The sequence below is a fragment of the Streptomyces sp. WAC07094 genome (assembly GCF_036320405.1).
GTDB classification, from domain to species: Bacteria; Actinomycetota; Actinomycetes; order Streptomycetales; family Streptomycetaceae; genus Streptomyces; species Streptomyces lannensis.
In genome coordinates this window covers 3665085-3892691 of record NZ_JAVMJZ010000001.1, presented here as the reverse complement: position 1 = coordinate 3892691, position 227607 = coordinate 3665085, and the positions used below count along the sequence as shown (strand labels likewise).

Here is a 227607-nt window from a genome sequence, read left to right as displayed (position 1 = left end):
TCCGGTGCGGGACATCGGCAAGACCTCGCTGACCGGCCCCGCCACCGTGGTGCTCGCCGGCATCTCCGTGGGTCTGGAGTCGGCCGTCTACACCGCGCTGCTGATCGGGCTCGGTGTGTACGGGGCGTTCCTGCTCGGCGGTACGTCGATCATGCTCGCCCTCTTCGCGGTGGCGCTGGCCGGTACGGGCCTGCTCACCACGGTCGGCGTGATCGTCGCCATGGACACCTTCGGTCCGGTCTCCGACAACGCGCAGGGCATCGCCGAGATGTCCGGCGACGTGGTGGGCTCCGGCGCGCAGGTGCTGACCGATCTGGACGCGGTGGGCAACACCACGAAGGCGATCACCAAGGGCATCGCCATCGCCACCGCCGTCCTCGCGGCCTCGGCGCTCTTCGGCTCGTATCGCGACGCGATCACCACGGCCGCACAGGACGTGGGCGAGAAGGTCGGGAACGGCGGGCCGCTGAACCTGGTCATGGACATCTCCCAGCCCAACAACCTGGTCGGCCTCATCGTGGGCGCGGCGGTCGTCTTCCTGTTCTCGGGGCTGGCGATCAACGCGGTGTCCCGGTCCGCGGGCGCGGTGGTCTTCGAGGTGCGCCGGCAGTTCCGGGAGAAGCCCGGGATCATGAACTACACGGAGACGCCGGAGTACGGCAAGGTCGTCGACATCTGCACCAAGGACGCCCTCAGGGAGCTGGCCACACCCGGTCTGCTCGCCGTCATGGCACCCATCGCCATCGGGTTCACACTCGGTGTGGGTGCGCTCGGCGCGTATCTGGCGGGCGCGATCGGCACCGGCACGCTGATGGCGGTGTTCCTGGCCAACTCCGGTGGTGCCTGGGACAACGCCAAGAAGCTGGTGGAGGACGGCCACCACGGCGGCAAGGGCAGCGAGGCGCATGCCGCGACGGTGATCGGCGACACGGTCGGCGACCCCTTCAAGGACACCGCGGGGCCGGCGATCAACCCGCTGCTCAAGGTGATGAACCTGGTGTCGCTGCTCATCGCACCGGCGGTGATCAAGTTCTCGTACGGCAGTGACAAGAGTCTCGCCGTGCGGATCCTGATCGCCGTGCTGGCGATCCTGGTCATCGTGGTGGCGGTCTACATCTCCAAACGCCGCGGTATCGCCGTGGGTGACGAAGACAACGCCGAACGGGTGTCCAAGTCGGCGGATCCGGCGGTGGTTTCCTAGCCGCTTCCACAGCACCCGCACTTCGACCTGGTCAGGTACGGGTCAATGGGCGGGCGCACGGCGCTCTTCGCGACGCCGTGCGCCCGCCCTGTTGTGTTCGAGCCCGCTCCGTGAGCCTTCTCTCGCCTGGTGCAAATGGACGCAAGAGCAGAGATAAGTAATATTCGGCGTGCGGCTGTCACCCGGTTGGCGTGTATGTTCCGGGGCCGAGAGAGCCATGGAAGGGACCAAACCGGTGAACAAGAAGCTCGCGGCCGCACTGTCCGGCGGTGCGGTACTGGTACTGGCGCTGTCGGGCTGCACCAGCGGCAGCGGCGCGGTCGACGACAAGCTGGGCTCCTGGGCCAAGCAGGTGTGCGAGTCGGTGCAGCCGCAGGCCAAGAAGATCGCGGCCGCCAGCTCCGCGATCCAGAAGGAGACCTCGGACAACAGTGCGCCGGAGCAGGTCCGGAAGACCGACTCCCAGGCCTTCCGGGACATGGCCGACGCCTACAAGGCGATCGGGGCGGCCGTCCAGAGGGCGGGCGCGCCGGAGGTCGACAACGGCGCGACGAAGCAGAAGAACGCGGTCAAGGAGCTCAACGACATCTCCACCGCCTACGGCGATCTGCAGAAGCAGGTGGACGGCCTCGACACCAAGGACCAGGCGAAGTTCGCCGACGGCCTCAAGGGGATCGCGACCAAGCTCGACACGCTGAGCCAGAGCGGGAACGACGCGCTGAAGGAGCTGGAGGCGGGTGACGTCGGGAAGGCGATGTCGCAGCAGGCGAGCTGCAAGTCCGCGTCCGCCTCGGCCTCGCCGACGGCCGCCTGAGCGGCGCGTCGAACGCCTGCCCGCGCCACAATGGGGGCGTGAGTAACTCCAGTCCGGCCACACTGCCGTCCACCGCCCGCGTCGATGTCACCCTGCGGCTGCGGGACGCCCTCCTCGCGGCCTCCTTCACCGCCGACGGGCTGCTCGATCTGCTCGGGGCGCCCGCGTACGCGGCGCTCGCGCGGAGCGAGACCGTGCCCGCGCTCCGGGCCACACGCGGGGACACGGCGCTGGAGTCGCTCGTACGGCTGTTCCTGCTTCAACAGCCCGTGCCGCACGCCCGCGTGACGGGTGTGCTGCCCGTCGACGTGTGCGTGGAGGGCGGCTGGCTCGTCCGCACCGGTGGGGACGAGGTCGCCGCCACCGTGGACGTCCGGCCGTACGGCGGACCGGGCGGCGAGGACTGGTTCATCGTCTCCGACCTCGGGTGCGCGGTCGGCGGTGCGGGCGGCATCGGCAACCGGGACGAAGGAGTCGTCCTGGGGGTCGGCGGCGCCTCCACCACGCTGGCGGGCATCACCGTCCGCACCCCCGTCGGCGCCGCCCTCGACCTCGGCACCGGCTCGGGGATCCAGGCGCTGCACGCCGCCCGGCACGCCACGCGGGTGACGGCCACCGACGTCAACCCGCGTGCCCTGGACATCGCCGCGCTCACCCTGGCGCTGTCCGGCGCGCCGGCCGCGGACCTGCGCCAGGGTTCGCTGTTCGAGCCGATCGAGGACGACGAGACGTTCGACCTGATCGTCTCCAACCCGCCCTTCGTGATCTCCCCCGGCGCCCGTCTCACCTATCGCGACGGTGGCATGGGCGGGGACGATCTCTGCCGCACGCTCGTCCAGCAGTCGGGGCAGCGGCTGAACGGGGGCGGGTTCGCGCAGTTCCTCGCCAACTGGCAGCACGTGGAGGGGGAGGACTGGCAGGACCGGCTGCGCTCGTGGGTACCGCGCGGCTGCGACGCCTGGATCGTGCAGCGCGAGGTCCAGGACATCACCCAGTACGCGGAGTTGTGGCTGCGGGACGCCGGTGACCACCGCGGCGACACCGCGGAGTACCAGGCGCGGTACGACGCATGGCTGGACGAGTTCGAGGCGCGCAAGGTGCGGGCGGTCGGTTTCGGCTGGATCGCGCTGCACCGGACCGAGGCCGTCGAACCCAGCATCACGGTCGAGGAGTGGCCGCATCCGGTCGAACAGCCGCTCGGTGACACGGTCCGGGCGCACTTCGACCGCATCGACTACCTGCGGGCGCACGACGACGCGGCGCTGCTCGCGGGGCACTTCAGGCTTGCCGCCGAGGTCGTCCAGGAGCAGGTGGGGCTGCCGGGCGCCGAGGACCCGGAGCACGTCGTACTGCGACAGAACCGCGGGATGCGCCGTGCCACCAAGGTGGACACGGTCGGCGCGGGCTTCGCCGGTGTGTGCGACGGCACGCTGAGCGCGGGACGGATCCTCGACGCCATCGCCCAACTGGTCGGCGAAGACCCGGTGTTGCTGCGCGATCGGACGCCCGCTCAGATCCGGCTGCTGGTCGAGCAGGGCTTTCTCGAGCCCGCGCGGTAGGAGTGGCGCCGGCCCCGGGCCGGGGCGCCCGCCCCGGCCGACGCCTCTTCGGACGCGGACGTCCACGCGCCGCACCGACCGGGGAGGGGACGCCGTGACGAGTGGCGGTACGTCATGTCCCGTACTTGATCCGCCAGCCGTGATCGGCCGGGGAGGAAGGGCGTACGGCAGGCGGCGCGACGGCGAGTTCCGGCCGCATCGCCCCCCGGGTGTGTGACCGCGGGCCGCGGGCGTCGTCCGCGAGGCGGTGCGCGGCCGGCACGGACGGGGCCGTGCGCCGCACGTTCACCCGGGGGTCGTCCGTCGGCCGCCCGGACATGTCAGCCTCCCGTCTTCGGGTGGCCCGGAACGGGAGAGGAACGGGACATGGAGAGCGGACCGGCGATCTTCGCGGGGACGGTGTTCGCCCTGTTCGGCGGTGGGCTGATGATCTGGACGGCGACCCGGGTGCGCCGGCGCGAATCCGTCGCCGAGGGTGTGAGTCCCGTCGCGTCCGCCGCCCTCGCGGTCCTCGCCGCGGTGGCCGCGCTCACCGCCGGCGCCTGGTGCTTCCTGCGCCTGTGACGTGAGGTTCCGGGCCGCAGGGCGCCCGCGGCCCCGGTAACCGGGGGATCACCCTCCGGACACGGACGAAAGACCTGCTCGCCGGTCCGGGCGGCAGGAATGCCGGTAGTCGGGTTACCGTTCGAGTGGCCGTTGCGGGCTTTTCCCGTTTGACACGGGGGCGGGATGTACCGTCACACTCCGCAGCGTCACCAGCGAGTGAGCCGAAGGGACGCGCCGGTGTCGAGAGGGCGAAGGCGCTTCAGCCCCGATGGGCTGGGCGCGATCGCCCTGTCGACACCGGCCGCAGCCCCCCGGAGGCGAGCGAGCCGGACAAGAACGACCCCACCCCGGGAAGAAGGCCTGGGGAGGCCACAGCCGACCGGAGAGAAGAGCGAAGTTGTCCCCGACCAGCGAGACCGCACAGGGCGGCCGCCGACTCGTCATCGTCGAGTCGCCTGCCAAGGCGAAGACGATCAAGGGCTATCTCGGCCCCGGTTACATCGTCGAGGCGAGCGTCGGGCACATCCGCGACCTTCCGAACGGCGCCGCGGAGGTGCCCGAGAAGTACACCGGTGAGGTGCGCCGCCTCGGTGTGGACGTCGAACACGACTTCCAGCCGATCTATGTCGTCAACGCCGACAAGAAGGCGCAGGTCAAGAAGCTCAAGGATCTGCTGCGAGACTCCGACGAGCTCTTCCTCGCCACCGATGAGGACCGCGAGGGCGAGGCCATCGCATGGCACCTCCAGGAGGTGCTGAAGCCCAAGGTCCCGGTCAAGCGGATGGTCTTCCACGAGATCACCAAGGACGCGATCCAGCAGGCCGTGCGCAACCCGCGCGAGCTGAACCAACTGCTCGTCGACGCCCAGGAGACCCGTCGCATCCTCGACCGCCTCTATGGCTACGAGGTCTCGCCGGTCCTGTGGAAGAAGGTCATGCCGCGCCTGTCGGCCGGTCGCGTCCAGTCCGTCGCGACCCGGCTCGTCGTGGAGCGGGAGCGGGAGCGCATGGCGTTCCGCTCCGCCGAGTACTGGGATCTGACCGGCACCTTCGGCACCGGCCGCGCCGGCGACCCCTCCGACCCGTCGTCCCTGGTGGCCCGGCTCGCGGCGGTCGACGGCAAGCGGGTCGCCCAGGGCCGTGACTTCGACTCGGTCGGCCGGCTGAAGACCGCGAACACCCTCCACCTCGACGAGCAGAACGCCCGCGCCCTGGCCGCCGCCCTGGAGAACACGCGGTTCTCGGTCCGGTCGGTCGAGTCCAAGCCGTACCGTCGCTCGCCGTACGCGCCGTTCCGTACGACGACGCTGCAGCAGGAGGCCAGCCGCAAGCTCGGCTTCGGCGCGAAGGCCACCATGCAGATCGCGCAGAAGCTGTACGAGAACGGCTTCATCACCTACATGCGTACGGACTCCACGACCCTGTCGGACACGGCGATCACCGCCGCCCGTGCCCAGGTCACACAGCTGTACGGCGCCGACTACCTGCCCGCGCAGCCGCGTACCTACGCGGCCAAGGTCAAGAACGCGCAGGAGGCGCACGAGGCGATCCGGCCCTCGGGTGATCGTTTCCGCACCCCGGCGGAGACCGGCCTGACCGGTGACCAGTTCCGGCTCTACGAGCTGATCTGGAAGCGGACCGTCGCCTCCCAGATGAAGGACGCGACCGGTAACTCGGTCACGGTCAGGATCGGCGGCACCGCGGCCGACGGCCGGGACGCCGAGTTCAGCGCGTCCGGCAAGACCATCACCTTCCACGGCTTTCTGAAGGCGTACGTCGAGGGCGCCGACGACCCGAACGCCGAGCTTGACGACCGCGAGCGCCGGCTGCCCCAGGTCGCCGAGGGCGACGCGCTGAGCGCCGAGGAGATCACCGCCGACGGCCACTCGACCAAGCCCCCGGCCCGCTACACCGAGGCCTCGCTGGTCAAGGAGCTGGAAGAGCGCGAGATCGGCCGTCCGTCGACGTACGCGTCGATCATCGGCACGATCCTCGACCGCGGCTACGTGTTCAAGAAGGGCACGGCCCTGGTGCCGTCCTTCCTGTCCTTCGCCGTGGTCAACCTCCTGGAGAAGCACTTCGGACGGCTCGTCGACTACGACTTCACCGCCCGGATGGAGGACGACCTCGACCGCATCGCCCGCGGCGAGGCGCAGTCCGTGCCGTGGCTGAAGCGGTTCTACTTCGGTGAGGGCACCGGCGCGGGCGGTGCCGCCGACGCCGGTAACGGCGACGGGGACCACCTCGGCGGCCTCAAGGAACTGGTGACCGACCTGGGCGCGATCGACGCGCGCGAGGTGTCCTCGTTCCCCGTCGGACACGAGATCGTGCTGCGGGTCGGCCGCTACGGCCCGTACATCGAGCGCGGCGAGAAGGACACCGAGCAGCACCAGCGCGCCGACATCCCGGACGATCTGGCGCCGGACGAGCTCACCGTCGAACTGGCCGAGGAACTGCTCGCCAAGCCGAGCGGGGAGCGTCCGCTGGGCACCGACCCGGAGACGGACCGGCCGATCGTGGCCAAGGCAGGCCGCTACGGCCCGTACGTCACGGAGATCCTGCCCGAGGGCACGCCGAAGACGGGCAAGAACGCGATCAAGCCGCGCACGGCCTCGCTGTTCAAGTCGATGTCCCTGGACACGGTGACCCTGCAGGAGGCGCTCCAGCTGATGTCCCTGCCGCGCGTCGTCGGCGCGGACACGGAGGGCGTGGAGATCACCGCGCAGAACGGGCGCTACGGGCCGTACCTGAAGAAGGGCACGGACTCGCGGTCCCTGCAGTCCGAGGACCAGCTCTTCACGATCACGCTGGACGAGGCGCTGGCGATCTACGCCCAGCCCAAGCAGCGTGGCCGTGCGGCCGCGAAGCCGCCGCTGAAGGAGCTGGGCGAGGATCCGGTCAGCGGCAAGCCCGTCGTCGTCAAGGACGGTCGCTTCGGGCCGTACGTCACCGACGGCGAGACCAACGCGACCCTGCGCTCCGGCGACAGCGTCGAGGCGATCACCCCGGAGCGCGGCTTCGAGCTGCTCGCGGAGAAGCGCGCCAAGACGCCCGCCAAGAAGACGGCGAAGAAGGCCGCAGCCAAGAAGGCACCGGCCAAGAAGACCGCGGCGAAGAAGACGGCTGCCAAGAAGACCACCGCGAAGAAGACGACGGCGAAGACGGCGGCCGCGAAGGCGACGTCGAAGAAGACCGCCGTCGCGAGGGCTGCGGCACCGGAGGACCCGGGCCAGGAGTGAGCGTGCCGTACGGTCCGGATCTGCGGACCCGGCACCTGGTCCGCAGCCGGCGGCCGAGGCCGTCGCACGGGCTTCGCACGACGCCCGCCCAGGCATCAGTTTGGTGTCGGGGCGGGCGTACGTTCGGGCGGCTGCCCCGGGCCGTCCGCCGCTGCCGATAGGCTGAAAGCATGACGCGAGCCGAGCAGCCAACGGCCCACCACCCGGCCCCCGACGACGCCCTCGTCGCCGACTCCCGTGAGCGCGCCGTCCGTGCTCTGCTGCGCCGGCCGCAGCTGAAGCGGTTGTGGAGTGCCCAGCTCGTCGGGGGGGTCGGCGACTTCCTCGCCCTGCTCGTCCTGGTCGCGCTCGTTCTTCAGGCGGCCATCGCCGCCGGCTCCTTCGGCGGCGGCTACCGGGGTGTGGCGTTCGCGATCGCGACCGTCTTCGGCGCGCGACTCCTCGCCACCCTGCTCTTCGGAGCCGTCCTGCTCGGTCCGCTGAGCGCGCTGACGTCCCAGGAGGGTCCCCTCGACCGCCGCTGGACCATGGTCGGAGCGGACGGACTGCGGGCGGCCCTGCTGGTCGTCGCCCCGCTGTGGATCGACTGGACCCCGGACAACGCGCTTCCGGTCCTGCTGGTCACGGCCTTCCTGACCGGCGTCGCCGAGCGGTTCTGGGCCGTGTGCCGCGAGAGCGCGGCGCCCGCCCTGCTGCCGGCGCCGCCCCTGGAGGGCGCGACGGTGCGCCCGCTGCCGGACCACATGGACGCGCTGCGGCGCCTGTCGCTGCGCACGGGATTCATGGCGGTCCCGCTGGCCGCCGCCGGACTCGCCGTCGTGTCGCTGGTGAACAACCTGCTGGGGACGGGCCTGGCCTGGTTCGACCAGCACCAGGTGGCCCTCGCCTCGTACGTGGCGGCCGGTCTGTTCGCCGCTTCCCTCTCGGTGGTCACCTCCCTCGAACTGCCCGACACCCGCACCCCGCGCCCCCGGTCTCCGCTGGAGGGCCTGCGCCTTCCCCGGACGGGCACGGGCGCCGACAAGGGCCGCACGGGCGCCATCCCGCTGCTGGTGCTCGCCTGCGCCGCCGTCGCCGGAGCGGTCGCGGCGGTCGTCTCCGTCTGCGTCCTGCAGGCCAAGGACCTGGGCGGCGGCCCGGTGCTGTACGGCCTGCTGGTCCTCGCGCTGACCGGGGGCACCGCGGTCGGCATCCGTACGGCGCCCCGCATGCTGCCGTCGCTGTCGCGGCGCCGGCTGCTCGCGCTGGCGACCGCCTTCATCGGCGTCGCGCTGCTCGCCGCGGGGCTGGTCCCGGACGTCTCCACCGTGCTGTTCATCGTGGCGCTCGCGGGCGTCGGCGCCGGTGTGGCCGCCAACACCGGGCACACACTGCTCGACCAGGAGGCGGAGGACCACCGGCGGACGCGGACGACCGAGCATCTGCACGCCGTCGTCCGCGTCGTCGTGGCCCTGGGCGCGCTGGTGGCCCCGGTCGTGGCGGGCGCGATCGGACCGCACCGGCTGGAGAACGGCAGGTTCGTGTTCGCGCACGGCGGTGCCTCGTTCACGCTGATGCTGGTCGGCGCACTGCTGCTGCCCGTGGCCGCGTTCGTCCTCGCCAAGGCGGACGACCGCTCCGGAGTGCCGCTGCGGCACGACCTGCGTGATGCGCTGCGCGGCGGGGACGACCCGGTGGAGACGCCGGGCACGAACGGATTCTTCATCGCCCTGGAGGGCGGCGACGGCGCCGGCAAGTCCACCCAGGCCGAGGCGCTCGCCGAGTGGATCCGCGGCAAGGGACACGAGGTGGTGCTGACCCGGGAGCCCGGCGCGACACCGGTCGGGAAGCGGCTGCGGTCGATCCTGCTGGACGTCTCCAGCGCCGGTCTGTCGCATCGCGCGGAGGCTCTGCTGTACGCGGCGGACCGCGCGGAGCACGTGGACACGGTCGTCCGGCCGGCCCTGGAGCGGGGCGCGGTCGTGGTCTCGGACCGGTACATCGACTCGTCCGTGGCCTACCAAGGGGCGGGCCGCGATCTGTCCCCGACGGAGATCGCCCGCATCAACCGGTGGGCGACCAACGGTCTCGTGCCCCATCTGACCGTCCTGCTGGACGTGGCGCCCGAGACGGCGCGCGAGCGGTTCACGGAGGCTCCCGACCGGCTGGAGTCGGAGCCGGCCGAGTTCCACGCGCGTGTGCGCTCCGGATTCCTCACGCTGGCCGCGGCGGACCCCGGCCGCTATCTGGTCGTCGACGCCGGGCAGGAGCCCGAGGCGGTCACCACCGTGATCCGGCACCGGCTCGACCAGATGCTTCCGCTGTCCGAGGCCGAAGTGGCGGCCCAGGAGGAGGCGCGCAGGAAGGCCGAGGAGGAGGCCCGGCGCAGGGCCGAGGAGGAGGCCGCGCGCAAGGCCGAGGAAGAGCGGCTGGAGCGCGAGCGCAAGGAGCAGCTCGCCAGGCTGCGCGCCGAGGAGGAGGAGCGCAAGCGGCACGAGCTGGAGGAGGCGCAGCGCCGCGAGGCCGAGCGGCAGGCCGAGGAGGCCCGGCTGCGGGCCGAGGAAGCCCGTCGGCGTGCCGAGGAGGAGCAGGCGCGGCTGCTCGAGGAGGAGCAGGCGCGGGCGGCCGAGGAGGCGCGTCGGCGTGCTGAGGAGGAGCGGCGGCGCAAGCAGGCCGAGGACGAGGCGCGGCTTCGGGCCGAGGCCGACGCGCGCCGGCTGGAGAAGCAGCGGAGGGCCGAGGAGGCGCTGCTGCGGGCCGAGGAGGCACGCCGGGCCGCTTCGGAGGCGGCGGCTTCGGCCGCCACGGCGGTGTCGGGTCCGGCCGGCTCCGGCGCAACGGGGGGTGCCTCGTCCGCTTCCTCCGAGTCCGGTGCGGCTTCCCCCACCGAGGCCTCGCCGGACAGCGAGATCACGGTTCCGACGCCGATCGTGACGCCGGACGACGCTCCGGGCCGGCCGGCGGACGAGACCGCCGTCCTGCCGCCGGTGCGTCCGCGGGAGACCGAAGCGGAGACCACGGCGAAGCTGCCGAAGCCGCCTGTGGTGCCGGGTGCGGCGGACGAGACGGCGGTGCTGCCCCCCGTGGTGCCGGGTGCGGCCGACGAGACCGCTGTGCTGCCGCCCGTACGGGACGCCGATGCCGCCGATCCTTCGGACCGGGTGCCGCCGGGCTTCTTCCGCGACGAGCGTCCGGCGCCGCGACCGGACGGGGCCGAGGACCGCACGCGCGAGATGCCGCAGATGGACGCGGGCGGCCGTCCCCAGCGCCGTTCCCGTCCGGACTGGGCGGAGGAGACGCCGCTGGACGACCTTCCGACCCTGGCGGACGAGCTGCTGGGCCCGCAGGAGGACGAGGACCGGAACGACGGTCCGGGGCGCGGACGGCGCCGCTGAGACGGAGAGACGCCGGCGGCGGGTGCCGCGGCACGGCGCCGCCGTTCGTCCCGGCGATGTCGCCGGCCCGCTCCCTGCCGGTGCGTCCGCGTGATGTCAGTGGCGGGCCGCACAATGGACGCTGGAAGGGCGAAGTGCGAGGGAAGGGCGGTGTCCCGTGACGGTGTGGGACGAGCTGGTGGGCCAGGAGAAGGTGAGCGAGCAGCTCGACGCGGCCGCGCGTGACGCCGACGCCCTGGTCACCGCGGCCGCCGCCGACGGGCCGCTGCCCGAGGCCTCGAGGATGACGCACGCCTGGCTGTTCACGGGGCCGCCAGGCGCGGGGCGCTCGCAGACCGCGCGGGCGTTCGCCGCGGCCCTGCAGTGCGTGAGCCCGGACCGTGCGCTCGGAGGAGCTCCGGGCTGCGGCTTCTGCGACGGCTGCCACACCGCCCTGATCGGCACCCACGCGGACGTGACGACCGTCGCCGCCGTGGGCGCCCAGATCCTCGCCGCCGACATGCGTGACACGGTACGCAAGTCGTTCACATCGCCGGCGAACGGCCGCTGGCAGGTCATTCTGGTCGAGGACGCCGAGCGTCTGAACGAGAAGTCCGCCAACGCGGTCCTGAAGGCCGTCGAGGAACCCGCTCCGCGGACGGTGTGGCTGCTGTGTGCCCCGTCCCTGGAGGACGTGCTGCCGACGATCCGCTCCCGTTGCCGCCACCTGAATCTGCGCACCCCCTCCGTGGAGGCGGTCGCGGACACGCTCGTGCGGCGCGACGGCATCGAGCCGGGGATCGCGTCGGCCGCCTCCCGCGCCACCCAGGGCCACGTCGACCGCGCCCGCCGGCTGGCCACGGACGAGCGGGCCCGCGCACGGCGCGCCGAGGTGCTGCGGCTCCCGCTGCGGATCGATGACGTCGGAGCCTGCCTCAGAGCCGCTCAGGAGCTGGTCGACGCGGCCACGGAGGACTCCAAGGAGCTGGCGGAGGAGATCGACGTCAAGGAGACCGAGGAGCTGAAGGCGGCACTCGGCGCGGTGCAGGGCGGCCGGATGCCACGCGGCACCGCGGGTGTGATGAAGGAGCTGGAGGAGAAGCAGAAGCGCCGCAGGACCCGTACCCAGCGCGACAGCCTGGACCAGGCACTCAGCGATCTCACGGGCTTCTACCGCGACGTCCTCGCCCTCCAGTTCGGCTCCCGCGTGGCCCTGGCGAACACGGACACCGAGGACGCCCTTGACCGACTGGCCCGTGGCAGCACCCCGGAGTCGACACTGCGCCGTATCGAGGCGATCGCCGCATGCCGGGACGCCCTGGACCGCAATGTGGCGCCCCTGCTGGCGGTGGAGGCGATGACGATGGCGCTGCGGGCGGGGTGAGCGAGGGCGCCGGGGCGGAGAGGTACGACGGGGGAGCGCGTTCCCGGCCGTGGCGGTGAGAGCCGACCCGGGCAGCGGAGGCGACAGGACGGCGGCGAGCCCGGGACAGGCGGAAACCGCTCGCCGAGGACCGGACGCGATAGCTCGTACGAAGTGGCTATTCCACCTAACGTGACCAATTGATCGCTCAGGGTTACGCTCACCAGATGCACATCAGGCGCATTCCCGGACCGTCCCGCCGTCCCCACCCCTCCCGCCTCCTGTCGCTCCTGCGCCCGTTCCGCCCGACACGGACGCGCGGCACCCTGCTGGCCGCCACCGCACTGCTCATCTCGGCCTGTTCGTCGGGGAGTTCGACGACCACCACGGCGGAGGTGGCGCTGGCCGCGCTGCCACGGTCGACGCCGTCGGTGCTCGCCCCGTACTACGCGCAGAAGCTGATCTGGCACAGCTGCGGAGCGGCCGGTTTCGAGTGCTCCACGATGAAGGCCCCCCGCGACTACGGCAAACCCGCCTCCGGTGACGTGAAGTTGGCAGTCTCCCGGAAGAAGGCCACGGGTCAGGGCAAGCCGCTCGGCTCCCTGCTGGTGAACCCGGGCGGGCCGGGCGGGTCGGCGGTCGGCTATCTGCAGCAGTACGCCGGGATCGGCTATCCCGCGGAGATCCGGGCCCGCTACGACATGGTCGCCTTCGACCCGCGCGGTGTGGCCCGCAGCGAGCCGATCGAGTGCCTCGACGGGCCCCGCATGGACGCCTATGCGCAGACCGACATGACCCCCGACGACCAGAAGGAGAAGAACCTGCTGGTCGATGCGTACCAGCGGTTCGCGGAGGGCTGCGGCCGGCAGTCGGCGGACCTGCTGCGCCACGTGTCCACGGTCGAGGTGGCCCGCGACATGGACATCCTGCGGGCGGTGCTCGGCGACCAGAAGCTGAACTACGTCGGAGCCTCGTACGGGACGTTCCTCGGGGCGACGTACGCGGGACTGTTCCCGGAGCGGGTCGGCCGCCTGGTGCTGGACGGCGCTATGGACCCGTCCATCTCGGCGCTCCGGCTCAACGAGGACCAGACGGCGGGCTTCGAGACGGCGTTCCAGTCCTTCGCCAAGGACTGCGTACGGCAGCCGAACTGCCCGCTGGGCGGACGGGGCACCCCGCCCGCGAGGGTGGGCGACAACCTCAAGGCGTTCTTCAAGAAGCTCGACGCGTCCCCCATCCCCACCGGCGACACGAGCGGCCGCAAGCTCAGCGAGGCCATCGCCACCACGGGAGTGATCGCCGCGATGTACGACCAGGCGGCCTGGCCCCAACTGCGGGTGGCACTGACCTCGGCGATGAAGAAGAACGACGGCGCCGGGCTGCTCCTGCTGTCGGACAGCTACTACGAGCGGGGCGCGGACGGCAAGTACGCGAACCTCATGTTCGCGAACGCGGCCGTGAACTGCCTGGACCTGCCACCGGCGTTCTCGAGCCCGCAGGACGTGGAACGGGCGCTCCCGTCGTTCGAGAAGGCGTCACCGGTGTTCGGGGAAGGGCTGGCCTGGGCGTCACTGAGCTGCGCGTACTGGCCGGTCAAGGCGACCGGACAGGCCCACCGCATCGAGGCCAAGGGGGCGGCGCCGATCCTGGTGGTGGGCACGACTCGCGACCCGGCGACTCCGTACCCCTGGGCGCAGTCCCTGGCCGCCCAACTCTCCTCCGGCAGACTGCTCACCTATGAGGGCGACGGCCATACGGCCTACGGCCGCGGCAGCAAGTGCATCGAGGCGGCGGTCGACGCCTATCTCCTGCGGGGCACGCCACCCGAGGACGGAAAGCGCTGCTCATAGGTGCTGTGGCGCACTGCTGTGCGGCGCCCGGGAGGCATGGTCGGAGCACCCTGGGAAACTGTGTAGACTTACCGACGTTGCTGATCGCACCATAAGTGCGGACAGCGCGCCGCTTTAGCTCAGATGGCCAGAGCAACGCACTCGTAATGCGTAGGTCTCGGGTTCGAATCCCGAAAGCGGCTCCACCCGAACCCCAGCCCAGAGTGACTCTGAGCTGGGGTTTTTGCGTTCAGTGGATGCGGCGACGCCGCCGCGCACGGGCCGCGCGGGTGTCGGCGGTCTCAGTTTTGGTCTCAGTGGGGCCCGGATGGGGCCCGGTCGGCGGGGGTACGAAGAACTCGCCCATGCGCCGCATGGCGTCCCTGGACAGGTGCGATCTGCCCTTCACGTAGCGACGGGTCTGACTGATCTGGGTGTGTCGCAGGATCTCCATGATCGTGGGCATGTCCACGCCCAGCTCGTTAAGGATCGTGCCCGCGGTGTGACGGCTCCCGTCGTACAGCCGGCGGTCATCGATTCCGGCTTCCTTGAGCAGCTCCTTGAATTCCTCGTAGTCGGCGCGTGGATCCAGCGGGCGTCCATCCGGCCGGGAAAAGACGACGTCATGCTCTTGCCACAGCTCCCCGGCGGCGCCCCGCGTCGCTCCCTGCTTGGCCTTGTGGTCGTGCAGGAAGGGGATGAAGACGGGTGGGATCGGCACGGCGTTCCGGCTCTTCTTGGTCTTGGGGCGGGTGAAGACGAGTCCTCCCTGCTTGCGGTCTGGGCAGGCACTCGCGTGCTTGGTGCACGTCTTGGTGCACGGCTTCGGACAGCCACGCTTGTAGCCCTCGTGTGTGGTGCAGTCCGGAGGGCATGGTTCGAAGCGGTGCAAGCGCCCTCCACAAGCGTGTGGGTCGTCGCAGCCGTGCCGCCACGTAAGACGTTGTAGCTGCCACTCCGGGCGGAACAGCTCCGCATCCAGGTCGACGTACGACCATCGCAGACCGAGCGTCTCACCCTGCCGGAACCCCATGCCGACACCGACGATCCACCGCATGAAGGTAGGTCGCTTCGATGCGGCTTCGAGGAACGCTTTGGCCTCTTCCTTGGTGAAGGGGTTGGCCTCGGTCTCGTCGATGCTCGGTGGGTCCACGAGGGTGGCTACGTTTTCACCGACGATGCGGCGACGGTGTGCGATTTTCAGTGCGCGGGAAAGGATGCGGTGCACCTTCACGACATGCGACGGGGCGTGACCCGCCTCGAGCATGGCCCGGTACATCCGCTCCAGGTGCTCGGGCTGCAACTTGTCGATGCGGTGCTTGCCGACGCCGGGAATGATGTCGTTGCGGGTCTTCGACCAGTAGTCGTCGAGCGAGCGCGGCTTGAGCTTCAGGCTCGCGATGTCGGTGAGGTAGGTCTCCATCCACGCGGCAACGGTCGGTTTACGGCCTGCTGCGGGCGCGCGCCCCTGGTCCCGCTGACGCTCCAGGGCCTTGACCTTGCGTTTGATCTCGGGCTCTGTCTTGGCTCGACGATGGCGCCGGTCGGGGCCGCCGTCGCTCTTCACGCCCATGGTGACGCGGCCGTGCCACCAACCGTCGGTACCGAAGTAGATGGATGACTCCATGTTGGGCTTGCGGGGGCTCATGTGCTCCTCCATGCAGGAGGCGCCCCAAGCGGCATGCTGGGGGCGCCTCAGTGGCGTGCTCGGGGTCAGTAGGGCAGCGGGGCGAGATTCGCTACGTACGCCTCAAGGTCGGCCCGCCGAATCCGGCGCGTACGACCCAACTTGATGTACTTCAGGGCGCCTTCGGCCATCAGCTCGTAGACGGTGGAGCGACCGATGGCGAGCGCTTCGGCAGCCTCCTCTGGCTTGTACAGGAGTCGGTCGACGGGGGCGGCGATCGCGGTGCTCATCCGGGGTGCCTCCTCGGCAAGGCGTCTCGGGGCCCTTCTGGGAAGTCCGCTACATCCGCTACACCGCTACATCGCAGGTCAGCGGGGGTGTTTTTGTAGCGGAGGGGTGGCGTGTAGCGGCTACGCACGCGCTACGGGGTGGCGGGCGTAGCCGCTACACGCTTCGGTGCCGCTACAGATTTAGGGGCTCTGAGCTGGGCTGTAGCGGTGTAGCGGATGTAGCGGAGTCCTGGGGAGGGGGTGGGCAGTAGCGCGTCCATGCGTCCGCCAGGTCCTCCGCGTGGAAGCCCTTGAGGACTCCGCCGGCGGTGCGGATGTTGCGGGATCGGATGGGGGTGTTGTCGGCGGTCATGTACTCGCCGAGCATTCGGGCCAGGCGCCTGTTGTCGAGTGGCTTGCCGTCGAGGTCGGCCCAGGGGGCGTCGTCGAGGGCGTTGAGCCGGTCGAGGATGGCGATGGTGGGGAGCTTGTCCACGCCGATCAGGACGTGGTCGCGTAGGTCGCTCAGCAGGCGGATACCGAGGCTGTGTTTGTCGGTGGTCTGCGCGGCTCGCACGAGCGTTACGCAGGCTTCGCGGGCCCGCTCGGGCCACTGGCCACCGACGGCGTCCGCAATGGCGAGCAAGGGCTCCCACACGTCGGCGGGGCGGTCGGTGACCCCGTCGGGCATCTCGGGCCAGGCTCCGAGCACGAACCCCCGTGCCGGCTGCGCCCAGTCTGCGAGTCGGTCTCGGAGCTTGTGCCCCTCGGCTTCGTGGATTCGTGCGCGGAAGGGTTCCACGCGTTCGTTGCGGGCCCGCCGGCGCATGCGGATGACGATGGAGCGGGTCAGGATCGTGTCCGGTAGCGAGCCGAGTCCGGCGACCGCGACCGCGCAGTACGAGGGGAAGGCTTGAACGGTCTGGTTGCCGCCGTCTCCAATGCACCGGTAGGTGACGCCGGTACGGCGGTGTCCGGCATTCAGGAAGCCTCGCAGGTCCTCGTTGTCGCCTGCCTTGGGGCCGAAGATGGTGTCGATCTCGTCGAACAGGATTGTGGGCCGCCCGTCGGCTCCGGACACGGCCCGGAAGAGGGCGGCGGCGGACGCGTTGACCGCGACCATGGGGTGCGGCACGAGCGTTTCCACGATCTCCAGCGCCCGCGACTTCCCCGAGCCAGGCTCGGGCGACAGGAAGGCCAGGCGGGGTGTGGAGTCGAAGCAGTCGAGCAGGTGGGCGTGCGCGTCCCACAGAGCTACCGCGACATACGCCGCGTCGGTGGGGAAGACGTTGAAGCGGCGGTGGAAGGCTTCCACTTCGTCGAGTAGCGCGGCCCCGTCGATGGGCGTGGGGGTCATGCGGCGGCCCTCCTTTCTGTGAGCGCGGTGGGGGCTCCGGTGCAGACGCCTTTGTGGGTGTCGTAGTCCGTGACCAGGTCGGCCACGGCTTGCTGTCCGCGGGCGGTGCCGGTCTGTCCGCAGGTGCAGGCGCAGGCGGCGGTGGGGGTGTCGCCGTGGCGCGTGGACCAGCGGGCTCCGTCCCAGTGGTGCCGGTAGACCGGTGGGGCGTAGATGCGGATTCCGGGCCGGTCCGGTGTCGGGTCGGGGGTGCTGTGGCGCGCGTCGGATGCCCGGAACTGGTTCGAGCGAAGGGCAGTTACGACGCCCTTGCGGGCGGCGCCTTTCGGCTCGCCTACGGCCGTCGTGTCCACAGGCTGTGGAGCGGCGGGCGGCCCGCTCTGGGTGGTGGTGGGGCAGTCCAGGGCGGGGGGAGTCGGCGCCGTCATGCCGCCTCCCGTGGGGTGGCGTGGGCGATGACCCAGTCCAGTGCGCTGCGGATGGTGGTGCGGCACTCGGCCGGCGGCAGTCCGGTAGCCTCCCCCGCCCCCTGGATTGCCTCTTCCACCACGTGCCGCGGGATGTCGCCCCACGCCACGAACCGCGCCACCTTGCAGGCGCTTCGGTGCAGGGTGTTGTTCCGCCCGTTCGGGCCGCCCTCAACCGTGGAGGCGACGACGGCACACTCACGTTCCAGGGCGGTCCGCGCGGCACGGGTGCCGTCGTGGACCCGTACGGGCACCGGAGCGGGCTTGTCCGCCTCGGTGAGCAACGCCGTGAGCCAGCCCGGTAGTTCGGCTACGGGCGCGTCGTGGGTGACCTCGTAGGTGCCGTCGGGGGTGGTGCTGCCGGGGGCGACGACGTATCCGCCCCATGCGCGGGTGTCGATGTGCGGTCCGAGACGGTCCACGCTGCACTTCAGCCGGACCCCTGTGGGGGTGGTGAAGTAGAGGTGTTCACCGCGTGCCGTCCGCACTCGGTAGGTATCGGGGAGCACCTGTCGGGCGCGCTCGCAGAGCGCTTGCAACGAAGTGGCGCCGTCAGGCGCTCCTTCTGGCTCTTCTGCCTTGACGGGATCCAGGTCGATGACGAGCAGTCCGGCCGGGCCGGTCGCGATGCCGACGTTGTAGGGCCGGTGCGCCCACGCGGTGTGGATCAGTTCAGGGTCGGTCGTGGCGCGCTCTTCTGGGGTGCGGTGTCTGTCGGCGCAGCGTCCGGTGCCGGGGCAGGCGCGTTCGGCGTGTCCTGCCGGGCGCTTGCTGCCGGGGTGGAGCGGGATGATCGGCCAGCCGCGTTCGGCCGCGGTGAGGGCGGAGGCGAGCAGGTCCGGCAGTAACGGCCCGTGGCCGTCTCGCCGGGTGTCTGTCGTTTGGGTCATGCTGGGAGACCTCCACAGGTCTGTTGATGGCAGGTGGATGGGCGGCGGCCCCGGTTCTTGGTCGGATGGGGGCCGCCGTCGTCTTGGGTGGGGGTCAGGCGGCGGCGGTGTCGTCGCCGCGCGTGGCGGTCAGTCGGCCGTCTAGGGCGCGAACGACCGTGCCGCCTGTGGTGAGCGCCTTGACGGCCTTGGACACGGCGCCCTTGGACAGGCCCGTGATCACGGTGAGGTCCTTTTGGAGGAGCGGTTCGTCGGCGGTCTCGATGGCCTTGAGGACGCGGGCGGTGGCGCTGTCCGCGGCGGGCTCGTCCGGGGCCGTGTCCTTGATGAGGGTGAGTGTCGGGGCGCCCGCGGCTTCCACTGTGGGCGCGATGGTCCGGGACCAGGGAGTGCGGTCGGGCAGGGCGATGACGACTGTCTTGTCCATGTAGCGGACCTTGACCGGGTCGGGCTTGCGCTTGCCGTCCCGGATCAACGCCACGCCGGGGACGGGGAGTTCGTCGGCGTTCCAGCCCTTGGCCTGTGCGTCCTCCCCCAGAACCACGCGAGCCTCGGCGGGGGTGCGGACCGCGAGGCAGATGGAGACGCCGATCTGCGGGGCGATCTGCTTGGGGATGCCGTCGCCGATGGTGGGCTTCTGGGTCATCCACCACAGGTCGATGCACGCCGCACGGCCCATCCGGGCCAGGGACTCCAGGCCCGGCAGCGCGGAACGGTTCACGGTACGTGTCTTGCCGTCGCTGGTCTCGGTCTCGTAGGGGACCTTGTCGGCGGCGGTCATGACTTCGGCGCCCTCGTCGACGACGACCGTGATGCGCGGACGGTCGGCGGTGGGGGTCCAGGTGTCCTGTCCCTTGGGCAGGATGCTGAGCCGGTCCAGCATCTCCGTCTCCAGCTCGTCGACCACGTCGACGACTTCACGCGGGGTGGAGGCGACGCGGGCCCGGTGGTCCCACAGGCGGCCTTCCACGCGCTTGAGGTCGATGATGACGAGCGCGTTCGTCTCCCCTTCGGATGCGTCATACAGCAGCGGCCGTGACGCGACCGACTTGCCGGCGCCGGACCGTCCGGCGATCAGCAGCCGTTCCCCGAGCGGCACGGTCACGGACTCGCCGGTGACGGTGTCGACCCCGAGCGAGCGTCGCTCGGGCGCCCACTTCAGATCGTCGCCATCGGCCGCACTGCGGGTGCGCAGGATGAGTTCGGCCCAGCCGCCTTGCTTGCCTGCCTTGATCTGTATGCGCAGGCTCGTGCGGGTGCCGAGCAGGGCACGGACGTGGTCCTCCGCGGCGCGGAGTTTGGTGGCGGTCCAGGTGCCGTCGAGGCGGATGGCGCACACGATGCCCGCCTCGGTCAGCTTCGGTCGACCGGACAAGGTGTCTTTGAGCCCGCGCTGTTCGGCATGCTCCTTCCAGTGCTGCGGCTGCAACCGCTTCAGCAGTGCGGACTCTTCGGCGGTGGGCTTCAGGCCGGTGGTGTCGCGTTCGCGCACGGCCACCCACACGGTCAGGGCGGTGATGGCGGCAACGACGGTGACGGCCGACCACACCCACACGCGGGTCGGGACTTGGGGCAGGTAGAGGTATCCGGCGGCTCCGAGGGCGGCGCCGGTCTTGGTGGCGAACAGCCACATCGGGTCCGGCACGCGCCGCTTGGCGGTGCGCAGCTCCCGTTCGGCGCGGTGGCGCAGGGAGGTGACGCCTTCGGGGTCGACGGCGCGGGCGCGTTCCAGGGCGGCGCGGGCGTCGGCCACGAGCGGCTTGCGCTGGGCGCGCAGGGCGGCGCGGCGGTCGGCTTCCTTGCGCCACACGTCAGCGGTCCAGCGGGCGGCGGTGGCTGCGTACTGACGGTGGGTGCGCCAGACTTGGGACTGACTCACAAGGTCCTCGTCTCTGGGGTGAGTGGGTCGGACGGTGGCGGGCCCTGTACGGCCCGCCGCTGTCACGTTGAGTGGTCGGTTTCCGGGTTTCCTGGTTTCCGAGAGGGGCCCTACGCGTGCGCGCGCGAGGACGGAAACTTCCGTCACCCTGCGTCGCTACGGGGTCTCTGGCGGCCGAACAGCCTGCCGGGGGTCAAACCCCACCCGGAAGGGGTCACAGGCGCTCTCAGGGGCGCCTGCCCGGTTGGCCGTTCTAGGCTGACTCCGTGGGTAGGCCGAAACCGCACGAAGTGCCCCCGCCGTACCGGCGGTTCGCTGGCTATTGCGATGTCTGCGACATGGGCCTGCAGTGGGAGGCGAACAGCCGCACCGCACTGGTTGACGGTGAAGGCAACGCATCGTGCGAGGAGTCGTTCACGGGACGGCACGAGCTGATACCGCCTAGCTGGCGCCGCAGGCGAGACTGACAACCTGCCTACGGCCTTGAAGGGCTTCAGCCGGTCTTCCGGCCGCGCTTGCCGGTGCCCTTGGTGCTGGTGGTGACCGAGCGGACCACGCTGACCACGGCCCATCCGAGGACGAGCGCGATGAAGGCGAGCATCGCGAGGTTCGCGGCGATGGCGGTGAGGACGCCGACGAGGAGCGGGCCGAAGTAGACGCCGGCCGCGACCGCCCCGGCGCCGACTCCGGAGCCGAGGGCGATGCGCTGCACGGTGCGGTCCGGGGGCGCCTGGTGGATGTGGACCACCTGTGGCCCAGTGGGCTGTTGGGCAGGCAGGGCAGCGGGGTCGGCGTAGACGTGGTGGCCGTCGGGGAGCTGGACGACCGTCAACGGGCGGTGTGCGGGGAGCTGTTCCATCACGAGCCCTCCGGGGCGTTGTCGGGGAAAGCGCAGGCAGTGCACATGCCGAGCGAGGACGGGATGACGTATCCCGCATCCCGGCGGCAGGCGGGGCAGGTGCGGCGGGCGGCGTTGGCCTTGGCCAAGGCGGCCCAGCGGGCCGGGGTCATCGGGCGCACCGGTTTCGCCTCGTCGATGCGGTAGAGGTAGGCGACCAGCGGGCCTCGCCGTCGCCGGGGCCGCTCCACCTGCGCCACCACGTCCTGACCCCCGGGACGCAGTCCCAGGGCGCGGAGCTGGCGGTAGGTGGCGTAGCCGTCCGGAGCGAGCCGCCACCGGTACACGGGCAGCGTCGCCATCAGGCGACCTGGGCGCCGCGTTCGGCGCGCAGAGTGTCGCGCAGGGTCCGGGCGTTCGCCGGCGAGGTACGGACCTCACGGCGGATGCCCTCGGCAGTCAGCCTGGCGTCCGGCCAATCGGCCGTGGCCTTCCGCGCCTCATCCAGCAGCTCGTCTGGAGTGCGCTTCGGACGCGGGGTTCGGGCAGCCTCGGGCACACGGCCCGTGGCCCCGCGTGGACGAGGCGACTCGGCAGCCGCCGCGCGCCGCTCGATCGGCGCCGGGGTCGGCTGCTCGATCGCGTGGACCGGCTTGGCCGTCACGGTCGACTTCAGGAAGCCGACGGCCACCGGTCGAGGCAGCACCGTCACGTTCGGCGTGATCGGCGCCAGGGTCGATACCGCGAGGTCAGAACTAGACCGATTCCTCACGGTCTCGGTCGATTCCTCCGTATTCTCGATCGGGGCCTTGGTCGGGGTGGGGCGGTGGTGGAGGACCTTTGCGACGAGGTCGGAGCCGAAGTAGATCGACCCGACCGGCAGTGAGGTGGCGAGCAGTACGAGGGCCCAGTTCGCTGGGTCCCAGTCGGCCAACCGTCCCCAGTCGACCGTCCGGCCGTGAAGCTCCGGGACGAGGCCGTGGACGTAGTTCAGGACGAGTGAGGCGATGGTGTAGGCGGCCAGGACGCGCAGGGCGAACGTGCGGTCCCGTCCGGCGAGTACAAGGGTGGCGATCAGAGCCAGGGCCATGAGGCCGTCGACGACGAACGGGTACAGCGTCGCGGCGGTGTCGTCGGCGCCGATGGCGCCGGCGATGTCGCGCAGGGCGTTCCAGGACACCCGGAAGGCCATCGCGACCACGACGACCAGCGCGAGCACGAGGGCGGCGCGGCCCTTGCGGTGCAGCTTCATGCGGCACCGCCCGTGTGCCCGGACTGGCCGTTGATGTGGTCACGGTGTGCGGCGAGCACGCGCCGGCGGGCCCGGCGGATACGCCGCTCGTCCAGCTCGCACGGCGTGCGGTCGATGACGAGGATCTGTGCGTCCAGCAACTCCATCTCCGCCCGGATGACGGGCATCTCCGCATCGATGGCCTCCAGCTCCGCGTCCGTGGGCTCCATCCACGGCTCGAACGCGGTAACAGCGTCCTGAACAGTCACGATGTGGTCCATGGGTCGTGTTCTCCCTAGCAGGTTGGCAACGGCCCGAACAGCGGCCCCGGTGTTCCAGCACCGGGGCCGCACGCCGTTGAAGTCGGAACATCCGGCTCCCCTCAGCGCTGCGCGTGCGAGACGTGCAGCGGAGGCAACCGGCCGCAGCAGGCGTACTGCGGCGAGGTCAGGCGCGACGTAGCCGCGCGATCCGTCTTTTCGACTCGGGGAGACGGAGCCCACCTATGCAGTTCTCAAGCAACGGTCCACGCGGTGAGCGCGGTAACCCCAGGTCGGGGCTCCCGTCTTCACGGGGCTCACCAGGCGCGTGCAGTGCAGGCGAAGGCAACTCAAAGGTATTGCTCCGCTTGCTCAACTTGTTGGTACAAGCTGACGGTGTTGATGCTGCACCCACGGACAGTGAGTCGTCAAGCGATTGAGGCGAACATGTACCAACGAGTTGACCGAGTGAGTCATGATGGGGGCATGAACAAGCAGCCCAAGTACCGGCAGGTGGCCGATGCACTGCGCCGAGAGATCGACAACGGCACGTACGCGCCGGGCGCGCGGCTGCCGTCGGAGAGCGACCTCATGAAGCAGTTCGACGCTTCACGGAACACGGTCCGCAACGGCCTGAGCCTCCTGGTCAGCCAGGGCCTCATCTCGTCGAGCCAGGGACTCGGGTACGAGGTGCGGTCCCACGAGGTGTTCAAGCTCAACGCGTCCCGGTTCGAGAACCTGGACTTCCCGCAGAACGGCGACGCGTACAACACCGACGTCACTAGCGTCGGCCGCCGTCCTCACCAGACGTTCCGAGTCGAGATGACCCCGGCGTCCGAGGACGTTGCGAAACGACTCAAGGTCGACGCCGGCACCACGACGGTCCTGCGCTTCTGCCACCGCTACGTGGACGACGTGCCGTGGTCCACCCAGGCCACCTGGTACCCGGGGTGGCTCGTCGAGCAGGCCCCGCGGCTTGCAGAGCCGGGCGACATAGACGAGGGGACCACGCGCTACCTCGCAGCTCACGGGATCGAGCAGGTGGGCTACTTCGACGAGATCGCCACGCGGATGCCGACACCCGAAGAGGCGCGCCTTCTGGAGCTCGGTGCCGGGGTGCCGGTGCTGCTCTGGACGCGAACCGGCTACTCGGAGAACCGGCCGATCCGATGCACGGTCACCACCTTCCGGGGGGACCTGAACCAGATGAACTACGAGATCGGCAACCTGTCCGGCCGCGAAGAGAACGAGCCCCAGTGAGAATCTGCGCCGCACAACCCGAGGACCTGGCCGAGCTGCTCGCCTTCCGAGAGGAGGCGGCAGCTTGGCTGTCCCGCCTTGGTACCGACCAGTGGCAACGGCCTTACCCGGCAAACAAGTTGCTCGCGACGATAGAGGCCGGCACGGCCTTCATGGTGCGCGACGGCGACACCACGGCGGCCACGATCACACTTTCCCCGGAGGCTGAGGAAGGGCTTTGGACCGAAGAGGAACTTCGGGAGCCCTGCCTGTTCATCAACAAGCTGACTGTGGCGCGAACGCACGCCGGTCTGAACGTGGGTGGGCGACTCCTGAATTGGGCGAGTGATCGGGCCTACCGAACAGGTGCGAAGTGGCTTCGGCTGGATGCCTGGACGACCAACGCGGCTCTGCAGGCCTACTACCTCCGTCAGGGATTCGAGCATGTCCGCACCGTCCGCCAGGGCGTAGCAGTGAACGGCGGACCGAGGGTTTCGGGGTGGCTCGCGCAGCGTAGGACGCGTCCGGCAGAGCACGGCTTCACGGACGACACGCCTGCTCATGACCTAAAGGCGTCGGAGGGCGCCTTTCCCGGCTGCATGCACTCGGACAACTAAAGCCCGCATTCCTCCCGAAGCGACGCCGCCGTTAATGCCAGCCCAGTTCGAAAATCGAAACAAAGTCTGGCTCGCTGTCAGTCCCATCTCCTACGATGGGGCTTCGGGGAGCAAGCTGCTGGAGGAGTCGCATGAGTACATTTAAACGAGAAGCCGACATGTTGCGACCTCTAACCGAAAGTCGGCACAAATTTACCTCCCCTCGGACGCCCTGGGAATACTTTTACGAGATTCAAACACCAAAGGGCGTCGCAGATCTCGTTCTTGCCGTTTTCAACAGGCAAGTGATAGAGGATCGGAGGAAATGGAGAGTGCATCCGATCCAATCGAAATCTGCGATTGACGTCATCGCCTTTCTGACCGCTTCACATCAACAATGGGAGGCGGGAAGTAGAACATCCCCTGCCGCCGCGACCTCGGAAATTGCAACTCACACCCTGACATCTACATCCCACCTCACACAACAATTGATGCCTATGTTGATTGAGTATGGCTGGGTGGAACGACCAGGGCGTGGCCAATGGAAGGTACGGCACCCTTACCAGTGCCCGACGACGAGCATCTATGCCATCGAAGTGAAGCGCTCCGACTGGCAACGCGCCCTGGGGCAAGCTATCCCGCACGCGAACTTCGCGAATAAGACATTCTTGGCGATGGATGAAGCGCGACTTCCAAAAGTAAAGGAGAATCTGCTTAGTGCGCTGAGCCATGCAGGCGTCGGTCTGCTCTCCCTTTCAGCGGATCGACTGAAAGACCCGCTGGAAGTGATTGCCAATCCGTCGCGAAGGTCACCCAAAAGCACGGAGCGCTTCGTAGTGGCTGAGCGCTTGCTTGCAGTTCGCGGATCAGGCGGTAATTCAGGGTTTTGGGGGCACGTATTTGGCAGGCTGATCACTACCAGCAATGGTGAGGATCCCCGAAATTCGAAGCTTCTTCTTACTTAAGTCGATCTAGCCACAGATCTAGATGCTTAGGATCGTTTGCATTGTTGAGTGGTACGACAGGTGACGCCGAGTCCCTAAAATCTCTGGCCTCTCTGGCGATGGAACGCGTACCCGCCCTTCGACCGCGCGAGTGATCCGATGCACCAGCCACGATCTCGGCAGTCTTCAGCAGATAGTGCGCCCCTGCCTTCGCCTTGTCCCACAGACCAGGCGTTTGCGCTCGGCAGAACTCGCAACCGCACCCGCCCTGGCCCGGCAGTGCCGAGAGCAGCGCGTCTGTCGCCACGTCGACGACGTGCAGAAGACTGCGACGGAATGTCCGGTTGGTTGGCGCCGGCCGGGGAGTCGTACGTTTGATCTTAATGACTTTGGTATCGGCGAACGATCTCTCACCTGATCCGATTCCAGTGGAGAATCCACTAGCCCCCCAGGCAAGCGCCGCCCATCCAGTCAGCGCAGTATTGGGCAGAATCAGGAACTTATCATTTTCCTCGCATACGCTCGAAAGCTCGACGTACCCATCCAAGATTTCGGGCGATGCAAGCTGCCCGTACGGCTGGCCAAGCAGAGGCCAACGAACGCGAACGTAGAGAATATCCTCGTCCATATCAAGCAATTCGGCGAGGAGTGAGTCTCGCAGACGCTCTGTGGTCAACCAGGTGTAGGGAACGGTGACATTGACCGCAAGATTTTCGTGATCGCGGATCTCTTCGCGCGCCCACTTCACGCAGTCCCGTAGGGTTTGCAGGCTTCCAGACCTGTCAGACGGATCCATCCACAGGCCCGGTGTCAGCAGCACCGTGGCCCCCAGGTCGCGCTGAGTGCGCACGACTTCCTTTACCCACTCCTCGGTCCAACCGGAGGGAAGAGGGCGGTTGAAATAAGGCCACCTTCGTGATGTCGATGTACCGGCATACGGCTTACCATCACGCTGATCCGCCAGCATCGTGCCGAAGGATTCGGGTCTCGCAAAGCATTCCGGATCAGCAATCTGGATAGGTGCAGCAGCAGTGTTATGAAAGAAAGTAGGAATGCCTGATTGGCCAGAAGGTCGCATCCGTGGAATTGGTGCCACCACTCCAAGGTTCAGAGAATCTCCATGCAAAGCATTGATGCGATTCAAGACGCCCGGAATAACCGATGAATGCTGATGGCTGCGTTGGATCAGAAAGAGCGGCTTGCCACCGGCAAGGCATTCCCTGGCCGCGCTAAAGCGTTCTTCGTCAAAAGAATCCTCCAAGGCTTCGGCATCAGCCTCCGCTTCCGCATCCCAACCGAAAAGGTCGTCGTCGATTGTCTCGGCATCCGAGAATTCCGCGTTCGCCGAGTCCACGACGAAATGCAGTTCGTCGTCACCACTCATAACCTAATCCCCCTTGATACGACGAATAGCTTTGGCTACAGTGCCCCTCTTATGAGGCTGCTCGGAGAGGCATCGATCAATCAAATCGGCCACACTAGCCGGGATGTGATCGGGCAGCGACGGTTTACGCGCAATGCGCTTGAAAAACTCGTCCCACGCCAGTGTTTCTCCTTGCGCGACAAACGGGTGTTCTCCAGTCGCCGCCTCGTAGAGCACCACGCCGATTGCCCAGAGGTCACTTGCCTTAAGTGCCCTTTCCCCACGAAGCTGCTCAGGCGCCATGTACATGGGCGTCCCAATCATCTGGGGATAGCGAGTAATGGATTCTACGTCCATCAACTTGGCGAGCCCCAGATCCAGGACGACCGGATGCGCGTAATCTCCGCCCCGAAGGGCGATGTTGGCGGGCTTGAGGTCTCGATGCAAGAGGCTCGCTGCGTGAATCGCCGATACGCCGTTCAACAAGCCGCTCGCTAGGTTGACAAGTTCGTCAGCAGTAGGGCGATCTTGCGGAATTGCGTCGGCGAGGTCGCCTCCCTCGATGTACTCGAAGACGAGCGTCACCCTGCGCCGTCCTTCGATAACCAGGGGAACGACGTTGTCCAGGCGAACAACGTTTTCGGACGCTACCCTCCGGTAACTAGTGATCTCGCGGCGCAGGCGCTCCAGGTCCGCGTCATCCCTATAGATGATCTTGTAGGCCGCAACCCGGTCGCCGTCAACAACCTTCCACGTCTCCCCGAACGTGCCCGTGCCGAGATACGACACGGACGAGATGCCGAGCGCTCGTTCAACGTCGGCAGAGGAGAATCGCTGATCCATGAGCTTGTCCCCCGGTGTACAGGAAGGCATATGACGCCCTGCCAGGTTATACGACAAGCGCGCGATGGAGATGTCGTCCGAACGCCCTGCCAGGCTTTCAGTTCGGCGGCACTGGCACCCGCGGAGCGTGACCCTTCGGCGTCTGGCCCACCGGGAGTCGCCTTGCGATGAGCACCGGGAGCACGAGCAGCCTCACTTTGGGCGCTCGCCTTCGTGGCGGCGCAGGCTGAGGGGGTCGCGCGCGGTCACCACCCCACGGTCTCAATCTCGGTCTCAGTCAATGCCTGTTCTGTGAGCGTCCACCCTTGTCGCCCTCCGTCTGGAACGCCCGCTGACCAGGCAAGCACCTGTCTCTGCATACAGTCATGGACACCTACAGACCAAGATCGGACAACTCGTAATGCGTAGGTCTCGGGTTCGAATCCCGAAAGCGGCTCCACCCAAACCCCAGCCCAGAGTGACTCTGAGCTGGGGTTTTTGCGTTCAGTGGGATGCGGCGACGACGCCGCGCACGGGCGGTGCCGATGTGTATGCGCGTAGGCATGTCCACGCCCAGCTCGTTTCAGGTTCGGGCGGCATGCTCTTGTCACGGCTCCCCGGTGGCGCCCCACGTCGCTGTGGATCGACGCGAGTCTTTCGTGGCGGACGAGCGTTTGCGCCCTGTTCCCCGAAGGCGCCGGCCGAGCCGGCTGCGGATGCCGTTGGCGACGGGGATCCGGTCAGTCGCTCTCCCGGTAGTTCATGAACCAGTGGGTGTCGAAATAGCGGGCCATGGTGAACCGGTGGTGCGGGTCGATCAGAATGCGGCAGACGAACTCCGCGGCCCGGCAGTCGAAGGGGACGTACTCGCCGTCGAAGGACAGGACCACGACTGGCCAACGATCGGGGTCGTCGCCGTCGGCCCGCCAGCAGTACAGGTCCTCGTGCTCAGTGCCGGCCCAGCTGAGCAGGCCGTCCTCCCTGAGACCCGGCCACGGCTCCTGGTTCAGGTCCAGATATCCGTCGAAGGCGCCCTCGCCGAACGTTTCGACCATGCACTTGTAGTCGCTCGGCAGCGCGGTGCCCAGGCGTGACTCCACCTCCGTCCAGTCCATGTCCGGCCGCCGGGCGTGCTGTGTCCAGCCGGTGATCCCTTTGAGCCGCTCCATCCAGTCGACGTCCTCGTCCGGAGCGACCGCCAGGGGTTCCGGCACCTCCCGGTGAGCGACCACCAGCACCGGGCGCTCGACTCCACCGGCGTCCCGCGCCGTACCCGTGCCGACCCACTGATCCCCGTACGCCCACGCCCGGATCTTGACGGCCCGGCCCTCGAAGGGGGCGAGGAGCGCGGCGCCCCCGAACTCGTCGACCGTCGGGTCGGTGAAACCGTCGAGGACGAGGGTGCGCGGGGCGCCGTACCTGCCGTCGAGCAGGTCGGTCAGAACCTGCGGGTCCAGGTCGTCCGGCAGGTACATATGGCCGTCGCCGGGGCCGAGCCGGGCCAGCAGGTCGTTGACGGTCGCTTGTGTGAGCTCCACAGCGGACAGTGAAGCGCACCGCACTGACAACCCCGGCGCAGGCCCACGCGCCGGATGCGCCGAGGAAGCGAGTACGCGCATGCGCGGAGGAGCCGACGGGAGGGCCGGGGCCGCGGGTGGATCGTGCCGGGGCCACTGGTTGTTGCGTTCGTGGACCATCCAAATCCACGGCTCCGTCGCCCGGTCGGATCACTCTGTGCCCCGTCAATGAACCTGTTCGATCGGGGACATCTTGTTCAGCCTTCATGATGAGTGCCGTCACGCCCATGTGGGGCGTCGTGACTTTCTCGGACTCGCGGCGGGTGCCACGCTGACTGCGGCCGGGATCGGCTCCCTCCTGGGTGCCGCGCCGGCGGCGGCCGCACCGGCCCATGCCGATCCTGCGAACGACCCGGATTCCCCCCTGCGTTTCGCGCTGGTGACGGACACCCACGTGAATGTGGGTTCGCCCCAGACCACGCAGTGGCTGACCCAGGTATGGGCCTCGATCGCCGCCCGTACCCCGGATCTCGTGCTGCACTGCGGGGACATCACCGACACCGGGCGGCCCGACGAGTTCGACCGTTACGCTGAGATCCTCCCGCCCGAGCTGCACGGCAAGATGCACTACTCAGCGGTAGCGCGATGTACGCGCCGGCCGTGCCCCTCGACGACGGATCGGCGCTGCTGACCACGGAGTGGGGCGTGATGTCCCGGATCGACCTGGCGACGGGTGCCGAGCGCTGGCGGACCGACCTGGCCGTACGCGTCTTCAACGCCGGCGTGGTGGTCAACGGTGCCACGGCGTGGGTCCAGTCGATCGACGGTCGGCTGCTCGGAGTCGACCTGACCGACGGGACACCTCGGGGACGCCTCCAGCACAGCCTGGCGTACTCCTTCAGCACGCGGCGTCGTCGGCGACATCCTGGTCGTCGGTGACCAGAACGGCATCGTGGCAGGCATCGACCTGCCGTAGTGCACCGCGGACGCGGATCGAGCCGGCTTCGCCCCACGGGGGGCGAGGCCGGGCCACGGTGAAGACGCACATCAACCGGATCTCCGCGCGGAACACGGCGACCGACCGGGCCCGGGGCGTGGGCCGGGCCCACCGGAGCAAGCCGACCGTCGGCCGACCACAGGCCGGCGGTCGGGTGCGCCGAGAGTCAGCCGTCGGCCGGACAGTCCGAGCGCGGCTGTGCCAGATGGGCGAGCAGGCGGTCGAGCAGGTGCCGGTCGCCCGGTAGCGAGAAGTGGTCGACGTCCGGGTTGTCGGTGAGACCGAAGCGATGGCAGGCCATGGCCCGCCAGGCCAGGACCGCTTCGTTGGTGATGTCCTCCTGGTTGCCGTCGCCGTCCCGGTACAGGAACCGGCCGGGCTGCGCGATCTGCCCGGCGGACAGGTTCGGCAGTCGTGCGCCCACCACCGTGGGGAGCCCTGATCCCCGTTCCGCGTACACATCCACGTCGGGGAAGGACCGCGCGTCGGCGAAGCGGACAAAACCGATGTAGTGGTCGGCGATCTCCCTGGCCGTCGGCATCCCCGCGTCGGCGAACAGTTCGGGGTAGTCGCGCGGTGTGTAGCTGCGGCCGGTCGAGGTGTCCTGGACGACGACCTCACGGTTCTCGAAGATCCTGGGGTCGGACGCACTCATGTAGCTCGACGGCGCGCTCCGGTACAGACGCGCGCTGCTCTCGGCGTTCTCCCTGGTCGTCGGATAGCCGAAGTCCTGGATGTTGAGCCCGGTGAACAGGACCGGGTACAGCAGGCCCTGTCCGGGGAAGTTGCCCGCGATCGGAGTGAACCCCTGGATGTAGGTGTCCCGCCAGGCGCGCGACATATGGGTGAGGAGGTACTGCGCGTAGAGCGGGCCGTTCGAGTGGGCGACCAGGTGGACCGGCCGGTTGCCGTTGTCCCGATAGGTCTTCTCGATGAGTTCCCGGGTCCGCTCGAGGAAGCCGCCCATGTCCGGGGTGAGCCGGGAGTCGTAGCCGGCGACGCGGATGTCGGTGTTCCGGCGGTGGCCGTGGGCCTCCAGTGCCCGGTAGAACGGCTCGTAGAAGGGTGCGCTGTCGGTCCTGCCGTAGTCGAGGAGCCGTACGTCGACACCGGGCGCGTTCGAGAAGCGTGACGCCATCGGTTTCGAGGGGTTCGCGTCGTACCGCAGTGTCAGCAGCCTGTCCTGGCAGACCTGGCTGAACAACCGGCTTGGGTGATCGTTGCGGTACCAGTCCTCGAAGCTGCCCGACCGGGGGCATCCCGGCGCCGCCGTTTGGTGATCGACGACGACCTGGAGCCTGGTCAGATGGAACGCGGGAAGCAGCACGACGGGTGTCGTGCCCGGCGGGGACGCACCGGCCGTGCCGGGGAACACGGTCAGTACGACCAGCGCGGCGATCACGATCCGAAGCCAGGACGCCTCACGCATCCGACACCGTCCCATCGCGGTTGCGGTCGTCGCTCCTCGCGGAGGCAGTGCGGCACACGCGGACGGGGATTCCCGTCCGTACGACGACCGGTGGGGGAGCAGGCCCGCCCCACCCGGACGTAGCGGCGGTCACCGAAAGTGGTCGGCCGTCACACCAGTGTGACCTCCGCCCCGGCCGACCGCCATCCGGGCCCGCGGGCCCCGGGCCGTGACACCGGTGCTTCTCCGCCCTGCCCCGGCGCTACCGGGGCGCCATGCGCTGGCGCACGGCCTCGTAGGTGAACAGGGCGGCCGACACCGCCACGTTGAGCGAGTCCACCTGGCCGAACATCGGGATCTTCGCCTTGGTGTGGCGGCCCGCCAGCCACTGGTCCGACAGGCCGTACTTCTCGCTGCCGACGAGGATCGCCGTGGGCCCGGTCATGTCGACGTCCGCCATCATGAGGTCCGTGTCGGGGGTCGTGGCGACGACGTTCACCGAATGCTCGGCGAGCCAGCGCACGACGTCCTCCGACTCGGCCGAGGCGATCGGGACGGCGAAGACGGTGCCCTTGCTGGCCCGGATCACGTTGGGATTGCCCCAGTCCGTCACGGGATTGGCGGAGATGACCGCGGTCACGCCCGCCGCGTCCGCGGTGCGCAGCATCGAGCCGAGGTTGCCCGGCTTCTCGACGCTCTCGCAGATGAGGAAGAGGGCACGGTCGTCGACCTCGATACGGGACAGATCGGTCTCGATGTCCGGTACGACGGCGAGCCAGCCGTCCGGACCCTCCCGGTAGGCGGCCTTGTCGAAGGCCTGCCGGCTGAGGCTGAACAGGGCGGATCCGCGCTCGGCCGCCCGGGCCACGACGTCGCGCGGGTCGGACCCGCCGGTCAGTGCGGGGCAGTAGTACAGCTCACGGGGACGTACGCCGGCCCGCAGGGCGAGATCCAGTTCCTCATAACCCTCCACGAGGGTCACTCCGGAATTCTGCCTGTTCCGTCGGCGGCGGAGGGCGGCGAGTTCCTTTACATGAGGGTTGCTCGGGCTGGAGATTTCCTTGGGCGAACCAACCCGCGGGATGGACGGCATCGGCGGTGGGAATCACGGCGCCTTTCCGGCCCCGATCCTCCGCCCCCTTTCTCGTGTTTCCTGTGTACTGCGCGCGGTCGTGGCCAGGGTACCGGACCCGTCGGAGGCCTGCTCCGCGCCCGTCAACCGGCCCTCCGGCCGGGCCGCTTGCGCCGGGCGCGGCCGCAAGGCGGTCCGGCCCGGGGCGAATTCCGCGGGCCGGGCTCGCGAACCGGGTTGAGTCGCATTCGCCGGGGAATTCATCGATTCCCGTTCCGGACGGCGGACGGGAAGAGGGGTGGAATGCGGGGCCCGCGGAGACGGTGCCGGGACGGGAATGCGGACCGCTGCGGCCACGCGCCGGCACCCGCCCCGGGCGCTTCGGACCGCCGCGCACCGGCCCCCGCCCGGGGGCTTCGGACCCCACGCTCCTGCACCCTGCACAGGCGCCTCGGTCCGCCCGCCGCACTGGAACCGCGGGTACGCCGGGGTGCGGCTGAGGGGGGCGCAGCGGTGCGTGCGGCGAAAAGGGGGTGTTCCGTGGTGACAGGGATGGCGCGAACCCGTACTCGTACCTGAAAATCATCCAGGGCGAGGAGAACCGGCGTCTTTGAGGCGTCCTCTTGGTTAACGGTTAGCATCGCGCCACAGTCGTCGGCCGGGATGGGGAGGGTGTCGTGTCGCAGGCGCAGCGGGAGCCGGGACCTCGTGTCGCGGTCGCCGTCGTGACCATGGGCAACAGGCCCACCGAGGTCGACGCCCTCCTCACGTCCGTGGCCAAGCAGGACGTCGCCCCCTCCCGCATCGTCGTCGTCGGCAACGGCTGCCCTCTTCCCGAGTTCGCCGATCGCCTCGGCCTGCCCGGTGAGGTCACCTGTGTGGAGGTGGACGAGAATCTCGGCTGCCCGGGCGGCCGCAACGTGGCCCTCGCCCGGCTGCGGGAGTTCGGGGACGTCGACGTCGTGGTGGAACTCGACGACGACGGGCTGCTCGTCGACGCCGACGTGCTGCGCCGTGTAAGGGATCTGTACGCCGCAGAGCCGAGGCTCGGCATCGTCGGGTTCCGCATCGCCGACGAGCACGGTGAGACCCAGCGACGGCACGTGCCACGGGTGGGGGCCGCCGACCCGCTGCGCGGCGGTCCGGTGACCGGCTTCCTCGGCGGTGGCCACGCGCTGTCGATGGCGATGCTCGCGGAGACCGGCGACTGGCCCGCGGAGTTCTTCTTCGCTCACGAGGAGACGGACCTCGCATGGCGGGCCGTCGACGGCGGCTGGACCGTGCTGTACGCGCCCGAACTGCTGCTCCAGCACCCGAAGACCTCGCCCGCACGGCATGCCATCTACTACCGGGTGACGGCACGCAACCGCGTCTGGCTCGTGCGCCGGCGGCTGCCCCTTCCGCTCGTCCCCGTCCACCTCGGTGTGTGGATCGCGGTGACCCTGCTGAGGACGCGGTCCGTCGCCGGGCTCAAGGCGTGGTTCGGCGGATTCGTGGAGGGTGTGCGCGCCTCGGCGGGGGAGCGGCGCCCCATGCGGTGGCGCACGGTGTGGCGGCTCACCAGGCTCGGCCGCCCGCCGGTGATCTAGGGCCCGTCGTCGGGATCATGCCGGCGTCGACCGAAAGGCGCGGTCTCTCCCGGCCGGTCCGATCCCCACGGCAGACCCTGGCCGGCGAGTGGGTGCGGGACGGCGAAGAGCCCGGTCGTCACCTCCGCCGACCGGGCCCCTGCGTGGTCCCGGATCCGGCCATGGCGGCGACACTCCCCCGAGCTACGCGTCAACGCGCGCACCGTCGGGCCAGATCCGTTGAAGGGATCACATCAGGCCACGCCAACGGATCGCTAACATGTGCCCAACGGCTGCTGAGGGGCCGTGAGCCGGACGGTTTCCGCAGGAGACGCGTGCCGGACGGCTGGAACCCGTCGTATGCGGATGTGAAGTCCGTGAAGTCGGCGACGGGCCGCGGCCGTCCGGCCGCGTGAGGAGGCGGCACGCGGCGGTCGTGCCGCAAGGTGACGCAGGCGCGGCGCTCCGGCCGCGCGGAAGGGCAGCGGAGCGGCTATGCGGTACGAGCTCCGGTTCGGGCTGCTGGGTCCGCCTGTCGTGTACGAGGCCGACGGTGGGATCCGGCCGATCGGCAGTGCCAAGGCCCGGGCTCTTCTGGTGGCGTTGCTGCTGGAACCCGGCCGGGTCGTCTCGGTCGACGCGCTCAAGGACGCGCTGTGGGGCGGGACGCCGCCGGCCTCGGCGCAGGCCTCCCTGCAGAACCACGTCACCCGGCTGCGCCGCCTCCTCGGCGACGACGGCGCCGAACGTCTGCGCGCCGTCGCCCCCGGTTACCGTCTGCGGGTCGAGGACGGGGAGTTGGACGTCCGCGTCTTCGAGGACCACATCGCCGCGGCGCGCACCGCACACGCCGAGGGCGACTGGGAACGCACCGTCCGGGAGGGGGCGGCCGCGCTCGCGCTCTGGCGCGGGACCCCTCTCTGCGGCCTGCCGCCGGAGGCCGGGGGGCGCGCTTTGGTGCGGCGCCTGACGGAGGCGCGGCTGCTCGCCCTGGAATGGCGCTGTGAGGCCGAGTTGCACGTCGGAGGCACCCGACTCGGTGGTCTGGTACCGGTGTTGACCGCTCTGGTCGCCGAGCATCCGCTGCGGGAGGGTTTCCACCGCCTGCTGATGCTCGTCCTGCATCGCACCGGCCGCCCGGCCGAGGCGCTGGCCGTCCACCGGGACCTGCGCGGACGTCTCATCGAGGAGCTGGGTGTCGAGCCGGGCGCCGCGGTGCGCAAGGCCCATCTCGAGATACTCCGGGACGACGGTGGCGGAGCCCGGAGCCGAAGGGGGGCCGCCGGGGCTGCGCAGTCCGGCGGCGCACGGCCGGAATACACGGAGGTGGGCGACGCGGGCCGCGCGGCGGGGGGCGCAACGGCCGCCCTCGACGGGACCGGGGACGGTGCGGACGCCGGAACCGGGGACGGTGGGGACGGCGATCGCGGACCGGATACCCGTCCCGTGAACGCCCGGCCCGTCCCGCCCGTGCCCCGCCCCGCCCAACTTCCGTGCTCGCCCGCGCATTTCATCGGGCGCGGCGCTCTGGCCGAGGAACTCCTGCGACTCCTCGGGGCGGATCGCGGCGCACCCCGGGTCGCCGTGCTCAGCGGTATGGCCGGGGTCGGCAAGAGCGCACTCGCCCTGCATGTCGCGCACGACCTGCGGGAACGTTTCATCGACGGTCAGCTCTACGTCAATCTGCACGGTGCGACGCCCGGCAGGGTTCCGCTCACCCCGGAGCAGGCACTCACGGCACTCCTGCGTGACCTCGGGGTCGAGCCCCGCCGTATCCCCGGACACCCCGACGCCGCAGCGGCACTGCTCCGCTCGCTTCTCGCGCCCACCCGCACCCTGATGGTCCTGGACGACGCCGCGAACGCCGCCCAGGTGCGCCCGCTGCTGCCCGGCGGCCCGGGCTGCGCGGTGATCGTCACCGGCCGCTCCCCGCTCACCGCGCTCGACGGTGCCCACCGGTTTCCGCTCACGCCGCTGTCCGACGAGGAGAGCGCCGCCCTCCTCCGCGCGGTCTCGGGCCGGGACGGGCTGGACGCCGGGCATCCGCTCGTGGCACTCGCGGGCCGGCTTCCGCTCGCCCTCCGTGTCGTCGCGGCGCGCCTCGCCGCCCGCCGCGCGCTCACCCCGGACGTCCTGGCCGGTCAACTCGCCGCCACCGAAGGGCGGCTGCACCACCTGGAGTACGACGACCTGAGCGTCCGCAGGTCGCTCGCCGTCGCCCACGACGCACTGCGCGCCTCCGACCGGGAGGCCGACCGGGACGCGGCACGTGCCCTCGGCCGTATCGGCGTCCTCGACCTGCCCGGCTACGGGGCACCCCTGCTCGCGCACCTCCTCGGTACGGACGAACGCCGTGCCGAGGCCGCCCTCGACCGGCTCGTCGACGTCGCGCTGCTGGAGGAGACCGCGTACGGGCGGTACTCGCCGCACGACCTCGTCCGGGACTTCGCCCGTGAGACCGCGAGGCGTGAGGGCGCAGCGGAGACCGACCGCGTCGCCGCCGATCTCGCCCTGCGCTGGTACAGCGCCGTGGCCGCACGGGCCTTCGAGGCCGTCGTCGCGCCGGGCGCGGAGCGCGAGGACCGGCTCCGGGAGACACCGTCACAGCCCGGGACGCACCGCGCGGACGTAGCCGCCGTCGCGGCCTTCGGCTCCGCGCAGGCCGCCACCGACTGGCTCGGCCTGGAGCTGGAGAACATGGTCGCGCTCGTCGAGCGCCACGCCGACACCTCCGCGCATGTGCCGCTGCTCGTCCGCAGGCTCGCCTCGCACCTCCAACGCCGCGGACGGGTGACGGAGCTGGAGGTTCTGGTGCGTGCGGCGCTGCGCGGAGCGCGCCGGCTGGTGGACGCGCCCGCGGAGGCCTACGCACTGGTGGACCTGGCGGGGCTGCACTTCCTGAAAGGCCACGGGAACGACGCACTGGCCCTGCTGGACGAGGCGCTCGAGATCTGGCGGCGGCTCGGCCACCTGTCCTGCCTGTGCCGCGGCCTCAACAACCGGGCGCTGCTCCTGGAGAGCCTCGGCCGGTACGAGGAGACCGGCGAGGCACTGCGCCAGTGCCTGGAGTACACACGTGTGCTGAACGACCCGATGCAGGAGGCCATCACCTACAGCAATCTCGGCAACCTCTACGAGCACACGGATCCGCGGGCCGCCATCGGCCATCACCGCCGGAGCCTGGAGATCGGTGAGCGGATCGGGCACGTCGTCGTCCGCCACTCCGCACACTGCAACATCGGTTTCGCCCATCTCACCCTCGGTGAACCGGACGCCGCCCTGCCGCACTTCGAGGAGAGTCTGCGTGTGCTCGGTGGGCACGGGCACTGGCAGGGCGAGTCGCAGACCCGGCTCGGGCTGGTGCGGGCGCTGCGCGGGCGGGGGGAGGCGGACCGGGCCACGCGCGAGTGCGAGGCGCTGCTGGCGCTCGCCGCCCGGCATGGCGACTGCTACACCAGGGGGCTCGCGCTCCACCAGCGCGGCCTGCTCCTCCGGGCGGAGGGTGACGCCGAGGACGCCCGGCGGCAGTGGGAGACCGCCCTCGCCGCCCTGAACGGGACGGACAGTCCGGTGGCCGGGGAGCTCAGGGAACTGCTGGCGGAGGGGTGAGCCCGGAGGGTGAGCGACCCGCGGGGCGCGCGCGGGCGGCGGGGTCGCCCTCGGGCCGTGCGCACCACGTCATTTCGCGTCCGCGTAGCACTCGACGACGCCCGTCGTGAACGGAATCCGAACCGGCGTCTCGCCGAACGTCAGCCGCATCGCTAGGTCCGCGGCCTCCTGGATCGCCGCCACCACCGTGGCCGCCTCCTCGTCCGGGCAGTGCACGATGACCTCGTCGTGCTGGAAGAAGACCAGCTCGGCGGCGAGGCCCGCACAGGCGCGGCGCAGCGCGGCGAGCATCAGCAGAGCCCAGTCCGCCGCGCTGCCCTGGACGACGAAGTTGCGCGCGAAGCGGCCGCGGGCACGGGAGTTGGTGGAGGCGTATCCCGGCATCCACTGCTGGGTTTCCCCGGCCGCCGCCGACGGGCCGTCCTCCTGCGGAATGCCCGCCTCCTCCGTCGCGTCGTCCGAGGCACCGGCGGCCGGCGGTGATGTGCGCCCGAGCCAGGTGCGGACGAGCCGGCCCTCCTCGCCGTCGCGCGCCGCGTCGTCGACGTACGCGACGGCCTTCGGGAAACGGCGGCGCAGCAGGGCGAGGTTCTTCAGACCGTCCCCCGAGGTCTGGCCGTAGATCGCGCCCAGAACGGCGATCTTGGCCTGGCCGCGGTCACCGGAGAAGGCCCGGTCGGACACCGACTGGTACAGGTCGTCGTCGCGGGCCGCCACCTCCATGAACGCCGGGTCCCGTGAGATGGCGGCCAGGACGCGCGGCTCCATCTGGGCGGCGTCGGCCACGACCAGCCGCCAGCCCGGATCGGCGACCACGGCGCGACGGATGATCTTGGGGATCTGCAGGGCGCCGCCGCCGTTGGTGACCCAGCGGCCGGTGACCGTGCCGCCCGGCAGGTACTCGGGCCGGAAGCGGCCGTCGCGCACCCAGTCCTGCAGCCACGACCAGCCGTGGGCGACCCAGATGCGGTACAGCTTCTTGTACTCGAGCAGGGGCTGCACGGCGGGATGGTCGACCGACTCGATCTCCCAGCGGCGGGTGGACCGCACCCGGATGCCGGCCTGGCCGAAGGCCTTGACGACGTCGTTGGGCAGGTCGGGCCGGACGCGGCGGCCGAAGGCGGCCGACACCTCGTCGGCCAGCTCGGCCAGCCGCCGGGGCTCGCCGCCGCCCGCGTACCGCTCGCCGAGCAGGTCGTGCAGCAACTCGCGGTGGACGTCCGCGCTCCACGGCAGCCCGGACCGGTTCATCTCGCCGGCCACCAGCATGCCGGCCGATTCGGCGGCGGTGAGCAGACGCATCCGGTCGGGGCCGGCGGTGGACTCGTGCCGGCGCTGCTGGTCCGCGTACACCTCGACGAGGTCGCGGAGCGGGACGTGGACGGGGCTGGGTTCGAAGAGGGAGGACTGCGAGCCCGGCTCGGCGGACCGCGACGGCGGGTCCGGCGGTACGAGGCCGCCGCGCAGCCGGGCCAGCGCGGCGGCGGCCGACCGGGGCTCGCCGAGGCGCCCCTCGTGGCCCAGGAGGAGGGCCTCGGCGGCCTCGACGTCATAGCACCGGTCGACCCGCACCCCCGTGGCGAGCAGACGCGGCTGGACGTCGGCGGTGGACCGCCACACCCACCGGGTGACCTCCGGCCGCGCCCGGACGGCCTCGACGAGATCCCTCTCCCTGACCACCGGCCCGGCGAGCAGCCCGTCCGGGCCGAGGGCCGCGACCTCCGCGCCACCGTCCTCGGCCGGAGCGAGAGCCCAGCGCCCGGTCATGCTGCGAGTGTGGCAGGGGGGTCTGACAGTGAGGATGTACGTGCCGGCCGGGCGGCTCAGTCCTCCTGAGAGAGCTGCTTGCGGATGTCGTCCAGCGCCTTGAGCACGTGTGCCTCCGTCGCGTCCTTGCTGATGCCGAGGCCGGTCAGCGGGCCCTCGCCGTTCTCCTGCTCGAGGAGCGCGAGGAGGATGTGCTCGGTGCCGATGTAGTTGTGACCCAGGCGCAGCGCTTCCCTGAAGGTGAGTTCGAGGGACTTCTTCGCGGCGGGGGAGTAGGGAACGAGTTCGGGGGCGTCCTCGGCGCGGGGCGGCAGGGCGGCGGTCGCCGCCTCGAGCACCGCGTCCAGCGAGACCCCCTGGGCGACGATCGCCTTCGCGGCCAGCGCCTCCGGCTCGGCGAGGAGCCCGAGGACGAGGTGCTCGGGGACCGTCTCGGCGTTGCCGGCCGACTTCGCCCGGTTGTGCGCGGTGACGACCACGTTGCGGGCGCGGACGGTGTAGCGGCTGAACCCCTGGTTGGGGTCGAGGTCCGCGGACTCCTTGGGCACGAAGCGCTTCTGGGCCGCCTGCCGGGTGACGCCCATGCTCTTGCCGATGTCGGTCCAGGACGCCCCCGAACGCCGGGCCTGGTCCACGAAGTGGCCGATCAGATGGTCGGCCACGTCGCCGAGGTGCTCCGCGGCGATCACCGCGTCCTGAAGCTGGTCGAGTGCGTCCGTGTGGACCTTCTTGATGGCTTCGATGAGGTCGTCGAGACGCAGGTTCGCTGAGGTGTACGGCTTCTCCGTCATGTGTCAACCGTAAGTTGACACCCGCCGACTGTCAACCCGAAGTTGACACCCCGGCGGCGAGGCGCGGGCCCGCGGTGGGGAGGGCGGCGGGCTCCGGCGCGCCTCGTGTCACGATCGAACGCGTGAGTACGACGACCACCGTGGATCGCGCCTTCCGGGCCGCCCTCTACGACGACACCGACGCGGCCCTCGACACCGGTGCCTCGCTGCTCGCCGCCGATCCCGGGGCCGACGCCGAACTCGTCCGGCGCGGCGAGCAGTTCGTGGCCGCGGCCTGGCGGCGCGGCTGGCAGCCCGCGGATGTCGTACGCATCGTGCGCCGCGAACTCGACGCCCTCCATGTGCGCCTCGTGTCGGCGCTGATCCTCGGGGAGGCCGGCGGGCGCACGCCCCCCGGCCCGCGCTGGGCCGCACAGCTGCGCGACCTCGACGCGGAGTTCCCGGGGACTTTCGACCGCTTCTCGCACGCCACCGCCGTTCTGGAGCTGTACCGCCTGCTCCTGCGGCTGCCCGCCCTCGAACCGCTCGAGGCGCCCGGACGGGACGCCGCCCCGCGGCAGCAGGAGTCACGCATGCTCACCCGCATCCGTGCCCTGCTCGCCAAGGCGGAGGCGACCGGCTACCCCGAGGAGGCCGAGGCGCTGAGCGCCAAGGCGCAGGAGCTGATGGCGCGGCACAGCATCGACGAGGCGCTGCTCGCGGCCCGTACGCACCCCGAGAACGCGCCCGGCGCCTGCCGCATCGGGGTGGAGCCGCCCTACGAGACGGCCAAGGCGGTGCTCCTCGACGCGGTGGCGACCGCGAACCGCTGCAGGGCCGTGTGGCACGAGGCCCTGGGCTTCTCCACCGTCATCGGCTTCGAACCGGACCTGGAGGCCGTCGAACTGCTCTACACCTCGCTGCTCGTACAGGCCACCGGTGCGATGACGAAGGCGGAGGCGGCTCAGCGCAAGGGCGGGCGGAAGCGTACGAAGACGTTCCGGCAGTCGTTCCTGGCCGCGTACGCGCATCGCATCGGCGACCGGCTCCGGACCGCGGCCGAGGGGCAGGTCGCGCACAGCGAGGGCGATCTGCTGCCGGTGCTCGTGGCCCGGGACGTGGCCGTCGCCGACCGGATGGAGCGGATGTTCCCGGAGACGGTCACCACCCGGCTGCGCGGCGTCGGTGATGCGGCCGGATGGGAGCAGGGAGCCGCGGCCGCCGACCGGGCGCAGGTGGCGGGACGGCCCCGGCTCCCCTGAGACCGGGTCAGTCCCCGGCGACCTGCACGGCACTCACCGAGGCGTCCGGGGCCTTCGCGCCCTTCAGCGCCACGTCCCCGTACGACCACGGGTGGCCGCCGGTGTCACCGGCGCCCGGGACGTCGATCTTCACGGTTGTGACCGGGGCGGTGTCGGATCCGCCGTCGCCGCGGACGTACGTGATGGTGAAGGTCGCCGTCTCGTCCTTCTGCAGTGTCACCTCGGCCGGCTTCGCGCCCTCCTCGGCGGGCACGGTCCAGGCGGAGTCGCCGTCGCGCAGCTCGATGGCGGGGAAGCCCTTCAGGGTGCACTGCTTGCTGTCGCGGTTCGTGAGGGTGACCGGGACGTTGCCGGTGTCGCCGGGGCTGGTGGCGGCATTGCCGGGACCGACCTCGACGCCGATGCGGCAGGCGGCGGGGTCGGCGTCCTTGCCGCCGTCCCCGCCGCTGCCGCAGGCGGTCAGGGCCAGGGCCGTGGCGAAGGCGGCGGCGGAGAGGCGGACGTGGAGGGTGCGCATGAAGGTCCTCTGGGTCGTGACGATGTGCATGGATCATCACGCAGGCGGGCGGGGCGGGGTTGCGCGCCCCCGTCGCCGTGTGTGCACCCGGTCCCGGACCCCGCGGCCCGTCGCGCGAACGCCGGAGGTCAGGATCCCAGGCTCGCCGTCGGCAGTCCGCTCGGCAGCGTGCCGCCCTCGGCCTTCATGAAGGTCTCCGCGCCGATGCCGCCCTGCCAGGTCACCTTCATGTTCCGCGAGTTCAGCGAGTCGACCGTCCCGGTTCCGCGGTCGTTGCTGCCGTCCGTGCACTTGAGGTGGATCGTCTGCTTGCCCGACTCCTCGCCCGCCACACCGGTGCAGACGGTGCCGCCCGTCGCGAAGAGTCCCGCCTGCTTGCCGGTGATCACCAGGGCCACGGCCTTGCCGCCCGTCGTGGCCAGCCAGCTGCCCTCCATCGTCCCGGACGCGGCGCCCGGTGTGCCGGAGTCCCCGCCGGTGTCCGCCGTGGCCCCGGACGCGCTCGGCGTGGCCGCCCCACCGCTCGCGGGGTCGCTGCCCCCGGAGTCGCCGCTGCAGCCGGTCAGCACGAGCACGGCCGCGAGACCCGCGGCGGCCGTCAGTGCGATGCGCGCCTGCCGGCGCGTGACATGCGTCGCTGTCACTGGAGTCTCCCAGGGTTGCCGGGTTGCCGATGAGGTCATGGGGACGATCGCAGCAAGCTACCAGGAGGGCTTGTGGGCGCCGGGGAGACGCCGGGCGTGCGGTTGCTCACGCGGACCGACCCGGCACGGGCCGAAGGCGAGGTGCGCCGTCGTGCGGCCCGCTGCCGGGCTCGGCCCCGGGAGGCCCGTGTCCCGCGCCGCTGCCTGCGCGGCTTCGGCCGGGCGATGAGCCGCCCCGGTCCTGCGGCGATCGAAGGCCGTTGATCCCCGCGCGGCCCGGCGCGGCGCGCGGCCCGCCGCGCGACGGGCGCTCCGTTGCCCCTCGATCGTCGCGATCCACCCGTTCTTCGCCGTACCGGCCCCTGGTCTCCTCGGATCTTCACGCCGGGGGCACGGGCTCCGGCCGCTGCGGCGTCCGTGCACGCCTGCCCAGGGCGCCGTGCCCGCGCGGGCCGTCCGCGCGTCATGTCGGCCGTCCCGGCGTCATTATGGGTAGGGGATTTCCTACGCTTGACGAGTAGGGAATCTCCTACCTATGGTGTGCCGCATGACCGTCACACACGCTTCTTTCGTCACTGTTCCCGTCACCGACCAGGATCGCGCCCTGCGCTTCTACACGGAGGTCCTGGGCTTCGAGGTCTCCGCCGACCTGGACATGCCCCAGGGGCGGTGGCTTCAGGTCGCCCCCCGGGGTGCCCAGACCGTCTTCACGCTCTCCGGTCCCGGGATGGGCGATTTCGAACCCGGCTCGACCCGGGGGATCATGTTGGTCACGACCGATGTCGACGCCGACTGCGCACGGCTGGCCGGGGCGGGCGTGTCCGTACAGGGCCCGGACGACCTCCCGTGGGGCCGGATGGCGTCCTTCCAGGACCCCGACGGCAACGGTCTGATGCTGCTGACGGAGGCACAGGGATAGGGAGTCCGGCATGACCACGACCGGGGCCGGGGCGGACACCGCCGCCGAGGACCGCGTCTTCGCCGCGCTCGCCAACGGCACCCGCCGCGAGGTGCTGCGGCTGTTGCGCGACGAGGGACCGCAGCCCGTCCAGGCCCTGGCCGACCGATTCGACATGCGACGTCCGAGCCTCTCGGAGCACCTCAAGGTGCTCCGGGAGGCCGGCCTCGTCTCCGAGCAGCGCTCGGGCCGGCAGCGCATCTACCGTCTGGAGGCGGCCCCGCTCGCCGAGGTGCAGGACTGGCTCCATCCGTACGAGCGGTTCTGGCGGCAGCGGCTGCGCGGGCTCGGTGAGTTGCTCGACCGTATGCCGGACGATGACCGCCCATGAGCACCGCGCCCGGTGACGACCTCACCACGATCCGCGTCGACCAGTTCCTGCCGCACCCCCCGGCCAAGGTCTGGCGCGCCCTCACCGAACCCGGACTGCTGGCCCAGTGGCAGATGCCGGGCTCCGAGAACTTCCGGCTCGAAGTGGGGTACCGCTACTCGATGACCTCCGTACCGCGGCCCAACACCCGGTTCTCCGGCACCGTCGACGTGCAGGTTCTCGCCTATGAGCCCGAGCGCATGCTGCGTGTGGGGTGGGCCGACGCGGACCCCGCCAATCCCGCGGACTGGACCATCACGTGGACATTGGAACAGGAAGGCCGCGGGACGCGTCTCTTCCTAGTGCATGAAGGGTTCGACCCGGACGACCCGGCACAGATGACGGCGCGGACGATCATGGACGGGGGCTGGAGGTCGCATGTAATGCGGGCTCTGGGGCAGACGCTTGACCGACTGTAGTCAGGCAGCAGTCAGGCAGTAGTCAAGGGACTGTAAAAGCTGTAACCGCAGGAACACCCCCCGTGCACGTGCATTTGCGCATGCAGCTGCATGTGAACGGAGCTATGATCCGGGACAGTTGACCACTGCATCAATGGCCACACCAGCCAAATGCACCGTTCGGGGAGCGACCTGTGGACCACGACGTGTACAACGGCATGGCTGCCGCGGAGCTGAGCGGAGTGGCCTGGCAGAAGAGCCGGCACAGCAATTCGCAGGGGTCGTGCGTGGAGTTCGCGCGGCTGCCCGGGGGAGACGTGGCGGTACGGAACTCGCGCTTCCCCGACGGGCCCGCCCTGGTCTACACCCGTGCGGAGATCGAGGCGATGCTGCTGGGCGTCAAGGACGGCGAGTTCGACCATCTGATCGCCTGATGCACCCGGCCCGGGCCGGGTGGAGGTCCCGCGGACACCGGAAACGCGTCCGCCCTGTGGTGCACCGATGTGTCACGGGCCGCAACACGCGTAGAACCGCGACCTCAGAAAAGGACCGCGGCTCTCACTCCGCGCACACCGGCCCGGCCGGCAGCAGGAAGAGCGCCCAGACGACCTTGCCGCTCAGCGTGCCCGCCAGCGGGTGCCAGCCCCAGCTGTCGGCGAACGAGTCGACCAGGAACAGTCCGCGGCCGGACTCCGCCGAGAAGTCGTCCGAGTCGCCCGCGACCGGACCGTCGTGACTGGGATCGCGTACGGCGCACACCAGGCGCGAGGTCCAGCGCATCAGATGCAGCCGTACCGGCGCGTCCTGTTCGTCCGCATCCCGTGCCGACGAGGGCAGCGCATGCCGCAGCGCGTTGGTCACGAGCTCGGAGACCACGAGGCAGACGTCGTCGAACCTATCGCCCACATCCCACTGACCGAGGGTCTTGCGGGTGAACTGCCGTGCTTCGCGCACGGCTTCGAGGCGGGTGGGAAGGGCGCAGGAGGCGGAGTTGGACACGGCCGCGGGATCGAGCGGCGGAAGTCCCTGCCGTAAGGGCTCGAGCATGGTCGATCCATTCGTCCCCATGCGAGGCACTCCCGAGTGTTCGCGGTCGTGGCGATGCAGCGGTGGCGCGGGGACCATGGTTTCGGATGAGCCAGGCAGATGCAAGGGCAGATGCACGTGCACGCGCCGGAATTGGCGGTTCCCGTACCGCTTTCTACTTGTTTCTTCCGACACTTTCTTGCCGCCTGCTTGCGACTTCCTGATGTCTGTCTGTGGATCCCCTTCGACTCCTTTCCGTTTCTGTAACCGTACGAGTACTGCTCGAAGTGTTTTAGTGGCAGACTGCGCGATCTGAAGGACGGTTGGGGAGGCTGACGAACGTGAGCGCTGGGGACTCGAGCGGGTCGGTGGTGCGGCGCATTCTGCTGGGATCCCATCTCCGGCGTCTGCGGGAGGCGCGCGGCATCACCAGAGAGCAGGCCGGCTACTCGATCCGGGCCTCGGAGTCGAAGATCAGCCGCATGGAGTTGGGACGGGTGAGCTTCAAGACACGCGATGTCGGGGATCTGTTGACGTTGTACGGGATCATCGACGAGGCCGAACGAACGTCCCTGCTGTCGCTGGCCAAGGAGGCCAACGTCGCCGGGTGGTGGCACAGTTACTCGGACGTGCTGCCGAACTGGTTCCCGACGTACGTGGGCCTCGAGGGGGCGGCCCATCTGATCCGGTCCTACGAGGTCCAGTTCGTGCACGGCCTGCTCCAGACCGAGGCGTACGCCCACGCGGTCGTCGCCCGTGGCATGAGGGGCGCGAGCGTCGCGGACATCGACCGGCGGGTGGCGCTGCGCCTGGAGCGTCAGAAGTACCTCGTCGCGGAGAACGCCCCGGAGTTCCACGTGGTGCTCGACGAGGCCGCGCTGCGCCGGCCCTACGGCGACCGGCAGGTGATGCGGGGCCAGCTCCAGCATCTGATCGACATCTCGGAACACCCCAACGTACGGCTTCAGATCATGCCGTTCAGCTTCGGCGGGCACTCCGGCGAGAGCGGCTCCTTCACGATTCTGAGCTTCTCCGAGTCCGACCTGTCCGACGTCGTCTACATGGAGCAGCTCAGCAGTGCGCTGTATCTGGACAAGCGTGAGGACGTCGCCCAGTACGAGTCGGCCATGAAGCAGCTGCAGCAGGACAGCCCCGGACCGGACGAAAGCCGCGATCTGCTGCGGGGCCTGCTCCAGCTTTCCTGAGTGTCCGCACAGAGTGCTTCGAGGTGTTCCCCAACTCCTTTTGGACATGCGTACGATGACGCGAGATCAGACCGTGTCGTGATCATTGGCAGGTGAACGGGTGTCTGCTTCGGCTGCAAGGGATTGAGGGATCACATGTCGTCCTACTTCACCGATCTGGCTCGGCAGTTCATCGGCGGTGAGTGGCGCCAGGGCACCGGCTCCTGGGACATCATCGACTTCAACCCCTATGACGGCGAGAAGCTGGCGTCGATCACGATCGCCACGGTCGACGAGGTCGACGAGGCGTACCGGGCAGCCGCGGACGCCCAGCGGGAATGGGCGGCCATCAGTGCGTACGGCCGCCGTGCCGTGTTCGAGAAGGCCCTCGGGATCATCGAGGAGCGCGAGACCGAGATCGCCGACGCGATCATCGCGGAGCTCGGCGGGACCCGGGTGAAGGCCGCCTTCGAGCTGCATCTCGCCAAGGAGTTCCTGCGGGAGTCGATCCAGCTGACGCTGCGCCCGGAGGGCAGGATCCTCCCGTCGCCGGTCGACGGCAAGGAGAACCGCCTCTACCGCATGCCCGTGGGTGTCGTCGGAGTGATCAGCCCCTTCAACTTCCCGTTCCTGCTGTCGATCAAGTCGGTCGCCCCGGCGCTCGCGCTCGGCAACGGCGTCGTCCTCAAGCCGCATCAGGAGACGCCCATCGTCGGCGGTTCCCTGGTCGCCAGGATCTTCGAGGACGCCGGGCTCCCGGGGGGTCTGCTGAACGTCGTCATCACGGACATAGCGGAGATAGGCGACGCGTTCCTCGAGCACCCGATCCCGAAGGTCATCTCCTTCACGGGCTCCGACAAGGTCGGCCGCCACGTCGCCACCGTCTGCGGTTCGCTGTTCAAGCGGTCCGTCCTCGAGCTCGGCGGCAACAGCGCGCTCGTGGTGCTGGACGACGCGGACGTCGACTACGCCGTCGACGCCGCCGTCTTCAGCCGGTACGTGCACCAGGGCCAGGTCTGCATGGCCGCCAACCGCGTTCTGGTGGACCGCTCGCTGCAGGCGGAATTCACCGATAAGTTCGTCGCCAAGGTCAAGTCCCTCAAGGTCGGCGACCCGCGGGACCCGCAGACCGTCATCGGCCCGGTGATCAACTCCTCCCAGGCCGAGGCGGTCTCGGGCGTCGTCGACCAGGCCATCGCCGAGGGCGCGATCGCGCTGGTGCACGGCAGGACCACCGACAACCTCGTCGAGCCCTCGGTGCTGACGGGGGTCCCGGCCGATTCCGATCTGTTGCGGCAGGAGATCTTCGGTCCGGTCGCCTTCCTCATCCCGTTCGACGGCGAGGAGGAGGCCGTGCGGATCGTCAACGACACACCGTACGGACTGAGCGGTGCCGTCCACACCGGCGACATCGAGCGCGGTGTCGCCTTCGCCAAGCGGATCGACACGGGCATGTTCCATGTGAACGACGGCACCGTCCACGACGAGCCGCGTGTCCCCTTCGGCGGGGAGAAGCACTCGGGCGTCGGCCGGCTGAACGGCGAGACGACCGTGGAGGCGTTCACCACGCTGAAGTGGATCTCCGTGCAGCACGGGCGCAGCGGCTTCCCGTTCTGACGCCCACCGCCTGTCGGCGATTCCTCGCCCCCTCGGGCCCTTGCGGACAGAAGTCGACCGCAAGGGCCCGTAACTTCATCGGTGCAAGGCAAGGGCGAACCAGCCGAAACCGGTGAAAGGCGGACTGTCATGGTCACTCATGTGCGTGCCGAGGCGCAGGGCGATGAACGCGGGGCACTGCTCTCCTTCCTGGAGGAGCAGCGCGGCGGTATTCGCCGGGCCCTGCTCGGCCTGACCGAGCAGCAGGCCGCGAGCCGGCCCAGTGCCAGCGAACTGACCCTGTCCGGGCTGCTCAAGCACGCCGCCGACGTGGAGCAGGGCTGGATCGCCCGCGCCAAGGGCGAGCCCCCCGCGGTACCGCGGGACGAGTCGAACTGGCACGAGTGCTTCCGGCTCATGGGCGACGAGACGGTCGACTCGCAGCTTGCGTACTGGCGGAAGGTCGCCGACGAGACCGAGGCGTTCATCCGGTCGGTGCCGAGCCTGGACGACACGTTCGCGCTGCCGAACGACCCGTGGTTCCCGCCGGACGAGAGCGTCTCGATGCGCTGGCTGCTGCTCCATCTGATCCGCGAGACCGCACGGCACGCGGGTCACGCGGACATCGTCAGGGAGTCGCTGGACGGGAAGACGGCCTTCGAGCTGGTGGCCATGGAGCAGGGCACGTCCTGGGGCTGATCTCAGGCGTCCTACGCTGGAGCGCATGTCAGCGATCCGCCTCCTCGTGCTGGGCGCCGTCCGTCAGCACGGGCGGGCCCACGGCTACCAGGTGCGCAACGACCTGGAGTACTGGGGCGCGCACGAGTGGTCCAACGCCAAGCCCGGCTCGATCTACCACGCCCTGAAGCAGATGGCGAAACAGGGACTGCTGCATGCGCACGAGGTCGCCCCGTCGACGGCCGGCGGCCCGCCCCGCACCGAGTACGAGATCACGGACAAGGGGACCGAGGAGTTCCTGCGGCTCCTTCGTGAGTCCCTGGTCGCGTACGACCAGAAGATGGACATCCAGTCCGCGGCCATCGGTTTTGTCGTCGACCTGCCGCGGGAGGAGGTGCTGGACCTGCTGAGGGAGCGGACCCGGCGGATCGAGGCATGGCGGGCCGCCGTCACCGAGCACTACATCCCCGAGGACGGTCCCGGACAACTCGGCCACATCGGCGAGATCATGAACCTCTGGGTCCACACCGCGGACTCCGACGCGGCTTGGACCCGGGGGCTCGTCGCGCGGATCGAGGGCGGGGCGTACTCCTTCGCGGGGGAGGGGGAGCCGTTCGTGGGCGTTCTGACGGAGGGCCAGGAGAACCCGTACGCGACCGGGGAGCCGCATCCGGGGGACGCGGGCTAATCAAGTTTGACCAATGCCCCTGATCGCGTTACCTTCCCTCGGTAGTCAAGTTTGACTAGCGAAGGAGCGACGGGTGGCCGAGACGGCGATCACTGTCGAAGGGGTACGCAAGAAATACGGTGGCGCACCGGCGCTGGACGGGCTCGATCTGCTGGTCCGGCGCGGCACGGTGCACGGGGTCCTCGGTCCGAACGGCGCGGGCAAGACCACCCTGGTCCGCATCCTGTCCACCCTGGTGCGGCCGGACGACGGCCGGGCCGAGGTGGCCGGGCACGACGTGGTGAAGGGCGCCCGGCAGGTGCGGTTCCGCATCGGCCTGCTCGGACAGCACGCGGCCCTGGACGAGGAGCTCGGCGGCTTTCAGAACCTGGAGATGTTCGGCCGCCTGCACCATCTGGGCGCCCGTGGGGCGCGGCGGCGCGCCGCCGAACTCCTCGTGCGCTTCGGCCTCGAGGACACCGGCCGCAAGGCGGTCAGGCAGTACAGCGGAGGCATGCGGCGCCGCCTGGACCTCGCGGCGTCCCTCATCACCGAGCCCGAGGTGCTGTTCCTGGACGAGCCGACGACCGGTCTCGACCCGCGCGGCCGGGCCGAGGTGTGGTCCGCTGTCCGCTCACTGGTGGGCGGCGGCACGACGGTCCTGCTCACCACCCAGTATCTCGAGGAGGCCGACCAGCTCTCCGACCGCATCTCGGTCGTGGACCACGGCCGCGTGATCGCCGACGGCACGGCCGGTGAACTCAAGGCCCGCCTCGGCGGCGACCGGATCGACGTCGTGCTGCGCGACGGCGGCCTGCTGCGTGCGGCCCGCTCCCTGTGGCCCCTGCCCGAGGAAGAGGTCTCGGTCGACGCGGACCGGCGCCTGCTCAGCGCTCCGGTCACCGACCGCATGGCGGCGCTCTCCGGGGTCGTACGCGCCCTGGAGGCGGCCGGCATCGAGGCGGAGGACATCGCCCTGCGCCGCCCCACCCTCGACGAGGTCTTCCTGCATCTCACCGGCGCGGACCGGAATGTGAAGGAGGCCGCGTGAGCACGACCTTCGCCCACCGGGGCCCCGCCAGCCCCGCTCCCGTGCCGGGCGCGCACGTCCTCGCCGACTGCTGGACCATGACCCGCCGCGAGCTCGCCCACTGGGCCAGGCAGCCGGTCCAGGTGCTGGTCGGCCTGGTCTTCCCCGTGATGCTGCTGCTGATGTTCGGCTACCTGGTCGGCGGCGGCCGCGGTGTCACCGGCGACTACCTCGACTACCTCGTCCCCGGGATGCTCGCGCTCACCATGGCCTTCGGCCTGGAGGGCACCATGCTCGCCGTCACCAGGGACCTGGACAAGGGCGTGATCGACCGCTTCCGGGCGATGCCCATGGCCGACGGCGCGGTGCTCGTGGGCCGTGCGACCGCGGACATGCTCCAGTCCGTGCTCGGTCTGGCGGCCCTGACAGGCGTGGGGCTCGCGCTCGGCTGGCGTGTGCACAACGGGATCCCCGCGTTCTTGGGTGCCGTCGGCCTGCTGCTGCTGTTCCGTTTCGCGATGCTGTGGATCGGGATCCACCTGGCGCTGGTCGCGGGGAAGCCCGAGCTGGTGCAGGCGGTACAGATCCTGGTCTGGCCGGTCGGCTTCCTCTCCAACGCCTTCGCCGCTCCGGACTCCATGCCCGGCTGGCTGGGCACGGCGGTCCAGTGGAACCCGATGTCCCGCACGGCGACGGCGGTACGCGACCTGCTCGGCGGGCCCGGCGGCGAGGCCGGGCACGTCTGGGCCGCCGTCGTCTGGCCCCTGGCGCTGCTGGCGGTCTTCTTCCCGCTGGCGGTGCGCAGGTTCGGACGGCTCAACGGGTAGCCGTACGGCGGTCCGACGGCCGCTCGCGCCGTGGGCGTGGGCGGCCGTGCGGGCCCTCAGTGATGGAAACTCGTGGCCTTCTGCTTGTCGCGGGTCCATGGGTGAGGCTGCCGCCGCAGTGCCGGAAGCACCCGGTCGAGGTCCTCGAGGAACAGGGCGGCGAGGTCCGTCGAGAAGCCGTTGCGGCACACGATCCGCAGCACGCACAGGTCCTCGCGATTGGCCGGGAACGTGTATGCGGGGACCAGCCAGCCGAACTCGCGCATGCGCCGGGACAGGTCGAAGACGTCGTACGCCTGCACATCCGGGGCGGTGGTGAAGGCGAAGACCGGCAACTGGTCGCCGCGGGTGAGCAGTTCGAAGTCGCCCAGCGCCTCGATGCGGTGGGCGAGCCCCTGCGCCACGGTCCGCGCGGCCTGCTGGACCGCGCGGTAGCCGTCCTGGCCGAGTCGCAGGAACGTGTAGTACTGCGCCACGACCTGGGCGCCGGGCCGGGAGAAGTTGAGCGCGAAGGTCGGCATGTCGCCGCCCAGATAGTTGACCCGGAAGACCAGTTCCTCGGGGAGGGCCTCCTGGTCCCGCCACAGCGCCCAGCCCACACCCGGGTAGACGAGGCCGTACTTGTGGCCCGAGGTGTTGATCGACGCGACCCGCGGCAGCCGGAAGTCCCACACCAGGTCCGGGTCGAGGAAGGGCGCGATCATGCCCCCGGACGCGCCGTCCACGTGCACGGGGATGTCCAGGCCCGTGCGCTCCTGAAGGTCGTCCAGGGCCGCGCACAGCTCGGCGATCGGCTCGTAGGATCCGTCGAAGGTGGATCCGAGGATGCCCACGACGCCGATCGTGTTCTCGTCGCACAGGTCGACGGCCGCCTGCGGGTCCAGATGGAACCGGTCGCCCTCCATGGGCACCTGGCGCGCCTCGACCTCCCAGAAGTTGCAGAACTTGTCCCAGCAGACCTGCACGTTCACGCCCATGACCAGGTTGGGGCGGGCGTCCGCGGACGGGTAGCGGTTCGCGTTGCGCCGTGCCCAGCGCCGCTTCAGCGCCATTCCGGCGAGCATGCAGGCCTCACTGGAGCCGGTCGTCGAACAGCCCACCGCGGACTCCGGGTCCGGTGCGTTCCACAGATGGGCGAGCATGGCCACACAGCGGCGCTCCAGCTCCGCCGTACGCGGGTACTCGTCCTTGTCGATCATGTTCTTGTCGCGGCACTCCGACATCAGCCGGTCGGCCTGGTCCTCCATCCACGTGCTGACGAACGTGGCGAGGTTGAGCCGGGAGTTCCCGTCCAGCATCAGTTCGTCGTGGACCAGTTGATATGCGACCGAGGGCGGCATCGGCCCGTCGGGCAGCCGGTGCTTGGGCGGCGCCTGGTTCATCTCGACGACCGGGTTGGCCTCCCCGAAGAAGGGGTTCATCGACATGGGGCGCTCTTCGGGCTTCCCCGGGCCGGTGTGGAGCGGCATCGTGTCTCGTCTCCCATCACGTCGGTGCAGTACACGTGCGATTCCTGCGGAATCCAGCCGTCCGGATCACTCGATCCGGACGTCCTGATGGTTCATCGGGCCTGCGGGGCCGCCGGTTCACCGGCCGCCGGCGTATCACCCGTTCGCGCGGCTCCGGCCCCTCGACTGCTCTGTGCCGGACGCTTGGGGCCCCTTGCTGCCTGTGTCCTCCTCCCGCTGCTCCATGGGTTTCCCGCCGCCCGCCGACTCATGGATGCCCCGCCGCCCCGGGATGTGCTCCTTCGCGGTTCACCGGACGGCGGCTGCGTCCGGCCGAATCCGGGAGCGCCGGGCGCCTGCCGGCGATCACCCGACTGGGCCGGCCGAGTCCGGGGGCGGCCAGGTACAGCAGACTGGCCCCGGCGCCGACGACGAGCGTCAGGAGGGACCAGCGGCAGCAGTCGCCGCACGGGGGTCGCCGGTCCGGCGGTCGCCCATTGCGCGGTGCCCTGAGCCACGGGCACAGTCCAAGGGCGTGAATCGGGCAGAACGCCCCTGGCCCGCAGGCCGTCGCAGGGGGCACCCCCGCACCCGGGGACGGGGCTTGCACCTCACGCGACGTGAGGACCCAGTCTGGTGCGCGTACCCAGAGGGGAGCGGAAGTGAGCCACTCGGTGGGCCAGGTCGCCGGATTCGCCGGCGTGACCGTGCGCACGCTTCACCACTACGACGAGATCGGCCTGCTCGTGCCCGGTGAGCGCACCCACGCGGGCCACCGGCGTTACGGCGACGCGGACCTCGACCGGTTGCAGCAGATCCTGTTCTACCGGGAGCTCGGCTTCCCGCTCGAGGAGGTCGCCGCCCTGCTCGACGACCCGGACGCGGACCCGCGTGTGCATCTGCGCCGCCAGCACGAACTGCTGACCGCCCGGATCGAGAGACTGCAGAGGATGGCGGCGGCCGTGGAGCACGCCATGGAGGCACGCGCGATGGGCATCAACCTCACGCCCGAGGAGCGGTTCGAGGTCTTCGGGGACAAGGACCCCGAAGCACACGCCGAGGAGGCCGAGCGCCGCTGGGGCGGCACCGAGCAGTACGCGGAGTCGCAGCGACGCGTCGCCCGCTACACCAAGGACGACTGGAAGCGCATGCAGGCGGAAGTGGCCTCCTGGGGCGAGCGTTACGTCGCCCTGATGGCCGAAGGAGAGGAACCGTCCGGCGAGCGGGCCATGGACATGGCCGAGGAGCACCGGCAGCACATCAGCAACTGGTTCTACGAGTGCTCCTACGACATCCACCGCGGGCTCGGCGGGATGTACGTCTCCGACGAGCGGTTCAAGGAGTTCTACGACTCCATGCGGCCGGGCCTCGCCGAGCATCTGAGGGACGCGATCACGGCCAACGCGGCCCGCCACGCCTGACGGGCACCCGGCCCGGGGGCGGCCCGCCCCCGGGCCGGGAGCGCCGCCGTCGCGGAACCGGCGCCGTGCCCCGGGTGACCTTGGCCACCACCCGTGTGCCCCGGCCGTGCACCGTGCGTGCCGGGGCCACCGGTGGAACCTGGTGCGGAAACCGTGCGTTGATAGCTTTGTGCGGCCACCGTCGTGCAGGCCCCCCAGGGCGCCGCACTTCCTCTCACATCAGGAGCCCGGAACCGTGACGACGCTTGCCCTCGGACCGAGCTGGCTGGATCCGAACACCCTGCTGGACAACTTCGGCATATGGGGACTGCTCCTCGTGGTCTTCGCCGAGTCGGGCCTGCTCATCGGGTTCTTCCTGCCGGGTGACTCGCTGCTGTTCACGTGCGGACTGCTGATCACCTCGAACCAGCTGGACTTCCCGCTGTGGGCGGCCATCGTCCTGATCTGCGTCGCCGCGATCCTGGGCGACCAGGCGGGCTATATGTTCGGCAAGAAGGTCGGACCCTCGCTCTTCAACCGGCCGGACTCCCGCCTCTTCAAGCAGGAGAACGTCACCAAGGCCAACGAGTTCTTCGAGAAGTACGGCCCCAAGTCCCTGGTCCTGGCGCGCTTCGTACCGGTCGTGCGTACGTTCACGCCGATCATCGCCGGCGTCAGCGGCATGAAGTACCGCTCGTTCCTGACCTTCAACGTCATCGGCGGCGTCCTGTGGGGTGCGGGCGTCACCCTGCTGGGCTCCTGGCTGGGCAAGATCGACTTCGTCAAGAGCAACATCGAGGCGATCCTGATCCTGATCGTCCTCGTCTCGGTGGTCCCGATCGCCATCGAGTTCCTGCGCGCCCGCTCCAAGGCCAGGAAGAACCCGAACCCGGACCAGCCGGAGACGCCGGCCTGGCAGCAGCCGGCGCAGGGCGTGCAGCAGCCGCCGGTCATGGACGACGCGACCACCCGGCTGCGCCCGGTCGCACCGGCCTACCAGGACCGCGGCCAGTACCCGCCCTACGCCGACCGGAGCCGGGCCCACCAGCGGAACCAGCAGCCGTACGACCCGAACCAGGGCCACGACCCGTATCAGGGCCACGACGCGTATCAGGGTCACCCGGGCCAGGGCCACGACGCGTACCAGGGCCACCCGAACCAAGGCCATGACGCGTATCAGGGCCACCCGGGCCAGGGCCATGACGCTTATCAGGGCCACCCGGACCGCGGCTACGACGGACACCAGGGCTACGACCCGGCTCCGGGCCATGACGTGCACCAGGGTTACGACCAGAACCAGGGCCAGGGCCGTCCGTACGCCCAGCCGTCCCCGCACCAGGGCCGTGGGCCGCAGCAGCAGCCGTACGACACCGACTCGACGTACGGGCAGCAGCCCCAGCAGTACCCCTACGGCCAGGGCTACCCGCAGAACTGACCCGCGCGCGTGCTCCCGGGGGACCGTCCGGCACGGCTCCCCGGGTTCAGAATCCGCGCGTCCGCTTGGCCGCCCGCCGTCCCCTGGCGGAGCCCACGCGCAGGAACAGCCGTGAGATCTCCGACCCCAGGTTCACGCCGATCGCGATGGCCATGGCGAGCGAGGCGGCCTTGGCCAGCGAGACCAGCCCCTTGTCCAGGTTGTTCTGGGCGATCGACAGCAGCCCGAAGTACGTCGCGGAACCGGGCAGCAGGGGTCCGATCGCCGCGGTCGTGTACGGCAGCGCGGACGCGAACCGGTAGCGCGAGAGCAACTGCCCGAACAGACCCACCAGACCCGCGGCCACGGCGGTGGAGGCGACCGGCGAGAGCCCGCCCGGGTAGTGCATGGCCCCGTACACGGTCCAGGCCACACCCCCGTTGAGGGTCACCCAGAGCACGGTGGACCGCTCCTGCTGGAGCAGCACGGCGAAGGTCAGGGACAGCAGCATGGACGCGCCGATCTGCACGACCGGCCGCTCGGAGAGGTTGAGGGCCGCGTCCGGATTCAGCTGGGCGCCCAGCTTGACGCCGAAGTACAGGATCACCAGGACGCCGATGACGATGCCCACGAAGAAGTACATGACCTCCAGCAGGCGTGCCGCCGCGGTGATGTAGAAGCCGGTCAGTCCGTCCTGGACGCCCGCCACGAGCGCCCGCCCGGGCAGCAGCGCGAACAGACCACCGGTGATCACCGCGGACGCCTTCACGTCCACCTGGGCGACCGTGAGCGCGACACCGATCGCGGCCGGGGGCATCGCGGCCACCGTGAACTGGTAGAACTCCGGCAGCCCGCGCCCCGCGCACAACCAGGCCAGCCGGTCGCCGAGCATCGCGCCCAGCGCGGCCGCGATGAACACGATCGCATCACCGCCGACCAGCACGGAGGCCGCACCGGCGAGCAGCCCGCTCGCCCCGGTCAGCGCCCAGCCGGGGTAGGGGTGCCGATTGCGGCGGATCTCGGCGAGCCGCCGGTAGGCCTCCTCCAGGGAGACCGCCGTCTCGGGGTCGCTGAGGTCGTCCACGAGCCGGAACACGGCCGCGAGACGCGTGTAGTCGGTGCCGCGGCGGCGGACGGTCCGGGAGGCCGTCACCGGGTCGTCGACCAGGGACGGCTGATACGTGATCGACAGCAGTGTGAAGGTGGCGGTGGGCTCGCAGCGGTCCAGGCCGTATGACCGGCAGACCGCGAACATGGCCGCCTCCACGTCCTCGGCCCCCTCGCCGCCCGCCAGCAGCAGTTCGCCGATACGGAGCGTCAGGTCGAGCACACGCGGCACGGCGGGCCCCGACTCGTCGTCCTTGTGCACCGGCTCCGGGGCGGGCCGCTCGGTCACCGGCATGCGCAGCATCGTGCGCATCCGGTCCTGCCAGGGCGCCTCCTTGGTCAGCCGGACCGCGGGGATCCCGGAGGGCGGTGTGAACGCGGGCGGGGCCTGCCCCGAGGTGTACGTGCTCGGCCGGCTGAAGGCCGACCCCTCCGGTTCGGCGAGCTGCTGCGGGGTCTCCATGCCCTTCGGCAGGGCGAACTCCGATGTCGTCTCCGGCTCCGCACCGGTCGCGTGCGGCACATCGAGGCCCACGGGGACGGCGAACTCGGAGGTCGTGGACGAGTCGGCGACGGTCGGGGGCGGCGTGCGCAGGCCCTCGGGAAGGGAGAACCCGGATGTCGTGGACGGATCGTCCTCACCGCCGCGCCCGACGGGTGCGAACGTGCTCCTCGCCTGGTCCGACCGCGGCTTGCGGTCCTCCGCGTCCGGCTCCGCCACCAGTTCCCGTCCCGCCTTTCGTAGTCGTGCTTTCCCTGCTTACCGCCCTACGCCTCAGTATGCGCACGAACGCGAACGGGCCGCGCCACCCCCATCGGGGTCACGCGGCCCGCAGGACGGCAGCAGGGGTCAGTGACCGCCCTGCTCCTTCAAGCGCTTGTACGAGCGTTCGATCTCGGCCTCCGCGTCCGCGCGGCCCACCCAGTTGGCGCCCTCGACGGACTTGCCGGGCTCCAGGTCCTTGTAGACCTCGAAGAAGTGCTGGATCTCCAGGCGGTCGAACTCGGACACGTGGTGGATGTCCCTCAGGTGCTCCACGCGCGGGTCGGAAGCCGGCACGCACAGCAGCTTGTCGTCGCCGCCGGCCTCGTCCGTCATACGGAACATGCCGATGGCGCGGCACTTGATGAGACAGCCGGGGAAGGTCGGCTCCTCCAGGATGACCAGGGCGTCCAGCGGGTCCCCGTCCTCGCCGAGGGTGTTCTCGACGAAGCCGTAGTCGGCCGGGTAGCTGGTCGAGGTGAAGAGTCGACGGTCCAGGCGGATCCGACCGGTCTCGTGGTCCACCTCGTACTTGTTCCGCGAACCCTTCGGGATCTCGATCGTGACGTCGAACTCCACCGGTGGCTCCTCCATGATCAACACATAGTTCTGGTGGTTAAGTGTCCCTCACGCAGGTGTGTGATCGCGAAAGGGGCTGGTGGTCGTGCCGGAGCTGAGGGCCTGGCGGGCCGCGCGACCGCGTGTGGCGCGGGTAGCGCGTGCCGTGAAACCGCGTATCGCGCGCGTGGCCAGGACCGTGAAACCCCGTGCGCGGCGGATCACCGGGGCCGCGAGACCGCGCGTGACACGGATCACCCGGGTGGTGACACCGCGTTCCGGAGGCCTCACCACCCCGCAGGTGACGGCGATCGCCGTCACCCTGGGCCTGGCGCTCGCGGTCTGGACCGCGACCGCTGCCGGTCCCTGGGACTCCTCGGGTCAGCGTACGGCCGAGCGCGACCGGGCCGCAGCGTGGGACCGCGAGGGTGGCACAGATCACGGACGCCGTACCGGGCGGGCGGCCGACGCCCCCGTCGCCGCTCCCAGCGCCGCGCCCGTTCTGGCCGGAGTCGGCGCCGCCACCACCAAGTCCGCGCCGCTCGGGCAGCCCCTGAACGTCGTCCTGGACAGGCTGCTCGGCGACGGTTCCCTCGGCCCGAGGCGCACCGCGGCCGTCGTCGACGTGGCCACCGGCAGACAGCTCTACGACAAGGGTGCCGATCAGGCGCTCACCCCCGCCTCCACCACGAAGATCGCCACGGCCGTCGCCGTGCTCTCCGCGGCCGGCACCGACCACCGCCTCACCACACGCACCGTGCTCGAGCCCGGCACCGACAAGGTGGTGCTGGTGGGCGGCGGCGACCCGACCCTGACCGCCCGCAGGAAGACCGACGGCTGGGCCGGTCTGCGCACCCTCGCCGACCGGACCGCCGCGGCGCTGAAGAAGCGCCAACTGGCGTCGGTGAGCCTCTCGTACGACACCTCGCTGTTCGCCGGTGAAGCGCTGCACCCGATCGGCGTCAACCCCAATCTCGCGCCCGTCACCGCCCTGATGGCCGACGAGGGCCGCACGGACGGCTCCACCAGCGGGCCGGCCCCGCGCAGCGCCGCCCCGGCGGCCGACGCGGCCCGGACGTTCGGGGACCTGCTGCACGAGCGGGGAATCCGCACCTCGGCCCCCGGCGCCTCCGGCGCGAAGGCCTCGGCCCGCGCCCAGACCCTCGCCTCGGTCCAGTCCCCGCCGCTGTCCGCCGTGGTCGAGCGGATGCTGACCAACAGCGACAACGACATCGCCGAGGCCCTCGCCCGGCAGACCGCCGTCGCCACCGGCGGACAGCCGAGCTTCGCCGGGGGCGCGGCCGCCGTCGCCGACCGGCTCCGCAAGCTCGGACTCCCGCTCGGCGGTGCGCAGTTCCACGACGGCAGCGGTCTCGACCGCGAGGACAAGCTCACCGCCGGCCTGCTGACGTCCCTGCTGGCGAGCGCGGGCTCACCGGCGCACCCCGAACTCCGACCGGTCCTGACGGGGCTGCCGGTGGCCGGGTTCACGGGAACCCTCAGCGATCGCTACGAGGAGGCGGCCGAGCGCTCCGGCATCGGCGTCGTACGAGCCAAGACGGGCACCCTGACCGGCGTCAACACGCTCGCCGGGACGGTGGTCGACGCCGACGGGCGCCTGCTGGCGTTCGCGTTCCTGACGGACGGCTCGATGGACCAGACCTCGGCCAGAGCGGCACTGGACCGTACGGCGGCGGCACTGGCGGGCTGCGGCTGCAGTTGACAGCCGCACCATCGGCCCCAGGGGCCCGGATTCCGGGCCCCGACGGTGTCGCACCCTCTCCGCGCTCGCGCACGAGCACGTACCGTTGACGCATGACGAGCATCGGTGGTGCCCAGATGGTCGACTGGAATCTCGCGGTGGCGACCGCGACGCGGCTCGTACGGCCGGGCCCCGAAGTGAGCCGCGACGAGGCACGGGCCGTCGTCGCGGAGCTGCGCCGGCACGCCAAGTCCTCGGAGGAGCATGTCCGGGGCTTTACCCGGATGGGCGAGGAGGGTGTGCACGACACCCCCGTGCTCGTCGTCGACCGCCCCGGCTGGGTCCGGGCGAACGTCGCCGGGTTCCGGGAGATCCTCAGGCCCCTGCTGGACAAGATGCAGGAGCGGCGCGGCAGCACGCCCGGCGGGGCCGTGCTCGGCGCCGTCGGCGGCAAGGTCACCGGCGTGGAGCTGGGCATGCTCCTGTCGTTCCTGTCCTCCCGGGTCCTCGGGCAGTACGAGACCTTCGCGCCCGCCACCCGCGAACTGCCCGCGGGTGAGAACGGCGGCGGTCGCCTCCTGCTGGTCGCGCCGAACATCGTGCACGTCGAGCGCGAGCTGGACGTGCGCCCGCACGACTTCCGGCTCTGGGTCTGCCTGCACGAGGAGACGCACCGCACGCAGTTCACCGCGGTGCCCTGGCTGCGCGACCACCTGGAGGGCGAGATCCAGTCCTTCCTCGCGGAGACCGAGATCGACCCCATGACGGTCCTGGAGCGCATCAGGGAGGCGGCGCAGTCGCTCGCAGGCGGCCGCCCCGAGGGCGAGGAGGACGACGACGGGCGCTCGTTCGTGGAGCTCGTCCAGACGCCCGCCCAGCGGGAGATCCTCGGCCGGCTGACCGCGGTGATGTCCCTCCTGGAGGGCCACGCCGACTTCGTGATGGACGGCGTCGGCCCCGATGTGGTCCCGTCCGTCGCGGAGATCCGCGAGAAGTTCCAGCAGCGCCGTGCCAAGGGCGCCTCCCGGCTCGACCTCGCCCTGCGCAAACTGCTGGGCCTGGACGCCAAACTCAGGCAGTACCGCGACGGCGAGCGGTTCGTGCGGGCGGTCGTCGAGCAGGTCGGCATGGACGGTTTCAACCGGGTGTGGACTTCCCCGAACACCCTCCCGACCAAGGCGGAGATCGCCAAACCGGCGGACTGGGTCGCGCGGGTGCACCGAAAGGCGGACTCGTGAGCCTCGCGCGAGCGTAGGGAAATGAATCAGGCCTTCGGCAGGTGAACGCCTCGCCAATCACCCGTCCGAGGGACCGTGGGGCATGGGTAGGCGTGCGATGCTCGGGGAACGGCCCGTTTCTGTCACCATTTACACACTCTGAGTGACCGGCTTCGGGTACACCCCCCGAAAACTTCAGAAGGGAACCGGACATGGGTCCCCATCCTGCGGTCGCGGCGATACGCCTGGCGGTGCGCCGCGTCCTCCACGACATCCTCACCGAGGCGTCCACCGAGCACACCAGGGCTCGGGTCCACGAGCGTCCGTTCGCGCCGCTCGTGCTCGTGGCGTGCTCGGGTGGCGCCGATTCCATGGCGCTCGCCTCCGCCCTGGCCTTCGAGGCGCCCAAACTCGGCATCCGCGCCGGCGGCATCACGGTCGACCACGGTCTGCAGCCCGGCTCCGACCTGCGCGCGGAGGAAGTCGCCCTGCGCATGCGCGAGCTCGGACTGGCCCCGATCGAGTCCATCGCCGTGAGCGTGGGCCGCGACGGCGGCCCCGAAGCAGCCGCCCGGGACGCGCGCTACGCCGCCCTCGACGCCGCGGCCGAACGCCACGGCGCCGCCGCGATCCTTCTCGGACACACCCGCGACGACCAGGCCGAAACCGTCCTGCTCGGTCTCGCCCGCGGTTCCGGGATCCGCTCCCTGTCGGGAATGGCCGCGGTCTCGGGGGCCGGCGGCCGTTACCGCCGCCCCTTCCTGCACCTCGACCGGCACACCGCGCGCAAGGCCTGCATGGAGCAGTCGCTGCCCGTCTGGGACGACCCGCACAACACCGACCCGGCCTACACGCGCTCGCGGCTGCGCCACGAGGGCCTGCCCGCCCTCGAGAAGGCGCTCGGCAAGGGCGTCGTCGAGGCCCTCGCCCGTACGGCGCAGCTCTCCCGCGACGACGCCGACGCCCTCGACGCCTGGGCCAGCCAGGTGGAGACCTCCGTGCGCGACGCCTCGGGCCTCCTGGAATGCGCCAAGCTCTACGCGCTGCCCCCGGCCGTCCGCCGCCGGGTGCTGCGCCGTGCCGCCATCGAGGCGGGCGCGCCGGCCGGCTCGCTCTTCGCCCGTCACATCGAGGAAGTCGACCGCCTGATCACCGGCTGGCGGGGCCAGGGAGCCATCAATCTCCCGGGCAAAGTGGTCGCCCAGCGCCAGGGTGGCAGACTGGTGATTCGGCAAGGCTGAAACGGCGCCGCCTGCGGGAGGCGCCAGGTCACACCTCCGGGAGGGACCGGTCAGCCGGGCGAGCGAGCCGAAGGGCGCGTCGCTGCCGAAGGGAGAGCGCGCTCAGGCCGCGCGGGGCGCAGCGGACACGCTGCCGCCGCGGCGCGGACGACCGGGTACGGCCGACCGCCGAGGGCGGCGCCGGCATCCCGGAGGCGAGCGGGCGACAAGTGCGGGACGACCGAAAGTGATGCGGGTGGACGCGAACGACATGGGTGCCGACCTCGAGAAGGTGCTCATCACCAAGGAAGAGATCGACGCGAAGCTGATCGAGCTGGCCGCGAAGATCGACGCGGAGTACGCGGGCAAGGACCTGCTGATCGTCGGCGTCCTCAAGGGCGCGGTGATGGTCATGGCCGATCTGGCCCGGGCACTGTCCACCCCCCTCACCATGGACTGGATGGCCGTGTCCTCCTACGGCGCGGGCACCCAGTCCTCCGGAGTCGTCCGGATCCTGAAGGACCTCGACACCGACATCAAGGGCAGGCACGTCCTGATCGTCGAGGACATCATCGACTCCGGCCTGACGCTGTCCTGGCTGATCTCCAACCTCGGCTCGCGCGAGCCCGCCTCCCTCAAGGTGTGCACGCTGCTGCGCAAGCCCGAGGCCGCCAAGGTCGCCATCGACGTCCAGTGGGTCGGCTTCGACATCCCGAACGAATTCGTCGTGGGCTACGGCCTCGACTACGCCGAGAAGTACCGCAACCTCCCGTTCGTCGGTACGCTCGCCCCCCACGTGTACGGCGGCTGACCCCTCGGGTTCGGCCGTGCTCCACGACGACGGAACCCCCAGGTCCCGGCACTTTCGAGAGGCTCGGGAACCCCAGGGGGTCCCGCGGCGTTGGAGCATGCGTGGACGGTATGCCCGCGGTCCCCTGCGGCTTCGGGTGACAATCCTGGGGTACCGTCAGAAGAACTGTCTTTATCAAACTCACTATGGCAGGAGGGACGGGGCGGCTCCGCTCCGTATGGATGGACGTGAAGCGATACTTCCGTGGGCCGGTCATGTGGATCGTGCTGGCCGTCCTTGCCGTGGTCGTGTTGATGCAGGTCGTCGGCTCTTCCGGCGGCTACAAGACGGTGGACACCGGCCAGGTCGTGGCGGCGATCAATGACAACAGGGTCCAGTCGGCCAAGCTGACCACAGGCGACGAGCAGACCATCAAGGTCTCGCTCAAGGACGGCGTGAAGGTCGATGGCAGCTCGAAGATCCAGGCGAGCTACATCGGCGACCAGGGCGTGACCCTGGCCAACACCCTGCAGGACAAGTTCCAGAACAAGCAGATCCCGGACGGCTACACGGTCGCGCCGTCCAAGCAGAACCCGTTCGTCGGGATCCTGCTCTCCCTGCTGCCCTTCGTGCTCATCGTGGTCGTCTTCCTGTTCCTGATGAACCAGATGCAGGGCGGCGGCTCCCGGGTCATGAACTTCGGGAAGTCCAAGGCGAAACTCATCACCAAGGACACCCCGAAGACGACCTTCTCGGACGTCGCGGGTGCGGACGAGGCCGTCGAGGAACTCCAGGAGATCAAGGAGTTCCTGCAGGAACCGGCCAAGTTCCAGGCCGTCGGCGCCAAGATCCCCAAGGGTGTGCTGCTCTACGGTCCTCCCGGTACGGGCAAGACGCTGCTCGCGCGTGCCGTGGCCGGCGAGGCGGGCGTCCCCTTCTACTCGATCTCGGGTTCCGACTTCGTCGAGATGTTCGTCGGTGTCGGTGCCTCCCGAGTCCGTGACCTGTTCGAGCAGGCCAAGGCGAACGCCCCGGCGATCGTCTTCGTCGACGAGATCGACGCGGTCGGCCGTCATCGCGGCGCCGGCCTCGGCGGCGGTCACGACGAGCGTGAGCAGACCCTGAACCAGCTGCTCGTCGAGATGGACGGCTTCGACGTGAAGGGCGGCGTGATCCTCATCGCCGCCACGAACCGCCCCGACATCCTCGACCCGGCCCTTCTGCGCCCCGGCCGCTTCGACCGCCAGATCGCGGTCGACCGCCCGGACATGCAGGGCCGTCTGGAGATCCTCAAGGTCCACCAGAAGGGCAAGCCGGTCGCTCCGGACGTCGACCTGTCGGCCGTCGCCCGCCGCACGCCGGGCTTCACCGGAGCGGACCTGTCGAACGTGCTGAACGAGGCGGCGCTGCTCACGGCCCGCAGCGACCGCAAGCTCGTCGACAACCAGATGCTGGACGAGGCGATCGACCGTGTGGTCGCGGGCCCGCAGAAGCGGACCCGGATCATGTCGGACAAGGAGAAGAAGATCACGGCGTACCACGAGGGCGGTCACGCCCTGGTCGCCGCGGCCTCGCCCAACTCCGACCCGGTCCACAAGATCACGATCCTGTCCCGCGGCCGTGCCCTCGGCTACACGATGGTGCTCCCGGACGAGGACAAGTACTCCACGACCCGCAACGAGATGCTGGACCAGCTGGCCTACATGCTGGGCGGCCGCGCGGCCGAGGAGCTCGTCTTCCACGACCCGACGACGGGTGCCGCGAACGACATCGAGAAGGCCACGACCACGGCCCGGGCGATGGTCACGCAGTACGGCATGACCGAGCGTCTCGGCGCGATCAAGTTCGGCGGGGACAACACCGAGCCGTTCCTCGGACGTGAGATGGCTCACCAGCGCGACTACTCGGAAGAGGTCGCCGCGCTGGTGGACGAGGAAGTCAAGAAGCTCATCGAGAACGCGCACAACGAGGCCTGGGAGATCCTGGTCGAGAACCGCGACGTGCTCGACAACCTCGTTCTGGCCCTTCTGGAGAAGGAGACGCTGGGCAAGGAGGAGATCGCCGAGATCTTCGCCCCCATCGTCAAGCGCCCGCCGCGGCCCGCGTGGACCGGTTCCTCGCGTCGCACTCCGTCCACCCGCCCGCCGGTGCTCTCCCCGAAGGAGCTCGCACTGACGAACGGGGCGAACGGCGCGACCCCGGCGATCGCCAACGCGACGGAGTCCGTCTCCACGGAGAAGGCTCCGGAGGACCGCCGGGAGAGCTGAGGCACCGCCCTCCCGTGGGCCTCGCCGAGGCCCGGAATTTCGACCGCGCCCCCCAGGGTTCTAGCCTGGGGGGCGCGGCATTTCCATGGGGCCGCACATGAGACGCGTGATCCGTGCGCGTCACAGGCGCAGGAACGAGGCACCAGATGACCGACCCGGTGACGCTGGACGGCGAAGGCACGATCGGCGAGTTCGACGAGAAGCGTGCGGAGAACGCCGTACGGGAACTGCTCATCGCCGTCGGGGAGGACCCGGACCGGGAAGGGCTCCGCGAGACCCCGGGGCGGGTGGCGCGGGCGTACCGGGAGATATTCGCGGGGCTGTGGCAGAGGCCCGAGGACGTCCTGACGACGACGTTCGACCTCGGTCACGACGAGATGGTGCTCGTGAAGGACATCGAGGTGTTCTCGACCTGTGAGCACCACCTGGTGCCGTTCAGGGGCGTCGCCCACGTCGGCTACATCCCCGCCACGAGCGGGAAGATCACGGGGCTTTCGAAGCTCGCCCGGCTCGTGGACGTCTTCGCGCGCCGGCCCCAGGTGCAGGAGCGGCTCACGACGCAGATCGCCGACTCGCTGATGGAGATACTCGAGCCGCGCGGTGTGATCGTCGTGGTCGAGTGCGAGCACATGTGCATGTCGATGAGGGGCATCCGCAAGCCGGGCGCGAAGACTCTGACCTCCGCCGTGCGCGGTCAGTTGCGGGACGCCGCCACGCGCAACGAGGCGATGAGCCTCATCATGGCGCGCTGAGTCCCCTGCCCGGCACCGGCTAGGAGACCGGCGCCGTGCCGTCGTTGTGCTCGTCGTCGTCCGGGAGCTTGCAGACGCGCTCCAGGAAGAAGGCCGCCGCTATGACGGCGATACCGGCCAGTACCGAGAACCCGGCGTAGATGGCCTGGTCCCGGCGGGTGGGGATGTCCAGGGATTCCAGGAGGAAGACGCCCGTGCCGCCGTACATGCCGGCGACCAGAGCGGCGACCAGGGCGCTGGCCTGTCCGAAGACGACGGCCCGGGCCGCCATCAGCGGATCGACGCCCTTGGCGCCGGGGCGGCGCTCCCGCTGGGCCTTGAGACGGGCGCGGAGCGAGAGCGCCGTGGCCATCAGGACCACGGCGATCAGGGCGAGGACGATGGGCGCGGCCAAGGGGACCTTGGGCAGCGTGCCCACCGAACTCCACAGGCGGGCACCCGCCCAGGAGAGCACTCCGGCCACCACGAACACCGCTGCCAGCGTCCTGATGCGCAGCTCTTTCACGATGCCCCTTCGTCGGCCCGAACGCCCGCCCCTCGGGACGGTGGTGGCACGGGGAGGGATCCCCGGCCCGGTAGACCTTAACGACTACTCGGGCAGCCTGAGTTCCAGGTCGGCACGGGCGGTGACGCCTTCTTGGGTGACGGCAGTGAGCAGCTCCGCCACCGGGCCACGGCCGGGAAGCAGGGCCGCGGGGTCCAGGTCGTGCCACGGGGCGAGCACGAACGCCCGCTCGTGGGCGCGCGGGTGCGGCAGCGTCAGCACCGGGTCCTCGGAGACGACCTCCGCGTAGGAGACGATGTCGACGTCGAGGGTGCGCGCACCCCAGCGCTCCTCCCGCACCCGGTGGAAGGCCTCCTCCACGGCGTGGGCGCGCTCGAGGAGCGAGGACGGCGGCAGCGTGGTCTTCACGACGACCACCGCGTTGAAGTACGTCGGCTGGCTGCCCGGGTCCACGCCCCAGGGCTCCGTCTCGTACACGGGCGAGACCCCCTTGACGCGGACGCCCGGGGTGTCCTCGAGGGCGTCGATCGCGCCCTGGAGCGTCTCCAGGCGGTTGCCCAGGTTCGCTCCCAGGGCGATCACCGCCCGCTTGGGGTTCTGCAGGGTGGTGTCGGCGGCGTCCACGCGCTCCACCACGGAGGCGGGCACCGGCTGGACGGTCGGGTCGCTCTGACCCCCGGTGAAGAAGGCGCTCATACTCGGCTCCGCGTGATGGTGACGGTCACATCGTCGAAGGGGACCGTGATCGGTGCGTCCGGTTTGTGGACGCAGACCTCGACCTCCCGGACCGGTGCGTGCTTGAGACAGGAGAAGGCGATGCGCTCGGCGAGCGTCTCGATCAGGTCGACGGGCTCCCCTTCCACCAGGGCGACGACCTCCTCCGCCACGACGCCGTAGTGCACGGTCTTCGTCAGGTCGTCGTCGGCCGCGGCGGGCCGTGTGTCCAGGCCCAGGACGAGGTCCACGATGAAGGTCTGGCCCTCCTCGCGTTCCTTGGGGAACACGCCGTGGTGCCCACGGGCCTTCAGGCCGCGCAGCGCGACACGATCCACGCGAATCACTCCTGCAATCGTCGACAGCGGCAGGCATTCACCCAGTGCGGTCGGCGCACCGGTCCGGAACGAATCTACCTGCGGACACTGACGTCCCACGGTCGCGGGGGCGTGCGCCCGCGCAATGGCCAGGAGGGTTCATCCGGTGTTTCCCCTGGGGAACAGGGTGGCTCACGAGTCGGTAGCCGCCCATACCTCGGAGGAGGTGATTCCAACCACTATCAGCCGCCTACCCACTCCGGCGGGCCCGCCCACCCCCCTGTTGCGGAGAGGATCGTCCGCCTATGCGAAGAAGGCGCCTTAAGTGGGGGAGTCGTCCTCCTCCTCGTCGTCGCTTTCGGTCAGTACGGGGGAGGCGTGGTGCGACCAGAGCTTCCAGCCGTCGGGAGTGCGGCGGAACAGGTTCGTGGCCACCACGAGCTGTCCGACGAGCGGGCCCAGCTCGTCGCTGTCCTCCGGGGCGGGGCCACCGCTGAGGATGTTCTCGGTACAGGTCACCAGCGCGGTGTCACCGGTCACGGAGACATGGACGTCCGTGAGGAAGAACTGGATGTACTCGGTGTTCGCCATGATCAGCGCATAGGACCTGAGGACCTCTCCGCGGCCGGTCAGGACGGGCCAGCCGGGGTGCACACAGGAGATGACACCGACGTCGGCGGGGTCGTGGTACTGCTCGTCGACACCGAGGTCGGAGGGCGCGAGCCAGAGCGACGACAACTCTTCGAAGTCCCCCCGCTCCATCGTCTCGTAGAAGGTGGTGTTGGCCTGTTCGACCTGTTCCACATCCGTGTGGGCAGTGCTCACCGGGCTCCTTCGATGGCGCGTGCGACGCGTACGGCGTCCGCCGTCGCGCGTACCTCATGGACGCGCACGGCCCATGCTCCTGCGTGCGCGGCGAGAGCGGAGACGGCGGCGGTGGCGGCGTCGCGTTCGCGCGCGGGCGGCGGCGCGCCCCCCGGGCCGGCCAGTACGCGGCCGAGGAAACGCTTGCGCGAGGCGGCCACGAGCAGCGGGTGCCCGAGGCGGTGCAGACGGTCCAGACGGGCGAGCAGGGCCAGATCGTGCTCGCCCTCCTTGGAGAAGCCGAGGCCGGGGTCGACCACGATCCGGTCGGGGGCGACGCCTCCTTCCAGCACGGCCTCCACACGCGCACGCAGTTCGTCGACGACCTCGCCGACCACGTCCTCGTAGACGCCCGTGACGTTGCCGCCCTCCAGGAAGCCGCGCCAGTGCATGACGACGAAGGGGGCGCCCGCCGCCGCGACGACCGGGATCATGGCCGGGTCCGCGAGGCCGCCGCTGACGTCGTTGACGAGGGCCGCCCCGGCGGCGAGGGCCTTTTCGGCGACGGAGGCGCGCACGGTGTCGACGGAGACCGTGACGCCTTCGGAGGCGAGGCCGCGCACGACGGGGATGACGCGCCTGAGCTCCTCGGCCTCGTCCACGCGGGTGGCGCCGGGGCGGGTGGACTCGCCGCCGACGTCGACGAGATCGGCGCCCTCGGTGACCAGGTCGAGGCCGTGCTTGACGGCGGCGGTGGTGTCGAACCATCGACCGCCGTCGGAGAAGGAGTCGGGGGTGACGTTCACGACCCCCATGACCGCACAGCGGTCCCATGTCGGAAGGCCTGCCACCTGGCCCCGCCCGGTCTTCGTGCTCATACGTTCAGCGTAGGCCCCCGGCGCGGTCGCGTTCGGTTCACGGGGCGGTCGGGGAGCGAGTGGTCCGGCCGAGGGCCGCGCGGGCGGGGCGGGAACGGCGGGGCGTCCGCCGAGGGCCGGCGGACGGCGCCCGGAAGCGGGGCGGGTCCACCGGTACGAGCCGCCGGGCGCCCCCGACGCGGTGCGGGGCCCTCGGCGGGATGTGTGCATACGGCCCTGCCGGCACCGGGTCGGTGCCGTCACGGCCGTCCTTGCACGGGACGGGGAGGACGGCAGCGACGGCGCCGGTCGCGCGGCCACGCCCGTCCGCGGTGCGCGCATCCCGAGACGGTGCGCGCCGGTGCGGTCAGACGCCGCTCGCCGCGCCCATGCCGCGGTCCGCGAGCCCGTGGGCACACGGGCGGGCGGACCGAGCCGTACGGCGAAGGAAGCGGGGGAGGGCGAGATTCACGAAGCCCTCCGCCTGCATCGCCGCGAGGCCGATGCGCGGCAGGTCGCGGGAGGACGCGTACACCACGAAGCGCGGCTCCCAGCGGGGCTGGAACTTCGCGTTGAACTTGTACAGGGACTCGATCTGGAACCACCGGGAGAGGAAGACCAGCAGTCCCCGCCATACGCGCAGCACCGGGCCCGCACCGATCTTCTCGCCGCGGGCCAGCGCCGAGCGGAACATCGCGAAGTTCAGGGAGACATGCCTGATGCCGAACTTCGGGGCGGCCTGGAGCGCGGCCACGATCAGAAGTTCGTTCATGCCCGGGTCCGCAGAGCGGTCGCGGCGCATCAGGTCCAGTGAGATCCCGTCCGTGCCCCACGGGACGAAGTGGAGGACCGCCTTGAGATCGCCGTACGGTCCGGTCTCGTCGTCCGCCCGTCCGTCCGCGGCGCGGCCCGAGGCACTTCGCGACGTCCCGTCGATCCGGTGCGCCGTGGCGATCAGGCAGTCGCCGTCGGCGGGATCGCCGATGCGGCCGAGGGCCATGGAGAAGCCGCGTTCGGTGTCCGTGCCGCGCCAGTTCTCGGCGGCCCGCCGTATGCGCTCCAGTTCGCCCTCGCCGAGATCACGGATGCGCCGTACCCGGGTCTCGTACCCCGCGCGCTCGATGCGCTTGACCATCTGGCGCACGTTGCGCATCGCGCGCCCGGAGAGGGAGAAATCCGCGACGTCCACCACCGCCTCGTCACCCAGTTCGAGGGCGTCCAGGCCGGTCTCCCGGGTCCACACCTCGCCGCCCGTCTCCGAGCAGCCCATGACGGCCGGGGTCCAGGAGTGGGCCCTGGCCTCGTCCATGAACCGCTCGATGGCGCCCGGCCAGGCCTCGACATCGCCGATCGGGTCGCCACTGGCCAGCATCACGCCCGACACGACGCGGTAGGTCACCGCCGCCTTGCCGCTCGGCGAGAAGACGACGGCCTTGTCGCGGCGGAGTGCGAAGTGGCCGAGCGAGTCGCGGTCGCCGTGCTTGTCCAGCAGGGCGCGCAGCCGTACTTCGTCGTCGTCGGTCAGCCGGGCGGCCGGATGTTCGGGCCGAAGGGCCAGATAGATCGTCGTGACCGCGGTCAGCAGGCCGAGGGCACCGAGCGAGAAGCCCACCGTCCAGGAGGTGTTGCCGGTGTAGTCGACCGGACCCTCGAAGCCGACCATGCCGTACAGGACGTGTTCGATGCGGTCGGACACGCTCGGATCGCCCACCAGGCGGTGCGGGTGGACGCTGACGATGATCAGGCCGAGGGACAGCGAACCGGCGCCCATGAGCACGAAGTTGGCGAGCGCGCGCCAGCGGCTGCGGGGGTCGGGCAGGGCGGCGAACTCACTTCGGTGACGCAGCAGCGGGAGCAGCAGCGCCACCGAGATGACGACGCCGATGACCGAATGGCGGTAGACGTACTCCGCCACGGCGCCCGCCGGAAGCAGCATCACGGCGGCGCGCCAGGCCCGGCGCTTGCGCCGGCGCAGCCCGTGCGCGAGGAGCAGCAGCAGGACGCCGGCGCTCAGCGAAAGGGCCGCCGCGAACGGGCCGAGCGAGCCGGGCAGCACCTCGGCCATGCGGTGCATACGGCTGTGCCGGAAACGCGGGAACACACCCGCGGCGATGTCCAGGAACCCCACGAGCATGCAGGCCCGGGCGATCAGCGCGGGGACGGCTTCCGGGCGAGGGCCACGGAGTATGCGCCGTGCTCCGCGCGATCGCTCCGGAACCTCGCCCGACTTTTCCCCATCTATCCTGACAGACATCGCATCCCGTATGTGTGCGAGAGAACTGGAGTCCGATGCCGATTCGGGCATCCGGCGACATTGCGCCCTCTAGGACGGTGTCTCGGGGAGAGAGGTTCACTCCCCATCACAAAGCCGGTTCAAAGCCGAAGGAAAGTCCCGGGCAAGCCCTCGCCAATCACGGGGGGCGGCCAAGGGACCACAAGGCACAGGCGGGAAAGGGCCCATGGGTCTCACGAGCAACAAAATGCTGGTAGTGGTCGTCGTGCTCGCACTGGCGCTGTTCGTCGGCACGGTCTGGCACTGGCCCCGGCTGTCGCGGCGCAGTTGGCGTGCCGTCGGGGGACGGATCGGTCTGCTGTTCGCCACCCAGCTCATGGTCTTCGCCTCGATCGGCCTGGCCGCCAACCAGGCCTTCGGGTTCTACGCCACCTGGACCGATCTGTTCGGCCGGGAGAGGGGGCAGGGTGTGGTCGTCGACCACGGGGCGGCGGGAGCGGGCGGCGGTCCGCTCCAGGTGGTCGGCACAGAGCAGGTGACCGTTCCCGGCGGCTCCCGTCCGGAGATCGGCGGCCAGATCCAGAAGGTGGAGATCGTCGGCCGGACGACCCGGATCGCCTCTCCCGCGTTCGTGTATCTGCCGCCGGAGTACTTCCAGGCGCGGTACCGCACACGGACGTTCCCCGCGTCCGTCGTGCTCACCGGCTACCCGGGAACGGCCGAGGCGCTCATCAAGGGGCTGCAGTACCCGCAGACGGCGCACGAACTGGCCGGGGACGGCAGGATGCAGCCGATGATCCTGGTGATGCTGCGACCGACCGTGGCGCCGCCGCGCGACACGGAGTGCGTGGACGTCCCGGGCGGCCCGCAGACCGAGTCGTTCTTCGCGAAGGACCTCCCCGACGCGGTGACGGCCCACTACCGGACAGGTGGGAGGCCGCGCAGTTGGGGCGTCATCGGCGATTCCACGGGCGGCTACTGCGCGTTGAAGCTGGCGATGCACCATCCGGACGTCTACGCCGCCGGCGCGGGCCTGTCGCCGTACTACAGGGCGCCGATCGACCCGACCACGGGCGACCTCTTCCGCGGGAACAAGGACCTGCGCAACCGCGCCGACCTGGGATGGTGCCTCAAACGCCTGGCCGCGCCCGACACTTCGCTGCTCGTCACCAGCAGCAGGGCCGGCGAGAAGGGCTACCGGTCCACGCTCGCGTTCATACGGCAGGTGCGGACCAGGAAGCCGACCCGGATCTCGTCGATCCTGCTCGACAGCGGTGGCCACAACTTCAATACCTGGCGGCGGGAGATCCCGCCTGCGTTGCAGTGGCTGAGCGGACGGCTGGGCGATCGCTGAGCGGGTGAATACGCGGGGGCGCCGACCGGAATTCGGGGCCATGCGAAGGAGTCCGGCTGCGCCGTGCGAGCTCCTCCTTGTGCGTTGTCGCCGGGCGGCCGTGGAATTCGCCGGGGCGAGCCGTCAAGTCCCTTTCCGGGGGAGAGGATCCGGGCTCGAGGACCGGGAAAGCGGTGTGCCAATGAATGATCTTGTACGGCCGTGGCGGCGGATCGGGCGGGAGGCCCCGGCGCACCGGACGGGAGCGGGGGAAGGGCCCTGCGGGCCTCGGTCGATCCGGGGTGTCGGGGCCCGAACCGGGTGCCGGATTCGGGGCGCCCGGACGCGGGAGGGTGGGTCATCCCTTTTTCCGGGGCCGGCGGGCGGGGTGAAGGTATCGGTGTGGCTGTGTTTTTACCGGGCGGGGCACCATCATTCGCCTACGCGCGGTAAGTTTCTGGCCATGCCACGTGGACGTCACCGCCATTCCCCGCCCTTGCACAGGCTGCTGCCCCCCTCGGTGATCGCCGGCGTCGCGGTCGTGTGCGCCGCGGGCCCCTGGTTGTTCACGGAGCCGTTGGTGCTCCGTGGGCTGGCCGCGGGCGCTGCGGCGACGATGGTCGTGGGCGCCGTCGTCATGCGCCGCTGGGATGTGGCCGCGGGTAAACATGTCGCCGACCTCACGCGCGCGCGGGCGAGCGACGAGTGGCACCACGAGGAACGGGTCGCCGAACTGGAGACCGACCTGGAGGAGTCGCGCGAACTGCGCACCAAACTGGAGCAGCGCCTCCGGGCCAAGCGCACGGAACTGGCCAATCTGCGCAACGAGCACGCCGCCCTGCTGCGCCGGTACGCCACGGCGGAGACGGAGCGTGCGACCGCCCTGGAAGGACGCCGTCTGCTGGCGATCGAGTCGACGGCGCCCGCACCGGAGCTGCCGGCGGGCGACTCGGAGACGTCCGGTGCGCAGGAGGCGGCCGACGACACCGACCGGAGCGAGCCCGCCGGTGCGGAGGCCAGGGACCACGAGGACGTCGCCGCCCCGGTCGAGGACGGCACGGTGGAGGACCCCGATGCGGAGCCGTCGGCCGCGGGGGTGTTCTCGCCCGACGGGTCCTCGCTCTTCATGCGGGCCGGCTCGGCGCTGGAGCGGCTGACGAAGGGCGGCGACGTGGCGCAGGAGGACGAGGCCGCGTCCTCGTCGCCCGAGCCCGCCGTGGAGGCGGAGAAGGACGCCGTGGAGGCGCACGAGGACGCCGTGGAGGCGACCGCCGCCGAGGACGGTGAGGCGGTCTCCACCGAGGACGGTGAGGCGGCCGAGGCGAGCACCGCCGCGGACGAGGGCGACGCCGGCAGCGCGCCCGGGACCGCCGGGACGCCGGCCACCACGGAGACCTCCCCCAGGAAGGGCGGCCCCGGCAACGGCGGCGGCCGGAAGCGCAACCCCGCCGGACCCGTGGCGCCCAAGGCCGCGGCCAAGGAGGGCGGCTCCGTCGTGCAGGGCGGGACCGAGGGGGCGTCCTCGGCGGGCGCGGGGCCCGAGCAGGCCGCCGCCCCGACCGCACAGCAGCCCCAGCCGTCCGCCAGGAAGCCGGCGCACAGCACCGGGCACTTCACGGTGCCCACCGCCGTGGCCGTGGTGCCGCCGACTCCGCGGCGCCGCGCGACCGTCGAGGGCGGTTTCGACTTCTTCGGTACGCAGAAGTCGCGGGCGACCCTGGACGCGGTGCAGAACGAGGACCTCGCGGACGTCGTCGGCCAGGAGGCGCTCGCGATGCACAAGGCGGAGTCGGAGTCCGGCTTCAAGCCCGCGGACCCGCAGGCGCGCGCCGTCGGCCAGGTCATCGACCTGACCGCCCATGACGAGACGGAGCAGATCGACGTCCAGGGGCTGCGCACCGCGGCGTCCTGAGGCAGATCGTCCCGTGCGAAGGGCGGCGGCACACGATGTGCCGCCGCCCTTCGCCGTCCGCGCCTTCGTCTAGGAGGCCATCCACCGGTCCGGCCGGGCGTCGCGGCGCCCCGTGCGCGACCGGTCCGCCTGGGCGTACAACACTGCCTGCGCCTCCTCGGCGTCCCGCAGGCGCGCCGTCACCGTCTTGTTGGCACCGGTGTCGACATGGATGTCGGCGACCCTCAGAAGCCGCTCCCAGGGCCCCCGCGTGAGCCGTACGCTCTGCACCTTCGCATGGGGGACCAGGGAAAGACTGCGGCGCAGCAGGCCGCGCCGGGCGGCGAAGACCGTGTCCGTGACGGCCAGTCCGTGGCCGCGCCACCAGAACGGGACGCACCAGCCCGCGCGGCGCGGCGGCCGGGACAGCGACGACGGCACGGTCACCCCGGGCAGCACCCGTGCGATCACCGCCTCGGCGGCCTCGCGCGGGGCGACGGGCACGAGCACGGAGTTGGAGGAGCCGGCCACGTCCAGCCTGACGTGCACCCAGCCGCGCCGCCGCCACAGCAGCGGTTCCACGATGCGCACGGCCTGCACCCGGCCCGGCGGCACGGTCTCGTGGGCGCGGTCGAGCAGGCCGTGGTCGATGCGGAGCCCGTCCGGCGACTCGCCCACGGTCCAGTCGTAGGAGGTGGCGAAGCGACCCGCGCTCCGCGTGGCGGCGCCGGCGAGCGGCACCCCGACGGCGAAGACCGTCCACAGGCTGTGGGTGACGAACCACAGCACCGTCGGTACGACGAGCGCGGCCGCCAGCGGGCCCCATGTCGCACCGGTGAGCAGCAGGGAGACCGCCAGCATGCGCGGCGGCACGTGCAGCAGTGTGCGGGCCGGCGCCTCGCCCACCTCGTGCGCCGTCTCAGGGGCGAAACCGGCCGCGCGGGCGAGGAGTTCGGCCCGCAGCCGGCGCGCCTCGGCCTCGCCGAGATAGGCGAGTTCGTCCTTCTTGTCGGTGCCTATGACGTCCAGTTTCAGCTTGGCGACGCCGGCGATACGGGCCAGCAGCGGCCGGGTGACGTCGACGGCCTGCAGCCGGTCCAGACGTATGTGTGCCGTGCGGCGGAACAACAGGCCCGTGCGGATGCGCAGTTCGGTCTCGGTCACCGCGAAGTGTGTGAACCACCAGGTCAGAAAGCCGTACAGGGCGGCGGCCAGGACGAGTGCCGCGAGACCTGCGAGGAGTGTGGTCGCGGTCAGTTTCGTCAGTTGCTTCTGTGCCTGGCCCGGATCGTGCACGGCCCAGCCGACGACCACGGTGACCGGCGCCCAGGCGCGCCGCAGCGGCGTCACGGGGTGCAGCCGCCGCTCGGTCGCCTCGTGCGGCCGGGATATGGCGGGCTCTGCCGCGGGCGTGCTCACAGCCCCGCCGACCGGGCCTCGCCGAGCGCTGTCAGCCGGTCCCGCAGCCGTTCCGCCTCGGCCGGTTCCAGGCCCGGAATGGTGGCGTCGGTCGCCGCCGCGGCCGTGTGCAGCTGCACGCTCGCCAGCCCGAAATGCCGCTCCACGGGCCCGGAGGTGACCTCGACGAGCTGCATGCGCCCGTACGGCACCACCGTCTGCTCCCGCCACAGCACGCCCCGGCTGATCAGCAGGTCGTCGGCCCGCTCGGCGTAGCGCCAGGACCGCCAGTTGCGGCCCAGCATGACCCAGCCCCACAGCAGCAGAGCCAGCGGCAGCAGCGCGAGCAGCGCCCAGACCGGCCCGGCGAACATCCCCGGGAGCAGTCCCACGGCCGCGGTCAGCAGTCCCAGCCACACCACCAGCAGCAGCCGCCGCATCCGCAGCAGTCCCGGCGGCAGCCCGGTCCAGGCGGGCTCGGCGGCCGTCCCCACACTCCCCATCTCCATGCCGCAAGCGTACGTACGAGAGACTGTGTCCATGACTCCTACGACGGAGACCATGGTCGGGATCGGCGGCGCCGCGGAGAGCACCGACATGGTGCTCAACATCGGGCCCCAGCATCCCTCCACGCACGGTGTGCTGCGGTTGCGGCTCGTGCTGGACGGAGAGCGGATCACGCATGCGGAGCCGGTCATCGGCTATATGCACCGCGGTGCGGAGAAGCTGTTCGAAGCGCGCGACTACCGCCAGATCATCATGCTCGCCAACCGCCACGACTGGCTGTCCGCCTTCTCGAACGAGCTGGGCGTGGTGCTCGCCGTGGAGCGGATGCTGGGCATGGAGGTGCCCGAGCGTGCGGTGTGGATGCGCACACTCCTCGCGGAGCTCAACCGGGTTCTGAACCATCTGATGTTTCTCGGCTCGTACCCGCTGGAACTGGGCGGGATCACGCCGATCTTCTACGCCTTCTCCGAGCGCGAGGAACTCCAGCACGTCATAGAGGAGATCTCCGGCGGGCGTATGCACTACATGTTCAACCGGGTGGGCGGCCTGAAGGAGGATCTGCCCGCGGGCTGGACGGAACGCGCCCGTACCGTCGTCGCCGATGTGCGCTCGCGCATGGACCGGTTCGACGACCTCGTGCTCGGCAACGAGATCTTCCGTGGCCGCACGCGCGGTGTGGGCGTCCTCGCACCGCGGGCCGTGCACGCGTACGGGGTGAGCGGGCCGATCGCGCGCGCCTCCGGCGTTGACTTCGACCTGCGCCGCGACGAGCCGTACCTGGCCTACCCGGAGCTCCAGGGCACGCTGAAGGTGGTCACCCGCCAGGAGGGCGACTGCCTGGCCCGCTTCGAGTGCCTTCTGGAGCAGACGCACAACGCGCTCGACCTGGCCGACGCCTGTCTGGACCGGCTGGCCGAGCTGCCGCCGGGGCCGATCAACCAGCGGCTGCCCAAGGTGCTCAAGGCTCCCGAGGGCCACACCTACGCCTGGACCGAGAACCCGCTCGGCATCAACGGCTACTACCTGGTCAGCAAGGGCGACAAGACGCCGTACCGGCTCAAGCTGCGCTCCGCCTCGTACAACAACATCCAGGTGCTCACCGAGCTGCTGCCGGGGACGCTGGTCGCCGACATGGTGGCCATCCTGGGGTCAATGTTCTTCGTGGTCGGGGACATCGACAAGTAGCCCGCCGAGAGAGGTCTCCGGCAGCCCGACGGGCTGGAGCAGCCAGCCGAAGTCGCCGAGGCCGCCGGAGGCGGTGAGTTCGGCGGCCGCCCCGGCCTGTGCGAGGGCGTGCACATAGGCCGTCGGATGCGTCGAGGCGAGCGTCAGCGGGGGGCGTCTGCCGGAGATCCCGAGGGCGTGCAGGGCCGCCCGCTGGGTCAGCAGCCGAGCCCCGGGCAGGGCGCACGCGTCCAGTGCCACATGTGCGGTGATGTCGCAGGACCCGTCCGGCACGGGGGTGGTCTCCCGGCCCTCGCGGAAGCCGGTGAGCGTCCCGAAGGGCGGCCGGGCGCCCTCGCGGTGCGCATAGTCGACGGCGACGGCGAGGCCACGGCCGACGGTGGCGACCGCGGCGGACCAGGCGGTGTCCCTGGGGAGGCCGATCTCGGCGCGGCACCCCTCGGCGGACAGCGGCCACCAGCGCTCCAGCCAGTCGGCCTGCGCGCCCTGCACCGGCTCCCCGAGGCGCTCGGTGCCGTCCTCGCGTACGAGGACCAGCCGGGCCACCCCGTCGGGCGCCGCCTCCACGACCTCGAGCGGCACATTGTCGAGCCACTCGTTGGCGAACAGCAGCCCGGTGATCTGCGTCGGGGGCTCGTCAAGCCACTCGATTGCGGGGTCGAGGCCGTCGGGGCGGCCGCTGATGTCCACGGCGCACGCGCGCGTGCGGGCGGCCACGTCCGGGGGCAGTGCGGCGAGGACACCGATGACCAGCTCGCCCCGGCCGGCCGCCATGTCCACGAACGTCAGCACGGCGGGATGCCCCAGGGCCTCGTCGACCCGGCACAGCAGACGGGCAACGGCGCCGGCGAAGAGCGGTGAGGCGTGCACGGAGGTACGGAAGTGCCCCGCCGGTCCCTCGGGCCGCCGGTAGAACCCGTCCGCCCCGTACAGCGCCTGCTCGGCAGCCGCCCGCCATCCACGCCACTCGCCGTCGCCCTCGTGTGCCACCGGGCCAGGCTAGGCGCGGTGCGGGCGGGTGTGGACGCCGGTGGGGCCGTAAGCGCTCGGCGCGCGCGACCCGCGCCCCGGGCGTGCGCGCCTCCGGCCGTCCGGTATCCGCGCATCTCCAGCCGTCCGGGATCACGGAGCATCCACCTTGCGGAGTACACGTGTCCGCCCGGGATCGGCCCTCCGGTTGACCCATGCACGCAGTGCGCTTCCCTACGCTGGGTCACGTGCAGCGCCTCTATGACTTCCTCCGCAGGCACCCGACGTGGGTCGACGGCTTCTGGGCCGTCGTCCTGTTCGGGCTCTCCTGCGTGAGCGTGACGAACCTCGACGGGGCGCCGAACTACCACGGATCGCTCCCCGTCGCGCTCACGGTCTCCGTCGTGCTCTGCACGGTCGTCGCGCTCCGCCGCCGTATGCCCGAGAAGATGCTTCTCGTGGCCGCGGCGGTGGGGCTGGCGCAGGTGGTGCTCGACCAGCAGGCGATCATCGCCGACTTCGCCATGCTGGTGATCATCTACACGGTCGCCGCGGACGGCGCCGCCTGGGCCTCACGCGTCGGCCTGGTCGCCGGCCTGGTGGCCGGAACCCTGGCCCAGATGCGCTGGCCGGAGGAGCGCACGAGCGTCCTGGGCAACATCGCCATAGCGGTCTTCAAGACCGTGCCCTTCGCCCTCGCCTGGGTCCTCGGGGACTCGCTGCGCACGCGCCGCGCGTACCTCGCCCAGCTGGAGGAACGTGCCGCCCGGCTCGAGAAGGAGCGCGAGGCGCAGTCCAAGGTCGCGGTCGCCGCGGAGCGCGCCCGTATCGCCCGCGAGCTGCACGACGTGGTCGCCCACAACGTCTCGGTGATGGTGGTGCAGGCGGACGGCGCGGCGTACGTCCTCGACACCGCCCCCGACCAGGCGAAGAAGGCCCTGGAGACGATCTCGGGGACGGGCCGGCAGGCCCTCGCCGAGATGCGCCGCCTGCTCGGCGTGCTGCGCACCGGCGAGCACAAGGAGGCCGGGGAGTACGTTCCGCAGCCCGACGTCGAGCAGATCGACGAGCTCGTCGAGCAGTGCCGCAGCGCGGGCCTGCCCGTGGACTTCAAGGTGGAGGGCACCCCGCGTCCGCTGCCCAGCGGCGTGGAGCTCACGGCGTACCGCATCGTCCAGGAGGCGCTCACCAACACGCGCAAGCACGGGGGGCCCAACGCGGGCGCCAGCGTGCGCCTGGTCTATTTCGACGACGGCCTCGGGCTGCTCGTCGAGGACGACGGCAAGGGCGCCCCGCACGAGCTGTACGAGGAGGGCGGCGCCGACGGGCAGGGCCACGGCCTGATCGGCATGCGCGAGCGGGTGGGCATGGTCGGCGGGACCCTGGACGCGGGCCCCCGCCCCGGGGGAGGCTTCCGCATCAGCGTCCTGCTGCCGCTCAAACAGGCCCATTGACACGTGCACCCTCGACCGCCCGCCCACGACCCGCTGAAGTTCGACCGGAGGACCCCCATGCCGATCCGCGTGATGCTCGTCGACGACCAGGTGCTGCTGCGCACCGGGTTCCGGATGGTGCTGGCCGCCCAGCCGGACATGGAGGTCGTCGCGGAGGCGGGCGACGGTGTCGAGGCCCTCCAGGTGCTGCGCGCCACCGAGGTGGACGTGGTCCTGATGGATGTGCGCATGCCGAAGCTGGACGGTGTGGAGACCACCCGCCGCATCTGCTCGGAGCCCGACCCCCCGAAGGTGCTGATACTGACCACCTTCGACCTCGACGAGTACGCGTTCTCCGGGCTGAAGGCGGGCGCCTCCGGGTTCATGCTCAAGGACGTGCCACCGGGCGAACTGCTCGCCGCCATCCGCGCGGTGCACAGCGGGGACGCCGTGGTCGCGCCGTCCACCACCCGCCGGCTTCTCGACCGGTTCGCGCCGATGCTGCCGGGCGGCACCACCGAGCCCCGGCACAAGGAGCTGGAACGGCTCACCGACCGCGAACGCGAGGTCATGGTGCTGGTCGCGCAGGGCCTGTCGAACGGGGAGATCGCGGCCCGGCTCGTGCTGTCGGAGGCGACCGTGAAGACCCATGTCGGGCGCATCCTGACGAAACTGGGGCTCAGGGACCGGGTGCAGGTGGTCGTCCTCGCGTACGAGACCGGTCTCGTACGGGCGGGCGGACACGGTTGAGCCACCGTGTGGTCGCCGGGACACCGGCGACCACTAGGGTCGGCGCATGCTCCTGTGGATCAACGGCCCCTTCGGGGGCGGCAAGACACAGACCGCACACGAGATACGCAGGCGCCTGCCCGGCAGCGTCATCTGCGATCCGGAGGACGCCGGATTCGGACTGCGCCGCATGCTGCCGCCCGAACTGCGCGGGGACTTCCAGGACCTGGCGTCCTGGCGGCAGGGCGTGGTCGAGGTGCTCGATCTGACGCTGACCGAGCACGACGGTGTGGTCATCGTCCCCATGACGGTCACGGACCCGGACTACTTCGCGGAGACGATCGGGCGGCTGCGCGAACTGGGCCACGACGTACGGCACTTCGCACTGCTTGCACAGCGCGAGACCGTGCTGGAGCGGCTGCGGGAGCGCGGCTTCGGGAATGTCCTGCAGTACGTCGCAGGCAAGGGATCCTCGCTGCGCAGGGAGAGCTGGGCCGTCAAGCAGCTGGACCACTGCCTCGAGCGGCTGCGTGAACCCGAGTTCGCCGAGCACCTGTGGACGGACCACTCCACGGTGCCGAAGACGGCGGACCGGATCGCCGTGCTGGCCGGGCTCACGCTCGGACCCAACAACGACGGGCCCCTGCGCACCCGGCTGCGGCAGGCGAAGGTCGGGCTCCGGCACATCCGCTTCGACTGAGTGTCCCGTCGCGCGGCGGCTACCGCAGGAGTCCCTCCAGGAAGTCGCTGCCCAGCCGGGCCACCGCGGCCACGTCCAGCTGGTGCAGGACGTACCGGCCGCGGCGGCGGGTGGTGAGCAGGCCCGCCTTCTTCAGGGCGCTGAGGTGCCGGGATATCTCGGGTGCCGTCATGCCGTGGATCTGGGCCAGCTCGCCCGTGGTGAAGGCGCTGCGGGCCAGACTGCGGCACATGCGCATCCGCGTCGGGTGGGACAGGGCCGCCAGCCGCAGGGTCAGCTGCTCCACCGACGGCGGGGCGGCCGGCTCCGGGTGGCTGACCGGATAGTGCAGCACGGGCTGCCAGCCGTAGCGGTGCAGCACCATCAGGTGCGGCCGGCCGAGGCTGGTCGGGACGAGCAGAAGGCCGCCGTCCATCGTGGCGCTGCGGCCGCTGCCGAGTTTGTCGACGACGATCCGGGCCCCGGCCTCGTCGAGGGTCACCGCGGAGGACACCGACGCCAGCGCCTCGGCCAGGCCCTTGCGGCGCAGCAGGTCCGTCTTGTGGCGGGCGTCCGCCGCGAGCTGGTGCCGCAGCCGGGACCAGGTGTCCGCGAAGAAGGCAGCGTCGCAGTCCTCCAGGAACTGCCGCAGCCAGGCCCGGGTCCGCGGCGGGTCGGCCAGCAGCCGCTCGGTGAAGCGCAGCTGCTGTGGTCCGCGGGCGGCGGCCAGCTCCAGCGCCCGTCGGCGGGCTTCCGCGTCGGCTAGCGCGGCCGGGCCGGGCACGCTGTACGGCAGCGCGCATGTGAACTCGAGCGCCGCGTCCACGAACTGCTCGTCGCTGAGCTTGTCCAGCAGGTCCAGGTCCTCGGCGAGGCCGGCACCGGGAAGCGTGCACCGGCCGGGTACGCCCGCGTACGGCAGGAAGAGGTCCGAGTACGTCGTGCGCCACAGGAAGTCGGCTTCGGACATGCGGTCGGCGAGATGCGAGTCGAGTCCGGCGGTCACCGTGGTCGCCCAGCCCTGGAGCCCAGGATGGTGACCGGGCTCGGACAGCGCGTGGAGGGCCATCCCGAGCTCGGCCAGGGGTGAGGCCACCACGGCGATCTGCTCCGGCCGCAGCCCGGTGATGTCGATGTCCACGCTCATGACCTCATGGTGCACCGTGTCACCGACATCGCGGTCCTCGCTTGACGGTGCTCGTCAATCGGTGCGACGCCGGGCCCCGACGGCCGCCGACCGGTGCCACCGGGGCAGCCCCGGCGCCTGCGGATCCCTGTCCGCCCCACACCTGCACGGTCCGAACGGCAGACCCTAGCTCCCGGCCGCCGGCAGCCGCTCCACGAAGTCGCTCACCGCCGCCCTCACGTCGTCCGCCGTCCAGGCCAGACCCTCGGCCCGTACGGAGACCTCCGTCAGGGCGAGGCCCGGACCGCCGCGGCGCCAGGCGCCGGCGAACAGGAGCCTGCCGGTCTCCTCGCCCTGCCGTACGGCGGCCTCCGCGAGGGTGTCCGGGTCGTGGGGCAGCCAGACCTGGAACTCATGGGTGTGCGGCTCCTCGGGGAACACCCGGGCCCACGGCACCCCGGCCGCGGCGAACCCCTCGCGCAGCGCCGCGGCGACCACGCGCGCGTGCCGCACGTACTCCGGCAGGCGGGGCAGCTGCCGCTCCAGGCCCGCGAGGGCCGACAGCACCGTGGGGAACTGCTGGAAGACGAGACCTCCGTAGCGGTGCCGCCAGGTCTTCGCCTCCTCCACGAACGTCCTGGGGCCCGCCACCGCCGCGCCGCCGAACCCGTCGAGGGACTTGTAGAACGACACATAGACGCTGTCCGCGAGCTCCGAGATCTCGTCCAGCGGGCGGCCGAAGTGGACCTCGGTCTCCCACAGGCGCGCGCCGTCGAAGTGCACCACCGCGTCCCGCTCGCGCGCGGCCCGGACGACCTCGGTCAGCTCCGCGAAGGTCGGGAGCACGAAACCCGCGTCCCTGAGCGGGAGCTCCAGCATCAGAGCGCCGAAGGGCTCCTCGAAGTCGCGGACCTCGTCGGCGGTCGGCAGCCGGGGCTCGCTCGTCACCTGGACCGGGCGCAAGGCGCTGACCTCGCTGAACGCCTTCCGCTCGTGCACTTCGGGGTGGGCGAGCGCGTGCAGGGCCACGGTGGGGTTGCCGGTGCGTCCCGCCCAGCAGCGCAGGGCCACCTGCTGGGCCATCGTGCCTGTCGGGAAGAAGGCGGCGGCCTCCTTGCCGAGCAGCCGGGCGACCTTCGCCTCCAGCGCCTCGACGACCCCGGAGCCGTAGATGTCGGCGCTCTCGTCCAGGTCGTACAGGTCCTGCACGCCGTCCAGCAGCGCCAGCCGCTCGCGGAGCGTCCCCAGCATGCCCGGACGTGCCAGGACGTGGTCCGCGCTCCTGAGGGCGGCGGCCCGGCGCTCGCGCCGCAGGCGGCCCGGCTCGTCGGCGGCCGGGGTCGGCCGCTCCTCCCGTTCGTCGCGAGCGGGGGCCGGCTCCGGCTCCCGCTGCCCTGCCGCCGGAACCCGGCTCCCGTCCGTCGTCTGCGTCATGTTCCCGTCCGCCCTCGTCACCTCGTCCTGACGCCCGGATCATGCCGTGCGCCGGCGTCGCCGGTCACCCCCGATTTCCTCGCCCCGCGCGACCTGCGAAAACCCACAGCCTGTGGACGGCCCGAACGGCCCGGGACCCAATCGCGTTAACATGACGAGAAATCGTCCGGTACCCGGAGCGGACTGGAACGGGAAGGCCACCGTCGAGTGAGTACATTCCAACAACCGGACCCGAAGGACCGCCCCGCGCGGCTCACCGTGGGCGTGGTCGGCGCCGGCCGCGTCGGGCCCGCGCTCGCCGCCTCGCTGCAGCTCGCCGGGCACCGCCCGGTCGCCGTCTCCGGTGTCTCCGACACCTCCCGCCGCCGGGCCGCGGCGATGCTTCCGGACGTGCCGGTCGTCCCGCCCGCCGATGTCCTGGAGCGCGCCGACCTGGTCCTGCTGACCGTGCCGGACGACGCGCTGCCCCGGCTCGTGGAGGGGCTGGTCGATACCGGAGCCGTACGGCCCGGCCACCTGCTCGTGCACACCTCCGGACGGTACGGCGCCAAGGTGCTCGACCCCGCCCTGAGGGCCGGAGCGCTGCCGCTCGCGCTCCACCCCGCGATGACCTTCACCGGCACCCCGGTGGACGTGCAGCGCCTGGCCGGGTGCTCCTTCGGCGTCACGGCGCCCGAGGAGCTGCGGCTGGCCGCCGAGGCGCTCGTGATCGAGATGGGCGGCGAGCCGGAGTGGATCGCCGAGGACATGCGGCCGCTCTATCACGCGGCTCTGGCCCTCGGCGCCAACCACCTGGTCACGCTGGTCGCCCAGTCCATGGAGCTGTTGCGCTCGGCGGGCGTCGAGGCCCCCGACCGCATGCTCGGCCCGCTGCTCGGCGCCGCCCTCGACAACGCCCTGCGCTCCGGCGACGCGGCCCTGACCGGTCCGGTCGCGCGCGGCGACGCGGGCACGGTCGCCGCGCACGTCGCCGAGTTGCGCAAGCACTCCCCGGGCGCCGTCGCCGGCTATCTGGCGATGGCCCGCGCGACCGCCGACCGGGCCCTGGCCCACGGTCTGCTGAAGCCCGAGCTGGCGGAGGACCTTCTCGGGGTACTCGCCAACGGGACCGAGGGGAGCGCCCGATGACCACCCTGCTGCACACCGCCGACGAACTGCACGCGCGCGTGCGGCAAGGCCGCCGTACCGTCGTGATGACCATGGGCGCGCTGCACGAGGGCCATGCCACCCTGATCCGCGACGCCCGTTCGATCGCCGGGGACGGGGGCGAGGTCGTCGTCACCGTCTTCGTCAATCCGCTGCAGTTCGGCGAGGGGGAGGACCTCGACCGCTACCCCCGCACCCTGGACGCCGATCTGAAGATCGCCGAGCAGTCCGGCGCGGACGTGGTGTTCGCGCCTTCCGTGGACGAGGTCTATCCCGGTGGCGAGCCCCGGATACGGATCTCGGCGGGGCCCATGGGGGAGCGGCTCGAAGGCGCCTCCCGCCCCGGCCACTTCGACGGCATGCTCACCGTCGTCGCCAAGCTTCTGCATCTCACCCGTCCCGATGTGGCCCTGTACGGGCAGAAGGACGCCCAGCAGCTCGCCCTGATCCGCCGGATGGTGCGCGACCTGAACTTCGGCGTGGAGATCGTCGGGGTGCCCACCGTGCGCGAGGACGACGGCCTGGCCCTGTCCAGCCGCAACCGCTATCTGGCGCTCGACGAGCGGCACACCGCCCTCACCCTCTCCCGCGCCCTGTTCGCGGGCCGGGACCGGCACGCCGCGCAGGAGGCGCTGCGCGCGCGTGCCCGCGAGGTGCCCTCCACGTACGCGCGCGCCGAGGCCCTGAGCGCACTGGGCGAGTCGCGTGCCGCCGCCGACGCGCACGCGGTCGCGAAGGCCGTGCCCGGTGGTCCCTCCGCGGTTCGTGCCGCCGCCCGGCTCGTCCTCGACGAGGCGGCCCATCTGGACCCGCCGCTCGTCCTGGACTACCTGGCCCTGGTCGACCCCTCGGACTTCACCGAGATCTCAGACGACTTCACCGGCGAGGCGGTCCTCGCCGTCGCCGCCCGGGTCGGGACGACCCGGCTGATCGACAACCTCCCTCTCTCCTTCGGAGCACCCGAGCCCGTCGACCCCTACGGAGCCGCCTCGTGACGAGCACAGGCATACGACTGCACGCACCCGAACCGGGTTGGTCCATCCCCGCGGACGTCGTGGTCGTCGGGTCCGGCGTCGCGGGCCTCACCGCGGCGCTGCGCTGCGAGGCGGCCGGGCTGAGGACGGTCGTGGTCACCAAGGCACGCCTCGACGACGGCTCCACCCGCTGGGCGCAGGGGGGCATCGCGGCGGCCCTGGGCGAGGGCGACACCCCCGAACAGCACCTCGAGGACACCCTGGTGGCGGGGGCGGGCCTGTGCGACGAGGAGGCGGTGCGCATCCTGGTCACCGAGGGCCCGGACGCGGTGCGCCGGCTCATCTCCACCGGCGCCCACTTCGACACCGACGGCGCGGGCGGTATCGAGCTCACCCGCGAGGGCGGCCACCACCGCCGCCGTATCGCGCACGCGGGCGGTGACGCGACCGGCGCCGAGATCTCCCGGGCCCTGGTCGAGGCCGTACGCGCGCGTGGGCTGCGCACGATCGAGAACGCGCTGGTGCTCGATCTGCTGACCGACGCCGAGGGCCGCACCGCGGGCGTGACCCTGCACGTCATGGGCGAGGGCCAGCACGACGGCGTCGGCGCCGTCCTCGCCCCCGCCGTGGTCCTCGCGACCGGCGGGATGGGCCAGGTCTTCTCCGCGACCACCAACCCCTCGGTGTCGACGGGCGACGGCGTGGCGCTCGCACTGCGGGCCGGGGCGGAGGTCAGCGACCTCGAGTTCGTGCAGTTCCACCCCACGGTGCTCTTCCTCGGCCCGGACGCGGAGGGCCAGCAGCCGCTGGTCTCCGAGGCGGTGCGCGGGGAGGGCGCCCACCTCGTGGACGCGGACGGTGTGCGCTTCATGGTCGGCCAGCACGAGCTGGCCGAACTGGCGCCCAGGGACATCGTCGCCAAGGGCATCACGCGCCGTATGCAGGAGCAGGGCGCGGAGCACATGTTCCTGGACGCCCGGCACTTCGGCGCCGAGATGTGGGAGCACCGCTTCCCGACGATCCTCGCCGCCTGCCGCACCCACGGCATCGATCCCGTCACCGAGCCCATCCCCGTCGCCCCGGCCGCCCACTACGCCTCCGGCGGCGTGCGCACCGACTCCCGGGGCAGGACGACCGTGCCGGGCCTGTACGCGTGCGGCGAGGTCGCCTGCACGGGCGTCCACGGCGCGAACCGGCTGGCCTCCAACTCCCTTCTGGAGGGCCTCGTCTACGCCGAGCGCATCGCGGCGGACATCGCACGCGGCCGGACGGAGGGCGGGCTGCACGCGCGCGTGCCCGAACCGGTCCCGCACCCGGAGAAGCCCGCGCAGCCCCTGCTCGCCCCGGAGGACCGCTTCGCCATTCAGCGGATCATGACGGACGGAGCCGGAGTGCTCAGGTCCGCGCGCTCACTCCAGGAGGCGAGCGACCGCCTCCACCGGCTGCACAGCGACGCGCGCGACGCCCTCGAGGAGAACGGCAAGACCTCCGAGCCCGGCGTCGACACCTGGGAGGCCACCAACCTCATGTGCGTCGCCCGGGTGCTGGTCGCCGGGGCCCTGCTGCGTGCGGAGACCCGTGGCTGCCACTGGCGCGAGGACCACGCCGACCGTGACGACGCCGACTGGCGCCGCCACATCGTCGTGACACTGAACCCGGACCGGACGCTGGCCGTACGCACCACCGACACCGCAGACTTCCCCCCGACCCTCCCCCAAGCCCTCGGCCCGGTCCGGGCAGTGGGCACCGCCATGCATTCCCAGGAGCAGTGACAGAAGTGAGCACCCCCGACCTTCCCCTCGTCCCGAGCGGCGGCTGCGGCGACGGCTGTGCCTGCGGCGCGAACGGCGACGAGGAGTACCTGGAGTGCGGGCTCGACCCCGCGCTCGCCCAGATCCTGGCCGACGCCGGGCTCGACCCGCTGGAGGTCGAGGACATCGCCAACGTCGCCATCCAGGAGGACCTGGCGCACGGCGTGGACGTGACCACGGTCGCGACGATCCCCGACGACGCGGTCGCCACGGGCGACTTCACCGCGCGCGAGGCCGGCGTCGCGTCAGGCCTGAGAGTGGCCGAGGCGGTCATCTCGGTGGTCTGCTCGGAGGAGTTCGAGGTCGAGCGCCATGTGGACGACGGGGAGCGGGTGGAGGCCGGTCAGAAGCTGCTGACGGTCACCGCACTCACCCGTGATCTGCTCACCGCCGAGCGCAGCGCACTGAACCTTCTGTGCCGGCTGTCCGGCATCGCGACGGCGACGCGCGCGTGGGCGGACGCCCTGGAGGGCACCGGGACGCGAGTGCGGGACACCCGCAAGACGACGCCGGGTCTGCGGTCCCTGGAGAAGTTCGCGGTCCGCTGCGGCGGCGGCGTCAACCACCGCATGTCCCTGTCGGACGCGGCGCTGGTCAAGGACAACCACGTCGTGGCGGCCGGCGGCGTGGCGCAGGCCTTCCAGGCGGTCCGCAAGATGTTCCCGGACTTGGCCATCGAGGTCGAGGTCGACACCCTGCACCAGCTGCGCGAGGTCGTCGACGCGGGCGCCGACCTGATCCTGCTGGACAACTTCACACCGGGGGAGTGCGAGGAGGCGGTGGCCATCGTCGACGGCCGGGCCCTCCTCGAGGCCTCGGGCCGGCTCACCCTGGAGACCGCCAGGGCGTACGCGGACACGGGCGTCGACTTCCTGGCGGTCGGCGCGCTGACCCACTCGTCCCCGATCCTGGACATCGGCCTGGACCTGAGAGCGGCGGAGTAGGCACCCATGCTGCTGACCATCGACGTAGGCAACACGCACACGGTTCTGGGCCTGTTCGACGGCGAGGACATCGTCGAACACTGGCGCATCTCCACGGACGCGCGCCGCACGGCGGACGAGCTTGCGGTGCTCCTCCAGGGGCTCATGGGCATGCACCCCCTCCTCGGTGAGGAACTGGGCGACGGCATCGACGGCATCGCGATCTGCTCCACGGTCCCGTCCGTGCTGCACGAGCTCCGCGAGGTCACCCGCCGCTACTACGGCGACGTGCCCGCGGTCCTGGTGGAACCCGGCATCAAGACGGGCGTCCCGATCCTGATGGACAACCCGAAGGAGGTCGGGGCCGACCGCATCATCAACGCGGTGGCGGCGGTCGAGCTCTACGGTGGTCCGGCGATCGTCGTGGACTTCGGCACGGCGACGACCTTCGACGCGGTCTCAGCGCGCGGCGAGTACACAGGTGGCGTGATCGCCCCCGGTATCGAGATCTCGGTGGAGGCCCTGGGCGTCCGAGGCGCTCAGCTCCGCAAGATCGAACTGGCCCGGCCGCGCGCGGTGATCGGCAAGAACACGGTCGAGGCCATGCAGGCGGGCATCGTGTACGGCTTCGCGGGTCAGGTCGACGGCGTGGTGAGCCGGATGGCCCGTGAGCTGGCGGACGATCCGGACGACGTCACGGTCATCGCGACGGGCGGCCTGGCCCCGATGGTCCTGGGCGAGGCCGCGGCGATCGACGAGCACGAGCCCTGGCTGACGCTGATCGGCCTGCGGCTGGTGTACGAACGCAACGTGTCACGCATGTAGGGCGCGTCACGGGGGCACCGCTCCGCGCCCCTTCGGGGGGCGCGGAGCGGTGCCGTGCGCGGTCCGCCGCGAGTTCGCGACGCGTCCGCCGCCGACCGTGCGCGCTCCTGACGTCGGTGACGGGCCCCACCCGCCCCCACCTGAGGGAACGGGAGAGCGACACGGCACCCCTTTAGGTCGATTTTGTCCGATTAGCGGTAGCGTCGCCGCATGCCCACGCCATACGGATCCCGTGGCGGCCTGGCGTTCGGCGCGGAGGAGCTGCGTGTGCTCCGCCGTGCCCTCGCCCTCGCCCTCCACCCCCGCACCGCTTCCGCCGAGGACGTCCAGGACTGCCTCCGCCTCGCCGATTCAGTCGACGAGGCGGTGCGCGAGGGTGCCCGACTGAGGGCCTTCCTGCTGGCGGATCTCGTGCGCTACCGGGCCGCCCTTCCCGGCGCCTCCACCGGCTATCTGGCCCTGCTGGAGGATGCCCTGCGTGCGGGCTACCGCCCCGTTCCGGACGATCTCGCCGCCCTGCGCGCACTGCGTGGCACACCTGTCGCGGCGGCCCTCCTCGACCGCTGCCGGGCCCTTGCCGACCGTGACGTGCGTGTGCACCTCATCCCGCCCCGGGCGGCCATTCCCGCCTCGCGCGCCCGCCTCACGGCCCTCCCGGGCGGCCGTGCGAGCGCGGACGAGCCGGCCGAGAAGCCGACCCGCAAGCCCGGGGAGAAGCCCGCCGAACGGCCGGAGAAGCCGGCCCCGCGCCCCGATCCGCAGTCGCCGCGCCCCTCGCGCCCCATCCCGACCCCGGGTGAGGTCTTCCCGCCCAAGCGAAAGCCGGGGCCTCCGCACGCGGAGCGGGAACTCGCCGTCGGCTAGCCCGCGCCGAGGGCGCCGTACCTGCCCCGATCCGTGCGACACCGACCCGACCGGGATACATGGGACGGGCCCTGGCTACTCTGGACGCATGGACTACGTCTCCGCGCTCGTGCCCCCGGTCGTCATGGCCGTCTTCTTCATCGGGCTCATCAGGGTGATCGTGAAGACCCAGGGCGGCGCCAACAAGGCCAAGGAGGACGCGGCCGTCGACGCCGCGCTCGCACGCGCGGACAGCGTCCGCAAGGCCACCCGCGACGCCGAGGTCTGACCCGCCCCGGGGCTCGCCCGGGCGGCACCCGCACACCGGGGGCCCTCTTCCGTCGTCCGGCGTACGACTCGCTGATTTTTCGAGCCGTACGCCCTTTTTGTAGCTCTTCGTCGGTCAAGGGCTTGTTCGGCAGGCCGTGGGAGACATCTCCCACTATTGTGCTGAACGTGCCTCGCCCATTGGGAGAACTCGAAGACGCGGTCATGACGCGGGTGTGGAAGTGGAACCGCCCGGTGACCGTTCGAGAAGTCCTGGAAGACCTTCAGCAGGAGCGCTCCATCGCGTACACCACGGTCATGACCGTTTTGGACAATCTCCATCAGAAGGGCTGGGTGCGCCGGGAGGCGGAAGGCCGCGCCTATCGATATGAGGCCGTCTCCACCCGTGCCGCCTACGCGGCCGCACTGATGAACGACGCCTGGTCGCAGAGCGACAACCCCGCCGCCGCTCTTGTCGCCTTCTTCGGCATGATGAGCGACGAACAGCGGCAGGCGCTGAGGGATGCGGTACGGATCGTGCAGGGACCGGAGACCGGTTGGGAGCCCCCCGGTACCGAAACGGCGCCCGCGGAGGCGGAATCCGCCGAATCCCCCGCGCCCCCGGGTGCCCCCGCGGGGAGCGAGGGCGAGAAGCCCGGGGGGGAACCCCGGCAAGAACCCCGCCGGGATGCGGGACGAGAAGAGCCCCGACGCCACTGAGGACCCCACCGGGCGATAGCGTCCGGTCATGGCAGCAGAGCGCCCCGAAGTCACCGCAAAAGCCATCACCGTTCGACGGGCCAGGACGAGCGATGTCCCGGCCGTTCGGCTCCTCCTCGACGCCTACGTCCGGCGCGGCATCCTGCTCGACAAAGCGACGGTGACCCTTTACGAGGACATCCAGGAGTTCTGGGTGGCGGAACGGGACGACAACGGCGAGGTCGTGGGCTGCGGCGCCCTGCACGTGATGTGGGAAGACCTCGCGGAAGTCCGTACTCTCGCGGTGAACCCTGTGGCCAGAGGGCTGGGCGCCGGGCATCAGTTGCTGGAGAAGTTGCTGCAAACCGCCCGCTGGCTCGGCGTTCGCCGCGTTTTCTGTCTCACCTTCGAAGTGGACTTCTTCGGGAAGCACGGCTTCGTGGAGATCGGCGAGACGCCCGTGGACACCGATGTGTACGCGGAGCTGATGCGTTCCTATGACGAGGGTGTGGCGGAGTTCCTCGGTCTCGAACGAGTGAAACCGAACACCTTGGGCAACAGCCGGATGCTTCTGCATCTGTGATCGCCAAGGGATCGCCGTCGACTATTCAGCAGTGCTTCAGCCCGACGACCTTGCCCGGGTTCCCTATGTCCGAAACGCGCATCTTTCCGTCTTCGGAGCGTGCTGTCGGGCTCTCCCCTAGGGTTTGTGTTTTTCCAGCAAAAGCGGTTTGCTTTCCGACGTACTGCAGTACTGCATATAACAGGGGACGCGATTCAGGCGGCACATGCCGTGCATCCTCGGCCCTGAAGTTATCGATGAAAGGAAATCCGGTGGCACAGAAGGTTCAGGTCCTTCTTGTCGACGACCTCGACGGTGGCGAGGCGGACGAGACCGTCACGTTCGCGCTGGACGGCAAGACGTACGAGATCGATCTCACCACCTCCAACGCGGACAAGCTCCGTGGCCTTCTCGACCCCTATGTCAAGGGTGGCCGTCGTACCGGAGGCCGTGCGTCGGGCGGACGCGGCAAGGCCCGTGCCGCAGCTTCCGGTGGCAGCCAGGACACCGCGCAGATCCGTGCCTGGGCGAAGGAGAACGGCCTGGAGGTCAACGACCGCGGCCGCGTCCCCGCGAGCATCCGCGAGGCCTACGAGAAGGCGAACGGCTGAGCGCACGAGCGCAGCAGCCGGACCCGGTGGCACTGTGTCGCCATCGTGTCGACCAGACGCACCAGATCGGGGGCGCCCTCACCGCCCCGCACGGCCGACAGCGTCGGCAGCAGAGGTTCCACCTCGCACCCCGGCTCGGGGGGCCGCAGCCACACGGCGGCCCCCTGCGACTCTTTCCGGTCCGGGGGGAGCGGCCGGGCTTCCGGGGTGCCGGCCGGACCCGGCGGCAGCGGAGCCTCCATGTGCCCGCCCGCCCCGATCGCCTTGAGATCCAGGGCCAGCGTGCCCCATTCCAGCCATTCGAGCAGTCCGGGTAATTCCTCCGCGCTTCCCGCGGCCACCAGCAGCCGCAGCCTGCCTCGGTACCGTGCCACCGGTGAGGCGGGCCCCAGATGCCGCAGCGCGGCCGGCCCGGCCTCGGCGGGCATTTCCAGCACGTCGAAGCGCACCCCGGTCGCCAGCCGCACCGGCTCCCCGGGCAGTGTCGCCCAGCCCAGCCCCTCCTCGTACCAGTGACGCACCGAACCGCTCGGGTCGGGCGGTCTTCGGGGGAGAGGCACCGTGTGGACCATGCCAGGAGCAACAGTGGAAGTCCGTTCGGGGTTACGCTGTGTGTCGAACCCAGTGCGCACAGTGCCGAAAAAGGGGGCATGTGGGGGTGTTCGGCGGCGCAAGGATGTTCGCCCGTAGCGGAGGGAACCGGTGCGCACGGCATGGAGTGTCAGTGCGTACGGGTAAGACATCCCTAGTGGGAGGGGGCGACCCGCGGAAAAGGCCGTCTCGCGTTCGCCAAAGGCGTACTGGTGAGTGGAGTGACTGCCTGGCCTGCGGGAACATCGTCTCGCACCATCGGGTTGGAGCAGATGTCGGCGTTCGGGGTCAGGAGGCCAAGGACGGTGTCGGCAGTTGGAATGAGCGGTCCCCGCTTGCGGGACTAAGCTGCGGAAGGACAGCGAGGGGAGCGTCCCCTCACTGCCTGACCGCTCTGAGGAGCGATTAACGATGTTCGAGAGGTTCACCGACCGCGCGCGGCGGGTTGTCGTCCTGGCTCAGGAAGAAGCCCGGATGCTCAACCACAACTACATCGGCACCGAGCACATCCTCCTGGGCCTGATCCACGAGGGTGAGGGTGTCGCCGCTAAGGCCCTGGAGAGCCTCGGGATTTCGCTCGAGGCGGTCCGCCAGCAGGTGGAGGAGATCATCGGTCAGGGCCAGCAGGCGCCCTCCGGTCACATTCCCTTCACCCCCCGTGCCAAGAAGGTCCTGGAGCTGTCGCTCCGCGAGGCTCTTCAGCTGGGCCACAACTACATCGGCACGGAGCACATCCTGCTCGGCCTGATCCGTGAGGGCGAGGGCGTCGCCGCCCAGGTCCTGGTCAAGCTGGGCGCAGACCTCAACCGTGTCCGCCAGCAGGTCATCCAGCTGCTGTCGGGCTACCAGGGCAAGGAGACCGCCACCGCAGGCGGCCCGGCCGAGGGCACCCCCTCGACGTCCCTCGTCCTGGACCAGTTCGGCCGGAATCTCACCCAGGCCGCTCGCGAGTCCAAGCTCGACCCGGTCATCGGGCGCGAGAAGGAGATCGAGCGGGTCATGCAGGTGCTGTCCCGCCGGACCAAGAACAACCCGGTGCTCATCGGCGAGCCCGGCGTCGGCAAGACGGCGGTCGTCGAGGGCCTGGCGCAGGCCATCGTCAAGGGCGAGGTGCCCGAGACCCTCAAGGACAAGCACCTCTACACCCTCGACCTGGGCGCGCTGGTCGCCGGCTCCCGCTACCGCGGTGACTTCGAGGAGCGCCTGAAGAAGGTGCTCAAGGAGATCCGCACCCGCGGCGACATCATCCTGTTCATCGACGAGCTGCACACGCTGGTCGGTGCGGGTGCCGCCGAGGGCGCCATCGACGCGGCTTCCATCCTGAAGCCGATGCTGGCCCGCGGTGAGCTGCAGACCATCGGTGCGACCACGCTCGACGAGTACCGCAAGCACCTGGAGAAGGACGCGGCCCTGGAGCGCCGCTTCCAGCCCATCCAGGTCGCGGAGCCGTCCCTGCCGCACACGATCGAGATCCTCAAGGGCCTTCGGGACCGCTACGAGGCCCACCACCGCGTGTCCATCACGGACGAGGCGCTGGTCCAGGCCGCCACCCTGGCCGACCGGTACATCTCGGACCGCTTCCTGCCGGACAAGGCGATCGACCTGATCGACGAGGCCGGTTCCCGGATGCGCATCCGCCGGATGACCGCGCCGCCGGACCTCCGCGAGTTCGACGAGAAGATCGCGGCCGTCCGCCGGGACAAGGAGTCGGCCATCGACTCCCAGGACTTCGAGAAGGCGGCGTCTCTCCGCGACAAGGAGAAGCAGCTGCTGGCGGCGAAGGCCAAGCGGGAGAAGGAGTGGAAGGCCGGCGACATGGACGTCGTCGCCGAGGTCGACGGCGAGCTGATCGCCGAGGTCCTGGCCACGGCCACCGGCATCCCGGTCTTCAAGCTCACCGAGGAGGAGTCCAGCCGCCTGCTCCGCATGGAGGACGAGCTCCACAAGCGGGTCATCGGCCAGGTGGACGCCGTCAAGGCGCTCTCGAAGGCGATCCGACGTACGCGTGCGGGCCTGAAGGACCCGAAGCGTCCGGGTGGTTCGTTCATCTTCGCGGGCCCGTCCGGTGTCGGTAAGACCGAGCTGTCCAAGGCGCTGGCGGAGTTCCTGTTCGGTGACGAGGACGCGCTGATCTCCCTCGACATGTCGGAGTTCAGCGAGAAGCACACGGTCTCCCGCCTCTTCGGTTCGCCCCCCGGCTACGTGGGCTACGAGGAGGGCGGTCAGCTGACGGAGAAGGTGCGGCGCAAGCCGTTCTCGGTGGTCCTCTTCGACGAGGTCGAGAAGGCCCACCCGGACATCTTCAACTCGCTGCTGCAGATCCTGGAGGACGGTCGTCTGACCGACTCCCAGGGCCGGGTCGTGGACTTCAAGAACACGGTCATCATCATGACGACCAACCTCGGCACCCGGGACATCTCCAAGGGCTTCAACCTGGGCTTCGCCGCCGCCGGCGACACGAAGACCAATTACGAGCGCATGAAGAACAAGGTGTCGGACGAGCTGAAGCAGCACTTCCGGCCCGAGTTCCTCAACCGTGTGGACGACGTGGTCGTCTTCCCGCAGCTGACCCAGGCCGACATCCTGGCGATCGTCGACCTGATGATCGGCAAGGTCGACGAGCGGCTCAAGGACCGGGACATGGGCCTCGAGCTCGCCCAGTCCGCCAAGGAGCTGCTGGCGAAGAAGGGCTACGATCCCGTGCTGGGCGCCCGGCCGCTGCGCCGCACGATCCAGCGCGAGATCGAGGACACGCTGTCCGAGAAGATCCTCTTCGGGGAGCTGCGTCCGGGCCACATCGTGGTCGTGGACACGGAGGGCGAGGGCGACACCCAGACCTTCACCTTCCGCGGTGAGGAGAAGTCGGCACTGCCGGACGTTCCGCCGATCGAGCAGGCGGCCGGTGGCGCGGGCCCGAACCTGAGCAAGGAGGCGTAACCCCTCGCAGGGTTTCGCCGCCGGGGCTGCCCCGGGACTTCGGTCCCGGGGCAGCCCCTTTTTTGTGCTTCCGACGGCCTGTCGACGGCGGCACGACCATGGAGAGGGCCTGGATCAGGGCGCGGCCGGGTCATGGGCGGTCCGGTGGGCCGTACCGCAGCGCGCCGACGGCGCCGCCGGTGGGCCGCTGACGTCCGGCCGCCCGGGTTACCTGCCGGCCGGTGCGCGGAGTCGGGGACGCGCTGGTCCCCGGACGCCGCGAGGGCGCATGGCCCGGCCGACCCATGCCCTCGCGGCGCCTGGGCCGGCCGGGCTCGGCTGCCGAGCGCGGTGTCCGGGCACGGTGCCCTTCTCCGCGCGGACGGTCCGACGGGAGGCAGGACGCTGCCCGCCCCGGTGCGGTGGTGGACCGTGACACGGGCGTACGCGCCCGCGTGTACACCGGGCGCCCAACGGACCCGGTGCCGCCGCGGCGCAACGGGCACGGGCGGCAGGACGGCTTCACCCGGCCGGGCGGAAGCGGGGAATCGAGTTCCGGCCGGGGTTTTCACGGCCCTCGAAAACCGTCCCGTCAGCCGTAGTCGACCTGTGACGGATGGTCGGCTCGATGAGCGGCTCCGGTGACATGCCGCACAAGGGGTTCGGCCGGTACTAGGCACCATAGTCGGGAATGTTTCCGGGCAAAAGGGACTTTCCTCACCCTTTTTCGAGGTTGGAATACGGAAATCTCCCCAGTCAGACGATTGCCCGATATCGGAACCATCTGTCAAGCTTCCTTATTTTTTGCAGCCGAGTACGAGCTATCGTCGTAGATCGCCCATTTTGGGCTCGGTCGGTGCTCCGGTTACCAAGAGATGGTCAAGTCCCCGACCTCCGAGGTTCCGATGGTGAAGCGCACCCTGACCCTGCCGTCCCGTACGTTCCGATTCCGCACCCGAGTGGCCGCAATGGCCGCCGGAGTGGGGGCCTCGGCCGTGCTGGGAGTCGGGGTCGCGGTCGCGGCCGGCGCCACCGAGGGCAAGGCCGCCACCGAAGCCGTGGCGGCCAAGGTCCCCGCCGACGCGAAGAAGGCCCCTGTCCGTCCTGCCGAGGCCAAGGCTCCCGCCCGCCCCGCCGAGGCCAAGAAGCCCGCGCGTACCGCACCGATGCGGCCGGGTGCCTGGATGGGCCCGGTCAAGCACTACACGCTCTCCGCGAGCTTCAACCAGGCCGGCGGGATGTGGCAGTCCACCCACAGCGGCCAGGACTTCGCCGTCCCGAGCGGGACGGGTGTCGCCTCGGCGTTCAGCGGTACGGTCGTCAAGGCCGGCCCGAACGGCGCGGGTGACGGGCCGGCGTACGGCAATGCCATCGTCATCAGGCATCCGAACGGCATGTACAGCCAGTACGCCCACCTCTCGCGGATCGACGTCCGCGTGGGTGAGTCGGTCACCCGCGGTGAGCACATCGCGCTCTCCGGCAACACCGGCAACTCCAGCGGGCCCCACCTGCACTTCGAGATCCGCACGACCCCGAACTACGGCTCCGCCGTAGACCCGGTCGCCTACCTGCGGTCCAAGGGCGTCGGTCTCTGACCCGTCCCTACGAGGGCGTGCCCGAGTGCGCCTGAGTCACCAGATCGATGGCGACCTCGAGGACAGCTTTGCGCTTGTCCGCGGGGTCGCCCTCCATCTCCTGCAGGACGAACATCCCCGCGTGCATCGTGAACAGCGCGCTGATGCAGCGGACCTGGTCGGTCAGTGACGCGTCGGGGTCCCTGATGATGTCGCGCATCTCCAGCATGCGGTCCTTGAACTGACTGCCGATGCTCAGTTCGCGAACGGTGGCCTGGTTCTCCTGCATGAAGCGGAAGAGGGGGGTCGCCCCGGCGAGCGCCTCGCTGTAGCGGCGCAGGACCTCCTGCTTGGTCTCCAGGCTGTGCGGCTGCGCCTTGCCCCACTCGATCAGCTCGTCGATGGGCCGGGACAGGTCCTCGAAGATGCTGACCAGGATCTCTTCCTTGGTCTTGAAGTGGTAGTAGAGCGCGGCCTTGGTGACGTCCAGCCGCTCGGCGATCTCGCGCAGCGACGTCTTCTCGTAGCCCTGCTCGGCGAAGAGTTCGAGCGCCACGTCCTGGATGCGCTGGCGGGTGTCTCCCCGCCGCTGCCGCTTGGTGCCGTCCATGGTGGTGCCGCCCATCCCTCGTAACTCCTCGCGCTCCCGGAAAAACCCTAATGCGCCGTCGGCAGGCAGGCCCACCGAAACTTACTTGACGCCCGGCTAGTTACGGGACTACCTTCCCTCAGTGTAGTGAACTAGCCGGGCGGCAAGTAAGTGGTCGACGGCACGCAGTGCTCAGGGGAGTGGGAAAGATGGCGGACAGCGCGGTACCGGCGGGAGCCGACAAACAGCCACGGAGCGTGCGGGTCGTCCTGCTTGCGCTCATGATCGCGATGCTGCTCGCGATGCTCGACAACATGATCGTGGGCACCGCGATGCCGACCATCGTGGGTGAGCTCGGCGGTCTGCAGCACCTGGCATGGGTGGTGACCGCGTACACGCTCGCGACCGCCGCCTCCACGCCGCTGTGGGGCAAGCTCGGCGACATGTACGGGCGCAAGGGCTCCTTCATGACGTCGATCGTGATCTTCCTGATCGGATCGGCGCTCAGCGGCATGGCCCAGAACATGGGCGAGCTCATCGGCTTCCGTGCCGTGCAGGGTCTCGGCGCCGGTGGCCTCATGGTCGGTGTCATGGCGATCATCGGCGATCTGATCCCGCCGCGGGAGCGCGGCAAGTACCAGGGCATGATGGCCGGCATCATGGCGCTCGCCATGATCGGCGGACCCCTGGTCGGCGGCACCATCACCGACCACTGGGGCTGGCGCTGGGCCTTCTACATCAACCTGCCGCTCGGCGTGGTGGCCCTGCTCGCCGTCAGCGCCGTACTGCACCTGCCCAAGAAGCGCACCAAGACCCGCATCGACTACCTCGGCGCCGGGCTGCTGACCGTCGGCATCACCTCCATCGTGCTGGTGACCACCTGGGGCGGCAGCGAGTACGCCTGGACCTCGGCGCGGATCATGGAGCTGACCGGGATCGGCGTCGCCTCCCTGATCGGGTTCGTGTTCTGGCAGATGAAGGCCGCCGAGCCGGTCGTCCCGCTGCACATCTTCCGCGGCCGGAACTTCTCGCTGATGTCCGTGATCGGTTTCATCACCGGATTCGTGATGTTCGGCGCGGTGCTCTTCCTCCCGCTGTACCAGCAGGCGGTCCAGGGGGCGTCCGCCACCAACTCCGGGCTGCTGCTCCTGCCCATGCTGGGCGCGATGCTCGTCGTGTCGATGGTCGCGGGGCGGGTCACCACCAACAGCGGCCGGTACAAGATCTTCCCCGTGGCCGGCAGTGTGCTGATGATCGCGGGTCTGTTCCTGCTCTCGCAGATGGACACGGAGACGAGCCGCTTCACCTCGGGTGTGTACATGGCCGTCCTGGGCGCCGGCATGGGCTGCCTGATGCAGATCACCATGCTGGTGGCGCAGAACAGCGTCGAGATGCGGGACATGGGTGTGGCCTCGTCGACCACGACCCTCGCCCGGACCCTCGGCTCCTCGTTCGGCGTCGCGATCATGGGCGCGCTGTTCAACAACCGGGTGCAGCACGTGATGTCCGAGCGGGCGGGCGCCCTCGGTTCGAAGGTCACCGAACAGTCCGCGCAGCTGGACGCGAAGAGCCTGCAGAAGCTGCCCGAGGCCGCCCGCGAGGCCTACCAGCACGCCGTCTCGGCGGGTACGCACTCCGCGTTCCTGCTGGGCTCGGTGGTGGCGGTGGCGGCGCTGCTGGCCGCGGTGTTCGTGAAGGAGGTCCCGCTGCGCGGCGCGGGGCACGACAAGCAGGCCGGGGCCGCGGCTGGGGACGCCGCGGATGCGCAGCCGGCGGTGGCAGAGGCCGTCTGACACGCGCGGACTCCGGTCCCGAAGGCCCCCGGCGCCGTCCGCCCCGGGGGCCTTCGTCCGTCCACGGCACACGGCGATGTCGGTGCTCCGTGGCAGCATCGAAGCCGTGGACAGGATGCGGCAGCTGCGGCTCGCCAAGGACGCGATGGACCGGGACTGGGCCGACCCGGACCTGGATCTCGACGCCGTCGCCGCGCACGCCGGGTACTCGAGGTATCACTTCATCAGGGCGTTCAGGGCGGCCTACGGCGAGACCCCCGGCCAGTATCTGACGCACCGGCGGATCGAGCGGGCCGAGGACCTGCTGCGCACCGCGAACCTGACGGTGACCGAGATCTGCCACCTCGTGGGATTCAGCAGCGTCGGCACGTTCTCCGCCCGGTTCAAGGCCTGGACGGGCGTCACACCCAGCGAGTACCGGAGCAAGCACGTGGCCCGCGGGGCCGCTCTCATTCCGGGCTGCTACGCGATGCTCTGGGCCGGCGGGTTCCGTTCCGGGCCCGGCGCGCGGGACCGCAATTCCGGAGAAGCGCCCTGATGCCGCGGGTGCCTACCGTGGGGGCGCAGAAGAAACCACCCGCCTCCGGGAGCACACCATGATCAAAGGCCTCGCCATCACGACCGTCTGGGTCCTCGACCAGGACCGGGCCAAGGAGTTCTACACGCAGAAGCTCGGCCTCGAGGTCCGCACGGACATGACCATGGGGGAGGGCGGCATGCGCTGGATCACGGTCGGCGCCCCCGACCAGCCCGACGTCGAGTTGACGCTCATGGTGCCCGGTCCGCCCGCGATGGACCCCGAGTCCGCCGAGATGATGAAGAAGCTCGTGGCCAAGGGCGCGCTCGGCGCCGGGGTGCTGGCCACCGACGACATCCACGGTGACTACAAGAGGCTGAAGGACCGCGGCGTGGAGTTCCTCCAGGAGCCGCAGGAGCGGCCGTACGGGACCGAGGCGCTCTTCCGCGACGACTCCGGCAACTGGTTCTCCTTCACGCAGCGCCGGGAGGGCGGCCTGGATCTGGACAAGGACTGGTCCAGCCAGGCGTAGGTGTGTCAGCCCCCGGACAGCGGCAGCATCGGGAAGCTGCCGGTGTTCGTCGGCGCGTGCTCCGGCAGCCAGAGCACGGCGACCGCACCCTCGGCCGCCATGTGCTCCGGAGCCCCGGTGGGCCGGATGTTGCGGAAGGTCAGTCGTGCGCCCAGTACCCGCGCCTGGCCCGCCGCGATCGTCAGACCCAGGCCGTAGCCGGTGCCCGAGCGGTCCGTGCGGCCTGTGCGGAAGCGCTGCGGACCGTCCGAGAGCAGTTCCTCCGGGAAGCCCGTGCCGTGGTCCCGGACCCGGATCACCCGGCCCTCGACCGACACCTCGATCGGCGGCTTGCCGTGCCGGGCCGCGTTCGCCAGCAGGTTGAACAGCACACGCTCCAGACGGCGCGGGTCCGTGGTGACCTCCGACTCGTGGATCACCCGGACCTCGGTGTCCGGGTCCTTCGCCGCCACCCGCCGGGCCACGAACTCGCCGAGCATGATGTCGTGCAGTTCGGCACGCTCGGAGGCCCCGTCCAGCCGGGCCACCTCCAGGACGTCCTCCACCAGCGTGCGCATCGCCTGTGCACGGTCCAGCACCAGCTCGGTGGGGCGGCCCGGCGGGAGGAGCTCCGCCGCGGTGAGCAGGCCCGTGACGGGCGTACGCAGCTCGTGGGCGATGTCCGCCGTGACCCGGCGCTCCGCCTCCAGACGCTGCTGGAGCGCGTCCGCCATCGCGTCCACCGCGCGCGCCAGATCGTCGGTCTCGTCGCGCACGACTCCGCCGATGGCCTCCCGGACACGGACGTCGGTCTCCCCCGCCGCCACCCGGTTCGCCGCGGCCGCCGCCTTGCGCAGCCGCCCGGACAGCTGCCCGCCGATGAGTACACCGAGCGCCGAGCCGCCGAGGACGACCGCGATGGATCCGATGAACAGCGCCTGGTCGAGGTCCTTCATCACATCGGCACCGCGGTCGGTGAAACGGGTGTGCAGGGAGAGCACCCGCCCGTCCTTGAGCGGTACCGCGGCCCAGATGTCCGGCACACCGTGTGGGCCCTCGGAGACATAGGTGGCACGCCGGCCCTCGGCCACCTTCTCCAGCAGGTCCCGTGGGATGGCCGGGTCGTCGACCTTGACCCCGAAGGACTGGGTGCGCCCGGATTCGTACATCCGCTGGGCCACCTGGATGCGTTCGTCGGCGAGATCGCGCGAGTTGTCGAGCATCGAGACGCGCGCCGCATTGTGCACGACCAGGCTCAGCGCTATCGCCACCAGCGCGCCCACCAGAGCGATCGCCGCACTGAGCTTCCATCTGAGCCCCGTCCGTATGGCGTCGTCCGGGATCAGGCGTCGAAGAGAACCGCGCATCCCCGGCTCAGGCCTTCAGCTTGTAGCCGAAGCCACGGACCGTCTCGATCCGGTCCTGGCCGATCTTCGTGCGCAGCCGCTGCACATGGACGTCGACGACCCGGGTGTCACCGCCCCAGCCGTAGTCCCAGACGCGTTCCAGCAGTTTGTCCCGCGACAGCACCGTGCCGGGCGCCGACGAGAACTCCAGCAGCAACCGCATCTCGGTCGGCGTGAGGGCCACCGGCTGCCCCGAGCGCCGTACCTCCATGCCCTCGGTGTCGATCTCCAGCTCGCCGAAGCTGAGCACCCCGCCGTCCTGTACCGAGGTGTCCTCGGACCCGCGGTCGGCGCCGCTCGCGTGCCCGAACCGGCGCAGCACGGCGCGGATGCGTGCGACCAGCACGGCGCCGTCGAACGGCTTGGTCACATAGTCGTCGGCTCCGGCCTCCAGCCCGAGCACGACGTCGATCGAGTCGGCGCGGGCGGACACCATGATCACAGGCACGGTCGACTCGTCGCGGATACGGCGGCACAGGCTGACGCCGTCCAGGCCGGGGACCATCACGTCCAGCAGGGCGATGTCCGGGCGGCGGGTGCGGAAGGCCTCCAGGCCGGACAGTCCGTCGGGCATGGCGGTGACCGCGAAGCCGTCCCGTTCCAGGGCGAGTTGGGTGGCCTCGCGGATGACGTCGTCGTCCTCGACGAACAGGACGTGGGTCTGCTCTGCCATCCGCTGCTCTCAGTTCCCGGCGGGGGCCGGCGTGTCGCCGTCGCCCACCGCATTGCTGTACTCGTTGCGTGTGCTGGTCACGAAGGCGAAGTGGTTGCCCCTCCAGCTGTACGTGATCACATCCTCGCTGGAGGGATACGACACCGGGTCGCCCTTCTCATAGATCTGCTGGGTCACCACCAGGTCACCACGGTCTATCTCGGCGTAGACCGGCGGCTCCTCGGCCTTGAACACATTCTGGTACCTGCGGTTCTCCATGCGGTACACGTACGAGCCGACGCCGACGGCGTCGCCGCAGGTCATCACGTTGACCACGATGTCGTTGGCGGTACCGCGGGTCAGGTCGCCGTAGGACACGTCGATCGGGTACTCGTCGGCCACACACGGCTTCAGATCGTCCTTGACCGCTTTCGCGACCTTGGGATCGGCCTTGACCATCCGCACGACGTCCAGCCGTGTCGGCTCCTTGGCGGCCGGGGAGCGCGAGGCGGAGGGGGAGGGGGCGGCGCTCGGGACCACCGCGTCACTGCCCGCCGGACCCTCGTCCCGGGCTCCGGTGCCGCCGGTGGCGCAGCCGGAGACGAAAAGCCCGACGGCGGCGATCGCGGCCGTCGCCACGATCGCCGCTCTCAGGGCTCCTCCGGGCTCCATGGCCCCCGTGCCTAGGCCGCGCAACGCTCCCGCTCCTCACGCTCCAGCGTGCGTGCGTCCAGATCGCGCGCCTCCAGCTCCTCCCGGAGCCGGGCGAGCGCCCGGTGCAGCGTGCTCTTGACGGTACCGGCCGACATGCCGAGAGCGGCGGCCGTCTCCTCCGTGGACATCTGCTCCCAGTGTCGCAGCACGACGACACTGCGCTGCTTCGGCGCGAGGACCTTCAGTACGTCCATCAGCAGGGCCCGGTCGGCGTGCTGCTCGGTGGAGTCGTCCACGGACGCGTCCGGGAGCTGCTCGGTGGGGACCTCCTCGAGCCGGCGGGCGCGCCACCACTCGGTACGCGTGTTGATCATGACGCGGCGCAGATAGGCGTCCGCCAGGCGCTTGTCGGCGATGCCGTCCCAGCGGCCGTAGGTGCGCACCAGCGCCGTCTGCAGCAGGTCCTGCGCGTCGGTCGGGTCGGGAACCAGCCGGCGGGCGCTGCGCAACAGCGCGTCCTGCCGGGTACGGACGTACTCCTCGAACTCGAGCACCTCTCCCTGCGCCATTCCGACCGCCTCCGTTCCCCGTGTCCGACGTCTCCCGCGGCTGCGTCCCACAGCCGGGTGCCGGTTCTGCTCAGCCCGTGTCATCCGTGTGCCGCCCTTTCAGCGGCACGTCTATGAAGCTACGGAGGAGTTGTCACGGGGTTGTGCGAGGCAGCCTGCGGAGAGCCCTCGGCTGTCCGTCGGTTGTGTAACGGACGAGGGAACAGCGTTGAGTCAGGGGGTAGTTGAGGAGGGTATGGGGTGATTTGTCCGCCCGAGAGGTGTGAGACATGGCTGATGTGGCGAGGCGTGCGACGTGACAAGGCGCGCCGGCGGCGGTGGACCGTCCGGGCGCGGCGGGTGGGGCGCGCGCCCGGACGGTGACGGGGTCAGGTGAGCGGAAGACGGTAGAGGCCGCCGGGCAGCGGCTCCACCAGTCCGTCGGAGACCAGGGCGTCCAGGGCGCGGGCCCGCTGCACCGGCTCGTCCCAGACCCGGTCGAGGATCGACTGGGGGACCGGGGTGACGGCCTCGCGCAGCACGGCCAGCAGCCGTCCACGAACCTGACGGTCCGTCCCCGCGTACGTCTGGCCGCGGCGCGGGGGGCCGTCGTGCTCCGGCTTCCCGGCCAGCTGCCAGGCGCACTGCGCGGAGATCGGGCAGCGGTGACAGGTCTCGTTCTTCGCGGTGCAGATCAGCGCGCCCAGTTCCATGGACGCGGCCGCCCAGCGGGAAGCCGTGCGCTCGTCCTCGGGCAGGAGCTCACGGGCGAGCCTGCGCTCGGCGGCGGTGGTGGCGTTGGGCGGGTACTGCGTACCGGTGACCGCGCGGGCGAGCACGCGGCGCACATTGGTGTCCAGGACCGGATGGCGCTGGCCGTAGGCGAAGGAGGCCACGGCCGCGGCCGTGTACTCACCGATGCCGGGCAGTGCCAGCAGCTGGGAGTGTTCGGTCGGTACGTCGCCGCCGTGCCGTTCCGTTATGGCCACGGCTGCGCCGTGCAGGCGCAGGGCGCGACGCGGATAACCCAGGCGGCCCCAGGCGCGGACGGCCTCGCCGGGTGGTTCCTTGGCCAGGTCGGCCGGGCGCGGCCAGCGGATGAGCCACTGCTCGTAGACGGGCAGCACGCGGTTGACCGGCGTCTGCTGCAGCATGAACTCACTGACCATCACGCCCCACGGTCCGGCCTCGGGCCGCCGCCAGGGGAGATCGCGGGCGTGCTCGTCGAACCAGGCGATGACCGGGCCGTGCAGTGCCCCGCCGGGGGCTCGGCCGGTGGGGGCGTCGGAGGTGTCGTCGGTCTGGGCGGGGGCGGGAGTGGGGGTGGTGGGTGCAGTCATGACGCTGTCGATCCTGCCACGGGAGGGGCGGCAGGGCGGGCGACCGGGCCGGGTCGGAGTGGTTTGTGTCGGTGGGCGCCCCCGTGATGGCGGGGTGGAGCGCATCTGTGCCTCTTGGGCACGGGTGTTCGGAGGTGACCCCGGTGCCGCGGTCCGTCCGGGGGCGAGGGCGGGTTCGAGGGACGGCGTCCGAGGGGTGCGGGCCGGTTGTTCACGGGTCGGGCCGTCCGGGCGGCGCGAGGCGGTCCGGGTGGGGTGGGCGGGGAAGGCCCGGCCGGCCGGTGTGGGTGCCGTGCCCGAGTCGGGTTTCTCCGACTTCGTGTGCGGCCGTCGTACGGGGGACGTCCCGCTGCCCGCTGCCCGCTGCCCGCGGTCGAGTGCGGGCTCCGGGCCGGCGGCCCGCCGTCGGGTCCGTCGGCCGCCGCTCCGGGCGCACAGAGGGTGCCCGGGTCCGGTGCGGATGTACGGCCCGCGGGCCCACGACACGTAATGATCATGGGAAAGTTGGGTTTATGGGGCGGGTGGCGCAAGGCCCGCGGCGGATCTCTCGTACAGTTTGGGCCGTGGGATCTCTGCGCAATCCGGTCGGGCCGCTTCCCTCCTCCATCTACTGGCGACGGAGGGCCGTACTGCTGTCCGTGCTGGCCTTGTTGGCGCTGCTCATCGCGTGGGTGGTCACCACCTCCGGCGGTGGTGGCGGCAGGAACGGCGCGGACGGGTCCAACGGCAAGCACCCCACGTCCTCCATCACGCCGGGACCGTCGGGCAGCGGGCCCGCGATAAGCCAACACCCGGGCGGGCGCGACGAGTCGAGCGGCGGCGGGGGTTCGGACGAGTCGTCCGGCGGCTCGGGGTCCGGGGACTCCGGTGGAGCGGGCGCCGGGTCCGGCGGGTCGGACGAGGGCGTGGGCGGCGGCGGTTCCACCGGCGGGCAGCTGCCCGCCGGTTCGGGTTCCTCGCTTCCCAACTGTGCCTCGGGTTCGGTGCAGTTGACGCTGAAGAGCGTCCACAACTCCTACGCCCCCGGCGAGACACCCACGTTCGAGCTGATCGCCAAGAACTCCTCCGGCAGCGACTGCAAGGTCGATCTCGGGCCCAAGAACGCGGTGTTGACCATCACCCAGACCGGCAGCGACGACGGTGTCTGGTCCTCGGCCGACTGCCCGAGCGGCTCCGGGAGCGTGCTGTTCCGTGTGCCCGCGAACAACGAGGTGACGTACACGGTGAAGTGGGACCGCAAGCCCAGCGCCCCGAACTGTGCGACGCCACCGGCCGGTACGGCTTCGGCGGGCACCTACCTCGTGGAGGCACAGGCCTCCGGGTTCCCGAAGGCCCAGACCTCGTTCGTGCTCTCGAAGGACTGAGCGCCGGTCAGGACGACGACCGGCCCATCGCCCGGCGGCGGCGCTTTCCGAGCGGTGCCTGGGAGAGGTCCTCGGCCGTGGAGCGGAGGTTCTTGTAGCCGTAGCCGTGTTCGTCGAGCCAGGCCCTGGCGGACTCCTCGGCGCGTTCCGTCGCGGTCAGGATGTCCTCCTCGGCCTCGCCGGAGTCGAGGAACCGGAAGGTGAAGGCGGCGCGGGCGGCCACGTCGTAGCTGAGGTGGCCCTCCGGGGTGAAGGCCGCGCGCAGCACGTCGTGCTCCGCGGCCCGTGCGAGGAGTTCTGCTCGTTGTCCGTCGTCGAGGCCGTCGAAGACGCCGCGGACCGTGACACGGAAGGTGCGGGTGCTCATCCCTCGAACGTAGACGCGGTGCGTGGTGCGTCTCCACCGGGTTTTCCGTCCGGCCGCCGAACCTCGGGGGTGGGGGCCGCAGTGTGACCGCGGGAGCGGCGGGGTGACCGCCGGGCGCCGTGCGGCCGCTAGACGTAACGCTCGAGGATGGACGACTCCGCGAGGCGCGACAGCCCCTCGCGCACGCTGCGGGCCCGGGCCTCGCCGACGCCGTCCACCGTCTGCAGGTCGTCCACACTTGCCGCAAGAAGCTTCTGCAGGCCGCCGAAGTGCTCCACCAGGCGCTCGATGATGGCGCCGGGCAGCCGCGGAACCTTCGCCAGCAGACGGAATCCGCGGGGCGACACCGCCGAGTCCAGGGTTTCGGGGGAGCCTGTGTAACCCAAGGCGCGGGCCACCGTGGGCAGTTCGAGAAGCTCGGCGTGGGTCAGCGCATCCAGCTCGGAGAGGGCCTCCTCCACCGTGCGGGAGCGCTTCGCGGTGGGCTCGGGTACGTAGTCGCGCACCACCAGCTCCCGCTCGGGCTCCACGCCCGCAATCAACTCGTCCAGTTGCAGAGCGAGAAGACGGCCGTCCGTGCCCAGTTCGACGACGTACTCGGCGATTTCGGTGGCGATACGGCGGACCATCTCCAGCCGCTGGGACACCGCCGAGACGTCCCGGACCGTCACCAGGTCCTCGATCTCCAGCGCGGACAGCGTGCCCGCCACCTCGTCCAGGCGGAGCTTGTACCGCTCCAGGGTGGCCAGGGCCTGATTCGCACGGGACAGGATCGCCGCCGAGTCCTCCAGGACCCGGCGCTGCCCGTCGACGTACAGCGCGATCAGGCGCATCGACTGGGACACGGAGACCACGGGGAAGCCGACCTGCTTGCTCACCCGGTCCGCGGTGCGGTGGCGGGTGCCGGTCTCCTCCGTGGGAATCGTCGGGTCCGGCACCAGCTGCACACCGGCCCGCAGGATCTTCGACAGGTCCGAGGAGAGGACGAGGGCGCCGTCCAGCTTGCACAGCTCCCGCAGCCGGGTGGCGGTGAACTCGACATCGAGGACAAAACCGCCCGTGCACATCGTCTCGACGGTCTTGTCCGAGCCGAGCACGATGAGGCCGCCGGTGTTGCCCCGGAGTACGCGCTCGAGGCCGTCACGCAGGCCCGTGCCGGGCGCCACGGCGCTCAGCGAGGCGCGCATCAGGCCCTCGGTACCGGAGCTCCCGCCGGACTTTCCGGGAGCTGCCGCCCGGTCGTTGGCTGCCACTGCACTCCTCCGGTCGCAGGTTCTTCAGGCGCTCCCGTGTCGCACACTCGGTTCGTACGGACGGGCGAGACCAGGGCAAAGTCTACCGGCGGTCCTCCTCCTCCCGCGGGGCCTCTCGGCGACGGGAGCGCGGAAGGACCCGCAGGGCGTCCCCTATGTCCCCCACTTCCAGCACCTTCATGCCGGGCGGGACCTTTCCCGGATCACCCGGAACGAGTGCGTGCGTGAACCCCAGACGGTGTGCTTCGGCCAGTCGCCGCTGGACCCCGGTGACCCGTCTGACCTCGCCCGCGAGTCCCACTTCGCCGATCGCCACCAGGTTCTTCGGCAGGGGGGTGTCGCTCGCGGCGCTCGCCAGGGCCAGGGCCACCGCCAGATCGGCGGCCGGCTCGGAGAGTTTCACCCCGCCGACGGTCGCGGAGTAGATGTCCCGCTTGCCCAGGGCGCTGATGCGGCCGCGCTGCTCCAGGACGGCCAGCATCATCGAGACGCGGGAGGTCTCCAAGCCGGACGTGGTGCGCCGCGGGGAGGGGATCTGCGAGTCGACGGTCAGGGCCTGGACCTCCGCCACCAGCGGGCGCCGGCCCTCCAGTGTCACGGTCAGGCAGGTGCCGGGGACCGGCTCGTCCCGGCGGGTCAGGAACAGGCCGCTGGGGTCGGCGAGGCCCGTGATGCCCTCGTCGTGCAGCTCGAAGCAGCCGACCTCGTCCGTCGCGCCGTAGCGGTTCTTGACCCCGCGTACGAGGCGCAGGCGCGCGTGCCGGTCGCCCTCGAAATGCAGCACGACGTCCACCAGGTGCTCGAGCAGGCGCGGGCCCGCGATCGCCCCGTCCTTGGTGACATGGCCCACGAGCAGGGTGGACATACCGCGTTCCTTGGAGGCGCGGATGAGTGCTCCGGCGACCTCGCGCACCTGGGCCATGCCGCCGGGCGCACCGTCGATCTCGGGGGAGGCGACGGTCTGTACCGAGTCGAGGATCAGCAGCGAGGGCTTGACGGCGTCCAAGTGACCGAGGACCGCGGCGAGATCGGTCTCCGCGGCGAGGTAGAGGTGGTCGTCGATGGCACCGATGCGGTCGGCGCGCAGGCGCACCTGGCTCGCCGACTCCTCGCCGGTCACATACAGCGTGCGGTGCTCGTCGCTCGCCGCCTTGGCCGCGACGTCGAGCAGGAGCGTGGACTTGCCGACCCCGGGCTCGCCGGCGAGTAGTACGACCGCGCCTGGCACGAGTCCGCCGCCGAGGACGCGGTCCAGCTCGGGCACGCCGGTGGTGCGGGCGGTCGCCTGCCGCCCGTCGACCTGGCCGATGGGCAGCGCGGAACTCGTCACCCGGCCCGGTGCCGTCGTCCGCACGGCGGGCGCGCCGTACTCCTCGATCGTGCCCCAGGCCTGGCACTCGGGGCAGCGGCCGAGCCACTTGGCCGTCTGCCAGCCGCACTCGGTGCAGCGGTAGGACGGCCGGTCCTTGGTGGTCTTCGTACGGGCAGCCATGGACGGAACCGTAGCGGGGCCCTCTGACACCGCGAGCACCGCCGGGTCGGCCCCCTCGGCGGCCGACCCCTCATGGCCGGGTGGACGGCGACTGACCCCGCGCTCCCACGGCGACGTTCCGGCGACCGCGGCCCGTCCTCGGTGCGTCGCACGTCACGGCGTGCCGAGGGACACGGCGCGCGCGGGCGTGACGCGGGTCACTCTCAGGAGGGCGCGCTCACGGCGTGTCCGCGCACCGGTCCACCCACGGGTCCGACGTCGCGGAATAGGCCATTCCGGTCCCTGTATGAGGGATCGTTTCACCCGTACGGAGTAAAAGTGCTCAAGGAGGAAGAAGGCATCACCTGTCGGCGCCTACGGTCGCACAGGTGATGAGCAGCAGGCCGGAGACCTCCACGCACGCCGGCGGCGCGCACCCGGCGCGAAGGGACTCGCGCAAGCGGGGCGGGGCGCCTCGCGGCGCACACACGCGCACCCCGGCACAGCGGCCGCCCGGGCGTTACGACGCCTACCTGGACGGCCTGTTCACCTACTGCCTGTCCGTGTTGTGCGATCACGACGCGGCGACCGCGGTCCTGGCGGACGCGCTGGCGCTCGCCGAGCGCCGCGGCGCGCGCGGTCCGCAGTCCGCCGACGACTGCCGGGCCTGGCTGTACGCCCTGGCCCGCTGGTCCTGTCTGCGCCGGCTCGCCGAGGCGCGGCGGCGCAGGCAGCCCGGCCATGCCGTCGGGCGCGACAGCGGCTCCCGCGGGTACAAGGACTCCGCCGACCGGCGCGCCGCCGAGGCGATCGGCGCCGCCCCCGTCTCCGAGGAGACCGAGGAGGAGCGCCGCCGGGAGCTCGCCCGGCTCGCCTGGCCGGAGGCCGCAGGCACCACCCCGGAGCAGCGCGAGGCGCTGGAGCTCGCCGTACGCCATCAGCTCGCCGCTCCGGAGGTCGCCGCCGTGCTCGGCATGGACCTCGCCGTCGCCAGGGAACTCCTCGCCTCCGCCGCCTGCGAGGTCGAGCGCACCCGCGCCGCCCTCGCCGTCGTCGAGACCGGCACCTGTCCGAGCGTCGCCCGCCTCACCGGCGACCATCGCCTGGTGCTCAGCGCCACCCTGCGCCGTGAACTCGTCCGGCACGTCGACGGCTGCCCGCGCTGCCGCCGTACCGCCGAGCGCGCGGTGCCCGGAACCTGGCCGGGCACGAGCGTGACGCCCGAGGCCCTTCCCGTCCTCGAGGCGCCCCGCGCCGCCCTTCGCACCGCGGTGGCGCACACTCCCCGCGCGCGGGGCGGCGCTCCCCGCTTCGACCGGCGCGGCTTCCCCATGGACCCCAAGGACCACGCGGCCCGCCGCGACCGCCTGCGCGCGCGTGCCGTCACGACGACCGTGGTCGCCACCGTGATCGCGGCCCCCGTCCTCGCCCTGTGGGCCGCCTACCGCGGCCCCCTCACCGGTGAGGGGGCCGACGGACGCCCCGCCACCGCACGGGAGGCGCACGGCACCGACGCCCTCGGCGGTGAGGGCGCGGGCGGCTACGAGAACGCGGGCAACGCCAGCGCGCGTCCCGGCGCGCCCTTCGGCAAGGACGGCCGCGCGCCGGATGTCTCGGTCGAGGTCATCGGGGTGAGGAAGGGCGCGCCCGGCGAGGGACAGCTGAAGGTGGCGGCCCACAGCGACGGCACCACCACGCTCATCACGCTGACGGCGTCCGGCGACGCGCCGGTTCGCTGGTCCGTGTCGACGAAGGCCTCCTGGCTCTACACGAACCGGTCCTCCGGGACGCTCGCGCCAGGAGAATCGTTCACTGTCCGAGTGCACGTGGACCACCTCCGCGAGCCCGCCGGCTCCTGGCACGCGCGCGTGGCCGTGGCCCCCGCGGGCGCGGTGGTCACGATCGACGGATACGGGACCGCGGGCCCGCCCGGCCCCCGGCCCACCCCGGATCCTCCGGGGCCGTCCGTCCCCCCGTCGAGCGATCCGCCGTCGAGCAGCCCGGACCCCACGACGAGCGAGCCGACCCCGTCGGATCCCCCGTCCACGGATCCGACGCCCACCGACCCTCCGGCCTCGACCCCGCCGCCGCCCACCGACAGCGGCACGCCGAGCCCGCCCTCCTAGGCGCCCGTCACCGTGGGTGAGCGGGGCGACGGTCGTACGCCGGCCTCAGCCCACCGGATCCGCGGGGTGCGGCGCCACCAGCGGCAACTGCGAGGCCAGGCGCTGTTCGCACAGTTCGGCCAGCCGGTCGTACCCCGCCTTGCCCATCATCTCGGTCAGCTCGGCCCGGTACGAGACATACACCGGGTCGCCCGCGCCGTGCGCCGATGTGGCCGAGGTGCACCACCAGTGCAGGTCGTGGCCGCCCGGCCCCCAGCCGCGGCGGTCGTACTCGCCGATGGACACCTGGAGCACCCGGGTGTCGTCGGGCCGTTCGATCCACTGGTACGTCCGCCGGACCGGCAGCTGCCAGCAGACGTCCGGTTTGGTCTCCAGCGGTTCGCGGCCCTCCCGCAGCGCGAGGATGTGCAGCGAGCAGCCGGCGCCCCCCGGGAACCCGGGCCGGTTCTGGAAGATGCACGATCCCTGGTACGGCCGGGTCTGCCGGGAGCCCTCGTCGTCCTCCGCGACCCAGCCGGTCTCCATGCCCACGTCATGGTTCTGCCAGATCTCCGGCGTGAGCCGTGCCACGTGCTCGGCCACCCGCTTCTCGTCGTCCTCGTCGGAGAAGTGCGCGCCTAGCGTGCAGCACCCGTCGTCCGCGCGGCCCGCCTGGATGCCCTGGCAGCCGCTACCGAAGATGCAGTTCCAGCGAGAGGTCAGCCATGTCAGATCGCACCGGAAGATCTGCTCGTCGTCGGCCGGATCCGGAAACTCCACCCATGCGCGTGCGAAGTCGAGTCCCTTCTCGTCGCTCACCTTCGGGACCTTCCTGGACGCCTTCGCCTGCGAATCCTTCGAGCCCTTGGAGGATTTGTCGGACTTCGCCTTTTTCGTCTTTGGCACGCATCCAGGGTAAGTGGCTCCGGCCCGCATCGGGGACGGCGGACCGTCGCACTGGCAGTAGCGTTCCGTACATGAGACTCGGTGTCCTCGACGTGGGTTCGAACACGGTGCATCTGCTGGTGGTGGATGCCCACCCCGGTGCGCGCCCGCTGCCCGCGCACTCGCACAAGGCCGATCTGCGGCTCGCCCAACTCCTCGACGGCGGCGGGGCCATCGGACGCGACGGTGTGGACAAGCTCATCGCAGTGATCCTCGACGCCCTCCAGGCGGCCGAGGACAAAGGTGTCGTGGAACTCCTGCCGTTCGCCACCTCCGCGGTGCGCGAGGCGAGCAACGTGGACGAGGTCCTGGCCCGGGTCAAGGACGCCACCGGTGTCGAGCTGCAGGTGCTGACGGGCGAGGAGGAGGCGCGGCTGACCTTCCTCGCAGCCCGCCGCTGGTTCGGCTGGTCGGCGGGCAAGCTGCTCGTCCTCGACATCGGCGGCGGCTCGCTGGAGATCGCCTACGGAATCGACGAGGAGCCCGACGCCGCGGTGTCGCTGCCGCTCGGGGCCGGGCGGCTCACGGCGGGCTGGCTGCCGGGCGATCCGCCGGACCCGGCCGACGTGAAGGCGCTGCGCCGCCATGTGCGGACGGAGATCGCGCGGACCGTCGGCGAGTTCAGCCGCTTCGGTGCGCCCGACCACGTGGTGGCCACCTCCAAGACGTTCAAGCAGCTCGCCCGTCTCGCCGGGGCGGCGCGGTCCGCCGAGGGCCTGTACGTGCAGCGTGATCTGAAGCGGCAGTCCCTGGAGGCGTGGGTACCGCGGCTCACCGGGATGACGGCCGAGGAGCGCGCGGACCTCCCGGGCGTCTCCGACGGCCGCGCGAGCCAGCTCCTCGCCGGGGCACTGGTCGCCGAGGGCGCGATGGACCTGTTCGGGGTGGAGACCGTCGAGATCTGTCCGTGGGCGCTCCGGGAGGGCGTGATCCTGCGGCGGCTCGACCACATGCCGGCGACCTAGACCGCTTCGAGCACATGCCGATGGCCCGGACCTGTCGGCGAAGGGTTCCCGCCATCCCCGCTGCCGGCGCCCTCGGGCGGTCCGGCCGGAGCGGGCGGGGCGCGCACGATACGGGCAGCGGCGACATCCGGCCGCTGTGCGCCTTCCCACAGTCCCCCGCCCCCCGAGCGGCCCTCCATGTCAATGCGCCGCCCCGTACCCTGTCCCTCGTGGCAGAACCAGTGGTGCGCATCCCGGATGCGAAGGTCGCCCTGTCGACGGCCTCCGTCTATCCGGAGTCGACCGCGACGGCCTTCGAGATCGCGGCGCGCCTCGGGTACGACGGGGTCGAGATCATGGTGTGGACCGATCCCGTGAGCCAGGACATCGATGCGCTGCGCAGGCTCAGCGACTACCACCGGATCCCTGTTCTCGCCATCCACGCCCCCTGTCTGCTGATCACGCAGCGGGTGTGGTCCACCGACCCGTGGACCAAGCTCCAGCGGGCCCGCGCGGCCGCGGAGCGGCTCGGCGCCGGCACGGTCGTCGTCCATCCGCCCTTCCGGTGGCAGCGGCAGTACGCCCGCGATTTCGTCGACGGCGTCTGGCGCATGGCGAACGAGACCGATGTGCGGTTCGCCGTCGAGAACATGTATCCCTGGCGCTACCGCGACCGCGAGATGCTCGCGTACGCCCCCGACTGGGACGTGACGAGGGACGACTACCGTCACTTCACCATCGATCTCAGCCACACCGCGACGGCCCGTAGCGACGCTCTGGAGATGCTCGACCGCATGGGCGAGCGCCTGGGTCACGTCCACCTCGCCGACGGCAACGGTTCCAACAAGGACGAGCATCTGGTCCCCGGCCGCGGTGTCCAGCCGTGCGCGGAGGTCCTCGAGCGCCTCGCGCACACCGGCTTCGACGGGCACGTCGTCATCGAGGTGAACACCCGCCGGGCCATGTCGGGCGCCGAGCGCGAGGCCGACCTCGCCGAGGCCCTCGCCTTCACACGTCTGCACCTGGCGTCGGCCGTGAGGGTGCCCCGAGGATGAGCGAGGTGCTCGGCCGGTGAGCGAGGCGACCGGAGCGGGACGTGTGCGCCGCGGCAGGGGACGGCCCAGCCGTACGGAGACGGCGGCGGCGCCCGCCACCCGCGACCGCATCCTGGAGTCGGCCCGTGAGGAGTTCTCCGAGCGCGGCTACGAGAAGACCTCCGTGCGCGGTATCGCCAAGGCGGCCGGCGTGGACTCCGCCCTGGTGCACCACTACTTCGGTACCAAGGAACAGGTCTTCGAGGCGGCCATCGAGGTGGCCTTCGCGCCCGCCCTGGGCGCGCCCGAGGCGTTCGCGGACGGACCGCCCGAGGGTGTCGGCGAACGCCTGACCCGCTTCATCCTCGGCATCTGGGAGAACCCCACGACCCGTACGCCGCTGCTGGCGATCGTCAGGTCGGCTGTGAACAACGACACGGCGGCCGCCGTCTTCCGCCGTCTGATCGCCACACAGCTGCTGCGCCGCATCGCGGGCCGGCTCGACGTCCCGGACCCGGAGCTGCGCGCCGAACTGGCGGCCGCGCAACTGGTGGGGCTCGCGATGCTGCGATACGTGATCAAGGTGGAGCCATTGGCGTCCGCGGACCTGGAACAACTGGTGGCACGGGTGGCGCCGGTCGTGCAGGGCCATCTGACCAACCCCTGACCCGCGCCCGGCGCACCCCGCCCGAGGGGCGCGTCGAGCCCCTGTCGACCGAGACGTGCATCCCGTATTCCGGACACTTCAGTCCGGCCCTTGGAGCACCGGCGTACGCTCGACAGAAGTCAGAACTCTCCGAAGGAGCGAGCGACGATGCCCGAGCTGAGGTCCCGCACAGTCACCCACGGCCGCAACATGGCGGGCGCCCGCGCCCTTATGCGCGCCTCCGGTGTACCCGGTGCGGACATCGGACGGAAGCCGATCATCGCGGTCGCCAACTCCTTCACGGAGTTCGTGCCGGGCCACACCCACCTCCAGCCGGTCGGCCGGATCGTCAGCGAGGCGATCAGGGAGGCGGGCGGCATCCCACGCGAGTTCAACACCATCGCGGTCGACGACGGCATCGCCATGGGCCATGGAGGCATGCTCTACTCCCTCCCCTCGCGCGACCTGATCGCGGACAGCGTGGAGTACATGGTCGAGGCCCACTGCGCCGACGCCCTGATCTGCATCTCCAACTGCGACAAGATCACCCCGGGCATGCTGATGGCGGCCCTGCGCCTGAACATCCCGACGGTCTTCGTCTCCGGCGGCCCGATGGAGTCCGGCCGCGCCACCCTGGTCGACGGCACGGTCCGCACCCTCGACCTGATCGACGCGATCGCCGACGCCGCCAACGACAAGATCTCCGACGAGGACATCCTCCGTATCGAGGAGAACGCCTGTCCGACGTGTGGCTCCTGTTCCGGCATGTTCACGGCCAACTCGATGAACTGCCTGACCGAGGCCATCGGACTGTCCCTGCCGGGCAACGGCTCGGTCCTCGCCACCCACACCGCCCGCCGGGCGCTGTACGAGGACGCGGCCCGCACCGTGATGGACCTCACCCGCCGCTACTACGAGCAGGACGACGAGACGGTCCTGCCCCGCAACATCGCCACGTTCTCCGCCTTCGAGAACGCGATGGCGCTCGACATCGCGATGGGCGGTTCCACCAACACGATCCTGCACCTGCTGGCGGCGGCCCAGGAGGCGGGCGTGCCGTTCGGGCTGGCGGAGATCGACGAGGTCTCGCGCCGCGTGCCCTGCCTGGCGAAGGTGGCCCCGAACGTCGCCAAGGACCGCACGTACTACATGGAGGACGTGCACCGCGCCGGCGGCATCCCGGCCCTCCTCGGCGAACTGCACCGCGCGGGCCTGCTGAACGAGGACATCCACGCGGTCCACAGCCCGTCCCTCGCGGACTGGCTCAAGACCTGGGACGTCCGCGGCGGTTCCCCCTCCCAGGAGGCGGTGGAGCTGTGGCACGCGGCGCCCGGCTGTGTGCGTTCCGCCGAGGCGTTCTCCCAGTCGGAGCGCTGGGCGTCCCTCGACGAGGACGCGGAAGGCGGCTGCATCCGCTCGGCGGAGCACGCCTACTCCAAGGACGGCGGTCTGGCGGTCCTCAGGGGCAACCTCGCGGTCGACGGCTCGGTGGTCAAGACGGCGGGTGTCGACGAGTCGATCTGGACCTTCGAGGGACCCGCGGTCGTCTGCGAGTCGCAGGAGGAGGCCGTCGAGAAGATCCTGACCCAGCAGATCAAGGAGGGCGATGTCGTCGTCATCCGGTACGAGGGCCCGAAGGGCGGCCCGGGCATGCAGGAGATGCTGTATCCCACCTCGTACCTGAAGGGCCGGGGCCTCGGAAAGGCCTGCGCGCTGATCACCGACGGCCGTTTCTCCGGCGGCACGTCGGGTCTGTCGATCGGCCACGCGTCCCCGGAGGCGGCCTCGGGCGGCACCATCGCCTTGGTCCGCGACGGCGACCGGATCCGCATCGACATCCCGAATCGCACGATCGAACTCCTCGTGTCCGACGAGGAGCTGGCCACCCGCCGTGACGCCCTGAACGGCGTCTACGCCCCCGCGAACCGCGACCGCAAGGTCTCGGCCGCGCTCCGCGCCTACGCCGCGATGGCGACGAGCGCGGACAGGGGCGCCGTGCGGGATGTGAGCAAGCTGGGCTGAGGGCTCACCGCGAAGGGCCGCCTCCCGAGGGGGCGGCCCTTCGGCATGTCACCAGCGCGACGGATCGCGCCCGTCCACGGCGAAGACGGTGCCGTCGGGGGCGGAGGCGTAGACGTGGCCGTCGGCGATGACGGGCCGGGTCAGGTCCGCCGCGACCTTGTCCGAGTCCGTGCCCATCCGTGGCCGGGTCTGCCCGACGAGTCTTCCGTCGTGGGCGTCGACGGCAAGCAGCCGTCCGTCCGCGGTGGTCAGGTACACATGGGTGCTGTCGGCGACCGGCGCCGATCCGAGACTCACGTTCGTCTCGAGGCGCCACAGTTCCTTGCCCGCTTCGACATCGACGGCCATCAGCGAACCGCCTGACGCCAGGAGATAGACGACGTTCCCCTGCACGGTTGCCTGGACCTCCAAGGGGCGGCCGGTCAGAGGCACCCGACGCGTCACCTCGGAGTCCGGGGCGTAGCGCACGACAGCCTCTGCGTCCTGGAACTTCCCGATGGAGAGGAGGAGGACCGATCCGTCACGCGCTCCGACGGGCTCCAGGTTTCCCTTCAGCCGCGCCTCCCAGCGCACGGCACCCGTGCCGGGATCCAGTGCGGTGACCTGCGTGTGTGTGCCGTCGTCGGAGGTACTGGTGGCGTACGCCAGTGGGTCCCCGGCGAACGAGGAGAGGGACGGCAGGGTGTAGCTCCGGATGTGCCGGGTCCACGTCGTCTCGCCCGTGGTGCTGTCCACGCCGGTCACCGCTCCGTCGCTTCGGCTGAGCAGCAACATACGGCCGACGTACTCAAGTGCGCTCTGCCCCGGCATTCGCTGCTTCCAGCGGGTCCGCCCCGAACCGGGATCCAGTGCCTCCGAGGGCCGGTCGTCGGTACGCGTCAGATGCACGAGCCCGCCCGACAGGACGGGAGGTCCTTGTGGACCGCCCTCGCTGAGGGAGCGCCGCCACAACAGGGCGCCGTCGGAGGGGGAGAGGGCGAAGACCGTGTCGCCCTGCGCGCAGAGCAGTTTCCTTTCTCCATACGAACAGCGAGGCGCCCCCGATCCGTCGGACACCGGCTTCGCATCCCACGCTGTGAAGTCGGACGTCGTGGCCCGAGGACCGGTCCGGGCAGCCGTGGGGCGGCCGTCGTCGAGCATGTGGGCGGCGGCGAAGGTGCTGCCCGCGAGCAGGACGAGCGCGCCCGTCGCCACGGCCGCCCGCCTGCGGATCGCGGACCGCCGCTTCGGCTTCTCGGCCGTGGGCTCGGGACCCGGCGTCTCGACGGTCCGTGGTGCCGGTATGAACGCCTGGGTGTCGTACGAGGCCGCAGTCGACCTCAGTTCCCGCATCAGCTCGTCCGGGGTGGGACGGTCCTCGGGCTCCTTCGCGAGGCATCGCAGCACCAGTGGTGCGATGTCCTCCGGCACACCGGTCAGGTCCGGGTCGTCGTGCACGACCTGGTACGCGACGACGTACGGGCTGTCCGAGTCGAACGGGCCTCGGCCCGTCGCCGCGTGCACGATCACGGACCCGAGGGCGAACACATCGGCTGCGGACCCGACTTCACGGGGCCGCCGGAACTGCTCGGGAGCCATGAAGGGAGGCGTGCCGATCAATTTGCCGGTCTCGGTGCGCAGCTCGCTGTCCTTCGGCCGGGAGATGCCGAAGTCGATGACCTTCGGCCCGTCCTCGGCGAGCAGGACGTTGCTCGGCTTGAGATCGCGGTGCACGACACCGACACGGTGGATGTCGCGCAGCGCCTCGGCGAGGCCCGCCATCAGCCGACGCAACTGCGCCGGGGGCATGGGGCCGTTCCGCTTCACATGATCCGACAGGGTCGGGCCGGGGATGTACAGCGTGGCCATCCACGGCCGTTCGGCCTCCGGGTCGGCATCGACGACCGGCGCGGTGAACGCGCCGCTCACCCTGCGGGCCGCGGCCACCTCCTGCCGGAAGCGGCCTCTGAACTCGGGGTCCTTGGCGAAGTCGGCGTGCACGACCTTCACCGCGAGCTTCATCCCCGTGGTGCCCCGGGCCAGGTGCACCACGCCCATGCCCCCGGAGCCCAGGCAGGACTCCAGTCGGTAGTGCCCGGCGTACTCGGGAAGTTCCGCTTCCGGGCCCGGTCCGGTGTTGCGCTGTGGCGACATGGACCACCCCCGTGCTGTTCTTTCGCGCGCGTCGCAGGGAGCCTAGTCGATGACTCGTACGAGACAGAGGCGGCTTGCTAGCCTCCGCGTGCGAATTGCATACGTGTGTTTCATGGCGTGATTCAAGGGAATCAACGGGACCCCATGGCAGTCATGGGGTTCAACGGGGGAGGTTTTCCATGTCTGTTGACCGTGTTGAAGAAGCCGAGGACGTCGACGTGGCAGAGGCCGCCACGACGGCAGCGGCCGTGCACTACTACGCGGTGGCACCAGGTGTTCGGCTCAATGTCCGCAGCGGTCCGGGTACCGGTTACCCCATCGTTCGTGTCCTGCCCGAGGGCGCGACGGTCCCGGTCTACTGCCAGTCGCCGGGCACGACGGTGTCGGGCTACTACGGCACGTCGAACATCTGGGACAACGTCAGCAACGGTGAATACGTCTCGGACACCTACGTGCACACCGGCAGCGACGGCTACGTAGCCTCCCGCTGCGCCTGAATCCGGAATCGAGAGGGTACGCAATGACATCTGGAAGACGAAGGTTCCTCCTCCTGGCCGGAGCCACCGGAGCCTTCCTCATGGCCTTGGGGTCGCCGGCTTCCGCCACGGCCGACGCACTGCGTTACTACCCCGTCGCCCCGGGCGTCCAGCTCAATGTCCGCAGCGGTCCGGGTACGGGCTACAGCGTCGTGCGCCAGCTGCCGGCGGGCGCCAAGGTCGCGATCTTCTGCCAGTCGCCGGGCACGACGGTGTCGGGCTACTACGGCACGTCGAACATCTGGGACAACATCGACAGCGGTGAATACGTCTCCGACGCCTACGTGAACACAGGAAGCGACGGATACGTCGCCGAGCGTTGCGGCTGACAGCAAAGGGTGGGGGCCCTCCCGCGCCCGGAGTGATAATCGACGCGTGAGCGACGAGAACGGCACCCCGGACACGCCCAAGGGCCCCCGCCCCGAGTCCCTGCGTTTCTTCGGTACGACCTGGCTGAATCACGACGACGGCTATGCGGCGCGCCGTGCGGCCGTGTCCGCCGGCTCGCTCGTGGCCGCCGCCGTGTCCTGCCTCGTACTGCGCTTCGCCTATCAGGGCCTGGAGATCGCCGACATCGGCTCGGTGGTGACCGTGCTGGTCGTGCTGATGTTCGCGGCGTGCAGCGCACTGGCCTTCAACCACACCTGGGGGTCCTTCACCCGGCGCCCGGACCCGGAGCGCCAGGCATCCCTCCGCGGCCTGCTGGCCATCGGTTTCGTCGGCTCCCTGCTCGCGTACTTCCTGCGCTCCCTGACCGAGGCCCCCGGTGAGAAGCTTCACCGGGACGAGTACGAGAAGGCCCGCGCCGACCACGAGAAGCGGTCGTCCCGGCGCACGGGCAACCCGTCGCGCAAACGCCGTTCCTGACTCCTCGGGCGCCACCCGCTCCGGAACCCGCCGCCCCGCTCCCCACGGCCCGTCAGGATGGACGTATGACCGCCTCCTCCCACGCCACCCGAGCCCGCTCCTTCGACGCCGCGGCGGCCCAGTACGCCGCGAACCGGCCGTCCTACCCGCCCGTCCTGTTCGACACCCTGGAGGAGCTCGCCGGACGACCTCTCGCCGGCGCGCGTGTCGTCGACATCGGGGCGGGCACCGGTATCGCGACCGGTCTCCTGCACGCGCGTGGTGCGGACGTCGTCGCCGTGGAGCCCGGCGACGGCATGGCGGCCGAGTTCCGCCGCGGCCTCCCCGGCGTCCCCCTCCTGCGCGGCGACGGCAACGCCCTTCCGCTCGCCACTTCGTCCGCCGACTTCCTCACCTACGCCCAGGCCTGGCACTGGACCGACCCGGCCCGCTCGGTGCCCGAGGCCCTGCGGGTGCTGCGTCCGGGCGGCGCCCTCGCGCTGTGGTGGAACATGGACGCGCAGGACGTGCCGTGGATCGCCGACCAGGCGGACCGGATCAGGCGGTACTTCGGCGCCGAACACGCCTCCAAGAGCGGCGCGGGCGGCACCCGTACGGAAGCCGCCTTCGAGGGTGCCCCCGGGATCCCGCGCCACACCCACCGTGTCGTCCGCTGGAGCCGCGAGGTCTCCGTCGACACCCATCTGGCCAACGTGGGCAGCCACTCGATCTTCCTCGTCCTCGGCAAGGAGCGAGCGGACGCCTTCCTCACCGAGGAGCGGGAACGCCTCCTCGAGACGTTCCCGGACGGTGTCCTCGAGGAGGTCTACGACGTGTACCTGGTGGTCGCCACCGCCTCCTGACCGCGCGCGGCGGCCGGTCCACCGCCGCCGCGCTGAACAGCGATTCCGCGGACGCGATGAGCGCGAAGGCGACCACCGTCCCCAGGGCGCCCACTTCCGTGAGGCGGCCGAGGCTCTGGGGCGTCGGCGGCCGTACGGCATCCGGCAGTCCCCGCACCTCCACGGGGCGCACCGGGAGATCGAGGACCGCGGTCACGGGCGACGCCGGCCCCACCGCGAGCAAGGGCGCCGGCACGGCAGGGGCCCCGCGCCGCCGTCGCGGCCGGAGCACCAGAACGAGCACGGTCGCTCCGCCGACCGTCAGAGCCGCCGGATCGAGGTGCCGCGGCGGAGTGACAAGGCCGGTCGGTCCGGAGAGCCCGCTCGCGGGCGCGGCGACGTCACCCAGCGCGTACACCTGCCCGGCGACCAGCACCAGTCCGGTCCCCGCGAGCATCCCCTGGACGACGGACGCGGACACCGCCCGGAACCACCGTCCCAGCCGCACTGCGCCGAGGGCCAGTTGCACCAGCCCGGAGCCGAGCACGAGTGCTCCGAGCACATCGAGGCCGTACGACTGAACGGCCTCGTGCACGAGCACGGTCAGCCCGGCCGCGGGCCCGCTGACCTGCAGGCTGCTGCCGGGCAACGCCCCGGCCACCGGCCCGCCGAGCATTCCGGTCACCAGCCCCGGTTCGGCAGGCACTCCGGATGCCACGGCGACCCCGATGCACAGCGGGGGCGCCGCGAGGAACACGACGGGGGATGCGGACAGATCGGCCTCGCGTATGCCACAGGGCATGACGACGGCACCTCCGGTCGACGGCGGGAGATGCGTGGGTGCCGCGCCGGGGGAGGGCACGGCGGGCCCGCGCGGCATTTGACCGCGCAGTGAAATCCATGGTCGGGAAGGGGGGTTGGCCCCGTTCGCGGTCTCCGTGGCCGAACGGTGAACGTGGAGGCGTACGAAGCGGACCGTCCGGGTGCGAATCGCCCCGCCGAGCGCTTGCGCCGTCGCACACACCGGGCTTGACGGCCACCGTCGTCGCACGCAATATTCATCGCATGATGAATATCAGTCCTCCACGCCCGCCCGGCGAGCCGGAGCCCGAGTCCGGTCCGGCCGTCCGCGCCGAACAACTCACCGTCGTACGCGGCCCCCGTACGGTCCTGCGCGGCCTCGGCTTCACCGTCCCCCGCGGCCGGATCACCGGTCTGCTCGGCCCGTCCGGTTGCGGCAAGTCGACGCTCATGCGCGCGATCGTCGGAACCCAGGCCAAGGTGACCGGCACTCTGGAGGTCCTCGACCGCCCCGCCGGCGACGCCCTTCTGCGGTCACGCATCGGCTATGTCACCCAAGCCCCCTCGGTCTACAGCGACCTGACCGTCCGGCAGAACCTCGAGTACTTCGCCGCGATCCTCGACCCCGGGCGCGCCGCCGCAGCCCGCCGCCACGAGAAGGTCACCCGGGCCATCGCCGACGTGGACCTCACCTCGCACGCCGACGCCCTCGCCGGAAACCTCTCCGGAGGCCAGCGCAGCCGGGTCTCCCTCGCGGTCGCGCTCCTGGGCACCCCGGAGCTGCTGGTCCTGGACGAACCGACGGTGGGCCTCGACCCGGTGCTGCGCCGCGACCTCTGGGCCCTCTTCCACAGCATCGCGGCCGAACGCGGCGCCACGCTCCTCGTCTCGTCTCACGTCATGGACGAGGCCGAACGCTGCCACCGGCTCCTGCTGATGCGCGAGGGCGAGATCCTCGCGCAGGGCACCCCGGACGCCCTGCGGACCCGGACCGGCACGGAGACGGTCGAAGAGGCGTTTCTGCACCTGGTCGACGAGGCGGCGGCGAAGACGGCGGCCGGAAAGGAAGCGGTCCGATGACCACCACGACACCGCAGCCGAACGTGAGTGCCCTGTCCTTCTCGCGTACGACGGCGACGGCCGTCCGCGTCCTGCGCCAGCTGCGCCACGATCCGCGCACCATCGCACTGATGATCGTCATCCCGTGCGTGATGCTCTTGCTGCTGCGCTACGTCTTCGACGGCAGCCCGCGCACGTTCGACGCGATCGGCGCCTCGCTCCTCGGCATCTTCCCGCTCATCACGATGTTCCTGGTGACCTCGATCGCGACCCTGCGTGAACGCACCTCCGGCACCCTGGAACGGCTCCTGGCGATGCCGCTCGGCAAGGCCGACCTGATCGCGGGTTACGCGCTCGCCTTCGGCACCGTGGCCGTCGTCCAGTCCGCCCTGGCCACGGGCCTCGCGGTCTGGTTCCTCGGCCTGGACGTCACCGGTTCCCCCTGGCTCCTGCTCCTGGTGGCACTCCTGGACGCCCTCCTGGGCACGGCGCTGGGCCTGTTCGTCTCCGCCTTCGCGGCCTCGGAGTTCCAGGCGGTCCAGTTCATGCCCGCGGTGATCTTCCCTCAGCTTCTGCTCTGCGGACTGTTCACACCCCGTTCCGCCATGCACCCGGTCCTGGAGGCCGTCTCCGACGTCCTGCCCATGTCATACGCGGTGGACGGCATGAACGAGGTCCTCAGGCACACGGACATGACGGCGACGTTCGTCCGTGACGCACTGGTGGTGGCGGGGTGCGCGCTGCTGGTACTGGGACTGGGGGCGGCGACGCTGCGGCGAAGGTCGCAGTGATCGGGGGCCGCCACGGTGGCCCGGCACGGCAGTCCGCCCACCGGACGGTCGAGCCGGGCAGCCGCACCCGGTGCGAGGATGAACCCGGACGACGCAACCTCCGGAGGGCACTCGCACCATGACCCAGAAAGTCGCAGTCCTCGGCACCGGAAAGATCGGCGAAGCGCTGCTCAGCGGCATGATCCGGGGCGGCTGGACGCCCGCCGACCTCCTGGTCACGGCCCGCCGCAAGGAGCGAGCGGAGGAACTCCGCAGTCGCCACGGCGTCACCCCGGTCACCAACGCCGAGGCCGCGAAGACCGCGGACACGCTCATCCTCACGGTCAAGCCCCAGGACATGGGCACGCTCCTCGACGAACTCGCCCCGCACGTCCCCACCGACCGTCTGATCATCAGCGGCGCCGCCGGCATCCCCACCTCCTTCTTCGAGGCGCGCCTGGCCGCCGGCACCCCGGTCGTGCGCGTCATGACGAACACGCCCGCCCTCGTCGACGAGGCCATGTCCGTCATCTCGGCCGGAAGCCACGCCACCGAGGCGCACCTCGTCCACACCGAGGAGATCTTCGGCGCCGTCGGCAAGACGCTCCGTGTCCCCGAGACACAGCAGGACGCCTGCACCGCGCTGTCCGGCTCGGGTCCGGCGTACTTCTTCTATCTGGTCGAGGCCATGACGGACGCCGGCATCCTGCTCGGGCTGCCCCGCGACAAGGCCCACGAACTGATCGTCCAGTCCGCGATCGGCGCGGCGGTGATGCTCCGCGACAGCGGCGAGCACCCCGTCAAGCTCCGTGAGAACGTCACCTCCCCCGCGGGCACGACGATCAACGCGATCCGCGAGCTGGAGAACCACGGGGTGCGAGCCGCACTCATCGCCGCGCTCGAAGCCGCCCGTGACCGCAGCCGCGAACTGGCCTCCGGCAACAACTGACGCCGGGTGCCCACCGCCGGGTCCCCGGCGATGGGCAGCCGACCTTCAGACCCCGGGCAGCAGCCCGATCGCCCGGTAGGCGGTGTCCACCAGTGGCCGGGCCATCCCTCTGGCCCGTTCCGCCCCGGTGCGCAGCACCTGGTCCACGTGTGCCGGGTCCGCGCACAGAGCCCGGTGCCGTTCCTGAACCGGCCGCAACACCTCGACCACGGCCTCCGCGGTGTCCTTCTTCAAGGCGCCGTAGGAGGTGTAGGCACCGCTCAGCTCCTCCGGGCTGCGGCCCTCGCACGCCGCCAGGATCTCCAGCAGATTCGCCGGACCCGGTCGGGCCTCCCGGTCGTAGACGACGTCCGAACCGGTGTCGGTGACGGCTCGCATGATCTTCTTGCGCACCACATCGGGTTCGTCGAGCAGATAGACGATCCCCGGTCCCGAGTCCTCGGACTTGCCCATCTTGGACGTCGGGTCCTGCAGGTTCATCACCCGCGCCGCGACCTTCGGATGGGTGGCCCGGGGCACCACGAACGTGTGCCCGTAGCGCTGGTTGAACCGCACCGCCAGGTCCCGGGCCAGCTCCACATGCTGAGCCTGGTCGTCGCCCACGGGCACCTCGTCGGTCCCGTACGCCAGGATGTCCGCCGCCATCAGCACGGGATACGTGAGCAACGACAGCCGGACGCTTCCACCCCGCTCCCGCTCCCGCGCGGCCTTCTCCTTGTACTGGATCATCCGCCGCATCTCGCCGTCGGTGGCGACGCACTCGAGCAGATACGACAGCCGGGTGTGCTCGTCCACATGGCTCTGTACGAACACGGTGCACCGCTGCGGATCGAGCCCGGCGGCGAGCAGCAGCGTCGCCGCCTGCCGACTGAGCCTTCGCACCCGCGCCGGATCGTGGTCCACGGTCAGGGCGTGCAGATCCACGACGCAGAAGAGCGCGTCCGCCTGGTGCTGGTCCACCTCGGCCCACCGGCGCATGGCGCCGAGGTAGTTCCCCAGCGTCAGATGTCCGGTCGGCTTGATCCCGCTGAAGACCCGTGTCATCTCTTCACCTCCTGGTAGGGGCCGCCTCGACCGGCCGGCCGACCCTCCGGAGGGAGATACGAGAACGGCCGCCGAGGCGGCGGCCGTTGAACGCATACGTGAGTTCGGCCGCCGTCAGGCGGCCCACCACTGCTGGTTGCACGTACGCGAAGTCATGTGCCAGAGACTACGCCCTACAGGGCCGGGATGCAGGGGGTTGACACGCGCCGGGTCGATCCGTAAGGTTCTTCGGGTTGTCCGACGTGAGCGCCGATCAAGGTCGGTCCCGGGACAGCCACTCCGCAAGTACCTACCGATTATCGGCGATGCGTCGTCGTGTGTATTGGCATGTGTATTTTCGGAATGAGGAATCCGCGTTCGAACTCAGGTGAGGGCGCAGCCCCCGATTAGCTCGGACGGCAGGAATCCGCTAAAGTCTCACTCGTCGGAACGGCCGAGAGGCAGGGAAGACAATCCCGGTCGACCGGGAGTCGGGCCCGAAGGGAACTGAGGGATCTGATAGAGTCGACAACGCCGGAAAGGGAAACGCGAGAGCGTAAACCTGGAAAGCACCGAGGAAATCGGATCGCGAAATGGTCTGATAGAGTCGGAAACACCGAAGGGAAGCGCCCGGAGGAAAGCCCGAGAGGGTGAGTACGAAGGAAGCGTCCGTTCCTTGAGAACTCAACAGCGTGCCAAAAGTCAACGCCAGATATGTTGATACCCCGTCTCCGGTCGGTTTGATCGGGGCGAGGTTCCTTTGAAATAACACAGCGAGGACGCTGTGGACCGGGGGGATTATTCCTCCTCCTGGTTCCGCTCTCGTGGTGTTCGACCGGATATCCGGTAAACATTCACGGAGAGTTTGATCCTGGCTCAGGACGAACGCTGGCGGCGTGCTTAACACATGCAAGTCGAACGATGAAGCCCTTCGGGGTGGATTAGTGGCGAACGGGTGAGTAACACGTGGGCAATCTGCCCTGCACTCTGGGACAAGCCCTGGAAACGGGGTCTAATACCGGATACGAGCCTCCCGGGCATCTGGGAGGTTGGAAAGCTCCGGCGGTGCAGGATGAGCCCGCGGCCTATCAGCTTGTTGGTGAGGTAACGGCTCACCAAGGCGACGACGGGTAGCCGGCCTGAGAGGGCGACCGGCCACACTGGGACTGAGACACGGCCCAGACTCCTACGGGAGGCAGCAGTGGGGAATATTGCACAATGGGCGAAAGCCTGATGCAGCGACGCCGCGTGAGGGATGACGGCCTTCGGGTTGTAAACCTCTTTCAGCAGGGAAGAAGCGAAAGTGACGGTACCTGCAGAAGAAGCGCCGGCTAACTACGTGCCAGCAGCCGCGGTAATACGTAGGGCGCAAGCGTTGTCCGGAATTATTGGGCGTAAAGAGCTCGTAGGCGGCTTGTCGCGTCGATTGTGAAAGCCCGGGGCTTAACTCCGGGTCTGCAGTCGATACGGGCAGGCTAGAGTGTGGTAGGGGAGATCGGAATTCCTGGTGTAGCGGTGAAATGCGCAGATATCAGGAGGAACACCGGTGGCGAAGGCGGATCTCTGGGCCATTACTGACGCTGAGGAGCGAAAGCGTGGGGAGCGAACAGGATTAGATACCCTGGTAGTCCACGCCGTAAACGGTGGGCACTAGGTGTTGGCGACATTCCACGTCGTCGGTGCCGCAGCTAACGCATTAAGTGCCCCGCCTGGGGAGTACGGCCGCAAGGCTAAAACTCAAAGGAATTGACGGGGGCCCGCACAAGCGGCGGAGCATGTGGCTTAATTCGACGCAACGCGAAGAACCTTACCAAGGCTTGACATACACCGGAAACATCCAGAGATGGGTGCCCCCTTGTGGTCGGTGTACAGGTGGTGCATGGCTGTCGTCAGCTCGTGTCGTGAGATGTTGGGTTAAGTCCCGCAACGAGCGCAACCCTTGTCCCGTGTTGCCAGCAGGCCCTTGTGGTGCTGGGGACTCACGGGAGACCGCCGGGGTCAACTCGGAGGAAGGTGGGGACGACGTCAAGTCATCATGCCCCTTATGTCTTGGGCTGCACACGTGCTACAATGGCCGGTACAATGAGCTGCGATACCGTGAGGTGGAGCGAATCTCAAAAAGCCGGTCTCAGTTCGGATTGGGGTCTGCAACTCGACCCCATGAAGTCGGAGTCGCTAGTAATCGCAGATCAGCATTGCTGCGGTGAATACGTTCCCGGGCCTTGTACACACCGCCCGTCACGTCACGAAAGTCGGTAACACCCGAAGCCGGTGGCCCAACCCCTCGGGGAGGGAGCTGTCGAAGGTGGGACTGGCGATTGGGACGAAGTCGTAACAAGGTAGCCGTACCGGAAGGTGCGGCTGGATCACCTCCTTTCTAAGGAGCACTTCTCATCAACTTCGGTTGGTCAGAGGCCAGTACATCGGCGAACGTCCGGTGCTGGTTGCTCATGGGTGGAACGTTGACTATTCGGCACTCTTGGTCTGCTTCTCTTCTTAGTACTGCTTCGGCGTGGAACGGTTGTAGGAGAGGCGAGGGTGTCGGGCGCGCTGTTGGGTGTCTGAGGGTGCGGCCGTTTGGTCGTCCTTCGGCGCCGACCCCGGTAAAAGTCTGCTTCGGTGGGCTGTGACGGGTGGTTGGTCGTTGTTTGAGAACTGCACAGTGGACGCGAGCATCTGTGGCCAAGTTTTTAAGGGCGCACGGTGGATGCCTTGGCACCAGGAACCGATGAAGGACGTGGGAGGCCGCGATAGTCCCCGGGGAGTCGTCAACCAGGCTTTGATCCGGGGGTTTCCGAATGGGGAAACCCGGCAGTCGTCATGGGCTGTCACCCGCTGCTGAACTCATAGGCAGTGTGGAGGGAACGAGGGGAAGTGAAACATCTCAGTACCCTCAGGAAGAGAAAACAACCGTGATTCCGGGAGTAGTGGCGAGCGAAACCGGATGAGGCCAAACCGTATACGTGTGAGACCCGGCAGGGGTTGCGTGTGCGGGGTTGTGGGTTCTTTCTTCTGCGGTCTGCCGGCCGTGGGACGAGTCAGAAACCGTTGATGTAGACGAAGGACATGCGAAAGGTCCGGCGTAGAGGGTAAGACCCCCGTAGTCGAAACGTCAGCGGCTCGTTTGGAAGATACCCAAGTAGCACGGGGCCCGAGAAATCCCGTGTGAATCTGGCGGGACCACCCGCTAAGCCTAAATATTCCCTGGTGACCGATAGCGGATAGTACCGTGAGGGAATGGTGAAAAGTACCCCGGGAGGGGAGTGAAATAGTACCTGAAACCGTGTGCCTACAAGCCGTGGGAGCACTTTGGTGTGACTGCGTGCCTTTTGAAGAATGAGCCTGCGAGTTTGCGGTGTGTTGCGAGGTTAACCCGTGTGGGGTAGCCGTAGCGAAAGCGAGTCCGAATAGGGCGTTGGAGTAGCACGCTCAAGACCCGAAGCGGAGTGATCTAGCCATGGGCAGGTTGAAGCGGAGGTAAGACTTCGTGGAGGACCGAACCCACCAGGGTTGAAAACCTGGGGGATGACCTGTGGTTAGGGGTGAAAGGCCAATCAAACTCCGTGATAGCTGGTTCTCCCCGAAATGCATTTAGGTGCAGCGTCGTGTGTTTCTTGCCGGAGGTAGAGCACTGGATAGGCGATGGGCCCTACCGGGTTACTGACCTTAGCCAAACTCCGAATGCCGGTAAGTGAGAGCGCGGCAGTGAGACTGTGGGGGATAAGCTCCATGGTCGAGAGGGAAACAGCCCAGAGCATCGACTAAGGCCCCTAAGCGTACGCTAAGTGGGAAAGGATGTGGAGTCGCACAGACAACCAGGAGGTTGGCTTAGAAGCAGCCACCCTTGAAAGAGTGCGTAATAGCTCACTGGTCTAGTGATTCCGCGCCGACAATGTAGCGGGGCTCAAGCGTACCGCCGAAGTCGTGTCATTGCAGCATATAGCCCTAACGGGTGTTGTGATGGGTAGGGGAGCGTCGTCTGCCGGGTGAAGCAGCACCGGAAGGTAGTTGTGGACGGTTGACGAGTGAGAATGCAGGCATGAGTAGCGATTCACACGTGGGAAACGTGTGCGCCGATTGACTAAGGGTTCCTGGGTCAAGCTGATCTGCCCAGGGTAAGTCGGGACCTAAGGCGAGGCCGACAGGCGTAGTCGATGGATAACCGGTTGATATTCCGGTACCCGCTGTGAAGCGTCAAACATCGAACCTTCTGATGCTAAGGCCGTGAAGCCGTCCTGGATCCTTCGGGTGAAGGGGAGTGGTGGAGCCGCCGGTCCAAGGTGGTAGTAGGTGAGTGATGGGGTGACGCAGGAAGGTAGTCCATCCCGGGCGGTGGTTGTCCCGGGGTAAGGGTGTAGGCCGTGTGATAGGTAAATCCGTTGCACTTGTGGCTGAGACCTGATGCCGAGCCGATTGTGGTGAAGTGGATGATCCTATGCTGTCGAGAAAAGCCTCTAGCGAGTTTCATGGCGGCCCGTACCCTAAACCGACTCAGGTGGTCTGGTAGAGAATACCGAGGCGTTCGGGTGAACTATGGTTAAGGAACTCGGCAAAATGCCCCCGTAACTTCGGGAGAAGGGGGGCCACATCTGGTGAGAGCACGTGCTGCTCGAGCTGGGGGTGGCCGCAGAGACCAGCGAGAAGCGACTGTTTACTAAAAACACAGGTCCGTGCGAAGCCGTAAGGCGATGTATACGGACTGACGCCTGCCCGGTGCTGGAACGTTAAGGGGACCGGTTAGCTCACCTTCGGGTGGGCGAAGCTGAGAACTTAAGCGCCAGTAAACGGCGGTGGTAACTATAACCATCCTAAGGTAGCGAAATTCCTTGTCGGGTAAGTTCCGACCTGCACGAATGGCGTAACGACTTCTCGACTGTCTCAACCATAGGCCCGGTGAAATTGCACTACGAGTAAAGATGCTCGTTTCGCGCAGCAGGACGGAAAGACCCCGGGACCTTTACTACAGTTTGATATTGGTGTTCGGTTCGGCTTGTGTAGGATAGCTGGGAGACTGTGAAGCTTGGACGCCAGTTCAGGTGGAGTCGTCGTTGAAATACCAGTCTGGTCGTGCTGGATGTCTAACCCGGGTCCGTGATCCGGATCGGGGACAGTGTCTGATGGGTAGTTTAACTGGGGCGGTTGCCTCCTAAAGGGTAACGGAGGCGCCCAAAGGTTCCCTCAGCCTGGTTGGCAATCAGGTGTTGAGTGTAAGTGCACAAGGGAGCTTGACTGTGAGACCGACGGGTCGAGCAGGGACGAAAGTCGGGACTAGTGATCCGGCGGTGGCTTGTGGAAGCGCCGTCGCTCAACGGATAAAAGGTACCCCGGGGATAACAGGCTGATCTTCCCCAAGAGTCCATATCGACGGGATGGTTTGGCACCTCGATGTCGGCTCGTCGCATCCTGGGGCTGGAGTCGGTCCCAAGGGTTGGGCTGTTCGCCCATTAAAGCGGTACGCGAGCTGGGTTTAGAACGTCGTGAGACAGTTCGGTCCCTATCCGCTGTGCGCGTAGGAGTCTTGAGAAGGGCTGTCCCTAGTACGAGAGGACCGGGACGGACGAACCTCTGGTGTGCCAGTTGTTCTGCCAAGGGCATGGCTGGTTGGCTACGTTCGGGAGGGATAACCGCTGAAAGCATCTAAGCGGGAAGCCTGCTTCGAGATGAGGACTCCCACCCACTTGATGGGGTAAGGCTCCCAGTAGACGACTGGGTTGATAGGCCGGATCTGGAAGCACGGTAACGTGTGGAGGTGACCGGTACTAATAGGCCGAGGGCTTGTCCATAGAGGCTCGCGTCCACTGTGTTGGTTCTGAAACCACGAACAGCCCCGCCCATTGTTTTGGGTGGTGTGGCGTTCTGTTTCATAGTGTTTCGGTGGTCATAGCGTGAGGGAAACGCCCGGTTACATTCCGAACCCGGAAGCTAAGCCTTTCAGCGCCGATGGTACTGCAGGGGGGACCCTGTGGGAGAGTAGGACACCGCCGAACAAATTGTGAGGAAAACCCCGTACCGTTGGTACGGGGTTTTCCGCATTTCCGGCTCGTTTAGGCTCGTACCCATGCGCTATGACCTCGTCATCTTCGACAACGACGGTGTTCTCGTCGACAGTGAGCCCATCTCCAATCGGCTCCTGGCCGGCTATCTGACCGAGATCGGGCACCCGACGTCGTACGAGGACTCCATCCGGGACTTCATGGGATCCGCGATGCACCGGGTTCACGACCTGATAGAGGAGCGGACGGGCGAGCGGCTGCCGTCCGACTTCGACGATGTCTTCCACGCACGTGTCTTCGCCGCGTTCGAGCGGGAGTTGAAGCCCGTGCCCGGTGTGGTGGACGTGCTGGAGAAGCTGGCCGCCGACAGGGTTCCCTACTGTGTGGCCTCCTCCGGGAGCCATGAGCGGATCCGGGTGGGGCACCGGACCACGGGGCTGGACCGATGGTTCGTCGACGGGCGGATCTTCAGTTCCCAGGACGTCGGGCGGGGGAAGCCGGCACCCGATCTGTTCCTCCACGCCGCCGAACGGATGGGGGTGGCGCCGGGCGACTGCCTCGTCGTGGAGGACAGCCCACTCGGTGTCCGGGCCGCGGTCGCCGCCGGGATGGACGTGTACGGGTTCACCGCCATGACGCCTGCCGACAGGCTCGTGGGTGCCACACAACTGTTCTCCACCATGGGGGAGTTGGCTGACCTGCTCGGATGAGACGCGCCGTGATTCCGGCCACCGGGTCGGCACTGACATTTGTCACGCCGGGCTCCGGACGATCGTTTCTACCGGCGGACCCGCCCCGGCCGCGAAGCTGAGGGCATGACGACGAACTCGGTTTCCCAGGGCCGGAGCAAGAAGCAGAACTTCATGCCGCTGATCATGGACGTGGCGGTGCCGATCGGTTCGTACTACCTGTTCAAGGACGCGTTCGGGATGAGCACGCTGATGGCCCTCGGCCTCGGCAGCGTCGTTCCGGCCGTACGCACGGTGTGGGGCGTGGTCGAGGAGCGCACGATCAACGCGTTCGCCGCGCTCATCCTCTTCGTGAACGTCGTCGGTCTCCTGCTGAGCTTCGTCGCGGGCGACCCGCGGCTGATGCTCGCCAAGGACAGCGGGGTGAGCAGCGCCATCGGAATCGGGATCCTGGTCTCCGTGGCCATGGGCAAGCCGATGATGACGGCGGGCATGAAGCCGTGGCTGGTGAAGGGGGCCGCCGACAGGGAGGCCGCCTGGAGCCGGCTGGAGAGCGCGTCCCCGTCGTTCCGCCGGGCCGAGCGGGTGTTCTCGGTCGTCTGGGGTGTGGTGCTGCTCGTCGAGTGCGTGGTGCGGGTGGTGGGCGCCTACACGCTGCCGGTGGACACGATGGTGTGGCTGGGCTCGGTCGTCCTGGCCGTCGCGATGGTGATCGGGTTCATGGTCAGCGGCGCCCTCGCCGCCGGGCCGATGGCGCACATGCTCATCGCCGAGGTGAAGGCCCAGGGCGCGGAGAAGCGTCCGGTGGCACTCGCTGCCGCCGGGTGAAGCTGAACAAAAATCATCTTTCACTGGATCTACCCACCGGTAAACCGGGGCCCTACGCTCGCCGCCATGACCGATGTGCTGCGGCGCGGTAGGGCCTCGCTGGCGTTCAGTTTCCTCGCGCAGGGCGCGACCTTCGCCCTGCTGGTGACGCGGATCCCGGCCATCCAGGACCGGTACGGGGTCTCCGACGCGCTGCTTCCCGTCTTCCTCGCCGCGGTGCCGATCCTCGCGGGTGTCGGCAGTGTCACGACCGAGCAACTCGTCAAGCGCATCCGGCCGAGCCGGCTGCTGCGCTGGTCGCAGCCCGTGGTGCTGCTCGCCCTGCTGGGCGTGGGGTCCGGTGACCATGTGGCCGAACTGGCCGTCTCGCTGGCCGCATTCGGACTGGCCGTGGGTGCGCTGGACGCCTCGATGAACATGCTCGGGGTGAGCCTTCAACGGACGTACGGGCGCAGCATCATGCTCGGCTTCCACGCCGCCTACAGCCTGGGCGGGATCGTCGGCGCCTCGCTGGCCTGGGCGGGCGCGCACTGGCATCTGGCGTTGTGGGTGTCGTATCTGCCGGTGGTGGCTGTGCTGCTGCCCGCGACGTTCCTGGTCAGCCGGTGGTACGTCGACGGGGACGGGCCCGGTGCGGACGTCCCGAAGGCCGAGGCCGGCCCGGTGGTCTTCCGGCTGCTGCTTCCGCTGTGCCTGGTGATGACCTTCGCGTACATCGGCGACTCGACCGTCTCCAACTGGAGCGCCAAGTACCTGCAGGACACGCTGGGCAGCTCGGAGCAACTGGCGACGGTTCCGTACAACGTCTACATGGTGACCACGCTGCTTGGGCGGTCCATCGGGGACTTCGGGGTGCGCCGGTTCGGCGCCGTGGCGGTGGTCCGGTTGGGGGCGCTGGTGGCGGCGGCCGGGTTCGCCGTGGTGGCGGGGGCACCGGGGGCGTGGGTCGGCATGCTGGGGTTCACCCTGCTGGGTCTGGGGCTGTGCGTCCTCGTGCCGCAGACGTTCGCGGCCGCCGGCCGGCTGTTCCCCGGGGCCTCGGACACGGCGATCGCACGTCTGAACATCTTCAACTATGTGGGCTTCCTTGTCGGTTCGCCCCTCGTGGGCGCCCTCGGGGACGCCTGGAGCTATCGGGGCGCCATGCTCGTGCCGATGGTGTTGGTCCTGGTGACGCTGGTGTACGCCCGCTCGTTCGGGACGGGTCCGGACCGATACGGTGACGGGCATGAGCGGCCGAGCACAGCTGATGTGGGACGAGGCGGTAACGGGCTATGACTTCGGACCTGAGCATCCGATGGATCCGGTCAGACTCTCGCTGACCAGGAAACTCGTCGACGCCTTCGGGCTGGACAGGGACATCGAGGTGGTCGCGGCGAAGCCGGCCGGCGACTCGACGCTGCGACTCGTGCACCGCGAGGACTACGTGGACGCCGTCAAGGCCGCGTCGGCGGACCCGGCGTCGGCCGACGGCGCCTACGGTCTCGGCACCCTGGACGACCCCGCCTTCGCCGGGATGCACGAGGTGTCCGCACTGATCGCGGGTCAGTCGGTCGGCGCCGCCGAGTCCGTGTGGCGGGGGGACGCGCTGCACGCCGTGAACTTCGCGGGCGGCCTGCACCACGCGATGCCGGGCGGTGCCTCCGGGTTCTGCATCTACAACGACGCCTCGCTCGCCATCGCCCGGCTCCTCGAACTGGGTGCCGAGCGGATCGTCTATGTGGACGTGGACGTGCACCACGGGGACGGGGTGCAGGCGGCGTTCTGGGACGATCCGCGGGTTCTGACCATCTCGTTGCACGAGCATCCGCGAACCCTTTTCCCGCAGACCGGATGGCCCGAGGAGACCGGTTCCCCGACCGCGGAGGGCAGTGCGGTGAATCTGGCGCTGCCCGCCGGGACGGGGGACGCCGGCTGGGTGCGGGCCTTCCACGCCGTCGTGCCCGAACTGGTCGCGGACTTCCGGCCGCAGGTGCTGGTGACCCAGCACGGCGCGGACACCCACTTCGAGGACCCACTCGCCCATCTCGCCGTGTCGCTGGACGCGCAGCGGGCCGTGCAGGTCGCGTGCCACGACCTGGCGCACGAGTACGCAGGTGGACGCTGGATCGCGCTGGGCGGCGGCGGATACGCGGTGGTGGACGTCGTGCCGCGCTCGTGGACGCACCTGGTGGCCATCGCGGCGGGGCGGCCGATCGAGCCGGAGACCGTGATCCCCGACAGCTGGCGGCAGGAAGTCTTCGCCCGTACCCGCCAGTTGGCGCCGGGGCGGATGACGGACGGCCGGTGGCCGGTGGCCTACGCGGACTGGGAGTCGGGATACGACCCCGCCGACCGTCTCGACCAGGCGGTGATCGCGGCACGCAAGGCGGCGTTCCCGTTGCGGGGGCTACTCGCCTAGAAAACCAGGGTCTGTCGTTCGGATCAGGTCGGCTGGGAGCCAGTGCGCCTCTCGACCGATCCGAGCGGGGTGCGCCACGCCTCGCGGTGCCGGCATGATCCAAACGTCAGGCCCTGACGGTTCGCCTCTCCCGCGGGGCGAGCGCGGGCGGTGTGAAGGGTCGCACGATTACGCCGACTGTGGGGTGTTTCCCCCGTTCTGTACGTGTGATGGGCGGCGATGGGTCAGCATCGCTGACGTGTTGAGCACCGGAGCACTGCGTGCACATCTGCTGGCCGCCCGGCTCGCCGGCCCCGTGGCCACGTCGCGTGAGGAGAGCCTGCGCAGTTACCGGCTCTTCGCGGCCCGCGATCCCCGTTTGCTGATCGGACTCGATCCCGAATGGTCGTGGGGGCATCGGGATGTGGTCGAGCTGATGGCGGACAAGTGCGGTGTCTCGGCCGATCCCCGATGCACCTCCGGGCATGATGTGATCGACCCGGAACGCACGTTGGAGGGTCTGGACGCCTTCGCCCAGCGGATCAAAGAGGTGGCGCGTCACAGGGGCACGGTCCTTCTCGGCACCGGTCATCCCCACCGACTGCTCGACTTCTACGCCGCGATCGCGGACGCGCTGTCGGCGGCGGGATGTGATGTCCTCACCCCGGCGCAGGGTCGCTGTGTCGACATAACGACCCGGTTCGGTCTACGCACGTACAACCTTGATTACGTACGAGGAGTCGCCCTGGTACGGAAACCGGGGCCAGAAGGCGCCGGTTGTGAGCCCGGCGCGCACTCGCACTCGCCGCTGCCGGTTCGCACCGTGCTCGCTGCGGCCGCGGAGTCCGGCGGGCCGTTGCCGGAGCTGGTGATCGGAGACCACGGCTGGGTCTGCGGAGCAGGTCAGCTGGGGTTCGAGGCCATCGGTCTGGCAGATACGGACGATCCTGCGCTCTTCGTCGGGGAGGCAGAGGGGCGCGTGTCCGTCGTCGTTCCACTTGATGACGCTGTGCGGTCTGATTACTACCGACCGCTTACTCGCTATGTACTCAATCGAGCGTGTCTGTCACAGTAGGCCGCCGATGCCATCCCCTCTTCCCCACTCGCACCACAGGCCCCTACATTGGGGAGTGAGCACGCAGCGACGAAGAGTCACCGGAAGGGGAAGCCGGTGGCCGTCGAGTGCGGAAGGTTCAGGTGTGTCATGGCTGCAGCTGGCGAGAGGCCTCTGAACGAGGTTCAGTTCCTGACCGTGGCGGAAGTCGCCTCGGTGATGCGAGTGTCGAAGATGACCGTGTACCGACTGGTGCACAGCGGTCATCTGCCGGCGATCCGGGTGGGGAGGTCCTTCCGGGTGCCGGAGCAAGCGGTTCACGAGTACCTCCGCGAGAGCTACGTGGGGGTGGAGACGGCCTGACGGCGGCCCGGCGAGGTCCCTCGGGGCCTCCCGGGTCACCTCGATTACGACCTCAGCGCTCGGGCGGGTAGGCTAGCCCCTCGTAGGTCGTATGGGCCCATGGCGCCCAGCACCGAGTGATGAGAAGTGAGCGAGGGTAGTCGTGGGCTCTGTTATCAAGAAGCGGCGCAAGCGGATGGCCAAGAAGAAGCACCGCAAGCTGCTCAAGCGGACGCGCGTTCAGCGTCGCAACAAGAAGTAGGGCGCGGCCCCGAAAGGGGCGCCCCTGCTCCGCGCATACGTCTGCGCCGTGGCCCCCCACCATCGGTGGGGGGCTCTTGTCGTCTCCGGGCGACGCGCCGCCGGAGCGTCATGCCGCACGGTGACCGCGTGCGGCCGTGCGTATGTCCGTGGATCACATGGCTTGGTCCGGTCGTACGTTCGCAGGTGTCGTCACTTCGTGCATCGGGTGGCCATCACAGCGCAACATCGAACCGCTAAGTTGGCCGCATACGGGGAACGCGGCAGGCTGACGGGCAGAGTGACGTCCACGACTGGACGCGAGGGAAGAGAGGCGCTGATCTTGGGCAAGGTCGTGCTCGTGACCGGGGTGGCCCGCCGACTCGGCGGCCGGTTCGTACGACGGATCCAGCGTGACCCGGAGGTCGACCGCGTCATCGCGGTGGACGCGGTCCCGCCCGATCACCATCTGGGCGCCGCCGAATTCATCCGGGCCGACATCCGCCAGCCCACCATCGCCCGGGTGCTCGCCGAGCACTCCGTCGACACGGTCGTCCACATGGACGTGACCGGCACGCCACTGGGCAGCGGCAGCCGGGCCACGGTCAAGGAGACCAACGTCATCGGCACGATGCAGCTGCTCGGCGCCTGCCAGAAGTCCCCGACGGTCAAACGGCTGGTCGTGAAGTCCAGTACGAACGTCTACGGGTCCGCGCCCCGCGATCCGGCCGTCTTCACCGAGACGACCCCGCCCAAGTCCCTGCCCAGCGGGGGCTTCGCCAAGGACACCGTCGAGGTCGAGGGGTATGTGCGCGGCTTCGCGCGGCGGCGGCCCGATGTCGCGGTCTGCGTCCTGCGCTTCGCCAACATCCTCGGCCCGATGGCCGACTCGCCCCTCGCCTCGTACTTCTCGCTGCCTGTGCTGCCCACCGTCCTCGGTTACGACCCACGGCTGCAGTTCGTGCACGAGGACGACGTGATCGAGGTGCTGCGTATCGGTTCGCACGAGCCGCAGCGCGGCACGCTCAACAGCGGCACGTTCAACGTGGCCGGCGAGGGCGTGCTGCTGCTGTCGCAGTGCGCCCGGCGCCTCGGACGGCCGACGGTCCCCCTGCTGCTGCCGGCGGTCACCTGGGTCGGCTCGGCGATGCGCACCCTGGGCATGACGGACTTCTCCCCCGAACAGATCCGGCTGCTGACCCACGGGCGGGTGGTGGAGACGGAACAGATGCGCGAGACACTGGGGTACGAGCCCAAGTACACGACGGCGGAGACGTTCGCGGACTTCGTCCACAGCCGTGGGCCCGGACTGCTGCCACCGGAGGCCCTCGCGGGGGCCATGGACCGGATCGCCGCACTGCCCGTCCTGGGCGGTGGCCACCTCCCGACGCAGAGCGCCAACTGAGGAGCGCATCAACGATGGCGGACGCCAAGGTCATTCCGTTCGACGACGACCGGTCCCGCGGGGCTGCCGCGCAGCGGCCGCAGCGCCGCCGTAGCGCGGGGAACCGGCGCAAGGGCGATCCCGCGGCGGTCCGCGAGGTGCAGCCTCTGCCCAGCGGGGAGATCCCGCAGGATGATGTTCCTGTGACGCCTGAGCAAAAGCCGCAGGCCGCTCCCGGGGAGGGCGGCGGGCTGGAGCGACGTATCGCCGGGGGGCTGGCCTTCCTGCGCCGCCGTCTCACGGGCGAGTACGAGGTCGACGACTTCGGCTACGACGAGGAGCTCACCGACCAGGTCCTGATGTCGCTGCTGCGGCCGGTGTACGAGAAGTACTTCCGCGTCGAGGTGAAGGGCATCGAGAACATCCCGTCCAAGGGCGGGGCGCTGATCGTCGCCAATCACTCCGGCACGCTCCCGCTGGACGGCCTGATGATGCAGGTCGCCGTGCACGACAACCACCCGGCCGGCCGCCATCTCAGGCTTCTCGCGGCCGACTTGGTCTTTGTCCTCCCGGTGATCAACGAGCTGGCCCGCAAGGCGGGGCACACCCTCGCATGCGCGGAGGACGCCGAGCGCCTGCTCGAGCGCGGCGAACTGGTCGGTGTGATGCCCGAGGGCTTCAAGGGCATCGGCAAGCCGTTCAGCGAGCGCTACAAGCTGCAGCGCTTCGGCCGCGGCGGATTCGTCTCCACGGCGCTGCGCGCAGGCACCCCGATCATCCCGTGCTCGATCGTCGGGGCCGAGGAGATCTACCCGATGATCGGGAACGCGAAGACCCTCGCCCGGCTGCTGGGCTTCCCGTACTTCCCGATCACCCCGACGTTCCCGTGGCTGGGCCCGCTGGGCGCGATCCCGCTGCCGACGAAGTGGACGATCCAGTTCGGCGAGCCGATCCTCACGGACGGCTATCCGCCGGAGGCCGCCGAGGACCCGATGCTCATGTTCAACCTGACGGACCAGGTCAGGGAGCAGATCCAGCACACGCTGTACAAGCTGCTTGTGCAGCGGCGCTCGGTGTTCTTCTGATCCTGCCGCTGTGCCCGGTACGAGGACGGGGCGCCCCTGCCATCAGGGGCGCCCCGTCCTCGTGTGTGTCCTACGGGCCCTACCTGCTCTCCTCGCTGTCGATCCCCAGGCCGGGCAGAAGGCCGGGGAGCAGCGGCGGGAGCGTCACGTTCGTCCCCGACGAGGGGCTCTTGCTCGACGACGGGGAGCTGCTGCCGGTGTCCTTCGGCGGGTCCAGCAGACCGCCCGTGTTGCCGCCGAGCAGGCCGTCACCGCCGCTCTGGGAGGCGGACGGCTCGGGTGTCTCGCCGCTGCGGCTGCCGGAGGCGGAGCCGCCGGTGGCGCTGGGCGCGGGTGCGTCCGTGCCGGCGGAGTCGGTGGCACCCGGAGCGGAGCTCCGGGGTCGGCCCGAGCCACCTTGGGACGGCGCCTGCGGCAGCAGTGACTGCAGCGGGGCGACTTCCTGGTCTATGGCGTCGAAGACCGACGTCACCTGCTGACTGACGTCGCCGAGTTGGACCGGAAGCCGGTCGCGCAGAGCGCCCCACGCCTCGCGGTGCGACTGGGAGAAGGTGGAGAGGGTCTGGATCGGGGCGAGGGAACCGTCCCGCTCGTATGCCTCGTGCAGCAGGCGGTGGCCCTCGGAGGCGTCGTGCTGCATGCCGGACAGGGTGCGCCGGATCTCGCCCACGGACTCGTGGTCGAGCTGGCCGGCACGGCCGCGCTCCATCAGCCGACGGGCCTCGTTCAGCCGGGTGGAGGCCTGGTCGAGATAGAGCCGCCCGCGGTCGTTGTCCCCTTCGGCCATGCCGAGTTTGACGTCCTCGATGCCGCGTTTGAGGCCGTAGAGCGAGTCACCCGGCAGCGCGTCTGAACTGGCAGCGGCCACTCCTCCGAAGGACGCGGCGGCCACTCCGACACCGAGCCCCCCGGCGGCAAGGCCCTTGGTGAGCCGTGTGCGCGGGCGGAACTTCCCCAACGGGCTTGCCCGGTGGGCGCCACGGGCCCGGTGGGACCGCGGCCCCGTCGTGGCGCTGCCCTTCTGGCTGGGTACCGAAGGGTTCGCCGCTTCGCCCCCCAGGGCTGTGCCCTCCTGAAGCATGGCCTCCATCGCTGCGACCAACCGCGCGCGCTGGACGACCTTCACCTCGGGGTCGAGCTCCGGCCTCGGCAGCTCGTCGAGTCGGGTCGCGAGGGCCAACAGGCAGGCCTGCTCGGTCCGTTCCGCGGAATCCGGGGCCGGAGCCGAACCTCCGTGCGGCTCGGCCACCGTGCCCCGGTCGTCGGACTGGTCCTCCAAGGCCTGGGCGAAGGCGTTCGCCCGCCGGTGCGCCGATACGTTCGCGATCACTGGCGGCACCTCCTCTCATCATGACGGTCGACTCCCCAGGGGATCCTGAGGGTTGCACGCACTGACCACGTCCACACGATCGGGTGGCCGGGGACGGTCAGGGGTGACTACAGGGAGCCTGTATCCCGCACAACGAGCGGCTCGGCACTTGGGTTACGGACGACGGATGATCGGACCGCGAACTCAAAGGCCGTGTACGCAGGGTGAGTTGAGCGTCGCCGAGCGTGTGCGGAGCGTGCGGGTTCAGCGGGCGTCTTCGGGCAGCAGCCGGGCCAGGGTGCGGACGGCCCGGTACTGGAGGGTCTTGATCGCGCCCTCGTTCTTCCCCATCACACGGGCGGTCTCGGCGACGGAGAGGCCCTGGAGGAAGCGCAGCGTCACGCACTCCTGCTGCTGGGGGTTGAGCCGGCGCACGGCGTCGAGCAGTGCGGCGTTGGAGAGGGACTCGAGGACGGAGTCCTCCGGGGACCGCTCGACCTCGTTGGCGTCGAGCATCTCCCCGGTGGTGACCTCGAGCCGGAAGCGGCTCGACTTGAAGTGGTCGGCGACGAGGTTGCGCGCGATGGTGACGAGCCATGCACCGAAGTCGCGGCCCTGCCAGGTGAAGGTGCCGATCCGGCGCAGGGCGCGCAGAAATGTCTCGCTGGTGAGGTCCTCGGCGGTCGCCCTGCCGCCCACCCGGTAGTAGATGTAGCGGTACACGGTGTCGCTGTACTGGTCGTACAGGCGCCCGAATGCGTCGGCCTCGCCCGCCTGGGCGCGCTCCACGAGGTCCATCATGCGGGCGCTGTCACTGTCCGCAGCCGGTCGGCGTGCGGTGGTGGCGGCCGAGCCGGAGCGGCCCCGTCGGCCACCGACCGCAGCGCTGCCGTCGGCCAGTGCGTAGCACGGGCCGATCGGTGCGGCGGTGGCGAAAGCGGGCACGGCGTACGCGGTGGGGACGAAGCCGCGCAGCAGGTCGAGGACCGTTGCGCGCAGCGTAGCCAGGCCCGAGGCGTCAACCCCGACGTGTGGGTACACGGGACTCCCAGAGGCAGAGCTTCCATCACGTGCAGTACGGAACCGTTCACCCGTCGTAGCGACGGAGAGGTACCGGATTGCGTCTGAGGAGAATAACGCTTAGTACAGGCAGCACTACACCCAGTTGCTCAAACAATCGATTACGTCGCTTCTGTAACCGATTGACGCCCACTCAAGTGCCCTAGAGTGACCGTTTGTTGATCGGAAGAGTTCGTCTTCCGTCTCGGTACGGGGCGTGTTGTGGCCGGGTGGGCGAAGGGCGTGTGGTGGGGAGGGTGCGGGGGTATGACCCCGGAACTGTGCCTGCGACCCGGGCGAGGCGCGCACGTGAACAGTTGCCGCCATGTGCGGACGGACCCGCGCCGGTCCGGCCCACCGTCCCGCCGTCACGCACAGTCACATAGAGGGGCCGGGGTGCCCGGACGCGACGGCGCCTTTCCCCGTCCCGGGACGGCGGGGAAATGCGACGGGCCGCTGGTCCGGGCGCCTGTGGGCCCCGGTGCCCGAGGCGGAGTGGTCGCCCGGGGCGCACACGTTCGGTACAGGCGGAGGGGCGGTCGCCCGGCGCACACCTGTCTCGTGCCCGTGGTGGCGCGATCGCCCGGCGCACACCTGTCTCGTGCCCGTGGTGGCGCGATCGCCCGGCGCACAGCCGTCCGGTGCCCGCCGCGGCGGTGCGGTGCCGCTTCGCTGGGCGCGTCGTTCAGCGGCGGCGGCGGTGCAGCGCGATGGCCGCCGCCGTGCCGCCCGCCACCGCGCCCACGCCGGCCGCCGCGGGAAGGCCGACCTTCGCCGCCTTGCGGGCCGTGCGGTAGTCGCGCAGGCGCCAGTCCTGGGCGCGGGCGTGTTTGCGCAGCTTCGTGTCCGGGTTGATCGCGTAGGGGTGGCCCACCAGCGAGAGCATCGGGATGTCGTTGTGGGAGTCGCTGTACGCCGCGCAGCGTGAGAGGTCCAGGCCCTCCGCCGTCGCCAGCGCGCGTACCGCCTCCGCCTTCGCCGGTCCGTGCAGGGGCTCGCCCACCAGCTTGCCCGTGTACACGCCGTCGACCGACTCCGCCACCGTGCCGAGCGCCCCGGTCAGGCCCAGACGGCGCGCGATGACCGTGGCGATCTCCACGGGCGCGGCGGTGACCAGCCACACCTTCTGGCCGGCGTCCAGGTGCGCCTGTGCCAGCGCCCGGGTGCCCGGCCAGATCCGCTCCGCCATGTACTCGTCGTAGATCTCCTCGCCGATCGACATCAGCTCGGAGACGCGGTGGCCCTTGACGATCGAGAGCGCCGAGTCGCGGGCGTCCTGCATGTGCTCGGGGTCCTCCACCCCGGCCAGCCGGAACCACGCCTGCTGCCAGGCGAACTTGGCCAGGTCGCGCGTCTCGAAGAACTTCCGCTTGTACAGGCCCCGGCCGAAGTGGAACAGCGCGGCGCCCTGCATCACGGTGTTGTCCAGGTCGAAGAACGCCGCTGCCTTGTCGTCCCCGAGCACCGGAAAGTCCGGCTCCTGGTCGGAGTCGTCCTGCGGCACGGTGTCCTGCGAGGACTTGCGCGCGGCCTCCGCCGAGGCCTCGCCTGCCAAAACGCTCCGCGCCGTGGCGGAGCGCCTACGGGGAGTGAGCCATCCGAGAGCGGCCATGTCGTGAGCATAGCCAGTCTGTTCGGTGGTTCCGGAGTCGAGAGGTTTGGAGGCTGTGAACTCTCCGCGACCGTGTCGTTAAAGAAGTGATGTCGTCGGCGTGGCGGCGGGCCGGCGGCCCGGGGTGCCGGGTCGACGCGCTCGGGCTCCCCCTTCCGCCCGGCGGGGCGAGAATGGCCGACATGAGTCCCATCTTTCGACGCAGGACCGACCAGGACCCCCGCGACCGGATCGTGACCCTCATCCGCAAGCCCGGCTGCCATCTCTGCGACGACGCACAGATCGTCGTCGAGAAGGTCTGCGGTGAACTCGGCGTGTCCTGGGAGCGGAAGGACATCACCGAGGACGAGGAGCTCAACCGCCGGTACTGGGAGCAGATCCCCGTCGTGCTGGTCGACGGCGAGCAGCACACGTTCTGGCGTGTGAACGAGGAGCGCCTGCGCAAGGCACTGGCCTAGAAGCCGGCGCCCGCGTGACCTGACTGAGTAGTCCAACTGATCCGGAAAGTCGCTTAGGATCGATGGCGAATGGTCTCGGGGGCGTGGATCGTTGAGGAGAGTGTGCGGTTTTGCCCCCAGATCGCAAGGAACGGCGGGGTGTGTGCGCCGGTTCCGTACCCATGCGCCGGGTGTGCGTGACCCCGGTCACGTTGGCCGGGCAAATCGGACACCATCTTTGTGCACGCGTTCACAAAGACATAGCCTGCATTCGACGGGGCGGTCTGGGGACGCATGACCGCCTGCAGCCCCGCGCTACCCGCAGGAGCACCGTGGCAACTGGCCGAACTCACCGACCGGCGACCCGCAGCCGAGGGATTCCCGAGGCCACCGTCGCCAGGCTTCCGCTGTACCTCCGAGCCCTGACAGCACTGTCGGAGCGCTCGGTACCCACGGTCTCCTCCGAGGAGCTGGCCGCCGCCGCGGGCGTCAACTCCGCGAAGCTGCGCAAGGACTTCTCCTACCTCGGCTCCTACGGGACCCGGGGCGTGGGCTACGACGTCGAGTATCTCGTGTACCAGATCTCCCGCGAACTGGGCCTGACCCAGGACTGGCCGGTTGTGATCGTCGGTATCGGTAACCTCGGCGCGGCGCTGGCCAACTACGGTGGATTCGCCTCGCGCGGTTTCCGGGTCGCGGCGCTCATCGACGCCGACCCGGCGATGGCCGGAAAGCCGGTCGCCGGCATTCCCGTGCAGCACACGGACGACCTGGAAAAGATCATCGAGGACAACGGCGTGTCCATCGGCGTCATCGCCACCCCCGCGGGCGCCGCCCAGCAGGTCTGCGACCGGCTCGTGGCGGCGGGTGTGACCTCCATCCTGAACTTCGCGCCGACCGTGCTGTCCGTCCCGGACGGCGTCGACGTGCGCAAGGTGGACCTCTCCATCGAGCTGCAGATCCTCGCCTTCCACGAGCAGCGCAAGGCGGGCGAGGAGGCCCTGCCCGACGGCCTGCCGACCGCCGCGGCGGCCACCGACTCCGCCGACCAGGGGCCCGACGGGGACGTCCCCGCCGTGATGCCGGCATGAGTCTCCTCGTCGTAGGGCTGAGCCATCGGAGCGCTCCCGTCAGCGTCCTGGAGCGGGCCGCGCTGAGCGCGGACGCCCAGTCCAAGCTGCTCCAGGACACGGTCGCCGCCGAGCCGGCCGCCGAGGCCGCGGTGCTCGCCACCTGCAACCGCATCGAGCTGTACGCCGACGTGGACAAGTTCCACGCGGGCGTCGCGGAGCTGTCCACCCTGCTCGCCCAGCACAGCGGGGTCGGCCTCGAGGAGCTCACCCCCCACCTCTACGTGCACTACGAGGACCGGGCCGTCCACCATCTGTTCTCGGTGGCCTGCGGTCTGGACTCGATGGTCGTCGGCGAGGGCCAGATCCTCGGCCAGATCAAGGACTCCCTGGCCGTCTCGCAGGAGCAGCACACGGCCGGACGGCTGCTGAACGACCTGTTCCAGCAGTCGCTGCGGGTCGGCAAGCGCGCCCACTCCGAGACGGGCATCGACCGGGCGGGCCAGTCGCTGGTGACCTTCGGCCTCGAGCAGCTGGCGGACGGTACGCCGGTGGAGACCTGGGCGTCGGGCAGGCGCGCCCTCGTGATCGGCGCCGGCTCGATGTCCTCCCTGGCGGCCGCGACCCTCGCCCGCGCCGGGGTGAGCGAGGTCGTCGTCGCCAACCGCACGCTGGAGCGTGCCCGGCGGCTCGCGCAGATCCTGACGGAGGACGACGGCACGGACGTGGCGGCACGTGCGGTACCGATGGAGACGGTGCCGGACGAGCTGACACGTGCCGACGTCGTGGTCTCCTGCACGGGCGCGACCGGGCTGGTCCTCACGGCCCAGGCGGTCGCCGAGGCGCTCGAGGGGCGCGTGGACGGCTCTCCCGCCCCCCTCGCACCCGTGGTCCCGGCTCCCCTCGCGGGCGCCGGGTCCGTCCGTGCCGCCGAGGCGCCGGCGGAGGCGGGGGACGAACTTCCTCCCACGAGCCTCGGCGCCGAGGACGGCTGCCCGCTGGATCTGTCGGCCGTCCAGGGCACCGCCGGGTTCTCCGTGCTGGGCGAGGCGGCCGTCGCCGGGATGGGCGCCGCCGAGCTCGAGCAGCACGCGGCCTGGGTCGACAAGGGCGACAAGGAGCGCAGCGGCCGTCCGGCCGGCGGAGCCGACCCCGAGGCCGAGGCCGAACTCATCACCGCACTCGCCGCCACCGCGGCGACGGCCGGCCGGATCCCCGAGCGCCGGCGTCCCGAGCCCGTCCTGCCTGCCCCCCGGCCGGCACCCGTGCTGTCGATCCTCGACCTCGCGATGCCGCGGGACGTCGACGCGGCCGTGCACCGCCTGCCCGGGGCGCGCCTCGTCGACATCGAGTCGCTCGCCGAGGCCTCCGCCGACGCGCCCATGGCCGCCGACGTCGATCAGGTGCGGCGGATCGTCTCCGACGAGGTCACCGCGTTCGACGCCGCCCAGCGCGCGGCGCACATCACACCGACCGTCGTCGCGCTCCGCACGATGGCCGCCGACGTGGTGGCGAACGAGATCTCGCGCCTGGAAGGACGGCTCCCGGAGCTCGACGACAAGCACCGGGCCGAGATCACCCAGACCGTGCGGCGCGTGGTGGACAAGCTCCTGCACGCGCCGACCGTACGGGTCAAGCAGCTTGCCGCCGAGCCCGGCGGCGCCGGGTACGCGGACGCGCTGCGCACCCTCTTCGACCTCGACCCCGAGACGGTCGCCTCCGTCTCCCGGGCCGCGGACACCGAGAACACCGAGAACGCCAAGAACCGAGGGCGAGCATGAGTGAGCCACGCGAGCCATTGAGGCTCGGGACCAGGCGCAGCAAGCTGGCCATGGCCCAGTCCGGGCAGGTAGCGGACGCCGTGAGCCGCATGACCGGACGGCCCGTGGAGCTCGTGGAGATCACGACGTACGGCGACACCTCCCGCGAGCACCTCGCCCAGATGGGCGGCACGGGTGTGTTCGTGACGGCGCTGCGCGACGCGCTGCACAGGGGCGAGGTGGACTTCGCCGTGCACTCGCTCAAGGACCTGCCGACCGCGCAGCCCGAGGAGCTGGCGCTGGCGGCCGTGCCCGTGCGGGAGGACCCGCGCGACGTGGTCGTCGCGCGTGACGCCCTGAAGTTCACCGACCTGCCCCGCGGTGCGCGCATCGGCACCGGTTCGCCGCGCCGGATGGCGCAGCTGAACGCCTATGCGCTCGGCCACGGCCTCGACATCGAGACCGTCCCGATCCGCGGCAACGTCGACACCCGGATCGGATACGTCCGTGACGGCAGGCTGGACGCCGTGGTCCTCGCCGCCGCCGGTCTGACCCGCATCGGCCGGATAGACGAGGCGACCGACTTCCTGTCGGTCGACACGGTTCTGCCCGCCCCCGGCCAGGGGGCACTGGCGATCGAATGTGCCGCGGACAACGCGGACCTGATCGCCTCGCTCGCCCGGCTCGACGACCCCTTCACCCGGGTCGCCGTAACCGCCGAGCGGTCCCTGCTCGCCGCCCTGGAGGCCGGCTGCAGCGCCCCTGTGGGCGCACTGGCCGACCTGCTGGCCGACGGGCAGATTGTCAAGGAAATGCGCCTGCGCGGCGTCGTCGGGACCCCCGACGGCCGGTCGCTGGTGCAGCTGTCCACCACCGGTCCCGTGCCCGAGACGCACGACCAGGCGATGACGCTCGGTCGCGAACTCGCTGCCGAGATGCTTGCCCAGGGCGCGGCCGGTCTGATGGGGGAGCGAGCACATTGAGCCCCACCACCCTTCCCGCCGGCAATGAACCCGGATACGTCACCTTCCTCGGTGCCGGACCCGGAGATCCGGGACTTCTCACCCTGCGCGCCGTCGAGGCGCTGGCGAACGCGGACGTCATCGTCGGCGAGCAGGACGTGCTCGCCGTTGTGCGCGCGCATGCCAGAACGGGCGTCGCCGTCGTCACCACGGGCCCGGACCCCGCCAGGGGTGCGCTTCCGGGCACGGGCACGCCTCAACTAGCGGTAGTCGACGGTGAGTCGACAGCCGCTGGTGTCCCTGCGTCGAGGGATGCCGCACATCTTGTCATGGAGGCCGCGAGGGGCGGCAGGCGGGTCGTCCGTGCGGTGACGGGGGACCCCGGCCTGGACGTGTACGCGACCGGCGAGATGCTGGCGTGCGCCGCGAGCGGTGTTCCGTTCGAGGTCGTGCCCGGTATCGCCACCGCCGTGGGTGTGCCCGCGTACGCGGGTGTGCCGCTGCGGGACGCACAGGGCACGGACGTACGGTTCGTGGACGCGCGGACCGCCTCGGACCGCTGCTGGACCGAGGTCGGCGCCTCCGACGGCACCGTCGTGGTCTCCACGACCCTGGACTCGGTGGCGGCCGCCGCCGGCGAGCTGGTGGCGGCGGGCCGCAAGCCGGACACGCCGCTGACGGTGACCGTCGCCGGTACGACCACCCGGCAGCGCACCTGGACCGCGACGCTCGGCTCCATCGCACAGACGCTGAAGCAGGCGAAGGTGCTGCCGTCCCCCGAGGGCGGCCGCCCGGTGATAGCCGTGGTCGGTGAGCGTTCCGCCGCCGCCCAGCGCGACCAGTTGTCGTGGTTCGAGTCCAAGCCGCTGTTCGGCTGGAAGGTGCTCGTCCCGCGCACGAAGGAGCAGGCGGTGTCGCTCTCCGACCAACTGCGGTCGTACGGCGCCGTGCCGCACGAGGTGCCGACGATCGCGGTCGAGCCCCCGCGCACGCCCCAGCAGATGGAGCGCGCCGTCAAGGGCCTGGTGACGGGCCGGTACGAGTGGATCGCGTTCACGTCGGTCAACGCGGTGAAGGCGGTCCGGGAGAAGTTCGAGGAGTACGGGCTCGACGCGCGCGCCTTCGCGGGCATCAAGGTGGCCGCGGTGGGCGAGCAGACGGCGAAGGCGCTGGTCGCCTTCGGCGTGAAGCCGGACCTGGTGCCGAGCGGGGAGCAGTCCGCCGCCGGCCTGCTGGAGGACTGGCCGCCGTACGACCCGGTGTTCGACCCGATCGACCGGGTGTTCCTGCCCCGTGCCGACATCGCCACGGAGACCCTGGTCGCCGGCCTGATCGAGCTCGGCTGGGAGGTGGACGACGTCACCGCCTACCGGACGGTCCGCGCCTCGCCCCCGCCGGCCGAGACCCGGGAGGCGATCAAGGGCGGCGGCTTCGACGCGGTCCTGTTCACGTCGTCCTCGACGGTCCGGAACCTCGTCGGTATCGCGGGCAAGCCGCACAATGTGACGGTCATCGCCTGTATCGGTCCCGCCACGGCGAAGACGGCGGAGGAGCACGGACTGCGGGTGGACGTCATGGCTCCGGAGCCGTCCGTCCACAAGCTGGCCCAGGCGCTGGCGGACTTCGGCCTGAAGCGGCGTGCTGCCGCCCTGGAGGCCGGGGACCCGGTGACGCGTCCCAGCGAGCGGCGCCCGGGGGCGCGGCGGCGCAGGTCGACCACCTGATCCGGCCGGTCGGTTCTTGTGCCTCGGGGGTGCTCCGGTTCGCGGAGCACCCCCGAGGCACATCCGCGTTCGGCAGGGGCCCATACTCCGACATAGCGTCGGCAAAGGCTCGCCCCGGCCGGGCGTAGCGTAGACGGCATGACGAAGTACGGATCCTTCCCCGGTACGCGTCCCCGTCGTCTGCGTACCACCCCCGTCATGCGCCGTATGGTCGCCGAGACCCGGCTGCACCCGGCCGACTTCATCCTCCCGGCGTTCGTGCGGGAGGGCATCGCCGAGCCCGTGCCGATCTCGTCGATGCCGGGCGTCGTGCAGCACACCCGGGACAGCCTCAAGAAGGCGGCCGTGGAGGCGGCGGAGGCGGGGATCTCCGGGATCATGCTCTTCGGTGTGCCGGAGGAGTCGAAGAAGGACGCCGTGGGCACGCCGGGGACCGACCCGGAAGGGATCCTCCAGGTCGCCATCGGCGATGTGCGTGCCGAGGTCGGGGACGACCTCCTCGTCATGTCCGACCTGTGTCTGGACGAGGTCATCGACCACGGCCACTGCGGTGTGCTCGACGCCCAGGGGCGGGTCGACAACGACGCCACTCTCGAGCGGTACGCCGAGATGGCACAGGTACAGGCCGACGCGGGTGCCCATGTCGTCGGGCCCAGCGGCATGATGGACGGCCAGATCGGGGTCGTCAGGGACGCGCTGGACCAGATCGGGCGCGAGGACGTCGCGATCCTCGCCTACACCGCCAAGTACTCCTCCGCCTTCTACGGCCCGTTCCGCGAGGCCGTCGCCTCGTCCCTGAAGGGCGACCGCAAGACCTACCAGCAGGACCCCGCGAACTGGCGGGAGTCCCTGCGGGAACTCGCCCTCGACCTGGAGGAGGGCGCCGACATGGTGATGGTCAAGCCGGCCGGTCCCTACCTCGACGTCCTGGCGAGGGTGGCGGACGCGGTCGACGTGCCCGTCGCCGCGTATCAGATCTCCGGTGAGTACGCGATGATCGAGGCCGCCGCGGAGAAGGGCTGGGTCGACCGCGACCGCGCGATCCTCGAGACCCTGACCGGCATCAAGCGGGCCGGTGCGCGCTCCATCCTGACGTACTGGGCCACCGAGGTCGCACGGCAGCTGCGCTAGCCCCCCGCCCTCGTCTCGGCACATCGGGGCCGTCGGTGAGGCACGCGGTGCGGTGTCCTTCGCCGGCCGGGGCGAGGAGTCCGCAGCGGGACCCGATCACCCTGCGCCGGTCAGCCCTTCGTGCCGAACCACAGCTCGGCGAGTGCGTCGATGCGCGGTTCGGAAGGGGACGGAAGCTCGTCCAGACAGAAGGGCAGGTCGCTGTACACGTGCAGCAGCGTGTACGCGAGCAGTTGGTACGGGTCGTGCGGTGAGCGCCCGTAGGCCTCGTAGAAGCGGCGGAGCTGGCGTGGGTCGCCGCGCGTGACGAACAGGCCCGCGTTCACGAAGTCGTACGCGGGGTCGCCGATCATCGCGGGCTCGAAGTCGAAGAGCCCGGTCAGCCGACGGCCGTCGCGCATGTCGATGGTCAGGTGCTCCGGCATGAACTCGGTGTGGAGCAGGGCCAGGTCGGTCGATGCGGGCAGCGGAACCGAGTCCAGGAACTCGGGGATCCCGCTCAGCCATGGCTCTCCCACGCCGTTCGCGGTGTGGTGCCCCGTGGCCCGGGCGCGCCGGCGGTCCAGGAACGCGCCCCAGTCGGTGGGGCCGAGGACGTCCGTCAGCGGCGCGTGGTTCATCGCGTGCAGGGCGGCGAGCGTCTCGGCCGACTCCGTGACGATCCGGTCCTGGTCCGCCGCCGTGAGACGTGGCCATGCCTCGGCGACGCTCAGGCCGGGCAGCCGGGACATCAGCACGAACCGCCAGCCGTTGGAGTACTCGTCCGTGGCGTGCAGCCGCGGTGTGGGCAGCGGAAGTTGACCCCAGAGGTGGGCCAGGACCCGCGCCTCCCTGATCGCTTCCGTCATCTCGAACCGTGGATACAGCTTCAGCACCAGATCGCCGCCGACCGCGTACACGGGGCGCGAACCGTCGTCGAAGCGCCGCACCGGCAGTCCGACGAGCCCGAGACGGTCGCAGACGTCGAGTGCGGCCGGGCGCAGTACCGCCTCGTCCGAGACCATCGCTTCCAACTCGTCGATCGTGTCCACGCTGGGCAGCATGGGCCGCATGCTAGAGCCCAAGAACGGTCGTCCGCATGACGATACGAGGTTGTTGCATGGGGCAGCCATGCCCCCGGGCGCGCGAACGAGACGGTTTCGAGCGGCGTGCCGACGGGGGTTCCTCGCCGTGCGGGCGCCGGTGTCACACAAGGAGCCGCCGCCGTGACCTTCATCAACAGTGCGATCACCGGTTCGCCGCAGCCCGCGTTCGCCGCCCGGGTCGCCTCCGTCGGCGGCTCTCCCGTACGGGACATCCTGGCCGTCACCGCTCGTCCCGAAGTCGTCAACTTCGCGGGGGGACTGCCCGCTCCCGGTCTCTTCGACTCGGAAGGCGTGACCGCCGCCTTTCACGCCGTGCTGACCGGGGCCGCGCGGCAGGCGCTGCAGTACTCCACGACGGAGGGCGAGCCCGGGCTCAGGGCCGCGCTCGCGGACCGCACCTCCGTGCGCGGTCTGGCCACGGACGCCGACGACCTGCTCGTCACCACCGGCTCGCAGCAGGCGCTGTCCCTGCTCGCGACGGCCCTGCTCGACCCCGGCGACACGGTTCTCGTCGAAAGCCCCTGCTACCTCGCGGCCCTTCAGGTGTTCAGCTTCGCCGGCGCCCGGATCGTGCCCGTGCCCGGCGACGCGGACGGGATCGATCCGGACGCGCTGGATGAACTGGTGGTCGGGGAGCGTCCCAAGCTGCTCTACACGGTCCCCACCTTCCAGAACCCCACCGGCCGCACCCTGTCGGCCGACCGCCGTGCGGCGGTCGCGCGGGTCGCCGCCCGGCACGGGCTGTGGATCGTCGAGGACGACCCGTACGGCGAACTCCGCTTCGAGGGCGAGCGTGTGCCCTGGATCTCCTCCTACGAGGACGCGGGCGACCGCAGTGTGCTGCTCGGTTCCTTCTCCAAGGTCATGGCGCCGGGGCTGCGGCTCGGCTGGCTGCGGGCACCGGCGGCCCTGCGGCGGGCGTGCGCGGTCGCCAAACAGGCCGCCGACCTGCATACGCCGACCGTCAACCAGCTCGCCGCGGCCCGCTACCTGGCCGACCGTGATCTGGACGGCCATGTGACCCGGGTCGCCGCCGCCTACCGCGAACGACGGGACGCCATGCTCGCCGGACTTCCGGACGCGCTGCCGGAGGGATCGGACTGGAACCGGCCCGAGGGCGGCATGTTCCTGTGGGCCCGCCTTCCCGAGGCGTACGACACGACGGCCCTGCTGCCGCGCGTGGTCGAACAGGATGTGGCGTACGTCCCCGGCGCGCCCTTCTATGCGGGCGCGCCGGATCGGTCGACGATGCGGCTGTGCTTCGTCACGCACACGCCGGAGGAGATCGCCGAGGGACTGCGGCGCCTGGGGAGGGCACTGGACTAGGGCGAGCGGGTCAGTCCCACCAGAAGGACCAGATCCTGCGGCCCAGGACGTCGTGTTCGGCGTACTTCCGCAGCGTGTCGTGGTGCCCCTGGGTGATGTTGTCCGGGCAGAAGGCGAAGTGCTCGGCGGCGACCTCCTCCGCCTCGGCGGCGGTGGTCGGCGGCGCCGCCACCGACAGCACGAGCTGGTCGAAGGTGAGCGCGACGACCCGTATGCCGAAGCGGTCCTCCCAGGAGCGGAGCACGGCACACAGACGGGCCGTGTCGGTCTCGTGGTTCAGGGGCCCGCCCCAGCCGATGGCCGCGGGGATGTCGGCGGAACGACGGGCCGGAACCAGGGCGAGGCGCGGCTCCTTGAACCAGGAGCCCTCCTCCAGCAGGGAGTCGGCGACCTCGGCGGCGCGCGCGTCGGGGTCGGCCGTCAGCCGGGGAGCGGCGGCGAGTCCCGGCCACTGCGGGCCGAAGGGGGCGAGTATCCCGTCGAGTTCGTCGTCGGCGTCCTCGTCGCCCCAGAACTCGGCCAGTACCTCCTCGGCGTCGTGATCGCCGGGGTACGACATCTCGCCCGGCATCAACTCCCATTCCTCGGGCCCGCCCTGCGTGCCGCCGACGTCCACGAGGACCGGGAGGAGGCCCGCCCGCGCCCCGGGCGAACCCAGCCGCGCCCAGTTGCCGGAGGACGCGGGGCGCCCGGCATGCCACAGCAGCGGCTCGTGCCAAGGCCCGTCGTCCGTCGCGTCGATCAGACTCCCGGGCGGGAGTTCGAGCCCGAGCACGCGCCCGCTCGGATCGGCCGCCAACCGAGGCAGCGGATTGGGAAGTGTCGCCATGCCGGTGACTGTAGGGGCAGCCACTGACAACGGCTCTAGCGGGTCGCGTAGTCCGTGAACGCGGCCCAGGCCTCCGGAGAGACGGTGAAGATGGGCCCGGTGGGGTTCTTGGAGTCACGGATGTGGACCGCGCGGTCGGTCCCGAAGTCATCGCTTGCGAAGGCGACCTCGAGGCATTCGCCGCCCTCACTACCGCTGTAGGTCGACGTGAACCACTGAAGTGCGCTGCTCACCTTGTTCTCCTAGCAGACGGTCCAACAGGCGTTGCGACTCCTGTGGTGTGAGGGCCTGTGTTCGCAGCATCGCATACTTGCGCGCCAGGATGGACACCTCGCTCGGGTCGGACACCCATTGGCTGCCCCGCTGCCCTTCGATGTAGGCCAAGTGCTGGTGATCCGGGGTCTCCAAGAGGATGAAGGGGCCGTCGAGCCCGGCATGGGATGGACTGTCCAGAGGCAGGAACTGCAAGGAAAGACCCGGAAGTTCGCTGTACTCGCGCAGGTGGCGCAGTTGCTCGCGGCGGACGTGCGCGCCACCGATGTCAAGGTGCAGCACCGGTTCCCAGACGATGAAACTCACCGTCGGCGGGGTCTTTCGGTGCAGCACGTCGCGGCGGCCTGTGCGGGCGGCGGTTCTGGTCTCGATCTCGTCCTCGTCGTAGGCAGGAACACGTTCGCGCAAAACGGCTCGTGCGTACTGCTCGGTCTGGAGGAGGCCGGGCAGAACCTGGCTGGCATACAGGGAAAGTGAGACCGCCTCACGCTCGTGCTGCACATACAGCTCCGCCCACAACGGGAACTGGTCGATCTCCGGAAGGTTCGCCACCCCGGCCGACAACATCCCCTTGGTCCCCAGGAGTTCGTCCAGCGACGCGGCCAGGTCCGGCTTCAGCGGACGTCGGCCCTGCTCGATCGACGCGATGGTCTCCTCGTCGATCATCAACCGCTCGCCGAGGGACCTTTGGGTGAAGCCGGCCGCGCGGCGGGCCGTGCCGAGTTGTACGCCCAGCATCCTCATGGCCGAGAGGTTCTTCTTCCGCGGAAGCTTCCTGGAGTTCATGCCGGACCCACTCCCCGCACCTGCCCGTACGTGACCCCGAACGAACCCGTACAAAAAATCTGTACGGGCTCACCCGGTGATCCAAGGTAGTCACTCTCCGCAACACTCGTCCCGTGAACGAGATGATTCAACTCCCGCCCCTGCGCGAGAGGTTCTTCCGGCGCGAGCGACGTTCCGTCCCGGCCGCCAGGCGGTTCGCCCACGAGACCCTGACCGGCTGGGGGCTCACCGGAGGCGGGCGGCGGGACGACGTGCTGCTGTGCGTCAGCGAGCTGGCGACCAACGCGCTGATGCACGGTGTGCCGCCGGGCCGCCAGTTCCGGGTGTTCCTGCGGTACGACCGCGTGGTGCTGCGGGTGGAGGTGCACGACAGCGGGCCCGGCGTCCCCCGTGTCCTCGACGAGGCGGGTGAGGGCGGCCGGGGCCTTCTGCTGGTCGCCGCGCTCGCCGACAAGTGGGGTGTCGGCGAGCGGGAACTCGGCAAGGTGGTGTGGTGCGAGTTCGCCTCCCCACCACCCGGGGACCTCACCAGGTGAGGGCGTCGGCCGCGGTCGTCTGCCAGTACGTCGCGGTCAGCTCGCTGTCGTAGTGGACGCCCTTGGCGGGCAGCTTCACCTCGGCCGTCGGGCCCGCGTCACTGCGCGGGGTCCGCCCCTGGAAGAGGACGGTCAGCTTGTGGCCCGTCGTGCCGTTCTCTCCGCTACCGTCGGCGGCGGAGAGACGCACACCCGCGTAGCCGGACTCACCGGGGGCGAGCGTGGTGACGGCCTGCGGCCGGCTCTCCTCGAACGCCCCGGGCGCCCACTGCATCTCGTCGAACCGCAGGAAGGGGTAGTACGTCAGGGCGCACGGCCGCGAGCCGGTGTTCGTGGCGGTGATCAGCATGTGGTCGACAGGACGGGACACCTCCTGGGCGGTGACGCGGGTGTTGGCGCCGTTGCACAGGACAGGGGAGGCGGTCGTCGTCCCGCTGCCCTTGCCGGAGCCGGAGCCGGAGCCGGAGCCCGCGGAACCCGCGCCGGTCCCCTTGCCCGTGTGGGACGCCGCGTCCGACCCCTGCGTGGTCGACGACCCGGATCCCGAACCCGTTTGCGAGGAACCGGTGTTCTGTGCGGCCGGGCTGTGCACCGCGGACGACACGGTCGGTGTCGACGACGCCTTGCCCTCGTCCTGTGTGCCCATGCCGCTCTGGCACGCCGTCAGGGCCAGAGCGGCGAGCGCGGCCGTGGTGGTGGCGAGCAGTGCGGTGCGGGGGCGGGCGGTGCGGAGGGTGCGCATGGCTGGATACCTCGTTCGCGGTTCCGGGATGGAGCACGCCGCCCGGCCGGTCGGCGGGAGCGGCGTGCTTGGATGGCCTGAAGCCTGCGGGGCGATGTGTCCCAGCCGCTACGACCGACGGACCATCAGGGACACTGGAACGCCCGCAGTAGCGTTGAGCTGGGGGAACGAGGTGTCTCTGGGATGCCGGGACGGGATGCGGGAAGCGGAGGAATGGTGTCGGGGGTGGATGCGGCAGACGCGTTCGGGCAGTCGCTGCGGGAGTTGAAGGAGCGGTCCGGGCTGAGTTACGGGCTGCTGGCCAAGCGGCTCCACATGAGCACGTCGACGCTGCACCGCTACTGCAACGGGGATGTCGTGCCGACCGACTACGCGCCCGTGGAGCGGCTGGCCCGGTTGTGCAAGGCGTCACCCGAAGAACTGGTCGAGCTGCACCGCCGATGGGTGCTGGCCGACGCCGTGCGGGAGAGGAAGGGCAGGACGGCCGCCGTACAAGCGGCGCGCCCCGCCGAGCCGGACGCGGATGCCGGGCCGGGGCAGGAGCGGGCGGACGGGGACTCGGCGGGAAGTACCGTGGAACCGGCGGCCGGTGGTACCGCAGCGGACGGGTCCGGCGCCGCCATGGAGCCGGCGCCGCAGGACGATCGAGGGGCCGTCCACGAGGAGCCGGTCACGGGCGCACGTTCCGGCACCCGCCGGCGCATACGCTCCGCGGTGCTCGTCCCGGTCGGTGCCCTCGCGGTCCTGGGTGCCGCCACACTCGCGTGGAACCCCTTCTCCGGTACCGGGGCGAGCGGTGTACAGAGCCCGCCGCGCGCGTCGTCGACCGTGGGCGGGCGAGGGCCGGCGGTCGGCCTCGGCACCGCGGGCCCGACGGCTCCCTCGCCGTCGCGGTCCGGCGACGGCGCGGACACGGCGGCCGACGCGGGCCGGAGCCCCGGACCGGGTGCCGGCTCGCCGGGCTCGAGCCCCCCGGCGACCGGCCGCGCGGACACGGGCTCGGGCGTACCGCTGACGGTCAACACCCGCCCGTACGCCTGGGAAAACCAGTGCAGCCAGCACTATCTGATCGACCGTTCGGCGCAGCAGGTGCCACCACCGCCCACCGAACAGGACGCCCCGGGCTGGGTGTCGGCCCTCGGCGCGGTGTCGTCCGGGGAGCAGTACGTCTCCCTCACGGTGCAGGGCACCGGCAGCCGGACCGTGGTGCTGGAGGACCTGAGGGTCCGAGTGGTGTCGTCGGACGCGCCCCTGGCCTGGAACGACTACTCCATGGCCGTCGGCTGCGGCGGTGGTGTGGGGACGCAGGCGTTCGGCGTGGACCTGGACGCGGGCCGTCCGTCCGCGGTGCCCGCGCAGGGGCAGCGCGACTTCCCGTTCAAGGTGAGCGAGTCCGATCCCGAGGTCTTTCACGTCCTGGCCCGCAGCGCCGCGCACGATGTGCGCTGGTACCTGGAACTGGAGTGGTCCAGCGGTGCACGGCACGGCACCGTCCGGATCGACGACCACGGCAAGCCGTTCCGGACGAGCGGGGACACGGGACGGCCGGGCTACGACTTCCCGCTCGGCGGCGCGGAGTGGATCACGCGGCAGGGCGGCTGACGCACGAGAGCCCCGCATCCCGGGAACCGGCCCGGGATGCGGGGCGCTTGGCGAGGCGGTGCGCTGTCAGAGCCGCTCGGGCGTCCTGATGCCGAGCAGCGCCATGCCCTCGTGCAAAGTGCGGGCCGTGACGTCGCACAGGAACAGGCGGTTCTCGACCTGATCGGGCGTCTCGGCCTTGAGGACCGGGCACTTGTCGTAGAAGGACGTGTAAAGAGAAGCCAACTGGTACAGATACCCGGCCAGCTTGTGCGGTGCGTACTCCCGGGCGGCCTCCGCCACCGTCTCCGCGAACTGGTCCACGTGCAGGCCTAGTTCGCGCTCGGCATCGGCCAGTTCCAGCTCGGGGTGCGCGGCCGGGCGCACCTCGCCGGCCTTCCGCAGGATCGACTGGATACGGGCGTAGGCGTACTGGAGGTAGACGGACGTGTCGCCGTTCAGCGACACCATCTGGTCGAGGTCGAACTTGTAGTCCCGGCTCGCCGACGTCGACAGGTCCGCGTACTTCACCGCGCCGATGCCCACCTGGGACCCGCGCTCGGTGATCTCCTCCTCGGACAGGTCCTGCGCCTTCTCCCGTACGACGGCGGAGGCGCGCTCGATCGCCTCGTCGAGAAGGTCGACCAGGCGGACCGTCTCGCCCTCACGGGTCTTGAACGGCTTGCCGTCCTTGCCGAGGACCGTGCCGAAGGCGAGCTGGTACGCCTTCACGTCGTCGTTCAGCCAGCCGGCCCGCCGTGCGGTCTCGAAGACCATCTTGAAGTGCAGCGACTGGCGGGCGTCCACGACGTAGATGATCGAGTTCGCCTTGAGGTTGAAGACGCGGTCGCGGATCGCGGAGAGGTCCGTGGCCGCGTAGCCGTAGCCACCGTCCGACTTCCGCACGATCAGCGGCACCGGCTTGCCGTCCGGGCCCTTGACGTCGTCGAAGAAGACGCACAGGGCACCCTCGGAGCGGACCGCCACACCGGACTCCTCCAGCAGGCGGCACGTCTCCTCGAGCATGTCGTTGTAGCCGGACTCACCGACGATGTCGGGGTCACGGATGTCCATGTCCAGCTTGTCGAAGACGGAGAAGAAGTAGATCTTCGACTCGTCGACGAACTTCTGCCACATGGCGAGCGTGCGCGCGTCGCCGGTCTGGAGGTCGACCACCCGGCGCCGGGCCCGCGTCTTGAACTCCTCGTCCGAGTCGAAGAGCCTGCGGGCCGCCTTGTAGAGCCGGTCGAGGTTCGACATCGCCTCTTCGCCGGTGACCTCGGCGGCCTTGTGGTCCAGCTCGTGCGGGTGCTCGTCCAAGTACTGGATGAGCATGCCGAACTGGGTGCCCCAGTCGCCGATGTGGTGGCGCCGGACGACCGTCTCGCCGGTGAACTCCAGGAGCTTGACCACGGAGTCGCCGATCACCGCGGAGCGCAGGTGGCCGACGTGCATCTCCTTGGCCACGTTCGGCTGGGCGTAGTCGATGACCGTGGTGCCCGCGGTCTCGGAGGGCGGCACGCCGAGGCGGCCGTCGGGGTCGGCGGCCCGGGCGGCGAGGTTCTCGGTGATCGCCTTGTCGGTGACCGTGATGTTGAGGAAGCCGGGCCCGGAGACCTCGACGTCCTCGATCAGATCACCCGTGACGACCTTGTCCACGACCTGGGTCGCCAGCTCGCGCGGGTTCGCCTTCGCCTTCTTCGCGAGTGCCAGGATCCCGTTGGCCTGGTAGTCCGCCCGATCGCTTCGTCGCAGCAGCGGGTCCGCGTCGGCGGCCTCGGGCAGGGCGGCCGAGAGGGCGTTCGCGAGGCGCTGCTGGACGGAATCGGTGAGGGACGTGACCGAGGCCATAGGAGTGGGTGCCGTTCTCCTCGTGCGAATAGATGGACAAACCCAGTATCCCATGCGGGGTAAAGCGATTTTTCCCTTCGCGGGCCGGACGTCGGCCCGTGCCCGGGCTTCATCGAGGATGTGGCGGGGCCGTGAAAAGGCGTTTTCGTCGTGGCGGCCCCGCCTGGGACAATGGACCGGTCAGCCGTGCGACCGTACCGGCTGCCCATGGAGAAAGAAGGACGTGCCGATCGTGGCTCAGAGCACCGAGACCACCGACTGGGTCTCCCGTTTCGCGGATGAGGTCATCGAGGAGTCGGAGCGTCGGGCCCCGGGCAAACCGGTCGTCGTCGCGTCCGGACTCTCCCCGTCGGGCCCGATCCACCTGGGGAACCTGCGGGAGGTCATGACGCCCCATCTCGTCGCCGACGAGATCCGGCGGCGCGGATACACGGTGCGCCATGTCCTGTCCTGGGACGACTACGACCGCTACCGCAAGGTGCCCTTCGGGGTGCCGGGCGTCGACGAGTCCTGGGCCGAGCACATCGGCAAGCCGCTGACGTCCGTGCCCGCCCCCAAGGGATCGGCCCACCCGAGCTGGGCCGAGCACTTCAAGGCCGCGATGATCGAGTCGCTGGCCGAACTGGGCGTGGAGTACGAAGGCATCAGCCAGACGGCGCAGTACACCTCCGGTGCCTATCGCGAGCAGGTCCTCTTCGCGATGAAGCACCGCGGCGAGATCGACGCCGTCCTCGAGCAGTACCGCACCAGGCCCAAGGCCGCCGCCAAGCAGCAGCAGAAGGCGGTCGACGAGGCCGAGCTCGAGGCCGCCGAGGGCTCCGGCGCGGCCGGCGAGGACGACGGCAGCTCCGGCTCCGCCGGGTACTTCCCGTACAAGCCCTACTGCGGCCGGTGCGGCAAGGACTTCACCACCGTGACGGCGTACGACGACGACACCACCGAGCTGACCTACACGTGCTCGGACTGCGGGTTCACCGAGACGGTGCGGCTGAGCGAGTTCAACCGCGGCAAGCTGGTCTGGAAGGTCGACTGGCCCATGAGGTGGGCCTACGAGGGTGTCGTCTTCGAGCCCTCCGGCGTCGACCACTCCTCCCCGGGTTCCAGCTTCCAGGTCGGCGGCCAGATCGTCGGGATCTTCGGCGGCGAACGGCCCATCGGCCCCATGTACGCCTTCGTGGGCATCAGCGGCATGGCCAAGATGTCCAGCAGCAAGGGCGGGGTGCCGACCCCGGCCGACGCGCTGCGGATCATGGAGCCCCAGCTGCTGCGCTGGCTCTACGCCCGGCGCAGGCCCAACCAGTCCTTCAAGATCGCCTTCGATCAGGAGATCCAGCGACTCTACGACGAGTGGGACAAGCTGGCGCTCAAGGTCGCCGACGACTCCGCGCTGCCGGGCGATGTGGCCGGGTACACCCGGGCGACCGGTACGGCCGCAGGCCCGCTGCCCTCCACCCCGCGCCCGCTGCCCTACCGCACGCTGGCGTCCGTCGCCGACATCACCGCCGGTCAGCCGGACCAGGTGCTGCGCATCCTGTCCGACCTGGACCCGGCCGACCCGCTCACCTCGGTCGACGAGGTCCGGCCGCGGTACGACAGGGCCGAGGCCTGGATCAACACCCAGGTGCCGGCGGACCAGCGCACCGTCGTCCGTACCGAGCCCGACGTCGAACTGCTGAAGTCCCTCGACGAGCAGGGGCAGCAGTCGCTGCGGCTGCTGCTCGAGGGCCTCGCGGAGCACTGGTCCCTGGACGGGCTCACCCACCTTGTGTACGGCGTGCCCAAGGTGCAGGCCGGGTTCTCCGCCGACGCCACGCCCAAGGAGCTGCCGCCGGAGATCAAGACCGCGCAGCGGTCGTTCTTCGCGCTGCTGTACCACCTGCTCGTGGGCCGTGACACCGGTCCGCGGCTGCCCACCCTGCTGCTTGCGGTGGGACAGGACCGGGTGCGCACGCTGCTCGGGGAGTAGGACCTGCCGTACGACGACGGGGGCGCTCGGTGATGGCACCGGGCGCCCCCGTCGTCGTACGTGCCGGGAGTTATGCGATGTGGTCCTCTTCCAGCTCCGCGGTGTGGCGGTTCGTGAAGCGGCTGACCATGCGCTTGGCGTCGTCCGAGGCGAGGCTGATGCGGAACTCCGCCTCGACGTTGTCGATGAACTCGCGCGGTGTCGGATAGCTGCCGTTGATCGACTGCTTGAAGACCTGGTAGTACGACTCCTCGTCCGGTTCCGGTGCGCCGCCGCCCTCGCCGAGCTCGCGCATGCGGTTGCCGGAGACGGGGATGGGGAAGCTCCCGGTGTCCTCGGGAGACGGTTCCAGGGGCTGCTCCGGGGCGGGACTCAGGTACTGGTCCGGAACCGGGTTCGGGTACTGCTCGGGGATCTGGTTCCGGTACTGCTCCGGGATCTCCTGGACGGGGTTCTGGTACTGCTGCGCCTCGTAGAACTGCCAGTGCTCTTCCTCGCCGACGTAGGAAGGTTCCGGCTCGTAGCCCGGGTCGTATCCGCCGTGGTAGTCCGGCGGCTGCTGCTGGGTGTTGAACCAGGGGCTCTGCTCGGGATTCTCGGCCTGGACGGGCTGCTCGGGGTGCTGCCGGCCCTCGAGCTCGGGGCGCGGCTCGCCCGCAGGCGCCGCCTGCTGGGCGACGGGCCCGGTCCCCGCGGTGCGACTTGCCGGAGCCGCGGCCGGCTCAGGCGACGGGGGTATGAGGGCCGGTTCTATCCCGGCCGCGGCCAGGCCCGCGGGGGCGGTGTTCATCAGCGGGACGCCGTACTTCGCCAGCCGCAGCGGCATGAGCGACTCCACCGGCGCCTTGCGGCGCCAGGCGCGGCCGAAGCGGGAGCGCAGGCGGGCCTGGTACACGAGACGTTCCTGTTCCAGCTTGATGACCTGGTCGTAGGAGCGGAGCTCCCACAGCTTCATCCGGCGCCAGAGCAGGAACGTGGGTATGGGGGAGAGCAGCCAGCGGGTCAGGCGGACGCCCTCCATGTGCTTGTCCGCCGTGATGTCCGCGATCCGGCCGATCGCGTGGCGGGCCGCCTCGACGGCGACCACGAACAGCACGGGGATCACCGCGTGCATGCCCACACCCAGCGGGTCCGGCCAGGCCGCCGCGCCGTTGAACGCGATCGTCGCCGCCGTCAGCAGCCACGCCGTCTGGCGCAGGAGCGGGAAGGGGATGCGGATCCAGGTCAGCAGCAGGTCCAGGGCCAGCAGGACGCAGATGCCCGCGTCGATGCCGATCGGGAAGACGTAGGCGAAGTTCCCGAAGCCCTTCTTGATGGCCAGCTCGCGTACGGCCGCGTAGGAGCCCGCGAAGCCGATCCCGGCGATGATGACGGCTCCGGACACGACCACACCGATGAGAATCCGGTGCATCCGTGTCAGCTGCAGTGGCGCGGCCACCTCTACTCCCCTCCCCATGCGTGTTGTTGCGCGCAACAGGGTGGCATACGCGTGTGGCGCATGGGTGGCCGGTCTGTCGAGAGCCCGGTCCGAACGGGACCGGATTTCGGTAACTTCCCTGGTGGCGCTGTGTGTTGGACGGCCCGGCCCATTTTCCGGGATCCGCTCAGTTCTTCTTGGACGCCGACGCGGAGGGGGACGCGCCCTTCGACGTACTCCCGGAAGGGCTCCCGGACGCCGGCTTCGAAGGCGAGGCTCCGCCGTCGCGGTTCGCCGCCGTCACCGCGGACACGGCCTCCTTGACGGCCTTCTCCGCGGCCTTGGTCAGGTCGTCGGCGCTCGGTGTCTTGTCGCCGGCCAGGCCCGCGCCGTTGTAGTCGACGGTGACGACGACGTTCTCCACGCGCGCCACGACCGTCTGCTGCTTGAAGGTGCCTTCCTTCTTCTTCAGGTCGTAGCGTATTGCGGTCCCCTGGTCGCCCACTCCGGTGAGCTGCTCGGGCTCGGTGTTCTTCGCGCCGTCGACGGACTGGGCGTCCTGCACCTGCCGGCCGAAGTAGTCCTTGGCGAGCTTGTCGCCCGCGCCGCGCGTGGCGTTCGACTCGAAGCGCAGCATGGAGACGTTGAGCCAGCGGAACTGGGAGCCCTTGACGCCGTTGTTCTGAAGGCTGCTCCAGGAGCAGCTGGCACGCGTCGCGGTGTCGTCCGAAGCGCCCTCCTTGCCGGACTTCGCCCCCTTCGGCACCAAATCGCCCAATGTCGCGCCCGACAGGACGGCACAGGCCTCGGGCAGCGTCGAGTACGCGGCCGGCTGTACGGCATTGGCCGAGGCGCTCTGTGAGGGCTTCGCGGCCGAGGTCTGCTGCTGTGTGGCGTCGTCGCCCTTGGCGGAGCCGGAGTCCGAGGAGGAGCAGCCGGCGGCGACGAGCACCGCCGGAACGGCGGCCGCGCAGACGAGGAGTCGGCCGAGGCGGGAGTTCCGGCGGGCCGGCTGACGCTCCCCCTGATCGTGCTGATCTCGATGGTCTCGCTGTGCAGGTCGGTGCATGGTTCCTTCACTCATGACGCTCGTGGATCGTGCGGTCGGATCGGGTCCGAGGGGCCACGGTACGCGGTGGGGACGCATGCGGTTCGGGATCGGTTCCTCTGCCCCGGCTGCTCCGGAGCCCTCGTCAGCCGAGCGAACCGGCCAGCTCCCGAGCCAGTTTCCGGGCCCTGTCCTGCATGTCCTTGCTGTCAGGTGCCTGAGCGGTGCCGGCCGGCTGCTCGTCGTACTCGATGGTCACGATCACGTTGGACGTGCGGAACACCACAGTCACGGTGCGCTGCTCGGCGGTGCTCAGCCGGTCGTCGAGGTACGCCTCGTCCCCGAGGTCGTCCAGTGTGCGGGGCTGGAGGTCGGCCGGGGTCTCGGTGGCCGACGGGCTCCCGGAGACGGGGGCGGACGCGGACGCCGGAGGCGAGGCCGTGGCCGTCCCGGAGGGCGTGACGCCGGCGCTCGGCGGGGCGCTCGTGGTCGGCGAGTCTCCGCCGTTCGCGGAACCGCCGGCGGCCCCGGAGACGGGCTCCGGGAGGTTCGCGGCCTCTTCCTTCGTGAAGTAGACGTCGTGGGCGCGATTGTCGTCGGAGACCGAGTTGTCGTACGACACCACGCGCTCGAAGTCGACGTACAGACGGTCAGTGGCGCCGGTCGACTCGGCCTTCCAGCGGCAGCCGGAGCGGCGGTCGTTGTTGTACGTGGGCACGGACTCGCCCTGGTACGACTTGTCCCGCTGCTCCTGGTCCGCCGTCTGCTTGATGCCCGGCAGGAGCGAGTCGAGGATGTCGTGGTTCACCGTGCCGCAGGCGTCGGTGAGGGTGCGGTACTTGCCGGGCTGCGCGGCCGTCGCGCTCGCGGTGACGCCGCCCGCCTTGGAGTCCTCCGCCGCATCGCCGTTGCCGGAACTGCCGGTGCAGGCGGCCAGCAGGGCCGCGAGCAGCACGACGGCGCCCGGTGCGTACGCCTTCCGCTGCACGGTGAGGCTCCTCTCGACGGTCCTGCGGTGTGTGTCCGCTGGTTAATCGGTTGCCGCGTGGGGCGGACCCCTGGAGACAATGTCTATCGCACGCACTGCCGTGAACGCCGGTCCGTTGTCCTGTACGTCGACCTTGGTGCCGGTTTTTGCGTTAAAAGACTTGTGGTGCCTTTCGGGGGGTTGAGTAAGAGATGTCGTATGTAGAGGTGCCGGGCGCGAAGGTCCCGATCCGTATGTGGACGGACCCGGCGTCGGTCGAGGGCGCCGCGATGCAGCAGTTGCAGAACGTGGCGACGCTGCCGTGGATCAAGGGACTGGCGGTCATGCCGGACGTCCACTACGGCAAGGGGGCGACGGTCGGCTCCGTCATCGCCATGCGGGACGCGGTGTGTCCGGCCGCGGTCGGGGTGGACATCGGCTGCGGCATGTCGGCGGTGCGCACGTCCCTGACGGTGAACGACCTTCCGGGGGACCTGTCGCGCCTGCGGTCGAAGATCGAGCAGGCGATCCCGGTCGGCCGCGGGATGCACGACGAGCCCGTCGACCCCGGCGGCTTCCACGGGGTGCCCACCTCCGGGTGGGACCACTTCTGGGGGCGGTTCGACGGGGTGGCCGAGGCGGTGAGGTTCCGCGCGGAGCGTGCCACCAAGCAGATGGGCACGCTCGGCGGCGGCAACCACTTCGTCGAGGTGTGCACGGACACGACCGGTGGCGTGTGGCTGATGCTGCACTCCGGTTCCCGCAACATCGGCAAGGAACTGGCCGAGCACCACATCGGCGTGGCGCAGAGCCTCCCGCACAACCAGGGCCTCGTCGACCGCGATCTCGCCGTCTTCGTCGCGGACACCCCGCAGATGGCGGCGTACCGCAACGACCTGTACTGGGCGCAGGAGTACGCGAAGTACAACCGCACGCTGATGATGGCGCTCCTGAAGGACGTGATCCGCAAGGAGTTCAAGAAGGCGAAGCCGACGTTCGAGCCGGAGATCTCCTGCCACCACAACTACGTGGCGGAGGAGCGGTACGAGGGCATGGACCTGCTGGTGACCCGCAAGGGTGCGATCCGCGCGGGCTCCGGAGAGTTCGGGATCATCCCGGGCTCGATGGGCACCGGCTCGTACATCGTGAAGGGCTTCGGCAACGAGAAGTCCTTCAACTCGGCGTCGCACGGCGCGGGTCGGCGCATGAGCCGCAACGCGGCCAAGCGCCGGTTCACCGCGAAGGACCTGGAGGACCAGACCCGGGGCGTGGAGTGCCGCAAGGACTCCGGCGTCGTGGACGAGATCCCCGGTGCCTACAAGTCCATCGAGCAGGTCATCGAGCAGCAGAGCGACCTCGTGGAGGTCGTGGCCAAGCTCAAGCAGGTCGTCTGCGTGAAGGGCTGACGGCGCGAAGGCCCCCGGTCGGTCACCGGGGGCCTTCGGCGGCTCACTTCGCGTGCCGCACCGCGTAGATCATCACGAAGGCCACGAGGTGGATGCCGAAGAGGAAGTACGCGAGGTAGTACCAGACGAAGCGCTCGCGCTTCTTCTCCAGGGACAGACGCTCCTGCTCCCCGGCGTGATCCGGCTCGCCGGCCGGGGCCGGTTTCGGTTCCTCCGTCATCGCTCCCGCGCGACCTTCGTGTTCGACGCCTGAGCCCGCGGGCGTACCACCAGCAGGTCGATGTTGACGTGGCTGGGGCGGGTGACCGCCCAGGTGATCGTGTCCGCCACGTCGTCGGCCGTCAGGGGCTCGGCGACCCCCTCGTACACCTTCGCCGCCTTCTCGGCGTCCCCGTCGAAGCGGGTCAGCGCGAACTCCTCCGTGCGCACCATGCCGGGGGCGATCTCGATCACCCGCACCGGTGTGCCCACGATCTCCAGGCGCAGGGTCTCGGCCAGGACGTGCTCGGCGTGCTTGGCGGCGACATAGCCCGCGCCGCCCTCGTACGTGCCGTGGCCGGCCGTGGAGGAGACGACCACCACCGTGCCGTCCCCGCTCGCCGTCAGCGCGGGGAGCAGGGCCTGGGTGACGTTCAGCGTGCCGAGGACGTTCGTCTCGTACATCCGGCGCCACTGCTCGGGGTCCCCGGTCGCGACCGGGTCGGCGCCGAGCGCGCCGCCGGCGTTGTTCACAAGGACGCCGATCGTCCTGAACGCCGACGCGAACTCGTCGACCGCGGCGCGGTCCGTGACGTCGAGCGGGTACGCCGTCACCGATCGGCCGGCCGCCGTGAGCTCCTCCGCCAGCGCCTCGATCCGGTCCTTGCGGCGGGCGGTGAGGACCACGCGGTAGCCCGCCCCGGCGAGCTGCCTGGCCGTTGCGGCGCCGATGCCGCTGCTCGCCCCGGTGACCACGGCGATGCGGGAGGCGGCGGGGGGTGCGGCGGCGGTCATGGGGCGGCTCCTCGGGCGGCGGGCTCGGTCCTGCGGTCCGTGTACGGGCGTACGGGCGACCTCTGCCCAAGGATAGGTGGCCGGGGTACGGGCCCGGCGGGGGCGCCCTGGAGACGCCGTTCGGATGCCCGGCCCGCTGTCAGCGGTGGCCCCGTGGGGCCCACATGATCACGGCCATCCCGGCGAGGCAGATCAGCGCGCCCGTCACGTCCCAGCGATCCGGTCGGTAGCCGTCCGCGACCATGCCCCAGGCCAGCGAGCCGGCCACGAAGACACCTCCGTAGGCGGCGAGGATGCGGCCGAAGTTCGCGTCCGGCTGGAGCGTGGCGACGAAGCCGTAGACACCGAGAGCCATCACGCCCGAGCCGATCCACAGCCAGCCGCGATGTTCACGCACGCCCTGCCACACCAGCCACGCGCCGCCGATCTCGAAGAGCGCGGCGACGACGAAGAGGGCAGCGGATCGCAGAATCAGCATGTCGTCAGACTCGCACGCAGCCCCCGGTAGGCCGTACGGGGGCCGCGCGGCACCGCGCGACGCGGGTCACCTGCCCGGCGGTGTCCGCCGTGCCGCCCAGGTGGGATACATGCCGTGATGTCCGGGCCGATGCGGAGGAAGTGGCGATGAGGAAGTGGATGTCGGGCGCACTGGGTGCGGCCGTGGTGGTGGGTGCGGCCATGCCCGCGACGGCTCTGGGCTCCGAGGTGGACATCGCCTACCACGGGTACGTGGCCATGGGGCGCGGTGAGGTGAACGTCCGGCTCACCCCGACGAACCTCGGTCCGAGCATCGAGGACGCCACGGTCCGCCTGCACTGGTCCAAGCCGCTGGCGAAGCTGCAGCAGCTGCCGCGCGGCTGTGCCCGCCACGACGTCAGCACGGTGGTGTGCGGCACGGGAGAGCTCACCGCGAACGGCAAGGGCCGGGAGATCCATCTGCGCCTGCGCCTCGCCGACACGGCGACCGACGAGGTGCGCCTGGAGATCGACTCGGTGTGGGGCGACGACGAGATGGACCGCAATCCGGGCAAGCGCCGTCAGCAGGTCCTGGTCCTCGCCACCGGGGACCGGTACACCTTCTGACGGCCGTGGGGGGAGGCCTCGTCCCCCTCCCGCACGGGCTCACCCGCGCCGCGTCGGCGATCAGGATCCCGCCCGCCACCTCTCACGGGGTGCGAGGGTGGACGTACGCCGTCGGCGGCACCCCCACCGTCGCCGTGAAGTCCCGGACCAGGTGGGCCTGGTCCGCGTAGCCCAGATCCGCGGCCAGGCCCGCCCAGTCCACCGCCCGCTCGGTCTCCGCGCGCTCCAGGGCCTCGTGGATGCGGTAGCGCAGGATGACCCACTTCGGGCCCACGCCCACGTAGGCCGCGAACAGGCGCTGCAGAAGCCGCACGGACAGGCCCTCCGACCGTGCGAAGTCGGCGACGCGCCGGATCGTGCGGTCCGTGCGGATGCGGTCGACCAGGGTCATGGCGAGATCGGCCTGCGGGTCGGGGCGCGGGCCGAGGCCCAGCAGGAACGCGTCCAGGGCGGTCACGCGGTCGCGCTCCGCGTCCGGGGCGAGGACGGCCGCGGGATCCGGGTCGGGGAACACCTCGGGCAGCGGGACGCGGCGGCCGGTCCAGTGCGCCACCGGGTGGCCGGCCGCGAAGGGGCGGAAGCCGCCCGGGCGGAACTGGATCCCGCACACTCGGCCCCTGCCCTGGAGCTTCTGCGTGAACAGCGCCAGACCGATGCCCGCCACCTCGCCCCAGGGCGCCTCGTCGCCGTGCTGCTGGAAGACGACGTTCACCGAAGGGTGCGGGACGACGTGGGAGGCGTACGGCTCCGGGAGGTCCCAGTCGATCAGCCAGTAGTGCTCGAGATACGGACGCAGGGGTGCGGCCGGCTCGTGACGGCGGAAGGTGACCCGCGAGAAGAGTTCGGCGGCGTCGACGATGCCGCGTGTGTCACGGCGGGGGGCGGCCATACAGGGATCGTAGAAGCGCCGGCCGACGGCGGGCGGAATAGCTGAGGGGGCCACGCCGTTTCCGGGTATAGTTGAAGCATCAACAAATCTGGAGGGTGTGAGCGGGTATGCAGTTCGGGATCTTCAGCGTGGGCGACGTCACCATGGACCCGACCACGGGACGGACGCCGAGCGAGCGCGAGCGGATCAAGGCCATGGTCGCCATCGCGCTCAAGGCCGAGGAGGTCGGACTCGACGTCTTCGCGACCGGCGAGCACCACAACCCGCCGTTCGTGCCGTCCTCGCCGACGACGATGCTCGGCTACATAGCCGCGAGGACGGAGAGGCTGATCCTGTCCACCTCCACCACGCTCATCACCACCAACGACCCGGTGAAGATCGCCGAGGACTTCGCGATGCTCCAGCAGCTCGCGGACGGCCGGGTGGACCTGATGATGGGACGCGGCAACACCGGCCCGGTCTACCCCTGGTTCGGGCAGGACATCCGCCAGGGCATCAACCTCGCCATCGAGAACTACGCCCTGCTGCACCGGCTGTGGCGCGAGGACGTGGTGAACTGGGAGGGCCGCTTCCGCACCCCGCTGCAGGGCTTCACCTCCACGCCCCGCCCGCTGGACGGCGTGCCGCCCTTCGTCTGGCACGGCTCCATCCGCTCCCCGGAGATCGCCGAGCAGGCCGCGTACTACGGCGACGGCTTCTTCCACAACAACATCTTCTGGCCGGCCGACCACACCAAGCGCATGGTCGAGCTCTACCGGGAGCGCTACGCCCACTACGGGCACGGCACGGCGGAGCAGGCCGTCGTGGGCCTCGGCGGACAGGTGTTCATGCGGAAGAACTCCCAGGACGCCGTACGCGAGTTCCGGCCTTACTTCGACAACGCGCCGGTCTACGGGCACGGGCCGTCCCTGGAGGACTTCACCGACCAGACCCCGTTGACCGTCGGATCGCCGCAGCAGGTGATCGAGAAGACCCTGGCCTTCCGGGAGTACGCCGGCGACTACCAGCGCCAGCTGTTCCTGATGGACCACGCGGGTCTTCCACTGAAGACCGTGCTGGAACAGCTCGACATGCTGGGCGAAGAGGTCGTTCCGGTGCTGCGCGAGGAGTTCGCCAAGAACCGCCCGGCGAACGTCCCCGACGCTCCCACGCACCGGTCGCTGCTCGCCGCCGAGGAGGCCCGCAAGGTCGCCGAGGAAGTTTCCGAGGAGGTGGACGTCGCATGAAACTCGTGATCGTCTCCGCGGGACTGAGCGTCCCGTCTTCCACGCGGCTGCTCGCCGACCGGCTGGCCGCCGCCGTGGACCGGCAGACCCCCGTCGACATCCGGGTCGTGGAGCTGCGCGACCTCGCCGTGGAGATCGCGCACCACTTCACCAACGGTTTCCCGGGGCGTGCGCTCGCCGATGCGCTGGAGGCGGTGACGGAGGCCGACGGGCTCATCGTCGTCACACCGGTGTTCTCGGCGTCGTACAGCGGACTGTTCAAGTCGTTCTTCGACGTGCTCGACAAGGACGCGCTGGCCGGCAAGCCGGTCCTGATCGCGGCGACCGGGGGCAGCGCCCGGCACTCGCTGGTCCTCGACCACGCCCTGCGCCCGCTCTTCTCGTACCTGCGGGCCGTGGTCGTCCCCACCGGTGTGTACGCGGCCTCCGAGGACTGGGGCGCCGAGGGACTGCCCGAGCGGATCGACCGCGGGGCGGGTGAACTGGTGCGGCTGATGGGCGCGGGTACCGCGCCGGAGACCGCGGTTGTGCCCGAATCGGACGGCTCCCTGCCGAAGCCCGCCGGTCCGGACCGCGAGGCCCGGGCGGACGGCGGGTCCGCCCGGGGCGGCGCCGTCACCCGTTCGCACGGCTTCCAGGTGATCCCCTTCGAGGACCAGCTGGCCGCACTGCACGGCTGAGGCGGGCGGACCGGGCCCGTGCGCCCGCTCACCGGGTGGGTGAGGGGGTGGGCCGCCACCGTCTACCGTTCCGGCCCACCCCTTCCGCGCCGGCCTGTTACCGGAACGGGGGGTTTCCGGGCGGGCCGCGCGGTCCCGTCACCCGGCCGTGCCCTGGGACGGCGGGCCGGGTGGGCTCCGGGCCGGCGTCATGGGTGGCGCCGGGCCGAGACTTCCGCTTCGTACGTCGGCCGGCGTCGCCCTGTGTGCGATGCGGCCTGGCCGACACAGTGGCCCTGGCAGGTAAATCGCCACGCACGCAGCGGTGAGAGGCGGGTAAGAAGGACGCTCGCTCCTCGGCTGACCGGCGGAGCACCGCTCTGGCCTTGGCAGACTGGTGGGGTGACCCAGACAGTGCTGCTCGCCGAGGACGACCGCGCCATCCGACACGCCCTGGAACGCGCGCTGACGCTCGAGGGTTACGAGGTGACCGCCGTGGCCGACGGGGTCGAGGCTCTCGCCCAGGCCCATCGGACCCAGCCCGACGTGCTCGTTCTCGATGTGATGATGCCCGGCATCGACGGACTCCAGGTGTGCCGGGTGCTACGCGCGGAGGGCGACCGCACCCCGATCCTGATGCTCACCGCGCTGGTGGAGACCGCCGACCGGATCGCGGGCCTGGACGCGGGCGCCGACGACTACGTCGTCAAGCCGTTCGACGTCGAGGAGGTCTTCGCCCGGCTTCGGGCCCTGCTCCGCCGCACCAACGGAACCCCCTTCGAGGTGCCCAAGGAGGAGGAGAAGAGGATCCCCACCGGTCAGATGTCCGTCGCCGGGCTGCGGATGGACGTGCAGGCCCGCCGCGCCTGGCGGGGCGAGCGCGAGCTCGAGCTCACCAGGACCGAGTTCGACCTGCTGGAGCTGCTCGCGCGCAACGCCGGGATCGTGCTCGACCACGCCACCATCTACGACCGCATCTGGGGCTACGACTTCGGGCCCGGATCCAAGAACCTCGCCGTCTACGTGGGCTATCTGCGGCGCAAGCTCGACGAGCCGGGGGCCCCCGCGCTGATCCACACGGTGCGTGGCGTGGGGTATGTGCTGAGGGAGGACTGATGCCTCCACCACCCAGCCAGGACGTCGACACGGGTGCCGGAACAGGCCTGTGGCAGCGCCTGCAGCGCGGGCTGCGCCGCAGACTCAGACTGCGGTCCAGACTGCGGCAGGTGTCCTCGCTGCGGACCACCTTCACCGTGTCGTTCGCGGCCGTGGCCGCCGGAGTCACCGTTCTCGTCGGCTTCCTGAGCTACGACGCCGCCGCCCGCCTCGTACGGGTGGACCAGCAGACCGTCTTCGCCCAGGTCGTCGCCGACCTGCAGGACCAGGTCCGCCAGAAGCAGCTGATGCCGGACGACTTCGCCATATCCGACAAGGACCATGACACCCCGCGCGACGACATCATCCGGCCCAGCCGTACGGTCGTGCAGGTGCTCGGGCCCGGCGGAATGGTCGTGGACCACTCCAATCCGGCGCTGCCCGTCGGCACGGAGGACCAGCGGATCGCCAGGGCCGCCACCGCGGCCAGGCTGGTGGAACACAAGAGTGTGGACGTCGACGGCGACGTCTACCGCGTCGCGACCGTCGCGCTGGGCCGCGGCCAGGGCGCGGTGCAGGTCGCCCAGGAACTCAGCAGCACCGAGGACCTGCTGCGCAGCCTTCAGCAGCGCACGGCCCTGCTGATGGGTGCCGTGGTGATCGCCGCCGGGCTGTTCGGCTGGTGGCTGGCGCGGCGGATCACGGGGCGTCTCGTGCGGCTGGCCGGTGCGGCCGAGGACGTGGCGCGCACCCGGCAGCTCGGCATCCAGGTGCCGGTCACCGGGAACGACGAGGTGGCCCGGCTCGGCCGCTCTTTCGACCGCATGCTGGGGCGCCTGGCCCAGTCCGAGGACGACCAGCGGCGCCTGGTGCAGGACGCCGGCCACGAACTGCGTACCCCGCTGACCTCCCTGCGGACGAACATCTCGCTGCTGCGCCGGATCGACGAGCTGCCGCCCGCCGCGCGCGAGGAACTCGTCGCGGACCTCGCCCAGGAGTCGCGCGAGCTGACCGACCTGGTCAACGAGCTGGTCGACCTGGCGGCAGGCCAGTCGGACACGGAGCCGGTGCAGCGGCTCATGCTCGCCGACGTCGCCGAGGACGCGGCGACGATCGTGCGCCGCCGCACGGGCCGCGAGATCCGCGTCCGCGTCAGCGGTGACACGACGGTCGACGGGCGGCTCACGGCCCTGCAGCGGGCGGTGTCCAACCTGCTCGAGAACGCCGCCAAGTTCGACCGGGGCGGCGAGGCGCCCATCGAGATCGTCGTCACGGGCACCCAGCACCCACCCCAGCTGGACGAGTCCGACGAGCCGGACACCGGGTCGCCACCGGGCAGCGTGCGCGTGGAGGTACTCGACCGCGGGCCGGGAATCCAGGACAGCGACCTGATGCGCATCTTCGACCGCTTCTACCGCGCCGCGGATGCGAGAAGCCTGCCCGGCTCGGGTCTCGGCCTGTCGATCGTGCAGGAGGTGGCCATGTCGCACGGGGGAGGGGCGTTCGCGTGCAGACGTGAGGGCGGCGGTTCGATCATCGGGTTCACGGTCGGTTGTGGACGGGTCCGGGGCCGGTGACCGGGCGGTCGTCCGATCCGGGCACCCATCTCGTCTGGGCCGCGCAGGGGCGGCCGGCCCGGGTGCGGCGGCACGGGGCCGCTGCCGCCGTCGCCGCTCGCGGGCTCTGCGGACGTGACCGGATCGCGGTCGCGGGGGATGCCGAGGACGCCGTGCCCCTCGTACGGGATCTGCTCGCCGAGTCGGGGGCCGGTTACCGGCCCTTCGGCGACGCGCGCCTGATGGAGGTGCCGGCCCGGCGGATCCCCGGGCTCGTCCTCACCGATCCCTTCTACTGGATGCAGACGGACTCGCCCTGCGATGCGCCCGGCTCCTCCGCCGTGCGATGGCTGGACGCCGCCGGTGAGCGGGCCGCGGCACCGCTGTTCGACCGCTGGTTCCCGCAGTCGTACGCCCGGCCCGGCCTGCCGGGTGTGCGCCGCTGGGCCGGCGTGCACGGCGGCTCGGGGTTGCTCGCGGTGGCCGCCGACGCCTGGTCCGCCGACCGGTGCGGTTTCCTCGCCGGGGTGGTCACCGTCCCCGAGGCGCGGGGGCACGGCCTCGGCGCCGCGGTGTGCCGGTTCGTCGCCGACGTACTCGTCCGCGAGCACGGCCGCGCCGCCCTCATGGTGGACGCCGACAACGCCCCCGCCGTCGCCGCCCATGAGCGCATCGGCATGGCCAAGCGGCTGTTCAGGGCGGCGGCCACAACCGTCTGAGCCCGCTCAGCCGACGTGGACGCGAGGCCGGTGCCGTCGCTCGGGTTCGGCCTCGCGCAGTACCTCGCGGGTCACCGGTGCCACCTCGCCCTGCCCGAAGAGGAAGAAGCGGAGGAAGTTGCGGAAGGGATCGCCCTCGGTCCACTCGAAGTAGATGTGCGGGGTGCAGCGGGTGGTCTCGCGGACGTGCAGCAGCAGCGCGGCGAGGGCGTTCGGGATCGAGGACGACTCGAGGGTCAGTACGCGGTAGCGGCCGTGCAGCACCTCACCGCGCACGGTCAGGCACGTCTCGAACTCGGAGGGGTCGCCGACCGTCACCTCGACGAAGACGAAGTCCTCCTGCTGAGGGAGGTCGTGGTCCGCCCGGATCTGCTCGATCTTGTCGCGGTACTCGGCGGCGTCCCTGCTGCCCGGCTCGTTGGCGATGAACCGGATCTTGCGGCTGGCGATGTCGCGGACGAACCGCTCCGCCATGGTGTCCAGGCTCACGCTGGTCACCCGCAGCTCGAAGGCACGGGCCAGCCGGGACAGCAGGGAGAGCAGCATGATGCCGGCGATGAAACAGGCGCCGATCTTCACACCGTCCGGCCGCTCGATGACGTTCGCGACGGTGGTGTAGAGGAAGACGGCCGAGATCACGGCGAAGACGACGGTCCAGTTGCGCTGGCCGGCCTTGCGGGCGGCGATGGTCACCGCGATCGCGGCGGAGCTGATCAGCACCAGCACACCGGTGGCGTAGGCGCCGCCCTGCGCGTCCACATTGGCGTCGAAGATCCAGGTGACCAGGAAGGCGACCAGGGTGAAGACGATGACCATCGGCCGCACGGCGCGCGCCCAGTGCGGGGCCATGCCGTAGCGGGGCAGATAGCGGGGCATCAGGTTGAGCAGCCCGGCCATCGCGGAGGCGCCCGCGAACCACAGGATGGCGATGGTCGAGACGTCGTAGACGGTGCCGAAGGCGTTGCCCAGATACTCGTGCGCCAGATAGGCCAGCGCACGGCCGTTGGCGGCACCTCCCGACCGGAACTCCTTCTCCGGGATCAGCAGGGTCGTGATGAAGCTGGTGGTGATGAGGAAGCCGCTCATGATGACGGCCGCCGTGGTCAGCAGCTTCCGGGTGTCGCGGATGCGGCCGGTGGGTTCTTCCTCGGTGTCCTCGGGGTCGCCCTGGACATGGGGCATGACGGCGACGCCGGTCTCGAAGCCGGACAGGCCGAGGGCGAGTTCGGGGAAGACGATCAGTGCGAGGCCGACCATGACGAAGACGTTGCCGTGTTCGGTGGTCAGTGCGCCGGTCCAGTCGGTGACGACGTGGCCGGCGGTGGCGACGTGCCACAGGCCGACGGCGACGACCACGGCGTTGAGTGCCAGGTAGATGCCGACCAGGGTGAAGGCGACGCCGATGGCTTCCAGGAAGCCTTTGAGGAAGACCGCGCCCAGGAGGGCGATCAGGAGCAGGGTGATGACCATCTGGTGGCCGTGGAGGGTGCTGGTGAGGTGGGGGTTCTCGATGAGGTGGGTGGAGGCGTCGGCTGCCGAGAGGGTGATGGTGATCAGGAAGTCGGTGGCGGCGAAGCCGAGCAGGGTCAGGACGAAGAGCTTGCCCTTCCAGAAGGAGAGCAGTCGTTCGAGCATGGCGATGGAGCCCTGGCCGTGGGGGCTTTCCTTGGCGACGCGTCGGTAGACGGGGAGGGCGCCGGCGAGGGTGACGATCACCAGGACGATGGTGGCGATGGGGGAGAGGAGTCCGGCGGCGAGGGCGGCGATGCCGGGCTGGTAGCCGAGGGTGGAGAAGTAGTCGACGCCGGTCAGGCACATCACCCGCCACCAGGGCTGGCCCTTGTGCGGGGGTTCGGGCTCGGTGGGGGGCTGCTGTGCGGAGCCCCTGCCCATGTCGGACAGCCCCTCCAGCATCCACGCCCGCAGCCGGCTCGCGGGTGGTGGGTGTTCGGTGGTGTCCATCGGCGCGCTCTCCTGGCGTACGGTTCCGGCCGACGAAGAGACCGAATTCCAGCGTAGGCAGAGACCGATCAGCGGGCCTGCGGACAGCGCCCGGATGGCGGCATCCGAGGTGCGGTGCGCCGGGACCGGCAGTCGACGGCAAGTGCCCCGCCGGCCGACGGGACCCGAAGCGCGTCTCGTGGCGGCGACAACCACCCTCGGGCGCGGCCGAGTTGGCCTGCCCGGCGGGCGAGCACCGGCGCCGACCTGCGGCGCACGGATCCGTCGAGGTGCCGAAGGCGTTCCGCACGCTCGCGCCGAGGGCGTCGACGGCCGGTGCGAAGTGAAGCCGACGTAAGAAAGTCGGGCGTCACGATTACCCGAACGACCTGGTGAAATCACTTAAAGTGGCGATCTTCGGGCCTGTCTCGTTACTGCAATCCAGTGACAGACGGGTCGCCGCCCGCTCGGCTCCGTGGAAGCCTCAGTGGTGCGCGCAAGGTGGGGGAATCCGTCAGTGGGGGATCCGTCACAGTACAGGAGACAACCGTGAAGTCCTCACTTCGCACCCGTTCCGCCCGTCTGCTCCCCGTTGGTGCGCTGTCCGTCGCGCTGCTGGCCACCGGTGCTGCCGGCGCCTTCGCCGCCCCGGCGACACAGCACAACGCGACCACGGTGAAGACCGCGACGATGGTCTCGATCAGCGTCAACGCCTCCAGGACCGAACTCCAGTCCGGTGAGTCGGTGACGTTCACGGGCGCCGCGACGGGTCTGAAGATAGGCGACGCCCTGTCGCTCCAGCGGTTCGACGGCACCAAGTGGGTGACCGTGAAGACCGTCAAGGTCGGCCAGGCCAACAACTACACCTTCATGGCCACGAAGCTCACCACCAGGGGCTCGGAGAGGTTCCGGGTGAGCCATGGCGCGACGGTTTCGCCGACGGTGATCGTCAGCGTGAAGTGACGCCACACGTCACGGTGTTCGTCACCGTGAAGTGACGCCACGAGGTCGAGGGGCGTCCCGTCTTCGGGGCGCCCCTCCTCCGTGGACCGGCAGCGTCATGGCGCGGCTCGGAGCAGCGTGATCAGGAACTCCGGATCAGGGCCACACCAGGCAGTACGGCTGATGCCCGGCCTCGTGCAGGCGATGGCTGAAATCCTGCCACTCGTGCAGCAGCTGGTAGACGTTGAACGCGTCCCGGGGACCGCCCCGGTCGGGAACCGTCGACCAGATGAACGCCGCCGCGCCCACCGCCTCCTCGCCTATGCCGCGCAGGGGGTCCACGACCGTCATGGGGAGCTTGACCACCGCGTAATCGGGGTGCAGGACCACCAGTTCCAGCGGCGGGACCTTGTGCAGCGGGACGCCCTCGATGCCCGTGAGGACCATCGCCGCCATGGTCTCCGGCTTGATCTTGGTGAACATGCCGCCCATGCCGAGCTCGTCACCGCCGAGCTCCTCGGGACGCATCGAGATCGGGACCCGGGCCGCGGTGGCGCCGTCCGGCGCACCGAAGTATTTGTACGTCACCCCCACCCGGCCACCATTCCCGCTCCCAGACCCGAGTCGATCAACCCTACGGTTCGCATGGTCCATGCCATCCATACGTGACAGCCGGTCGATCCGCTCAGCTCCGCCCTGCGCGCTCTGCGCCTGGCGTCTCTCGCTCGTCTCTTCCGCGTCGCGCCGGTGCCTTCCCCGCCGGGCACGCCGAGGACCGAGGTCATCGGTCCCCTCGCCCAGTCCGCCACCGCGATGCATATCTCCACCCGAGTGCTTTTCTAGGACGCGTGGCCCCCGCCGCGCAACCCGATCATCGTGTCAGTGACCTCCCCCACGGCCGCCCGCCGAAACGTGCGTTCAAACACCTCTCCGCGGGATCTTTGCGGGCTCTGACACCATGGCTTGTGTGAGCTATCCGTACGAAGCCCCAGTTTCGCAGACTCTTTTCGAGCGCGCGTCGGCCGTCACGCCGGGCGGCGTGAACTCTCCGGTGCGCGCCTTCCGCGCCGTGGGCGGTACGCCCCGGTTCATGGTGTCCGGTGACGGTCCCTATCTGACCGATGCCGACGGGCGCGAATATGTTGATCTTGTTTGTTCCTGGGGGCCCATGATTCTCGGGCATTCCCACCCCGAGGTGATCGCCGCCGTACAGGAGGCGGTCTCGCGCGGTACCTCCTTCGGCACGCCCGGTGAGGGCGAGGTCGCGCTCGCCGAGGAGATCGTCGCCCGGGTCGCGCCCGTGGCACAGGTGCGGCTCGTCTCCAGCGGGACGGAAGCCACGATGTCGGCGATCCGGCTGGCCCGCGGATTCACCCGCAGGGCCAAGGTGGTCAAATTCGCCGGCTGTTATCACGGGCACGTCGATTCGCTGCTGGCGGCCGCCGGGTCCGGAGTGGCCACGTTCGCCCTGCCCGACACCCCCGGAGTCACCGGCGCCCAGGCCGGGGACACCGTCGTTCTCCCGTACAACGACCTCGAGGCCGTCCGCGCCGCCTTCGCCGCTCATCCCGGAGAGATCGCCTGCGTGATCACCGAGGCCTCTCCCGGGAACATGGGCGTCGTGCCGCCGCTGCCCGGGTTCAACCAGGGCCTGAAGGACCTCTGCCGGGAGAACGGCGCCCTGTACATCTCCGACGAGGTCATGACCGGATTCCGGACCAGCAGGGCCGGCTGGTACGGCATCGACGGGGTCGAGCCCGACCTCATGACCTTCGGCAAGGTCATGGGCGGAGGCTTCCCCGCCGCGGCCTTCGGCGGACGCGCGGACGTCATGGCGCACCTCGCCCCGGCCGGACCCGTCTACCAGGCGGGCACCCTCTCCGGGAATCCGGTCGCCACCGCCGCCGGCCTCGCCCAGCTGCGGCTGCTCGACGAAGCCGCGTACGCCAAGGTCGACGCGGTCTCCGCGGAGATCCGTACGCTCGTCACCGACGCGCTGTCCAAGGAAGGCGTGGAGCACCGGCTCCAGAGCGCGTCCAACATGTTCTCCGTGTTCTTCACCGATCGCCCGGTGCACGACTACGAGGACGCCAAGAGCCAGGAGTCCTTCCGGTTCACGGCCTTCTTCCACTCCCTTCTCTCCCAGGGTGTCTATCTGCCACCCTCGTCCTTCGAATCCTGGTTCGTCTCCACCGCCCACGACGAGCGCGCGATCCAGCGGATCGCCGACGCGCTTCCCGCGGCGGCCCGTGCAGCAGCGGAGGCCACGGCAGCATGAGTGACATCACCGTCGTCCACCTGATGCGTCACGGGGAGGTCGCCAACCCGGACGGCGTTCTGTACGGGCGGCTCCCCGGCTACCACCTGTCCGAACTGGGGCGGCAGATGGCGGAGCGGGTCGCCGACCACCTGTCCTCCCGTGACATCACCCATGTCGTCGCCTCCCCGCTGGAGCGGGCGCAGGAGACGGCCACCCCGATCGCCAAGGCGCACGGGCTCGACCTCGCCGCCGACGAGCGGCTCATCGAGGCCGACAACGTCTTCCAGGGCAAGACCTTCGGGGTCGGGGACGGCGCGCTGCGGCGGCCGGAGAACTGGAAGCACCTGGTCAACCCGTTCAAGCCGTCCTGGGGCGAGCCCTATGTGGACCAGGTCGTGCGGATGATCGGGGCGCTGGACGCCGCCAAGGACGCGGCGCGCGGGCACGAGGCCGTCTGCGTCAGCCATCAGCTGCCGATCTGGATCGTGCGCAGTTTCGTGGAGAAGCGGCGCCTGTGGCACGATCCGCGCAAGCGGCAGTGCACGCTCGCCTCGCTGACCACGTTCACGTACCAGGGCGACAAGATCGTGTCGGTCGGCTACACCGAGCCGGCCCGGGACCTGGTTCCGGCCCATCTGCTGGCCGGGGCCAAGCCCGTGAAGGGCAAGGACAAGGCCTTCGGGGCCTGAGCCGTAGGGGCGGCCCCGACCGATCGGGGCCGGGTGATGGAGGCGTGCGCCGTTGGGCGCACGCCCTGCACCAGGACGTACGTTTCGTCACAAGTCGTACGCAAGTCCGTCATCCAGTCGTATCTTCGTAAAATCCGCGACACAGCAGCGGCTTGAGCGGAACCTTTGTCTCCGACGCGCCCTCTCACTGTGTGACCGCTGAGAGCGCGCTATGAGACGAGGACGGGATGCGGGAGATCAGCCGCCGGGGATTGATGGGACTCGGTGCCGGTGCGGCGGCCGCCATGGGACTGGCCGCGTGCGGCTCCCAGTCGCACGACGGCGCGAGCCCGGGACGCGGTTCCGGCAAGGGGGGCCGCGCCGACGCCGGGAGTTCCCGCCCCAGCCCCAGGCCCACCGCCACCGCGCGCCTCCTCGGTGACGGTTCCACCTCCGACACCGGCAAGCAGCCCGACCAGCCGGACAGGCCGCGGCCCCTGGAACCGGGTGAGACGCCGCCGCAGTTCGTCGTCTTCTCCTGGGACGGCGCCGGCGAGGTCGGCAACGGCCTCTTCCCGCGCTTCCTCGACCTCGCCAAGGAGCACGGCGCCCACATGACCTTCTTCCTCTCCGGGCTCTATCTGCTGCCCGAGTCGAAGAAGCGTCTGTACCTGCCTCCGAACAACGCGCCGGGCGCCTCCGACATCGGTTATCTGACGGACGCGCACGTGCGCGCCACCCTGGAGAACGTCCACCGCGCCTGGCTCGAGGGCCATGAGATAGGCACCCACTTCAACGGCCACTTCTGCTCCGGCTTCGGCACGGTCGGCAACTGGACGCCCAAGCAGTGGCGCAGCGAGATCGACCAGGCCAAGTCCTTCGTCAAGGAGTGGCGCACCAACACCGGCTTCACGGATCTGCCGGCCCTGCCCTTCGACTACGACAAGGAACTGATCGGCGGTCGCACGCCCTGCCTCCTCGGCCAGGACAACCTGCTGCCGACGGCCCGCGAGCTGGGCTGGCGCTACGACGCCTCCTCTCCCGGCGGCCGGCAGCGCTGGCCGGTGAAGCGGCAGGGACTGTGGGACTTCCCGCTCCAGTTGATCCCGTTCCCCGGGCACACCTTCGAAGTCCTGTCGATGGACTACAACATGCTCGCCAACCAGTCGATCAGGACGACCCAGGCGCCCTCGTACAACTACCCGGGCTGGCGCACTCAGGCGGCGAACGCCTACATATCCGGATTCAAGCGGGCATACGAGACGAATCGTGCGCCCTACTTCATAGGCAACCACTTCGAGCACTGGAACGGCGGCATATACATGGACGCCGTCGAAGAGGCGTTCAAGTACATCGCGCGCGAGAAGGAGAAGGGCGGCGACGTACGGCTCGTGTCCTTCCGGCAGTTCACGGACTGGCTCGACGTCCAGAAGCCCGAGACCGTGCGCAAGCTGCAGACCCTGGACGTGGGACAGCAGCCGGCGGGTGGCTGGAAGGCGTTCCTCCCGGGCGCGGGGGCGGATGCCTCGAGCACCCCGTCGAACGCCGCCTGAAATGCGCTTTTCCACCCGCAAGGGGGGTGCGCAAGATCCCCGGATCGGACATGCGAAACTTTTCACATGAGTGCCGCCCGCCGCACCCCCCAGCGCCTGAACCGCACCCGTGACCGCAGCCGCCGACGCGCCGCCCTGGCCACCGCCGGAGCCGCCGTCGCCGCGCTCGTCCTGTCGGCCTGCGGATCCGGTGGCACGTCCGGGGGTTCCGGCAACACCAACTTCATCACCGGCAAGGACGGCATCGCGACCGTCAAGCAGGGTGAGCGGTCCGCCGCCCCGGACCTGTCCGGCAGCACGATCGACGGCAAGCAGCTCGACGTCGCCGACTACAAGGGCAAGGTCGTCGTCATCAACGTCTGGGGCTCCTGGTGCCCGCCGTGCCGCGCCGAGGCGTCGAACTTCGTCAAGGTCGCCAAGGACATGGAGGGCAAGGGCGTCCAGTTCGTCGGCATCAACACCCGTGACACCAGCACACAGCCGGCCCGTGCCTTCGAGAAGCAGTACGGGGTCACCTATCCGAGCCTGTACGACCCGACCGGCAAGCTGATGCTCCGCTTCGCGAAGGGCACGCTCAACCCGCAGGCGATCCCCTCCACACTGGTCATCGACCGGGAGGGGAAGGTCGCCGCGCGCACGCTCCAGGCCCTCAGCGAGGACAAGCTGCGCGGGATGCTCGCCCCGGTCGTCGCGGAGAAGTGACGTGAGCGCAGTGTCCACGCTCGCCGCGGCCACCGACCCGAACCAGACCGTCCTCAACGGGGCGCTGCTGGTCGCGCTGCCCGTCGCCCTCCTCGGCGGCCTCGTCTCGTTCTTCTCCCCGTGCGTCCTGCCGCTCGTACCCGGTTACCTCTCCTACGTGACCGGCGTCACGGGCACCGACCTCGCCGAGGCCCGGCGCGGCCGGATGGTCGCGGGTGCCTCCTTGTTCGTGCTCGGCTTCACGGCCGTGTTCGTCTCCAGCGGCGCGCTGTTCGGCTACTTCGGCCAGACGCTGCAGGAGCACAACGCCACCCTGTCCAAGGTGCTCGGCGCCCTGATGATCGTGCTGGGCGTGTTCTTCATGGGGCTGATGCCCTGGCTCACCCAGCGCGAGTTCCGCTTCCACAAGCGGCCGGCCACCGGCCTGGTGGGCGCACCCCTTCTCGGCGCGTTGTTCGGCATCGGCTGGACTCCGTGCATCGGGCCCACCCTCGCCTCCGTACTGGCGCTCTCCTCCGACCAGGCGAGCGCCGGACGCGGGGCCATACTGACCGTCGCCTACTGCCTCGGTCTGGGAGTGCCCTTCGTCCTCGCCGCCGTCGCCTTCCGCAAGGCGCTCGGCGCCTTCGGATGGGTCAAGCGCCACTATGTCTGGGTGATGCGTATCGGCGGCACCATGATGATCGTGACCGGCCTGCTGCTGCTGACGGGCGCCTGGGACGGCATCGTCCAGCAGATGCAGAGCTGGTCCAACGGCTTCACGGTGGGGATCTGATCCATGAGCGACACACGGAGCACCGACGTGCACAGCGACGAGAGCCCCGCCAACGGCTCCGAGGCCGACCTCGGCGAGGCCGGCTCGCAACTGTCCACCGCGCCCACCGAGACGGCCATGCCCGGTTCGTTCGGCGGCTCCCGCGCCCCCGGACCACGGGGCTGGGTCACCTGGACGGCGCGCGAGATCATCGGCTGGGGCCGGTGGTTCTGGCGGCAGTTGACCTCCATGCGGGTCGCACTGCTCCTGCTGTTCCTGCTCTCGCTCGGGGCGATCCCCGGTTCGCTGATCCCGCAGTCCGGCACCGACGCGCTCAAGGTGCAGGACTTCATGGACGCCCACACGACGCTGGGGCCGATCTACGAGAAGCTCGGGCTGTTCCACGTGTACAGCTCGGTGTGGTTCTCGGCGATCTACATCCTGCTGTTCATCTCGCTCATCGGCTGCATCGTGCCGCGCACCTGGCAGTTCGTGGGCCAGCTGAGGGGCCGCCCGCCGGGCGCGCCCAAGCGGCTGACCCGGCTGCCCGCCTATGCGACCTGGCGCACCGACGCCAACCCCGAGCAGGTCCGTGAGGCCGCGCTGAAGGTGCTCAAGCGGCGCCGCTTCCGTGCGCATGTCACCGGTGACGCGGTCGCAGCCGAGAAGGGCTATCTGCGCGAGGCCGGAAATCTCGCCTTCCACGTCGCCCTCATCGTGATGCTGATCGCCTTCGCCTGGGGACAGCTCTACAAGTCCGAGGGCAACAAGCTGGTCGTCGAGGGCGACGGGTTCTCCAACACCCTCACCCAGTACGACGACTTCAAGTCCGGCAGCCTGTTCACCGACGACGACCTGGTGCCGTTCAGCTTCAAGCTCGACCGGTTCACCGGCACCTACGAGCGCAGCGGCCCGAACAAGGGCACCCCGCGCACGTACGAGGCCGCCATCACCTACAGCGTGGGTGCGTACGGCAAGGGCAAGAAGACCACCGTCAGGGTCAACGAGCCGCTGAACATCGGCGACGCGAAGGTCTACCTCGTCAGCCACGGGTACGCCCCCACCGTCACCGTCCGGGACGGCAAGGGGGACATCGTCTTCCAGGGCGCCGTGCCACTGCTGCCCATCGACTCGAACGCGACCTCGCAGGGCGCCGTCAAGGTCTACGACGGATACCGGAACGCCCAGGGGGTGCACGACCAGCTCGGCTTCGCCGCGTTCTTCGTGCCGACCTTCGCGGGTGCCGGCAAGGGCACGATGTACTCCCAGTTCCCGGGGCTCGACTTCCCGGTGCTCGCGGTGACCGCGTACCACGGGGACCTGGGCGTCAACGCGGGCATCCCGCAGAACGTGTACCAGCTGAACACCAAGAACCTGAAGCAGTTCAAGGACGCCAAGGGCAACAAGCTGACGGCGCGTCTGCTGCCCGGCGAGAGCATGACGCTGCCCGGGGGCAACGGCTCGATCACGTTCGACAAGGACATCAAGGAGTGGGCCGGCTTCCAGGTCGTGCAGCAGCCGGGCAACGGCTGGGCGCTCGGCGGCGCGCTCGCCGCGATCTTCGGACTGGCCGGCTCCCTGTTCATCCAGCGCCGCCGCGTCTGGGTGCGCGCCACCACGGGGGCCGACGGCGTGACCGTCGTCGAGATGGCGGGCCTCGGCCGCAGCGAGTCCGCGAAGCTGCCCGAGGAACTGGGCGACCTGGCCGCGCTCGTGCACGACCGGGCACCCACGAAGACCGACCAGAAGGACGCCGACCCCGATCAGGAGCCGGGCGCCACAACCCCCGTACCTGCCGCTGAAGGGGCCCAGAAGAAGTGACCTTCGCCACCGCCACCAACGAACACCTCGCGCATCTCAGCAATACGCTGATCTACTCCGCGATGGCCGTCTACACCCTGGCCTTCTTCGCGTACATCGCCGAATGGCTCTTCGGCAGCCGCAGCAAGGTCGCCCGTACGGCGAACGCGCTCACCACCGACGGTGCCAGGAGCGCGCAGGCGCCCGCCGTCAGGGTCAGGAGGGCCGGGGGCACGGCGGTGCTCGAGCGGCCCAAGGTCGTCACCCGTGCCGCGGCCGGTGCCCGTGACGTACCGGACGGCCCCGGCGCCCACGGAGGCGACGAGCAGGGCGACCTCTACGGCCGCGTCGCCGTGTCGCTCACCGTGCTGGCCTTCGCCGTCGAGCTCGCCGGCGTCGTCGCCCGCGCGGCCTCCGTGCAGCGGGCGCCGTGGGGCAACATGTACGAGTTCAACATCACCTTCTCCACGGTCGCCGTGGGCGTGTACCTGGCGCTGCTGGCCCTGAAGAAGAACGTGCGCTGGCTCGGCCTCTTCCTGATCACCACCGTCCTGCTCGACCTCGGTCTCGCCGTCACCGTCCTGTACACGGCCAGCGACCAGCTCGTCCCGGCCCTGCACTCGTACTGGCTGTACATCCACGTGTCCACCGCGATCCTCTGCGGCGCGGTCTTCTACGTCGGCGCGGTCGGCACGATCCTCTACCTGTTCAAGGACTCCTACGAGAGCAAGCTCGCCTCGGGAGGCAAGCCCGGCACCTTCGCCACCTCCGTGCTGGAGCGGCTGCCCGCCTCGGCGTCCCTCGACAAGTTCGCCTACCGCGTGAACGCGGCGGTCTTCCCCCTGTGGACGTTCACGATCATCGCGGGTGCCATCTGGGCCGAGTCCGCCTGGGGCCGCTACTGGGGCTGGGACCCGAAGGAGACCTGGGCCTTCATCACCTGGGTCGCGTACGCCTGTTACCTGCACGCCCGTTCCACGGCCGGCTGGAAGGGCCGCAAGGCGGCCTACATCGCGCTCATCGCCTTCGGGTGCTGGCTGTTCAACTACTACGGCGTGAACATCTTCGTGGGCGGCAAGCACTCGTACGCGGGCGTGTAAGCCCCCGCCGCGCGAGCTCCCCACCACAGAGGCCGGTTCCGGTGACCCAGGTCACCGGAACCGGCCTTCGCCGTACGCGCAGGTGAGAGACGTGGACACGCACCTGAGGACACGTATCCGTGCGGGCGATCACGGCGCGTTCGGAGAGCTCTTCGACGCGTACGCACGGTCCGTCCACAGCCGTCACGCCGGTCCGGCACGTCAAGGACTCGACGGGCCGGGAGGGCGTCGCGGTCACCCGGGGGAGCGGCGGCGGGGTGCGAAGGGCCAGGTCACGGGCGTCGGCGCCATTCTGGAGCGGACGGTCGTCGACAAGGCGGGCGAGCGCCCGTAACACGTGCGGATCCCCCGGTCGCGCGCCAGGCTGGTGTCATGACCGATCCCATCGAAGAGGGCACCGCCGAGCATCGGGGGGACATGCACGTACGGCACTACGTGCTGCACCTGCCCCGGCCCGTGGAGGAGGTCTGGCGCGCTCTGGCCACCGCCGCGGGCCTGCGGCAGTGGCTGGCCGCCGCCGAGCCGTTCGAACCGCGGCTCGGCGGCGCGGTGGGACTCCGGCTGCCCGGCGGCACGGCCCGGGGCCGCATCACGGCATGGGACGTGGAACGGGTCGCCGAATACACGGTGGAGGGCCGCGGCCGCATCCGCTTCCATCTGGAACCGGGCAGGCCGCAGGGCACGACGGTGCGATTCACCCACGAGAGCGGCGACGACCGGGACCCGGGCTGGCGGCAGCGCTTCGAGCGCCTGCTCGCCCAGGTGGCGGGCGACGGGACCGATCGACCGCCGGATCACCGACGTTGACGCGGAGCGCCGCCGGGTCGAACGGCGCGCCCTGCCGGGGTGCATTTCTCCATGAGGACGGGGAACCTCCCGTTCCCGCGCGTCGGCCGAGGGCGGTGACGGTGCCGAAGCCCGGAGCCGAGCCGATGCTCAACAGCTCCGGCTCCCGCGCACCGACGTCCCGGGTGCCGGTGCGGGCATCGAGGTCGCTTCCGCCACGGACTCGGACCGGCGGTGGCGGTACGGTCCTCAGCCGCGTCCGATGTCCTCGTTCCACAGCGCCGGGTTCCTGACGATGAACGCGTGCATCAACGCCCTGCACTCGGGGTCGTCGAGGAGGACCACCTCCACACCGTGTTCCGCCAGCCAGTCGTGGCCGCCGACGAACGTGGTCGCCTCGCCGACGACGACCCGGGAGATGCCGAACTGGCGGACCAGGCCGCTGCAGTACCAGCAGGGGGAGAGAGTCGTCACCATCGTCGTGCCCCGGTAGGAGGGCCGGCGGCCCGCCGCGCGGAAGGCGGACGTCTCCGCGTGCAGGGACGGGTCGCCGTCCTGGACGCGGCGGTTGCGGCCGCGGCCGAGGAGCGCGCCGTCCGCGCCGTACAGCGCGGCGCCGATGGGGATGCCGCCCTCGGCGAGGCCGGTGCGGGCCTCCGCTACGGCGGTGGCGAGCCATTCGTGTGCCTGCGCCCGGTCCATGCCTTCACTCTCCGCCCGCCGCATCGTCCGGGCAACGTGGTGAGAGCGGGTGTCCGCCGCTTCGGCCTCACCGGGCCCGTCGGACGCCGTACGGCGCCTGCGCGTGGGGGAGTTGCCGCTGCCGGTCTCCGGAGCCCGGTACCCAAGGCTCAGTCCTTGGAGTCCTCGCCGTGCTCACGGCGCCGCAGATCCTCCTCGCGGCGGCGCAGGTCGGCCTCCCAGTCCTTGAGGAGCGCCTCGTCCTTCTTGTTCTCCTCCTTCAAGGAGGTGAGGAACGCGGGGTTGTCGTCGGGCGCGACCCAGTCCATGCGGTGGTTGCGGTGCCACTCGGAGGGGGTGGAGCCGTTCACCGGGGCGCGGCGCACCTTGCCCGCGACGAGCCAGGCGATCGGGCCCACCAGCACTTCGCCGAAGAGCAGGATGATGATGACCCAGACCACCTTGGGCAGTCCCCGGATCTCTTCCTCGGGTGTGTTCAGGCAGTCGATGAAGGCGTATATCCACAGCGCCAGGACCAGCAGGTAGGGCAGATACCTGAACATGGTGGTGCGATCCCCCAGGAGTCGGCGACGGAGCGTGAGAGGGCCCCGGTGACGGGGCAAGGTTAGCGGGTGCCGGATACTGGATCGCATGGCTTACGACGATCTTCGGTCCCTGCTCCGGGCGCTGGAGCGCGAGGGAGACCTCAAGCGCATCAAAGCCGAGGTGGACCCGTATCTGGAGGTCGGGGAGATCGTCGACCGGGTGCAGAAGTCCGGTGGGCCCGCGCTCCTCTTCGAGAACGTGCGCGGCTCGAGCATGCCGCTCGCCATGAACGTGTTCGGCACCGACAGGCGTCTGTTGAAGGCCCTCGGCCTGAAGTCGTACGGCGACATCTCCGACAGGATCGGCGGACTGCTCAAGCCCGAACTGCCGCACGGGTTCGTCGGTGTGCGCGAGGCCTTCGGCAAGCTCGGGGCGATGGCGCACGTACCGCCCAAGAAGGTCAAATCCGACAATGCGCCGGTGCAGGAGGTCGTCCTGCGCGGCGACGACGTCGACCTCGACGCCCTGCCGGCCCTGTTCACCTGGCCCGACGACGGCGGCTCCTTCTTCAACCTCGGGCTGACGCACACCAAGGACCCGGAGACCGGGGTCCGCAACCTCGGTCTGTACCGCCTCCAGCGCCACGACCGGCGCACCATCGGGATGCACTGGCAGATCCACAAGGACAGCCGCAACCACTACCAGGTGGCGGCGAGGCGCGGTGAGAGGCTGCCGGTCGCGATCGCCTTCGGGTGCCCGCCCGCCGTGACGTACGCCGCCACCGCGCCGCTCCCCGGTGACATCGACGAGTACCTCTTCGCCGGGTTCATCGCGGGCAAGCGGATCGAGATGGTGGACTGCAAGACGGTCCCGCTCCAGGTGCCGGCGAACGCCGAGGTCGTCCTGGAGGGCTGGCTGGAGCCCGGAGAGATGCTCCCCGAGGGCCCGTTCGGCGACCACACCGGCTTCTACACGCCGCAGGAGCCCTTCCCCGCCCTGCGGATCGATTGCGTGACCATGCGCCGCCGGCCGCTGCTCCAGTCGATCGTGGTGGGCCGCCCCCCGACGGAGGACGGACCCCTCGGCCGCGCCACCGAACGGTTCTTCCTGCCCCTGCTCAAGGTCATCGTGCCGGACATCGTGGACTACCACCTGCCGGAGGCGGGCGGTTTCCACAACTGTGCGATCGTCTCGATCGACAAGAAGTATCCGAAGCACGCCCAGAAGGTGATGCACGCCGTCTGGGGGGCGCACATGATGTCCCTGACCAAGCTGATCGTCGTCGTGGACTCCGACTGTGACGTGCACGATCTGCACGAGGTCGCCTGGCGGGCCCTCGGCAACACCGACTACTCCCACGACCTCACGGTCGTCGAAGGCCCGGTCGACCATCTCGACCATGCCTCCTACCAGCAGTTCTGGGGCGGCAAGGCGGGCATCGACGCAACGAGGAAATGGCCCGAGGAGGGCTACACGAGGGACGGCGGCTGGCCCGAGATGGTCCTGTCCGACCCGGAGACGGCGGCAAAGGTGACGAGCCGCTGGAAGGAGTACGGCCTGTGAGCAGCGCCTCCGCCGCGATCCCGCAGCCGGGACGCACCAAGGCGTTCCTGCGCCTGGTGATGATCGAACACTCCGTGTTCGCCCTGCCCTTCGCGTACATCGCCGCGCTGACCGCCATGTTCCAGTGGGACAGGAACATCCACTGGGGACGGTTGTTCCTCGTCACCGTGGCCATGGTGGGGCTGCGCACCTTCGCCATGGCGTCGAACCGGATCATCGACCGCGAGATCGACGCCCGCAATCCGCGCACGGCCCACCGCGAGTTGGTCACCGGTGCGATGTCGGTGCGGCACGCCTGGACGGGCGCGCTGGTCGCGCTGGTCTTCTTCCTGGGTGCCGCGGCCCTGCTCAACCCCCTGTGCCTGGCGCTCGCCCCCATCGCGGTGATCCCGATGGTGGTGTACCCCTACGGCAAGAGGTTCACCAACTTCCCGCAGGCCATCCTGGGTCTGGCCCAGGCGATGGGCCCGGTCGGCGGCTGGCTGGCGATCAGCGGCACCTGGGACTGGGACGCGGTGGTCCTCGGCCTCGCCGTCGGCGTCTGGATCGGCGGCTTCGACCTGATCTACGCCTGCCAGGACGTGGAGACGGACCGGGAGATCGGCGTCATGTCGGTGCCGGCCCGCTTCGGCGTCCCTGCGGCGATCTGGGGCGCCCGCGCCTGCCACACGGTGACCACGGCGCTGTTCGTCTGGTACGCCGTCGTCACCGGCGCCGGTGCCTTCTTCTGGCTCGGCCTGGTGATCGTGGCGGGTGCCTTCGTCTACGAGCACACCATCGTCCGGCCGCACGACCTGAGCCGTGTGAACCGCGCCTTCTTCAGCGTCAACGGGTTCATCGGGATCGCCCTGTTCGTGTGCGCGCTGCTCGATCTCCTGGTGCGCGGCCTGAGCGTGTGACGACGGTTCGGGCCGCCCGGGCGGCCCGAACCCCGCCGTCCCGCGCTACGTCGTCGTACGGCGGCGGAACAGGAACGCCGCCGCGACGCCCGCCGCCAGACCGATGAGATGGCCCTGCCAGCTGATGTGAGTCTGCGCGGGGGACAGACCCAGCAGGATCGAGCCTCCCCAGATCGCGGCGACCAGCAGACCGACCAGGACGCCCAGCGGGCGGCGCTCGACGAGGCCGGCGGCCACCAGGAAGCCGAACAGTCCGAAGACCAGGCCGGAGGCGCCCGCGGTGTTGGTGTGCGCCGGGGACACGAGCCAGACACCCAGACCGTCCGCCACGATGATCAGCGCGCAGATCGCGGCGAACCGGCGCAGACCGCCGAGGGCCGCGAGGAAGCCGAGCACCAGCAGCGGCACGCTGTTCGACGCGACATGGGCGAAGCCGAAATGGACGAAGGCGGCCGGAACGACGTCGACCAGTTCGGAGGCCCTGCGCGGAACGATGCCGAAGTCGTCCAGGGCATGGCCCGTCGTCACGTCGATCACTTCGAGCACCCACAGCAGCGCCACCCAGCCCACCATCAGCTTGGCCGCCGCCTTCGCACGGTCGGCTTGCGACCACTCCGGCTCCGTACCCGACATGGCACCCCGCCCTTCGTCCGCCCCTCGGGATCGGCCTCGGCCCCCTTGACCGGATCCCGCCCCGCGGCGCCGGATAGGCTCGGTGTCGTGAACCCAGTCAAGCCAGGAGAGACGCCGCGTACGCCTTGGATCGTAGGGGTCTCCGGCGCCTCCGGCACCCCGTATGCCGCCGCCGTGCTGCGCGCTCTCCTCGCCGCGGGCGAGAGCGTCGATCTGGTCGTCTCGCGCGCCTCGCGGCTCACGCTGCTCGACGAGACGGGCATCGCCTTCCGGGACACGCACTGGCGGGACGACCTGCGGGAGTGGCTGGGCCGGGGCGCCGACGGCAAGCCCGGAACGTTCGCGGTGGGCGTCGAGGGCGACCGTGTGCGGTACTGGAGCGCCGGTGATCTGGCCGCCGGGCCGTCCTCCGGCTCGTACCCCGCGAAGGGGATGCTGATCGTGCCCGCGTCCACGGCCTGTGTGGCGGGCGTGGCACTCGGGCTCTCCAAGGACCTTCTGCAGCGGTCCGCGAGCGTCACGCTCAAGGAACGGCGGCCGCTGGTCGTCGCCGTGCGGGAGACCCCGCTCAGCGGCCAGACCCTCAGGCAACTCGTGGCGCTGGACGAGGCGGGCGCGGTCGTGGTGCCCGCGTCACCGGCCTTCTACGCGGGCGCCACGCACATCCAGGACCTCGTCGACTTCGTCGCGGGGCGGGCGCTGGACGCGGCGGGGGTGCCGCACCGGCTGTACCGCCGCTGGCAGGGTGAGCTCGGGGGTGGCTCCCGCCCCGACGAGTAGGCGACCGAGCGGTGGGGGTGCGTTTCCCGGTGGCGCGCCGGGAGGTCGGCCCTTCGCGCATCCGGTGAGAGATTCTCAGGGGTCAGATCCCGCGCGCCTTGGTTCCATACGTAAACTTGCGGTAACGCCGAACAATGAAAGGCTACGGATCTATGGATGCCGTTGACAGGCAGCTCATCCAGGCCCTGCGCGAGAACGGCAGGGCCTCCTATGCCGAGCTCGGCCGACTCGTGGGCCTCTCCGGGCCCAGTGTCACCGACCGGATCAACCGCCTGGAGGCGGCCGGCGTCATCACCGGCTACCGCGCCACGGTCGACGCCGCCTCCCTCGGCCTCGGCGTCACCGCCCTGATCGGTATCTCGCTCTCCGACGCCGCCGACCACGAGGACGTGGCGCACCGGCTGAAGGACCTTCAGGAGATCGAGGACTGCTGGTTCATCGCCGGCGACGACTCGTTCATGCTCAAAGTGCGCGCGTCGGACGTGGACGGCCTGGAGAAGACGATCCGCCGGCTGTCCGGCACCAAGGGCGTCTCCCGCACGCGTACGACCATCGTGCTGTCCACCAAGTGGGAGAACCGGGTCGGCGAGCTGCCCGAACAGCAGTAGGCGCGCGGTACCGGACGGGGGCGCCGGCCGTCCGAGGGCCGGGGGTACCGTTGGGGGGTTCGTCGAGGGAGAGGCAGAAGCATGGATGTCGGGCTCAAGCGGGAGCTGGAGGACAAGGTCCGGGCCGGTGAGCGGCTGACCCGCGAGGACGGCATCGCGCTGTACGAGTCGGACGACCTCGCCTGGCTCGGCGGTCTCGCGCACGAGGTGCGGACCCGCAAGAACGGCGACGTGGTCCACTTCAACGTCAATCGTCATCTCAACATGACGAACGTGTGCACCGCGTCCTGCGCGTACTGCTCCTTCCAGCGCAAGCCCGGTGAGAAGGACGCGTACACGATGCGCATCGAGGAGGCCGTCCGCCTCGCCAAGGCGATGGAGTCGGACAACCTCACCGAACTGCACATCGTCAACGGCCTGCACCCGAACCTGCCGTGGCGCTACTACCCGCGCTCGCTGCGCGAGCTGAAGGCCGCGCTGCCGGACGTCTCGCTGAAGGCGTTCACGGCGACGGAGATCCACCACTTCGAGACGATCTCCGGTCTCTCGGCCTCCGAGATCCTGGACGAGCTGATCGACGCCGGCCTCGAGTCGCTGACCGGCGGCGGCGCCGAGATCTTCGACTGGGAGGTCCGGCAGCACATCGTCGACCACAGGACCCACTGGGAGGACTGGTCGCGCATCCACCGCCTGGCGCACGAGAAGGGTCTGAAGACCCCGTGCACGATGCTGTACGGCCACATCGAGGAGCCGCGCCACCGCGTGGACCACGTCCTGCGGCTGCGTGAACTCCAGGACGAGACCGGCGGGTTCCAGGTCTTCATCCCGCTGCGCTACCAGCACGACTTCGTGGACATGAAGGACGGCAAGATCCGCAACCGGCTCCAGGCGCGGACGCAGATGGCGACGGGCGCGGAGGCGCTCAAGACGTTCGCCGTCTCGCGCCTGCTGTTCGACAACGTCCCGCACGTGAAGGTGTTCTGGGTCATGCACGGCGTCCAGACCGCGCAGCTGGCCCTCCAGCACGGCGCGGACGACATGGACGGCTCGGTCGTCGAGTACAAGATCACGCACGACGCCGACAACTACGGCACGCCGAACAAGCTGACCCGTGAGGACCTGCTCGATCTGATCCGCGACGCCGGCTTCCGTCCGGTCGAGCGGAACACCCGCTACGAGATCATCCGCGAGTACGACGGCCCGGATCCGGCCCGGCGCGACGAGCCGCAGCCCATGCGCGTCTGACGCGCTCCACGAACCCGACCGAGCCCCGGCCACGGCCGGGGCTCGCCGGTGTGGCACAGAGGACATCAAAAGGCCTTGAGTCCTGCCGACGGTAATAACTACTCTCCACCTATGCCCCTTACGTTCGCGCTCGATCCGGCCATGACCCCCGCTCTTCGCGACGGCGTCCTCGACCTGTGGACGGACGTGTCCAACGCCGGCGGATCCGTGGGTTTCGTGCCGCCGGTCACACGCGAGGAGATACGCCCGGAGCTGGTGAAGCACCTTGCGGCGATGACGGAGGGGCGCACCCGGCTGCTGGTGGGGCACGACGATGACGGGCAGGTGGCGGCGACCGCGTTCGTCACCTTCAACACGCACCGTCTGATGCAGCACTGGGTGTGGCTCTACACGGTGATGGTGCACCCGCGTCACCAGGGCAAGGGGTACGGCCGTGATCTGCTGGCCGCCGCCGCGGACGCGGTCCGCGGCCTCGAGGGGATCGAGGCCATACGGCTGACCTGCCGGGGCGGTCACGGTCTTGAGCACTTCTACGGCTCGTGCGGATACAAGGAGGTCGGCCGCGTACCCGGGGCGATCCGAGTGGCGCCCGATGACGACCGCGACGACATCATCATGCTGCTGCCCCTGGGCTGAGCCGCCGCACCCCCGTGCAAGATCGGGTGCCCGGCGTGCTTCACTGGAGGATGCCCTTGGAGAGGTCCCGTGGCGGCGCCGGCATCGCCCGGACAGCGGGACCTTCATGGAACGGAAGAGTGGATTGAGATGTTCCGCTACACACTGATGCGCCTCGGTATCTTCGCGGGCTGCCTCGTGGTCGTCTGGGGCCTCGTCTACTCCGGTCTCGTCCCGCGTGGCCTCGGCGACTCCAACGGCATCTGGATCGTGCTGCTCGCCCTGGTGGTCTCGGCGCCGATCAGCTTCGTCCTGCTGCGGGGGGAGCGCGACCGGGCCTCCTTGCAGATCGTCGGACGGGTGGACCGCATGAAGGCCAACCTCGACGCCAACCGGGCGCAGGAGGACGGGGCCGACGACGTCGCCAGGAAGCAGAGCCAGGCGTCCTGAAGGCCGGAGGCGCCGCGGGCTGAACGTACCCTTGCCCCTATGGGTTCCGTGAAGACCAAGCGGATGCCGCGGGCGGTCCGTGAACGGCAGATGCTGGACGCCGCCGTGCAGACCTTCGGGCAGCGTGGCTACGCGGCCGCGTCCATGGACGAGATCGCCGAACTGGCGGGTGTGTCCAAGCCGTTGGTGTATCTCTACCTGAACTCCAAGGACGAACTCTTCACCGCCTGTATCCGCCGTGAGGCCGCGGTGCTCACCGACGCCGTGCGCGCGGGAGTCCGGCCCGGGCTCGGCGCGGACCGTCAACTCTGGGAAGGGCTGCGTGCGTTCTTCACCCACACGGCGCAGAACCCGGACGGCTGGTCGATCCTGCATCTCCAGGCGCGTACGCACGGCGAGACGTTCGCGGCCGAGGTCTCGGCGATGCGCAAGGAGATCGTCGCGCTGGTGACCCGGCTCATCGCGGTCGCCGCACGGGACGGAGGCAGCCCCTGCTCGAACGAAGGGGGCGAGCCGGGCGACCACCCGGGCTCCGACCTGCCCGAGCGCGAGGCAGCCGGACTCGCGGAGGCCCTGGTCGGTGCCGCCGAGTCGCTCGCGGCCTGGGCCAACGCCACCCCCGGTGTCTCCGCCCGCCAGGCCGCCACGACGTTGATGAACTTCGCGTGGGCGGGTCTCGGCGAGCTCATGGAGGGCCGCTCCTGGTCGCCCCCGGAGCCCGACCGGCCCTAGGCCCAGCCCGGCCGGAGTCGGCAGGCGACCGGCCCCGGCGGTGAGACGTCCCGCCGGGGTGCGTACGGGGCGTTCAGTGGTCGAGTGGGCGTGTCTCACCCGTCAGATGCAGCCGTTCCCCACCGCGCAGTTCGAACAGTCCGCCCTCGGCCCCGTACGTCACGGTACCCGGCAGCAGGACCGGCGCCCTGAACTGCGCGCGCACCCGAACCGCGGTGGGGGCCGGTTGCTCGGCCAGGCACCGGGCGACGGTCCACATGCCGTGCGCGATGGCGCGCGGGAAGCCGAAGGCGCGTGCGGTCAGGGCGTGCAGGTGAATGGGATTGCGGTCCCCGGACACCGCCGCGTACCGCCGCCCGACGTCCCCGGCCAGCCGCCACTCGGCCGTCACGGGGAGGGGGCCGGGGTCCGAGGGCCGTGCCTCGGCGGGTGCGCCGGTGCGGTGCCGGGCGAGATAGGTGCTGGCCGACTCCCACACGGTCCGGTCCCCGGCACGGACCTCGGTGACCACGACGGCCTCGGTACCGCGCCGATGGGGCACGAGCTCCCCGGTCGACACGCCGATGTCGTAGGTGCCGTCCGGGGCGAGGGCCTCCCGCTGGGTGATCTCGATGGAGGTGTGCACCAGCCCGAGCAGGGGGAGGGGGAACTTCCGGCTCGCCATGATCCGCATGGCCAGCGGAAAGCCGAGGACATGGGGATAGCTGACCGGCAACGCGCCGGTGCCGGCGGGGAATCCGCAGACGCGCTCGTACGCGGCGAGACGGCCGGGGCCGACCCGGAACCCGGGCAGCTCGAGTCGGCCGCCGGCGAAGCCGGCGTCGGGGCCGGGGCGCTTGAAGGGGGACATGAGGGCGCCGCGCAGGAGGGCGGGAAGCAGCATGGGTGGTCTCCGGAACCTGGGAAGGAGGGGGCGCGGGTGCGCGGGGCGGAGGATCACGCGCCGAGCAGGCTCTGTCCGCAGACCCGTACGACCTGACCGTTCACCGCGCCCGACCCCGGACCGGACAGCCATGCCACCGTCTCGGCCACGTCCACCGGCAGGCCTCCCTGTCCGAGCGAGTTCATCCGGCGCCCCGCCTCCCGGACGAACAGCGGGACCGCCGCGGTCATCCGCGTCTCGATGAACCCGGGTGCCACCGCGTTCACCGTCACCCCGTGCTCGGCCTGCGCGCGGGGTGCCAGCGCCCGTACGAGCCCGATCACACCCGCCTTGCTCGCGGCGTAGTTCGTCTGCCCGACGTTCCCGGCGATCCCGGCGATCGACGAGGTGACCACGATCCGCCCCCCGCCGCCCGGTCCCTCCTCGGGCGAACCGTGCCCGCGCAGCACCCCGCGTGCCAGCAGGACGTCGGTCGTGCGCAGCACACTCGCGAGGTTCACTTCGAGTACCGAACCCCACCGCTCCGCCGCCATGTTGGCCAGTGTGCGGTCACGGGTGATCCCCGCGTTGTGGACGAGGACGTCCAGCCGTTCAGGCAGTGCGTCGGCGATGCGCGCGCCCGCGTCGTCCGCGGTGATGTCGAGCGTCAGCGCGGTGCCGCCGATCGACTCGGCCACCCGTCGCGCATCCGCCTCGGCGGCCGGCACGTCCAGGCACACCACGTGTGCGCCGTCCCGCGCCAGCGTGCGGGCGACCGCCTCGCCGATCCCGCGCGCCGCCCCGGTGACCAGCGCGATCCGCCCTGCGAGCGGCCGCGCCCAGTCCTCGGGAGCGATGACGTCCCCGCTCCCCACCTCGACGACCTGCCCGCTCACATACGCGGACCTCGGTGAGAGCAGGAAGCGCAGTGTCGACTCGGCGGCCTCGGCGTCGGCCAGCCGGACGAGCGTGACGGTCCGCCCCCGCCCCGTCTCCTTGCCGAGCGACCGGGTGAACCCCTCCAGGGCCTGCTGCACCGCCGCCTGGTGGTGGTCGGTGGGGTCCGGCGGTGAGCCCAGCACCACCACGCGGCCGCTCTCGGCGACCGACCGTACGACGGGGTGGAGCGCCGCGTGCACCTCGGCGAGCGCTTCGACATCCCGTACGCCGGTGGCGTCGAGGACGATCGCGGCGGGCCGCTCGGCACCGGCGGCAAGCCCGGTGCGGGCCAGCACCGGTGGCAGGTCCAGCGTGGACCTGCCCGCCGTGAGGTGCAGCAACGGGCCGCCCAGGGTGGGGCGTTCGGCGGACCAGCGGTGCAGCGCCACCGGTTGCGGAAGCCCCAGCCGCCGGGTGAGGAAGCGACCGGGCGCGGTCCTCGTGAAGCGCAGATAGCGGTCGGCCATGGTCCAGCTCCCAGCTCGCTCGTCCGTTTCCCGTGTCTTACTCTGGAGTAAGGTTACCCGGGGTAAGTCTCCCTCGGGCGTGAGGAGCAGATCGAGATGAGCAGTTCCCCCATCAGCACGCAGGTGCGGCGCGCAGCCGTCGTGGGTGGCAGCCGCATTCCCTTCGCGCGCTCGGACGGCCCTTACGCCACCGCCTCCGACCAGGAGATGCTGACGGCGGCGGTGGACGGGCTCGTCGCGCGGTACGGACTGGACGGTCCGGGCGCGGTCGGCGAGTTGGTCGCCGGGGCCGTGCTCAAGCACAGCCGTGACTTCAACCTCGCCCGGGAGACGGTGCTGGGCTCCGGGCTGGACGCCCGTACGCCCGCGTACGACGTCCAGCAGGCCTGTGGCACCGGTCTGCAGGCGGTGATCGCGGCGGCCAACAAGATCGCTCTGGGGCAGACGGAGTCCGCGATCGCGGGCGGCGCGGACACGGCGAGCGACGTGCCCCTCGGTGTGAACGACGCGCTGCGCCGCATCCTGCTGGAGGTCCGCCGGGCCACCTCGACCGCCGCCAGGCTCAGGGCGCTGGCGAGGATCCGTCCGGCCCACCTGGTCCCCGACATCCCGCGCAACGCCGAGCCGCGCACCGGCCTGTCCATGGGTGAGCACGCGGCGGTGACCGCCCGTGCCTGGGGAGTGACGCGCGAGGCGCAGGACGAGTTGGCGGCCACGAGCCACCGGCGGTTGGCGGCGGCGTACGAGCGCGGACTCCTCGCCGATCTGGTGGTCCCCTTCCGCGGTCTGGAACGCGACCAGAACCTGCGCCCCGACTCGACGCCGGAGAAACTGGCCCGCCTGAGGCCGGTGTTCGGCACCGGTGGACCCGACCCGACGATGACCGCGGGCAATTCGACTCCGCTCACGGACGGCGCCGCTGTGGTGCTGCTCGCGAGCGAGGACTGGGCACGTCGGCGCGGACTCGAACCGCTCGCCTATCTGACGGCGTACGAGACCGCGGCCGTCGACTTCGTCGGCGGGGACGTGGCGGGAGGCGAGGACGGACTGCTGATGGCCCCCGCGTACGCCGTTCCGCGCATGCTGGAGAGGACGGGATACGGCATGGAGGACTTCGACTTCGTCGAGATCCACGAGGCGTTCGCCTCCCAGGTGCTGGCGACGCTGTCCGCCTGGGAGAAGCGGGGACTCGCCCCGGTGGACCGCGCACGGCTGAACGTCGCGGGATCGTCCCTGGCCACCGGTCACCCCTTCGCCGCGACGGGCGCCCGGATCGTGGCGACGCTCGCGGCACTTCTCGCCGAACGCGACGCCCCGGGCCGCGGCCTGATCTCGATCTGCGCGGCCGGGGGACAGGGGGTCACCGCCATCCTCGAACGCGCCTGACGGCCATGGGGAGGAGGCTGCACAGCCCCGGCTCCGTACCATCCCCGAACCCGCACAGACTCCCCACGAGGGGGACGTACGATCGCGGTTCAAACCGGCGGTAACAGCGAGTCGCACCGACCGTTGAACGTCTCCCCGCGCATGTTGCGTACTCATGCAGCAGAGCAGTGCACAGCTGCGGTCCACAGGAGCTGCCCCATGCCCATCTCGTACTCGACCACGCCCGTTCCCGCCGTCCCGGCCGATCTCGACCACGACGGCGGGCCCGTGCTCGTGGCGCCGGAGACACGGCGGCTGAACGGCGAGGTGCGGGAGGCATACGTACCCCCGCTGGTGCCGCCGGTCACGCACGGCTCGCTCGCCGACGTGCCGTTCGAGAACGCGAGCGCGGTGCCCGGTCACCCGGTGCTCAGCCGCCGCGACCCGGACGGCGGCTGGACGGACGTGACGGCGGTTCAGTTCGCCGACCAGGTACTGGCCCTGGCCAAGGGCCTGATCGCCGAGGGCCTGATGCCCGGCGACCGGATCGCGATCATGTCCCGCACCACGTACGAGTGGACGCTGCTCGACTTCGCGGCCTGGGCGGCCGGCCTGGTCACGGTCCCCGTCTACCCCACCTCCTCGGTCTTCCAGACCCGCTGGATCCTCCAGGACTCCGGCGCGGTGGCCCTGGTGACGGAGACGGCCGGACAGGCGGCGTCCATCGGCCCGGAACGCAGCCTGCTGCCCGATCTGCGTCACCTGTGGGTGATGGAGAAGGGTCATGTCGAGCGCCTGGCCGAAATGGGTGACGCGGTACCGGACCAGGAGGTCTCCGTACGCCGGGGCATGCTCGGCCCGGACACACTGGCCACGCTCATCTACACCTCGGGCACCACGGGCCGGCCCAAGGGCTGCACCCTGTCGCACGGCAACTTCCTGGCGGAGGTCGACAACGCGATCGAACTGCTCCACCCGGTGTTCAAGGCGAAGATCAACGGTGATCCGTGCACGCTGCTGTTCCTGCCGTTGTCGCACGTCTTCGGCCGTATGGTGGCGGTCGCCTGCATCCGTGCGCGGGTGCGTCTGGGCCATGCGCCGAGCCTGCAGGCGCAGGATCTGATCGCCGACATGGCGAGCTTCAGGCCGACCTTCCTGCTGGCCATCCCGTACATGCTGGAGAAGGTCTTCAACAATGCGCGGGCGACGGCCGAACGGGGCGGCCGCGCGTCGCTGTTCGACCGCGCGGCAAGTGTGGCCCGTCGCTACGGCGAGGCGCAGGAGGCCCGGCAGCACGGCACGGGCCGGGGCCCGAGCGGGGCCCTGAAGGCGGCCCGCGCCCTCTACGACCCGCTCGTCTACCGCCGCATCCGCAACGCCCTCGGCGGCCGGGTCCGCCATGTCATCTGCGGCGGCTCCCCGTTGGGCCGGGACCTGGCGGCGTTCTACGCGGGCGCGGGCATAGAGATCTACGAGGGGTACGGCCTGACGGAGACGACCGGCGCGGCCACGGTCACCCCGCCCCTCAAACCCCGCCTGGGCACGGTCGGCTGGCCACTGCCCGGCACAAAGGTGCGTATCGCGGCGGACGGTGAGGTGCTGGTCCTCGGCGGTCAGGTGTTCCGGGGCTACTGGGATCCCCATGCGGGCGGGGTGGTTCCTTCCACACCGGACGGCTGGCTGCCGACGGGCGACATCGGGCGCCTGGACGACGAGGGCTATCTGACCATCACCGGGCGGAAGAAGGAGATCCTGATCACCGCCGGGGGGAAGAACGTGGCCCCGGCCCCCCTGGAGAACTGGCTGCGGTCCCACCCGCTCATCTCCCAGTGCCTGGTCCTCGGCGACCGCCGCCCCTTCGTCAGCGCCCTGATCACCCTGGACCCGGACGGCATCGTCCACTGGCGCCAGATGAACGGCAAGCATCCGGTACCGGCGGAACTCCTCAAGGACGACCCGGAGTTGCTCGCGGTACTGCAGCGAGCGGTGGACGAGGCCAACAAGATGGTCTCCCGCCCCGAGTCCATCCGCCGCTTCGCGGTCCTCCCCGTGGACTTCACGGAACAGGCCGGCCATCTGACCCCGTCGATGAAACTGCGCCGCGCAGTGATCATGCGGGACTTCGCCGCTCAGGTGGACGAGCTGTACAGGTAGCGGTTCCGGGCGCACGGCCCGGGCCGTGCGGTGGTGCCGGCCGGTCGCCGACGGCCGATTCACCCGCTCGGCCGTGGTCCCGGCGGTCCGTCGTGTCCGTGTCCGGCCGGGAGGTCGTACGACGGCGGACGACGGGCTTCCGCGGTCCCCCGAGCGACGTCGATCCCGGGCCCCGGGCGAGGCGGTCGCACTCGCCCGGGGCCCGCGCGTCGCCGTGAACGGCATCCGGGCCGGGCCGTCTCCGGCGCCGTCGACCGCCCCTCCCGCCGCGTCGCCTCCGGTGCCGGGCGCGGCAGGACCGGATCGCACATGTGGGGGTATCCCGACGGCCACGTCGCACGAAAGGGCGTATGCATGGAATAGCGGCGAAAGCGGCTGGAAAGGGAGTACTGCGCCATGACCTCAAGCGGCGAAGCAATCACCTGTCCGTTCGACTTCAGCAAGGCGCTGGAGTTCGATCCCACGCTCGCGGCGCTCATGGCTCGCGAATCCATCACCCGCATCCGGCTGCCGTACGGCGACGCCGACGCCTGGCTGGTCACCGGATTCGAGGGAGTGCGGCAGGTGACCACCGACCAGCGCTTCAGCCGCGCGGGGATCATGGGGTTCGACTATCCGCGGCTGACGCCGGAGCCCATCGTCTCCCCGGAGTCGATCAATGTGATGGACCCGCCGCACAGCACCCGGCTGCGCCGCCTGGCGTCGCAGGCCTTCGCCAAGCGGCATGTGGAGCTGATGCGGCGGAAGATCGTCCGGCTCGCGGACACGCTGCTCGACGAGATGGCCGAGCAAGGGCCGCCGGCGGATCTGGTCCAGCACCTGTCGAACCGGCTTCCCCAGCAGACGATCTACGACGTCCTCGGTATCCCCCGGGAGGACTGGCCCCGGATGCAGGAGTACGCCCACCAGCTGCTCGCCACGGGGCAGGACGGGCGCGAGACGGCCGCGAACGCCAAGGCCCGGTTGCGGGAGTACTTCGGCGAACTGATCCAGGAGCGGCGGCGCACCCCGGGCAGGGATCTGATCAGCGCGCTGGCCGCGGCCAAGGACGGCGAGGATGCGTTCGACGACCAGGAGCTGGCGGTCATGGCGCTGACACTGGTGCTCAGCGGTCAGGACACCGCCACCTGCCAGATCAGCAACATCTCCTACCTCCTGCTGACCCGGCCCGAGCTGATGAAGCACCTCAGAAGCCGGCCCGAGACCCTGACGGACGTCCTGAACGAGATGCTCCGCATCATCCCGTTCCGCAAGGGGGTCGGCATTCCCCGGGTGGCCCTCGAGGACGTGGAGTTCGACGGCGTGCTCATCCGGGCGGGTGACTTCGTCCATGTGTCGTACCTGACCGCCAACCGGGACGCCGAGCGCTACCAGGACCCGGGCACGATCGATCCGGAGCGTCCGTCCGCGCCGCACATGACCTTCGGCTGGGGCGGGCACCGGTGCATCGCCGTGCCGCTCGCCATGGCGGAGCTGGAGGTGGCCGTCGGGCGGTTGGTGGAGCGGTTCCCGAACCTCGGGCTCGCGGTGCCGCCGGAGGACGTGCAATGGGACACGGAGACGATCCGCCGCTTCCCGCTCGAGCTGCCCGTGACCTGGTGACCGCACGGCGCCTCGCGATCACGTACCGCGCAGGGACGCCGACCGAAAAGCAGGAGCCCCTTGCGCCGAGTGGCGCACGGGGCTCCTTGGGTACTGCTGTCCGTTCCGGATCGAAGCGATCGGACTCGATGAGCCGAAGGCCTGGAACCGAAGACCGAATCTCCGAGACCGGTGACTCAGATGGCGGTGACGTTCTCCGCCTGCGGGCCCTTCGGGCCCTGGGTCACGTCGAAGCTCACCTGCTGGTTCTCCTCAAGCGAGCGGAAGCCGTTCGCATTGATCGCGGAGTAGTGGACGAAGACGTCGGGGCCGCCGCCTTCCTGGGCGATGAAGCCAAAGCCCTTTTCGGCGTTGAACCACTTCACGGTTCCGGTAGCCATAAGCCCTCCTTGGGCCCAAAGGGTTGCCCTGCTCCAGAACCTGCAAGTGTGAAAACTAAGCGCCGCACAACTGCACGTCTCTGAAAACGACGAGAGCCCGCGGTCACATGCTCCGCAGGCTCTGTACTGCAAGGAAACCAAACTGCAACTTGCGGCGAGCCTAGCACGGGGGCAGCCGAAAGCAACAGAGGTCAAGATCGCTTCACCCGAACGTTTCAGTGGGTGGTGGGCGGGATTGACGTCGCCGCTTCACATGGTAGTCCCAAAGGTGGACAACAGTGGTCCAGGAGGTTCACCAGGCCCTTCGGGGACCCTGGGGCCGTCACGGTATCGCATGGGGTCTAGTCTCGCGATGTGGACAATTCTCGCACCCGGCCGCGCGTCGGCCACATCCAGTTCCTGAACTGCCTACCCCTGTACTGGGGGCTCGCGAGAACCGGCACCCTTCTGGACTTCGAGCTGACCAAGGACACCCCCGAGAAGCTCAGCGAGCAGCTGGTGCGGGGAGACCTCGACATCGGTCCCGTCACCCTCGTCGAGTTCCTCAAGAACGCCGACGACCTGGTCGCCTTCCCCGACATCGCGGTCGGCTGCGACGGACCGGTGATGTCCTGCGTGATCGTCTCCCAGGTGCCCCTGGAGCAACTGGACGGCGCCAGGGTCGCCCTCGGCTCCACCTCGCGGACCTCCGTACGCCTCGCCCAGCTGCTGCTCGCCGAGCGGTACGGGGTGACGCCGGAGTACTACACCTGCCCGCCCGACCTCAGCCTGATGATGCAGGAGGCCGAAGCGGCGGTGCTGATCGGCGACGCCGCCCTGCGCGCGAACCTCCACGACGGGCCGCGCTACGGCCTCGCCGTGCACGACCTCGGCACGCTGTGGAAGGAGTGGACGGGGCTGCCGTTCGTCTTCGCGGTGTGGGCCGCCCGGCGCGACTACCTGGACCGGGAGCCTGTCATCACCCGCAAGGTCCACGAGGCCTTCCTCGCCTCCCGCAACCTCTCCCTGGACGAGGTCGGCAAGGTCGCGGAGCAGGCGGCCCGCTGGGAGTCCTTCGACGAGCAGGTCCTGGAGCGGTACTTCACGACGCTCGACTTCCGATTCGGCGACGCCCAGCTGGCGGCCGTCGCCGAGTTCGCGCGGCGGGTCGGGCCGACCACCGGCTTCCCGTCGGACGTCGAGGTGAAGCTCCTCCAGCCGTAGCGAAGTTGTTCCTGGCTCCCGGGACGCAGGACACCGTCCGTACGCCCCCGGGGACTACGCTGCTGGGAGTCGTACGGGGGAGGGGTGGAGGGCATGCAGCCTCTGGAGGCCGGGGAACCCGCCGTCGTGGGGCCCTACCGGCTGCTCGGCAGACTCGGCTCGGGCGGAATGGGCCGCGTCTACCTGGGGCGCAGCGCCGGCGGGCGCACGGTCGCGGTCAAGGTCGTGCATCCGCACTTCGCGCTGGACGAGGAGTTCCGAGCCCGGTTCCGCCGCGAGGTGGACGCCGCGCGGCGGGTCGGCGGTGCCTGGACCGCACCGGTCCTGGACGCGGACCCGGAGGCGTCGGTGCCGTGGGTCGCCACCGGGTACGCGGCGGGCCCCTCCCTGACCTCGGCGGTGACGGACTCCGGCCCGCTGCCGCTCCCGGCGGTGCGGGCGCTGGGCGCGGGGCTCGCCGAGGCGCTCGTGGCGGTGCACGCGCTCGGCCTGGTCCACCGGGACGTGAAACCTTCGAACGTCCTGCTGACCCTGGACGGTCCGGTCCTCATCGACTTCGGCATCGCGCGCGCCATCGACGGCACGGCGTCCATCACCTCCACGGGCGTCTCCATCGGCTCGCCCGGCTACATGTCGCCCGAGCAGATCCTCGGCAAGGGCGTCGCGGGAGCGGCGGACGTCTTCTCGCTGGGCGCGGTACTGGCCTATGCGGCGACGGGGCGGCCGCCCTTCCCCGGCGACTCGTCCGCGGCGCTGCTGTACAAGGTCGTCCACGAGGAGCCGGAACTCGACGGACTCGACGACGAGTTGCGGGAACCGGTTGCCCTGTGCCTCGCCAAGGACCCGGCGAAGCGTCCCGCTCCCGTGGAGCTGGCCCGGCGCCTCGCCCCGCAGGGCGCGGCGCGCCTGGTGTCCGAGGGCTGGCTGCCCGGCCCGCTGGTGGAACAGGTCAGCCGCAAGGCCGTGCAGCTGCTGAACCTGGAGGCGGAGGCGGCGCCTTCGGGTCCGGCCCGATCCGGTGGGGCGCCGACGGTCGAGCCGTCGGCGGCCGGTGCACGCGTGGACGTGGCTCCGGCGGGGGCCGAAGCCGCCGTGCCCGTGGGGGTCTTCGGCCCGCCGCCCGTGATGACCGCTTCCGGCGCGCCCTCCACCCATGTGCCGCGGCCGCGCGAACGGCAGGAGCCGCAGGACGCCGTGCCGTCCGACGCCGACGGCCCCGGGAGACTCTCCGTCAGCCTCGCCACCACCTCCGTGCCGGGGACCGGCGGTCGCGGCCGGCGGATGAGCTGCACCATCGCGCTGGCGGTCGCGGGCGCGCTGGCCGCGGTGACGGTCGGTTCGGCATTTCTCCTCGGGATGTTCGACAAGGACGACTCGGCCGACGACACCGCGGCCGGGGGCGCGCCCACCCATGGTTCGGCCACCCCGGGCACCGGCGGTTCCGGTGTGCCCGCCGCCTATCTCGGTACGTGGGAGGGCGATGCGACGGCCCTCGGGGGCACCCTTCCCGCGGGCACCTTCCGCGTCACCGTCAAACAGGCCGGGGTGGGCGAGGAGATCGGGCTCTTCCGGTCCACCGACCAACTCGGCGGCATCTGCGACGACGTACTCCTCCTCAAGCGGGTCACGGACCGTCAGCTCGTCGCCACGAGCGTGGCCAAGGAGTCCTCCAACCCGCCGACGTGCACCACCGGACGGCACGAGGTGCGGCTGACGCCGGCCGGCGCCGACCTGGAGTACGAGACGGACAACCCGGACGCGGGCAACCCGACCTCGCGCCTGGCGAAGGTCGGCTGACCCACGATTCGCCGGAGTCGGGCAGGGTCCGGCGCTTAACCTGTCGGCGTGGATCTGGACCTCTGGGTGACCGCCGGCGCCGTGCTGTGGGGCGCGGCGGCCGGGGTCCTGGTGCCCCGGGCCGCCTACCGGCTCTCCGTCGAGCCCGGGCAGCCCTGGCGGGACCGGTGTCCCGACGGACATCCGATCGGCGGCTGGGTCGGTCCGGCGCGATGTGCGGACGGACGGCCGTACGGCCCCGGGACCGCGCTCGTGTGCGGGGCCACCGCGCTGGTCTGCGCGGTGCTCGCGCTCGCCACGGGTACCCGTCCCGAACTGCTCGTCTGGCTGCTGATCGCCCCCGTCGGCGTCCTGCTGACGATCGTGGACTTCCGGGTGCAGCGGCTGCCGGACGTCCTCACCCTGCCGCTGGCCGCACTCGCCCCGCTTCTGCTCGGCGCCGCCGCGGCCCTGCCCGAGCACGCGGGGAGGTGGCCCACCGCGCTCCTCGGTGCGCTCGTACTCGGCGTCGGGTACTTCCTGCTCTTCCTCGTCAACCCGAACGGCATGGGATTCGGCGACGTCAAACTCGCGCCCGGACTCGGGGCGGTGCTCGGCTGGTACGGCCTGCCCACCGTGGTGCTCGGGACGTTCGCCGGGTTCCTCTTCGGCGGGCTGTACGGCCTCGCGCTCGTCCTCGCCCGCCGGGCCGGGCGCCGGACCGCGATCCCGTTCGGGCCGTTTCTCATCGCCGGCGCGTTCGTCGGGCTGCTGATCGGGGCGTACGCGGCCTGACGTGGGGCCCGCGAAACCGCTGGCGTAGGCTGGTTCGGTCCGCCCACCCGTCTCCCACCACCCCCTTGCTTCGAATGGGCCTCGCGCCCGATTTCCTCACCCTTACGAAAGGGACGCCCGGTGACCGAGAAGGCCGACCTTCAGTCCGTCCTCGACCGCGCCGCCGCCGGTGGGCGGATCACTCCCGAAGAAGCGCTCGCCCTCTACCGCGACGCTCCGCTGCACGCGCTGGGTGCCGCGGCGGACGCCGTGCGCCGCCGCAAGTACGCCGGTATCGAGCACATCGCGACGTACATCATCGAGCGCAACATCAACTACACGAACGTCTGTGTGACGGCGTGCAAGTTCTGCGCCTTCTACGCGGCCCCCAAGGACACGGCCAAGGGCTGGACCCGGGACCTCGACGACATCCTGCGCCGGTGCGCGGAGACCGTCGAACTGGGCGGCACGCAGATCATGTTCCAGGGCGGACACCACCCGGACTACGGCGTCGAGTACTACGAGAAGCACTTCCGTGCCATCAAGGACGCCTTCCCGCAGCTGGTCATCCACAGCCTGGGGGCGTCCGAGGTCGAGCACATGGCGCGCATCTCCGGCGTCTCGGTGGAAGAGGCCATCACGCGTATCCACGCCGCCGGGCTGGACTCCTTCGCCGGTGCCGGTGCCGAACTCCTCCCCGAGCGGCCGCGCAAGGCGATCGCCCCGCTCAAGGAGAGCGGCGAGCGCTGGCTGGAGATCATGGAGACCGCGCACAACCTGGGCGTCGAGTCCACGTCCACCATGCTCATGGGCACCGGCGAGACCAACGCCGAGCGTATCGAGCACCTGCGGATGATCCGTGAAGTGCAGGACCGCACGGGCGGTTTCCGGGCCTTCATCCCGTACACCTACCAGCCCGAGAACAACCATCTGAAGGGCCGCACCCAGGCCACTCTCTTCGAGTACCTGCGGATGATCGCGATCGCCCGTGTGTTCCTCGACAACGTCCAGCACATCCAGGGCTCGTGGCTGACCACCGGCAAGGAGGTCGGTCAGCTGTCCCTGCACTACGGCGCGGACGACCTCGGCTCGATCATGCTCGAGGAGAACGTGGTCTCGTCCGCCGGGGCGAAGCACCGGTCCAACCGGCTAGAGATCATCGACCTGATCCGCAGGGCGGGGCGCGTCCCGGCCCAGCGTTCGACGACGTACGAGCACCTCGCCGTCCACGACGACCCGGCGGACGACCCGGTCGACGAGCGCGTCATGTCCCACATCTCGTCGACGGCGATCGAGGGCGGAACCGCCCATCCCGAACTGAAGCTTCTCGCCTCCAACTAGCCCGCGCGTGCTGACGATCCATGCCGCCGGCCTCCTGATCACGGGGGACCGGCGGCCTTCCGTGCCCGGTGGGGCGGTGCTCGTCGACGGAAGACGGTGCGCGGGCGTCGGCGCGTACGAGGAACTGGCGGCGGCGCATCCGACCGCCCGGGTGCGGCGCTGGCCGGGAATCCTCACGCCCGGGCTGCTGAATCCGTACGGGCCCGAGCTGCTGGAGGCCGCGTACCACCCCGATCCGCGCGAGGCCGACGAGCTGGGCACCGAGCCGATCACGGGCGAGGCCCTCGCCGCTCTGGCGGTCGGGGACACACGCTGGGGCGCGAGCGCACGGCGCGGAGTACAGCGGATGCTGGCGCACGGAACCGTCGCCGTGGCCGGCCGGCTGTCTCGGCCAGCCGTGGTGGACGCCGTGCATCGCGCCGGACTGCGGCGGCAGGAGCGCTCGGAGCGTCCCGCGGGCCCGCCGTCCCTCGACCCGCTGGCCGGACGGAGTCCGGCCCAGGTGTGGGCATCGCCGCTTCCGCCCGAGGTCGTGGCGGACCGGGACGCGACGTTCGCGGTGTTCGACGTCCCGGACGAGGCCGCGCTCGCCGAGCGCGGAGCGGGTACCTGTGTGGCGACGGTCCTCGCGGGGCGGCTCGTGTACCGGCGTCGCTGACGGGCCGGCCCGTCAGCGGATCGAGGGTCCGAACCCCGCGTCCGCCCCGTGCCGTTGACCGCCGAGCCGTGCCGCCGAACCGTGGTACGAACGGCTTGGCGGCGGCCGGGTACTGCCGCCGGTACCGGACAGCCGGCACGTCGCGCCGCGGCCGGTGCCGGTGGTTCGGTGAGGGGGGCCCGGAGCGGCGCCCGGCCTCGGGGAGCGGGACGCCCGGCGTACCGGCCGGGTGCCTCGGGCCCGCTCGCCCCGTACTGCCACAATGGGGACCGTGACCCGCGCATCCCTGGACAAGCAGCCGCACGAAGTCGCCTCGATGTTCGACGACGTGGCGGAACGGTACGACCTGACGAACGACCTGCTGTCGCTCGGACAGGACCGGGTCTGGCGCAAGGAGGTCGCGAGGGCCGTGGACGCGCGTCCCGCGCAGAAGGTCCTGGACCTCGCCGCCGGTACGGCGACCTCGTCCCTTCCCTTCACGCGCACGGGCGCGTACGTCGTCCCCTGCGACTTCTCGCTCGGGATGCTCCAGGTGGGCAAGAAGCGGCTTCCCTGGATGCCGTTCACGGCCGGCGACGCGACACGGCTGCCGTTCAAGGACGACGTCTTCGACGCGGTGACGATCTCCTTCGGCCTGCGGAACGTGCAGGACACGGAAGCGGCGCTGCGCGAGCTGTACCGGGTGACCAAGCCCGGTGGGCGGGTCGTGATCTGCGAGTTCTCACACCCGACCTGGGCCCCCTTCCGCACGGTCTACACCGAGTACCTGATGCGCGCGCTTCCGCCGGTGGCCCGCGCGGTCTCCTCCAACCCCGACGCGTACGTCTACCTCGCGGAGTCCATCCGTGCCTGGCCCGACCAGCCCGCGCTGGCCGAGCGGCTGCGCACGGCGGGCTGGTCGTCGGTGGCGTGGCGGAACCTCTCGGGTGGGATCGTGGCGCTGCACCGCGGTTTCAAGGAGATCTGAGGGTCTCCGCCCCAAGGACCCGGACCCGAATTCGGCTGCGCGGCGTCAGGTCACCTGAGCACCTCGAAGGCGCTGCCCGGCTCGTCGAGTTCGCGGCGCAGTCCGCCCGGTGGCGGAATGGGCAGCCGTGGCTCGCGGACCCCGGCGCCCCCGCCGCCCTCGCCCTCCCCGAGATCGAACCACACGGTGACCACGGCACCGCGTGGTACCTCGGCACCGGGCAAGGGGTACTGACGGACGACGTAGTCGACGACGATGAGATGGAATTCCGGCCGGTCGGGTGCGGCCAGCAGCACGCCCTGCTTCGCGGCGGCCTCGCGCGCGTCCATCGCCATCAGGCCGACCAGCCGCGGCACACGCACTTCGGGTGGTTTGGGTGTTATACGCACAGATTTCACCCCCAGCGGTACTGGAAGGGTAACCGGCCGAGGGTGCCACCCGGAAGCGTCACGTGTCTTTCTGTAGCAGTCGACTACCGAACGTCACAGATCGAGTCGGTAGCAGTGCGCGGGCCCTCCCAGAGTGGGGTGCGTGAACACCTCGGCGAGCTCCATGCCCAGGCGCCGGGTCACCGCGACGGACCGCTCGTTGGCGGGCAGGACCATCGCCACGACCCGGGGCACCCCTGCCGTCCGCAGGCGCTCCAGCGTGGCGTGCGCCGCCGCGGTGGCATAGCCCCTGCCCCAGTGGGCCCGCCCGAGGCGCCAGCCGATCTCGATCTCGCCCTCCGGGCCCCACCCACCGGGCCACGGCTGCGCGCCCGTGAAACCGATGACCTCGCCCGAGTCGTCGAGCATGGTCCACAGGCAGAAGCCGCGCTCGGCGTCGTGTCTGCGCTGGCGTGCGGTGAGCTCCTCGTACACGGACAGCTCGGCGGCCCGGCCGCCGTGGAACTTCATGACCTCGGGGTCGTCGAAGATCCGGTGCCAGGCGAAGGCGTCCTCGTCGCTGGGAACGCGGAGCAGCACGTCGGGGAGAGCTCGGTTCACGGAGGGCAGCCCTTCAGCCGGGGGATCGATACCGCTGAATAGACTGCCCATGTCCCGTGCCCGTCAGCACATCGTTTTCGCCGATGATTTCGGCGCATTCACCGCTGCCGGTGCCCGTGTCGCCGTTGCCGTCGTCGAGCCTTGGGGAGACCCGCCGTGACCGAGCCCCAGCCCCTTACCGAACACACCGCCGATGTGATCGTCGTCGGGGCCGGGCCAGCCGGTTCCACCACCGCCTACTACCTGGCGAAGGCCGGGCTCGATGTCCTGCTGCTGGAGAAGACCGCGTTCCCGCGCGAGAAGGTGTGCGGCGACGGCCTCACGCCCCGTGCCACCAAGCAGCTCGTGTCGATGGGCATCGACATCTCCGAGGAAGCCGGCTGGCTGCGCAACAAGGGCCTGCGCATCATCGGCGGCGGGGTGCGGCTCCAGCTGGACTGGCCCGACCTCGCCTCGTACCCGAACTACGGTCTGGTCCGCAAGCGCGACGATTTCGACGAGCAGCTGGCGCGGCAGGCGCAGAAGGCCGGAGCGCGCCTGTACGAGCGGTGCAACGTGGGCGCGCCCGTCGTCGACGACCGCACCGGCCGTATCACCGGCGTGCACGCCAAGCTGGGCGAGGACAAGCGCGAGGTGACCTTCCACGCCCCGCTGGTGGTGGCCGCCGACGGCAACTCCACGCGCCTGTCGCTGGCGATGGGCCTGCACCGCCGTGAGGACCGCCCCATGGGCGTCGCGGTGCGCACCTACTTCACCTCCCCCCGCCACGACGACGACTACCTGGAGTCCTGGCTGGAGCTCTGGGACCGGAGGGGCGGTCAGGAGCGGCTCCTGCCGGGCTACGGCTGGATCTTCGGCATGGGCGACGGCACCTCGAACGTCGGCCTGGGCGTCCTGAACACCTCCGCCGCCTTCAAGGAGCTGGACTGGCGCGAGGTCCTCAAGGCCTGGTGCGCCTCGATGCCCGAGGACTGGGGCTACACCCCCGAGAACATGACGGGCCCGATCCGCGGCGCGGCCCTCCCCATGGCCTTCAACCGCCAGCCGCACTACACCAAGGGCCTGTTGCTCGTCGGCGACGCGGGCGGCCTGGTGAACCCCTTCAACGGCGAGGGCATCGCGTACGCCATGGAGTCGGGCCAGATCGCGGCGGACGTCATCGTCCAGGCCCTGGCCCGGGCGACCCCCGCCCAGCGCGAGATGGCCCTGCAGAACTACCCGAAGATCCTCAAGGACACCTACGGCGGTTACTACACGCTGGGTCGCGCTTTTGTGAAGCTGATCGGCAACCCGAAGGTGATGAAGATCGCGGCGCAGCGGGGCCTGACCCATCCGCTGCTGATGAAGTTCACGCTGAAGCTCCTCGCCAACCTGACCGACCCGACCGGCGGCGACGCGATGGACCGGGTCATCAACGGCCTGTCGAAGGTGGCCCCGAAGGCCTGACCGACGGTACGGGGGCGCCGGACGGTCATGGGAACCGGTCCGGCGCCCGTCGTCACGCCTGTGTTCCCTTTCGGGTGAATCCTGCACCGTTGTGAGGATGCGGTGGGTGACCCGGCCGTGCCCTGTCGTCGCGGTGCCCGCTCTCCCTACCCTCCCGTATCCATGACAACAGAACACCAGGGAACGACCCGCAGACGGTTCCTGGCGGGCGCCGGGGGTGCGGTGGGGGCCTTCGCGTTATGGCCGGACACCGCCGCCGCCTCCACCGGTAAGCACGTCGCCGTCCTCGGCGGCGGCGTCTCCGGACTCAGCGCAGCCCAGGAACTCGCCGAACGCGGCTACAGCGTGACCGTCTACGAGTACTACGATGTGCTCGGCGGCAAGGCACGCTCGATGGACGTCCCCGGAACCGGCACGGGCGGCCGCAGACCGCTGCCCGGCGAACATGGCTTCCGCTTCTTCCCGGGCTTCTACCGGAACCTGCCGGACACCCTGCGCCGCATCCCCTTCCCCGGCAACGAGAACGGCGTCCACGACAACCTCCGCGGCGGCACGGAGGCGCTCTTCGCCCGAGAGGCCGGCCGTCCGGATCTTCACTTCCCGCTGCGGCGGGTCACCACGCCGCCCGCGCCGGGCGACATCACGCCGTCGTGGCTCCGCGACCAGATCCTCTCCGTCCTCGACCTGGGCAGCCGGCTGCCCGCGTACGAGGCCGCCTACTTCGCCGACCGCGTCCTCGTCCACCTCACCAGCTGCGACGCGCGCCGGGAGGACCAGTGGGAGAAGACCACCTGGTGGGACTTCATCCGCGCCGAGCGGATGAGCGAGGAGTACGGCACGCTCCTCGGCGTCGGGCAGACCCGCAACCTCGTCGCCACCCGGGCCGAGATCGCCTCCACCCGTACCGTCGGCCGCGTCATCATCGAGGCGCTGCTGCTGTGGGGCCTGCTCGGCCGGGGCATGGACGGCGACGCGGACATCGACCGGGTGCTCGACGCCCCGACGAGCGAGGCCTGGATCGACCCGTGGTCCGCCCATCTGCGCTCCCTCGGCGTCGGGTTCGTGCTCGGCACGGAGGTGCGGGAGGTGCTGTACGAGGGCGGGCAGGTCAGCGGCGTCAGGGTCGCGGCCCGTGACAGCGGCGTCGAACGCACCGTCACGGCCGACCACTACGTCTCGGCCATGCCCGTGGAGCACGCCCGGCGCACCTGGGGCGCCGCCCTGCGCGCGGCCGACCCGCAGCTCGCCCGGTGCGACGCGTTGCAGACGGACTGGATGACCGGTGTGCAGTTCTATCTGCGCACGCCGACGCCCGTCGTCCACGGGCACATCAACTGCCTCGACTCACCCTGGTCGGTGACGGGGATCGGGCAGGCGCAGTTCTGGGACGTCCGGAACTTCTCGCAGGACTACGGCGACGGGACCGCCCATGACTGCCTGTCCGTGATCGTCTCGGAGTGGGACAAGCCGGGCATCCTGTACGGCAAGAAGGCCCGTGAGTGCACGCGCGAGGAGATCGTCGAGGAGTGCTGGGCGCAGCTGAAGGACGCGCTGAACGACTCCGGCAAGACGGTGCTGACGGACGCCGACCGGCTCGGCTGGTTCATGGATCCGGCCGTGACAGGGCTCGGCGGCCCCGATCCGCAGAACCGCGAGCCACTCCTGATCCATCCCACGGGCACGCTCTACAACCGCCCGTCGGCGAGGACCGCCGTGCCGAACTTCTTCCTCGCCGGCGACTACGTCCGCACCGATGTGGACCTGGCGACGATGGAAGGCGCCAACGAGTCGGCGCGCCGCGCCGTCAACGCGCTGCTCGACCGGGACGGCTCCGAGGCCGAACGGTGCCGGATCTGGGAGCTGTACCGACCGCCGGAGATGGAGCCCCTCAAGCGGGTCGACGAGGTGCGCTACCGCCTCGGCCTGCCGAACACCTTCGACCTCGGATGAGGAGGAGGGCCGCTGCCCCCGAGCGGCTGCGGCCCTTCACTCCCCATGACTTCCCGGCTGCTTGTTCAGAGCACCCGGACCGCGCCGGACGGCGGGTCGTACGACAGCGGCTTCTCCACCACACCGGTGGAGGGGTTCTGCGCGCCGACGAACATGCCGTCGCCGACGTACACGCCGACGTGGTACGCGCTGCCCGCACCGCCCCAGTAGAGGATGTCGCCCGGCTGCAGATTGCTGAGCGAGACCTGGGTGCCGGCGGTCGACTGGCCCTGGGAGACGCGCGGAAGGCTGACGCCCACCTGCTTGAACGCGGCCTGCACAAGACCGGAGCAGTCCCACGAGTTGGGGCCGGTGCCGCCCATGACGTACGAGTCACCGATCTGCGCCTTGACGAAGGCGATGACCGCGGCGGCCGAACCGGTCGCCGTGGAGGTGCTCGTCGCGGTGCTGTTCGACGCGGCGGTGAGGACGGTGCGCTCGGCGCTGCGCGAGGCGGCGGCCGCCGCGGCCTTGCGCGCGGCCTCGGCCTTGCGCTTGGCCTCCGCGGCCTTCTTCTTGGCTTCGGCGAGGTCCGCCTTTGCCTGCTTTGCGGCCTTTGCGGCGGCCGCGTCACGCTCGGCCTGCAGCTGGTAGTTGGCAGCGGCCTGCTGGGTGGCGGCCGCGGACTGCGCGACCTGCTGGGCCAGGTCGGTGGTCAGGGTGGGCAGTTCGAGCGTCTGCGTCACCGGCTCGGCGGCGTTCGCCGTGGCCGAAGCTCCGGCGGCGGCCAGACCGAGGACGCCCCCGGCAACCCCGGCCCGCATCGCGATCGTCGACGCGCTGCGGTTGCGGGGCTTCCGGTGGCTGCGTATGTGAGCGGTGTGGGACATGAGAACAAGCGGTATCAGGGGCTCCTCCATACCTTCAAGAAACGTGTGGTGCGCCACAGTTGTTCAATCGACACCTCAAATCCCCTTCGCGTCAATCCTTATTGACGCCGTAACGGACATTGTGGACAGTAGTGATCAAGCCTGTGATCACGGCCTTTCGTCGTTACGTCCGGATTGCTCTGCGCCTACCATCGGTCGACCCAGGTGGCCAAGCCCCGTTTATCGGATCATCTTCCGATGTGGCGCAGGTCACGGAACGGTCACCGCTGCGGCGGCGTCCCGCGCGCGGATGGTGTCCTTCGCGTCCGTCCGTATGTGCACCCCGTCCTCCGTGAGGTCGGGCCTCCGGCTCGTGAACGCGTGCACACGTCCACATCCGTCCTCACACCTCCCACTGACGTGTGAACGGAGTCCACTATCAAGGGATCGTGCCCAGGGCGAATTTGCCTCGATCGACTTCCCTTTGATAGTGCGAAACGGCTCCGACCAGCGACGACGAGCGAAAATGTCACCTCTTGGTGATCGCTCGACTGCTTCGCGTACGAAGATCACCGCTCATCCGACTTCATGATCCTTCGCCAGGTGGTGGAGATCACAAAGTACGTGGTGACCCCCGTGTCGCAGATCACATACCGGCGGGCATAAGATGCGGGGCAGTTGGGCTTGTGACCTGCTTCACATGTGCGCGATCTTCGCTGGGGCGAGTGGGGTTCGTGGGACAGGTGGGGCGGCCGCGAACCCGGCGCAACCGCCAGCAGTCAGTGCCGACTGAGAGGAGCGAGGAGCGGTGAACGCGTATGCGCCCATCCTCGTACTGGGAGCCCTCGGGGCAGGCTTTGCGATCTTCTCCGTGGTCATGGCCACGCTGATCGGTCCGAAGCGGTACAACCGCGCCAAGCTCGAGGCGTACGAGTGCGGTATCGAACCGACCCCCACGCCGGCCGGTGGCGGGCGCTTCCCGATCAAGTACTACCTGACGGCGATGCTCTTCATCGTCTTCGACATCGAGATCGTCTTCCTCTATCCGTGGGCCGTCACCTTCGACGCCCTCGGAGTTTTCGGGCTCGTGGAGATGCTGCTCTTCGTGCTCACCGTCTTCGTCGCGTACGCGTACGTATGGCGGCGCGGCGGCCTGGAATGGGACTGAGGGGCCACTAGTCATGGGACTCGAAGAAAAGCTGCCGAGCGGTTTCCTTCTCACCACCGTCGAGCAGGCCGCGGGCTGGGTGCGCAAGGCGTCGGTCTTCCCCGCCACCTTCGGCCTCGCCTGTTGTGCCATCGAGATGATGACCACCGGCGCCGGCCGCTACGACCTGGCGCGCTTCGGCATGGAGGTCTTCCGCGGCTCGCCCCGGCAGGCGGACCTGATGATCGTCGCGGGCCGTGTCAGCCAGAAGATGGCGCCGGTCCTCCGGCAGGTCTACGACCAGATGCCGAGCCCCAAGTGGGTGATCTCCATGGGGGTCTGCGCCTCCTCGGGCGGCATGTTCAACAACTACGCGATCGTCCAGGGCGTGGATCACATCGTCCCGGTCGACATCTATCTGCCGGGCTGTCCGCCGCGGCCCGAGATGCTGATGGACGCGATCCTCAAGCTCCACCACAAGATCCAGACCTCGAAGCTCGGCGTCAACGCCGAGGAGGCGGCCCGTGAGGCGGAGGAAGCGGCGCTCAAGGCACTCCCGACGATCGAGATGAAGGGGCTGCTGCGATGAGCGATGCGAAGAGCAACGGTGCGAACACGCCGGGCGACGGCGTGAACGGCAACGGCGTCAACCCCGAGAAGGACCTCGGCGCCGCCAACCTGCCGGGTATGCGCGGCGACCACGGCGAGGAGATCCGCGTCCAGCGCGGCATGTTCGGCGCCAACAACGGAGGGGACACCTCCGGATACGGCGGCCTGGTCCGCTCCGTCCGTCTCCCCGGCGCCGCGACGCGGCCCTACGGAGGCTGGTTCGACGAGGTCGCCGACGAACTCGAGGGCGCACTCGAGGAACAGGGCCTCGTCCCCGGCAACGCCATCGAGAAGACCGTCGTCGACCGGGGCGAGGTGACCTTCCACATCGAACGCGAGTACCTGGTCGCCGTTGCCCAGACCCTGCGCGACGACCCGGCGCTCCGCTTCGAACTGTGCACGGGCGTGAGCGGAGTGCACTATCCCGGCGACAAGGGCCGCGAGCTGCACGCCGTCTACCACCTGCGCTCGATCACCCACAACCGGGTGATCCGCCTGGAGGTCAGCGCACCCGACGCGGACCCGCACGTCCCGTCCCTCGTCCCCGTCTATCCCACCAACGACTGGCACGAGCGCGAGACGTACGACTTCTTCGGCCTGATCTTCGACGGCCACCCGGCGCTGACGCGGATCATGATGCCCGACGACTGGCAGGGGTTCCCGCAGCGCAAGGACTATCCCCTCGGCGGAATCCCCGTCGAGTACAAGGGCGCCCAGATCCCGGCTCCGGACCAGCGGAGGTCGTACTCATGAGCACGCAGACTCCGTCCTCCGCCTCCGCGCGCGAGACGACCGAAGGCACCGTCTACACGGTCACCGGCGGCGACTGGGACGAGGTGGTCCAGTCCGCGGCCCGCGCCGACGACGAACGCCTCATCGTCAACATGGGCCCGCAGCACCCGTCCACGCACGGCGTGCTCCGGCTCATCCTGGAGATCGAGGGCGAGACCGTCACCGAGGCCCGCTGCGGCATCGGCTATCTCCACACCGGTATCGAGAAGAACCTCGAGTACCGCACATGGACGCAGGGCACCACGTTCGTGACGCGCATGGACTACCTCACGCCGTTCTTCAACGAGACGGCGTACTGCCTCGCGGTCGAGAAGCTTCTCGGCATCGAGGACGAGGTGCCGGACCGCGCCACGATCATCCGGGTGCTCCTGATGGAGCTCAACCGGCTGTCCTCCCACCTGGTGTGCATCGCCACCGGAGGCATGGAGCTCGGCGCCACCACGATCATGATCTACGGCTTCCGTGACCGGGAACTGATCCTCGACATCTACGAGCTGATCACCGGTCTGCGGATGAACCACGCCTATATCCGCCCCGGCGGACTCGCCCAGGACCTGCCGCCGGGCGCGGTGGACCAGATCCGCGAGTTCGTGAAGAAGATGAAGAAGAACCTCCCGGAGTACGACAAGCTCGCCACCGGGAACCCCATCTTCAAGGCGCGTATGCAGGACATCGGCTATCTCGACCTGGCCGGCTGCATGGCCCTCGGCGCCACCGGCCCGATCCTGCGCTCCGCCGGGCTGCCGCACGACCTGCGCAAGGCCCAGCCCTACTGCGGCTACGAGACGTACGACTTCGAGATCCCGACCGCGGACACCTGCGACGCCTACGGCCGCTTCCTCGTCCGTCTCGAGGAGATGCGCCAGTCGCTCGCGATCGTCGAGCAGTGCCTGGACCGGCTGCAGCCCGGACCTGTCATGGTGGCCGACAAGAAGATCGCCTGGCCCGCGCAGCTGGCCCTCGGGCCGGACGGGCTCGGCAACTCCCTCGACCACATCAAGAAGATCATGGGCACCTCCATGGAGGCCCTGATCCACCACTTCAAGCTGGTGACCGAGGGATTCCGGGTCCCGCCGGGACAGGCGTACGCGGCGGTCGAGTCGCCCAAGGGCGAACTCGGGGTGCATGTCGTGTCCGACGGCGGCACCCGCCCCTACCGGGTCCACTTCCGTGACCCGTCCTTCACCAACCTGCAGGCCATGGCGGCGATGTGCGAGGGCGGCCAGGTCGCCGACGTGATCGTCGCCGTCGCGTCCATCGACCCCGTGATGGGAGGCGTCGACCGGTGACCACCAGTTCCTCGGAACGCGGCATCAGCCTCGGGATGCCCGAGCTGCCCGCGCCCGACTACCCGGACGACGTGCGGGCCCGGCTCGAGCGGGACGCGCGCGAGATCATCGAGCGCTACCCGGACTCGCGCTCCGCCCTGCTGCCGATGCTGCACCTCGTGCAGTCGGAGGAGGGACATGTCACGCGCACCGGGATGCAGTTCTGCGCGGACATGCTCGACCTGACCACGGCCGAGGTCACCGCGGTCGCGACCTTCTACACCATGTACCGGCGCAGGCCCTCCGGGGACTACCAAGTGGGCGTCTGCACCAACACGCTGTGCGCCGTGATGGGCGGTGACGCGATCTTCTCCGCCCTCCAGGAGCACCTGGGCGTCGGCAACGGCGAGACCACCGACGACGGCAAGGTCACCCTGGAGCACATCGAGTGCAACGCGGCCTGCGACTTCGCACCGGTCGTGATGGTCAACTGGGAGTTCTTCGACAACCAGACCCCCGAGAGCGCCAGGAGCCTCGTCGACGACCTGCGGGCGGGCCGGCAGGTCGAACCCACCCGCGGTGCGCCCCTGTGCACCTTCAAGGAGACCGCCCGGATGCTGGCCGGTTTCCCCGACGAACGGGACGGTGCCGTCGACGCGAGCGGCGCCGCCGGTCCCGCCTCGCTGGTCGGGCTGCGGCTGTCCAAGGGCGAGACCCCCACGGCGCGTGTGGTGCACCCGAGGGACGGCGGACCGCACGACGAGCCGCGACCGGGGTCCGTGCACGAGCCGTCTCCGGCCGAGCACCTCGGTTCGCACGACGCGCCACAGGACACATCGGCCTCCGACCCGGCCCACCCGGCGGGTCCCGTCACGGAGGAGGGGGAGTGATGACAGTGACCACCGAGGACGGGGGGACCTCCCGCCCGGGCAAGTTCGAGGGCGGGGGAGAGATCAGCCCCGAGAAGCTGCTGTCGCCCGTTCTGTCCGCCTTCTGGGACGAGGAGAAGTCCTGGACGCTGGACGTCTACCGGAGGCACGAGGGGTACGAAGGGCTGCGCAAGGCCCTCGCCATGTCGCCCGACGAGGTCATCGCGTACGTCAAGGACTCGGGGCTGCGCGGACGCGGCGGCGCCGGCTTCCCGACGGGGATGAAGTGGCAGTTCATCCCCCAGGGAGACGGCAAGCCCCACTACCTGGTCGTCAACGCCGACGAGTCGGAGCCCGGGACCTGCAAGGACATCCCGCTCCTGTTCGCCAACCCGCACAGCCTCATCGAGGGCATCGTCATCGCGTGCTACGCGATCCGATCGTCGCATGCCTTCATCTATCTGCGCGGCGAAGTCGTCCCCGTGCTGCGGCGGTTGCACTCGGCCGTGGAGGAGGCCTACGCGGCGGGCTTCCTCGGCAAGGACGTCCTCGGCAGCGGACTCGACCTCGAACTCACCGTGCACGCGGGCGCCGGCGCGTACATCTGCGGTGAGGAGACCGCACTGCTCGACTCGCTCGAAGGCCGCCGGGGCCAGCCACGGCTGCGTCCTCCCTTCCCCGCGGTCGCGGGCCTCTACGCGTGCCCGACCGTGGTGAACAACGTCGAGTCGATCGCCTCTGTTCCCGCGATCCTGCACCGGGGCAAGGAATGGTTCCGCTCGATGGGCAGCGAGAAGTCCCCGGGCTTCACGCTCTACTCGCTCAGCGGCCATGTCACGAACCCGGGCCAGTACGAGGCCCCGCTCGGCGTCACACTGCGCCAGCTGCTCGACATGAGCGGCGGGATGCGGCCCGGCCACCGCCTCAAGTTCTGGACGCCGGGCGGTTCCTCGACCCCCATGTTCACCGACGAGCACCTCGACGTCCCGCTCGACTACGAAGGTGTGGGCGCCGCCGGATCCATGCTCGGCACCAAGGCCCTGCAGTGCTTCGACGAGACGACCTGCGTGGTCCGCGCCGTCACCCGGTGGACCGAGTTCTACGCCCACGAGTCCTGCGGCAAGTGCACACCCTGCCGCGAAGGCACGTACTGGCTCGTCCAGTTGCTGCGCGACATCGAGGCGGGCAAGGGGAGCATGTCCGACCTCGACAAGCTCGCCGACATCGCCGACAACATCAACGGCAAGTCCTTCTGCGCCCTCGGCGACGGCGCCGCCTCGCCGATCTTCTCCTCCCTCAAGTACTTCCGCGAGGAGTACGAGGAGCACATCACGGGCCGGGGCTGCCCCTTCGACCCGGCCAAGTCCACGGCCTGGGCTGACAAGCCCACGGAGGTGACCGCATGACCGTGACCACCAGCGCTCCCTCGGGAGGGGGAGAAGCGGCGGTCCCGCCGGAGGACCTCGTGACGCTGACGATCGACGGCATCGAGATCAGCGTGCCCAAGGGCACCCTGGTCATCCGTGCCGCCGAGCAGCTCGGCATCGAGGTGCCCCGCTTCTGCGACCATCCCCTCCTCGACCCGGCCGGCGCCTGCCGCCAGTGCATCGTGGAGGTCGAGGGCCAGCGCAAGCCCATGGCCTCCTGCACGATCACCTGCACGGACGGGATGGTCGTGAAGACCCATCTCACCTCACCCGTCGCGGAGAAGGCCCAGAAGGGTGTGATGGAGCTCCTGCTCATCAACCACCCCCTGGACTGCCCGGTCTGCGACAAGGGCGGCGAGTGCCCGCTGCAGAACCAGGCGATGTCGCACGGCAGCGCCGAGTCCCGCTTCGAGGGCAGGAAGCGCACCTTCGAGAAGCCCGTCCCGATCTCCACCCAGGTGCTGCTCGACCGGGAGCGCTGCGTGCTGTGCGCCCGCTGCACCCGGTTCTCCAACCAGATCGCGGGCGACCCGATGATCGAGCTGCTCGAGCGGGGCGCGCTCCAGCAGGTCGGCACCGGCGAGGGCGACCCCTTCGAGTCGTACTTCTCCGGGAACACCATCCAGATCTGCCCGGTGGGCGCGCTCACGTCGGCGGCGTACCGGTTCCGCTCCCGGCCCTTCGACCTCGTCTCGTCGCCGTCCGTGTGCGAGCACTGCTCCGGCGGCTGCGCGACCCGGACGGACCACCGGCGCGGCAAGGTCATGCGGCGACTCGCGGCGAACGACCCCGAGGTCAACGAGGAGTGGATCTGCGACAAGGGGCGCTTCGGCTTCCGGTACGCGCAGATGAGGGACCGGCTGCAGACGCCGCTGGTGCGGGGCGAGTCCGGCGAACTGGCGCCGGCGTCCTGGCCGGAGGCGCTGGAGGCGGCGGCCCGGGGTCTGCTGGCCGCGCGGGGCCGGGCCGCAGTGCTGACCGGCGGCCGGCTGACCGTCGAGGACGCCTACGCGTACAGCAAGTTCGCGCGGGTGGCCCTCGAGACGAACGACATCGACTTCCGCGCGCGAGTGCACAGCGCCGAGGAGGCCGACTTCCTGGCCGCCCGGATCGCCGGACGCGGTCGCGACCTGGACGGCACGGGGGTCACGTACACCTCCCTCGAGAAGGCGCCCGCCGTCCTGCTCGTCGGATTCGAGTCGGAGGAGGAGGCGCCCGGCGTCTTCCTGCGGCTGCGCAAGGCCTGGCGTGGGCACGGGCAGCAGGTCTTCTCGCTCGCCACGCACGCCACCAGGGGCCTGGAGAAGGCGGGCGGCACGCTGCTGCCCGCCGCGCCCGGCACCGAGACCGAGTGGCTGGACGCGCTGGCCGGCAAGGTCGGCCTGGAGGAGGACGGCGTACGCGCCGCCGAGGCACTGCGCACCGAGGGCGCGGTGATCGTCGTCGGCGAGCGCCTCGCCGGTGTGGCGGGCGGGCTGACCGCCGCCGTCCGCACCGCGGCCGCGACCGGAGCCGACCTGGTGTGGATCCCGCGCCGGGCCGGGGAGCGCGGCGCCGTCGAGGTGGGCGCGCTTCCGTCGCTGCTGCCGGGCGGACGCCCGGCCACCGATCCGCGTGCGCGGGAGGAGGTCGCGGCCGCCTGGGGCGTCGCCGAACTCCCGCAGCGTCACGGCCGGGACACGGGCCGGATCATCGAGGCCGCGGCGACCGGCGAACTGGGGGCCCTCGTGGTCGCCGGTGTCGAGGTCGCCGACCTGCCCGACCCGGCACGCGCGCGTGAGGCGCTCTCCGCGGTGGACTTCCTGGTCTCGCTCGAACTGCGGCCCGGCGAGGTCACCGAGCGCGCGGACGTGGTGCTGCCCGTCGCGGCCGTCGCCGAGAAGGCGGGGACGTTCCTCAACTGGGAGGGCCGCGCCCGCTTGTTCGACGCAGCGCTCAAGCCCGACCAGATGACCCGCCGCCTGGCACCCACCGATGTGCGAGTGCTCCAGATGCTCTCCGACGCCATGGACGTCCATCTGGGGCTTCCGGATCTGCACACGCTGCGTACGGAGCTGGACCGGCTCGGGGCGTGGGACGGCCCCCGCGCGGACAACCCCCTGGAGATCGGCGGGCAGCTGGCCCGACCCGCCGCCGGGGAGGCCGTGCTCGCGGGCCACCGGCTGCTGCTCGACCTGGGCCGCCTCCAGGAGGGCGACGACGCCCTCGCCGGCACACGGCACGCGGCACGCGCGCGTGTGTCCGCGGCCACGTCCGCCGAGGCGGGTGTCAAGGACGGCGACCTCCTGGCCGTGACCGGCCCCGCCGGAACCGTGGAACTCCCGCTGCAGATCACCGAGATGCCCGACCGGGTCGTCTGGCTTCCGCTGAACTCGACGGGCGGCGGTGTCGGCTCCGACACCGGGGCGCTGCCCGGCACCCTCGTCCACATCGGCCCGGCGACGGTTTCCGCCGACGCTCCCAAGGAGGTGGAGGCATGAGCCCGTACCTCGCCGCTGAAGACCTCTCGATGTTCGGCCACGACCCGTGGTGGCTGGTCGTCGTCAAGGCGGTCTTCTGCTTCGCCTTCCTGATGGTGACCGTGCTGTTCTCCATCGTCTGGGAGCGCAAGGTCGTCGCCTGGATGCAGCTGCGCATCGGCCCCAACCGGCACGGCCCCTGGGGCATGCTCCAGTCGCTCGCCGACGGCGTGAAGCTGATGCTGAAGGAAGACGTCATCGTCAAACGCGCGGACAAGGTGGTCTACGTCCTCGCGCCGATCGTCGCGGCCATCCCGGCCTTCATGGCGATCGCGGTGATCCCCTTCGGGCCCTCGGGCAACGAGATCTCGATCTTCGGCCATCGCACCGCGATGCAGCTGACCGACCTGCCGATCGCGATGCTCTACATCCTCGCGGTCGCCTCGGTCGGCATCTACGGCATCGTGCTGGCGGGCTGGAGCTCGGGATCCACCTATCCGCTTCTCGGCGGGCTGCGCTCCTGCGCCCAGATGATCTCCTACGAGATCGCCATGGGTGCCGCCTTCGCCTCCGTGTTCCTCTACTCGGGGTCGATGTCGACATCGAGGATCGTCGAGCAGCAGCACGACCGCTGGTTCATCCTGCTGCTGCCGGTCTCGTTCATCATCTACATCGTCACGATGGTCGGTGAGACCAACCGCGCCCCCTTCGACATGCCGGAGTCCGAGGGCGACCTGGTCGGTGGCTTCAACACCGAGTACTCGTCGATCAAGTTCGCGATGTTCATGCTCGCCGAGTACGTGAACATGGTGACGGTCTCCGCCGTGTCGACCACGCTCTTCCTCGGCGGCTGGCGGGCACCCTGGCCGATCAGCACCTTCTGGGCCGGTGCGAACCACGGCTGGTGGCCACTCCTGTGGTTCGTGATCAAGGTGCAGCTGCTGCTGTTCTTCTTCATCTGGCTGCGCGGCACGCTGCCGCGCGTCCGCTACGACCAGCTGATGAAGCTCGGGTGGAAGGTCCTCATCCCGGTCTCCGTGGTCTGGCTGATGCTCGTCGCGACCGTGCGGGTGCTGCGCAACGAGCACTACGCCTTCAGCGACATCGCCCTGTACGTGGCAGGCGGCGTCCTCACGCTGCTGCTGCTGTCGTTCGTGATCGACATGTTCCGCGAGAAGGCGAAGGAACCGGCGCAGCCCGCCGAGGAGCCGGCCGCCTTCGATCCCATGGCGGGCGGATTCCCCGTACCGCCGTTGCCGGGGCAGACCCTTCCGCCCGTTCCCCGCCGCCGCCCGCGCAGGGAGCGGGAACTGATTGTCAGTGGCGGGTCGGACACTGTCAGTGACGGATCTACGGATGGAAAGGAGGCGTCCGATGGCTGAGGAGCCCAAGGAGACCAAGCCGGGTTTCCAGAACCCCGTGGCCGGCTTCGGCGTGACCTTCAAGGCCATGTTCAAGAAGCGGCTGACCGAGCAGTACCCGGAGCAGAAGAAGACCACGGCTCCGCGGTTCCACGGACGGCACCAGCTCAACCGCCATCCGGACGGCCTGGAGAAGTGCATCGGCTGTGAGCTGTGCGCCTGGGCCTGCCCCGCCGACGCGATCTACGTGGAGGGCGCGGACAACACCGACGAGGAGCGCTACTCGCCCGGTGAGCGGTACGGGCGGGTCTACCAGATCAACTACGCCCGCTGCATTCTGTGCGGCCTGTGCATCGAGGCATGCCCCACACGAGCGCTCACGATGACGAACGAGTTCGAGCTGGCGGACTCCAGCCGCGCGAACCTCATCTACACCAAGG

206 protein-coding genes, 1 tRNA gene, 3 rRNA genes and 1 pseudogene (2 of these 211 running past the window's edge) are annotated in these 227607 nt (G+C 70.2%); 136 read left to right on the top strand and 75 right to left on the bottom strand.

The window, feature by feature from the left end; translation table 11 throughout:
• The 9 genes from RCR19_RS17160 to RCR19_RS17120 all read left to right on the top strand — a co-directional run.
• Positions 1-1201 carry the 3' end of a sodium-translocating pyrophosphatase gene (locus tag RCR19_RS17160; protein WP_331265947.1) on the top strand. Its footprint begins 1202 nt before the window's first position, so 1201 of the gene's 2403 nt are visible here — the last part of the coding sequence; its start codon lies off the left edge, out of view; the stop codon is at positions 1199-1201.
• A gap of 217 nt (positions 1202-1418) precedes the next feature.
• A complete protein-coding gene (locus RCR19_RS17155) occupies positions 1419-2015 on the top strand; it encodes a small secreted protein (protein WP_331265946.1) in 597 nt (198 codons plus the stop codon).
• Positions 2016-2053: 38 nt separating this feature from the next.
• Positions 2054-3574 (top strand): class I SAM-dependent methyltransferase, encoded by a 1521-nt coding sequence (locus RCR19_RS17150; RefSeq protein WP_331265945.1) that lies wholly within the window; start codon positions 2054-2056, stop codon positions 3572-3574.
• A 366-nt stretch (positions 3575-3940) separates the two neighbouring features.
• Entirely contained in the window at positions 3941-4138 is a 198-nt protein-coding gene (locus RCR19_RS17145) for a hypothetical protein (RefSeq protein WP_331265944.1), read from the top strand.
• A gap of 379 nt (positions 4139-4517) precedes the next feature.
• Complete coding sequence (gene topA / locus RCR19_RS17140; RefSeq protein WP_331265943.1) at positions 4518-7358, top strand: type I DNA topoisomerase; 2841 nt, start codon at positions 4518-4520, stop codon at positions 7356-7358.
• 170 nt (positions 7359-7528) lie between these two features.
• Positions 7529-10732: a dTMP kinase gene (gene tmk, locus RCR19_RS17135; protein ID WP_331265942.1), complete on the top strand. Its 3204-nt coding sequence runs from the start codon at positions 7529-7531 to the stop codon at positions 10730-10732.
• Between the two features lie 157 nt (positions 10733-10889).
• Positions 10890-12095: a DNA polymerase III subunit delta' gene (locus RCR19_RS17130; protein ID WP_331265941.1), complete on the top strand. Its 1206-nt coding sequence runs from the start codon at positions 10890-10892 to the stop codon at positions 12093-12095.
• Between the two features lie 206 nt (positions 12096-12301).
• Positions 12302-13924, top strand: a complete 1623-nt coding sequence (locus RCR19_RS17125; protein WP_331265940.1) for an alpha/beta hydrolase — start codon at positions 12302-12304, stop codon at positions 13922-13924.
• A 108-nt stretch (positions 13925-14032) separates the two neighbouring features.
• Positions 14033-14109: transfer RNA gene (locus RCR19_RS17120), tRNA-Thr, on the top strand.
• 44 nt (positions 14110-14153) lie between these two features.
• On the opposite strand, the gene RCR19_RS17115 is transcribed toward RCR19_RS17120, so the two are convergent.
• The 10 genes from RCR19_RS17115 to RCR19_RS17070 form a co-directional block, all read right to left on the bottom strand.
• Positions 14154-15551: a site-specific integrase gene (locus tag RCR19_RS17115; RefSeq protein WP_331265939.1), complete on the bottom strand. Its 1398-nt coding sequence runs from the start codon at positions 15549-15551 to the stop codon at positions 14154-14156.
• A gap of 65 nt (positions 15552-15616) precedes the next feature.
• A complete protein-coding gene (locus RCR19_RS17110; protein WP_220293221.1) occupies positions 15617-15820 on the bottom strand; it encodes a helix-turn-helix domain-containing protein in 204 nt (67 codons plus the stop codon).
• Positions 15821-15992: 172 nt separating this feature from the next.
• Entirely contained in the window at positions 15993-17156 is a 1164-nt protein-coding gene (locus RCR19_RS17105; protein ID WP_331265938.1) for a DUF3631 domain-containing protein, read from the bottom strand.
• Positions 17153-17584 (bottom strand): hypothetical protein, encoded by a 432-nt coding sequence (locus tag RCR19_RS17100; RefSeq protein WP_331265937.1) that lies wholly within the window; start codon positions 17582-17584, stop codon positions 17153-17155. Before RCR19_RS17100 ends, RCR19_RS17105 begins: the two co-directional genes overlap by 4 nt.
• The gene (locus RCR19_RS17095) at positions 17581-18513 is read right to left on the bottom strand and encodes a bifunctional DNA primase/polymerase (protein WP_331265936.1); all 933 of its coding nucleotides are present in this window, start codon (positions 18511-18513) and stop codon (positions 17581-17583) included. The genes RCR19_RS17100 and RCR19_RS17095 overlap by 4 nt, the downstream gene beginning before the upstream one ends.
• 94 nt (positions 18514-18607) lie before the next feature.
• Positions 18608-20392 carry a MarR family transcriptional regulator gene (locus RCR19_RS17090; RefSeq protein ID WP_331265935.1) on the bottom strand — a complete coding sequence of 595 codons (1785 nt, stop codon included), beginning with the start codon at positions 20390-20392 and terminating at the stop codon, positions 18608-18610.
• A gap of 493 nt (positions 20393-20885) precedes the next feature.
• Complete coding sequence (locus RCR19_RS17085; protein ID WP_331265934.1) at positions 20886-21251, bottom strand: DUF6251 family protein; 366 nt, start codon at positions 21249-21251, stop codon at positions 20886-20888.
• On the bottom strand, positions 21251-21592 hold the full coding sequence (locus RCR19_RS17080) for an RRQRL motif-containing zinc-binding protein (RefSeq protein WP_331265933.1): 342 nt from the start codon (positions 21590-21592) through the stop codon (positions 21251-21253). The genes RCR19_RS17085 and RCR19_RS17080 overlap by 1 nt, the downstream gene beginning before the upstream one ends.
• Positions 21592-22482, bottom strand: a complete 891-nt coding sequence (locus RCR19_RS17075; protein WP_331265932.1) for a DUF2637 domain-containing protein — start codon at positions 22480-22482, stop codon at positions 21592-21594. Before RCR19_RS17075 ends, RCR19_RS17080 begins: the two co-directional genes overlap by 1 nt.
• On the bottom strand, positions 22479-22742 hold the full coding sequence (locus RCR19_RS17070; protein WP_331265931.1) for a DUF6284 family protein: 264 nt from the start codon (positions 22740-22742) through the stop codon (positions 22479-22481). Before RCR19_RS17070 ends, RCR19_RS17075 begins: the two co-directional genes overlap by 4 nt.
• A gap of 465 nt (positions 22743-23207) precedes the next feature.
• On the opposite strand from RCR19_RS17070, the gene RCR19_RS17065 reads away from it, so the two are divergent.
• The 3 genes from RCR19_RS17065 to RCR19_RS17055 all read left to right on the top strand — a co-directional run bounded on the left by RCR19_RS17065 (position 23208) and on the right by RCR19_RS17055 (position 25521).
• Positions 23208-23981 (top strand): GntR family transcriptional regulator, encoded by a 774-nt coding sequence (locus RCR19_RS17065; RefSeq protein ID WP_331265930.1) that lies wholly within the window; start codon positions 23208-23210, stop codon positions 23979-23981.
• Positions 23978-24577, top strand: coding sequence for a GNAT family N-acetyltransferase (locus RCR19_RS17060; protein ID WP_331265929.1), 600 nt, complete (start codon positions 23978-23980; stop codon positions 24575-24577). The genes RCR19_RS17065 and RCR19_RS17060 overlap by 4 nt, the downstream gene beginning before the upstream one ends.
• 131 nt (positions 24578-24708) lie before the next feature.
• A complete protein-coding gene (locus tag RCR19_RS17055; RefSeq protein WP_331265928.1) occupies positions 24709-25521 on the top strand; it encodes a hypothetical protein in 813 nt (270 codons plus the stop codon).
• Here the strand turns inward: RCR19_RS17055 and RCR19_RS17050 are convergent.
• The 3 genes from RCR19_RS17050 to RCR19_RS17040 form a co-directional block, all read right to left on the bottom strand.
• Positions 25514-26884 (bottom strand): hypothetical protein, encoded by a 1371-nt coding sequence (locus RCR19_RS17050; RefSeq protein ID WP_331265927.1) that lies wholly within the window; start codon positions 26882-26884, stop codon positions 25514-25516. The two genes, RCR19_RS17055 and RCR19_RS17050, sit on opposite strands and share 8 nt — an antisense overlap.
• Positions 26885-26887: 3 nt before the next feature.
• Positions 26888-27706, bottom strand: coding sequence for a serine/threonine-protein kinase (locus RCR19_RS17045; protein WP_331265926.1), 819 nt, complete (start codon positions 27704-27706; stop codon positions 26888-26890).
• Positions 27707-28425: 719 nt separating this feature from the next.
• A complete protein-coding gene (locus RCR19_RS17040; RefSeq protein ID WP_331265925.1) occupies positions 28426-29223 on the bottom strand; it encodes an SMI1/KNR4 family protein in 798 nt (265 codons plus the stop codon).
• Between the two features lie 268 nt (positions 29224-29491).
• Here RCR19_RS17040 and RCR19_RS17035 point away from each other — a divergent pair, with 268 nt between their 5' ends.
• Together RCR19_RS17035 and RCR19_RS17030 are read left to right on the top strand one after the other, a co-directional pair.
• Positions 29492-29893, top strand: coding sequence for a metallophosphoesterase (locus RCR19_RS17035; protein ID WP_331265924.1), 402 nt, complete (start codon positions 29492-29494; stop codon positions 29891-29893).
• Positions 29863-30141, top strand: a complete 279-nt coding sequence (locus RCR19_RS17030; RefSeq protein ID WP_331265923.1) for a PQQ-binding-like beta-propeller repeat protein — start codon at positions 29863-29865, stop codon at positions 30139-30141. The genes RCR19_RS17035 and RCR19_RS17030 overlap by 31 nt, the downstream gene beginning before the upstream one ends.
• 224 nt (positions 30142-30365) lie before the next feature.
• On the opposite strand, the gene RCR19_RS17025 is transcribed toward RCR19_RS17030, so the two are convergent.
• Positions 30366-31628: a hypothetical protein gene (locus RCR19_RS17025; protein ID WP_331265922.1), complete on the bottom strand. Its 1263-nt coding sequence runs from the start codon at positions 31626-31628 to the stop codon at positions 30366-30368.
• Positions 31629-31869: 241 nt separating this feature from the next.
• Complete coding sequence (locus tag RCR19_RS17020) at positions 31870-32589, bottom strand: RNA methyltransferase (RefSeq protein ID WP_331265921.1); 720 nt, start codon at positions 32587-32589, stop codon at positions 31870-31872.
• A gap of 767 nt (positions 32590-33356) precedes the next feature.
• Between RCR19_RS17020 and RCR19_RS17015 the strand changes: the two genes are divergently transcribed.
• Both RCR19_RS17015 and RCR19_RS17010 read left to right on the top strand, forming a co-directional pair.
• Positions 33357-34268, top strand: a complete 912-nt coding sequence (locus tag RCR19_RS17015; RefSeq protein ID WP_331265920.1) for a glycosyltransferase — start codon at positions 33357-33359, stop codon at positions 34266-34268.
• Between the two features lie 474 nt (positions 34269-34742).
• The gene (locus tag RCR19_RS17010) at positions 34743-37856 is read left to right on the top strand and encodes a BTAD domain-containing putative transcriptional regulator (RefSeq protein ID WP_331265919.1); all 3114 of its coding nucleotides are present in this window, start codon (positions 34743-34745) and stop codon (positions 37854-37856) included.
• Positions 37857-37925: 69 nt separating this feature from the next.
• On the opposite strand, the gene RCR19_RS17005 is transcribed toward RCR19_RS17010, so the two are convergent.
• Together RCR19_RS17005 and RCR19_RS17000 are read right to left on the bottom strand one after the other, a co-directional pair.
• On the bottom strand, positions 37926-39623 hold the full coding sequence (locus RCR19_RS17005; RefSeq protein ID WP_331265918.1) for a bifunctional 3'-5' exonuclease/DNA polymerase: 1698 nt from the start codon (positions 39621-39623) through the stop codon (positions 37926-37928).
• Positions 39624-39679: 56 nt separating this feature from the next.
• Positions 39680-40414: a Clp protease N-terminal domain-containing protein gene (locus RCR19_RS17000; protein WP_331265917.1), complete on the bottom strand. Its 735-nt coding sequence runs from the start codon at positions 40412-40414 to the stop codon at positions 39680-39682.
• A 122-nt stretch (positions 40415-40536) separates the two neighbouring features.
• Here RCR19_RS17000 and RCR19_RS16995 point away from each other — a divergent pair, with 122 nt between their 5' ends.
• A complete protein-coding gene (locus RCR19_RS16995; protein WP_331265916.1) occupies positions 40537-41655 on the top strand; it encodes a DUF2786 domain-containing protein in 1119 nt (372 codons plus the stop codon).
• Between the two features lie 7 nt (positions 41656-41662).
• Here RCR19_RS16995 and RCR19_RS16990 read toward each other — a convergent pair whose 3' ends face one another.
• Both RCR19_RS16990 and RCR19_RS16985 read right to left on the bottom strand, forming a co-directional pair.
• Positions 41663-42172 carry a DUF4232 domain-containing protein gene (locus RCR19_RS16990; protein ID WP_331265915.1) on the bottom strand — a complete coding sequence of 170 codons (510 nt, stop codon included), beginning with the start codon at positions 42170-42172 and terminating at the stop codon, positions 41663-41665.
• A gap of 128 nt (positions 42173-42300) precedes the next feature.
• Positions 42301-42816, bottom strand: a complete 516-nt coding sequence (locus RCR19_RS16985; protein WP_331265914.1) for a hypothetical protein — start codon at positions 42814-42816, stop codon at positions 42301-42303.
• Positions 42817-43363: 547 nt separating this feature from the next.
• Here RCR19_RS16985 and RCR19_RS16980 point away from each other — a divergent pair.
• The 4 genes from RCR19_RS16980 (at position 43364) to RCR19_RS16965 (ending at position 44976) form a co-directional block, all read left to right on the top strand.
• Positions 43364-43735, top strand: a complete 372-nt coding sequence (locus RCR19_RS16980; RefSeq protein WP_220293206.1) for a VOC family protein — start codon at positions 43364-43366, stop codon at positions 43733-43735.
• 10 nt (positions 43736-43745) lie between these two features.
• Entirely contained in the window at positions 43746-44105 is a 360-nt protein-coding gene (locus RCR19_RS16975) for a metalloregulator ArsR/SmtB family transcription factor (protein WP_059133630.1), read from the top strand.
• Complete coding sequence (locus RCR19_RS16970; RefSeq protein ID WP_331265913.1) at positions 44102-44563, top strand: SRPBCC domain-containing protein; 462 nt, start codon at positions 44102-44104, stop codon at positions 44561-44563. The genes RCR19_RS16975 and RCR19_RS16970 overlap by 4 nt, the downstream gene beginning before the upstream one ends.
• A gap of 197 nt (positions 44564-44760) precedes the next feature.
• Positions 44761-44976 carry a DUF397 domain-containing protein gene (locus tag RCR19_RS16965; protein ID WP_252125716.1) on the top strand — a complete coding sequence of 72 codons (216 nt, stop codon included), beginning with the start codon at positions 44761-44763 and terminating at the stop codon, positions 44974-44976.
• Positions 44977-45100: 124 nt separating this feature from the next.
• Here RCR19_RS16965 and RCR19_RS16960 read toward each other — a convergent pair whose 3' ends face one another.
• Positions 45101-45610, bottom strand: a complete 510-nt coding sequence (locus RCR19_RS16960; protein WP_331265912.1) for an ATP-binding protein — start codon at positions 45608-45610, stop codon at positions 45101-45103.
• 326 nt (positions 45611-45936) lie between these two features.
• Here RCR19_RS16960 and RCR19_RS16955 point away from each other — a divergent pair, with 326 nt between their 5' ends.
• The 6 genes from RCR19_RS16955 (at position 45937) to RCR19_RS16930 (ending at position 51550) form a co-directional block, all read left to right on the top strand.
• Entirely contained in the window at positions 45937-46773 is an 837-nt protein-coding gene (locus tag RCR19_RS16955) for a helix-turn-helix transcriptional regulator (RefSeq protein ID WP_331269464.1), read from the top strand.
• A 135-nt stretch (positions 46774-46908) separates the two neighbouring features.
• The gene (locus RCR19_RS16950) at positions 46909-48369 is read left to right on the top strand and encodes an aldehyde dehydrogenase family protein (RefSeq protein ID WP_331265911.1); all 1461 of its coding nucleotides are present in this window, start codon (positions 46909-46911) and stop codon (positions 48367-48369) included.
• Between the two features lie 129 nt (positions 48370-48498).
• Positions 48499-49047, top strand: a complete 549-nt coding sequence (locus RCR19_RS16945; RefSeq protein WP_331265910.1) for a DinB family protein — start codon at positions 48499-48501, stop codon at positions 49045-49047.
• A gap of 25 nt (positions 49048-49072) precedes the next feature.
• Positions 49073-49714 (top strand): PadR family transcriptional regulator, encoded by a 642-nt coding sequence (locus RCR19_RS16940; protein ID WP_331265909.1) that lies wholly within the window; start codon positions 49073-49075, stop codon positions 49712-49714.
• A gap of 73 nt (positions 49715-49787) precedes the next feature.
• Positions 49788-50744 (top strand): ATP-binding cassette domain-containing protein, encoded by a 957-nt coding sequence (locus RCR19_RS16935; protein WP_331265908.1) that lies wholly within the window; start codon positions 49788-49790, stop codon positions 50742-50744.
• Between the two features lie 77 nt (positions 50745-50821).
• On the top strand, positions 50822-51550 hold the full coding sequence (locus tag RCR19_RS16930) for an ABC transporter permease (protein ID WP_331269463.1): 729 nt from the start codon (positions 50822-50824) through the stop codon (positions 51548-51550).
• A gap of 56 nt (positions 51551-51606) precedes the next feature.
• Here RCR19_RS16930 and RCR19_RS16925 read toward each other — a convergent pair whose 3' ends face one another.
• Positions 51607-53019: a glutamate decarboxylase gene (locus RCR19_RS16925; protein WP_331265907.1), complete on the bottom strand. Its 1413-nt coding sequence runs from the start codon at positions 53017-53019 to the stop codon at positions 51607-51609.
• 641 nt (positions 53020-53660) lie between these two features.
• On the opposite strand from RCR19_RS16925, the gene RCR19_RS16920 reads away from it, so the two are divergent.
• Both RCR19_RS16920 and RCR19_RS16915 read left to right on the top strand, forming a co-directional pair.
• Positions 53661-54419: a MerR family transcriptional regulator gene (locus tag RCR19_RS16920; protein ID WP_331265906.1), complete on the top strand. Its 759-nt coding sequence runs from the start codon at positions 53661-53663 to the stop codon at positions 54417-54419.
• Between the two features lie 235 nt (positions 54420-54654).
• A complete protein-coding gene (locus RCR19_RS16915; RefSeq protein WP_331265905.1) occupies positions 54655-55833 on the top strand; it encodes a VTT domain-containing protein in 1179 nt (392 codons plus the stop codon).
• A gap of 46 nt (positions 55834-55879) precedes the next feature.
• Here the strand turns inward: RCR19_RS16915 and RCR19_RS16910 are convergent, their stop codons facing one another.
• Both RCR19_RS16910 and RCR19_RS16905 read right to left on the bottom strand, forming a co-directional pair.
• Positions 55880-57640, bottom strand: coding sequence for a threonine/serine exporter family protein (locus tag RCR19_RS16910; protein ID WP_331265904.1), 1761 nt, complete (start codon positions 57638-57640; stop codon positions 55880-55882).
• A 129-nt stretch (positions 57641-57769) separates the two neighbouring features.
• Complete coding sequence (locus RCR19_RS16905; RefSeq protein ID WP_059133642.1) at positions 57770-58261, bottom strand: inorganic diphosphatase; 492 nt, start codon at positions 58259-58261, stop codon at positions 57770-57772.
• Between the two features lie 79 nt (positions 58262-58340).
• On the opposite strand from RCR19_RS16905, the gene dacB reads away from it, so the two are divergent.
• The 6 genes from dacB to folE all read left to right on the top strand — a co-directional run bounded on the left by dacB (position 58341) and on the right by folE (position 66188).
• Positions 58341-59963 (top strand): D-alanyl-D-alanine carboxypeptidase/D-alanyl-D-alanine-endopeptidase, encoded by a 1623-nt coding sequence (dacB, locus tag RCR19_RS16900; protein WP_331265903.1) that lies wholly within the window; start codon positions 58341-58343, stop codon positions 59961-59963.
• Between the two features lie 92 nt (positions 59964-60055).
• Positions 60056-61180: a zinc-dependent metalloprotease gene (locus RCR19_RS16895; protein WP_115975984.1), complete on the top strand. Its 1125-nt coding sequence runs from the start codon at positions 60056-60058 to the stop codon at positions 61178-61180.
• Positions 61181-61371: 191 nt separating this feature from the next.
• On the top strand, positions 61372-62400 hold the full coding sequence (tilS, locus tag RCR19_RS16890; RefSeq protein WP_059133645.1) for a tRNA lysidine(34) synthetase TilS: 1029 nt from the start codon (positions 61372-61374) through the stop codon (positions 62398-62400).
• 229 nt (positions 62401-62629) lie between these two features.
• Entirely contained in the window at positions 62630-63190 is a 561-nt protein-coding gene (hpt, locus tag RCR19_RS16885) for a hypoxanthine phosphoribosyltransferase (RefSeq protein WP_331265902.1), read from the top strand.
• 221 nt (positions 63191-63411) lie between these two features.
• Positions 63412-65436 carry an ATP-dependent zinc metalloprotease FtsH gene (gene ftsH, locus RCR19_RS16880; protein ID WP_331265901.1) on the top strand — a complete coding sequence of 675 codons (2025 nt, stop codon included), beginning with the start codon at positions 63412-63414 and terminating at the stop codon, positions 65434-65436.
• 146 nt (positions 65437-65582) lie between these two features.
• Positions 65583-66188 (top strand): GTP cyclohydrolase I FolE, encoded by a 606-nt coding sequence (gene folE / locus RCR19_RS16875; RefSeq protein WP_331265900.1) that lies wholly within the window; start codon positions 65583-65585, stop codon positions 66186-66188.
• A 19-nt stretch (positions 66189-66207) separates the two neighbouring features.
• Here folE and RCR19_RS16870 read toward each other — a convergent pair whose 3' ends face one another.
• The 6 genes from RCR19_RS16870 to RCR19_RS16845 all read right to left on the bottom strand — a co-directional run bounded on the left by RCR19_RS16870 (position 66208) and on the right by RCR19_RS16845 (position 71639).
• Positions 66208-66693, bottom strand: a complete 486-nt coding sequence (locus tag RCR19_RS16870) for a DUF3180 domain-containing protein (RefSeq protein WP_331265899.1) — start codon at positions 66691-66693, stop codon at positions 66208-66210.
• A gap of 84 nt (positions 66694-66777) precedes the next feature.
• Complete coding sequence (folK, locus tag RCR19_RS16865; RefSeq protein WP_331265898.1) at positions 66778-67389, bottom strand: 2-amino-4-hydroxy-6-hydroxymethyldihydropteridine diphosphokinase; 612 nt, start codon at positions 67387-67389, stop codon at positions 66778-66780.
• Positions 67386-67745, bottom strand: a complete 360-nt coding sequence (gene folB / locus RCR19_RS16860) for a dihydroneopterin aldolase (RefSeq protein WP_331265897.1) — start codon at positions 67743-67745, stop codon at positions 67386-67388. The genes folK and folB overlap by 4 nt, the downstream gene beginning before the upstream one ends.
• Before the next feature lie 300 nt (positions 67746-68045).
• Positions 68046-68549 carry a nuclear transport factor 2 family protein gene (locus RCR19_RS16855; RefSeq protein WP_331265896.1) on the bottom strand — a complete coding sequence of 168 codons (504 nt, stop codon included), beginning with the start codon at positions 68547-68549 and terminating at the stop codon, positions 68046-68048.
• Positions 68546-69406, bottom strand: a complete 861-nt coding sequence (gene folP / locus RCR19_RS16850; RefSeq protein WP_331265895.1) for a dihydropteroate synthase — start codon at positions 69404-69406, stop codon at positions 68546-68548. The genes RCR19_RS16855 and folP overlap by 4 nt, the downstream gene beginning before the upstream one ends.
• 346 nt (positions 69407-69752) lie before the next feature.
• A complete protein-coding gene (locus RCR19_RS16845; protein ID WP_331265894.1) occupies positions 69753-71639 on the bottom strand; it encodes a phosphatidylglycerol lysyltransferase domain-containing protein in 1887 nt (628 codons plus the stop codon).
• 205 nt (positions 71640-71844) lie between these two features.
• Between RCR19_RS16845 and RCR19_RS16840 the strand changes: the two genes are divergently transcribed.
• Together RCR19_RS16840 and RCR19_RS16835 are read left to right on the top strand one after the other, a co-directional pair.
• Positions 71845-72972: an alpha/beta hydrolase-fold protein gene (locus tag RCR19_RS16840; RefSeq protein WP_331265893.1), complete on the top strand. Its 1128-nt coding sequence runs from the start codon at positions 71845-71847 to the stop codon at positions 72970-72972.
• Positions 72973-73414: 442 nt separating this feature from the next.
• Positions 73415-74863, top strand: a complete 1449-nt coding sequence (locus RCR19_RS16835) for a hypothetical protein (RefSeq protein WP_331265892.1) — start codon at positions 73415-73417, stop codon at positions 74861-74863.
• 69 nt (positions 74864-74932) lie between these two features.
• Here the strand turns inward: RCR19_RS16835 and RCR19_RS16830 are convergent, their stop codons facing one another.
• Positions 74933-76261, bottom strand: coding sequence for a PH domain-containing protein (locus RCR19_RS16830; RefSeq protein ID WP_331265891.1), 1329 nt, complete (start codon positions 76259-76261; stop codon positions 74933-74935).
• Positions 76258-76749 carry a PH domain-containing protein gene (locus RCR19_RS16825; protein ID WP_331265890.1) on the bottom strand — a complete coding sequence of 164 codons (492 nt, stop codon included), beginning with the start codon at positions 76747-76749 and terminating at the stop codon, positions 76258-76260. Before RCR19_RS16825 ends, RCR19_RS16830 begins: the two co-directional genes overlap by 4 nt.
• Before the next feature lie 31 nt (positions 76750-76780).
• Between RCR19_RS16825 and RCR19_RS16820 the strand changes: the two genes are divergently transcribed.
• The gene (locus tag RCR19_RS16820; RefSeq protein WP_331265889.1) at positions 76781-77932 is read left to right on the top strand and encodes an NADH-quinone oxidoreductase subunit D; all 1152 of its coding nucleotides are present in this window, start codon (positions 76781-76783) and stop codon (positions 77930-77932) included.
• Here the strand turns inward: RCR19_RS16820 and RCR19_RS16815 are convergent.
• The gene (locus tag RCR19_RS16815; protein WP_331265888.1) at positions 77897-78922 is read right to left on the bottom strand and encodes an SAM-dependent methyltransferase; all 1026 of its coding nucleotides are present in this window, start codon (positions 78920-78922) and stop codon (positions 77897-77899) included. The genes RCR19_RS16820 and RCR19_RS16815 overlap by 36 nt on opposite strands.
• A 227-nt stretch (positions 78923-79149) precedes the next feature.
• Between RCR19_RS16815 and RCR19_RS16810 the strand changes: the two genes are divergently transcribed.
• Genes RCR19_RS16810 through RCR19_RS16800 form a run of 3 tightly spaced genes read left to right on the top strand, consistent with a single transcriptional unit; the run spans position 79150 to position 81763 of the window.
• Positions 79150-80355 carry a sensor histidine kinase gene (locus RCR19_RS16810; protein WP_331265887.1) on the top strand — a complete coding sequence of 402 codons (1206 nt, stop codon included), beginning with the start codon at positions 79150-79152 and terminating at the stop codon, positions 80353-80355.
• A 57-nt stretch (positions 80356-80412) separates the two neighbouring features.
• On the top strand, positions 80413-81084 hold the full coding sequence (locus RCR19_RS16805; protein ID WP_331265886.1) for a response regulator transcription factor: 672 nt from the start codon (positions 80413-80415) through the stop codon (positions 81082-81084).
• A gap of 46 nt (positions 81085-81130) precedes the next feature.
• A complete protein-coding gene (locus RCR19_RS16800) occupies positions 81131-81763 on the top strand; it encodes an AAA family ATPase (RefSeq protein WP_331265885.1) in 633 nt (210 codons plus the stop codon).
• Positions 81764-81782: 19 nt separating this feature from the next.
• On the opposite strand, the gene RCR19_RS16795 is transcribed toward RCR19_RS16800, so the two are convergent.
• Together RCR19_RS16795 and RCR19_RS16790 are read right to left on the bottom strand one after the other, a co-directional pair.
• Complete coding sequence (locus RCR19_RS16795) at positions 81783-82889, bottom strand: DUF5937 family protein (RefSeq protein ID WP_331265884.1); 1107 nt, start codon at positions 82887-82889, stop codon at positions 81783-81785.
• Positions 82890-83054: 165 nt separating this feature from the next.
• Positions 83055-84302, bottom strand: a complete 1248-nt coding sequence (locus RCR19_RS16790; RefSeq protein ID WP_331265883.1) for a beta-eliminating lyase-related protein — start codon at positions 84300-84302, stop codon at positions 83055-83057.
• A 207-nt stretch (positions 84303-84509) separates the two neighbouring features.
• Between RCR19_RS16790 and RCR19_RS16785 the strand changes: the two genes are divergently transcribed.
• The 10 genes from RCR19_RS16785 (at position 84510) to RCR19_RS16740 (ending at position 92963) form a co-directional block, all read left to right on the top strand.
• Positions 84510-85430 carry a DUF2520 domain-containing protein gene (locus tag RCR19_RS16785; protein WP_331265882.1) on the top strand — a complete coding sequence of 307 codons (921 nt, stop codon included), beginning with the start codon at positions 84510-84512 and terminating at the stop codon, positions 85428-85430.
• A complete protein-coding gene (gene panC / locus RCR19_RS16780) occupies positions 85427-86443 on the top strand; it encodes a pantoate--beta-alanine ligase (RefSeq protein WP_331265881.1) in 1017 nt (338 codons plus the stop codon). The genes RCR19_RS16785 and panC overlap by 4 nt, the downstream gene beginning before the upstream one ends.
• Positions 86440-88194 carry an L-aspartate oxidase gene (locus RCR19_RS16775; RefSeq protein ID WP_331265880.1) on the top strand — a complete coding sequence of 585 codons (1755 nt, stop codon included), beginning with the start codon at positions 86440-86442 and terminating at the stop codon, positions 88192-88194. The genes panC and RCR19_RS16775 overlap by 4 nt, the downstream gene beginning before the upstream one ends.
• Before the next feature lie 5 nt (positions 88195-88199).
• Positions 88200-89177 carry a carboxylating nicotinate-nucleotide diphosphorylase gene (gene nadC, locus RCR19_RS16770; RefSeq protein ID WP_331265879.1) on the top strand — a complete coding sequence of 326 codons (978 nt, stop codon included), beginning with the start codon at positions 88200-88202 and terminating at the stop codon, positions 89175-89177.
• Between the two features lie 6 nt (positions 89178-89183).
• Positions 89184-89981 carry a type III pantothenate kinase gene (locus RCR19_RS16765; RefSeq protein WP_059133668.1) on the top strand — a complete coding sequence of 266 codons (798 nt, stop codon included), beginning with the start codon at positions 89184-89186 and terminating at the stop codon, positions 89979-89981.
• Between the two features lie 210 nt (positions 89982-90191).
• The gene (locus tag RCR19_RS16760; protein WP_331265878.1) at positions 90192-90845 is read left to right on the top strand and encodes a hypothetical protein; all 654 of its coding nucleotides are present in this window, start codon (positions 90192-90194) and stop codon (positions 90843-90845) included.
• Positions 90846-90933: 88 nt separating this feature from the next.
• Positions 90934-91113, top strand: a complete 180-nt coding sequence (locus tag RCR19_RS16755) for a hypothetical protein (RefSeq protein ID WP_331265877.1) — start codon at positions 90934-90936, stop codon at positions 91111-91113.
• Positions 91114-91280: 167 nt separating this feature from the next.
• Positions 91281-91811, top strand: a complete 531-nt coding sequence (locus tag RCR19_RS16750; protein WP_331265876.1) for a BlaI/MecI/CopY family transcriptional regulator — start codon at positions 91281-91283, stop codon at positions 91809-91811.
• A 28-nt stretch (positions 91812-91839) separates the two neighbouring features.
• Positions 91840-92373 (top strand): amino-acid N-acetyltransferase, encoded by a 534-nt coding sequence (locus RCR19_RS16745; RefSeq protein ID WP_115975989.1) that lies wholly within the window; start codon positions 91840-91842, stop codon positions 92371-92373.
• A gap of 251 nt (positions 92374-92624) precedes the next feature.
• Positions 92625-92963: an Lsr2 family protein gene (locus RCR19_RS16740; RefSeq protein ID WP_331265875.1), complete on the top strand. Its 339-nt coding sequence runs from the start codon at positions 92625-92627 to the stop codon at positions 92961-92963.
• Here RCR19_RS16740 and RCR19_RS16735 read toward each other — a convergent pair.
• On the bottom strand, positions 92942-93535 hold the full coding sequence (locus RCR19_RS16735) for an SCO3374 family protein (RefSeq protein ID WP_331265874.1): 594 nt from the start codon (positions 93533-93535) through the stop codon (positions 92942-92944). The two genes, RCR19_RS16740 and RCR19_RS16735, sit on opposite strands and share 22 nt — an antisense overlap.
• Before the next feature lie 430 nt (positions 93536-93965).
• Here RCR19_RS16735 and RCR19_RS16730 point away from each other — a divergent pair, with 430 nt between their 5' ends.
• Positions 93966-96491, top strand: a complete 2526-nt coding sequence (locus tag RCR19_RS16730) for an ATP-dependent Clp protease ATP-binding subunit (RefSeq protein WP_220293184.1) — start codon at positions 93966-93968, stop codon at positions 96489-96491.
• Positions 96492-97375: 884 nt separating this feature from the next.
• Positions 97376-98065 (top strand): M23 family metallopeptidase, encoded by a 690-nt coding sequence (locus tag RCR19_RS16725; protein ID WP_059132341.1) that lies wholly within the window; start codon positions 97376-97378, stop codon positions 98063-98065.
• A gap of 7 nt (positions 98066-98072) precedes the next feature.
• Here RCR19_RS16725 and RCR19_RS16720 read toward each other — a convergent pair whose 3' ends face one another.
• Positions 98073-98669, bottom strand: coding sequence for a TetR/AcrR family transcriptional regulator (locus tag RCR19_RS16720; RefSeq protein WP_220293183.1), 597 nt, complete (start codon positions 98667-98669; stop codon positions 98073-98075).
• A gap of 173 nt (positions 98670-98842) precedes the next feature.
• On the opposite strand from RCR19_RS16720, the gene RCR19_RS16715 reads away from it, so the two are divergent.
• The 3 genes from RCR19_RS16715 to RCR19_RS16705 all read left to right on the top strand — a co-directional run bounded on the left by RCR19_RS16715 (position 98843) and on the right by RCR19_RS16705 (position 101475).
• Complete coding sequence (locus RCR19_RS16715) at positions 98843-100426, top strand: MDR family MFS transporter (RefSeq protein ID WP_331265873.1); 1584 nt, start codon at positions 98843-98845, stop codon at positions 100424-100426.
• A 115-nt stretch (positions 100427-100541) separates the two neighbouring features.
• Positions 100542-100964, top strand: coding sequence for a helix-turn-helix transcriptional regulator (locus tag RCR19_RS16710; RefSeq protein WP_331269462.1), 423 nt, complete (start codon positions 100542-100544; stop codon positions 100962-100964).
• A gap of 58 nt (positions 100965-101022) precedes the next feature.
• Positions 101023-101475, top strand: a complete 453-nt coding sequence (locus RCR19_RS16705) for a VOC family protein (RefSeq protein WP_059132314.1) — start codon at positions 101023-101025, stop codon at positions 101473-101475.
• A 5-nt stretch (positions 101476-101480) separates the two neighbouring features.
• Here the strand turns inward: RCR19_RS16705 and cseC are convergent, their stop codons facing one another.
• From cseC to RCR19_RS16680, 5 genes are all read right to left on the bottom strand, one after another.
• Positions 101481-102821, bottom strand: a complete 1341-nt coding sequence (gene cseC / locus RCR19_RS16700) for a two-component system sensor histidine kinase CseC (RefSeq protein WP_059132315.1) — start codon at positions 102819-102821, stop codon at positions 101481-101483.
• A gap of 7 nt (positions 102822-102828) precedes the next feature.
• Complete coding sequence (cseB, locus tag RCR19_RS16695; RefSeq protein ID WP_331265872.1) at positions 102829-103533, bottom strand: two-component system response regulator CseB; 705 nt, start codon at positions 103531-103533, stop codon at positions 102829-102831.
• Positions 103534-103542: 9 nt separating this feature from the next.
• Positions 103543-104184 (bottom strand): hypothetical protein, encoded by a 642-nt coding sequence (locus RCR19_RS16690; protein ID WP_331265871.1) that lies wholly within the window; start codon positions 104182-104184, stop codon positions 103543-103545.
• An 11-nt stretch (positions 104185-104195) separates the two neighbouring features.
• Positions 104196-104735, bottom strand: coding sequence for a SigE family RNA polymerase sigma factor (locus tag RCR19_RS16685; protein WP_331265870.1), 540 nt, complete (start codon positions 104733-104735; stop codon positions 104196-104198).
• A gap of 368 nt (positions 104736-105103) precedes the next feature.
• The gene (locus tag RCR19_RS16680) at positions 105104-106054 is read right to left on the bottom strand and encodes an A/G-specific adenine glycosylase (protein ID WP_331265869.1); all 951 of its coding nucleotides are present in this window, start codon (positions 106052-106054) and stop codon (positions 105104-105106) included.
• Between the two features lie 563 nt (positions 106055-106617).
• On the opposite strand from RCR19_RS16680, the gene RCR19_RS16675 reads away from it, so the two are divergent.
• Entirely contained in the window at positions 106618-107418 is an 801-nt protein-coding gene (locus tag RCR19_RS16675; protein ID WP_331265868.1) for a hypothetical protein, read from the top strand.
• Between the two features lie 7 nt (positions 107419-107425).
• Here RCR19_RS16675 and RCR19_RS16670 read toward each other — a convergent pair whose 3' ends face one another.
• From RCR19_RS16670 to radA, 3 genes are all read right to left on the bottom strand, one after another.
• On the bottom strand, positions 107426-107785 hold the full coding sequence (locus RCR19_RS16670; protein ID WP_331265867.1) for a DUF6204 family protein: 360 nt from the start codon (positions 107783-107785) through the stop codon (positions 107426-107428).
• 128 nt (positions 107786-107913) lie between these two features.
• Entirely contained in the window at positions 107914-109038 is a 1125-nt protein-coding gene (disA, locus tag RCR19_RS16665) for a DNA integrity scanning diadenylate cyclase DisA (RefSeq protein WP_059132322.1), read from the bottom strand.
• A gap of 82 nt (positions 109039-109120) precedes the next feature.
• Entirely contained in the window at positions 109121-110530 is a 1410-nt protein-coding gene (radA, locus tag RCR19_RS16660; protein WP_331265866.1) for a DNA repair protein RadA, read from the bottom strand.
• A gap of 368 nt (positions 110531-110898) precedes the next feature.
• Here radA and RCR19_RS16655 point away from each other — a divergent pair, with 368 nt between their 5' ends.
• Positions 110899-112635, top strand: a complete 1737-nt coding sequence (locus tag RCR19_RS16655; RefSeq protein ID WP_331265865.1) for a hypothetical protein — start codon at positions 110899-110901, stop codon at positions 112633-112635.
• A gap of 45 nt (positions 112636-112680) precedes the next feature.
• Here the strand turns inward: RCR19_RS16655 and RCR19_RS16650 are convergent, their stop codons facing one another.
• Positions 112681-113520, bottom strand: coding sequence for a hypothetical protein (locus RCR19_RS16650; protein WP_331265864.1), 840 nt, complete (start codon positions 113518-113520; stop codon positions 112681-112683).
• Between the two features lie 71 nt (positions 113521-113591).
• On the opposite strand from RCR19_RS16650, the gene RCR19_RS16645 reads away from it, so the two are divergent.
• From RCR19_RS16645 to ilvD, 4 genes are all read left to right on the top strand, one after another.
• Positions 113592-114524, top strand: coding sequence for a Ppx/GppA phosphatase family protein (locus tag RCR19_RS16645; RefSeq protein WP_331265863.1), 933 nt, complete (start codon positions 113592-113594; stop codon positions 114522-114524).
• Positions 114525-114733: 209 nt separating this feature from the next.
• Positions 114734-115558 (top strand): sugar phosphate isomerase/epimerase, encoded by an 825-nt coding sequence (locus RCR19_RS16640; protein WP_331265862.1) that lies wholly within the window; start codon positions 114734-114736, stop codon positions 115556-115558.
• A 16-nt stretch (positions 115559-115574) separates the two neighbouring features.
• Positions 115575-116204: a TetR family transcriptional regulator gene (locus RCR19_RS16635; protein WP_331265861.1), complete on the top strand. Its 630-nt coding sequence runs from the start codon at positions 115575-115577 to the stop codon at positions 116202-116204.
• 147 nt (positions 116205-116351) lie between these two features.
• On the top strand, positions 116352-118205 hold the full coding sequence (ilvD, locus tag RCR19_RS16630) for a dihydroxy-acid dehydratase (RefSeq protein WP_331265860.1): 1854 nt from the start codon (positions 116352-116354) through the stop codon (positions 118203-118205).
• A 48-nt stretch (positions 118206-118253) separates the two neighbouring features.
• Here the strand turns inward: ilvD and RCR19_RS16625 are convergent, their stop codons facing one another.
• Complete coding sequence (locus tag RCR19_RS16625) at positions 118254-120338, bottom strand: serine/threonine-protein kinase (RefSeq protein ID WP_331265859.1); 2085 nt, start codon at positions 120336-120338, stop codon at positions 118254-118256.
• Between the two features lie 179 nt (positions 120339-120517).
• On the opposite strand from RCR19_RS16625, the gene RCR19_RS16620 reads away from it, so the two are divergent.
• The 4 genes from RCR19_RS16620 to RCR19_RS16605 all read left to right on the top strand — a co-directional run bounded on the left by RCR19_RS16620 (position 120518) and on the right by RCR19_RS16605 (position 122583).
• Positions 120518-120835, top strand: a complete 318-nt coding sequence (locus RCR19_RS16620; protein ID WP_331265858.1) for an SH3 domain-containing protein — start codon at positions 120518-120520, stop codon at positions 120833-120835.
• Between the two features lie 80 nt (positions 120836-120915).
• Entirely contained in the window at positions 120916-121203 is a 288-nt protein-coding gene (locus RCR19_RS16615; RefSeq protein WP_331265857.1) for an SH3 domain-containing protein, read from the top strand.
• A gap of 46 nt (positions 121204-121249) precedes the next feature.
• Positions 121250-121741 carry an EamA/RhaT family transporter gene (locus tag RCR19_RS16610; RefSeq protein WP_331265856.1) on the top strand — a complete coding sequence of 164 codons (492 nt, stop codon included), beginning with the start codon at positions 121250-121252 and terminating at the stop codon, positions 121739-121741.
• 65 nt (positions 121742-121806) lie between these two features.
• Complete coding sequence (locus RCR19_RS16605; RefSeq protein ID WP_331265855.1) at positions 121807-122583, top strand: class I SAM-dependent methyltransferase; 777 nt, start codon at positions 121807-121809, stop codon at positions 122581-122583.
• 13 nt (positions 122584-122596) lie between these two features.
• Here RCR19_RS16605 and RCR19_RS16600 read toward each other — a convergent pair.
• Positions 122597-123364: pseudogene (locus RCR19_RS16600) on the bottom strand (SulP family inorganic anion transporter); the annotation flags it as partial.
• Between the two features lie 263 nt (positions 123365-123627).
• On the opposite strand from RCR19_RS16600, the gene RCR19_RS16595 reads away from it, so the two are divergent.
• The 3 genes from RCR19_RS16595 to proC all read left to right on the top strand — a co-directional run bounded on the left by RCR19_RS16595 (position 123628) and on the right by proC (position 126141).
• Complete coding sequence (locus RCR19_RS16595) at positions 123628-124443, top strand: ABC transporter ATP-binding protein (RefSeq protein ID WP_331265854.1); 816 nt, start codon at positions 123628-123630, stop codon at positions 124441-124443.
• On the top strand, positions 124440-125213 hold the full coding sequence (locus RCR19_RS16590; protein ID WP_220293172.1) for an ABC transporter permease: 774 nt from the start codon (positions 124440-124442) through the stop codon (positions 125211-125213). The genes RCR19_RS16595 and RCR19_RS16590 overlap by 4 nt, the downstream gene beginning before the upstream one ends.
• Before the next feature lie 118 nt (positions 125214-125331).
• The gene (gene proC / locus RCR19_RS16585) at positions 125332-126141 is read left to right on the top strand and encodes a pyrroline-5-carboxylate reductase (protein ID WP_331265853.1); all 810 of its coding nucleotides are present in this window, start codon (positions 125332-125334) and stop codon (positions 126139-126141) included.
• Between the two features lie 45 nt (positions 126142-126186).
• Here proC and trpS read toward each other — a convergent pair whose 3' ends face one another.
• Entirely contained in the window at positions 126187-127185 is a 999-nt protein-coding gene (gene trpS, locus RCR19_RS16580) for a tryptophan--tRNA ligase (protein WP_331265852.1), read from the bottom strand.
• Positions 127186-128017: 832 nt separating this feature from the next.
• Here trpS and RCR19_RS16575 point away from each other — a divergent pair.
• The 12 genes from RCR19_RS16575 (at position 128018) to RCR19_RS16520 (ending at position 141159) form a co-directional block, all read left to right on the top strand.
• A 16S ribosomal RNA gene (locus RCR19_RS16575) occupies positions 128018-129541 on the top strand.
• Positions 129542-129844: 303 nt separating this feature from the next.
• Positions 129845-132947: ribosomal RNA gene (locus tag RCR19_RS16570) — 23S ribosomal RNA — on the top strand.
• An 87-nt stretch (positions 132948-133034) separates the two neighbouring features.
• A 5S ribosomal RNA gene (gene rrf, locus RCR19_RS16565) occupies positions 133035-133151 on the top strand.
• The 16S, 23S and 5S rRNA genes sit together here, the layout of an rRNA operon.
• Positions 133152-133222: 71 nt before the next feature.
• Complete coding sequence (locus RCR19_RS16560) at positions 133223-133867, top strand: HAD family hydrolase (RefSeq protein WP_331265851.1); 645 nt, start codon at positions 133223-133225, stop codon at positions 133865-133867.
• A gap of 105 nt (positions 133868-133972) precedes the next feature.
• Positions 133973-134674 carry a VC0807 family protein gene (locus RCR19_RS16555; protein ID WP_331265850.1) on the top strand — a complete coding sequence of 234 codons (702 nt, stop codon included), beginning with the start codon at positions 133973-133975 and terminating at the stop codon, positions 134672-134674.
• Positions 134675-134740: 66 nt separating this feature from the next.
• On the top strand, positions 134741-135952 hold the full coding sequence (locus RCR19_RS16550; protein WP_331265849.1) for an MFS transporter: 1212 nt from the start codon (positions 134741-134743) through the stop codon (positions 135950-135952).
• Positions 135903-137075, top strand: a complete 1173-nt coding sequence (locus tag RCR19_RS16545) for an acetoin utilization protein AcuC (RefSeq protein ID WP_331265848.1) — start codon at positions 135903-135905, stop codon at positions 137073-137075. The genes RCR19_RS16550 and RCR19_RS16545 overlap by 50 nt, the downstream gene beginning before the upstream one ends.
• A 238-nt stretch (positions 137076-137313) precedes the next feature.
• The gene (locus RCR19_RS16540) at positions 137314-138129 is read left to right on the top strand and encodes a phosphatase (protein WP_331265847.1); all 816 of its coding nucleotides are present in this window, start codon (positions 137314-137316) and stop codon (positions 138127-138129) included.
• A gap of 129 nt (positions 138130-138258) precedes the next feature.
• Positions 138259-138471, top strand: coding sequence for a helix-turn-helix domain-containing protein (locus tag RCR19_RS16535; RefSeq protein ID WP_004984898.1), 213 nt, complete (start codon positions 138259-138261; stop codon positions 138469-138471).
• A 142-nt stretch (positions 138472-138613) separates the two neighbouring features.
• Complete coding sequence (locus RCR19_RS16530) at positions 138614-138712, top strand: AURKAIP1/COX24 domain-containing protein (protein ID WP_003948845.1); 99 nt, start codon at positions 138614-138616, stop codon at positions 138710-138712.
• A 321-nt stretch (positions 138713-139033) separates the two neighbouring features.
• Entirely contained in the window at positions 139034-140095 is a 1062-nt protein-coding gene (locus tag RCR19_RS16525) for an NAD-dependent epimerase/dehydratase family protein (protein WP_331269461.1), read from the top strand.
• A gap of 14 nt (positions 140096-140109) precedes the next feature.
• Positions 140110-141159, top strand: coding sequence for a 1-acyl-sn-glycerol-3-phosphate acyltransferase (locus RCR19_RS16520; protein ID WP_331265846.1), 1050 nt, complete (start codon positions 140110-140112; stop codon positions 141157-141159).
• A gap of 79 nt (positions 141160-141238) precedes the next feature.
• Here the strand turns inward: RCR19_RS16520 and RCR19_RS16515 are convergent, their stop codons facing one another.
• The 3 genes from RCR19_RS16515 to RCR19_RS16505 all read right to left on the bottom strand — a co-directional run bounded on the left by RCR19_RS16515 (position 141239) and on the right by RCR19_RS16505 (position 145139).
• A complete protein-coding gene (locus tag RCR19_RS16515) occupies positions 141239-142489 on the bottom strand; it encodes a DUF5667 domain-containing protein (RefSeq protein ID WP_331265845.1) in 1251 nt (416 codons plus the stop codon).
• A gap of 243 nt (positions 142490-142732) precedes the next feature.
• Positions 142733-143509 carry an ECF subfamily RNA polymerase sigma factor, BldN family gene (locus tag RCR19_RS16510; RefSeq protein WP_331265844.1) on the bottom strand — a complete coding sequence of 259 codons (777 nt, stop codon included), beginning with the start codon at positions 143507-143509 and terminating at the stop codon, positions 142733-142735.
• Positions 143510-144212: 703 nt separating this feature from the next.
• Positions 144213-145139, bottom strand: coding sequence for an HAD-IB family hydrolase (locus RCR19_RS16505; RefSeq protein ID WP_331265843.1), 927 nt, complete (start codon positions 145137-145139; stop codon positions 144213-144215).
• Positions 145140-145312: 173 nt separating this feature from the next.
• Between RCR19_RS16505 and RCR19_RS16500 the strand changes: the two genes are divergently transcribed.
• The 6 genes from RCR19_RS16500 (at position 145313) to hemB (ending at position 152223) form a co-directional block, all read left to right on the top strand.
• Positions 145313-145597, top strand: a complete 285-nt coding sequence (locus tag RCR19_RS16500) for a glutaredoxin family protein (protein WP_331265842.1) — start codon at positions 145313-145315, stop codon at positions 145595-145597.
• Between the two features lie 311 nt (positions 145598-145908).
• Positions 145909-146667: a redox-sensing transcriptional repressor Rex gene (locus RCR19_RS16495; RefSeq protein ID WP_331265841.1), complete on the top strand. Its 759-nt coding sequence runs from the start codon at positions 145909-145911 to the stop codon at positions 146665-146667.
• Complete coding sequence (locus tag RCR19_RS16490; RefSeq protein WP_331265840.1) at positions 146664-148427, top strand: glutamyl-tRNA reductase; 1764 nt, start codon at positions 146664-146666, stop codon at positions 148425-148427. The genes RCR19_RS16495 and RCR19_RS16490 overlap by 4 nt, the downstream gene beginning before the upstream one ends.
• The gene (gene hemC / locus RCR19_RS16485; RefSeq protein ID WP_331265839.1) at positions 148424-149389 is read left to right on the top strand and encodes a hydroxymethylbilane synthase; all 966 of its coding nucleotides are present in this window, start codon (positions 148424-148426) and stop codon (positions 149387-149389) included. Before RCR19_RS16490 ends, hemC begins: the two co-directional genes overlap by 4 nt.
• The gene (locus tag RCR19_RS16480; RefSeq protein WP_331265838.1) at positions 149386-151092 is read left to right on the top strand and encodes a uroporphyrinogen-III synthase; all 1707 of its coding nucleotides are present in this window, start codon (positions 149386-149388) and stop codon (positions 151090-151092) included. Before hemC ends, RCR19_RS16480 begins: the two co-directional genes overlap by 4 nt.
• Before the next feature lie 138 nt (positions 151093-151230).
• Positions 151231-152223, top strand: a complete 993-nt coding sequence (gene hemB / locus RCR19_RS16475; RefSeq protein ID WP_331265837.1) for a porphobilinogen synthase — start codon at positions 151231-151233, stop codon at positions 152221-152223.
• A gap of 110 nt (positions 152224-152333) precedes the next feature.
• On the opposite strand, the gene RCR19_RS16470 is transcribed toward hemB, so the two are convergent.
• On the bottom strand, positions 152334-153266 hold the full coding sequence (locus RCR19_RS16470; protein WP_331265836.1) for an aminoglycoside phosphotransferase family protein: 933 nt from the start codon (positions 153264-153266) through the stop codon (positions 152334-152336).
• A gap of 162 nt (positions 153267-153428) precedes the next feature.
• On the opposite strand from RCR19_RS16470, the gene RCR19_RS16465 reads away from it, so the two are divergent.
• Positions 153429-154634, top strand: a complete 1206-nt coding sequence (locus tag RCR19_RS16465; protein WP_331265835.1) for a PLP-dependent aminotransferase family protein — start codon at positions 153429-153431, stop codon at positions 154632-154634.
• A 10-nt stretch (positions 154635-154644) separates the two neighbouring features.
• On the opposite strand, the gene RCR19_RS16460 is transcribed toward RCR19_RS16465, so the two are convergent.
• The 3 genes from RCR19_RS16460 to RCR19_RS16450 are packed head-to-tail and all read right to left on the bottom strand — an operon-like array spanning position 154645 to position 156522.
• Positions 154645-155463: a DUF4253 domain-containing protein gene (locus tag RCR19_RS16460; RefSeq protein WP_331265834.1), complete on the bottom strand. Its 819-nt coding sequence runs from the start codon at positions 155461-155463 to the stop codon at positions 154645-154647.
• A gap of 35 nt (positions 155464-155498) precedes the next feature.
• Complete coding sequence (locus RCR19_RS16455; RefSeq protein WP_331265833.1) at positions 155499-155696, bottom strand: DUF397 domain-containing protein; 198 nt, start codon at positions 155694-155696, stop codon at positions 155499-155501.
• A complete protein-coding gene (locus RCR19_RS16450) occupies positions 155653-156522 on the bottom strand; it encodes a helix-turn-helix transcriptional regulator (protein ID WP_331265832.1) in 870 nt (289 codons plus the stop codon). Before RCR19_RS16450 ends, RCR19_RS16455 begins: the two co-directional genes overlap by 44 nt.
• Before the next feature lie 122 nt (positions 156523-156644).
• Between RCR19_RS16450 and RCR19_RS16445 the strand changes: the two genes are divergently transcribed.
• On the top strand, positions 156645-157058 hold the full coding sequence (locus RCR19_RS16445; RefSeq protein WP_331269460.1) for an ATP-binding protein: 414 nt from the start codon (positions 156645-156647) through the stop codon (positions 157056-157058).
• Here the strand turns inward: RCR19_RS16445 and RCR19_RS16440 are convergent.
• Positions 157048-157800 carry a DUF4232 domain-containing protein gene (locus RCR19_RS16440; protein ID WP_331265831.1) on the bottom strand — a complete coding sequence of 251 codons (753 nt, stop codon included), beginning with the start codon at positions 157798-157800 and terminating at the stop codon, positions 157048-157050. The two genes, RCR19_RS16445 and RCR19_RS16440, sit on opposite strands and share 11 nt — an antisense overlap.
• Positions 157801-158025: 225 nt before the next feature.
• Here RCR19_RS16440 and RCR19_RS16435 point away from each other — a divergent pair, with 225 nt between their 5' ends.
• Positions 158026-159402 (top strand): helix-turn-helix domain-containing protein, encoded by a 1377-nt coding sequence (locus RCR19_RS16435; RefSeq protein WP_331265830.1) that lies wholly within the window; start codon positions 158026-158028, stop codon positions 159400-159402.
• Positions 159403-159468: 66 nt separating this feature from the next.
• On the opposite strand, the gene argS is transcribed toward RCR19_RS16435, so the two are convergent.
• Positions 159469-161232 (bottom strand): arginine--tRNA ligase, encoded by a 1764-nt coding sequence (gene argS, locus RCR19_RS16430; RefSeq protein ID WP_331265829.1) that lies wholly within the window; start codon positions 161230-161232, stop codon positions 159469-159471.
• A gap of 223 nt (positions 161233-161455) precedes the next feature.
• Here argS and lysS point away from each other — a divergent pair, with 223 nt between their 5' ends.
• Positions 161456-163198 carry a lysine--tRNA ligase gene (gene lysS / locus RCR19_RS16425; protein ID WP_331265828.1) on the top strand — a complete coding sequence of 581 codons (1743 nt, stop codon included), beginning with the start codon at positions 161456-161458 and terminating at the stop codon, positions 163196-163198.
• Between the two features lie 70 nt (positions 163199-163268).
• Here the strand turns inward: lysS and RCR19_RS16420 are convergent, their stop codons facing one another.
• From RCR19_RS16420 to RCR19_RS16410, 3 genes are all read right to left on the bottom strand, one after another.
• Positions 163269-164609 carry a DUF2637 domain-containing protein gene (locus tag RCR19_RS16420; RefSeq protein ID WP_331269459.1) on the bottom strand — a complete coding sequence of 447 codons (1341 nt, stop codon included), beginning with the start codon at positions 164607-164609 and terminating at the stop codon, positions 163269-163271.
• A 193-nt stretch (positions 164610-164802) separates the two neighbouring features.
• Positions 164803-165684 (bottom strand): DUF3558 family protein, encoded by an 882-nt coding sequence (locus tag RCR19_RS16415; RefSeq protein ID WP_331265827.1) that lies wholly within the window; start codon positions 165682-165684, stop codon positions 164803-164805.
• A 124-nt stretch (positions 165685-165808) separates the two neighbouring features.
• Positions 165809-166651 carry a DUF3558 domain-containing protein gene (locus tag RCR19_RS16410; protein ID WP_331265826.1) on the bottom strand — a complete coding sequence of 281 codons (843 nt, stop codon included), beginning with the start codon at positions 166649-166651 and terminating at the stop codon, positions 165809-165811.
• 191 nt (positions 166652-166842) lie between these two features.
• Here RCR19_RS16410 and RCR19_RS16405 point away from each other — a divergent pair, with 191 nt between their 5' ends.
• Positions 166843-168036 (top strand): RtcB family protein, encoded by a 1194-nt coding sequence (locus RCR19_RS16405; RefSeq protein WP_331265825.1) that lies wholly within the window; start codon positions 166843-166845, stop codon positions 168034-168036.
• Positions 168037-168079: 43 nt separating this feature from the next.
• Here RCR19_RS16405 and RCR19_RS16400 read toward each other — a convergent pair whose 3' ends face one another.
• The 3 genes from RCR19_RS16400 to RCR19_RS16390 form a co-directional block, all read right to left on the bottom strand.
• A complete protein-coding gene (locus tag RCR19_RS16400) occupies positions 168080-168256 on the bottom strand; it encodes a hypothetical protein (RefSeq protein WP_331265824.1) in 177 nt (58 codons plus the stop codon).
• Positions 168253-169029, bottom strand: a complete 777-nt coding sequence (locus tag RCR19_RS16395) for an SDR family NAD(P)-dependent oxidoreductase (RefSeq protein WP_331265823.1) — start codon at positions 169027-169029, stop codon at positions 168253-168255. Before RCR19_RS16395 ends, RCR19_RS16400 begins: the two co-directional genes overlap by 4 nt.
• Before the next feature lie 139 nt (positions 169030-169168).
• A complete protein-coding gene (locus tag RCR19_RS16390) occupies positions 169169-169507 on the bottom strand; it encodes a YnfA family protein (protein ID WP_331265822.1) in 339 nt (112 codons plus the stop codon).
• A gap of 146 nt (positions 169508-169653) precedes the next feature.
• Here RCR19_RS16390 and RCR19_RS16385 point away from each other — a divergent pair, with 146 nt between their 5' ends.
• A complete protein-coding gene (locus RCR19_RS16385; RefSeq protein WP_331265821.1) occupies positions 169654-170112 on the top strand; it encodes a hypothetical protein in 459 nt (152 codons plus the stop codon).
• Positions 170113-170194: 82 nt separating this feature from the next.
• On the opposite strand, the gene RCR19_RS16380 is transcribed toward RCR19_RS16385, so the two are convergent.
• Entirely contained in the window at positions 170195-171001 is an 807-nt protein-coding gene (locus tag RCR19_RS16380; protein ID WP_331265820.1) for a helix-turn-helix transcriptional regulator, read from the bottom strand.
• A 107-nt stretch (positions 171002-171108) separates the two neighbouring features.
• On the opposite strand from RCR19_RS16380, the gene RCR19_RS16375 reads away from it, so the two are divergent.
• The 5 genes from RCR19_RS16375 (at position 171109) to RCR19_RS16355 (ending at position 176256) form a co-directional block, all read left to right on the top strand.
• Entirely contained in the window at positions 171109-172227 is a 1119-nt protein-coding gene (locus RCR19_RS16375) for an LLM class flavin-dependent oxidoreductase (RefSeq protein WP_331265819.1), read from the top strand.
• Positions 172224-172907 carry an FMN reductase gene (locus RCR19_RS16370; RefSeq protein ID WP_331265818.1) on the top strand — a complete coding sequence of 228 codons (684 nt, stop codon included), beginning with the start codon at positions 172224-172226 and terminating at the stop codon, positions 172905-172907. Before RCR19_RS16375 ends, RCR19_RS16370 begins: the two co-directional genes overlap by 4 nt.
• Positions 172908-173288: 381 nt before the next feature.
• On the top strand, positions 173289-174002 hold the full coding sequence (locus RCR19_RS16365) for a response regulator transcription factor (protein ID WP_331265817.1): 714 nt from the start codon (positions 173289-173291) through the stop codon (positions 174000-174002).
• Complete coding sequence (locus tag RCR19_RS16360) at positions 174002-175558, top strand: HAMP domain-containing sensor histidine kinase (RefSeq protein WP_331265816.1); 1557 nt, start codon at positions 174002-174004, stop codon at positions 175556-175558. Before RCR19_RS16365 ends, RCR19_RS16360 begins: the two co-directional genes overlap by 1 nt.
• On the top strand, positions 175555-176256 hold the full coding sequence (locus RCR19_RS16355; protein WP_331265815.1) for a GNAT family N-acetyltransferase: 702 nt from the start codon (positions 175555-175557) through the stop codon (positions 176254-176256). Before RCR19_RS16360 ends, RCR19_RS16355 begins: the two co-directional genes overlap by 4 nt.
• Positions 176257-176262: 6 nt before the next feature.
• Here RCR19_RS16355 and RCR19_RS16350 read toward each other — a convergent pair whose 3' ends face one another.
• The gene (locus RCR19_RS16350) at positions 176263-178218 is read right to left on the bottom strand and encodes an amino acid transporter (RefSeq protein ID WP_331265814.1); all 1956 of its coding nucleotides are present in this window, start codon (positions 178216-178218) and stop codon (positions 176263-176265) included.
• Between the two features lie 528 nt (positions 178219-178746).
• On the opposite strand from RCR19_RS16350, the gene RCR19_RS16345 reads away from it, so the two are divergent.
• Positions 178747-179160 (top strand): hypothetical protein, encoded by a 414-nt coding sequence (locus tag RCR19_RS16345; protein WP_331265813.1) that lies wholly within the window; start codon positions 178747-178749, stop codon positions 179158-179160.
• A gap of 135 nt (positions 179161-179295) precedes the next feature.
• Here RCR19_RS16345 and RCR19_RS16340 read toward each other — a convergent pair whose 3' ends face one another.
• Positions 179296-179958 (bottom strand): hypothetical protein, encoded by a 663-nt coding sequence (locus tag RCR19_RS16340; protein WP_331265812.1) that lies wholly within the window; start codon positions 179956-179958, stop codon positions 179296-179298.
• A gap of 139 nt (positions 179959-180097) precedes the next feature.
• Here RCR19_RS16340 and hemL point away from each other — a divergent pair, with 139 nt between their 5' ends.
• The 9 genes from hemL (at position 180098) to RCR19_RS16295 (ending at position 188783) form a co-directional block, all read left to right on the top strand.
• On the top strand, positions 180098-181417 hold the full coding sequence (gene hemL / locus RCR19_RS16335) for a glutamate-1-semialdehyde 2,1-aminomutase (RefSeq protein ID WP_331265811.1): 1320 nt from the start codon (positions 180098-180100) through the stop codon (positions 181415-181417).
• A complete protein-coding gene (locus RCR19_RS16330) occupies positions 181414-182088 on the top strand; it encodes a histidine phosphatase family protein (protein WP_331265810.1) in 675 nt (224 codons plus the stop codon). The genes hemL and RCR19_RS16330 overlap by 4 nt, the downstream gene beginning before the upstream one ends.
• Before the next feature lie 227 nt (positions 182089-182315).
• On the top strand, positions 182316-183620 hold the full coding sequence (locus RCR19_RS16325) for a hypothetical protein (RefSeq protein WP_331265809.1): 1305 nt from the start codon (positions 182316-182318) through the stop codon (positions 183618-183620).
• A 66-nt stretch (positions 183621-183686) separates the two neighbouring features.
• Positions 183687-184322, top strand: a complete 636-nt coding sequence (locus RCR19_RS16320; RefSeq protein WP_331265808.1) for a TlpA disulfide reductase family protein — start codon at positions 183687-183689, stop codon at positions 184320-184322.
• A gap of 1 nt (position 184323) precedes the next feature.
• A complete protein-coding gene (locus RCR19_RS16315) occupies positions 184324-185097 on the top strand; it encodes a cytochrome c biogenesis protein CcdA (RefSeq protein WP_220293149.1) in 774 nt (257 codons plus the stop codon).
• 3 nt (positions 185098-185100) lie between these two features.
• Positions 185101-186897: a cytochrome c biogenesis protein ResB gene (locus tag RCR19_RS16310; protein ID WP_331265807.1), complete on the top strand. Its 1797-nt coding sequence runs from the start codon at positions 185101-185103 to the stop codon at positions 186895-186897.
• Positions 186894-187976 (top strand): c-type cytochrome biogenesis protein CcsB, encoded by a 1083-nt coding sequence (gene ccsB / locus RCR19_RS16305; RefSeq protein ID WP_331265806.1) that lies wholly within the window; start codon positions 186894-186896, stop codon positions 187974-187976. The genes RCR19_RS16310 and ccsB overlap by 4 nt, the downstream gene beginning before the upstream one ends.
• A 91-nt stretch (positions 187977-188067) precedes the next feature.
• A complete protein-coding gene (locus RCR19_RS16300; protein ID WP_331265805.1) occupies positions 188068-188310 on the top strand; it encodes a hypothetical protein in 243 nt (80 codons plus the stop codon).
• Between the two features lie 38 nt (positions 188311-188348).
• Positions 188349-188783, top strand: coding sequence for an SRPBCC domain-containing protein (locus RCR19_RS16295; protein WP_331265804.1), 435 nt, complete (start codon positions 188349-188351; stop codon positions 188781-188783).
• A 228-nt stretch (positions 188784-189011) separates the two neighbouring features.
• Here the strand turns inward: RCR19_RS16295 and RCR19_RS16290 are convergent, their stop codons facing one another.
• Together RCR19_RS16290 and RCR19_RS16285 are read right to left on the bottom strand one after the other, a co-directional pair.
• Complete coding sequence (locus RCR19_RS16290) at positions 189012-189464, bottom strand: nucleoside deaminase (RefSeq protein ID WP_331265803.1); 453 nt, start codon at positions 189462-189464, stop codon at positions 189012-189014.
• A 149-nt stretch (positions 189465-189613) separates the two neighbouring features.
• Positions 189614-190006 (bottom strand): PLD nuclease N-terminal domain-containing protein, encoded by a 393-nt coding sequence (locus RCR19_RS16285; RefSeq protein ID WP_331265802.1) that lies wholly within the window; start codon positions 190004-190006, stop codon positions 189614-189616.
• 88 nt (positions 190007-190094) lie between these two features.
• Between RCR19_RS16285 and RCR19_RS16280 the strand changes: the two genes are divergently transcribed.
• Positions 190095-191552: a menaquinone biosynthesis decarboxylase gene (locus RCR19_RS16280; RefSeq protein ID WP_331265801.1), complete on the top strand. Its 1458-nt coding sequence runs from the start codon at positions 190095-190097 to the stop codon at positions 191550-191552.
• Positions 191549-192451, top strand: a complete 903-nt coding sequence (mqnP, locus tag RCR19_RS16275) for a menaquinone biosynthesis prenyltransferase MqnP (protein WP_331265800.1) — start codon at positions 191549-191551, stop codon at positions 192449-192451. The genes RCR19_RS16280 and mqnP overlap by 4 nt, the downstream gene beginning before the upstream one ends.
• Positions 192452-192496: 45 nt before the next feature.
• Here mqnP and RCR19_RS16270 read toward each other — a convergent pair whose 3' ends face one another.
• The gene (locus tag RCR19_RS16270; protein WP_331265799.1) at positions 192497-193084 is read right to left on the bottom strand and encodes a rhomboid family intramembrane serine protease; all 588 of its coding nucleotides are present in this window, start codon (positions 193082-193084) and stop codon (positions 192497-192499) included.
• 87 nt (positions 193085-193171) lie between these two features.
• Between RCR19_RS16270 and RCR19_RS16265 the strand changes: the two genes are divergently transcribed.
• From RCR19_RS16265 to RCR19_RS16240, 6 genes are all read left to right on the top strand, one after another.
• Positions 193172-193864, top strand: a complete 693-nt coding sequence (locus tag RCR19_RS16265; protein ID WP_059130183.1) for a UbiX family flavin prenyltransferase — start codon at positions 193172-193174, stop codon at positions 193862-193864.
• 152 nt (positions 193865-194016) lie between these two features.
• Positions 194017-194472: an Lrp/AsnC family transcriptional regulator gene (locus RCR19_RS16260; protein ID WP_059130184.1), complete on the top strand. Its 456-nt coding sequence runs from the start codon at positions 194017-194019 to the stop codon at positions 194470-194472.
• 81 nt (positions 194473-194553) lie between these two features.
• Positions 194554-195717 carry an aminofutalosine synthase MqnE gene (mqnE, locus tag RCR19_RS16255; RefSeq protein WP_059130185.1) on the top strand — a complete coding sequence of 388 codons (1164 nt, stop codon included), beginning with the start codon at positions 194554-194556 and terminating at the stop codon, positions 195715-195717.
• Positions 195718-195828: 111 nt separating this feature from the next.
• The gene (locus tag RCR19_RS16250) at positions 195829-196353 is read left to right on the top strand and encodes a GNAT family N-acetyltransferase (RefSeq protein WP_331265798.1); all 525 of its coding nucleotides are present in this window, start codon (positions 195829-195831) and stop codon (positions 196351-196353) included.
• A 129-nt stretch (positions 196354-196482) separates the two neighbouring features.
• Positions 196483-196782, top strand: coding sequence for a DUF4229 domain-containing protein (locus RCR19_RS16245; protein ID WP_331265797.1), 300 nt, complete (start codon positions 196483-196485; stop codon positions 196780-196782).
• 39 nt (positions 196783-196821) lie between these two features.
• Complete coding sequence (locus RCR19_RS16240; RefSeq protein ID WP_331265796.1) at positions 196822-197514, top strand: TetR/AcrR family transcriptional regulator; 693 nt, start codon at positions 196822-196824, stop codon at positions 197512-197514.
• 73 nt (positions 197515-197587) lie between these two features.
• On the opposite strand, the gene RCR19_RS16235 is transcribed toward RCR19_RS16240, so the two are convergent.
• On the bottom strand, positions 197588-198397 hold the full coding sequence (locus RCR19_RS16235; RefSeq protein ID WP_331265795.1) for a MaoC/PaaZ C-terminal domain-containing protein: 810 nt from the start codon (positions 198395-198397) through the stop codon (positions 197588-197590).
• 53 nt (positions 198398-198450) lie between these two features.
• On the bottom strand, positions 198451-199782 hold the full coding sequence (locus RCR19_RS16230; protein WP_331265794.1) for a 3-oxoacyl-ACP reductase: 1332 nt from the start codon (positions 199780-199782) through the stop codon (positions 198451-198453).
• Between the two features lie 96 nt (positions 199783-199878).
• Here RCR19_RS16230 and RCR19_RS16225 point away from each other — a divergent pair, with 96 nt between their 5' ends.
• From RCR19_RS16225 to RCR19_RS16215, 3 genes are all read left to right on the top strand, one after another.
• Positions 199879-201168, top strand: coding sequence for an acetyl-CoA C-acetyltransferase (locus RCR19_RS16225; protein WP_331265793.1), 1290 nt, complete (start codon positions 199879-199881; stop codon positions 201166-201168).
• Positions 201169-201366: 198 nt separating this feature from the next.
• Positions 201367-203301 carry an AMP-binding protein gene (locus RCR19_RS16220; RefSeq protein WP_331265792.1) on the top strand — a complete coding sequence of 645 codons (1935 nt, stop codon included), beginning with the start codon at positions 201367-201369 and terminating at the stop codon, positions 203299-203301.
• A gap of 396 nt (positions 203302-203697) precedes the next feature.
• The gene (locus RCR19_RS16215) at positions 203698-204903 is read left to right on the top strand and encodes a cytochrome P450 (protein ID WP_331265791.1); all 1206 of its coding nucleotides are present in this window, start codon (positions 203698-203700) and stop codon (positions 204901-204903) included.
• Between the two features lie 176 nt (positions 204904-205079).
• On the opposite strand, the gene RCR19_RS16210 is transcribed toward RCR19_RS16215, so the two are convergent.
• Positions 205080-205283 (bottom strand): cold-shock protein, encoded by a 204-nt coding sequence (locus RCR19_RS16210; RefSeq protein ID WP_043442843.1) that lies wholly within the window; start codon positions 205281-205283, stop codon positions 205080-205082.
• 354 nt (positions 205284-205637) lie between these two features.
• On the opposite strand from RCR19_RS16210, the gene RCR19_RS16205 reads away from it, so the two are divergent.
• The 6 genes from RCR19_RS16205 to RCR19_RS16180 all read left to right on the top strand — a co-directional run bounded on the left by RCR19_RS16205 (position 205638) and on the right by RCR19_RS16180 (position 212002).
• Entirely contained in the window at positions 205638-206486 is an 849-nt protein-coding gene (locus RCR19_RS16205; RefSeq protein ID WP_331265790.1) for a menaquinone biosynthesis protein, read from the top strand.
• 93 nt (positions 206487-206579) lie between these two features.
• Positions 206580-208283, top strand: a complete 1704-nt coding sequence (locus tag RCR19_RS16200) for a protein kinase (protein WP_331265789.1) — start codon at positions 206580-206582, stop codon at positions 208281-208283.
• A gap of 48 nt (positions 208284-208331) precedes the next feature.
• Entirely contained in the window at positions 208332-209057 is a 726-nt protein-coding gene (locus tag RCR19_RS16195) for an A24 family peptidase (RefSeq protein ID WP_331265788.1), read from the top strand.
• 120 nt (positions 209058-209177) lie between these two features.
• The gene (gene mqnC / locus RCR19_RS16190) at positions 209178-210377 is read left to right on the top strand and encodes a cyclic dehypoxanthinyl futalosine synthase (protein ID WP_331265787.1); all 1200 of its coding nucleotides are present in this window, start codon (positions 209178-209180) and stop codon (positions 210375-210377) included.
• A 7-nt stretch (positions 210378-210384) separates the two neighbouring features.
• Positions 210385-211035: a hypothetical protein gene (locus RCR19_RS16185; RefSeq protein WP_331265786.1), complete on the top strand. Its 651-nt coding sequence runs from the start codon at positions 210385-210387 to the stop codon at positions 211033-211035.
• Positions 211036-211306: 271 nt separating this feature from the next.
• Positions 211307-212002: a demethylmenaquinone methyltransferase gene (locus RCR19_RS16180; protein WP_331265785.1), complete on the top strand. Its 696-nt coding sequence runs from the start codon at positions 211307-211309 to the stop codon at positions 212000-212002.
• A gap of 50 nt (positions 212003-212052) precedes the next feature.
• Here the strand turns inward: RCR19_RS16180 and RCR19_RS16175 are convergent, their stop codons facing one another.
• Together RCR19_RS16175 and RCR19_RS16170 are read right to left on the bottom strand one after the other, a co-directional pair.
• On the bottom strand, positions 212053-212391 hold the full coding sequence (locus tag RCR19_RS16175; protein WP_331265784.1) for a PASTA domain-containing protein: 339 nt from the start codon (positions 212389-212391) through the stop codon (positions 212053-212055).
• Between the two features lie 93 nt (positions 212392-212484).
• On the bottom strand, positions 212485-212991 hold the full coding sequence (locus RCR19_RS16170; RefSeq protein ID WP_331265783.1) for a GNAT family N-acetyltransferase: 507 nt from the start codon (positions 212989-212991) through the stop codon (positions 212485-212487).
• Positions 212992-213147: 156 nt separating this feature from the next.
• Here RCR19_RS16170 and RCR19_RS16165 point away from each other — a divergent pair, with 156 nt between their 5' ends.
• Together RCR19_RS16165 and RCR19_RS16160 are read left to right on the top strand one after the other, a co-directional pair.
• Complete coding sequence (locus RCR19_RS16165; protein WP_331265782.1) at positions 213148-214437, top strand: geranylgeranyl reductase family protein; 1290 nt, start codon at positions 213148-213150, stop codon at positions 214435-214437.
• A gap of 162 nt (positions 214438-214599) precedes the next feature.
• Complete coding sequence (locus tag RCR19_RS16160) at positions 214600-216387, top strand: FAD-dependent oxidoreductase (RefSeq protein ID WP_331265781.1); 1788 nt, start codon at positions 214600-214602, stop codon at positions 216385-216387.
• A 65-nt stretch (positions 216388-216452) separates the two neighbouring features.
• Here the strand turns inward: RCR19_RS16160 and RCR19_RS16155 are convergent, their stop codons facing one another.
• Positions 216453-217256, bottom strand: a complete 804-nt coding sequence (locus tag RCR19_RS16155; RefSeq protein ID WP_331265780.1) for a C40 family peptidase — start codon at positions 217254-217256, stop codon at positions 216453-216455.
• Between the two features lie 787 nt (positions 217257-218043).
• Here RCR19_RS16155 and RCR19_RS16150 point away from each other — a divergent pair.
• The 9 genes in view from RCR19_RS16150 to nuoI are tightly spaced (at most 13 nt apart) and all read left to right on the top strand, a layout consistent with a single transcriptional unit that may run on beyond the window.
• The gene (locus RCR19_RS16150; RefSeq protein WP_007383963.1) at positions 218044-218403 is read left to right on the top strand and encodes an NADH-quinone oxidoreductase subunit A; all 360 of its coding nucleotides are present in this window, start codon (positions 218044-218046) and stop codon (positions 218401-218403) included.
• Positions 218404-218416: 13 nt separating this feature from the next.
• Complete coding sequence (locus tag RCR19_RS16145; RefSeq protein ID WP_055493096.1) at positions 218417-218971, top strand: NADH-quinone oxidoreductase subunit B; 555 nt, start codon at positions 218417-218419, stop codon at positions 218969-218971.
• Positions 218968-219744, top strand: coding sequence for an NADH-quinone oxidoreductase subunit C (locus RCR19_RS16140; protein ID WP_331265779.1), 777 nt, complete (start codon positions 218968-218970; stop codon positions 219742-219744). Before RCR19_RS16145 ends, RCR19_RS16140 begins: the two co-directional genes overlap by 4 nt.
• On the top strand, positions 219741-221072 hold the full coding sequence (locus RCR19_RS16135) for an NADH-quinone oxidoreductase subunit D (protein ID WP_331265778.1): 1332 nt from the start codon (positions 219741-219743) through the stop codon (positions 221070-221072). Before RCR19_RS16140 ends, RCR19_RS16135 begins: the two co-directional genes overlap by 4 nt.
• On the top strand, positions 221069-221941 hold the full coding sequence (gene nuoE / locus RCR19_RS16130; protein WP_331265777.1) for an NADH-quinone oxidoreductase subunit NuoE: 873 nt from the start codon (positions 221069-221071) through the stop codon (positions 221939-221941). Before RCR19_RS16135 ends, nuoE begins: the two co-directional genes overlap by 4 nt.
• On the top strand, positions 221941-223326 hold the full coding sequence (nuoF, locus tag RCR19_RS16125; RefSeq protein WP_331265776.1) for an NADH-quinone oxidoreductase subunit NuoF: 1386 nt from the start codon (positions 221941-221943) through the stop codon (positions 223324-223326). The genes nuoE and nuoF overlap by 1 nt, the downstream gene beginning before the upstream one ends.
• The gene (locus tag RCR19_RS16120; RefSeq protein WP_331265775.1) at positions 223323-225827 is read left to right on the top strand and encodes an NADH-quinone oxidoreductase subunit G; all 2505 of its coding nucleotides are present in this window, start codon (positions 223323-223325) and stop codon (positions 225825-225827) included. Before nuoF ends, RCR19_RS16120 begins: the two co-directional genes overlap by 4 nt.
• Entirely contained in the window at positions 225824-227188 is a 1365-nt protein-coding gene (gene nuoH, locus RCR19_RS16115) for an NADH-quinone oxidoreductase subunit NuoH (protein WP_331265774.1), read from the top strand. The genes RCR19_RS16120 and nuoH overlap by 4 nt, the downstream gene beginning before the upstream one ends.
• Positions 227181-227607: the 5' portion of an NADH-quinone oxidoreductase subunit NuoI gene (nuoI, locus tag RCR19_RS16110; RefSeq protein ID WP_331265773.1), read on the top strand. It continues 164 nt past the right edge of the window; only the first 427 of its 591 coding nucleotides appear in the window; it begins with the start codon at positions 227181-227183; its stop codon lies off the right edge, out of view. The genes nuoH and nuoI overlap by 8 nt, the downstream gene beginning before the upstream one ends.

What these genes read in the sequence shown, in the direction of transcription:
- RCR19_RS16720 (WP_220293183.1), bottom strand. Translation starts at nt 98,669, where the DNA reads ATGGGCGGCACCACCATGGACGGCACCAAGCGGCAGCGGCGGGGAGAC.
- panC (WP_331265881.1), top strand. Translation starts at nt 85,427, where the DNA reads ATGACCACCCTGCTGCACACCGCCGACGAACTGCACGCGCGCGTGCGG.
- RCR19_RS17085 (WP_331265934.1), bottom strand. Translation starts at nt 21,251, where the DNA reads ATGGAACAGCTCCCCGCACACCGCCCGTTGACGGTCGTCCAGCTCCCC.
- RCR19_RS16940 (WP_331265909.1), top strand. Translation starts at nt 49,073, where the DNA reads ATGTCAGCGATCCGCCTCCTCGTGCTGGGCGCCGTCCGTCAGCACGGG.
- RCR19_RS16320 (WP_331265808.1), top strand. Translation starts at nt 183,687, where the DNA reads ATGAGTGCCGCCCGCCGCACCCCCCAGCGCCTGAACCGCACCCGTGAC.
- RCR19_RS16370 (WP_331265818.1), top strand. Translation starts at nt 172,224, where the DNA reads ATGAAACTCGTGATCGTCTCCGCGGGACTGAGCGTCCCGTCTTCCACG.
- RCR19_RS17065 (WP_331265930.1), top strand. Translation starts at nt 23,208, where the DNA reads ATGAACAAGCAGCCCAAGTACCGGCAGGTGGCCGATGCACTGCGCCGA.
- RCR19_RS16950 (WP_331265911.1), top strand. Translation starts at nt 46,909, where the DNA reads ATGTCGTCCTACTTCACCGATCTGGCTCGGCAGTTCATCGGCGGTGAG.
- RCR19_RS16990 (WP_331265915.1), bottom strand. Translation starts at nt 42,172, where the DNA reads ATGCGCACCCTCCACGTCCGCCTCTCCGCCGCCGCCTTCGCCACGGCC.
- RCR19_RS16520 (WP_331265846.1), top strand. Translation starts at nt 140,110, where the DNA reads ATGGCGGACGCCAAGGTCATTCCGTTCGACGACGACCGGTCCCGCGGG.
- RCR19_RS16415 (WP_331265827.1), bottom strand. Translation starts at nt 165,684, where the DNA reads ATGCACCGACCTGCACAGCGAGACCATCGAGATCAGCACGATCAGGGG.
- RCR19_RS16595 (WP_331265854.1), top strand. Translation starts at nt 123,628, where the DNA reads ATGATGAATATCAGTCCTCCACGCCCGCCCGGCGAGCCGGAGCCCGAG.
- RCR19_RS17110 (WP_220293221.1), bottom strand. Translation starts at nt 15,820, where the DNA reads ATGAGCACCGCGATCGCCGCCCCCGTCGACCGACTCCTGTACAAGCCA.
- RCR19_RS17115 (WP_331265939.1), bottom strand. Translation starts at nt 15,551, where the DNA reads ATGAGCCCCCGCAAGCCCAACATGGAGTCATCCATCTACTTCGGTACC.
- RCR19_RS16500 (WP_331265842.1), top strand. Translation starts at nt 145,313, where the DNA reads ATGGCCGACATGAGTCCCATCTTTCGACGCAGGACCGACCAGGACCCC.
- RCR19_RS16725 (WP_059132341.1), top strand. Translation starts at nt 97,376, where the DNA reads ATGGTGAAGCGCACCCTGACCCTGCCGTCCCGTACGTTCCGATTCCGC.
- RCR19_RS16505 (WP_331265843.1), bottom strand. Translation starts at nt 145,139, where the DNA reads ATGGCCGCTCTCGGATGGCTCACTCCCCGTAGGCGCTCCGCCACGGCG.
- RCR19_RS16760 (WP_331265878.1), top strand. Translation starts at nt 90,192, where the DNA reads ATGCCCACGCCATACGGATCCCGTGGCGGCCTGGCGTTCGGCGCGGAG.
- RCR19_RS16390 (WP_331265822.1), bottom strand. Translation starts at nt 169,507, where the DNA reads ATGCTGATTCTGCGATCCGCTGCCCTCTTCGTCGTCGCCGCGCTCTTC.
- nuoF (WP_331265776.1), top strand. Translation starts at nt 221,941, where the DNA reads ATGACAGTGACCACCGAGGACGGGGGGACCTCCCGCCCGGGCAAGTTC.
- RCR19_RS16795 (WP_331265884.1), bottom strand. Translation starts at nt 82,889, where the DNA reads ATGAGCGTGGACATCGACATCACCGGGCTGCGGCCGGAGCAGATCGCC.
- RCR19_RS17005 (WP_331265918.1), bottom strand. Translation starts at nt 39,623, where the DNA reads ATGACCGGGCGCTGGGCTCTCGCTCCGGCCGAGGACGGTGGCGCGGAG.
- RCR19_RS16440 (WP_331265831.1), bottom strand. Translation starts at nt 157,800, where the DNA reads ATGCGCACCCTCCGCACCGCCCGCCCCCGCACCGCACTGCTCGCCACC.
- RCR19_RS16965 (WP_252125716.1), top strand. Translation starts at nt 44,761, where the DNA reads ATGGCTGCCGCGGAGCTGAGCGGAGTGGCCTGGCAGAAGAGCCGGCAC.
- RCR19_RS16670 (WP_331265867.1), bottom strand. Translation starts at nt 107,785, where the DNA reads ATGAGCACCCGCACCTTCCGTGTCACGGTCCGCGGCGTCTTCGACGGC.
- RCR19_RS17105 (WP_331265938.1), bottom strand. Translation starts at nt 17,156, where the DNA reads ATGACCCCCACGCCCATCGACGGGGCCGCGCTACTCGACGAAGTGGAA.
- RCR19_RS16380 (WP_331265820.1), bottom strand. Translation starts at nt 171,001, where the DNA reads ATGGCCGCCCCCCGCCGTGACACACGCGGCATCGTCGACGCCGCCGAA.
- RCR19_RS16155 (WP_331265780.1), bottom strand. Translation starts at nt 217,256, where the DNA reads ATGTCCCACACCGCTCACATACGCAGCCACCGGAAGCCCCGCAACCGC.
- RCR19_RS16590 (WP_220293172.1), top strand. Translation starts at nt 124,440, where the DNA reads ATGACCACCACGACACCGCAGCCGAACGTGAGTGCCCTGTCCTTCTCG.
- RCR19_RS16460 (WP_331265834.1), bottom strand. Translation starts at nt 155,463, where the DNA reads ATGGCGACACTTCCCAATCCGCTGCCTCGGTTGGCGGCCGATCCGAGC.
- folE (WP_331265900.1), top strand. Translation starts at nt 65,583, where the DNA reads ATGACCGACCCGGTGACGCTGGACGGCGAAGGCACGATCGGCGAGTTC.
- RCR19_RS16620 (WP_331265858.1), top strand. Translation starts at nt 120,518, where the DNA reads ATGTCTGTTGACCGTGTTGAAGAAGCCGAGGACGTCGACGTGGCAGAG.
- RCR19_RS16140 (WP_331265779.1), top strand. Translation starts at nt 218,968, where the DNA reads ATGAGCGATGCGAAGAGCAACGGTGCGAACACGCCGGGCGACGGCGTG.
- RCR19_RS16295 (WP_331265804.1), top strand. Translation starts at nt 188,349, where the DNA reads ATGACCGATCCCATCGAAGAGGGCACCGCCGAGCATCGGGGGGACATG.
- radA (WP_331265866.1), bottom strand. Translation starts at nt 110,530, where the DNA reads ATGGCTGCCCGTACGAAGACCACCAAGGACCGGCCGTCCTACCGCTGC.
- RCR19_RS17125 (WP_331265940.1), top strand. Translation starts at nt 12,302, where the DNA reads ATGCACATCAGGCGCATTCCCGGACCGTCCCGCCGTCCCCACCCCTCC.
- RCR19_RS16270 (WP_331265799.1), bottom strand. Translation starts at nt 193,084, where the DNA reads ATGTCGGGTACGGAGCCGGAGTGGTCGCAAGCCGACCGTGCGAAGGCG.
- folK (WP_331265898.1), bottom strand. Translation starts at nt 67,389, where the DNA reads ATGAGCGCCTTCTTCACCGGGGGTCAGAGCGACCCGACCGTCCAGCCG.
- RCR19_RS16535 (WP_004984898.1), top strand. Translation starts at nt 138,259, where the DNA reads ATGGCTGCAGCTGGCGAGAGGCCTCTGAACGAGGTTCAGTTCCTGACC.
- RCR19_RS17095 (WP_331265936.1), bottom strand. Translation starts at nt 18,513, where the DNA reads ATGACCCAAACGACAGACACCCGGCGAGACGGCCACGGGCCGTTACTG.
- RCR19_RS16835 (WP_331265892.1), top strand. Translation starts at nt 73,415, where the DNA reads ATGCCACGTGGACGTCACCGCCATTCCCCGCCCTTGCACAGGCTGCTG.
- RCR19_RS16805 (WP_331265886.1), top strand. Translation starts at nt 80,413, where the DNA reads ATGCCGATCCGCGTGATGCTCGTCGACGACCAGGTGCTGCTGCGCACC.
- RCR19_RS16470 (WP_331265836.1), bottom strand. Translation starts at nt 153,266, where the DNA reads ATGCTGCCCAGCGTGGACACGATCGACGAGTTGGAAGCGATGGTCTCG.
- RCR19_RS16240 (WP_331265796.1), top strand. Translation starts at nt 196,822, where the DNA reads ATGGGTTCCGTGAAGACCAAGCGGATGCCGCGGGCGGTCCGTGAACGG.
- RCR19_RS16680 (WP_331265869.1), bottom strand. Translation starts at nt 106,054, where the DNA reads ATGACTGCACCCACCACCCCCACTCCCGCCCCCGCCCAGACCGACGAC.
- RCR19_RS16245 (WP_331265797.1), top strand. Translation starts at nt 196,483, where the DNA reads ATGTTCCGCTACACACTGATGCGCCTCGGTATCTTCGCGGGCTGCCTC.
- RCR19_RS16490 (WP_331265840.1), top strand. Translation starts at nt 146,664, where the DNA reads ATGAGTCTCCTCGTCGTAGGGCTGAGCCATCGGAGCGCTCCCGTCAGC.
- RCR19_RS16235 (WP_331265795.1), bottom strand. Translation starts at nt 198,397, where the DNA reads ATGCTGCTTCCCGCCCTCCTGCGCGGCGCCCTCATGTCCCCCTTCAAG.
- RCR19_RS16385 (WP_331265821.1), top strand. Translation starts at nt 169,654, where the DNA reads ATGAGGAAGTGGATGTCGGGCGCACTGGGTGCGGCCGTGGTGGTGGGT.
- RCR19_RS17100 (WP_331265937.1), bottom strand. Translation starts at nt 17,584, where the DNA reads ATGACGGCGCCGACTCCCCCCGCCCTGGACTGCCCCACCACCACCCAG.
- RCR19_RS16945 (WP_331265910.1), top strand. Translation starts at nt 48,499, where the DNA reads ATGGTCACTCATGTGCGTGCCGAGGCGCAGGGCGATGAACGCGGGGCA.
- RCR19_RS16210 (WP_043442843.1), bottom strand. Translation starts at nt 205,283, where the DNA reads ATGGCTACCGGAACCGTGAAGTGGTTCAACGCCGAAAAGGGCTTTGGC.
- RCR19_RS16755 (WP_331265877.1), top strand. Translation starts at nt 90,934, where the DNA reads ATGGACTACGTCTCCGCGCTCGTGCCCCCGGTCGTCATGGCCGTCTTC.
- RCR19_RS16220 (WP_331265792.1), top strand. Translation starts at nt 201,367, where the DNA reads ATGCCCATCTCGTACTCGACCACGCCCGTTCCCGCCGTCCCGGCCGAT.
- RCR19_RS17080 (WP_331265933.1), bottom strand. Translation starts at nt 21,592, where the DNA reads ATGGCGACGCTGCCCGTGTACCGGTGGCGGCTCGCTCCGGACGGCTAC.
- RCR19_RS16550 (WP_331265849.1), top strand. Translation starts at nt 134,741, where the DNA reads ATGACCGATGTGCTGCGGCGCGGTAGGGCCTCGCTGGCGTTCAGTTTC.
- RCR19_RS16395 (WP_331265823.1), bottom strand. Translation starts at nt 169,029, where the DNA reads ATGACCGCCGCCGCACCCCCCGCCGCCTCCCGCATCGCCGTGGTCACC.
- RCR19_RS16925 (WP_331265907.1), bottom strand. Translation starts at nt 53,019, where the DNA reads ATGCCGCTCCACACCGGCCCGGGGAAGCCCGAAGAGCGCCCCATGTCG.
- RCR19_RS17075 (WP_331265932.1), bottom strand. Translation starts at nt 22,482, where the DNA reads ATGAAGCTGCACCGCAAGGGCCGCGCCGCCCTCGTGCTCGCGCTGGTC.
- RCR19_RS17010 (WP_331265919.1), top strand. Translation starts at nt 34,743, where the DNA reads ATGCGGTACGAGCTCCGGTTCGGGCTGCTGGGTCCGCCTGTCGTGTAC.
- RCR19_RS16710 (WP_331269462.1), top strand. Translation starts at nt 100,542, where the DNA reads ATGCGGCAGCTGCGGCTCGCCAAGGACGCGATGGACCGGGACTGGGCC.
- RCR19_RS16120 (WP_331265775.1), top strand. Translation starts at nt 223,323, where the DNA reads ATGACCGTGACCACCAGCGCTCCCTCGGGAGGGGGAGAAGCGGCGGTC.
- RCR19_RS16980 (WP_220293206.1), top strand. Translation starts at nt 43,364, where the DNA reads ATGACCGTCACACACGCTTCTTTCGTCACTGTTCCCGTCACCGACCAG.
- RCR19_RS16690 (WP_331265871.1), bottom strand. Translation starts at nt 104,184, where the DNA reads ATGGAGCCCGGAGGAGCCCTGAGAGCGGCGATCGTGGCGACGGCCGCG.
- RCR19_RS16285 (WP_331265802.1), bottom strand. Translation starts at nt 190,006, where the DNA reads ATGTTCAGGTATCTGCCCTACCTGCTGGTCCTGGCGCTGTGGATATAC.
- RCR19_RS16845 (WP_331265894.1), bottom strand. Translation starts at nt 71,639, where the DNA reads ATGTCTGTCAGGATAGATGGGGAAAAGTCGGGCGAGGTTCCGGAGCGA.
- RCR19_RS16250 (WP_331265798.1), top strand. Translation starts at nt 195,829, where the DNA reads ATGCCCCTTACGTTCGCGCTCGATCCGGCCATGACCCCCGCTCTTCGC.
- RCR19_RS16645 (WP_331265863.1), top strand. Translation starts at nt 113,592, where the DNA reads ATGAGACTCGGTGTCCTCGACGTGGGTTCGAACACGGTGCATCTGCTG.
- folP (WP_331265895.1), bottom strand. Translation starts at nt 69,406, where the DNA reads ATGAGCACGAAGACCGGGCGGGGCCAGGTGGCAGGCCTTCCGACATGG.
- hemC (WP_331265839.1), top strand. Translation starts at nt 148,424, where the DNA reads ATGAGTGAGCCACGCGAGCCATTGAGGCTCGGGACCAGGCGCAGCAAG.
- RCR19_RS16340 (WP_331265812.1), bottom strand. Translation starts at nt 179,958, where the DNA reads ATGCATCGCGGTGGCGGACTGGGCGAGGGGACCGATGACCTCGGTCCT.
- ftsH (WP_331265901.1), top strand. Translation starts at nt 63,412, where the DNA reads ATGGACGTGAAGCGATACTTCCGTGGGCCGGTCATGTGGATCGTGCTG.
- RCR19_RS16215 (WP_331265791.1), top strand. Translation starts at nt 203,698, where the DNA reads ATGACCTCAAGCGGCGAAGCAATCACCTGTCCGTTCGACTTCAGCAAG.
- RCR19_RS16790 (WP_331265883.1), bottom strand. Translation starts at nt 84,302, where the DNA reads ATGACGCAGACGACGGACGGGAGCCGGGTTCCGGCGGCAGGGCAGCGG.
- RCR19_RS16975 (WP_059133630.1), top strand. Translation starts at nt 43,746, where the DNA reads ATGACCACGACCGGGGCCGGGGCGGACACCGCCGCCGAGGACCGCGTC.
- cseC (WP_059132315.1), bottom strand. Translation starts at nt 102,821, where the DNA reads ATGCGCGGTTCTCTTCGACGCCTGATCCCGGACGACGCCATACGGACG.
- RCR19_RS17045 (WP_331265926.1), bottom strand. Translation starts at nt 27,706, where the DNA reads ATGGATCAGCGATTCTCCTCTGCCGACGTTGAACGAGCGCTCGGCATC.
- RCR19_RS17155 (WP_331265946.1), top strand. Translation starts at nt 1,419, where the DNA reads ATGGAAGGGACCAAACCGGTGAACAAGAAGCTCGCGGCCGCACTGTCC.
- RCR19_RS16615 (WP_331265857.1), top strand. Translation starts at nt 120,916, where the DNA reads ATGGCCTTGGGGTCGCCGGCTTCCGCCACGGCCGACGCACTGCGTTAC.
- RCR19_RS16230 (WP_331265794.1), bottom strand. Translation starts at nt 199,782, where the DNA reads ATGGCCGACCGCTATCTGCGCTTCACGAGGACCGCGCCCGGTCGCTTC.
- RCR19_RS16735 (WP_331265874.1), bottom strand. Translation starts at nt 93,535, where the DNA reads ATGGTCCACACGGTGCCTCTCCCCCGAAGACCGCCCGACCCGAGCGGT.
- RCR19_RS16350 (WP_331265814.1), bottom strand. Translation starts at nt 178,218, where the DNA reads ATGGACACCACCGAACACCCACCACCCGCGAGCCGGCTGCGGGCGTGG.
- mqnE (WP_059130185.1), top strand. Translation starts at nt 194,554, where the DNA reads ATGGATGTCGGGCTCAAGCGGGAGCTGGAGGACAAGGTCCGGGCCGGT.
- RCR19_RS17145 (WP_331265944.1), top strand. Translation starts at nt 3,941, where the DNA reads ATGGAGAGCGGACCGGCGATCTTCGCGGGGACGGTGTTCGCCCTGTTC.
- RCR19_RS17050 (WP_331265927.1), bottom strand. Translation starts at nt 26,884, where the DNA reads ATGAGTGGTGACGACGAACTGCATTTCGTCGTGGACTCGGCGAACGCG.
- hemL (WP_331265811.1), top strand. Translation starts at nt 180,098, where the DNA reads ATGGCTTGTGTGAGCTATCCGTACGAAGCCCCAGTTTCGCAGACTCTT.
- RCR19_RS16160 (WP_331265781.1), top strand. Translation starts at nt 214,600, where the DNA reads ATGACAACAGAACACCAGGGAACGACCCGCAGACGGTTCCTGGCGGGC.
- trpS (WP_331265852.1), bottom strand. Translation starts at nt 127,185, where the DNA reads ATGACACGGGTCTTCAGCGGGATCAAGCCGACCGGACATCTGACGCTG.
- RCR19_RS16625 (WP_331265859.1), bottom strand. Translation starts at nt 120,338, where the DNA reads ATGTCGCCACAGCGCAACACCGGACCGGGCCCGGAAGCGGAACTTCCC.
- RCR19_RS17070 (WP_331265931.1), bottom strand. Translation starts at nt 22,742, where the DNA reads ATGGACCACATCGTGACTGTTCAGGACGCTGTTACCGCGTTCGAGCCG.
- RCR19_RS16560 (WP_331265851.1), top strand. Translation starts at nt 133,223, where the DNA reads ATGCGCTATGACCTCGTCATCTTCGACAACGACGGTGTTCTCGTCGAC.
- RCR19_RS16405 (WP_331265825.1), top strand. Translation starts at nt 166,843, where the DNA reads ATGTCGTATGTAGAGGTGCCGGGCGCGAAGGTCCCGATCCGTATGTGG.
- RCR19_RS16420 (WP_331269459.1), bottom strand. Translation starts at nt 164,609, where the DNA reads ATGCACCGGATTCTCATCGGTGTGGTCGTGTCCGGAGCCGTCATCATC.
- tmk (WP_331265942.1), top strand. Translation starts at nt 7,529, where the DNA reads ATGACGCGAGCCGAGCAGCCAACGGCCCACCACCCGGCCCCCGACGAC.
- RCR19_RS16715 (WP_331265873.1), top strand. Translation starts at nt 98,843, where the DNA reads ATGGCGGACAGCGCGGTACCGGCGGGAGCCGACAAACAGCCACGGAGC.
- RCR19_RS16840 (WP_331265893.1), top strand. Translation starts at nt 71,845, where the DNA reads ATGGGTCTCACGAGCAACAAAATGCTGGTAGTGGTCGTCGTGCTCGCA.
- RCR19_RS16605 (WP_331265855.1), top strand. Translation starts at nt 121,807, where the DNA reads ATGACCGCCTCCTCCCACGCCACCCGAGCCCGCTCCTTCGACGCCGCG.
- RCR19_RS16930 (WP_331269463.1), top strand. Translation starts at nt 50,822, where the DNA reads ATGACCCGCCGCGAGCTCGCCCACTGGGCCAGGCAGCCGGTCCAGGTG.
- RCR19_RS16970 (WP_331265913.1), top strand. Translation starts at nt 44,102, where the DNA reads ATGAGCACCGCGCCCGGTGACGACCTCACCACGATCCGCGTCGACCAG.
- RCR19_RS16825 (WP_331265890.1), bottom strand. Translation starts at nt 76,749, where the DNA reads ATGGAGATGGGGAGTGTGGGGACGGCCGCCGAGCCCGCCTGGACCGGG.
- RCR19_RS16895 (WP_115975984.1), top strand. Translation starts at nt 60,056, where the DNA reads ATGACGAGCATCGGTGGTGCCCAGATGGTCGACTGGAATCTCGCGGTG.
- RCR19_RS16545 (WP_331265848.1), top strand. Translation starts at nt 135,903, where the DNA reads ATGAGCGGCCGAGCACAGCTGATGTGGGACGAGGCGGTAACGGGCTAT.
- RCR19_RS16330 (WP_331265810.1), top strand. Translation starts at nt 181,414, where the DNA reads ATGAGTGACATCACCGTCGTCCACCTGATGCGTCACGGGGAGGTCGCC.
- RCR19_RS16290 (WP_331265803.1), bottom strand. Translation starts at nt 189,464, where the DNA reads ATGGACCGGGCGCAGGCACACGAATGGCTCGCCACCGCCGTAGCGGAG.
- RCR19_RS16200 (WP_331265789.1), top strand. Translation starts at nt 206,580, where the DNA reads ATGCAGCCTCTGGAGGCCGGGGAACCCGCCGTCGTGGGGCCCTACCGG.
- RCR19_RS16325 (WP_331265809.1), top strand. Translation starts at nt 182,316, where the DNA reads ATGCGGGAGATCAGCCGCCGGGGATTGATGGGACTCGGTGCCGGTGCG.
- RCR19_RS16685 (WP_331265870.1), bottom strand. Translation starts at nt 104,735, where the DNA reads ATGGCGCAGGGAGAGGTGCTCGAGTTCGAGGAGTACGTCCGTACCCGG.
- cseB (WP_331265872.1), bottom strand. Translation starts at nt 103,533, where the DNA reads ATGGCAGAGCAGACCCACGTCCTGTTCGTCGAGGACGACGACGTCATC.
- RCR19_RS16225 (WP_331265793.1), top strand. Translation starts at nt 199,879, where the DNA reads ATGAGCAGTTCCCCCATCAGCACGCAGGTGCGGCGCGCAGCCGTCGTG.
- RCR19_RS16960 (WP_331265912.1), bottom strand. Translation starts at nt 45,610, where the DNA reads ATGGGGACGAATGGATCGACCATGCTCGAGCCCTTACGGCAGGGACTT.
- RCR19_RS16400 (WP_331265824.1), bottom strand. Translation starts at nt 168,256, where the DNA reads ATGACGGAGGAACCGAAACCGGCCCCGGCCGGCGAGCCGGATCACGCC.
- RCR19_RS17055 (WP_331265928.1), top strand. Translation starts at nt 24,709, where the DNA reads ATGAGTACATTTAAACGAGAAGCCGACATGTTGCGACCTCTAACCGAA.
- RCR19_RS16445 (WP_331269460.1), top strand. Translation starts at nt 156,645, where the DNA reads ATGATTCAACTCCCGCCCCTGCGCGAGAGGTTCTTCCGGCGCGAGCGA.
- RCR19_RS16730 (WP_220293184.1), top strand. Translation starts at nt 93,966, where the DNA reads ATGTTCGAGAGGTTCACCGACCGCGCGCGGCGGGTTGTCGTCCTGGCT.
- ilvD (WP_331265860.1), top strand. Translation starts at nt 116,352, where the DNA reads ATGCCCGAGCTGAGGTCCCGCACAGTCACCCACGGCCGCAACATGGCG.
- RCR19_RS16745 (WP_115975989.1), top strand. Translation starts at nt 91,840, where the DNA reads ATGGCAGCAGAGCGCCCCGAAGTCACCGCAAAAGCCATCACCGTTCGA.
- RCR19_RS16360 (WP_331265816.1), top strand. Translation starts at nt 174,002, where the DNA reads ATGCCTCCACCACCCAGCCAGGACGTCGACACGGGTGCCGGAACAGGC.
- RCR19_RS17000 (WP_331265917.1), bottom strand. Translation starts at nt 40,414, where the DNA reads ATGACGGAGAAGCCGTACACCTCAGCGAACCTGCGTCTCGACGACCTC.
- hpt (WP_331265902.1), top strand. Translation starts at nt 62,630, where the DNA reads ATGCGGGTGGACGCGAACGACATGGGTGCCGACCTCGAGAAGGTGCTC.
- RCR19_RS16765 (WP_059133668.1), top strand. Translation starts at nt 89,184, where the DNA reads ATGCTGCTGACCATCGACGTAGGCAACACGCACACGGTTCTGGGCCTG.
- RCR19_RS16820 (WP_331265889.1), top strand. Translation starts at nt 76,781, where the DNA reads ATGACTCCTACGACGGAGACCATGGTCGGGATCGGCGGCGCCGCGGAG.
- RCR19_RS16555 (WP_331265850.1), top strand. Translation starts at nt 133,973, where the DNA reads ATGACGACGAACTCGGTTTCCCAGGGCCGGAGCAAGAAGCAGAACTTC.
- RCR19_RS16135 (WP_331265778.1), top strand. Translation starts at nt 219,741, where the DNA reads ATGAGCACGCAGACTCCGTCCTCCGCCTCCGCGCGCGAGACGACCGAA.
- proC (WP_331265853.1), top strand. Translation starts at nt 125,332, where the DNA reads ATGACCCAGAAAGTCGCAGTCCTCGGCACCGGAAAGATCGGCGAAGCG.
- RCR19_RS16145 (WP_055493096.1), top strand. Translation starts at nt 218,417, where the DNA reads ATGGGACTCGAAGAAAAGCTGCCGAGCGGTTTCCTTCTCACCACCGTC.
- RCR19_RS16450 (WP_331265832.1), bottom strand. Translation starts at nt 156,522, where the DNA reads ATGAACTCCAGGAAGCTTCCGCGGAAGAAGAACCTCTCGGCCATGAGG.
- RCR19_RS17025 (WP_331265922.1), bottom strand. Translation starts at nt 31,628, where the DNA reads ATGCGTGAGGCGTCCTGGCTTCGGATCGTGATCGCCGCGCTGGTCGTA.
- RCR19_RS16260 (WP_059130184.1), top strand. Translation starts at nt 194,017, where the DNA reads ATGGATGCCGTTGACAGGCAGCTCATCCAGGCCCTGCGCGAGAACGGC.
- hemB (WP_331265837.1), top strand. Translation starts at nt 151,231, where the DNA reads ATGACGAAGTACGGATCCTTCCCCGGTACGCGTCCCCGTCGTCTGCGT.
- RCR19_RS16310 (WP_331265807.1), top strand. Translation starts at nt 185,101, where the DNA reads ATGAGCGACACACGGAGCACCGACGTGCACAGCGACGAGAGCCCCGCC.
- RCR19_RS16375 (WP_331265819.1), top strand. Translation starts at nt 171,109, where the DNA reads ATGCAGTTCGGGATCTTCAGCGTGGGCGACGTCACCATGGACCCGACC.
- argS (WP_331265829.1), bottom strand. Translation starts at nt 161,232, where the DNA reads ATGGCCTCGGTCACGTCCCTCACCGATTCCGTCCAGCAGCGCCTCGCG.
- tilS (WP_059133645.1), top strand. Translation starts at nt 61,372, where the DNA reads ATGGGTCCCCATCCTGCGGTCGCGGCGATACGCCTGGCGGTGCGCCGC.
- RCR19_RS16705 (WP_059132314.1), top strand. Translation starts at nt 101,023, where the DNA reads ATGATCAAAGGCCTCGCCATCACGACCGTCTGGGTCCTCGACCAGGAC.
- RCR19_RS16280 (WP_331265801.1), top strand. Translation starts at nt 190,095, where the DNA reads ATGGCTTACGACGATCTTCGGTCCCTGCTCCGGGCGCTGGAGCGCGAG.
- RCR19_RS16800 (WP_331265885.1), top strand. Translation starts at nt 81,131, where the DNA reads ATGCTCCTGTGGATCAACGGCCCCTTCGGGGGCGGCAAGACACAGACC.
- nuoH (WP_331265774.1), top strand. Translation starts at nt 225,824, where the DNA reads ATGAGCCCGTACCTCGCCGCTGAAGACCTCTCGATGTTCGGCCACGAC.